Here is a 226357-nt window from a genome sequence, read left to right as displayed (position 1 = left end):
CGCCCAGGAGCGGGAACGTCAGGCTCTCGTTCGCGGCGAACTTCGCCAGCTTCGCCTGCGTGTCCGGCGAAATGCCGATGACCTGGTAGCCGGCGTCGTCCAGCTCGGCGAGGTTGTCGCGGAAGTCGCACGCCTGCTTGGTGCAGCCCGGGGTGCTCGCCGCCGGGTAGAAGTACACCACCACGGACTTGCCGCGGTAGTCGCGCAGCGAGACGTCCTTGCCCTCGCTGTCGGGCAGGGTGAAGTCCGGGGCTTCGTCGCCGGGGGAAAGTCGCTCGGTCATGGGACCGAGCGTAGCGTCAGGCGGGGCCGCAGTAGGTGACCGCGGCGGGCTCCGTCGCGCTCGGGCGGATCTGCAGGCGCAGCTGGGCCGGCTCCGGCTGGACCGCGAACGCCAGCGTGACGTGCACCGAGCGGCCCGGCAGCACGTCCTTGCCCGCGTCCGCGATGCCGGTGAACCCCTGCGTCGTGTCCACGACCTGCTTGACCGGGCTGCCCGACGAGGTCGCGGTGACCGTGAGGCCCGAAAGCTTGTACGTCGTCGCGCCGTCGTTCGTCAGCTCGACGTCGAACGCCGCGCCGCGGGGGCTGCGCGGGTAGGCCGACACGCTGGGCTGGAACGACTTGGGCGAGCCGACCGAGATGGTGAGGCCGCTGGCGAACCGGTGGTCGGCGCCGAACTTGAGGTCGTTGCCCGCCTGGGAAGCCGACGCTCCCGCGCCCGCCGGCGAACCCGCGCCGAGGGCCGCGGTGCCGTCCTGCGCCGACGGGACCCCGCACGCCACCGCCAGGGAAAGCAGTCCTGTGGTGAACATGATCTTGCACGTGCGCGCGAGCGCCATCGCGGGTACTCCAGTCGGCGGGTCGGGGGTGCCGTTCGGCAACGGGGCGTGCCGGGCGAACCCGCTCCACTCTGGCCGTGATCGCGCGGGGTTACGAGGAAACACAGGGGGTTGTCGCGCACCTGGTGCCGCGCCGTGGCCAATCCGTGACCGGAACGGCACGGGTGGTGACAATCACCACCGACATGCCACTTAAACCGCGAGCGCGAACAGCAGGATGAAGATCGCGACGCCGACCACCCACGCGGCCATCAGCCAGCCGAAATCGCGCACCGGGTCAACCGCGCGGCTCTCCTCGCCGGGCACGTAGACGCCGCGTTCCTCGAACCAGTCGGCCCAGCGGGCGAACCAGCTCAACGGGTTGCGCGACGACATGCCTCACCTCCGGGCGCGAGCGTTCCCGTCACAGTACGGGTTCGACCGGGCACACCGTAAGGCACGGGACCGGTCACCGCCGGTGACGTCGACGTGCCACGGCCGAGTGAAGCTCGACATCGCTCGTGTAGAAGCTCAGACGACTCCGTTGCGCTGCAGGATCGACACCGCACGGACCGTCGCGTAGCCACGCCATTCGAGTTCGGCGGCGGGCGAATAACTCGCGAAATCGACGCGCCAGCCGCCGTCGTCCTGCTGCTGTTCGGCGAGCCGCTGCAGCTCCGCGTCGACGACGGCGTCCGCGAACAACGCGCGGGCCGGGCGGTCCGGCAGCGGCGCGAAGTCCAGTGCGCGCAGCGTTTCCCCTTCCGAACCGCCGGCGACCGGCACCAACCCGTCCGGTGAGATGTACGCGGCCAGCCGGTCCAGCAGCGGGGCCGCCTCGGCGTGGAAGTCGTGCGCCGCGTCCACCACGCCCACCGCGAACGACAGCGCGATCGCGTGGGGTGCTTCGGAAAGCGCGCGGATCTCGCGGAAGCAGTATTCGGTCGCCGCCGCGAGCCACGGGTGGTCGCGCACCGCGCGGTCGTGGCGGGCGACGCGCAGGGCGACTCCGGCGGTGAACGCCGTGCTCTGCAGCGTCGCCTCCTTGGGGTCGGCCTGGACCCAGAAGGGTGCGCAGCCCGCCGGGTCCGCCACGGGCAGGGCGAAGGGCAGGCCGCCGTCCGGGGTCGACACCGAGGCCAGCCAGTCGCACAGCCGCGCGGCGTGCGGGGTGGTGTCCGGGCCGAGCTCTTCGAAGACCTCGAAGGCGTGCAGCGCGCCGCCGGGCTGGCTTTCCGGCGCCCGCAGGTCGGGCTCGAGGCCCCAGCCGTAGCCGCCGTCGGGGTTGCGGTAGCCGTCGACGGCGGCCAGGACGGCGTCGGCGTGGGTTTCGCCGCGGAGCAGCTCGAAGCGGCGTCGGTCGAGGAGCCGGGCGTGCGTCGCCATGAACGACGCCGCCGCGGAAAGGTGCACAGCCATGCGCCCAGCGTCGCACCGGCGCGGGCGCGGGTCTTGAACGGATCGGACGTCAGGGCAGCTGCGGCCCCGGGGCGGCCGCCGCACGCAGGCGGGCCGCGTCCTGACCGGGCGGGGCGCCGAAGAGCCGCCGGTACTCGCGGTTGAACTGCGACGGGCTGTCGTAGCCGACGAGGTGCCCGACGCGCGCGACGTCGCCCGCGTCGGCGAGCAGCAGCGAACGGGCCTCCTGCAGGCGGATGCGCTTCTGGAACTGCAGCGGGCTCAGCGCCGTGACCGCGCGGAAGTGCCGGTGGAACGCGGACGGGCTCAGCCCGCTCAGCTTCGCGAGCTCGTCGATCCGCATCGGTTCGGCGAAGTTCTCGCGGATCCATCGGATCGCGCCATTGATCGAGTGGGACCCGCTGTCGGCCAGGCCGATCTGCCGGAGCAGGCCGCCGTGCGGGCCGGTCAGCAGGCGCCAGAGGATCTCCTGCTCGATCAGCGGGGCGAGGACGGGCGCGTCGGCGGGGTGGCCGACCAGCCGCACCAGCCGGACGACGGCGTCGAGCAGCTCGGGGCTCGCGTCCCCGGTCGCGATCGGCGACGCGGGCGGCGTGCGCGGGAACCGGCCAGGCGGGGCTTCCAGTAGCAGCGGGGCGATGGCGGCGGGCCGCAGCGTGAGGCCGACGCCCAGCGCCGGCGTCCGCGGGGTCGCGCCGAGGAAGTGGCCGGTCACCGGCAGGTCGGTGCCGACCAGCAGGTACTGCCCGGCGCGGTATTCGTGCACCTGCTCGCCGAGCAGCAGGCGTTTGCCGCCCTGAGCCATGACCACCAGGAGCGGCTCGGCCAGCGAGTGGTGCGGCTCGCTCGTGTCCACTTCGGACAGCAGCAGGCCCGGGACCGGCGTGCGCAGGTCGGCGCGCGCGTGGGTGGCGACGAGGTCGCGAAGCTCGGTCAGCACTGCTCCAGGGAAGCACGGCCGCTTGCTGATGACAATCGTCTTTGCGCGGATCGTGCAAGAGGTTGCGTCGATCGATCTACCGTCTAACTCGGGGTTTGCGGTTTTCTGGTGGTGTTGATCCGACACCGGAGGAGAGTTCCATGCCACTCGACCACTACGTCACCCTCGGCCGGTCCGGGCTGCGCGTCAGCCCGTTCGCGCTCGGCGCGATGACCTTCGGCGAGGACCCCGGCGGCGCCGGCTGCAGCGTGGAGGAGTCCGAGAAGATCCTCGCGACCTACCTCGACCTCGGCGGGAACTTCGTCGACACGGCCAACTTCTACACCAACGGCCATTCGGAGAAGATCCTCGGCGACTTCTTCGCCGCGCGGCCCGGCCTGCGCTCGCGGGTGGTGCTGGCGTCGAAGTTCTTCGGCAACATGTTCCCGGGCGACCCCAACGGCGGCGGCGCCGGCCGCGCGTCGATCATCGCCCAGCTCGACGAGTCGCTGCGGCGGCTGCGGACCGACCACCTCGACGTCTACTGGCTGCACAACTGGGACCGCCACACGCCGATCGAGGAGACGCTGCGGACCCTCGACGACCTGGTGCGCGCGGGCAAGATCCGGTACGTCGGTTTCTCGAACACGCCGGCATGGGTGACGGCGCAGGCCCAGACGACGGCGTCGCTGCGGGGCTGGACGCCGCTGGTCGCGCTGCAGGTCGAGTACTCCCTGCTGGCGCGGACGGTGGAGGGGGAGCTGGCGCCGTTCGCGCTCGACCAGGGGATCGCGCTGACACCGTGGAGCCCGTTGAAGAACGGCTTCTTGTCGGGCAAGTACCGGCGCGATTCCGGCGCCGTCGACTCGGCCCGGGCGGCGTTCGTCGGTGGTCCTTCTCCGGCCGAGTACGCCGTGATCGACGAGGTGGCTTCGATCGCTTCGTCCTTGGAGACGACGTCCGCGGCGGTTTCCCTGGCGTGGCTGCGGGCGCGGCCGGGAACGGTGGTTCCGATCGTCGGCGCTCGGCGGCTGGAGCACTTGACGGGCAACTTGGCAGGTTTGGACGTGACGCTGTCGGCGGCGGATTTGGCGCGCTTGGACGAGGTTTCCGCGCCGACACTGGATTATCCGGCGCCGATGCACGGCGCCCAGCGGGCGATGCTGCAGTTCGCGGGCGCGACGGTCGACGGCGAACCGTCCACTGTGTACCCGCCGCTGCTGCAGAGCGACGTGCGCTATTGATTGGTGAGGCGGGCAAGGACTTCGTCGAGGGCTTGGCGGGTTCGGTCGTCGTTCTGGGTGGTGGTCCGGAACTGTTCGTTGATCCCGCCGGGCGTTTCGTGCTTGCGGGCGAGTTCGCCGAGGGTGCCGCCGTGGCCGGCGAGGGTGCGGCCGAGTTCGCCGAAGACGTGCGCGATGTAGGCGTCGGCGTCTTCGGCGGTGACGCCGTGGTCGGCCATCCACCCGGCGACGGCGGCGAGCTGGGCGAGGTGCGCGGAGAAGGTGGCGGTGGCGGCGCTGAAGGTGGCGAGGGTGGCTTCGTCCGCGGGGACGACGACGTCGCCGACGCGGTCGAAGAGTTCCCTCGCGGCGGGGTCGCCGGGGTAGAGGGCGGTGCGGCTCGCCCGCCGGCTCGCGGTGGGCAGCGGGATGGAGCGGATGATCCGATGGGCCGGGGCGGCCCATTCGCGCAGCTGCGCGAGGGTGGTGCCGGCGACCGCGCTGACGACGACGTGCTCGGGCCGGAAAGTGAGTTCTGTCAGTACAGTTCGGACGACCTGCGGCCGCACGGCGACGACAACGGTGTTGGCGCGGTCGAGCACGTCCTGGTTGTCCCGGCAGACTTCGACGGTCGGGAACCGTTCTGCCAGGTCGTGGGCGATGTCGTGGTTGCGGGGAGAGAGGAAGACGGCGACGTCCTCGTTGAGTCCTTCGACGATGGCGGCGGTGAGCTCGCCGGTGCCCACGAACCCGTACGACTGCATGGCGAACCTTAACCGCGGAAGGTGCGGCGGTACGTGTCCGGGGGCACGCCGACCGTCCGGTTGAAATGCCGCCGCAACGTCGTCGCCGTGCCCATCCCGACCGACACCGCGATCTTCTCCACCGGCGAATCCGTCTTCTCCAACAATTCCTGCGCCCGCCGGATCCGCTGGATCAACAGCCACCGCAACGGGGTCGTGCCCGTCGCCGCGTGGAAGTGGCGGGTCAAGTGCCGCGTGCTCACCCTTGCCTGGCGGGCCAGGTCCTCCACCGTCAACGGCTGGTCCAGCCGCGCGGTGATCCACGGGAGCAGCGCCGCCAGTGGGTGGTCGTCGCGCGCCGGGACCGGTGTGGCCACGTACTGGGCCTGGCCGCCCGCTCGGTGCGGGGGCACCACCAAGCGGCGGGCGACCGCGTTGGCCGCCGCGGGGCCGTGGTCGGCGCGGACCAGGTGGAGGCACAGGTCCATCGCCGCCGCCTTGCCCGCCGACGTCAGCACGCGGCCGTTGTCGACGTACAGCACGTCCGGGTCCACCGTCACCCGCGGGAACCGGGCGGCGAGGACGTCCGTGTGCGCCCAGTGCGTCGTCGCGCGGAGGCCGTCGAGCAGGCCGGCCGCGGCGAGCACGAACGCGCCCGTGCAGAGGGATGCCACCCGCGCGCCCGCCGCGTAGGCCGCCCGTACCGCCTCGACCAGGTCGGCGGGCGGGTCCGCGTCGACGTCCGCCCAGCCGGGGACGAGCACCGTGCCCGCGCGCGCCAGCCGGTCGAGGCCGTCGTCGGGTTCCAGGAGGAACCGGCCGACGCGGACCGGCGCCGGGCCGCAGACCGCGAAGTCGTAGCGAGGGTCGTCGCCGAAGACCTCGGACGCGATCGTCAGCTCGAACGACAGCATTCCGTCGGTGGCGGCGAGCGCGACAGCGTGCATGTCCGAAAGTGTACGCAGCACGTCGTTCCGGACACTGTCGCGCGCGGGGAACCGTCGCGAGGATTGCCCCATGACTCCGGTACTGGTTTACGGCGCTTACGGACACACCGGCCGCTTCGTGGTGGCCGAGCTGCGCGAGCGCGGCTTCACGCCGATCCTTTCCGGCCGCGACGCGGCGAAGCTCCCGGGAGGGCGGCCGGCCTCGGTCGACGACCCGGCGGCGCTCGACCGCGCGCTGGACGGCGTCGCCGCGGTGATCAACTGCGCCGGCCCGTTCGCCGCGACCGCGCGCCCGGTGGTCGAGGCGACGGCGCGCGCCGGCGTTCCGTACGTGGACGTCGCGGCCGAGATCGAGGCCAACCTCGACACGTTCACGCTGGACGTCGCCACGGTGGTGGTGCCGGCGATGGCGTTCTTCGGCGGCCTGGCCGACCTGCTGGCGACGGCGGCGATGGGCGACTGGCCGGCGGCCGACGAGGTCCACGTCGCCTACGGGCTGAGCGGCTGGCACCCGACGCCCGGCACCCTGGAAGCGGGCCGGGTGTCGCGGGAACGCCGTGGCGGCAAGCGGATCCGGTTCGCGGGCGGCCGGCTGGAACACCGCGAGGACGCGCTGCCGTCGCTGGAGTGGACGTTCCCCGAGCCGCTCGGCACCCGGCCGGTGCTCGGCGAGTTCTCCATGGCCGACATCGTGACGATCCCGAGCCACCTGAAGGTCGCCGACGTCACCAGCTACATGACGACAGACGCGGCCGGCGAGCTGTCGGCGGCGAAGGAGCGCGACGCGGCGGAGACGTTCGTGGTGGACGTGGTGGTCCGCGCCGGCGGCGAGGAACGCCGGGCGGTCGCGCGCGGCGAGGACATCTACGCGGTCAGCGCGCCGCTGGCGGTCGAAGCGGTCGAGCGGATCCTGAGTGGACGGACGAAGGCGACGGGAGTCGTGTCAGCGGGCGAGATCTTCGACGCGGCCGACTTCCTGCGGGCCCTCCACCCGCACGTCGAGGTGGACTTCAGCTGAGGCGCCGCGGTAGCCGCCCGGGGTGGTGGCGTACTCGCGCCGGAAGGCTTTGGCGAAGGCGAAGGCCGACCCGTAGCCGACGGCGGCGGCGACCTGCGCGACCGGCCGGTCGGACTCGCGGAGCAGCCGCGCGGCGGTGGTCATCCGCCAGCGCGTGAGGTAGGTCAGCGGCGGTTCGCCGACGAGTGAGGTGAACCGCCGGGCGAAGGCGGCCCGTGAGAGCCCGGCGGCGGCACCGAGCTGTTCGACGGTCCAGGCGCGGGCGGGATCGCCGTGGATGGCGTCGAGCGCCCGCGCGGTGACGGGATCGGCGAGCGCACCGGACCAGCCGGGAGAGCCGGCGGTCTCGCTGAGCCAGGCACGCAGCATGTAGACGAGCAGGGCGTCGACGAGCGAGGGAGCGACAACGGCGGCCCCGGGCGGGTGCCCGGCCAGTTCGTCGCCGAGCAGCTGGACCATCGCCCGCAACCCGGGGTGCCGCCCCGGCACGGCGGGCAGGTGGACGACTTCGGGCAGGTCCCGCAGAAGCGGGTGCGGCCGGTGGCGCCGCAGCCGGTAGGCCCCGCAGACGACGGTCGCGCGAGCACCGGGTCCAGGCAGCGAGACGCGCCCGAAGGGCGTGGTCGCGGAAGGACGCGTGGGCCGAAAGTCGGTCAAGGGGGTGCCGGGCGTCGAAGCCATGGCGTGCGGAACACCGCGTCCGAGCAGAACGACATCACCGGGGCCGAGTTCAACCGGCTCGAACGCGACGTCACCGGGCAGCGGAGTCAGCCAGCAGGTGCCCTGCAGGACAACGTGGAAGGCGGCACCGGTGGTGTGGTCGAAGCGCAGCCCCCAGGGAGCGTGCGCCTCGGTGTGGGCGGCAACGGGAGTACCGGCCCGCAGCGCGGCAAGCACGTCCGCAAGCACATCCATGGGTCCACGATAGCGAGACGATCGGACAACGCAACGCGGGTTTGAGCCATTCACCGTCTCGCCGGTCAGCCATAGCTTGAGGTCATGACGGTGTGGATCGAAGGTGCGACAGGCAAGGCAGGCCGACGAGTGGTGGAGGCCCTGACGGCGGCAGGGCTACCGGTCCGGGCGGCAAGCCGCCACCCGGGCGAGGCGAGCGGCTCGGTGACCCCGGTGCGGTTCGACTGGTACGACGAATCAACGTGGGCAAACGCGCTCGGCAACGCGGACGCGGTGTTCCTGAAGGGACTGGACAGCGACGACGAAGCGGCGGCAATCATCACGCGTTTCCTGGCGGAAGCGAGCGCGGTGAGCCGGGTGGTGCTGATGTCGGCGGTGGGGGTCGACCGAACACCGAACACGGCACCGCGCAGGGCGGTCGAGCTGGCGGTGGAGCGATCGGGCAGGAGCTGGACGATCTTGAGGCCGAGCTGGTTCTTGCAGAACTTCGACGAGGACGAGTGGGTGTTCGCAAGGGCTCTGCGAGAGAGCAACGAGCTGTACGCGGGCACCGGCGCAAGCAAGGTGGGGTTCACGGACACGCGAGACCTGGCGGACGCGGCGGCAGCGGTCCTGACGCGGGAGGGGCACGAGGGGCGCAGCTACACGATCACGGGCCCGGAGAGGCTGACGTTCGGAGAGATGGCCGAGCTGCTGGCGAAGACATCGGGCCGCCCGATCAAGCACGTGGACGCAAAACCGGAGGAGCACCGGAGGCACTTCGAGAAATCGGGCCGCCCAGAGGCCTGGGTGAACCACATGCTGCACCTGTTCAAGCTGGTAAGAGCAGGGGTGTTCACCGCACAGACGGACGACTTCGAGAACCTGACGGGAAGGAGGCCGCGCACACCAAGGCAGTACGCGGAGGAGAACTGGCAGCCAACCCCACAAAGGTGACCACAGAACGAGCGGGGGTCCGGGGGCGAAGCCCCCGGGGAGGGGGTTCGGGGGCGAAGCCCCAAGGGAGCCGGCCTGAGGCGAAGCCAGGCCGAGAGGGGGTTCGGGGGCGAAGCCCCGAGAAGGGGGTCCGGGGGCGAAGCCCGCCGGGCGGGGTCTGGGGGTTGCACCCCCAGAGAACACGCCGAAGTGAAGCTCAACGCAGGCGCGAAGCGCCGAGGCAAGCGGAACGTGGGCCCGGAGAGATTCGAACTCTCACTGGCATGGACCTAAACCATGTGCCTCTGCCGATTGGGCTACGGGCCCGCTGCGTCTGGAAGCCTAGCGTGCGGCGTGGCCGGTGTGGGGGTGGCGGGGCGGTCGTCTAAGTTGGGTGGGGATGTTGCTGCGGCGAGGAGGACATGTGGCTCGCGATCCGGAGACGATCGAGCGTGAGATCGAGCAGGCCAGGACGGCTTTGGCGGCGACGTTGGATCAGTTGACCGTCAAGGCGGATCCCAAGAAGCTCGCGGATGCTGCGCAGCGTGGGGTGCGGGCGAAGCTGGACAACCCGAAGGTGAAGTTCCCCTTGATCGGTGGGGGGATCCTCGTGTTGGTCTTGTTGGTGCGCAAGCTGCTGAAGTAGTCAGGCGCGGGCCTGCTCGGCCTTTTTTTCGGGCTGGGCGGGCTCGGCGGCCGGCTTGCTTTCCTCGACTGCTTGGGGGAGCTGTTTGCTCGGGGGGAGCGCCGGCTTTTTGTCCGATGTGGTCTGTTGCTTCGGGACGCTGCCGGGCGGTGGGACTTCGAGCGGGGGCAGTTTGGGGAGGGTGAGCCGGGCCGTCATGTAGGCCTGGGTGAACTCGAACGCGCTGCCGTTGAGCAGGTGGACGACGGTGGTTTTGCCTTCGCCGCCGAGTTCCTCGACGAGCTGGTCGGCTCGGTCGCGCGCGGCGATGATGCCGGGTGCTCGTGCGGTGAGCTCCTTGCCTCGGCCGCTGACCGTGATCGCCCAGTCGGCGTCCTCTTGGGTGTACGTCGCCGTGATCGCTTCCACCATCTGCCTCACGCCCCTCTCCCTCTCCAGCATGCTTTACACAACCGTGACGCGGCTACCGCATTCCCATGACGCGGTACACGCGCCCCCTCTTCGGCTGTGGAAAGTCCAGCATCACTTTCTACCGTGCCTTCGACACCGTAGAGCAACTCTGTGTCACAGGACACGACAGCGCTGAGTAACGACCGAATGGCCTAATGCACTTGCATTTTACCGTGCACGGTGCTGGAGGCCGCTCCACAGCACGTCCATGGCGTATTCGGTGGCCGTCTCGGGGCTCACTTCGTCGTGGCGTTCGCACCAGATCGCGAGGCGTTCGCAGGCGCCGACCACGAATTCCGCGGCTGCTTCGGCGCGGAGTTCGTCGCCGCTGTCGAAGTGGCCGCTCATCAGGGCGGCGATGAGGTCGGTCTGCTGGCGGCGGGTTTCCTCGACTTCGTCGGCGGCCGGCGTGCCGATCAGGGCCATCTCGTGGCGCAGGAGCGACCACGCCTGGCGTCGCTCGCGGATGAAGACGAAGAAGGCGAGCAGGCCGCGGCGCAGGGCTTCCTCGGCGGTGGCCGCGCCGACCGTGGCCTGTTCGGTGACCTCGCGCAGGACCGACCGGGACTCGCGGATGCAGGCCAGGAGCAGGCCTTCCTTCGAGTTGAAGTACTCGTACAGCATCGGTTTGGAGACGCCGACGAGTTCGGCGATCTCGTCCATGGACGCGGCCGCGTAGCCGCGGGCCGCGAAGACCTCTTCGGCGACCTCGACCATCTGCCGCATCCGCTCGGCCCGGGGCATGCGCTTGCGCTTCGCGGTGGTCACAGGCAACACTCTACCGGTAGTAACCTACTCTGAGTAAGATGGACGACGAGTAACAGGAAACAGGGCACAGTTAACCGGGAGGCGCGATGGGCAACCGCACGGAGACCGGGGTCGTCATCGTCGGGACCGGGTTCTCCGGTCTCGGCATGGCGATCCAGCTGCGCAAGGAGGGGCGCGACGACTTCGTCATCCTCGAAAAGGCGCACGACGTCGGCGGCACGTGGCGGGACAACAGCTACCCCGGGTGCGCCTGCGACATCCCGTCGCACATGTATTCGTTCTCCTTCGAGCAGAACCCGGGCTGGTCGCGCGCGTACTCGCCGCAGCCGGAGATCTGGCGGTACATGCGCGAGGTGGCCGACAAGCACGACCTGCGCCGGTTCACCCGCTTCGGCCAGGAGATGACCGGGGCCCGCTGGGACGCCGACGAGAACCGCTGGCACGTCGCCACGAGGGGCGGCGACGAATTCGTGGCGAACGCCCTGGTCGCCGGGGTCGGCGCCCTGCACCTGCCGATGATCCCGGAGCTGCCCGGCATCGAGAAGTTCGAAGGACCGGCCTACCACTCCGCGCGGTGGCGCCACGACGTCGACCTGAAGGGCAAGAAGGTCGCCGTGATCGGCACCGGCGCCAGCGCGGTGCAGTTCGTGCCGAAGATCGCGTCGGACGTCGAAGAGCTGACGCTGTTCCAGCGCACCCCGCCGTGGATCATGCCGAAGGCCGACCACGAGATGTCCGGGCGCACGCGCGCGCTGTTCAAGGCGTTCCCGCCGGCCCAGCGCGCCTACCGGAACCTGCTCTACTGGATGCTGGAAGCGCGCGCGATCGGCTTCAACGGCCAGTCGTGGGTGATGAAGCTGGGGCAGCGCCTGGCCAAGCGCAACATCGACCGCGCGATCACCGACCCGGCCTTACGGCGTAAGGTCACGCCGGACTACACCATGGGCTGCAAGCGCGTGCTCATCTCCAACGACTACTACCCGGCGCTGGCCCGGGACAACGTCGACGTCGTGACCGACGGCGTGCGCGAGGTCCGCGAACACAGCGTCGTCGACGCCGCCGGGGTCGAGCACGAGGCCGACGTCATCGTCTACGGCACCGGCTTCCACGTCACCGACGCCTTCGACGACCTGGAGATCGTCGGCCGCGACGGGCGCAACCTCGGCAAGGAGTGGGCGACCGAGGGCATGCGGACGCACCTCGGGATCACCGTCGCCGGCTTCCCGAATCTGTTCTTCCTGCTCGGCCCGAACACCGGGCTGGGGCACAACTCCGTCGTGTTCATGATCGAGGCCCAGATCTCCTACGTCGCCGAGGCGCTGCGGCTGGCCCGCGGCCAGGCCATCGAGCCCAAGCCCGAGGTGCAGGAGCGGTTCAACACCGCGATCCAGCGCAAGCTCGCGAAGGGCATCTGGACGCGCGGCGGCTGCAAGAGCTGGTACCTGGACGCGAAGGGCGTCAACCGGACGATCTGGCCGGGCTTCACCTGGCGGTACTGGCTGGACACGCGCAAAGTGCGGCGCGAGGACTTCCTGGTCGGCTGACCCGGGCGCCCCCACCGGCGGAGGAGGCCGGTGGGGGCGCGGGATCAGCGGGAGGTGTAGCGGCGCAGGCGCCCGATCAGGTCCACGGTCGGCAGCCCGCACAGCTCGGCCATGCGCTCCAGCGCCGGCAGGTCGAGCGCGATCTCGCCGGCGCCGTGCTCGCCGGCCTGGTGCAGCCGGTCGTCGGCCCAGCGGCGCAGCGGCAGCAGGTCGTCGGAGGCGTCGGCGACGACCTTGCGCAGGTCGACGCGGACCCGGCCGGGCTCGTCGACGAACACCCGGCGGTGCACCTTGGCCAGCAGGTCCTGGGGCAGTTCGTCCATCGCGACGCACAGTTCGACCAGGCGCACGACGGAACACTGTCTGGTGCCCAGCTCGTAGGTGGCCAGCGTCTGCAGCGAAATCTCGCTCTGCAGGTGCTGGTTCAGCTCCTTGCGCGTCCAGCCTCGGCTGCGCCTGAGCTTGCGGAGCTCGTCTCCGAGAATCCGCTGATACTCCTCAGCGTCGATCAGCACATCAATGTCCCCTGCCGTGCTCTCCCGCGGCACCCTCACGGTGGTGACAAGTTTCCCGTGCAGGTGCACCCTCACGTGTATGTAAGTGCGCAGGAGCCCGGCCCTTACGCGATTTCGGGCATGTCTTTGATACCGATTGCGCGAGTTAGGCCTAACGGGTTAACGACAGGTAGCTTCTTGTGCAACTTGCAGTCTGCGTCTGGCTTTCAGTTGACGCAGGGGACGCCTTCGGCGGTGATCGGCTTGTCCTCGTCGGCGACCGGCGGCGGCGCCGGGGCCTGCGACGTCGCGCCCGCGGCCGCACCGGATCCGGCGCTCGCGCCCGCGCTCGTGCCCTCGTAGTCGGCGCCGAGGAACACCATCACGTGTCCCGATTGGACGCTCTTGTCCTCCTGGATCGTCGGCGAGCCGCCGAGGGCGTCGGCGACGGCCTGGCCCTTGTCCTTGCCGCCCTTCGGCACCCAGATCACCGTGGTCCTGCGGGCGGTCGCGTTCGCCGTGTCGCCGGAGGTGAAGCCCTTGCCCTCCAGGGTCTTGGCGACGCTCGCGGCCAGGCCGGTCTTGCCGGAGGCGTTGCGCACGTCGACCGTGGTGGCCTTGTTCGCGGGGTCGGACTGCTCCGCCGGCGGCGTGGTGGCGCCCGGCTGCGGACCGGCGAGCCCCTGCACGAACTGCTTGACCTCGGCCGGGTCGACCTGGATGGCGACGCCGTCCTCGGGCGTCTTGTACTCGACGTTCTTCACCGGGATCGTGCGGAACTCGAGCTGGCCGCCGGTCAGGCCCTTCATCTGCTGGGCGAACCCGAAGATGTCCCAGTTCTGGTTGAGCACGACCGACTTCTTGATGGCGTCGATCAGGTCGGACAGCTTGCCCGGGTTGGTCAGCGTGCCCGCCGAGAGCACCTTGCGGGCCATGCCGGCCATGAACACCTGCTGGCGGACGACCCGGTCGAGGTCGCCGTTGGGCAGGCCGTGGCGCTGCCGGACGAACTCGAGCGCCTGCACGCCGGAGATCGTGTGCTGCCCCTTGGTGAAGTCCGCGCCGGAGTACTGGTCCTTGACGTTGTTGTTGAGGCAGACGTCGACGCCGCCGATGGCCTTGGTGATGTCGCTGAAGCCGAGCAGGTTGACCGCGGCGTAGTTGTCGATGGTCGACCCGGTGAGCTTTTCGACGGTCTCGATGAGCTCCTTCGCCCCGGCCTGGTTGGCCTTGACGTCGAGCTCCTTCGGGTCGCTGACGCCCTGCTTCTGGAGGTCCTTGCGGGCCGACAGCATCGCGCGGGCGTAGGCGGAGTTGATCTTGTGCTTGCCGTAGCCGCCGGGGATGTCGACGTAGGTGTCGCGGGGCAGCGAGATCGCGACGGCCTTGCTGCCGTCGTTCGGGATGTGCACGAAGATCAGCGAGTCGGTGTTGAGCTCGCCGTCGGAGTCGCCGGCGCGCAGCTCGTCGAGCACCTCGCGTGAGAGCGGGTTGCCCTGGGCGTCGGTGCGGCTGTCGAGGCCGACCAGCAGGATGTCGCGGGCGCCGTCGGCGGGCTTGTCGCCGCCACCGCCGTCGCTGATCACGTTCGCGTAGTTCAGCCCGTTCACCAGGCCCTGCATGGCGGCCCACGCGTACCCGGTCAGGCCCATCACCAGCAGCGACACGACGGCCAGCGCGATCTTCGCGCCGCGGAAGGAGTTGCGGCGGGCGCGCGGGGCGGGCTTCGGCTGGGGCTTGCGGACCGGCGGAGTGCTGCGGCGCGCGTCCACCGGTTCACGGCGGGGCGCGGGGCGGCGGGGCGGCGGGGTGCCGCGCCGGCCTGGCTCGTCCTGCCAGGGCCGGGCGGGGCGGCGGTCGCCTTGCCCGTTCCGAGGCGGGTGATCCACGCGGGCGACTCCTCACTGCTTCGATCGGTGGGTCCTGGGGTTGGGACGCATGGTGCCCTCACCTGGTTGCCGTAGCGTTACACATCCCCCTGTGAATGTGGCACGCACCACCCAGTTTCCCGCATCCGCGAGGGTTGCGCCTGGTCAGGACGTCGCATTGACCGTCCGGCGGGCCGGCAGGAGGGTGCCGGCCGCCGCGAGCAGGGCGAATCCGGCCGTCGCCGCGTGGAGCGTGACGCCGAGGAACTCGGACGTGCCGCTGCCGTCGGCGAACAGCAGCGAGGGTGCGCAGGCCAGCGCCGTGGTGAGCCAGGTGCCGGTCGCCGCGCCGGCGCCGAGGCGGATCGTGTGCAGCAGGAACACCCCGAGGAGCAGGTGGACCAGGCTCTGGATCGGGTCGAGCCGCAGGCCGAGCAGGTCGGCGTCGGCGGCCACCCCGCCGAAGCGGGTCAGTGCGAAGCCGAACACGCCGAGCGTCGCGTAGCCGATGCCGAACGCGGCCGCGGCCCGGGTCAGGACCACCGTCCGGCGGCCGGGGAGCTCGGCCGCGCGGGGCCGCCGTCCGTGGTGGCTGTGCCGTTCGAACCACCAGAACACCAGGGTCGCGGGCACCGCGAGCAGCCCGACCGCGACCAGCGTGCGCGGCCGGACCAGCCAGCTCAGCCCGTCGGCGATCCGGCCCGGCAGGTAGACGACGGCGACCAGCAGCAGCATCCCGGCGAGGAACGCCAGGTAGAGGCTCATCGGCGCGCGCAGGACGAACCGGCAGGCGGCGGCGACGCGCGGCCGGTCGCCGAGCCGGGTCAGCGGGCCGGCCACGAGCCCGAGCACGCCGAGCTGGACCAGGCCGAGCAGCAGCACGCCCCACGGCGGGGCCGACAGCGCGGCCGGGGCGCCCGGGCTGCCGAGCAGGACGGGTGGCCCGGCCCGCAGGACGCTCGCCACGGCGAGCCCCGCGACCCCGACGGCGGCGGCCGCGGCGAGCAGGCGTCGCGACGGGCGTACGCCGTCGGCGTGCGCGAAGGCGAGTTGCTGGGCGAGGAGCGCGAGGGCGAACGTCGCCGCGAAGCGGGGCAGGGGCGAGCCGATCCAGCTCGCCGTCGCTTCCCCGGCGACGACCACCGCGAGCAGCCCGGCCGCTGCGTTCACCGGCGCCCGGCGGTGCAGGGCCAGCAGCGGCGGCGCGCAGACGATCGTCAGCAGGTAGACCCCGAGCAGCCACAGCGGGTGCAGCGCGATCCGCATGACCGTCGCCGTCGTGCCGGCCGGGATGCCGAGGAGCTCGAGCGCGAGGGGCGTCAGGAGGGCGACGACGGCGAAGATCAACGCGGGGCGCAGCAGCGGGCTCGCGCGTTCGGCCAGGAAGTGGCGGTAGCCGCCGCCGTGGTCCTGTTCGGCGTGCCAGCCCGCCGCGTTGGCGTGGCCGCCGGCGAAGAAGATCAGCGGGGCGAGCTGGGCGAGCCAGGTCAGCGGCCAGAGGGACGCCTCGGGCGCGCCCGCCCAGTGCGCGAGCGCCGTCACCGACTCGCCGACGAGCAGCAGGACGATCCCGCCCGCGCCGAGCAACGCCCACCGGCTGACGTCGGCGGGGGTGACGGTGGCCGCCGGCACCCGTGGCTCGCGCCGGGCGCGCAGCCAGCCGCGCAGCCGGAACACCAGCAGGCAGGCGATCACGAGCACGCCGGCGACCATCGGGCCGATCGGGTCGCCGACCGGCGGGCCCCAGCGCTGGTGCCACGAATTGACGACCAGGCCCGCCGAGTAGAGCGTCGCGACGATCCGGCACGTGCCCGCCGAGTTCATCGGGTTGAGGTCGCAGGCGTGGTGCATGTCGTGGGAGAGCTGGTTGTCGAGCGCTTCGCGGACTTCGGGGCCGAGCGGGTGGCCCTTGCGGTCGGCGTAGCGCAGCAGGTCGTAGCCGAGGTCGTGCGCCTTGCACGGGACGGCGTAGTCCCACTTCGTGTTGTCGTCGCCCCACGGCGTCGAGCAGCCGCCGTCGGTGTGCACGGCCCGGACGGTGCCGTCGCGGGCCGGCATCGCGCCGGGGGTGACGCCGCTGAGCGCGGTGAAGTCCTTGGGCAGCCGGGCGAGCGCGTCCGGGTGCGGGCCGGGGTGGACGAGCGCGTCGATGGCGTTCTGCGCGGCCAGGACGTCGCCGGTGGGCGGGCCCTGGTCCGGCGGGGCGGGCGGGCGCGAGGCGATCAGGCCGAAGGCGAAGACGACCAGCAGGACCAGCAGCAGCCAGCCGGACGTCGACCAGGGTCGGCGGACACGCGGCGGCTGGCTCGGGGCTGGCATGGTCCCAGGGTGCCAGCCCCGCGTGAGCGGCGACACGGGGATAACCCCCGGGACCGCGTTGCCCGATCGGGTGGCGCTCGGGGCTGCCCCTTCTTACGTTCCGCCGCGGCTTCGAGGCGGGGAGAATGACGAGCGGGGGTGCGGCGACCAGGAGGGCGTGCGGTGGGCTCGCTTGTGGTGCCCGTGGAGAACACGGTGTACGCGTTGCGCCGGCTCGCTCCCGGAGCGGCGTTGCGCTCGCCGGCTTCGCCGGAGCTGCGGGTGCTGGCGCGGGCGTTGCGTTCGTGTTCGCCGGGGGAGCTGGCCGCCGCTCACCCGGGCGCGGTGGTGCGGGCGGTGCTGGCCGAGCAGGCGCGGGCGCTCGACCGGGCGACGACGGGGCTGTTCGGCTCGGACGCCCCGGAGGCGGCGCGGCTGGTGCGGGCGGCCCGGTTCAGCGGGCGCGGCGCGGTGTTTTCGCGGGTCCGCGCGGAGCCGGGCCTGCGGACGGCGGCGTTGGGCTGGGCAATCGCGACGGGAGCGCGGTTGCTGGCTGATTCGTTGCGTGGCGTGCCGCTGGTGCCGGACGCTTTGGACGGCCGGTTCGCGGCGGAGCTGACGGTGGCGGCGCTCCTGCCGCGGGCGGAGGCGGGCGGGGAGGCTGTGGCGGTGGACGGTCGCGCGGGGTTCTTGGAGGCCCGGTCGGTGCTCGTGGGGGAGGCCGGGTTCCGGGTCGACATCCGGGCGGAGCCGCCGGTGGAGCTGACGGGCGACGGTTCGGTTCTCGCGGTGCGGGCGCTGTGGTGGAACGGTCTCGGGCGGGTGACCGACGATCTGGGGTACGAGTACTTGATCGTGCGGAAGGACCCGGAGGGCAGTGGGGTCGTGCGGCATTGGTGCCACCCGCGGCCGGCTCCGGGGGCGAAGGTGCTGACGCTGGAGTCGGCGGGGTACCGCGGGGAGAGCCTGCGGCTGGCGCCGGCGGTGGCGCACGGGACTTCGGCCGAGGTGCTGGTGAAGCGGGAGTTGACGGTCCGGCTGGGGACCTAGTCCTCCGCGCCGCCCGGGAGGCCGCCGCCCGGGGTGTCCGGGGCGAAACACACCTGGTCGCGGCCGTTCTCCTTCGCCAAGTACACCGCCGCGTCCGCTGACTGCAGCAACCGCTCCAACGTGTCTCCGTGGCGCGGGTGCCGGGCCACGCCGATCGACGTGGTCCGGTCCGCGATCGTGGCTGGATCGCCTCGCTTGTCCGTTGTCACGATATGCAACTTGGCAATCGCAACACGTATGCGTTCCGCCGCGTCCCACGTCGACTCTTCGTCGATGTCCGGGAGCAGAATGAGGAATTCCTCACCCCCGAAACGGCCGACCAAGTCACTCGGTCTCGTCACTTCGTCGAGGGTTTGCGCAACCGTGCGGAGCACGTCGTCACCCGCCGGATGTCCATAGGTGTCGTTAATCCACTTGAAGTGGTCGAGATCGACCATCAGCAGTGCCAGTTGATCACCCGATCGAGCGGTGCGTTCGAGTGCCCGCTCGGCCGACTCGGACCAGCCGCGCATGTTGAGAATCCCGGTTTTCGGGTCGGTCCGGACGTCGTTCTGGAGCTGGTCGAGTTCCGCGAGCCGATTGAAGACCACGGTGACCACGGCCATCACCGCCACCATCGGCGGCACGGCCGCGAGCAGGATCGCGGTCACCGCGCCGAGGCCGATGGTGATCGCCTCGAGGGTGTTGTCGGCGGGGCTGCCGAGTACGTTACGAACCGTGCGCCCGGCGGGGGATCCGAGCAGCAGGACCCCGCCCACGTACGCGATCTGGATGATCTCGTAGATGGCCCCGGTGAGCACGATCGTGCCGGACTCGCGCAGGAACCCGCCCCAGTCCGGCGGCCCCGCCAGGTGCGGTCCGAGCGACGTGTAGGCGACGTGCGCGAGCGTGGCCGCGAGGCCGTGCGTGATCGACGAGAAAACGAAGTTGTTGGCCGGCCTGCGTGCGATGAACCAATGCTGCGCGCGGATGACGGCGATGACGAAAAGAATGAGCGGTACCGGCAGGATCATCGCCGCGGAAAACGTCCAGACGGCGGTGAGGTCGATCAGCACCGTTTTCGTCCGGCTTCGCCGGCGCTCTTCCTGTCGCTGGGTCAGCTGAATGTGGACGGTGGCGCCCGCGGCCAGGATCGCGCAATTGATCCAGTCGTTTCCGGCCGGAACGGGAGAACGCGCGAACGCCACCGCGACAACGGCGAGGGCGACCGCTTCGGCCGCGAGCATGAACGCGATCTGCGGCGGCCGGCGGCGCCACAGCGCCCAGTTGCGCGGCCGGTACGGGTGGTCGGCGCGGACGGTCGCGAGTGGAGCACCGGCCGTGGTCGCCGGTCCGTCCGTGGTCACGCCCGGTTCCGCGCCGGTTTCCCGGTGCTCCGGCGCCGGGCCGCCCGGCTCGCCCGGGCCGCCGTCCGGTCCTGGATGCAATTGGTCACCTCCTTTCCAGCCTAGTCGCCGCCTTGAGTAATCTCATCGGTACCTGGCAGAGTGTTCACGCATTCCGCGGCCGGGTACCATCCCACAGCAACAGACCTGCCGAGGACCCGGAGGAACTGCCGGGAACGCGGCGGAAAAGGTTCTGCGAGACTCTCCCCGCACGGAGGTGGCCCCCATGCGCAACCGCGACTTCTGAACCGCCCGCGAATTGTCGTCCGCGAATGTCGTTCATGATCTTGTCCGCACGGAGAGGTGGCGTCCGATGGCCAACCGTGACTTCTGATCCGGTCCGCCGGGGAGCTCCCGTTCCCCGCTCATGACAGCCGCGGTTCCGGTTGCGCGCCGCCGACGCGGCGCCAGGACAACGCGACCGGCACCGCCAGCAGCAGTCCCACCGCCCCCGCGAGCGCGATCGTCGCGTCCGCGGACCCGAGCCACTGGGCCACCAGCCCGCCGATGCCGACGCCCACACCCTGGGCGACCCGCAGCCCCGTCCGGTAGAGCCCGCCGGCGCTGCCCCGGATGTCGTTGGGCACCCACGTGATGAACGTGGCCGACACCGTGATGACGTACGCGCCCGTCGCACCGGCCAGCGCGAGCAGGACCAGCGCGAACGCGAGGTTCGGCCGCAGCGCGAACGCCGCGAGCGCGGCCAGCGGCAGCGCGGCCAGCACCCCCAGCAGCCGGCGCCGGTGCTCCGTCGAGACGAACCGCGACAGCAGGAACGTCCCGACGACGAAGCCGAGCGGATCGGCCGCCAGCAGCCAGCCCACCGCCTGGTCGCCCGCGTCCAGTTGTGCGGCGAGCGGCGCGGCGAGGCCCTCCGGGATCACCGCGAGGCCGACGAGCCACGACAGGTAGAGCAGCACCCGGAGCCGTTCGTCGCCGAAAACCTGCCGGACGGCGCCGAACCACGGGGCGCCGCCGTCCCCCGCGGCCGGTCGGCGCAGCACCGCCAGCCGCACGGCGGCCGCGGCGACGAGGAACGTCAGCGCGTCGATCGCCAGCGCCCACGACGTGCCGACGCCGGTCACCAGCAGGCCGCCGGCGGCGAGGCCGGCCAGCATCGCGGTGTTGTTCGTGATCCCGCGCAGGTCCTGGCTCTGCAGGTAGACGTCGTCGTCGCCGAAGATCTCCCGGCCGAGCGCGTTCTGCGCCGCGTTGCCCGGCGCGTTCGCCAGCCGGGCGAAGACGAAGAGGACGAACAGCCAGCCCATCGGCATCCCGGGCAGGGCCATCAGCCCGATCAGCACGGCCTGGGCGAGCGAGCCGGACACCAGCACCGCGCGCCGCGGGAACCGGTCCGCGAGCTGGGACAACCCGAGCCCGCCGGCGAGCGCGGGCAGGAACGTCAGTGCGTAGACGACGGCGGAGAGCAGCGGCGACCCGGTCCGGTCGAAGATCAGGATGGCCAGCGCGACGATGGTCAGCTGGTCGCCGAGCATCGACTGCGTTTCGGCGAACCACAGCGCGCGGAACTCGCGGTTGGCCAGGACGGCCCGGAGCCGGGGGGTCGCGCGCGTCGTCACCTCGTAACCACCGTCCCCCGATCGAGTGAATATGGGTCGTCCGCATTGTGCCTCGCGTGTGACGACCCCGGCCGGGGGAGTCACACCCGTCCTCCCGGAAGCACTAACAGTATGCCGCCGATTACGCGGCGGTGTCCTCGGAACGCGCGTCCCCGATCCCTTCGGAGCCGATCGGGTTACGCCGTCGCCGGGGCCGGTGATTGGCCGTGACCGGCTCGCGGGTACCTCCGGGCTGATCGAACCGGATTCGCTCGGCGCAGAGCGGCGGCCGCTCGTCGTCGCGACGATGCCCCACTGGACCGAATGGGCCAAGACTGGACGCAGAGCCGGCCGGGGTGGACGGACCGCGCCAATGGCGGCGCGCCGCAGAGCGGGGAGACGACGATGGACGGGTTGATGCAGGGCAAGGCGGTCGTGGTGACCGGCGCCGGCCGTGGCCTGGGCGAGGCGTTCGCGGTGCACGTCGCGCGGGCGGGCGGGTCGGTGGTCGTCAACGACGTCGACGTCGAGCTGGCCGAGCGCACGGCGGAGAACATCCGCGCGCACGGTGGCCGCGCCGTGGCCAGCGGGCACAGCGTGGCCGAGGCCGGGGAGGCGCAGGAGATCGTCGACCTGTGCGTCAAGGAGTTCGGCGGGATCGACGGGCTGGTCAACAACGCCGGCCTGAACTACGAGGCCCTGCCCTGGGAGGACGACGTCGAGCAGGCGCGCGAGCTCGTGCAGGTCAACGTCATGGGCGTGGTGAACACCGGGCTGGCCGCGATCAAGGCGATGGTCGACGCCGGCACCGGCGGCTCGATCGTCAACATCTCCTCGGGCGCGTCGCTCGGGCAGCGCAAGCTCGGCGTGTACGCGGCGAGCAAGGGCGCGGTGGCGTCGCTGACCTACTCCTGGGCGCTCGACCTCGAAGAGCAGGGCATCCGCGTCAACGCCGTCTGCCCGCTCGCGCACACGCGGATGGTGTGGAAGTCCGAACGCTCTCTGCGCGCGTGCCCGCCGGACCGCACGCCGTCGCGGATCGCCCCGGTCGTGCTGTTCCTGCTCGGCGAGGGCTCGCACGGCATCACCGGCCAGATGATCCGGTGCAACGGCCCGCAGCTGCACGTCATGGGCCAGCCGTTCCTCAAGCAGCCCATCCTCGAGCGCCCGGTGTGGGACACCGAGACCGTGCAGAAGGCGTTCGACGAGGTCTTCTCCGCCCACCTGGAGAACTACGGCCTGGAAAAGCGCGTCCCGCCGCGGCTGCGCAAGTGGACGGAGTCGACCTCGCCCCGTACTGCCTAGTTGCCCGCGGCCGGCTCGGGGTCGCGCGTCGCCGCGTACAGCGCCTCGATGTCGGCCGAATAGCGGTCGTTGATGACCCGGCGCTTGAGCTTGAGCGTCGGGGTCAGCTCGCCGGACTCGGGCGTCCACGCCTTCGGGAGCACGTGGTAGCGCTTGATCTGCTCGATCCGGGCCAGCCTGCTGTTCGCCGACTCGACCGCGCGCTCCAGCTCGGCCTTCACCGCGGGGTGGTCGGCGAGCTCGTCCGGCGCCGCCTCGACGCCGTTCGCCGCGGCCCAGCCGGGGGCGATCTCGTCGTCGAGCACGATCAGCGCCGTCACGTACGGCCGGTCGTCGCCGATCGCGACCGCCTGGCCGATCAGCGGGTGCTCCTTGAGCAGGCCCTCGACCCGGGTCGGGGCGATGTTCTTGCCGCTCGAGGTGATGATCAGTTCCTTCTTGCGGTCGGTGATCGTCACGAAGCCGTCTTCGTCGACCGTGCCGATGTCGCCGGTGGCGTACCAGCCGTCGGCGTCGGTGGCGTCCTTGATCGTCCCGTCCTCCTGGAGGTAACCGAGGAAGACGATCGGGCCGCGCACCAGCAGTTCGCCGTCTTCGGCGACCTTCACCTCGACGTCGGCCAGCGGCTTGCCGACCGTTCCGGCCCGGAAGTCCGAGCCGGAGTTGGACGTCGCCGCGCCGGTCGTCTCCGACAGGCCCCAGACCTCGCAGATCTCGACGCCGAGGCCGGCCAGGAAGTAGATGATCTCCACCGGGAGGGCGGCCGCGCCGCTGGAGGCGACCAGCACCTTGTCGAGCCCGAGCAGCGCGCGGATCGGGGCGAGCGCGGTCTCGTCGGTCTGCCGGATCTTCTCGGCCAGCTCCTCGGGCACCGGCTGCCCGGCGCTGCGCAGCTTGTAGCCCTGCTGCAGCAGCTCGTTCGCCTGCAGCAACGCCGTCCGCCGGTCCTCGGGCACGCCGCCGAGCATGTTCTTCAGGCCGGCGACCATCTTCTCCCACACGCGCGGGACGCCGAAGAAGCTCTCCGGGTGCACCTGGCCCAGCGCGCCGACGACGCCGGCGGGGTCGGCGAGCGTGTGCACGTGCCCGGCCCAGACGATCGGCAGGTAGATCGACAGCTCCCGCTCGGCGATGTGCGCGAGCGGCAGGTACGCGATGTTCGACGCGTGCATCGGCGGGTGGTGCAGCTCGGTCACCGCGTACGCCTGGTGGATCGCGTTGCGGTGCGACAGCACGACGCCCTTGGGGTCGCCGGTCGTGCCGGAGGTGTAGATCATCGACAGCGGGTCGTCCGGCTTGATCTCCTGCCAGGACGCCTCGAAAGCGCCGGGGTCGGCGGCAAGCGCTTCCCGGCCCTGTTCGCGCACGGAGGCGAAGGAGTGGAACCGCTCGTCGCCGTCCGGGATGGCCGACTCGTCCATGACGACGACGTGGCGCAGGGCCGGGAGGTCGTCGAGCACCTGCCGCCAGCGCGCCAGCTCGGTCTCGCCGCCCAGCACGACGACCGGTGCCGCGCTATGCCGCGCGACGTACCGGATCTGGTCCGGGCTGAGCGTGGCGTAGGCGGTGCACGGGATCGCGGCCAGGTGCGTCGCGGCGAGGTCGGCGACGATGTGGTCCGGGCAGCCGGGCGCCATGATCAGCATCCGGTCGCCGGCGGCGAGCCCCAGCCCGGCCAGGCCGCGCGAGACCTCCGCGATCGCGGTGCGGAACTCCAGCCAGCTGAGCGTCGGCTTGCCTTCGATGTCGAGCGAGGTGATCGCCGGCAGGTCCGGGTAGTCGACCGCGTTGCGGTGCAGCAGCCGCGGGATCGTCAGGCATTCGGTCTGCTCGGCGACGGACGGGGTGGTCAACGCTGGCCTCCTCGGTGCTGAAGATGGCCCACACTGTATTGGCTCTCCGGCCGGGTGGATAGAGAATCGCGGCCACGCCAAACGTCCCCTTCACACGGCCTCTCGCGGTCAGCTCCCCACGACCGTCCACAGTGCACACGGGCGCCCGCGCGCGGACTCCGGTTCAATGGGTGGGGACTTCCAGGGGGGAATCCATGACGCGGTCGGCTCGGAAACTGCTCGACGAGATCCAGCGGGAACTCGCGCCGCGGGACGGCGACAACCGGCTCGTCCCGCTGATCACCGCCGGCCGCGCGCCGCGCGCGGTGTTCGCCGCGCTCGCCGCGGAGGAGAAGCGGATCACGCTTTCGGACTGGCGCAGCTTCCACGCGCTCGCCGCCCGCGCCGACGAACCGCACGCGCGCACCTTCTTCGGCGGGCTCGCGCCGGGGGAGCAGCAGGCGAACGCGATGCTCGACGCTTTGATCAAGGCGGTTGGTCCGGACCACGGGAAGGAACGGCCGCGGGCGGGCTGCCAGGCCTACCCGGCGTACGTCGCGTGGCTGGCGCTGAACGGCGAGTCGTCGGCGACCGCGGCGGGCATCTTCGCGAATTTCGCCGCCTTCGGCCGGTACTGCGCGGAAGTCGCCGCGGGCATGCGCCGCCACTACGGCTTCCGCGACGACGCGTGCGCGTTCTTCGACTTCTTCGCTGCGGACGTTCCGGAAATCGAGGAACAAGCGCTCGCCGCGATCCAGGCCGGGATCGACGCGCACCGGCTCGACGAACGCGAAGCCCACCTCTACGCCCGGTTGTTCCAGAGCTACGAACTGCAGTTCTGGAACACCCTCGCCGACGAGTTCCCGGGCTGAGGGGCCGCGGAACCGGTTCCAGGCCCTTCGGGAGTGCCACGCGCAGTGGTCGAACCACTGCGTATGCGGAATGGCGGGAATTTCGGCTCGCCGTCCGGGGAATCCGTGGTGATGGTTTCGAATGCCGCGCAATTCCGCTTCGCGGAGACCGTGAACCCCGGACGAAGGGGCCGGCCCCGGTCGCCGCGGCGCGCTCGTGACCTTTCTCACCGAACCGTCCGGCGCTTCCGTACGTAGCGGAGGCTGTCGGGACCGTTGGGTCGATCGCACCACCGCAGAGCGTGCACCCAAGGGGCGGAACGGAAGTCGACCTGGGACGAACGTCACGACTTTCGGTGGTGGACTTTCCAAGCGCAGGCAGCAAGTGTGGACGGGTCACCGTTTCAAGATCACGTTCTCGCCACGGACTTGACGCGCCCTGGAGGGCTGCCTAACGTCGTCGCGGGCGAAGCAGACCACGGTGATGTTGATCCGGCTGGTCGGAATCCGGGTGTTGACCGCCTCGGGCGACCCGAAACCATGTACTGCCGGAAGGAAAACGGACCCAGGTGAAGCAGATTTCTCTTCGACGCAACCGGGGATCCTCGATTCGGAAGCGCGTGCTCACGATCGCGCTCATCCCCAGTGTGGCCCTGCTGCTCGTCGGCGTGGCCCTCGCGGGCTACCTCATCTACGACGCGGTCACCGCGCGCGACTACACGACCAAGATCCGGAACTCGGAAGCCCCGGCGATCCCGTTCTTCGCCGCGCTCCAGCAGGAGCGCCAGGCGACGCTGAGCCTGCTGGCCGGCCAGGGCAACCAGCGTGCCGTGCTCGCGGCGATCCGGCCGAAGGTCGACGCGACCGCCGCGAAGGAGATCGAGAACCTCCGCGACAACTTCGCCGACTACGACGGGACGCCGCCGAGCGTCCAGAAGAACATCGCCACGTTCTTCGGGCTCTTCCAGCAGCTGCCGCAGACGCGCCAGGCGGTCGACGGCGGCCAGATGCAGATGCTGCAGGCGTTCGGCTACTACAACAAGATCATCGACCAGTTCACCGACGGTGTCGCCGGGCTGGCGCAGAACGCCCGCGGCGCGCAGAACGCGTTCGACCGGCTGACCGCCATCCCGATGTTCACCGCGGCGGACCAGATGCAGCGCAGTGACGCGCTCGCCGCGGCCGGGCTGGCCGCCGGCGGCCTCGGCAACGACGAGTTCCGCACCTACGTCGGCCAGGTCGGTGCCTACCACGCGCAGCTCGACGCGTCGGCGCCGAAGATGATCCCCGAGGTCAAGGCGAAGTACGACCAGCTGCTGGCCAGCCAGCCGTGGCAGACGGTCACCCAGGTCGAAACCGCTTTCCTGCGCGGTGACCTGTCGAAGCTGCCGGTGGCGCAGGACCAGTGGCGCACCGCCGCCCGCCAGGTCGGCGACGCCCTGATGGGCATCTTCGTGGCGCAGAGCTCGAACGCGAGCGCGGCCGCCATCGACGACGCCGACTCGACGTTCACCGAATCGCTGATCGCCGGCGTGATCGCGGTCCTGTTCGCGGTCTTCGTGGTGTTCGTCGCCGTCCGGCTGTCGAACCGGCTCATCGGCCGCCTGCACCGGCTGCGCGAGGACACCCTCGACGCGGCCGAGGTCCGGCTGCCCGAGCTGGTCGCCCGGGTCCAGGCCGGTGAGCCCGTCGACCTCGAAGAGGGCGGGCACTTCCTCGACCACGGCACCGACGAGATCGGCCAGGTCGCCGACGCGTTCAACAAGGCGCAGCAGACCGCCATCGCGGCCGCCATCGACGAGGCGAAGATCAAGGAGGGCACCAAGACGGTGTTCCTCAACATCGCCCACCGCAGCCAGGTCATCGTGCACCGCCAGCTCAAGGTGCTCGACCAGGCCGAGCGCAAGCAGGAGGACCCGGAGCAGCTGGACACGCTGTTCCAGCTCGACCACCTCTCCACCCGCGCCCGCCGCAACGCCGAGAACCTGATCATCCTCGGCGGCGGGCAGCCGGGCCGGCAGTGGCGCAACCCGGTCGGGCTGGCCGAGCTGGTCCGCGGCGCGTCCGCCGAGACCGAGGACTTCGCCCGGGTGAAGACGGCCGCGCTGCCGCAGATCGCCATCCGCGGCCCGGTCGTCGGCGACCTCGTGCACCTGCTCGCCGAGCTGATCGACAACGCGACGTCGTTCTCGCCGCCGCAGTCGCGGGTCGAGGTCCGCGGCAACGTGGTCGGCAAGGGCGTCGTGATCGAGGTCGAGGACCAGGGCCTCGGGCTCGAGCCGGACCAGACCGAAGAGATCAACTCGATGCTGGCCAACCCGCCGGACTTCGGGATCATGGCGCTGTCCGACGAGCCGCGCCTGGGCCTGTTCGTGGTCGCGCGGCTGGCCGCCCGCCACGGCATCCAGGTGCACCTGCGCGAGTCGGCCTACGGCGGCACCCGGGCCATCGTGCTGGTGCGCACCGACCTGCTGGCTCCCCTGGCGGAGTCCGAGCCGGAGCAGCCGATCACCCCGCCGAAGCCGGAGCTCGTGCCGAACCCGGCCGAGCCGGAGCAGGGCAACGACGAGGTCGCGCCGCTGCGCCGGCCGGTCCGCCGCCCGGCCCGGCACCGCACCGAGCCGCCGGCCCCGGTGACCCAGCCCGAGCCGGTCGTGCCCGTCGCGCCGCCGGCCCCGGTGCAGCCGCCGTCCGCGCCGACGCCGGTCCCGGTCGGGTCCGGGTCCGTGTCCGAGCCGGTCAGCCAGCCGACGCAGGCGCAGCCCGCGGTCGCGCCGGTGCGCCCGGCCTCGCCGCCCGCCCGGACGTCGCGCCCGGCCCGCCCGGCCGCGCAGCCGCCGGTGTGGCCGCCGTCGGAGCCGCGGCCCGCGGTGTCCGAAGGCCGGCCCTCGCAGCCGCGCCGCCCGGAGGCACCCGGCCGCCCGCCGCTGCCGCAACGGCGACGTCAGCAGAACCTCGTGCCCCAGCTGCGGGAGGATAGGCCCGCACAGGAACGCGAAGAGGTCAGGCTGGACTCGCCGGAAGCCGCCCGCAGCAGGCTGTCCGCCTTCCAGCAGGGCACCCGCCGGGCCCGTGACGAAGAACAACCGGCTGAGAACGACGACAGGTACGGAGAGCGCGACTAATGGCCAACGTCAGTGAGCTCGACTGGCTGCTGGACGACCTCGTCAAGCGGGTAGCCGGGGCGGACCGCGCGGTGGTCCTGTCCTCGGACGGCCTGCTCATCGGGCGGTCGGGGAACCTCTCCGAGGAGGACGCCGAGCACCTTTCGGCGGTCGCCTCCGCGTTCCAGAGCCTGGCCCGCGGGACCGGACGGCACTTCGGCGGCGGCAACGTCCGTCAGACGATGGTCGAGATGGACCACGCTTTCCTGTTCGTGACGGCGGCCGGCCGGGGCGCTTGCCTCGCGCTCCTGGCCCGCGAAGACGCGGACATGGGTCTCGTCGCGTACGAGATGAACCTGATGGTGAAGCGGGTCGGCCAGGTGCTCACTTCGGCTCCGCGGACCGGCGCCGGCGTCCTGCCCACGTCGCCATGAGCGGACGGCACGAAGCCTGGTTCGACGACGAGGCCGGCCCCTTGGTCCGGTCGTACGCGGTCACGGGCGGCCGCACCCGGTCGGACACGCTCGGGCTCGACCTCATCACGCTCGTGGTCGCGCTGCGGACGGCGCACGAAGCGGGCATGCTCGAACCGGAGTACGCGCGGATCATCGCCCTGTGCCAGCGGCCGGTCTCGGTGGCGGAGGTCGCCGCCCGCGTCGACCTGCCGCTGCCGGTGGTCAAGGTGATGCTCAGCGACCTCATCGAGCAGAACCTGGTGCTGTTCCGCACCGCGGCACCGGTCCAGGAAACCCCCAACCGACACGTATTGCAGGCGGTCCTTGATGGCATCCGGAAACTCTGACCCCCGGCGGAACCTGACCGCGACCGCGGTCAAGGTACTCATCGCCGGCGGGTTCGGGGTCGGCAAGACCACGATGGTCGGCTCGGTGAGCGAAGTGCCGCCGCTGCGCACCGAAGAGGTCATCACGACCGCGTCCGAGGGCGTCGACGACCTCTCGGGGATCGAGCAGAAGACCACCACGACGGTCGCGCTCGACTTCGGCCGCATCACGATCAACCCGGACCTGATCCTGTACCTGTTCGGCACGCCGGGGCAGGACCGGTTCTGGTTCATGTGGGACGAGCTGGCGGAGGGCGCGCTCGGCGCCGTCGTGCTGGCCGACACCCGCCGGCTGGACAGCTGCTTCGCCGCGGTGGACTTCTTCGAGCGGCGCAACCTGCCGTTCGTCGTCGGCGTGAACTGCTTCGACGGCGCGTACCGCTACGGCACCGAGGAGGTCCGGCAGGCGCTCGACGTCGGCATGGACGTCCCGCTGCTGCTGTGCGACGCGCGTGAGCGGGAGTCGACGAAGCAGGTCCTGACCAGCCTGATGGAACACGTGATGGCGCGGTCCGACCTGGCAGCCGCCCAGGGCGGCTACTGACCGGACCGCGCTCGGGGTGCTTCAGCGGCGGCGCTTGATCAGGTTGTCGACGGCGAAGCGGCCCGGGCCGATCGCGGCGAACAGCAGGAAGACCCACGCGTAGACCGCGGCGGGCTCGCCCATGTTCTGCAGCGGCAGCAGGCCCATCGGGGCGTGCACGGTGAAGTAGGCGTAGGCCATCACGCCCGAGAGCAGGATCGCGGCCGGCCTGCTGGCGAGCCCGGCGAACAGCAGCACCGCGCCCACGAGCTCGAGCAGGCTGCCCCACCAGCCGGGGAACGAGCCGAACGGGACGCCGCCGCCCTGGCCGTCGATGCCACCGAAGAAGCCGAATCCCTGCAGGCCGTGGAAGCCGAAGAGGAACGAGATCACGACCCGGCTGGCGCCGACGACGATGCCGGTGACCGGGGTGGTCTTGGCGGCGGCGCGGGTCTGGGTGTCGCGGGCGATGGTGGTGGTCATGGGGGTTCCTTCCCTGGGTTCTTCCTTGCCTTCTGCCTACGCGTCGAGTGGCTTCTCCCCGGATCGACAACCCCGCGAAAGTTTTTTCGGGCCGCGTGGGTACCCGCGAGGATGATCCGTTTGGCCCTGCTCTACCCCACGCCGGACGCCGCCGAGGACGACTTCGTCGACCTCGCCGCGCGCTGCGACCCGCCGGCCGAGGTCGTCCCGGTCCACTTCCCCTGGCCGGACGGCGTCGGCGACCTGTCCGCGCTCGGCACCGAGCAGACCTACGCCGCGGTCCGCGAGCTGGGCTCGGACGCCCACCTCGAGCGGGTGATCCCCGCCCTGGACGGATTCGACGCGGTGATCTTCGCCGTGACCAGCGCCAGTTTCCTGCACGGCGAGCACGGCGTCGGCCACCAGCTCCGGACCCTGCGGCGGCTGACCGGGCGGCCCACCGTCAGCACGACTTCGGCGTTCCAGCACGCAGTCAGGCGGCTCGGGCTGACCAGGGTGGCGCTGGCCTCGGTCTACCACCCCTCGGCCAGTGAGCACTTCGTCCGGCGGCTGGCCGAGGCCGGCGCGGCCACCGTCGGCCGCGTCGACGCCGACGCGCCCTCCGACCGCGAGCTCGCCGGGTGGACCGGCGACCGGATCGAAGCGCTGGTCCGGTCGGCCCGGCACGACGAGGCCCAGGCCGTGGTCCTGCCCGAGACCGCCCTGCACACCGCCACCATCGCCGACCGGCTCGACGAAGCCGCCGGTCGTCCGGTGCTCACCGCCACGCAGGTCAGCATCTGGGCCGCCTACGACGTCCTGGCTCGCCGGCCCCGCACGGCGAACGCCGGAGTCCTGTTCGGCCGGCCGGTGGCGGGATGCGGTTGACTGTGGCGATGGCGGGCAAACGCAGTGCCGGGCTCCTGCTCCACCGCGGGCGGGGCGAGGACGTCGAAGTGCTGCTCGGGCACATGGGCGGGCCGTTCTGGGCGAAGAAGGACGCGGCAGCGTGGTCGCTGCCCAAGGGTGAGCTGGACCCGGACGAGGAGCCGGAGGCAGCCGCGCGGCGCGAGTTCACGGAGGAGCTCGGGTTGCCCGCGCCTTCGGGCGAGTACGTCCCGCTCGGCGAGGTGAAGCAGTCGGGCGGCAAGGTCGTCACGGCGTGGGCGGTCGAGGCGGACCTCGATCCGGCGTCGGTCGTGCCGGGGACGTTCAGCATGGAGTGGCCGCCGCGCTCGGGCCGTCAGCAGGAGTTCCCGGAGATGGATCGCGTCGAGTGGTTCTCGCTCGAGGTCGCGCGCGAGAAGCTCTTGAAGGGGCAGCTGCCGTTCCTGGACCGGCTGCTGGCGCTAGTGGGCGAGTAGGGCCTCGAGGGGCTTCGCGGTGAAGGACGGCAGCACGACGTCGGCCTGGCCGAAGTCGAGGCTTTCGGTGATGGCGTTCGGCACGGCGACGCAGGTCAGCCCGGCGGCCTTGGCGGAGGTGACGCCGTGGGGCGTGTCCTCGAAGGCGATGGTCTCGCCCGCTCGCGCGTGGAGCGCGTCGAGGGCGGCGAGGTAGAGGTCCGGGTCGGGCTTCGCCTGGTGGCGGTCCCCGGTGAGGACGGCGTCGAAGTAGGGCGCGATGCCGAGCCGTTCCAGGTGCGGGTTCACCCAGGCCCCGGACGAACTGGAGGCGACGGCCATCCTGAGCCCCCTTTGGCGGGCGTCTTCGAGGTAGGTCAGGACGCCTTCGCGCGGGCCGAGCTCGTCGAGGAGTTCGAAGACACGGGCTTTCGTCTTCGGCCGCAGCGCCTCGGGATCGATGCCGGGGACGCGCTCGGCGAGCAGGGCGAACATGGCCGGCGTGGTGTGCTGGGTGCCGATGACGGCGTACCAGGCTTCCATGGGCAGCTCGACGCCGTGGTCGAGGAAGAGCTCCCGCCAGGACTGCAGCACGGCGGACTCGGTGTCGGCGAGGGTCCCGTCGAAGTCGAAGACCAGGGCGCGGGTGGGCACGTCTGCACCCTGCCCGGTCGGTGATCGACCGGGCAAGGGAGTTGTGACGAGGGCGGCTAGCGCAGGTAGAACTCCTTCAGCACCGGAGCCAGTGCCGCGGCTTTCACGATGTGCGTCTGGCCCGGCAGCGTCCGGTACTCCGCCGAGGGCAGCACCTTCGCCAGCGACGAGACGCCGTTGCGCATCCACTCCGGGCTCTTGCCGCCGTCCACCGTCAGCGTCGGGACCTTCACCTCCGGCCACGCCGCCTGGAGGGGCTCGCCGGACTGGTGCTCGAAGACCAGCACCGTGTCGTACGGGAGCGTCGTGGCCACGCGCTTGAGCTTCGCCCAGAACGGCATGATCCGCATCAACGCCACCGTCGCGCCGCTCAGGCCGACGCCCTCGGTCATGAACATCTTCACCGCCGTGCCGCGCTTGCCCGCCGCCAGCGCCGCGTCGAGCCGGGCCGGGTAGTCGGCCGGGACTCGGGGACGCGTGTCGTCCACGACGAACGGGGGTTCGTACAGCGCCAGCTTCGTCACCGGGAGGCTGCGGGCCGCTTCGAGCGCCAGTGCCGCGCCCGAGGAGATGCCGAACAGGAACACCTCGCCGCCCGCCTCCTTGACCAGCGCGGCGATGTCCTCGACCTCGCGCTCGGCCGCGTACGGACCGGTGTCGCCGCTCTCGCCGCGTCCGCGCCGGTCGTAGGTGTAGACGGTGAAGTGCGCGGCCAGCTCCTTCGCGAGCGCGTCGTTCGGGGACGAGCCGCGGTAGCACATCGCGCCGTCGACCAGGACGAGCGCGGGGCCGGCTCCGGCGCGGGTGTAGGCGATCTTCGTGCCGTCGGCGGAAACCGTCGTGCTCATCGGGACTCTCCTCGCGACCGCAGGTAGGTGGACGTCGTGGCGAGCCACGTGAACGCGACGGCCACGGCCGCCCAGAAGCCGAGCGTGACGACCGGGCTCGCCGACCCGGACGCTACGCCCGCGAAGCCCGCGAGGAACAGCAACCCGCTGAGCCGCGAGTACCACGCCCGCGCGGGCGGGAGGTGCGAGCCGATCGCGAAGCAGGCCGCGACCAGGGCGAGGAAACCGATGCCGCCGGCGGCGAAGTGCAGGGTGCCGTGCCAGCTGATCGCCGACGGCGGACCGGCGGGCGTGCCGGCCGGGAAGCCGTCCTGCGGGTCGGCGGTGAACACGCCCGCGCACAGCAGGCCGACCCCGTAGACGGTGAGCAGTCTCGGTCCCCACCGGCCGGGCAGGACACGCCGGATCCCGGCCGCGGCGGCGATCGTGAGCAGGCCGGTGACCAGGAAGTTCGCGATCTGGACGAAGCCGAGCGAGCCGTTGGACAGGAGGCTCGCGGGGTGCCGCGTGAAGTCGAAGCCGGCGCGGGTCAGGCCCTGGAGGAGGCCGGTGACGACGAAGACGGGCCCGGCGAGGACTCCGCAGGTCAGCAGCGTGCGAGTGGACGAGAAGGTGCTGGAGGGAAGCGTCGTGGTGGTCATGCGGGACAGCGTGGCATCCGACGGTCGAAACTGTCAAGACAAAAAAAGTTGTCGGAAGCGCCCAAGCGCCCCAATGTGGCCTTCGTTGCGTCTCACGCACCGAAGGCCGCCTTGGGTGCGCGAGACGCAACCAAGGCCGCCTTGGGGCGCTTGGGTCAGGCCGAACGCAGCGTGAGGAGCGTGATCTCGCTGGGCGCGAAGACCCGGAACGGCGGCCCCCAGAACCCGGTGCCCCGGCTGTTGTACAGCTGGGTCGGCCCGTGCCGGGTCAAGCCCGACAGCGTCGGCTGGTCGAACCGCACCAGGAGGTGGAACGGCCAGATCTGCCCGCCGTGCGTGTGCCCGGAGATCTGCAGGTCGACGTCGGCCTCGCGGGCCTGGCGCACCTGCTTGGGCTGGTGGGCCAGCAGCACCACGGGGACGTCGGCGGGCCGGTCGGCCAGCGCCGCGGCCAGGTCGGGACCGTGGCCGGGCAGGCCGGACGCCGCTCCGGTCGGGTCGTCGATGCCGGCGAACACGATGCGGTCGCCGTCGCGCTCCAGGAGCGTCGAGCGGTTGTGCAGCGTGTCCCAGCCGAGCCCTTCCATGTGGTCGATCCAGGCCTGGGCCTCGCCGAAGTACTCGTGGTTGCCGGTGATGTAGAACCGGCCGAGCGCGGCCTGGACGCCGCCGAGCGGGTCGACCTGCTTGCGGCGCTCGGCCACCGAGCCGTCGGCGAGGTCGCCCGCGTGGCAGACGACGTCCGCGTCGAGCGCGTTGACCGCCGCGACGACCTGCTCCGACCACTTCGTCCGGTCGATCGGCCCGTAGTGGGTGTCGGTCAGGACGGCGACGCGCAGGCCGTCGAGACCGGGGCCGAGCCGCGGGATGACGACGTCGGTCGCCTTCACCGGCGGCACCCGCATCGCGACGCGGTTGCCGTGCACGAGCAGCCCGGCCGCCACCACGAACGTCGCGCCCGCGACGATCCGCGAGCGCGCCGGGTCGTCGACGCCGAGCAGCGCGACGCGCAGCACCAGGCTCAGGACCGACCAGCTGAACAGGACCCAGATCACGGCCAGCAGCGAGTCGCCGAGCTTCGCGGCGGCGTCCTGGTGCCGCGCGTGCCCGCGGAACATCGCGACCGGCATGGTGACCAGGCCCAGCGCGAACACCGCGGTGCCGGCGACCGTGGCCGCCGTGCCCCAGTCCGGCGCGAGGACGAGCGTCCACCAAGGCACGGTGAACAGCAGGATCAGCGCCAGGATCGGCACGACGACGAATTGGCCTCTCATCGAACCAGATTACAGCCCGTCGGGCTCTTACCCCCGGACCGCCGGGGTCGCGATTCCGCTACCCTGGGGTCCGGGCGATAGGGGGTGACGACCACGGTGCACACGCTGCTGGAGCTGGCGTTCCCGGTCGTCGCGAGCCCGACCGCGCTGGTCGCCTTCGCCTCCATCGCCGCCGCGAGCCTGCTGGTCGTGCTGCTGGTCGGCAGCACCCACCGCGGTGAGCTCGCCGTCTGGTCGGCGCCGGTGCGCAGCCGCGCGACCGCCCTGCGCCGCCGGGCCCGCCGCGCCGAGTCGATCCGCCTGCGCGACCCCGGCGCCCCGGGACGCAGCAGGCCACGAGCACCCGGTTCCCGCAGCACGGCTGCGTAGGAACCTTTTCGACGCAGCCATTCCGCTCACCCTCACCCCTTCCACTCATGCGGAGTGCTGCCCATGTTCGGCTTCCTCGACGTGCCCGTCGAAGGCGCGTACCACCTGATCCACGCGTTGACCGGCCCGTTCTCGACGGCGCTGGCGATCGTTCTGTTCACCCTCGGCGTGCGGCTCCTGCTGCACCCGCTCGCCCGGTCGGCCGCGCGCGGCGAGCGCGCCCGGGCCGCGTTGCTGCCGGAAATCAAGACACTGCAAGCGAAGCACGCAGGCGACCGCGACCGGCTCGCCGCGGAGGTGACGAAGCTGCAGCAGGAGTCCGGGACCTCGCTGTTCACCGGCTGCCTGCCGCTGCTGCTGCAGTTGCCGTTCTTCACGGTCATGTACCGGCTCTTCACGACCCCGGTCATCGGCGGCGAACCCAACTCGCTGCTCGGCGCGACCCTCTTGGGGACGCCGCTGGGGGCGCACGGCCTGGCCGGCAGCCCGCTCGTGTTCGTCATCGCCGCCGGGTTGGCGGTCGTCGCATGGTTCTCGGTCCGGCAGAACCGGCAAGCCGCCCAGTCCGCCGCCGACGTGCCGGGCGGCAAGCTGATGCGGTTGCTGCCGTACGGCACCGTGCTCGCGACGCTCGTCCTGCCGCAGGCGGCCGGGATCTACCTGCTCACGACGACGGCGTGGACCGCCGCGGAACGGGCGTTGCTACGACGCGGCTCGTGAGCGCCGCCAGTCCGCCACGGCCTCCTCGACGTCCACCAGCGCCACCGTGAGCGGCGGCCCCGTGTGGTGGTTGAGGTAGGCCTGGCGGATCCGCTCGTTGAGGTCGTCGACGACCTCACGCACCTGCTGCTCGGTCCGCTCGGCGGAGAGGCGGCCCGGCAGGTCCTGGACTTCGCGCTTGAGCGCGAGCGCCGGCGGCAGCAGCGCCTTGGTGTCGTGGCCGCCGGCCCGGACCTGACGCAGCACCCAGTCGGTCGCCGCGTCGTTGCCGGTGGGCTTCGGCAGCGGCTTGCCGGTGCCGGGCAGGTCGTCGAAGGCGCCGCGGTCGCGGGCCTCGTCGATCTGCCGGTCGACCCACCAGCGGAAGGAGACCTTGGGCGGCTTGCGTCGGGTCATGCCTCCAGAATGCCAGGTCGGACGGGCGGCCCGGGTAGGATCACCGGCGGGGAGCGAGGGGAGCGCATGACCGCCGAACGCACTGGCGCCGACGACGTGGACCGGACGCTCGCGCTGCTCTGGCGCGCCCGCAGCGGCGCGGCCGAACCGACCAGGGGCCGCCGCCCGACGCTGACGATCGAGCGGATCGTCGCCGCGGCGATCGCGGTCGCGGACGCCGACGGGCTGGCGGCCGCGTCGATGCACCGCGTCGCCAAGGAGCTCGGCGCCGGCACGATGACGCTCTACACGTACGTCCCCGGCAAGGCCGAACTGGTGGACCTGATGGTCGACGACGTGCTCGTCGAGCGCCGGCTGCCCGGGCCGGGCGAGCCGCGGCCGCCGGACTGGCGCGCGCAGGTGGCGCTGTACGCGGAGCGGACGCGCGAGGCGTACCGCACGCACCCGTGGCTGTGCGAGGTTTCGCGGGTCCGGCCGCCGCTCGGGCCCGGTCAGCTGGCGGCCCAGGAGTACCTGCTGTCCATAATGGACGGTCTGGGGCTGCCGCCGCGCCAGGCCGTCGCGGCGGCCAACGGGATCGGCACGTACGTCGACGCGAACGCGGCACTGGGCGCGGAGAACACCCGTCTCGAGCGCAGCACCGGGCAGTCGACCGAGGCGTGGTGGCACCAGCGCTCGTCGTTCTGGGAGAACTACTTCGTGGTCGACGCGCACCCGGCGATGAACCGCATCTGGCTCGGCGGCGGCTTCGACGACAGCGCGAAGGGCCAAGGCGAAGCGGCTTTCGAGTTCGGCCTCAACCGCATGCTCGACGGGATCGAGGCGCTGGTCGGCTAGCGGCGGACCCGCCACCTCGACCGGCGCCGCTCCTGCCGCGGCACCGACGGCTCGGCGGGCGCGTCGCGCAGGACGTCCCGGCAGAGCGGGTCGAACCGGCCGGGTGCCTCGATCATCGGCGCCGCCAGCACCACGTGCCCGCACACCGCGCGGAACCGCCCGTCGTGCCGGCCCGCCGCGAACTCGTCCTCGGTGACGGCGTGGGTGTAGCCGTCGGTGTCGCAGCGGATGTGCACCAGGAACGGCTCCACCGCGCTCACCCCGTCGGGCTGGTCGTGGTGGACTCCGTGGACGTCTCCTCCGAGTCGGCCGCGGTGCTGGTGGGCGCCGCGGAACTGGTCGTCGGCGTGGTCGGCGTCGTCTCCGGCGGCGGCGTCGTGGACGGCGGCGTCGTGGGCGTCGTCGGGTTGCTCGTCGGGCTGGTGGGGGTGGTCGGGGTGCTCGACGGCGGCGTGGTGGCCGGCGGCGTCGTCGTGACCGGGAGCGAACCCGGCGGCTGGGCCACCACCGGCGGCGCCGGCGGGGCGGGCGCGCCGACCGGGCCACCCGCGGCGGCCGCGTCCGGGGCGTTCGGCGTGCCGATCGGGACGTCGCTGTCGGGCAGCTGGGCGACACCGCCGCGGTAGGCCGCGGCCCACGCCATCACGGTGTCCACATAGGACTGCGAGTTGTTGTAGCGGCGGACGGCCAGGCGCTGGCCCGCGTCCGTCGACAGGTCCAGCCCGCCCGAGCACAGGTAGCGCGCGGTGGCCAGTGCCTCGTCGTAGATGTTGTTCGGGTTCGACACGCCGTCGCCGTTGCCGTCGGAGGCGTAGCCGCGCCACGTCGACGGGATGAACTGCGTCGGGCCGACCGCGCGGTCCCAGACCGCGTCACCGTCGTACTTGCCGCCGTCGGTGTCCGGGATCGCGGCGAACGCGCCGGCGCCGTTGAGCACCGGGCCGAGGATCGGCTCCAGGGTGTCGCCGATGGCGTTGACGTACCCGCCGCGCGCGTGGTTCGACTCGATCCGGCCGATGCTCGCGATCAGCGCCCAGTCCAGGTGGCAGTTCGGCTGCTCCTTGGCGAGGATCGCGGCGGCGTTCTGGTACGCCTTGAGCATGCTCGCCGGGATGCCGAGCGGTCCGGAGATGCCCGCGGAGCCCGCGCGCCCGCCGGGCACGACCAGCGGGGTGGGCAGCGGCGGCTGCGGCAGGCTGCCGTCGACGGCGACGGGCGGCATGACGACGGTGGGCTGCTGCAGCGGGGCGGCCTGGTCCGGCAGCGCGTCCCCGGCGTTCGCGACCACGACCGGCGCGGGCAGGCCGGTGGTCAGCGTCGGCAGCACGACGAGCGCTCCGCCCGCGAGCGCGGCGGCGGCCCGGCGGACCGCCCGCGAGCTCTTGCGACGTGGCCGGTGCTTCGCCATGGTGCGTCCCCGCTTCCCTCGATCTTCGCTGATCGCCTCACCCGATCGGCCTCACCCACCGGTACTGACCGGTAGGAGCAAGCTATCCGATGGAACCAAACTTTGGCGAATAGCACAGCGAAATCGGGGTGGCGAGGAGAAGTTCGTCCTGATGGCACAAAACCTTCGTAGGAAATCTGTCACATTCACCAGGACTTAACGGGGTGCTGAGGAGAGTCTGCCCCGCAGAGTGCCCGGAGGGGCGATCTCGTCGTGCCTTGCGGTCGGGGGACACCGCCGGACGAGTGGATCCTGCGGCGTCGCGGTGCTTCCGCCGCCGGCGCTCCCGTGGACGTGCGGGCCGGCGTGGGGAGCGGAACCGGTGTCACGCTCGGTCGCGGCCTTGGCGATGTCCGGTTCGCCCGCTTCCGGTACGTCGCGTGTCGCTGTGGGGTCGCCCGCCTGGCAGCCGGCACCGGTCGGACATCGCGGGTCGCGACCAGGTGTGTTCCGCGGATCGGCTTTTCCGGTATTCGCGCCGCATTCGCGGATGAATCGTCGCTGAAAGCGTTTGCTGAACAGTCGGGGCGAAAGTGATCGGGCCGCTGCTGCTGGCGCCGCGGTTCGCGACGGCGGCGCGCTGGGTGAACGAGTCTTTACAGAGGCGTGAACCATTCCTATGATCGGCCGTCCGGACGCAGATGCCCGCGCCCGGTCGGCCCAGGTGGAGGGTTTGATGGCACGCAGGGCTCCCCGCGGCGACGCGGTCACGGTCGCCGAGCTGCTGGTCCGGTCCGCGGCGGACGGTCGTCACCGCGAACCCCCGACGCACCGTGAAAAACCGCAGGCCCTGCGGTCGTTGGCCCGGTTGCGGGTGCTGTCCGTGGTCGCCGGCGCGCTGGCGCTGACGGGCGGCGTCGCGACGGCGGTGTCGATGCCGGTCGAGCGCGGCGCGGGTGCGTCGTGGCCACCGGTCGGGCTGGAACCGCCGGCCGCCGCGCTGGTGCCGTTCCCCGCGGACGTCGTCGTGCCGCCCGCCGCGCCGGCTCCGAAATCCGTTCCCGTGGGCGGTGATTCCGAGGCGGTCGCGCCGCCGGTCGCGCAGCCCGTTTCGAATTCCGGAACCGCGGCGGTCCGCCGGGGGAATCTGGCCAAGGCGGTCAAGGTCGTCGGCAAGGTGAAGCCGCAGAAGCTGTTGAAGGTGCCGGCCTCGGCTGCGCCTTCTTTGAAGAAGGCGGCGCCGGTGCGGCACGAAATCCCGGACTTTTCGGCGTGGTGGCGCGGGTGGGCCGGGCCCCAGCCGTCGTCGCACGGCCGGCACGACGGCTGCGGGCGCCACCGCCGGTGACCTCAGAGGGGGATTTGGTACTGCATGAACCCCTTGTCGAGTGCGACCTGGTCGTAGAGCCGCCGCGCGGTCGTGTTCGAGGTTTGCGTGTGCCAGTAGACGCGCACGCAACCCTGCGCCCGTGCCCACTCGGCGACGGCTTCGATGAGGGCCCGCCCGGCCCCGCGGCCGCGGGCTTTCGTGTCGGTGAACAGGTCCTGCAGGTAGCAGACGTCGGCAGAGGTCGTGCTCGGGTGCGTGAAGAAGTGCACGATGCCGACGAGCTCGCCGTCGAGCCGCGCGCCGAGCGCGTGCATCCGTTCGCCACTTCCGAACTCGCGCCAGGCCCGGTCCACCAGCTCGGGCGCGAGTGTTCGGCCATAGAACGTGTTATAGCCGGCGAAGAGGTTTTCCCAGGCCGGGCGGTCGTCCGCGGTGAGGCCCCCAGTGGTGATCACGCCCAGAGGCTAACGCGCCGGTTGGCCGGTTAGGCGGACACGCCGGACACAACTGGCCAGTAAGGTGACGAACCCGAATCCGATTCATAGAATCACCGCCACCAGGTCCCAAGCCCGCGGAGGTTCCCGATGGCGCGCACGGCGAACCGTGCCAGTGGCAAGCCGGTGACGGTGGGCGAGCTGATGCTCCGCCCGGACGTCCACGGCAGACGCCGGCCCGAGGACTTGGAGGTGCTCGAGCTGGCATACCGCATGCGCCGCCGAGTGGGAGCGCCGCAGGTGGCCGCGCGGACGCCGCGCTCGCGTGCGTTGGCGGTGGTCACGGGCCTTTGGCGGCGTAAGGGTCGGTAGGTTTCGCCCGCGCCCGCGCCCGCGCCCGCGCCCGCTTCCGGGTGGCGCCGGCTCCGCTGGTTCCGGTGCGCTTATTTGCAGGCCATCCTCGTCGAGGGTGGCCTTTTTCGTGCCCGCCGGTTGCGGTCATGAGCCGGTCCAGGAGGCGGGCGAGGCGCACGGCTTCGACGGCGAGGTAGGGGCGCAGCAGGTTGGAGTCGCCGCCGGCGGCGGAGCCGCCCTGGCTGCGCTCGCGTCGGCTCTCGACGCTCCTGCTGTCCTGCACGCTTGCGCACTGGATGCCTGAAGCTGCTCATGGTGCGGCTGGAAGTCGCACAAGCTGCGCATTGCGCCCAGCTGGCGCGGACGGGGGAGTCGCGGAGCTTCGTGGCGGCGGAGGGGGCCAGCCAGCCCGGCTGCCGGTGCGTCCGCCGCCATACCGCACACCTGCCGGCGACGACCACGGCGATCGCCAAGCCGCGAGCGGCGGGGCAGCCAGTTGCGGTTGAGAGAGATGGGGGCGGTGCCTGTCAGCGAGCGGGCCGTGGAATTGCTGGTGTGGTGCGGCGGCGCCTGTCGGCGGGCGGGGCACGGGCTTGCTGGTGGTGGTGCGGTGGTGTTGTTGGTGGGCGGGGCCGTGGGATAGCTGGTTGAGGTGCGGCGGTGCTATCGGCGGGCGGGTGCGGGCGCGGGGTGGCTGGTTGTGGTTGAGGTGCGGTGGTGCAGTTGGTGGGCCGGGTGTGGGGGTTGCTGGTTGTGGTTCGGGGGTGCTGTCGGCGGGCGGAGTGTGAGTAGTTGATCGTGCTCGAGGTGGCGATGGTGCTTGCCAGCTGCGCGGGCTACCGATTGAGGCCCGGCTGCGGTGGCACGTTGAATGCGAGGCGCCCGTGGTGGGTGAGGATGTGGGTGTAGGCCCGTAGCCTTCTGGCTGCGGGCCTTTCTCGTGTTCAGTTGTCTCACGCTGCGAATGGCAGTGGTTGGTGCAAGTTGTTGCGCCTGGGTTTTCGTTCTCTGTCCAAGAACTCTGGTGGCAGGAACTCCGGGAGGCCGTCGGCGGCGATGCGGACCTCCCAACCTGAACGGTGTAGCAGTCGGTGGTGGTGGGCGCACATCAAGACCAGGTTGTGCAGGTCTGTGGGGCCGCCCTCGGCCCAGTGGTGGATGTGGTGGCCCTGGCAGTGGCGGGGTGGGCGGTGGCAGCCGGGGAATGCGCAGCCGCGGTCGCGCAGGTACAGCGCCCGGCGGAGACCTGCGGAGATCAGGCGGCGGAGGCGGCCCAAGTTCAACGGTTCGCTTTTCTCGCCCAGCACCGCGGGGATGATCATGCTGTCGCACGCGTGGACCCGCGCCTCCGCCGCGGACATCGTGCCGGTGTCGCCCAGGGTGGCTTCGCCGAGCCCGGACTTGAGGTCGTTCAGGTGGACCGCGACCATCACGTGGGCTCGTTCGCCTGCCTGCATGGGCAGGGTTGGGGAGTTGAGGGCTAGGTCGATCGCGTCGGAGAAGGCGTCGCCGTAGCGTTCCTGTGGGGAGCGGTGGTCGCCCTCGTCGGTGGTGGTGCGGCGTTCGGCCAATGAGTCCAGCAGTGCGCTGGCTCGGGCGCCGGTCTCGTCGTCGAAGCGGCCATGGAGTTCCCAGATGCCGGTTCTTTTGCGGCGTAGGGAGAGTTCGCGGCTGGGGACCGGTGGTTCGGTGGTGTCGGGTTCGGGGCCGTCGGGGTCCAGGTGCGCGATGATGCGGGCGCCGAGGGCGGCGACTTGTTTGTGGCCTGCATTCTCGGCGAACGTGAGCAGGTGCTGTTCGGCGTCCTCGCGGTGCTCGAGGGGGATCTGGGTCAGCGCTCCGACGATGGTGTCGATCATCGGGTTGCTCAAAAGTCCCGAGGAAGCGGCAGCCGCAGTTGAGGGAGCTACGGCGGGCGGGCTGTCGAGGTGATGCCCACCGTGCAACCCACGGGCTCGTTTGACCACCGTCTCCGCCGCCGACTTCGGGATGTCGGCCAAGTGCTCGAGAAGGCGGGCAGTAGAGCGATAGCCGAACAGTTCCATCACACCGCGGGACTCGATTTCCACCAGCAGAGCACCGATCTCCGCCTCGGCCGACCGCACAACGGCAAGCAGCGCGGAGATACGCTCCGCCAGAACCACCGCTTCCGTTGCCATACAACAAGATTACCGAAGATCGAACGCATGATCATCACACGAACGGGTCGAAAACCGTCTTGAGGGGTACCGTGCAAGAGACACCCTCGATGCACCATAATGCTCGAAACAACGGCCAACAGCGCACGAGAGTGCGCGGAGCCCAGCCAAGCTAGGGAGTACCACCGATGGCCCGGCACGAAAGACTCACAACCCTCCTGGACATGCTGGGCCAGCGGGAAAAGATCGACGTCGAGAGCGTGGCAGCGGAACTGGACGTCTCCGCAGCCACCATCCGCCGGGACCTCGACCACCTCGCCGAACAACAACTGCTCACCCGCACCCGCGGCGGCGCGGTCGCTAACGATCTCGCCTATGACCTCCCCCTGCGGTACAAAACCGCCCGGCACGTTCCGGAAAAGCAGCGGATCAGCACCGCGGCGGCCGCGGACGTCGCCAAAGGCATGGTTGTCGGGCTCAACGGCGGGACTACCACCGCGGGCGTTGCGCGGGCCCTTGCCATGCGGCCGGATCTCAGCGGCACACCCGGGCTCACCGTCGTCACCAACGCCCTCAACATCGCGCACGAGCTGGCCGTGCGGCCGAACGTCAAGATCGTCGTCACCGGTGGGGTTGCCCGGCCGCAGTCGTTCGAACTCAGCGGGCCTCTCGCCACGCGCGTGCTCAGTGAGCTCACCATCGATCTGCTGTTCCTCGGCGTCGACGCCTTCGACGCCGGCGCCGGGGCCTTTGCCCACCACGAAGGCGAGGCCAGCATCAACCGGCTCATGGTGGAGCGCGCCGAGCGCGTGGTCGCCGTCGCCGATGGGTCCAAGCTCGGGCGGCGGGCCTTTGCCCGGATCTGCGAGACCACCCAGGTGCACGCCCTCGTCACCGATACCGACGCCGATCCCGAGGCCGTGCGGGCCTTCGAAGCCGCCGGGGTCGAGGTGCGGACCGTCTAACGCGCGAACGCCAGTGCCGCCGTCAGGGCGCGGTGGCCGGCCGCGCTCGGGTGGACGTCGCAGCCGCCCGTGGGGAGCTTCACCAGCAGGCCCGCCGCGCACGGGTCGCCGCCCGTGCGCAGGGAGGCCACCAGGAACGCCGTGAAGCCGTCCGCAACCTTGCCGTGGTAGCGGCGGGTCACCTGCACCAGCGCCGCGTTGAGGGCCTTCACCTGCGCCACCTGCGTCGGGTCGCGGTAGTCGAGCGAGTAGTACGACACCAGCACCAAGTCGCCTCGATACTGTGCGCGCACCGCCGAAAGGATCGCCGCCAGGTTGCGGCTCACCTGGTTCAACGCGGCGTTGAACGAAGCGCCCGTGCAGTGGTCCGGTGTGTTGTCCTGGCACAGGAACATGTCGTTCGCGCCGATCGTCAGCGTCACGAGCTTGGTGTCGCGGTGCGTGCGCAGGTATCGCACGGCGTAGTCGATCTGGGCGCCCGCATACGAAACGTGCAGGGGGTAGGCCAGCCGATAGCCGTTTTCGCAGCCGTTGCTCGGCGCGGTGACCACCAGCAGGCTGCCCGTCGTCTCACCCGGGCAGGACGCGTTCGCCAGCCGAAGTCCGCGCAGCGCCGCGTATTTCTCGGCGTAGCCGCTGAAGGCGGCCGCGTTCGAGTAGTCCGCGTTGGGCCGGTAGCCGAACGCGACGGAATCGCCGAGCGCGAGGTACCCGCCGTGGCGGGACGTCGCTTGGGCCGGCGCGGTCAGGAGCGAACTCGCCGCGACGACCACCGCGGCAATGGCGAGAAATCGACGAAGCATCCCAGGCTCCCTCCGACGCGTGGCCGGAACGATTGTGCTCGCTCCGGCCACGTGACGGAAGCGTCAGAAGCCGATCGGCGACGGCGGTTTCGGGCCGGCCAGCCGGGCTTCGGGCGTTCCCGGCTCGACGGCCGCGCAGTGCGTGCCGCGCGCCGGGAGCTTGCCGGTGATCAGGTAGTCGTCGGTCGCCTTGATCACGCACTGGCTGTTCTTGGAGTACGCGCCGTGGCCCCAGCCGTCGTAGGTGAGCAGCGTGCTGCCGCTCTGCCGGGCCGCGGCCTGCGACCACGCGTACGGCGTCGCCGGGTCGTACTTGCTGCTCAGCATCAGCAGCGGCGGCGCGCCGTGGACCTGCAGCGGGTGCTGAGGGTTGCTCGTCCTGTTCGGCCAGCCGATGCAGCCGGTGACCGCCGCCCAGCCCAGCGAGTTCACCTTGACGTCCGGCGCGAGCGCCGCGACCGTCCGGCGGTACGCCTCGAGCTCCGCGTAGTTGTGCACCGGCAGCTTCCAGTCGTCGCAGAACACGCTCTGGAACACGGTGTTCACCGGGATGTCGTCCTTCACCCGCACCGATTCGGGCCGCGGGGTGCCGTCGGCGAGCGACTTCAGGACCGTCGCGAGCCTGTCCCAGCTCGGGCCGTAGAAAGAGCCTTGGAACATCCCCGCCAGCGAAAGCGGTGTGACGACTTCGCCGCTCTGCGGATCCTTCAGCTCTCCGCGCGCGGCCTTGTCCTGCAGCTCGCGCGTCAGCTTCGAGACGTCGCGGCCGTGCAACGCGCAGCTCGGCGTCCGGCCGCACCACGCGACGAATTCGCCGAACTCCGCCTGCACCGACTGGGTTTCGCTGTTCAGGAACCCGAACGCGGTGAACTGCGAGTGGTCCATGTTGCTGTCCAGCACGAGCGCGCGGACCTTGTCCGGGAACAGCTCGGCGTACTGCTGGCCCATCAGCGTGCCGTACGAAACCCCGTAGTACGTCAGCTTTTCGTCGCCGAGCGCGGCGCGGATCGCGTCCATGTCCCGCGCGACGCTCGCGGTGTCGCCGAACTGCCCCAGTGGCCCGGAAAGCTTGTTGCAGCTTTCGCCGAGCTTCCGGTTGTACGCCGCGAGCTGCTCGAACTCGGCCTGGTTGCGCGGAACCTCCGGGTGGTCGGCGATGACCTCGTCGAGCCCGCACTTGATCTGCGTGCTGCCGCCGACGCCGCGCGGGTCGAAGCCCACCGTGTCGAACCGCTTGGTGATCTCCGGCGAGAGCGACCAGCCGGCTTCGACCTCGCCCGCGCCCGGCCCGCCGGGACCGCCCGGGTCCATCAGGATCGACCCGATGCGCGCCTGCGGATCGGTGGCCTTGCGCCGCGCGAGCGCGATGCTCGCCGTGCCGCGATCCGGGTGGGCCCAGTCGATCGGCACGGTCACCGTGCCGCAGTCCACGCCCGGCGCGTCCGCGCACGGCTGCCAGTCGATCGCCGCCGGGGCGGCGTTCGCCGGCGTCGCCGCCAGCAGGCTCCCCAGTACCGCCGCCGCGGTCACCAGCTTCGCTACCCCCGCCATGCCAGCCCTTCCCCCTACCGACAGTGGTTGTCCGGCTCCAGGAAATCACCAAACGCGGGTTCGCGCCAGGTTCCCAGGTGGATCACGCTGTGGTGTCCACTGTGGACGAACGTTCCGCGTGCCGGAGCCACACCGTCGCGGCGGTACCGAGCGCGCACACGGCACCCAGGACGCCGAAGGCCCAGCCGAACCCGGTCGCCGGATCGACGGTGAGGCCGTGGGACAGCACGATCACGCACAACGCGCCGCCGGCCGCGCCGCCCACGCGCATGACGATGTTGACCAACGCCGTCGCGTGGCCGAGTTCGCCGGCGGACACCGACGCGTACGCGGCCGTCGACGCGGGCATGATCGACAGCCCGAGTCCCGCGCCGCGGACCACGAGCAGCGCCTGGATCAGCCACATCGGCGCGTCCGGGCCGAGCCACGGTAGCGGGACGGTGGCCGCGAGCACCACCACCGACCCGGTGAGCGAGACGGTGCCGCCGCCGAAGCGGTCGGTCAGCCGGCCGGCGACGAGCACGAACACCGTCGTGGCCAGGCCCATCGGTGCGAGCAGGGCGCCGGCTTCGGCGGGTCCGGCGCCGAGCCGGACCTGGAACCACAGCGGCAGCACCAGTACCGCGCCGAACATCCCGGCGCCGGCGAGCAGGACCGACGCCAGCGCCGAACCGAGGACGGGCCGGGCGGCCAGCCGCAGATCGAGCACCGGGTGCCGGACGCGCAGCGAACGCCGGACGAACACCGCCAGCGCGAGTGCGCCGACCGCCGCGAAGAGCGCGTTCTGCTCGGTGAGCGTGTAGACGAGCAGGGGCAGGCCGAGCGTGATCAGGGCCAGGCCGGGCCAGTCCACCGGCGGCGGCGTCCCGCGGTCGCCGCGCGGGACGTACCGCAGCGCCAGGCCGAACGCGACCAGGCCGATCGGCAGGTTGAGCCAGAACAGCACCGGCCACGAGAAGTGCTCGAGCAGGAACCCGCCGACGCTCGGCCCGACGACCGGCGCCAGCCCGACGACCAGGCCGAGCGTGCCCATGGTGCGGCCGAGCCGGTCCGGGCCGACGGCCAGGCCGATCACGGTCTGCCCCGCGGTGACCATGACGCCGGTCGCCATCCCTTGCAGCGCCCGAAACGCGATCAACGTGACGGCGTCCGGCGCGAGGGCGCAGGCGATCGACGTCAGCAGGAACGCCGCCAGTGCCCAGAGCCAGAGCCTTCCCGCACCGAGTTTCTTGACGAGCCACGGCGTCAGCGGGAGCGCGGCGGAAAGGCCGAGGAGGAAGGCCGTCGCGACCCACTGAACCTCGATGAGGCTGACCCCCAGGTGCAGCCTCATCGATTCCAGCCCGACCGCGACGATCGACCCGTCCATGTTGCCCAGGAACCCGCCGAGCGCCATGACACCGGAGGCGATCCAGACGGCGCGGGGGATGGGTGGTGCGGTGGTCATGGTGCCGACGGTAGAAGTTCGAGGAAGGTTGAAGTCAAGAACGGTCAGCGGTTGCCCTTCGCGTACACCTCGGCGGCGTTCGCCCGCGTGACGAGCTGCGTCGGCAGCATCTGCGTCTTGGCCGGCTTCGCGCAGTCGACCAGGATGCTCTTCGCCGACTCCACCGCCTCCCGGCCGCCCGTCGGGTAGACGAACGTCGCCGCGAGGCGGCCCGCCTCGACCGCCTTGATGCCGCCGGACGGGATGGGCAGGCCGTCGATGCCGATGAACTTGATCTTCTGGTCCAGACCGGCGGCTTTCGCGGCGAGGTACGCGCCCTCGGCCATCGGGTCGTTCTGGGCGTAGACGGCCTGGATCTCCGGGTGCGCCTTGAAGATCGCGTCCGCCTGCTGCTGGCCCTTCTCACGCAGCCAGTCACCGTCCACGGTGGTCACGACGTCGATGCCGCGGCCCTCGATGCCCTTCGCGAAGCCGTCCTGGCGCTCCTTGGCGGGAGTCGACCCGGCGAGCCCGCGGATCTCGGCGATCTTCCCGCCCTGGGGCAGTACCTCGTCGGCCAGGTACTGCCCGGCCTGCCTGCCGATGTCGACGTTGTCGGCGCCGATCCACTGCGTGTACGCGTCGCCGTCGACCTTGCGGTCCAGCACCAGCACCGGGATGCCCTTGTCGTAGGCCTTCTTGACGACGGCGGTCAGCGGCGTGGCCTCGTTCGGGCTGATGATCAGCAGGTCGATCCGCTGCGTCAGGAAGTTCTCGACGTCGGCGACCTGCTTGGCGTTGTCCTGCTGCGCGTCGGCGAAGTTCACGGTGAACTGGGGGACGTCGTGCGCCGCGCGGGCGATGTCGTCGTCCATCTGCTTGCGGTAGGGCTCGCTGACGTTGGCCTGGCTGACGCCGATCGTGTACTTCCCGCCGGCCCCCTGGCAGGCGGCCGCGGACGTCGTGGCGCCCTGCCCCGAGTTCTCGTGGGTCGTGCCGCAGGCGGCCAGGAGCAGGACGAGCGCGGGGAGCGCGAAGTGCTTGCCGGACATCTCTTTTCTTCCCCTCTACGGTGTCGGACGCAGCCGCTGCAGACCCGCGGCGACCACGATGACCAGGCCCTTGATCAGGAGTTGCACGTTGGGGTCGACGCTGTTGAGCGCCAGGACGTTGTTGAGCACGCCCAGCAGTAGCGCGCCGGCGACGGTGCCGGACACCGAGCCGCGCCCGCCCGACAGCGCGGTGCCGCCGATCACCACCGCGGCGATCGCGTCGAGCTCGTACCCGCTGCCGTCGTTGGGGCTGCCCTGGTTCAGCTGGCCGGCGTGGATGATCCCGGCCAGCGCGGCGAGCAGCCCGCTCAGGCCGTAGACCAGCACCTTCACCCGGGTGACGGCGACGCCGGAGAGGCGCGCGGCCTTCTCGTTGCCGCCGATCGCGTAGACGTGCCGGGCGAACGCGCTGGTGCGCAGGAAGACGATGGCGGCGACGGCGACCACGGCGAAGATCACCGCGGGGATGGGCACCAGCCCGTTGAACGTCCGTTCGCCGAGCAGCGAGAACGCGACGGGTGCCTCGCCGGGGCCGTCGCCGTACGCGATCGCGACGCCCTGGCCGCCCGACCAGATCCGCGCCAGCCCGCGCGCGACCTGCAGCCCGGCGAGGGTGACGATGAACGCCTGGATGCCGAACACCGCCGACGCGATGCCCTGCAGCAGACCGAAAACCAAGCCGGCCGCGAGCACGACCAACACCGCCGGCAGCACGCCGAAGCCGTCATTGACCAGCAGCACGGCCGAGCCGACCGCGGCCAGTCCGAGCACCGCGCCGACCGACAGGTCGATCCCGCCGACCAGGATCACGAACGTCATGCCGACGGCGATGATGCCGATCTCGGCGACCGCGCGGACGACGTTGAAGAGGTTCCCGGCGCTGAGGAACACGAGGTCGCCGTCGTGGCTCGGCGAGAACACGATCGCCGCGGCGAGCACCAGGACCAGGCCGAAGAGGCTTTGGAAGCGGAACAGCGCGGTCACGACGTCGCGCCGCGGCAGGAACTCGGTGGTGGTCATCGCGTTTCCCCCATCGCCGCGGCCAGCAGTTCGGCTTCGCCGGCGTCGTGCGTGTCGAGCTCGCTCGCGCCGCGGCCGTCGTGCAGGACGAGGACGCGATCGCACAGCCCGACCAGCTCGGCGGGCTCGGAGGAGGCGAGCAGGACACCGATGCCGCGGGCGGCCGCGGCGGCCAGCAGCTGGTAGATCTCGGCCTTCGCGCCGACGTCCACGCCGCGGGTGGGCTCGTCGAGCAGCAGCAGCCTCGGTTCGGTGAGCAGGGCCCGGCCCAGCACGACCTTCTGCTGGTTGCCGCCCGAGAGCGTGCCGACCGGGTCGGCGAGCGCCCCCTTCACCTTGAGGTCGCCCAGAACCTTCGCGACGGTGTCGTTCTCGCGCCGCCGGGTCAGGAACCCGGCCTTCGCCAGTCCGTCCACAACGGACAGTGCCGTGTTGGCGCGGACGGAATGGGGGAGCGCCAGGCCGGCGATCCGGCGGTCCTCCGGGACCAGCGCCAGCCCGAGCCGGACGGCGTGCCGCGGGCTTCGCGGCCGGATTTCCCTTCCGCCGAGCGAAACGTGGCCGAGCCACCGGCCGGGTGTCCCGGCCCCGAACAGCGTCTCCAGCAGTTCCGTGCGGCCCGAGCCGAGCAGCCCGCCCAGGCCGACGATTTCGCCGGCACGAACCGTAAGCGTGATCCCGGCGGGCTCCCGGCGACCGGGCCGGTGCCGCCGCGGACGCAGCGAAAAGTCGTCGAGGCGCAGCAGCTCGTCGCCGGTTTCGCCGTGCTTGACGCGGAACAGCGCCTGGACCGGGCGGCCGATCATCGCCTCGGTGACCCGCTCGACGGTCAGGTCCCGGGCGGTGAACTCGGCGGCGACACGGCCGTTGCGCAGGACGGTCGCGCGGTCGGCGAGCCGGCCGATCTCCTCGAGCCGGTGGGAGATGTAGACGATGCCGGCGCCCGCTTCGCGCAGCTCGTCGATCACCTTGACCATCCGCTCCACCTCGGCGCCGGTGAGCGCGGACGTCGGCTCGTCCATGACGAGCACGCGCGCGTCGAGCGCGAGGGCCTTCGCGATCGCGACGAGCTGCTGCTCGCCGGTGCGCAGCTCGCCGACGGCGCGCTTCGGGTCGAGCGTGATCCCGGTGCGGGCCAGCAGTTCGCGCGTCTCGCGGTGCATCCGCTGCCGCGCGATCGCGCCGAGCTTCGTGTGCGGCTCGCGGCCGAGGAAGATGTTGGCGGCGACGGAAAGCCCGGGGACCAGGTCGAGTTCTTGGGGGATCAGCGCGATGCCGCGGCGCCGCGCGTCGCCCGGGCCGCCGAACGCGACGGGTTCGCCGTCGACCTCGATCGTCCCGCGGTAGCCGGTGATGTCGCCGGAGAGGATGCGCACGAGCGTCGACTTGCCGGCGCCGTTTTCGCCGAGCAGCGCGTGGACTTCGCCGCGCCGCACGGTGAAGTCGACGCCGTCGCACGCGAGCGCGCCGCCGTAGGCCTTGCTGATGCCGGTCAGCGCGACCAGCGGCGTACCCGGCTCTTCCATGACACCCCTCGCGTCGGCGGAAGATGGGAGTAATCGATTACCCGACGCTAGGGGCGATGCCGGGGTGTGTCAAGCGTCACTTCGGGCGGACTATCGGGCGGAACTGCCCCGGACGATGAGCTGCGCTGCCATGGTCGTGGTGGTCGTCGCGCGGGAGCCGTCGCCGATGCGGTCGAGGAGCAGGCGCGCGGCCAGCTGGCCCATCGCGTGCGCGGGCTGGGCGACGACGGTGAGCGCGGGCGAGATCAGCGTCGCCCACGGCGCGTCGTCGAACGACACGATCCCGACGTCGCGGCCGGACCGCAGGCCGAGTTCCGCCAGCGCCTGCAGGACGCCGACGGACATCGTGCTGCTGGAGACCAGGAGCGCGTCCGGCGGGTCGGGCCGGGTCAGCAGCTGGGCCGCGGCTTCGCGGCCGCCGGTTTCGCGGAATTCGCAGCGGCGCACCAGTTTCGCGGAGTACTTCCGGCCCGCCGCACGCAGTCCGTCGCGGTAACCGTCGAGCCGGTCGTCGGCCGTGGTGACGCCCGGCGGGCCGGCGATGCAGGCGATCCGCTCGTAGCCGTTCCCGGCCAGGTGCGCCACGGCTTCCCGGGCGGCGGCGCGGGAATCGAGGAGCACGGCGTCGCAGTCCGCCGAGTCGAGGCGCCGGTCGACCGTCACGATCGGCGTCCGGTGCGTGGTCAGCGGCCGGACGTCGCTGTCGCCGGTGGTCGGCGACATGATCACGCCCGCGAGCCGCTCCTGCGCCGCGACCTCGACGTACCGGCGTTCCTTGGCCGTGTTCTCGTCGGAGTTGCACAGCATCACCGAGTACCCGGCGGCCTGTGCCGCGTCCTCGACGCCGCGCGCGATCGCCGTGAAGAACGGGTTTTCGACGTCGGAGATGATCAGTGCGAGCACCGCGGTCTCGCGGCGGCGCAGGCTGCGTGCGAGGCCGTTCGGCGTGTAGCCGAGCTCTTCGACGGCCCTGGCCACGCGCTCGGCCAGCACCGGGTCCACAGTGGACTTCCCGTTGAGCGCCCTGGACACGGTCGCGGTCGAGACGCCGGCCAGTGCCGCCACGTCGGAGATCGTCGCCACGCGCGTCCTCGTTCGCTCTCGATGACAGTGCTCTCGGCACACCATAGCGCGGTGGTAATCGATTTCCCGCGGAGTGAGCCCGCGGCGGTCGCCGACCTCGGACGCCGGTGGTCGTCAGCCGCCGCTCGCGCCCCTCACTGGGCCGAACGGCGGCGGCCCGCGACCCGCTCGCGGTAGTGCTCCAGCGCGGCCACGGACTGCGTGACCTGCTCGAAGCTCGGCAGCGCGTGCACGTTGGCCACCAGTGTCATGTCCTTGCGCGGGATGTCCATGAAGCACACGTCCACGCCGAACTCGGCCGCGTGCTCGGCCACCTGCATCCGCCACGTCGGCAGGTCGTTCTCGTCGCCGAGCCATTCGTGCAGGTAAACGCACCACTTGCCGCGGCTGAGCTCGCCCGCGATGGCGTCCTGCGCGACCAGGTACGGCTCGTTCACGCGGTCGTCCAAGATCGTTCCCGGGTACACCAAGGCACTGCTTCCCTCCTGTCCGGCGGCGACCCCTACCTCCGGAAAGCGCTCTCTCGGCGCCGGCCTCCCCACCGCGGCCGAGCAGCGCGAGTCCCGGGAGCCGTGGTCGGCCGACCGGGACGGCGCCAACATACCGGCGGATTTGGCGCACAGCAACCGTTTCGCGCGTGCGCGGCGAGCCCGTGACGGCGAGCGTGCACAGCTCCCGTGCGGATGCACGTGCCGATCATGGGGATGTGCACACTGCAATTTGCGCTTCGGGCGCTACCGGGGCAGCGAGGTCCGGAGGAGGTTCGGCGATCCCCCGAAGTAGGCGCCGTCGGTGACGTACACCGCGTCGCCCCTTACGGCGACCGCGGTTGGGTTGGCGAGTCCGTCCGAAGTGGACAGAATGGTCCGCACCCCGTCGCGGCCGATCGTGACGACCCGGTTGTCCTGGTTGATCGCGGCGACGATCGTGCCGCCGTGGAACGCGAAGTCGTCGATCGGGCCGAGACCCGACGCGACGACCCGGCCCGGTGCACCGGTGAGCGGGAACCGGACCAGCGTGCCCCGGTCCAGGTTGGAGACCCAGACCGCGCCGGCGTGGACCTTGATCCCGTTGGCGCCGAAGCCGGTCACCGGCGCGAGCAGCTCACCGGTGGCGAAGGCGGTGACGCGCCCGTGGGAGACCCGCCAGACCGTCGAGCCGAACGAGTCGGCGACGAACAGGTCGCCGGTGGCCGGGTCGCGTGCGACGCCGTTCTGGAACCCGGACGGCGGCAGCGAAGCGACCTTGACCGGGGTGCCGCCGGGCCGGACGCGGTAGAGGCCGGTCGCCGCGGTGCCGGTCGAGACGGCGAAGTACAGGTCGCCGCCGGGCGCCCGGACGATGCCGCCGAGGAACAGTTTCCGGTGCACGACCGGGACGTCGCCGTCGGCCGGCACCGGGACGCGGGCGATGACGCTCACCCGGCCGCCGGGTGTGACCCGGCCGATCTCGCCGGACCAGGCGAAGGTGAGGTCGGCGGAGCCGTCGGGCTCCAAGGCGATGTTTTCCGGCTGCTGCCCGGTGACGGGGTCGAGGGGGACGATCTTCGACGCCGCCGTCGCGGGTGCGGCCGGCAGGGCGAAGACGGCGGCCGCGGCCAGCACGGCGCCGATCTGCTTGATGCGCAAGGGAACTCCGTCTTGGTGGGAGGAACGGCGATCGCCGTGCCTTCGACGATAGGCCCGGTGCGCCCCCGGCCACCAATAGCTCAGGCTGGGGTGGCCATCGGAAAACCGATCACAGGTCGCGGGCGAAGCAGCGCGAGAGCGCTTCACCGACGTACGGCCCGTAGGCGTCGATGGGTTCGTAGCCTTCACGTCGGTAGAAGCGGATCGCGTCCGGCTGGCCGGTGCCCGTCTCCAGCAGCAGCCGGCCGATGCCGAGGCCGCGCGCGTGGTCTTCGAGGGCGCGCAGCACCGCGGTCGCGACGCCGGTGCCGCGGGCCGCCGGCTCGACGTACATGCGCTTGACCTCGCCCGATCCCGGGCCGAACAGGCGCAGCCCGCCGCAAGCTACGGCCGCGCCGCCGGCGTCCCGCGCGACGAGGAACACCGCGACGGTGTCCGCGGTCGGGACCGCGCCTGGCTCGTGGTCGTCGGTGCCGTAGCGGGCGTCGAGTTCGGTCCGCTGGGCCGCGCGCAGCCGGACGGCGTCGGGATCGTCGCAGGTCACCGGCTCGATGGCGAAAGTGCAGTCGATCATCGAATCCTCCGTAACGCTTGTTACCGTAGCAGCTGTTACGCTACCTCGGAAGGAGGTTTCCGTGCCGAAGCAGCGTGACGTCGAGGCGCAGCGGGAGCTGCTGTCGAACGCCGTCTGGCAGGTGCTGGCCGAGGACGGCCTGCCGGGGCTGACGCTGCGGGCGGTCGCCGAGCGCGCCGGCTGCACGACCGGCCTGGTGATGCACGCGTTCCCGGCGAAGAAGGCGTTGCTGCTGCACGCGCGTGACCTGCTCTACGCGCGCACGGCCGTCCGCGCCGACGCCGCCGAGGCGGCGAGTGGCGACGCGTTCGGTGCGCTGGAAGCGGTGCTGGGCCTGGCTCTGGACCTGCCGCACGGCCACCACGAGGAATCCCGCGTGTGGGTGGGTTTCCTGGCGGCGGCCCTGGCCGACGAGGACCTGGCCGAACGCCACCGCGTGGCGAACCACTCGTTCCTGGCCCGGATCCGCCGTCTGGTGGCGGCGTGCCGTCCGGAGTGGACGGACGAGCGGGTGGAGCTGACGACGAAGAGCCTGGTGGGGTTGGTGGAGGGGCTGAACGTGCTGGCCGCGGCGGACCCGCAGGCGTATCCGGCCCGGCTGCAGCAGGACGCGTTGTCGGCCGCGTTGAAAGAGGTCGTGAGTGAGAAACCGGGTTAGAACACTGTTTCCCACTCACGACAGCCGCGGGCCTGACCTAGGCGGCGGGGCCGAACCGGCGGCGGTAAGCGCTCGGGCTCAACCCCGTGTGCCGGCGCAGCTGCGATCGCAAGTTGGCCGCGGTGCCGAAGCCGCTTGCCGCGGCCACCCGGTCCAGGCGCAGCTCGCCGCGCTCGATCAGGCGGCACGCCAGCGTCACCCTCTCCGTGGTCAGCCACGCCAACGGCGTTGTGCCCAGCTCCGCGCGGAACTTGCGGTGCAGCGTCGCCGGGCTGGCCGACGCGCGAGTTGCCAGGTCCGTCACCGTCAGGGGTTGGTCCAGGCGCTCCAAAGCCCACGCGAGCACCGGTGCCAATGACGTCTCCGGGACCGCGGGCACCGGCCGCGCGATGAACTGCTGCTGGCCGCCGTCGCGGTGGCCGGTGAACACCAGGCGGCGGCTGACCGCGTTGACGACTTCCGCGCCGTGGTCGCGCTGGATGATGTGCAGTCCCAAGTCGAGCGACGCCGCACTGCCCGCCGCCGTCAGGACGTTGCCTTCGTCGACGAACAGCACGTCCGGCTCCCACCGCACCGCGGGGAACCGCTCGGCGAACTCCGCGGCCCACTGCCAGTGGGTGGTGGCCCGCTTGCCGTCGAGGACGCCCGCCTCGGCCAAGGCGAACGCGCCCGTGCAGAAGCTGACCAGCCGCGCGCCTCGCGAAGCCGCCCGGCGGATCGCCGCGAGGATCGCCGGGTCCGTCGGTACGCCCGTGTCCGGCCGGGCCGGCGCGATCAGCGTGTCCGCCGTGTCGGCCGCCTCGATGCCGGCGACGCCGGTGAGCGTGAACATGCCCAGGTTCATCCGCACGTCCGGCGTCGCGGCGCAGAGCGTGAAGTCGTACCAGGGCCGGTCCAGCTCCGGGCGCCGCAGGCCGAACAGCTCGGTCGCGACGCCCATCTCGAACGGGTTCGACTCCGCCGTCACGATCGCGACGACCCGGTGCGAGAATTCTTGCGGCATGTGCGATTCCTAGCACTCGCGCCGGCGAAAAGCCAGGTCGACGATGGTGTGCATGAACCCGACCGACCTCAACGAAGTCCTGGCGACCTTCGACGCCGCCTGGAGCCCGCGGATCGTCACCCGCGTCAACGACTACGACATCCGGCTCGCCCGGTTCGACGGTGAGCACGTCTGGCACGTCCACACCGACACCGACGAGTTCTTCCTCGTCCTCGACGGCGAGATCGAGATCGGCGTGCGGGATCCGGACGAGCGCGTCGTCACCCTCGGGCGCGGCCAGGTCTTCGTGGTGCCGAAGGGGACGTTCCACAAGCCGTCGTCGAAGACGGGCGCGAGCGTGCTGCTCGTCGAGCCGGCCGGGACGCTCTCGGTCGGCGACGCGCACGACGAAGTGCCCGGGCACGTCGACGTCACCACCGGGCACCTGGTCTAACTTCGGGAAGATGCTGACTGTCGTACCGGTCGACGAGGCGTCCTGGGTGGACCTGGAAGCGATCTTCGGCGACCGCGGGGACCCGGCCCGCTGCCGGTGCCAGTACTTCAAGCAGACGCCCGCGCAGTGGAAGTCGGGCACCCCGCCGCAACGGGCCGAGCGGTTCCGGGCGCAGACCGCGGACCACGCCACCGGGCTCGTCGCGTACCTCGACGGCGAGCCCGCCGGCTGGTGCGCGGTCGAACCGCGCACCGCCTATCCCCACCTGCTCGGCAGCCGGGTCGTCTGGGCCGGCCGCGACGAGGACCCGGCCGACGACAGCGTCTGGGCGGTGACCTGTTTCGTCACCCGCAAGGGCTTCCGCCGCCGCGGAGTCAGCGCCGCGCTCGCGAAGGCGGCCGCGGACTTCGCCCGCGAGCGCGGTGCCCGCGCGGTCGAGGGCTACCCGATGCTGGTCGCGCCCGGGCAGAAGGTCGCGTGGCCCGCCGAACTGTTCGTCGGCACGGCCGGGATCTTCGCCGACGCGGGCTTCACCGAGGTCAGCCGGCCGACCGCCCGCCGGGTGGTCATGCGGCTGACCTGCTGAGTCCTTCTCGAAAACCGCGTACGCTCGGCCGCATGAAACGGACCTCGTTCGCGCAGTGGCCGTGCTCGATCGCGCGCACCATGGACCTGCTCGGCGACTGGTGGACCCCGCTCGTGCTGCGTGACGCCTTCTACGGCGTCCGCCGCTTCGACGAGTTCCAGCAGGCGCTCGGCATCGCCCGCAACACCCTCGCCGACCGGCTCAAGCGGCTGGTCGAGGAGGGGTTGCTGGAGAAGGTCGCCTACCAGACCGAGCCGGTGCGCTACGACTACGTCCTCACCGAAAAGGGCCGCGACTTCTACCCCGTCCTGCTCGCGATGACGCGGTGGGGCGACAAGTGGCTCGCCGCCGAAGCCGGCCCGCCGATCACCGTGCACCACCTCGCCTGCGGGCACGACACGCACGCCGAAATCGTCTGCGCGGAGTGCCGGGAGCCGATGACGCCGGACGACACGCGCATGCGCCGCGGCCCCGGCTTCCCGCCGCGGCTGGCGCGGCGCCCCGACGTCGAAGCCCGCTTCGCGCGGCAGGAGTGACGTTGACAGGGTAGGTCTATCTACGCAACTATCGTGGTCAACGGCTCAGCGAGGGGAGTGCGACCACGATGGAGTGGACCGGCGCGCGGTACGCGGACAAGCCGACGGCCGAGGTCTCGACCTGGATCGACGCCGTCCCCGAGGACGTCTGGCCGGTCGTTTCGGACATCTCGCTGATGCCGTCGCTGAGTGCGGAACTGCAGTCCGTCGAGTGGTGTGAAGAGGGCCGCAAGTTCCTCGGCCGCAGCAAGCACGACGCGTTCGGCGAGTGGGAGACGACGTCGTTCGTCGTCGAGTGCGAGGCGCCGCGCGTGTTCGCCTGGGCCGTCGCGGACCCGGCCGAGCCGAGCGCGATCTGGAAGTTCACGCTCGAACCCGACAACGGCGGCACGCGGCTGAGCCAGTGGATGCAGATGGGCCCGGGCCGGTCCGGGCTGTCGTTCGCCATCGACCGGATGCCCGAGAAGGAGCAGAAGATCGTCTTCGTGCGGCTGCGCGAGTTCGAAACCGCGATGACCGGCAACCTCGCCGCGATCAAGGAGCGGGTCGAGGGCCGATGAAGACCGCGACGACCGTCGAGTTCTCGAAGGACACGCGCACGACGCTGGACTTCGTGCTGGAAGCGGAAAAACTCGGCCTCGACGTCTGCTGGGTCGCCGAAGCCTGGGGCGCGGACGCGCCGTCCGCGCTCGGCTACCTCGCCGCCCGCACCGACCGGATCCGGCTCGGCTCCGGGATCGTCCAGCTCGGCACGCGCACGCCGGTCGCGATCGCGCAGGCCGCGCTGACGCTGGCCGACCTGTCCGGCGGCCGGTTCGCGCTCGGCCTCGGCCCGTCCGGGCCGCAGGTGATCGAGGGCCTGCACGGCGTCCCGTTCGCGAAACCGTTGACGCGCATGCGCGAGACGGTCGAGATCATCCGCCGGGCGTTCGCGGGGGAAAAGATTTCGTTCTCCGGCAAGGCGTTCGAGATCCCGCTGCCCGGCGAAGCGCGGCCGATGCGGCTGTCCACCGCGCCGAACCCGGACATCCCGATCTACCTCGCGGCGCTGTCGCCGAAGCTCCTCGAACTGACCGGCGAGGTCGCGGACGGCTGGCTCGGCACCAGCTTCGTGCCCGAAGGCGCTTCCGCGTACTTCGAGCCCCTCGACGCCGGGCTCGCGAAGTCGGGCCGCACGCGTCAGGACATCGACGTCTGCCAGGGCGCCGAAGTCGCCTTCGCGGACAACGAAGACGAGCTGCGCGTGCTGGTCGGCAGCCGCAAGAAGGAACTGGCCTTCAGCCTCGGCGGGATGGGCTCGGCCACCACGAACTTCTACAACGACGCCTACAGCCGCCAGGGCTGGGCCGACGTCGCCGCCGAAGTCCGCGAGCGCTGGCAGGCCGGCGACCGCGACGGCGCGACCGCGCTCGTCACCGACGAGATGGTGCTCGGCACCACGCTGATCGGCACCGAAGAGATGGTCCGCGACCGGCTGCGCGTCTGGCGCGACACCGGGGTCGACACGGTCCGGCTGTACCCGGCCGGCGAAACGCTCGAAGCGCGTCTCACGACGCTCGGCCGTGCATTGGAGCTGGTATGACCGGCGAGTGGCACCGCACCGCGTGCAGCCTCTGCTACCTCAACTGCGGGCTGGAGGTGCAGCTCGACGGCCGGAAGATCACCCGCGTCCGCGGCGACAAGGCGCACCCGCGCTCGGGCGGGTACCTGTGCCAGAAGGCGCAGCGCCTCACCTGGTACGGCGACCACGACGACCGGCTGACGACGCCGCTGCGCCGGCGTCCCGATGGCACGTACGAGCCGATCGACTGGGAGACCGCGCTCACCGAGATCGCCGCGAAGCTGCACGAAATCCGGGACGCCGACACCGAAGCCGGTCGCCCCGGCTCGTTCGCCTACGTCGGCGGCGGTGGCCAGGGCAACCATTCCGGCGGTGCGTACGGCGCGTCGCTGCTGAAGTGGATGAACTCGACGCGCCACTTCAACGCGCTGTCGCAGGAGAAGACGGGCGACTTCTGGGTCAACGGGCAGCTGTTCGGCTCGACGCTCGTGCACACCGCCGAGGACGTCGAGCACTGCGACCTGCTGCTCGTCCTCGGCTGCAACCCCTGGCAGGCGCACGGGTTCAGCAACGCCCGGCACGCGCTCAACACGATCAAGAACGACCCGGCGCGCAAGATGATCGTCATCGACCCGCGGCGCACGGAAACGGCGGAGATCGCCGACCTGCACCTGCCGCTGCGCCCGGGTACCGACGCCTACCTGCTGGGCGCGGTCCTGGCGTTGCTGCTGGAACGCGGTGGCGTCGACGAAGAGTTCCTCGCTTCCCGGACGGAAGGGTTCGACGAAGTCGCGGCCGTGCTGGCGAAGATCCCGGTGGACGAGTGGATCGCGCACGCCGAAGTGTCCCGTGTGGACGTCGAGCGGGCCGTCGACCTGATCCTTTCCTCGACGGCGATGACCGTGCGCGTCGAGCTGGGCATCCAGCAGGGCAGGCACTCAACGCTCAACAGCTACCTCGAGAAACTGTTGTACCTGCTCACCGGCCACTTCGGCCGGCGTGGCACGAACAACCTGCACTCGTGGCTGCTGCCGCTGTGGGGTTCTTCGGGAGGCCGCCGGTCGGAGGTCACCGGGTTCGAGTACATCGGCGGCCTGCTGCCGGCGAACACCCTGGCCGAGGAGATCCTGACCGACCACCCGAACCGCGTCCGCGCGCTGTGGGTCGAGTCGTCCAACCCGGCCAACACCTTCGCGGGCACACGGGACGTCGAACGGGCGATCCGCGAGACCGAGCTGTCGGTCGTCGTCGACGTCGCCTACACCGAGACGGCCGCGCTCGCGGACTACGTGCTGCCGGCGGCGTCGCAGCACGAGAAGTGGGAGTTCACGCTCTTCACCTTCGAATGGCCGACGAACTACTTCCAGCTGCGGCCGCCGTTGCTGGACCCGCTGCCGGGCACGCTGGTCGAGGCCGAGATCTACACGCGGCTGTTCGACGTCCTCGGCGTGCTGCCGCCGTCCGACGTTCTCGCTTCCCTGGCGGCCGGCCCGCGTTCCGAGCTGCAGGCCGGGATCGGGGCGCTGGTCCAGGCGATGCCGGAGCGCGCGGCGATCCTGCCCGTGCTGCTCTACCGGACGCTGGGCGCGTCCCTGCCCGGCGGCGCGGCGTCGATCGCGCCGCTGTGGGCGGGGTGCCACCGCGCGGCGAAGACGATGACCGTGCCGGTGCAGCGGGCGCTGGGCAGCTCCGCTACCGGGGCTTCGCTGGGTGAGGAACTGTTCGCGCGCGTGCTGGCCGGGCCGACGCCGTTCTCGACGCACGAGCAGGACGAAGTGTGGAGTCTGCTGCGCCGCCCGCGCGTCCGGCTGGCCGTGCCGGAATTGCTGGACTGGCTCGGTTCGCTGGACCCGGCCGCGGAACGGCCGGATCCTTCGTTCCCGTACTCCCTGCTGAACGGCCAGCGCCGCGCGCACAACGCGAACCAGATCCTGCGCGACCCGCGCTGGCGCCGCACGGACCCGGACGGCGCGCTGCGGGCGCGTCCCGAAGAGCTGGCGTCGATCGGTGCTTCGGCGGGCGACTGGGTCGCGGTCGTGACGCCGGCGGGCCGGGTGGTCGTCCGCGCCGAAGCCGATCCGGCGCTGCGGCCGGGACAGCTGTCGCTGCCGCACGGCTACGGCATGGCCCACCCGGACTCGGAGGGCCGCCGGGTGGTGAGTGGTCCGCGGATCAACCTGCTGACCGACGCGCTCGACCGCGATCCGATCGCGGGAACGCCGCACCACAAGGACGTCCCGGCGCGACTGGAGCCGGCGACGGAGGAGGAACGGGCCCGCGCGGAGGCCGACAGCGTGCGCGTTCGTGCGACTGTCGCGAGTGGACGATCCTGACGTTTCCCCGGTTTATAGTGGGACCCCTCACCCGAAGGGGGCCCATGCGCAAGATCGTTTCGAACTTGTTCATCTCGCTCGACGGCGTGGTCGAGGCGCCCGACAAGTGGTCGCTGCGGTACTGGACCGACGAGATCGGCCAGGCGGTCGGCGGCGGGATGGCCGCGGCCGATGCGATGCTGCTCGGGCGCGTCACCTACGAAGGGTTCGCCGAGGCGTGGCCTGGCCGGACCGTCGAGGACGACGAAGGCGCCGCGTTCATGAACAACGTGCGCAAGTACGTCCTTTCGTCCACTTTGTCCGAAGTGGGCTGGAACAACGCGACGTTGCTGACCGGCGACCCGGCCGCGGCCGTCCGCGCGCTGAAGACCGAGCCCGGTGGCGACATCATGACCAGCGGCAGCACGACGGCGGTGCGCTGGCTGCTGTCCGAAGGCCTGGTCGACGAGCTGAACCTGCTGCTGTACCCGATCGTCGTGGGCCGCGGGAAGCGGCTGTTCCCCGAAGAGGGGCCGACGTTTCCGTTGGTGCTCAAGAAGTCGGCGACGTTCGGCAACGGCGTCGTCCAGCTGACCTACGTCCCCGCGTGAAGCCGTTCCGCATCCGGACGACTGAAGCCAGGGCACGCCGCTGGGGTACCTGCGTTCTCTGTGCGAATACTGGGCTTCCACGGCCCTGGCCCAGCGGGACGCGGCGCACCTGGCGGGCATCCACCTGAACCGGCGGCCACGATGCCGACCGGACAAGCTGCACGCCGACAAGGGCTACGACTACCGCCGCTGCCTGATCCGCCGCGGTATCAAGGTCCGTATCCCCGCCTCGGCCGGGTCCGCTGGGTCGTCGAACGCACCATCTCCTGGCTGCTGCGGTTCACGCGCCTCGGGCTGCGCTACGACCGGACCGAACGCATCAGAGCAGGTCCTCTGGTCGGCGGGGGCCCCGTCACCACGAGGGAGATCGATCTCTTGGAGAAGGCTGCAGCCGCGTTGCTGACGGCACCATCGACGGGGATGAACGAGCACTCTCGTCGGGAAGTGATCAGCCGTCGGTGGGGCCGCCTCGTCAGAGGCGTTCGACGCGGTCGGCCTGCGGGCCCCGGTCGCTCTGACGCACCGCGTACCGGACCCGGTCACCCTTCTGCAGCGGCTCCGACCCCATGATCACGGACACGTGGGCGAAGAGATCGTCGCCGCCTGCGTCCGGGGTGATGAAGCCGAAGCCGCGGTCGGCGTCGTAGCGCGCGACGACGCCCTCGCCGCCTCGTGCGGGCACGTCCCGCGCCGCCGGCCCCGCGGCCGCGGCAGGTGCCGACCGCTGCGGCGCCGTCTGGGGCTCGGCGCCCCGGACCAGGTGCACGTCGCGGGCCTGCGGGCCCTTGTCTCCGCTAGCCACCTCGTAGGCGACGCGGTCGCCCTCCGCGAGCCACGTCAGCCCCTCGGCCAGGGCCCGGGCGTGAACGAAGACGTCCCCGGCGCCGGAGTCGGGGTTGATGAAGCCGAAACCCTTGTCCTCGTCGTACCAGGCCACCGTGCCGTCGGCACCGTCCGCGATACCGGCCGCAGCGGGTGAGCCGGCCCCTGCTCCCAGCGGGATCACGTGCCCGGCCTGCGGGCCACGCTCGCCTTCGACGATCAGGAAGGCCACCCGCTGCCCCTCGGTGACCACGCCGCCGGTCACGATGGCGGAGCTGTGCACGAAGATGTCGGCGCCGCCGCCGTCCGGCGACGCGAAGCCGTACCCCTTGCCCGGCTCGTACCAGTTGATGGTGCCGAGCAGGCCCACGGCGCTGCCGGTGGCCGCGTCGGCGGTGACGCGAACGCGCAGCGCCTGGGGCCCGCGGTCGTTCTCGCCGACCTCGAACGCGACGGCCTGTCCCTCGCGGAGCACTTTCGAGCTGCCGTCCCCGACGATCTCGGAGGCGTGCACGAACACGTCCGGCGAGCCGTCCTCGGGCGCGAGGAAGCCGAAACCCCGTTCGGCGTCGAACCAACGGACGGTCCCTTGCGGCATCAACGGCTCCAGGTCGAGAGGGCGGGCACTGGCCCCCAGTCTCTCTGACCGACCTCGCGGTCCGTCGGCCGGGCCCAGGTCTTCCGAGCAGCCGGAGCTGTTCGCCGACGAGGTGCGGACGTTCTTCCGGCTGGTTCCGGTGATGCCGGAGCCTCAGGTGATCGGGTGCTCCGGCGGGGCGAGAACCCGGTACTCGCACGCGCGGTCGTGCGGGAAGTAGTAGTGCGTCATCGTCCGGAACCCGGCCGCGGCGAGCACGTCCAGTGCGGCTCGCAGCAGGATGTCGTGCGTCTCGATCGAGTAGGCCAGCAGCTGCGTCCGGTTCTGGGCGAGCAGGTCGTCCCGGTACGCCTTGGCGTTCTCGAGCGGGTTGCGCCACGTGAGCGTGACGCCGTAGGGCGGCAGCGTGAGGTTCAGGGCGATGTGGACGCCGGGCGCCGGGTCGAAGAGCCGCGTCTGGAGCGTCGCGCCGATGCCCACGCGCGTGAGCTCGGCGTGGACCTTCCCGGCCAGATCGCTCCAGGCCGCGATCGCCTCCGGCGGTGCCAGGGTGACGATCTCCTCGGGGTCCTCCAGCCGGTCGACGACGAGCGGGTCGGTCAGGAGCGGTTCGCCGGGCGTCCTCGGGCCGCGGTCGTCCTCGCGGATGCGCGCGACGAGCGCGGGCTTCCACGGCGGGCTGACGTCAACGGTCATCCACTCCGGCGCGCCGGCGGGCCAGGACGTGAACAGCAGGACGCACACGCGCCGGAGTCGGGCGCCGAGTGACGGCCACAGTTCCCGCACCGACCCGAGGTCGAGCGCCGCGCGCAGGAACATGGCGACGACGGTGTGCCGGTCCGGGTCGCCCGGGTCGCCGAGCACGTCGTCGAGCACGGCCAGCACGCGGAGGCGTTCCGCGGCGCTCGCGCCGGACGCGAACGCGCGGCCCAGGCTGAAGATCCGGATGCCCCGCGGCAGGTCCGCATTGCCCGGGTCCTCGGGTGGGTAGCGTTCGCGCCAGCTCCGCACCTGCTCGGCGTCGAACCCGGCGAGGTGCTCGCTCGCCGCCAGCACCGCACCCCACCACGCCGGAACCTCGTTGGCCGTCACCGATCCACCGCTCAGTCGAAGGGGATGGCCGGCGGGCCCAGGACCCGGCAGACGCGCGACCGGCCGTACAGGAAGTCGTACCGCACCTCGGTTCGAAAACCGGCGGCGGCGAGCACGTCCAGCGCCGCCCGCGCGAAGAGGTCCCGGACGTCGCCCGCGTAGCCGCCCAGGTACTCGTTCCCCGGGCGGGCCCCGGTGAGGACCTCGTACCGCTCCGACCGGCCGTCGAGGGGGTTCCAGTCCAGGAAGACGCCGGCGGGTTCTTCGGTGCTCACGGACAGCAGAGCTCCGGTCGGCGCCGGGCGTGCGTCGTGCGGGACGACCGTCGCGGGCAGGCCGCAGCGGTCCAGCTCGTCCCTGGCCTGCTGCGCGAGTTCCGGCCAGGAAACGGGATCCGCGGCCGGCCGGTGCCCGGCGATCAGGTCCAGTTCGCGCCGCACCCGTTCTCCCGCGTCCGCGGGGATCGGCCGGCCGGCGAGGGGCCACAGGAACGTCAGGGCGATCGCGCGGCGGTGCGGCTCGCTTTCGTCGCCGAGCAGGTCGTCCAGCACCGCCAGGACGCGGCCGCGTTCGGCGTCGCCGATCCCGGGGTCGGCGGCGAACCCGCGGGCCAGTTCCCCGATCCGCAAGTAGTGCTGGGCGTCGGGCCCGAAGCCGTGGTCGTTCTGCTGAAGCGGCTCGACCGCGGCGAGGTGCTCGCTCACCGCCACCACCCGCTGCCACCACCCGGGGACCCCCATGATCGGCAGCTTAGCGGCTCGCGTCAGTTGACTTGCCGTGCCTGGCCCTGCCAGAACGGCTCCCGCAGCTTGAACTTCTGGATCTTCCCGGTCGCCGTCCGGGGCAGCTCGTCCAGGAACTCCACGCGCTTCGGGCACTTGTAGCCGGCCAGGTACTCGCGGCAGTGCTTGATCAGCTCTTCCGAAGACACCTCAGTGACCTCCGGCGAAGTGACCACCAGGGCCGTCACCAGCTCGCCCCACTTCTCGTCCGGGATGCCGATCACCGCGGCCTCGCGGACCGCCGGGTGCGAGTTCAGCGCGTCCTCCACCTCGATCGACGACACGTTCTCGCCGCCCGAGATGATCACGTCCTTCTTGCGGTCCGCGATCGTCAGGTAGCCGTCTTCGAACGAGCCGCCGTCGCCCGTGTGGAACCAGTTGCCTTCCTGCACCCGCGCGGTCTCGTCGGGGTTCTCCCAGTAGCCGTCGAGGTTGTGGTTCGACTGGGCCAGCACCTCGCCGTCCGTGTCGACGGCGATCCGGACGCCCAGCGCGGGCGTTCCCGCGCGGCCGAGCAGACGGGCCTGCTCGTGCGGGTCGAGGTCGGCCCACTCGCTGCGCATCCGGTTGACCGTCAGCAGCGGGGCCGTCTCGGTCAGCCCGTAGATCTGGATGAACTCCCAGCCCAGCTCGGCGCGCACCCGCTCGATCGTGCGCGTCGGCGGCGGTGCGCCGGCCACCACGATCCGGACGCGGTCGCGGCCCGGGATCTCGCCGTCCCACTTCGCGGCGCCGTCCAGCGCCGCGGTGACCACCGCCGGGGCGGCGCACAGGATCGTGACGCCGTGCTCTTCGATGCGCCGCAGGATTTCGGTGCCGTCGACCTTGCGCAGCACGATGTGCCGCCCGCCGAGGCCGGTCACCGCGTACGGCATGCCCCAGCCGTTGCAGTGGAACATCGGCAGCGTGTGCAGCAGGACGTCGTTGTCGTTCAACGTCGTGTGCAGGCCGAAGACAGCCGCGTTCAGCCAGATGTTGCGCTGGGTGAGCTGGACGCCCTTCGGCCGCGCGGTCGTGCCCGAGGTGTAGTTGACGGTCGCCGTCGCGGACTCGTCGCCGGCCCACGGCCGCGGGGTCCCGTCGCCACCCCAGATCGCTTCGTCGTCGCGGCCGAGGACGAAGACGTGCTTCGCCGTCACCGTGTCCAGCAGGTGTTCCAGCTCGGGGTCGACGATCAGCACCTCGGCGCCGGAGTGCTCGACGATGTACTTGACCTCGGCGGGGGCGAGCCGGAAGTTCACCGGCACCAGGATCCGGCCCCAGCCGGACACGCCGAAGAACGACACGAGCAGCCGAGCGGCGTTGTGCGACACCATCGCCACGCGCCCGCCGACGGGAACGCCGAGCGCGTCGAGGTTGGCGGCCTGCGCACGAGCCCGCCGCGCGACCTCGGCGTAGGTGAGCGAGCCCCAGCTGGGCGCGGGCTGGTCCGGCTCGTCGACCACCGCGACGCGGTCCGGGTACACCGTTTCCGCGCGGTCGAGGAAGTCCCGGACACCCAGATCGAAGTACATGGCCTCGATGATGACCCTTCGCAGGTGCTCGCACCAGTCCGATGTGGTTCGCTGGAGCGCGATGGACTTCGACACGGTGGCAGGCGAGCTCTACGGGGGTGACCTCGCGGAGTTCGTCAACGCGCGCAACGCGGCGGCGAAGGCCGCCAAGGCCGAGGGGGACGCCGAGCTCGCGGCCAGGATCCGGGAGCTGCGGAAGCCGACCACGGCCGCGGCGATCGTCAACCGCCTGGCCCGCGAAGACCCCGACGAGCTGCGGGAACTCGCCGAACTCGGCGACGAGCTGCGCGACGCCCACACCCGCTTGGCCGGCGACGACCTGCGGGCGCTGACCCGGCGCCGCGGTGAGCTCGTGCGGCGGATCGTCCACGGCTTGCCGTCGATGAGCGACACCGTCTCCCGCGAGGTCGAGGCGACGCTGGAAGCCGTGGCGGCCGACCCGGACACCGCGGCGCTCGCCCTCGCCGGGCGGCTGACGTCGGTCGCGCACCAGGACACCGACCAGTGGTTCACCCTCGCCGCGTCCGCCGCTCCGCCGTCGGCCGGCAAGCGGCCGGCCCGGATGGTGGAAAAAGCCGAACCGGCCAAGCCCAAAAAGGACCACCGGCGCGAGGAACAGGACCGCAAGGAGCGCGAACGCCTGCGCAAGGAACGCGAGCGCCTGCGCAAGGAAGCCGCCGAGCTGGCGAAGGAACGCGCGACGGCCGAACGCGACCTGATCCGCACCGAACGCGCGGCCGAGCAGGCGACGGCCCGCGTCGAGGACCTCCGCGCCCGCCTCGCGGAGGCCGAGGAACGCGCCGAGCGCGCGTCGGCGGAGTTCGAGCAGGCCGAGGAAACCTTCGACCAGGCCGACAAAGCCGCCACCGCCGCGCAGAAAGCCGCCGACGCCGCCCGCTGATTCCGTGCTACCGTACGGATGCGCCCCGGATGGGCCTACGCACGGAGGTAGCGGCTAACTCAGCCCCCTTGGATCGACACGTTCTGCCTTCCCTGGCGGAAGTGTGCCCTCCGCGCGCCCATTCCGTGTCGGTTCACGGCCTCCGGCGATCACTTCTCGCCAAAGGAGCACCTTGATCCACCTCACCACGACCGGTGCCCGCACCGGCCGCCCGCACCGCGTTCCCCTGGGTGCCTTGGACATCGACGGCCGCCTGGTCGTCGTCGCCTCGGCCATGGGCTCGCCGAAGCACCCCGCCTGGTACCACAACCTCCGGCACTGTCCACTGGTGACAGTCGAAACCGCGACCGAGACTTTCGAGGCGACGGCCACGCTCCCACCGGACCGCGACGAGCTGTTCGCCGAGATCGTCGCGCGCGAACCGGGTTTCGGGGACTACCAAGCCAGGACGACCCGGGTGCTGCCGGTCGTCGAGCTGCACCGGACCTGATCGGCCGCGCTCGTCGGGTCTCACGGGCGCGAAAGGCCGATCAGAGCAGCACTTCGGCCAGCCGCCGGTGGTTCTCGGCCTCCACCTCCGCCGACCGGCCGATCACCTGGACCGCCACGTGGTCGGCGCCGGCGTCCACATGGGACCGCAGCCCCTTCGCGACCTCCTCCGGTGACCCGTGCAGCGCGAGGTCGTCGATCAGCCGGTCGCTGCCGCCGCCGGTGACGTCGGCGTCGGTGTACCCGTGGCGCCGCAGGTTGTTCACGTAGTTGCGGAGCCCGAGGTAGGGCTCGCGGATGAAGGCGCGGCCGATTTCGCGGGCCTCCTCGGGGTCGCCGAGGACGACTTTCTGTTCCGGCGCCAGGATCTTGCCCGCGCCGAGGACCGATCGGGCGTGCCGCGTGTGCGCGACCGGCACGAGGTACGGGTGCGCGCCCGCGGTGCGGTCCCTCGCTAGCTTCAGCACCCGGTCGCCGAGCGCGGCGAGCACCCTCGCCTCGGCGGGCACGCCGGCCGCGTCGAGCCGGTCCAGGTAGTCGACGAGCGTGTCGTACGGGCTGTGGTAGCCGGTGACTGACTCGGGGTGGCCGACGCCGATGCCCAGCAGCAAGCGCTTTCCGTACCGGTCCGCGAGCCGGTGGTACGACTCGGCCAGCGGCTCCGGTTCGTCGGCCCACACGTTCACGATCGCCGTCGCCACGGTGATCCGCTCGGTCGAGGCCAAGAGGTCTTCGACGAACGCGAGGTCGCTGATCGACGCGCGGCCGGTGCCGAGCCACGCCGTGCCGTAGCCGAGGGCGTCCGCGGCGATCGCGTGCTGCTTGCGCGTCACGTCGTCGCGGTGCGGGGACAGGAAGACGCCGTAGGTGCCGAGGTTCACTACACTTGTCATAGAACTCAATGTAGCAAATGTAGCGCGGTTAGTTCGAGAGGCGGTGCAGCCACTCCCGCAGCATCTGCCGTTCGGTCGGGGTCAACGCGTCGACGTCGTCCGCGAGCCGGGTCGACAAAGCGACCGCGAGCGCGCCGATGGATGAGCCTTCCGCCGGCCGCTCGGCGAGCAGCCCGGCCAGTACCGACTCGCGGACCTGCGCGGACATCGCCAGGTCGCGGGTCCCTTCGGGCTGCGCGATCAGGCTGAGCGTGACCCCGCTGTTGGCCGCCGCGAACTGGCGCGCGGCCTCCGCGGCCTCGACGCGCAGCCGGCCGTCGCGCGCCAGCGGCGTGAACAGCTCCAGCAACATCGCTTCGGCGCTGGAGGTGAGGTTGCACGGCACGCCGGGTTCGATCTGGCCGTAGAGCAGCACGTAGAACTGCGGGTTCTCCAGGCCGTACTCGACGTGCCGGTCCCAGCCCGCGCGGATCCGGTCGACCGGGTCGCCGCCCGGCGCCGGGGCCTGCACGTACTGCGTGAACCCGTAGTTGACGACGGCGTCGAGCAGGCCCTGCTTGCTGCCGAAGTGGTGGTACAGCGTCGGCGCCTGGACGCCGGCGCGCTCGCAGATCGCCCGCGTCGACACCGGTCCGCCGCCGGATTCGTGCAGGAGCTGCCCGGCCGCCAGCAGCAGGCGGTCGCGGGTGCTGGTGGTGCCGCTCGATCGTCCGGCCATGTAGCAATTGTAGCGCCGGTCTGTAACGCGCACTTTCGTAGGGAAAGTGCGCGTCAGCGGAGGCGGAGCTGGACCCGGCGCAGGCCGACGAACGCGTTCAGCACCGCCGGGTCGGTCGTGGCCGCGTCCGGGCGCACCGACCGGTAGCCGTCCAGCAGCGCCTCCCGCAACTCGGCGCGCTGCGGCAGGTGCTCGAGCTCGTCGAGCGCCACGGCGAGGTCGTACGCGTAGTGCCCGTACCCGCAGTCGTCGAAGTCGATGGCCCGGACGCGCCCGCGGTGGAACAGGTAGTTCACCTGCCGCAGGTCGCCGTGCACCAGGCCGAAGACGTCGGCGCCGCACCCCAGCCCGGCCCGCACCGCGCGGACCCGCTCGACGGCGCCGCGGACCCGTTCGTCGCCGCCGGCCAGCGTCACCGCCCGGTCGAGGACGGCGTCGGAGAAGCCGTCCACCTGCGACCGGCCGAACTCGGTGAGGTCGTCGACGCGCCCGCGGTCGAGGCCGTTCATCCGGGCGCCGTGCAGGTGCAGCCGCGCGGTGAACCCGCCCACCGCGTACAGCTGCGGCGCGCTGAGCCGTTCGTCGACGAACCGGCCGTCGACCCAGTGGCAGAGCACGCAGGTCCGCGGCTCCGGCACGGCCGGGTCGGCGACCACGGTGACCAGGTCCCGCGCCCGCGTTGGCACCGGCCGCGGCACGACGAGGTCGGTTTCCCTGCCCAGCATGGAAAGCCACGCCATCTCCGCGCGCACCTGCGCGGTGCCCGGGCCGTCCGCGCGTTCCACCCGCAGCACGTACCGGTGGCCGTCGGCGCCGTCGATGCGGAACGTCGTGTTGCGCCCGCGGCCCAGCGGCGTCAGCCGGGCGACCGGCACGTCGTAGTCCGTCAGCGCCGACTCGGCGAGCCGGCGCAGGCGCCGGGTGCGGCCCGAGCGGTCCAGCTCGGCGAACGGCCGGTCGTTCGCCGTCGAGCCGGCCATGGCCCACGTGCTCAGCTGATCGACCGTTCCGGCTCGCGGGAGTGCGCGACGAGCTCGATCGTCGGCGTGTGCCGCCCGCCGCCACCGAGGCGCTCGACCCCGCGCAGGCCCTCGACCAGCCGCTCGACCTCGGTGTCCGGCCGCACCCCGAAGCGCATGAACTGGCTGGTCATGCCGATCTTGTTGCCGCACTGGCGCACCAGCAGGTGGTGCTCGGCGAGCAGGTAGTCGCACAGCTCGGCGCCGTCGACCGAGCCGGGCAGCTTGACGAGCAGGAAGTTCGCCTGTGACGGGAACACCGTCAGCTCCGGGAACTGGTTCAGCTGCGAGTTCATCATGAACCGGTCCAGCGCCAGCTTCTTGAGGCTGTCCTCGTACTCCGCTCGGTGCTCGGCGAGCATGAAGATGACGGTCTCGGCGAGCGAATTGAGGTTCCACTTCGGCAGCGCGCCCGACAGCTTGCGCGTCAACGCCGGGTTCGACACCTGGTAGCCGAACCGGATCCCGTGCAGCCCGAAGTTCTTGCCGAGGCTCTTCAGCACGATGACGTTCGGCCGCACGACGGCTTCGGCGGCCACCGAGGGATTCATTTCGACCTCGACGAAGTCGATGAACGACTCGTCGATCACCACGAGGTCGAGGTCTTCGAGGGCGTCCATGAACCGGACGACTTCGCGCCGGGGCAGATATCCGCCGTCGGGGTTGTTCGGGTTGCACAGCACCGCGACCCGGGAGCCGCGGCGCTTGATGAAGTCGACGTACTCGTCGACGCGCAGTTCGAAGTTGTCGGATTCCTTGAGCAGGAACATGTCGACGCGCTTGCCGGTTTCCAGCGGCTGGTCGGTCCAGCGGCCGAACGTCGGGATCGGCACGGCGATGCTGGCGTCGACCAGCAGCCGGTCGATCCAGGTGATCAGCTCGGTCGAGCCGTTGGCGAGCGAAATCGTCGACGGGTTGAGCCGCAGCACGTGTGCGAGCTGCGCGGTGATCGCGCCGGCGTCGCTCGGGTAGAACTTGAGGATCGTGCGGAGGTTGCGTTCGAGCTGGCCGAACATCTCGTCGGTGGGGAAGTACGGGTTGCAGGGGATGCAGAAGTCCGCGAGGTCGTCCGCGTGCTGGCCCATCGCGCGCGCCACGGAGAAGAACGACGGGCTGTGCGCCGCGCTCTGCTGGAAAAGGCCTCTGGTGGTCATACCGTGCCGCACGCCTGGTCTCCGTCCGCCGCTTTACCGGCCCCTTGCCTTCCCGATGGGGACACGGGTGAACCGGACGGGCGGTTCAATCCCGGACAGCGCGTAGACCCCGGTGCCGGCCAGCGCGGCCGCGGCCAGCACAGACAGAGCGAGGACCGGCAGCGGTGCGGCGAACGGGGAGACGCCGGTGGAGGACTCGACGCCGATGATCGCGGTGAGCACGGCGTCGGCGGCGACCGCGACCTTCACGACCAGCAGCCGGTGCGTCTCGGGCCAGCGCGTGAAGCGCAGGACCCAGGCCAGCGCGGGCAGCACGAGGATCGCGTGCATCGCGACCGCGTGCAGCGGCTTGAGCGAGCCGGCGGTCGTGTACGCGGCCTGCGGGTCGCCGCCGCGTGCCGCGACGACGCCGCGGCCGATCATCACCGCGCCCGTGGCCAGCGCGACCAGCAGCACGACCAGGCCGGCGCGGACGGCCAGGCGCAGGCTCGCCGCGTCCGGGCCGGGCTCGACCAGTGCCGCGGCGGTGAAGCCGATGACGACCAGGACGAGCACGCCGCCACCCGCGGCGAGCGTCATCGACACGGCGGTGTCGAACGGCGTCTCGAAGTCGAAGTGCGACGGCACTCCGCGCCAGGCCTGCATGCTCACCAGGACGACCTCGACGACGCTCGCGACCGTGAACGCCCCGAGCAGGATGGACCCCAGCCGCGGGCGGACGGTGAGGAACGACGTCGCCCAGGCGACCGACGCGAGCGTCAGCCCGAACGACAGGCCGAACGTGACGGCCTTGCGCATCGACAGCGGGCCCAGCCACGAGCCACCGGAGGCGATGAGCACGATCGCGTGGACGACGCCGCTCAGGAACAGCGCCGCGCCGACGGCGTAAGCGATCTTCTCGGCTCGCTTACCGTCGTGCCAGATCCGGGTCAAAGCGTTCATGGGACGGAGTGTCGCGCCGCGGAGGACGTCACCGCGTCGGCCCGGCGGCGGCACCGCGGCGTACGACGACGGGCGTACGGCAATCGGGAAGAATGTCGAAAAGCATTGGTAAAGGAATTGCGGTGTTCTTGACCGGAATATGGGGAAAACGCGTGCGCCGCGACACTCGCCAGGCGGATGCGTCCCGGCCGGAAGAGTTCTACCATCGGATCATGTACATCGCCCTGCTGACCTACACGGCACCCGAGACAGAAGTCGACTACGCGCTGCCGGACCATTCGGAATGGTTGCGCAAACAATTCACGAAGGGGGTCTTCCTCGTTTCCGGAAAGGGGAACGGCGTGGCCGACCAGGTGATCCTCACGCGGTCGGTGCTGCGCGGCAAGCTCGACGCGGTGCTCGCCAGCGACCCGTTCGTCGTCCAGCGCCTCGCGCGCTACCAGGTCATCGAGTTCACCGCCACGCGCACCGCGCAGGAGCTGCTGGCGATCAACGAGGCCATCGCCTCCTGAGGAGTTCCGCCACGGTCGGGTGGCCCGGCGACGAGGCCCCGCCACCTGCCGGCGAAGAGTGCTTTCCCGCTGGCTCGCTTATGATCGCGAGGCACGGACGTCCAGCAGGGAGAGCGCGATGAACACCCCCGACCTCGTCTTCCGGGGCCGCCGGTTGAGCAGGGACCGCGCGCTGGTGCTGGCCGCGATCCAGGTGCTCCCGGAACCCGACGCGGCGCGGGAGGCGGTCGTGAGCGCCGTCGAGGACGGCGCCGACCTCGTGGGTTTCGCCGGAACCGGCGTCGAATCCTTGATCTCCTGGACGCGCGAGAAGTTCCCCGACCTCGTCCTGGCCGTCGACACCGCGGACGCGGCGGTGGCGGCGGGTAGCTGCGCGGCCGGCGCGGACCTGATCCTCGCCCGGACCGACCTCACCGACGTCGCGGCGCGGTTCGGTGCCGGGTACGCCGGCTCCTCGAAGGCCGACCTGCCCGGGTTCGTCCTGGACGTCGGCGTGCTGCGGTCGCCGCCGTCCCTGCCCGGGGACGTCCCGGTGCTGGTGGAGCCGGCCGGCGACGGCACCCCGGCCGGCCTGGCGCTGGCGGCGCTCGCGGCGTCGGCGGGCGCGGCGATCATCCGGACCCGGCACGTGCGCGCGACGCGGCACGTGGCCGAGATGGCGGCGAGCATCGCGGGCACGCGCCCGCCGGCGAAGGCGGTCCGATGGGAGTGATCCGGCAGATCTGGCCGGTCGAGCGCGGCCTCGACGACCACGACCTGGAGCAGCTGTACCGCTACCCCGCCGACCCGCGCTGGGTCGCGGTCAACTTCGTGTCCAGCGCGGACGGCGCGATCACCGTCGAGGGCCGGTCGGCGAGCCTGTCGACGCCGGCCGACCGGGTCGTCTACCGGCTGGGCAACGACCTCGCCGACGTCGTGCTGGTGGGTGCGGGCACGGCGATGGCCGAGGGCTTCGAAGGCATGCGCCCCGACGAACGCACGGCCGAGCGCCGCCGCCGGTTCGGCTTGGCGCCGATCGCCCCGGTCGCGGTGGTGACGACCGGGCGGTCGCTGCCGCCGGACGCCCCGGTGATCACGAAGGCGGCGGTCCCGACGCTGGTGTTCACGTCCGAGGCGGCGCCGTCGGCGTTGCGGGACGCGTGGACGGCGAACGGCGCCCGGGTGTTCGTGGCGGGTTCGACGGGCGTTTCGGCCGCGCAGGTGGTCGAGACGCTGGTCGCCGAGGGATTGGGCCGCATCGACTGCGAGGGCGGGCCCCGGCTGTTCGGCTCGCTGATCGAGGCCGGCGTGGTCGACGAGTTCCGCCTGACCGTGGCGCCGTTCCTGGTGGCGGGCGCGTCGAGCCGGGCGGCCGTCGGCGGGGCGATCGACCCGGCGTCGCTGGAGCTGGCGTCGGTGCTCACCGACGGCGCCAGCGTGCTGCTGCGGTACCTCAGTCCGCGGTAGGCAGCCGGTCGCGACGACGGGTCAGGGACGCGGTCTCCGCCGTGTTGCCCGCCAGCTCGATGGCCTTGTCGTAGGCCGCGCGCGCCTCCTCGTCGCGGTCCAGCCGGCGCAGCAGGTCGGCGCGGGTGGCGTGGAAGGGGTGGTAGCCGGCCAGCTGGGGCTCGAGCTGCTCGACCGCCGCCAGCGCCACCTGCGGGCCGTCGAGCTCGGCGACCGCGACGGCCCGGTTGAGCGCGACGACCGGCGAGGCGTCGACGCGGACGAGCTGGTCGTAGAGGGCGAGGACCTGCGACCAGTCGGTGTCGCGCATGTCGGGGGCGGACGTGTGCACGGCGTTGATCGCGGCCAGGATCTGGTAGCGCCCCGGCGCCACGCCACTGACCAGGCGTTCGCGCACCAGCCGGTGGCCCTCGGCGATCAGGCCTGCGTCCCAGGCCCCGCGGTCCTGCTCGTCGAGCGCGACCAGTTCGCCGCCGGCCGAGACCCGGGCCGGGCGGCGGGCCTCGGTGAGCAGCATCAACGCCAGCAGCCCGGTGACCTCGCCGTCGTCCGGCAGGAGGACGTGGATCAGGCGGGTGAGCCGGATCGCCTCGGCCGTCAGGTCGTGCCGCACCGGATCGGTGTCCGGGCCGGTCGCCAGGTAGCCCTCGTTGAACACGAGGAACAGGACGGTCAGCACGCCGGAGACGCGGGCCGGCAGGTCCCCGGCGGATGGCACGCGGTAGGGGATGCGGGCCGCCTTGATCTTGGCCTTCGCGCGGGTGATCCGCTGGCCCACGGTGCTCTCGGAGACCAGGAAGGCACGGGCGATCTCGGGCACGGTCAGGCCGCCGACCATGCGCAGCGTCAGCGCCACGCGGGCTTCGACCGCCAGCGCCGGGTGGCAGCAGGTGAAGACGAGCCGGAGCCGGTCGTCGTCGATGGCGCCGAGGAGCTCGGGCGGGTCGTCGTCGTGCAGCATTCCCGCCTCCTTCTGCTTGTCGTCGCGCTTGCTCTCGCGCCGGATCCGGTCGATGGCCTTGCGCTGGGCGGTGGTGGTCAGCCAGGCGCCGGGGTTCGGGGGCACACCGTCGGCCGGCCACTTCTCGACGGCGACCGCGAACGCCTCGGCTGCCGCCTCCTCGGCGACGTCGAGGTCACCGAAGCGCCTGGCCAGGGCCGCGACCACCCGGGCCCACTCCTCGCGGTGCGCCCGGGTGATCGCCTGCTCGACGTCGTTCACAGGAATGGCCGGACCTCGATCTTGCGGTCGCAGACCTTCGACGCCTCGGTGGCGAGCTCGAGCGCGACGTCCAGGTCGGGGGCCTCCCACACCCAGACGCCGGCGAGGTACTCCTTGGACTCGAGGAAGGGTCCGTCGGTGACCACCGCCTGCTCGCCCCGGTTGTCGACGACGGTGGCCGCGCCGGTGTCGGCGAGCCCGCCGGCGAAGACCCAGTAGCCGTCGGCGATCAGCCGTTCGTTGAACTCGCTGATGGCGGGCTGCCGGTCGGTGCTGCCGGGGTTGCTCTTGTCGTCGATGACGGAAACCAGGTAGTGCATGCTCGTTCTCCCGTGCTGGTCAGGCGGTCGCGTACTGGGGGCGTCCGGCGGGCCGGAGGACCTGGATCGTCACGCCCTTCGAGTCGACTCGCGAGTCAACCAGGTCCAGGGCGAGGTCCGGGCCGGTTTCCGGGAACAGCCGCGTGCCCTGGCCGACGACCACCGGGATCACGATCAGGGTCAGCTCGTCGACCAGGTCGTTCGCCAGGAGCCACCGCAGCAGGGTGCCGCTGCCGTGCACCTGCAGCTCGCCGCCGGGCCGCGCCTTCAGCTCCTTGATCGCCGCCGCGAGGTCCGCTTCGAGCACGGTGGAGTTCTCCCAGGTCGGCGCGGCGAGCGTGGTCGAGGCGACGTACTTGGGAGCGGCGTTCAAGGCGGCACCGACGGGGTGGGCCTGCTGGGGCCCCCAGGCGGCGGCGAACAGCTCGTAGGTGCGCCGGCCGAAGAGGAAGGCGTCGGCCTGCTGGTAGGTGCGCGTGATGAAGGCCCGGGTCTCGTCGTCACCCTTGCCCAGGGCCCAGCCGCCGCGGTCGAACCCGGCGCGGCGGTCCTCGTCGGACGCGCCGCCGTTGCCCTGCACGACACCGTCGAGGGTCACCTGGGTCATGGTGGTCAGCTTCATCGGGGTTCCTTCCCTTCGGGGCCGCCCGCTTGCGGTCTCACCCCTGCTACGAACGCCCCGCCCCCGATCCGACAGCGTCCTCGAAGATCTTTTCCGGCAGCCCGAGCTGGGGGAACCGGTCGGCGTGGAAGGTGACAATCTCGGCCACCAACCCACCGGCGATGCGCAGGACGTCGATGGCGAGCGGCAGGTAGGCGTCCTCGTGCCATTGGTAGAAGGCGATGGCGGGCTGCCGGTTCACTTCGGTGAGGACGGCGCGCAGGCCGGTCATGCTCTCGAAGCCGCTCTCGACCCAGTCGTTGACGACCGCCTCGCGGCCGACGCGCAGGCCAGGGGTGGGCGGCATCGAGCAGCGGACGTCCTCGCGGAGCAGGGCGGCGAGAGCGTCGACGTCGGTGGCCACGCTGGCCTCGGTGTAGCGGCGCACGAGTTCCCGGGTGGCGGCGTCGTCTTCGTCGCCGGTCCAGTCCTGCCGTTCGGCGGGCAGGTGCGCCCGCATCCCGGCGCGAGCCCGCTGCAGGGCGCTGTTCACGGAGTTGACGGAGTCCCCGAGCAGCTCGGCGACGTCCTTGGCCGGCCACCCGACGACGTCCCGCAGGATGAGCACGGCCCGCGGACGCGGAGCGAGGTGCTGCACGGCGACGAGGTAGGCGAGCTCGATGGTCTCCCGCGCGAGGGCGGCGGCTTCAGGGGCGTCGTCGGGGTAGGGCTGCAGCCAGGGGACCTCCCCACCGACGGCGGGCTCGGGACGGATCTTGGCGAGCAGGTCCAGGCAGGCGTTGGTGGCGATCCGGTAGAGCCAGGCCCGGAAGGTCGACCGGCCTTCGAAGGTCTCCCGGCGGCGCCACGCACGGAGGAAGGTCTCCTGGACGGTGTCCTCGGCGTCTTCGAAGGAGCCGAGCATCCGGTAGCAGTGGACGTGCAGTTCTTTCCGGTGTCGTCGAGCGAGCCCGGTGAACTCCGGTTCGTCGACCTCGTGCAGCCGCGTGTCCGCGCTCATGGCGTCATCCTTCCGTCTCAGGGGGTGGTGTCCAAGGTGAGACGGGAGGGGGTGCGAAAACTCATCACGGGTGGCTGGCTCGGGCCAGGACGCGTCGCATCCGGTCGAAGGTCGCCAGGACTCGTCGTGCCTCCTCTTGCATCGACCGCACCGCCGGGTCCTCACCGGCGTCGACGGCGAGAGCCTCCTGCCACAGCGTCTGTTCGGCCAGGTGCCACGCCGGTTCGTCGGTGACTTCGACGTCCACGAACCCGGCTCGCGGCAACTGCCGGCGCAGATCCAGCTGTCGCAGTCGCGGTGACACCCGCTCGTCGCCGGCGTCCGCCGCTTCCCAGCAGGTGACGACCACGCGTCCGCCGGGACGGAGAACCCGGCGGCATTCCAGCAGAGCGTCCAGCGTCGGCTCGGCGAACTGGATGGAGTCGACGACGAGCACCGCGTCGACCGACGCCGGGCCCAGGCCGGTGCGGGTCAGCTCACCCACCCGGAAACCGGCTCGATCCGCCAGCCCGAGCGTCTGTGCCCGAAGCTGCGCGTGGTCGATCGCGACCCGCGAGAAGTCGAGCCCGACAACCCGGCAGCCGGTGCGTCGCGCGATCTCCAGCCCGTACCCGCCGCGACCGCAGGCCAGATCCAGCAAAACCTGCCCGGCACGCAGGCCGAGCGCCGCCACGACCTGATCGAGCCCGGCTCCGGTCAGCAGACTGGTGGACTGCAGGTCCGGCGGAAGACCGAGCACGCGCCGCACGAGCTCGTCGGCAACCGGCGATTCGACCCGGTCCGCGTACCAGCGGTCGAACTCCGCGGGAGTTCTCGTCATCCTCCGACCATCGCACATCCGCGGCACGACAGGTCGGTGCGCGGGTTCGGGCAGACTCGCGGAGTGGACATGGAAGAAACCGGCGCGCGGCTGGTCAGGAGATTCGGTCCCGCGGCCGAGGGGTGGCTCGAACAGATGCCCGCCCTCGCCGCGCGGCTGGCGTCCCGATGGGGTCTCGTGCTCGGCGAACCCTTCGAAAGCGGAGCGTCCTCCGTCGTCCTGCGGTGCCGGTGGCCGGACGGCACTCCCGCGGTGCTCAAGCTCAGCCCGGACCGGGCGTTGCTGACCAAGCAGGGTGAGATGCTGCGCGTGTTCGCGTCGTCGGGCCGGGTGCCGGCCGTGCTGGGCGCGGACGCCGAGGCCGGTGCGATGGTGCTGGAGGAAATCCGGCCCGGTACCGAGGCCGAAGACCTGCCGCCGGCGTCGTTGCCGCCGCAGTGGGGGGAACTGCTCGCCGCGCTGCACGCCGTGGCCCCGCCCGCGGGCTGGCCGTGGGACCTCCGCGGCCGCTGTGACGAGGCCTTCGCCCGGATCGGCCGTCGGCTGTCCGAACCGGCCATCGGCGCCCGGATCGGCCAGGACACGTGGGCGCGGGCGATGCGGCGCTGCGAGAGGCTGCTGGACACGCAAAGCCGGATTGTGTTGCTGCACGGCGATTTGCACCTCGCCAACGCCCTCGACGGCGGCCCGTCGCGAGGCCTGGTCGCGATCGATCCCAAGGCGTGCGTCAGCGATCCGTGCTTCGACGCCGTCGACTACGTCGTGGCCGGTGCCGGACACGAGGGCGTCGAGACTCGTTGCGAGCGGGTGGCGACCGCGTGCGGGCTCGACGGCGACCGGCTCTACGCGTGGAGCCGGGTGATCGCGCCCATGTTCGCCATCGCCCACCTCACCCACGACGGTTCCGGGCAGGCGATCGGCGAACTACTCGCCCTGGCTCGCTGATCCCGTCTTTTTGCGCTGGTTGGCGATGAACCGCGCTTTCTTCTGCCGGTTCCCGCACGTGTTCATGTCGCACCACCGGCGCGTGCGGCTTTGGCTGGTGTCGAAGAAAGCGGCCTGACAGGTCGGCGACGCGCACAACGCCAGTTTTCCGTCACGTTCGCCGGAGATGATGCCGATCGCGTCGGCGGCGATCACGCCCAGCGCGTCCTCCACGCGGGACGCCGAGCTGAGCCGCCACCGCCGTTCGCCCTCGGGCGTCAGGACGGCCGCGGCCCGGCCGTCGGTGCTGCGGTCGTTGATGATCCGGACCGCGGCCGCGGGCAGAGCGTCCTGGGTGGCGGCCGCCGTCGCGGCGGCGTGGATCGCTTCCCGCAGCTCCCACGCGAGTTCGAGCTGCGCGGTGGTGCAGGAGTCCACGGCGAGGCCGCTCACCGCGAGCCATTCGACGAGCCTCTCCGGCGTGGGAATGCGCTCCAGCGAGTCGCCACGACGCTCCGACAGCGTCCCCGTGAAGCTCGTCGCCAGCACGGAGCCGAGGCGGAAACCAGGGAACTCGGCGCGCATGGAACCAGCTTAGCAGGTTGCTCTGGCTCATCGTGACGTGTTAGAACCGTCTAAGACGGTTCCGGGAAGGCCAGGAGGACTCATGCCCGACGTGCACGCATTCGAAGCCCACGCGACCGACGCCGACCTCGACGACCTGCGCGCGCGGCTGGCCGCGGCGCGGCTGCCGGAAGCCGAGACGGTCCGGCGCCGCTGGGAGCAGGGCGTTCCGCTCGCCGACCTCGCCGAGGTGGTGGACTACTGGCGCACCGGTTACGACTGGCGGCCGTTCGAGGCGCGGCTCAACGCGATCGGCCAGTTCCGCACGACCGTCGACGGTCTGGGAATCCACTTCCTGCACCGCCGATCCGCGCGCGCGGACGCCACGCCGTTGCTCTTGACGCACGGCTGGCCGGGCAGCGTCGCCGAGTTCGTCGACGTGCTGGACGAGCTGGCGGACCCGCAAGACGCGGACGCGCCGGCGTTCCACGTCGTGGCCCCGTCGTTGCCGGGCTTCGGTTTCAGCGACAAGCCGGCCACGACCGGCTGGGGAACCGAAAAGATCGCGGCCGCCTGGGTCGAACTGATGGAACGGCTCGGCTACGACGAGTTCCTGGCTCACGGCGGCGACTGGGGAGGCGTGATCACGACGATCCTCGGCGGCCGCTTCCCGGAGCACGTCCTCGGCATCCACACGGTGACCCCGCAGGCACCGCCGGGCTTGCCGACGGACGGTCTGACGCCCGCCGAGCGCGAGTGGACCGAGGAAACCCGCGACTTCTGGCTCCACCGCGCGGCCTACGCGAAGCAGCAGGCGACCCGGCCGCAGACCATCGGCTACTCGCTCGTCGACTCACCGGTCGGGCTGCTCGCCTGGATCCTCGACAAGTTCGCCGAGTGGACGGACACTTCGGACAGTCCATTCGAGACGATCTCCCGCGACCGCATCCTCGACGACGTCACGTTGTATTGGCTGACGCGCAGCGGGGCATCGGCGGCCCGGATCTACTACGAAAGCCACGATTCGCTCGACCCCGGGCTCAGGGTGGACGTCCCGTCGGCGATCAGTGTGTACCCCCGGGACATCGAGAAGTGCCCGCGTCCGTGGGCGGAGGAGCGGTTCCGGCGGATCGTGCGGTGGGGCTCGCCGGAAACCGGGGGACACTTTCCGTCGTTGGAGGTTCCCGGGTTTTTCGTCGAGGATTTGCGAGAGGGCCTCGCGGCCGTGCTGGCCGCCGGCCGGTGAATCCTTTCGTGCCGCTCAGAACAGGGTCGCGGGCTCGATCGGCTCCGGCTCGGGCAGGGCGTCGAGGCCGGGCACCAGCGTCCGCACCTCGTCGTGGAACCGGCGGGCCAGCGCCGGTGCGTCGACGTTGTCCGGCGTGTGCACGAAAACCGTCGGTGACCGGCCCTCGCGCAGCCACCCGGCGGCCACCTCGGTCCACGGCCGCCACCCCTCGACCGTCTCCTCGACCGAATCCCGGCCCAGGTAACGAACGATCGGCCGGTCGGTGAGCGCCCGCGTTCGCCGCGGCAGCCGGGGTTTCTTGGCCCACGCGTCCTGTTCGGCTTCGCTGGCCGGCGGGCTCCGGAAGAAGACGGTGGTGTCGAAGGGCACCCACTCGGCGTCCGCGGTGGCGAGCGTCCCCTCCAGCAGCGACGTCGAGCCGGCGTCGGTGAAGAATCCGGGGTGACGCACCTCCACCGCGCGCCGGCGGCCGGCGGGGAGCCGGCGCAGGAACCGGCCGAGCGCGTCGACGTCCGAGGGGCCGAACGAGCCGGGCAGCTGCGTCCACAGGACCGCCCGCTCGCCGAGGGGCTCGAGGGCGTCCAGGAACGCCCGCATCTCGGTTTCGACGCCGGCGAACCGGCGCTCGTGCGTGACGACCTTGGGCACCTTGACCACGAACCGGAACTGCGGGTCGGTTTGCTCCGCCCAGGTCGCGACGGTGGCGCGGGAGGGGGTGGCGTAGAAGGTGGTGTTCCCTTCGACGGCGTTGCACCAGCCGGCGTAGGCCCGCAGGCGCTCCTTGGCCGGCAGCGACGGCGGCAGGAACCGCCCGGGCCACGCCTTGTGGGTCCACATCGCGCAGCCGACGTGCAGGCGGGCTCCCATCAGAGCAGCCGGCGGAAGTGCTGCGCCATCTCGAGTTTTCGCGCCTCTTCCCGCGTCACCCAGGCGAAGTCGTCGTGTTCCTTCGGGTTGAGCACCACGTCTCCCGCGCCGTCCTCCTCCACCGTGTAGACGAACCCGTGGATCTCCATCGCGCGCCCCGCCACGTCGGGCCAGGACGTGCGGGACAGCTCGCCCGTCACCTGGACCTTCAAGCCCGTCTCCTCCACCACCTCCCGGATCGCCGCCGCCTCGAAGTCCTCGTCCGGCTCGACCGTTCCGCCCGGCAGCTCCCAGCGTCCCGGGAGGAACACGCCCGGCGCGCGGCGGAGGAACAGCACCCGGTCGCCGCGGGCTATCCAGCAGTACGCCAGGTACTTCGTCTCCGTCATGCGGCAGATTGTCGCTCAGTTGGTCTTCGACGTCGGCAGGTGGGCGCCGAGGTACCCGACGTACACCGTGCCTGTGCGGTCGGTGTCGTCGAGGAAGTGCAGCCGCGGCGCCGGTGCCTTGAAGCGCTCGAGCGCGATGTGGGCGCCGAAATAGTCCCGCCCCGCCGGGTTCGTGCGCGGGTCGACGCGGAACGTCCGCGCCTGGCGCAGCCGCTCGTTCGTGGTCACCGTGTCCGACTCCGCCAGTGCGATGATGTTGGCGCTGATCAGCGAACCCGGCTGGCCGGTGCGGGCGAACGCGAGCACGTCCGACAGCTCCGGCCCGGGATCCTGGCCCGCGTCGAGCAACGTAGTGCGCGCGCTCGCATACGCGTCGAGCGTGCGCAGCGCGTCCCACGCCTTCCGGCGCCACGCCGTGGCTTTCGGGTGGTGGTCGAGGATCGCGGCGGGCGCCGGCTCGGCCGTGATCGCGAGGTGCTTGAGCGTCGCCGTCGCGGCGCCGATCAGCTCGGCGAAGCTCGGGAACTCCTCGGGCGGCCGCTCGGCGGCGGCGACCTCGTCGTCGGCGTCGTGGTAGCGGGCCAGCGTGCCCGCCAGCAGCCCGTTCACGCGTCTGAGCTCGTCGCGCTCGGCCTCGGTCTCCTCGAACGCGCGCGCGTAGTCGTCCACCGCCCCCTGCAACTGCGCGAGCTGCGTCCGCAGGTACCCGACGTCGACCGCGGACAGCTCGTCGAGCCGGTGCCGGAGCGCCTTCGCCTCGCCCGTGTGCCGGTTCCGCTCCTCGGCGTCGGCCTTCGCCTTCTTGCGCAGGATCGTGATCACGCCCCGGGCCTCGGCCAGCTCGCGTTCGGTGCGGTCCAGTTTTTCCGTCAGCCCGGCGTCCGGTTCCCGTTCGGGCGCGTCGAACGGATCCGCCGCGTACCACGCCTTCACGCTCGGCACCTCCGCCCACTCCTCGGGCAGCGGCGTGCGCCCGCGCGTCTGCAGCAGCCGCGTGATCGCGCCCTGCAGCGCCTCGCCGGACACCGGGCTCGCCGTCTCGACGAAGTCCGGGAGCTGGTCGCACAGCGGCGCGTACAGCCGCGCGCCCTGCGGCACTTCGTAGCCGAGCGGCACGTGCTGGTTCAGCGTGCGGCGGAAGCGGTCGTCGACGTCGAACACGTTGACCAGACCCGGCCAGCCGTCGACCGGGACCGTCGGCGGTTCGGTGAGCACCAGCACCGCCGACGTCCGCCAGTCCGCCACCAGCGCCTCGCCCAGCAGCTCCGCGACGCGGTCGCACTCCTTGCGAGACCATCCGCGCATCGCGAGAACCGGGGCTTCGATCGGGATTTCGTCACTCCCGCTCGCGCCGAGCTCCTCCAGCCCGATCCGCTGCGCCGGCGCTTCGTGGCAGCTGCGCCACGGCCGCGTGCACGCGGCGGCCAGCAACCACGCGACGCGGTCTTCGCCGGCGCGGTAGCACAGGGAAAGCAATACCTGAACGGAGTAGCGGCCCCGATCGTCCGTCCAGCCGAATTTGAGGTCGCAGCGGCGCGATCCGCCGTCGTCGGACGAGCCGAGGTCGGCGACCGAGTAGTCGTCGTGCTGCCGCTGGCGGGTGATGAGCCTGCTGCGCAAGGCGTCCAGGGGGCGTTTTCCCTCGGTGGGGACCAGTCCGTGGTGCCAGATCCGGTGCACCCCCACAGGACTCACTCCGTTCGCCGGAAACAGGACCTCAGCCGAACATAGCGGATCCTGTGACCGGACGAACGCGGGGCGTCACGTCATTCACGCGTCCAGAGGCAGAAGGGGTGCCCGGCCGGGTCGAAGCAGACGCGGACGTCGTCCTGCGGCTGGAAGTCGGAGACGACGGCGCCCGCGGCGGTCGCTTCCGCCGTCGCGGCGGCGAGGTCGTCGACCTCGATGTCGAGGTGCAGCTGCATCTGCTGGGCGCCGCCGGCGGGCGGCCACACCGGCGCGATGTGGTCGCGCTCCAGCTGGAACGACAGCCCGGCGCTGCCGTCGTCCGGGCGCAGCGTCACCCACTCCGGCTCGTCGGTCTTGATCGGCCAGCCGAGCAGCTTCGAGTAGAACCCGGCGAGCGCGCGCGGGTCGGGCGCGCCGAGCACGGTGGAGGTCAGCTTCATGGTCCGGTGGTACCCGCCGGCCGGGGACTTCTACCGGCCCGGGCCGGTCCGCGTGTCGAAGTAGGCGACAGGGCTCCACGACGTCGTCGCGAAGACGGCGGCCCCCGACAACGCGAGCAGCGCGGTGATGACGGCCAGCGTGGCGCCGATCCGGCCGGGCCCGGGCCGCGTGCGCGCGCCCGCGCAGACGCCGAAGACCAGCGCCAGCACGCTGATCGGCAGCAGCGCGAACCACAGCGCGCCGAGGACCAGCACGAAGGCCTGCGCCAGCCAGGAGAACATCCAGGCCGTCAGGAGCACCGGCCGGACGAGCAGCCAGGCCGCCCAGGTCGAGACGGCCAGCGTGAGCCCGGACGCGCCGACCGCGAGCGACGCGATCGCCAGGCCGCGGCCGGGCCGCGTGGTTTCGTTCGGTTCCCCCATGCCGGGAACATCCCGGCCGAACGCCCCGGCGTTACGCGGAATACGCGGCCGCCGCGCGGGTTGACCCCTGGCACAGGCCGGAGATCACCGAGGGAGCCGCCATGTCGTCCGAGCAGATCCAGGGCACCGTCGCCGACGGGTTCGAGCCCGTCCGCGAGGAGTTCGCCGCCGTCGCGGCCGACCAGGGCGGCGACTACGCCGCCCAGCTCGTCGCGCACGTCGACGGCGAACGCGTCGTCGACCTGTGGACCGGCCCCGAAATGACAGCCGACTCGCTCACCGGCGTGTTTTCGTCGACGAAGGGCGCGGCGCACCTGGTGGTCGCACTGCTCGTCCAGGACGGCGTCCTCGACCTCGACCAGCGGGTCAGCCACTACTGGCCGGAGTTCGGCGCGGCGGGCAAGGCGGCGATCACGCTGCGGGAGCTGCTCGCGCACCGCGCCGGCGTCGTGGGCGCGGACGAGGGGTTCACGGCCGAGGAAATCGCCGACGACCGCGTGATCGCCGAGCGGCTCGCGCCGCAGCGGCCGTACTGGCGCCCGGGCACGGCGTTCGGCTACCACGCACTGGTGATCGGCGCGCTGACCGGCGAGGTCGTCCGCCGCGTGACGGGCCGCAGCATCCAGGAACACTACGAGGAGCGCGTCCGGAAGCCGTTCGGGCTGGACTTCTACCTGGGACTGCCGGAGGAGCTGGAGCCCCGGTTCCTGACGACGCAGCCGATGCTGCCGACCCCGGAGCAGCTGGCGGAGCTGGAGGCCGGCGCGACGGGCGCGGACAGCATCACGGGCATCGCGTTCAACCGCAACCACCCGAAGGCGCCGGAGCTGTGGGACCTCCCGAACATCAAGGCGGTCCGCCGCCTGAGCCCGGCTTCGGTGGGTGGCGTGGCGTCGGCGCGTGGTCTGGCGGGAATGTACGTGGCGGCGACCGGCTTGTTGAACTCCGAGACGGCGGCGGAGTTCGCGCAGGTTCACTCGGTCGGGGATGACTTGTCCACGCGCAACCACAACGCTTTCGGGTTGGGGTTCGCGGTGGTGTCGGACGATTACCCGGTGCTGGGGCAGGGGGCGTTCGGGCACAGCGGTGCGGCGGGGTCCCAGGCGTTCGCCGATCCTCGGAGCGGGCTGGCTTACGGGTACAACCGGCGGCGGTTCGCGTTCCCGGGTGGGGCGGCGCCGGAGAACGTGCGGCTGGTTGGTGCGATTCATGGGGCGGTGATTGCGAAGCGGGGTTGATCTGATGTCCACAAAGGACTCCCTCGGTCGGCCGGGCGGCCGAGAGGGGTGCTTGACGCGCGCCCGAAAGTGAGGCTCGCCGCCCGAAAGTGCGGCCCAGCGCGCGGGCAAGCGCTTCCGGCGCGGGCGGCACGGCGGCCTCGGTGGGAACGCGAGGTCGGCTCGGCCGGAGATGCCGGGCCGGGCTCGGCCGGAAGCGCCGGGTCGGGCTCGGCCGGAACCGGCCAGTCCTGACCGGACCGGCCGGTTCCGGTCAACCGTCCACCCCGAACCCGCGCACGAGGTCGCCCTCCGCACCCGGACCAACACCGCACTCCGACCGGCCCCCGGCCCCGCTCCGCCACCCAGCCGGATGCACGTCCCCAAAGGACCCCGTTACAGAGTTCACTCGTTAGGACGTTCCGACCGGGACGTTTGACCTGATCACAGCCACCGCTCTGACTTTCCGTAGCGAAAACCCTCCCGATCACTGCTCCGTTGTGAAACTATTGGGCCGTTCGCGGGGAGAGGGCCCCGCGAGGGGGACTCACCGTCACGGCCAGCGTCCCCATGCAGATCCCCAGGGGAGAGGAGATCGACCATGTCGACGCCCACGGACACCAAGCCCGAAGAAACCCCGGAGCCGGTCGAGAAGGCCGGCCCGGTGGTTCCGCACCCGGAGCCCGACGAGCACGGCTGGGTGCACATCGACCACCCCCCGCTCAAGGACGGCCCGATCATGACGCCGAACTGCGGGAACCCGTGCTACCAGGTGGTCAAGCCCTGACCTTCACCGATTCGTGATCGCCCGCCTGCCGATCTTCGCCTGGCAGGCGGGCTTCTTTCTGCGACTTGCTGTGATGTCATAGGAGTGTGCCTGTGACGAACCTGGACCCGACCGAAGTCATCGAGACGGTCCGTGCTCTTCAGCGCCAAGCTGCCGAGGGGTCCTGCCTGAAGCACTACCGGGAGGGGGTCCGGTTGCTTCGCCGCGGCATGACGATGCTGGACTCGATCCACCCCGTGGCCTCGGAGCACCGGACCGACTGGCTGGTCGCGCGGATCCGGCTGGCCAGCCTGATGGCCGCGCTGTCCTCCGAGATCAGCGGGGACCTCGCGGCCGGTCTCGCGGGGCTCGACGACGTGCGGCTCCTCATCAACGCGGTACCCGACGACGTCCTCCAAGCCGAGCTGAACGGCGCGCTCAACCACAACTACGCGGCCCGCCTGATGAGCGTGGGCCGCAACGAGGAGAGCCTGGTTTCGTTCGACATCTCGGTCGGGCACCAGGAGTACCGGCTGGCGAAGGGCCCGGCGCCGGAGACGAGGATGGGCGCTTTCGTCCAGACCCTCTCGTCGCGGGCGTGGGTTCAGATCCGCCTCGGCAACGTGCGCCAAGCCCAGGAGGATCTCAACCGGTCGCTCGAGCTCGCCGAGAAGTACGAGCTCCGCACGGTCGCCGCCGACATGCGGCGCACCATGGGCATGCTCGCGCTGCGCACCGGTGACGTCCCCGAGGCGCTTCGGCTGCACGAAATGGCCGAACGCAGCTACCGCGCACTGGAGCTGGACGTTCCCGCGGGCCTGCGGTTCGAGCAGGCGGAAGCGCTGCTGGCGGCCGGGCTGGCCGAAGAGGCGGGGGCGTACCTGGACGAGGTGCTGCCCAAGCTGGTCGCCGAGCAGAGCATCACCCGCGAGGTGGCGCGTGCCGAGCAGTACCGCGCCTCGGCGGCGCTGATGACCGACGAGATCGAGCTGGCGCGCCAGATGGCGGACTCCGCGCGCCGCAAGATGCTGCGGGTCGGCTGCCAGACCTGCATCGCCAACGCCACGCTGACCGCTCTGCAGGCCGATGCGCGGGACGCGCTGCGGTCCGGGACCGTCCCCAGCGCCCTGCCGACGCGCGCGCTCCGGCTCGCGGACAAGATGCCGACCCCGCAGCTGGCCGACCAGGCCGCCACCGCGCGCATGCTCGCCGTCCGCCTGGACATCCGCCGCGGGAACCTCAAACGCGCCACCGAAACCCTCCAAAAAGTCCCCCGCCCCGGCCAGCTCACCCCCATCGACTACCGCATGCTCCGCCGCCTCTGCCGGGCCGAACTCGCCGTCGCCCAGGGGAGCCGCGCCAAAGCGCTCACCGAAATCCGGTCCGGCCTCACCGAACTCGACGCCGTGCGGGACCGGATGGGTGGGCTCGACCTCGTCTCCGGGACCGCCCTGCACGGCCAGGAGCTCGCCGACCTCGCCGTCAAGCTCGTGCTCGAACGCAACGATGCCCGGCGCCTCTTCGTCTGGCTCGAACGCACCCGCGCGCAGACCTACCGGTACGAACCGCTCTCCGCCGGGACCGATCCCGAGCTCGCCGCGCGCGTCGCCGAGGTCCGGGGTCTCGGGCAGGCCATCCAGGAGGCCCAGCACGACGGCCATCCCATCGCCGGCCTGCGCGCGAAGTACAACGAACGGCTGCGCGAAGCCCAGCGGCTCGGCTGGCACACCGGGCGCTGGGGCCGGCCGCGGCCGGTGGCCGGGCTCAACGAGGTCCTCGACCGGCTCGGCGACCGGGCCATGGTCAGCTTCGCCGCTTCCGGGGACGAGCTCGTCGCCGTCGTCGTGGCCGGCGGCGAGTGCCGGCTCGTGCGGCTCGGGTCCGCCGGGGCCGCCGCCGAGTCCGCGCGCGTGCTCAACGTCGACCTCGACGCCCTCGCGCCCGACAACCTGCCCGAACGGCTCGCCGAGGTCGTCATGGCGTCGGCGCGCAAGCAGGCCGACAAGCTCGACGTCCAGCTCATCCAGCCCCTCGCCGAGACGATCGGCGACCGCGAGCTCGTCATCGTCCCGACCGGGCCGCTCTACGCCGTGCCGTGGGGTGTCCTGCCCGGGCTGCGGGGGCGGCCGACCGTCGTCGCGCCGTCGGCGACCGCCTGGCTCGCCGCCGAGCTGACGAAGTCGCCGCGCGCCCGCAAGATCGTGCTCGTGCGCGGGCCCGGCCTGGCCGGCGCGCGCGGCGAGCTGGAGAAGCTGACCACTCACTACCGCACCGCGACGACCATGACCGGCGCCAAGGCCACCGTGAAGTCCGTGCTGCGCGCGATGGACGGCGCCAAGCTCGCCCACTTCGCCGCGCACGGCGCGCACGAGCCGGAGAACGCGCTGTTCTCCCGGCTCGAACTCGCCGACGGCGCCCTCTTCGGCCACGAGATGGCCGGGCTGCGGCAGCCGCCGCGTCAGGTCGTCTTCGCCGCGTGCGAGCTCGCGCTCAACCGGATCCGGCCCGGCGACGAAGCCCTCGGCTTCGCCAGCGCCCTGCTCGCCAGCGGCTCCCGCACGGTCATCGCGCCGCTGTCGCGCGTCGGCGACCTGGCCTCGGCGGCCGCGATGGACGACTACTACCGCGCGCTGGCCGTCCGGGACAGCCCCGCGCTGGCGCTGGCCGACGCGATCGCTGTCGACCCGTTCCGCCGCCCGTTCGTCTGCCTCGGCTCAGGCTGACGCCGGGGGCGACCACACCAGCCGCGGGTCGGTCTGCACGAAGCTGCCGAGCAGGTGGTCGACGCGGGTCAGGACGTCGAGGTCCAGCCGGACGCCGGCGGCCTTCGCGTTCTCGGTGACCTGCTCCGGCGTGCTCGCGCCGACGACCGCCGACGCGACCGTCTCGTGCTGCAGCGTCCACGCCAGCGCGAGCTGCGCCATCGTCAGCCCCGCGTCGTCGGCCACGCCGCGCAGCATCTCGACCCGCTCCAGCAGCTCCGGCATCAGCAGCGGCCGCGCGTGCGGCTTCGCGGCCGCACGCGACCCTGGCGGGACGCGCCCGTCCCGGTACTTGCCGGTCAGCACGCCCTGCGCCAGCGGCACCGACGCGAACTGCCCGACGCCGATCCGCTCGCCCACCGGCATCACCTGCGCCTCGGGCACGCGCCACAGCATCGAGTAGTGCGGCTGGTTGCTGATCAGCGGGACGTCGTACCGCGCCGCTGCATCGCGGGCCTGCAGCAGCTGCTCGGCCGTCCACTCCGCCGTGCCGACGTACCGGATCTTCCCTTGCCGCACCAGATCCGAGAGCGCGAGGAACGTCTCCGCGACCGGTGTCCGGTAGTCGAAGCGCAGCAACTGGTAGACGTCGACGTGGTCGGTGCGCAGCCGCCGCAGCGAACCCTCCAGTGACGCGATCACGTGCTTGCGGCTCAGCCCGGCGTCGTTCGGGCCGGGACCTTCGGGCCAGAACACCCCGGTGCACAGCACGAGCTCGTCGCGGCGCACGCCGGAAAACGCTTGCCCGAAAGCGGTTTCCGCCGCGCCGCCGTCCCACGCCGCCGCGGTGTGGAACGTCGTGACGCCGGCGTCCAGCGCCGCGGCGACGCAGCCGGGCGCGTCGTGCGTCAGCCAGTTGCCGTAGGCGATCTCGCTCACCGCGAGCCCGCTCGCGCCGATCCTGCGGTACTCCACCCTCAGCCTCCCTGGACGGCCATCTCGTCGATCCACGCGTCGACCGCGCCGGCCTTGCGCAGGAACGCTTCCCGCACCGAAGCGTGCGGCAGGATCAGGAATTCTTCTTTGCCGAGCCCCGATACGACCGCCTCGGCGACGTCTTCGGGGTCGAGCAGCGGGGCCGCGGCGGCGATGGCCAGCGCGGCCGGGTGCCCGGCGGCGATGCCGGGTTCGAGCAGCGCCGTGCGGACGCCGAGCGGGCACAGCGCGCTGACCCGCACCCCGCGCGGCCGGTAGGTGATCGCCAGCCACTCTGCGAGGCCGACGGCCGCGTGCTTGGTGACCGAGTACGGCGCGTCGCCGGGCGTGCCGAGCAGGCCGGCGCCGGACGCCGTGATCAGCAGGTATCCTTCGCCGCGCGCGAGCATCGCGGGCAGCACGACCTGCGCGGCGTGGACGTGCTGCATGACGTTGATCTCCCACGACTTCGCCCACTGCTCGTCCGCGGCGTGGACGCCGGTGCCGAACGCCGCGCCCGCGTTGGCGCAGAACAGGTCCACCTCGCCGAACTCGGCGCGCGCCGCCGCGACCAGCGTCTTCAGGTCCTTTTTGGACGTCGCGTCGGCGGTCACGGCGATCGCGCGCCCGCCCGCGTCGGCGATCTCGTCCGCGACCCGGCCCGCGCCGGCGGCGTCGACGTCGGACACGACGACCCCGGCCGCGCCCTCCGCGGCGAAGCGGCGGGCCATCGCCGCCCCGATCCCGTGCGCCGCGCCGGTCAGCACGACCACCCGTCCGGTCAGTTCCACGTGGGCTCCCGTATTTTTCGAGCCATTGTTACGCAGGTGAGTGAATGGTATTTCTCGTTTAGAAGCCGTATGATAAAAGTGCTGGTCAGCGCCCTGATCGTGCCGTGTTCCACACTTTCGCACCCTAGCACGAGTATTGCTTTTTCCGGGCCTGGTGCGTTATTCCTTGGATTGGTCTCGTGAAGATCACCCCACCCCGCACTGGAGGTCCGCCGATGGCCGAGCTCGTCCCGCCGTCGCACGCTCGACGGCTGCGGTGCCTGGGCATCGGCGACCCCGGCGAGGTGGCCGCCGTCGCGCGCGGCGGCGGTCTCGGGGTGCTCGACGGCGCCGATCCGGCCGAGCTCCGGCTCGTCGCGGCGCGGGTCCGGGTGCCCTACGGGGTGCGCACGGACGGCCCGGTGCCCGAGGGAGCCGCGTTCGCCGTCCGCACGACGGCGCCGTGGACCGGCGCGCTCGCCGAGGTGTCCGACGTCGCGACGGCTGCGGAGGCTGTCGCGGGCGGCGCGCTGGGGCTTCTCGCTCGTGGCGGCGAGCTGAGCGACTTCGTTCTGCTGCAGCAGCTTCTCGGCGCCTTCGACGTCCCGGTGTGGGGTCGCGTGGCCGGCCCGCGGACGGCCGTCGGAGCGCTCGCCGGCGGCGCGGCCGGGGTACTGCTGGAGTCCACTGTGGAAGCGGACGTCCGCCGGGTCGTCGGCGCCTCGGTCCCGGCGGTGACGCCGTCGGACCGGCTGTGCCGGACGCTGGGCAGCGCGCTGCCGGTCGTCCAGGGGCCGATGACGCGGGTGAGCGACCAGCCCGGGTTCGCGGCCGCGGTCGCCGACGCGGGCGGGTTCCCGTTCGTCGCCGTGGCCACGGCGAACGGCGCGCGCACCACGGACCTGCTCACCCGCACCGCCGAGCGGCTCGGCGACCGGCCGTGGGGCGCGGGGATCCTCGGCTTCGTGCCCGACGACCTGCGGGTCGAGCAGCTCGCCGCGATCCGGGCCGCCCGGCCGCGGTGCGTGCTGGTCGCGGGCGGGAAACCCGGGCAGGTCAAGGCCCTGGAAGCCGACGGGATCGCGACGTTCGTGCACGTGCCGTCGCCGATCCTGCTCGGCCAGTACCTCGACGCCGGCGTCCGCCGGTTCGTCTTCGAAGGCGCCGAATGCGGCGGGCACGTCGGGCCGCGGGCGAGTTTCGAGCTGTGGGAGGAACAACTGGCCGTGCTCGGCGCGGCCAAGGACGTCGAAGTGCTGTTCGCCGGCGGGATCCACGACGCCCGGTCCGCGGCGATGGTCACCGCGATGGCGGCGCCGCTCGACGCGGTCGGCGTGCTGATGGGCACCGCCTACCTGTTCACCGAAGAAGCCGTGGCGCACGGCGCGATCACCGGGCTGTTCCAGGACCGGGCGCTCGCCGCCGGCGCGACGGTCACCCTCGAAACCGCGCCGGGGCACCGCACGCGCTGCCTGCCGAGCCCGTACACGACGGAGTTCGAGCAAGTGAAGGCCGGGTTGCGGGACGTGCCGGCGCAGAAAGCGTGGCAGCGGCTGGAAGAGCTAAACACCGGACGGCTGCGCGTCGCGAGCAAGGGCGTCCGCCGGGACGGTTCGCCGCTCTCCGCGGAAACGCAGCTCGCCGAGGGGATGTTCATGGCCGGCGAGGTCGCCGTGCTGCGCGACCGGAGGACGACCGTCGCCGAGCTGCACCGGGAAGTCGCGTCGGGGAAAACCTTTTCCCGGCAGGCGGAACCGGAGCCGCGGGACAGCCGGGACATCGCCGTCATCGGGATGGCCTGCACGTTCCCCGGGGCGCCGGACCTCGAAGCGTTCTGGTCGAACGTCCTGCGCGGCGAGGACGCCGTCACCGAGGTCCCGCCGGAGCGGTGGGATCCGGGCGTCTACTTCGGACAGTCGACGTCGAAGTGGGGCGGGTTCCTGCCGCCGGTGGCCGTCGATCCGCTCGACTACGGCATTCCGCCGTCGGCGATGGGCAGCATCGATCCCGCGCAGCTGGTGTCGCTGGAGACCGCGCGTCGGGCACTCGCCGACGCGGGGTACGCCGAGCGTCCGTTCGACCGCGAGCGCACGAGCGTCGTGTTCGGCGCGGAGGCGGGCGGCGACCTCGCCAACGCGGGGACTTTGCGGTCGCTGCTCGACGGCTACCTCGACGAGGTGTCGCCCGAGCTGCTCGCCCAGCTGCCGGAGCCGACCGAGGACACGTTCCCCGGGACGCTCGCCAACGTCATCTCCGGCCGGATCGCCAACCGGCTCGACCTCGGCGGCGCGAACTACACGGTGGACGCGGCGTGCGGGTCCTCCCTGGCCGCACTTGACCTGGCTTTGAAGGAGCTGCGCGCCGGGACGAGCGAGCTGGTGCTGTGCGGCGCGGTCGACCTGCACAACGGCATCCACGACTACCTGATGTTCACGTCGGCGGGAGCGTTGTCACCGACGGGCCGCTGCCGCCCGTTCGACGCCGCGGCCGACGGCATCGCGCTCGGCGAGGGGGTGGCGTGCCTGGTGCTGAAGCGCCTGTCCGACGCCGAACGCGACGGCGACCGGATCTACGCGGTGGTCAAGGGAGTGGGCGCGGCCAGTGACGGCAAGGCGCTGGGGTTGACCGCGCCGCGGCCGGAGGGCCAGCACCGGGCGTTGGAAAGGGCTTACCGCGACGCCGGAGTGTCCCCTGTGGACGTCGGGTTGGTGGAGGCCCACGGAACGGGCACGGTCGTCGGCGACGCGACGGAGCTGCGCACGTTGACGGGGTTCTTCTCGTCGGCGGGGGCCGAGCCGGGATCGTGCGTGCTGGGATCGGTGAAGAGCCAGATCGGCCACACGAAGTGCGCGGCGGGCCTGGCCGGGCTGATCAAGGCGACGCTGGCGTTGTGGCACGAGGTGGTGCCGCCGACGCTGAACTTGACCGCGCCGAACGCGGCGTGGGACGCGGAGACGAGCCCGTTCACGTTCACCACTTCGGCCCGGCCGTGGGCGGAGCCGGCCCGGTTGGCCGGGGTGAGCGCGTTCGGCTTCGGCGGGACGAACTTCCACGCGGTGCTGGGTGCGGGCCCGGTGGCCCCGGACCGGCGGCACGGGCTGCGGGACTGGGCACCGGAGGCGGAGGCGGCTTTGGAGGAGCTGCGCCGCGCGGTAGCCGAGCGACCGAGGGCAGCGGAGCGCGCTGAAAGCGGGGAGGCCGGGCCGGCCGGGATACGGCGGGCAGATGCCTCCGACGACAAGGGCGGCGCGGGCCCTGCGAGTGCCGGCCGCACAGGCGAGGCCGCGCTGCGAGCGGGTGCCCCCGGGGCGGCCAGTGCCGGTGGGGGCGATGCGAGTGCTGGCCGCGCGGGCGAGGCCGCGCTGCGCGCAGGCGTCCCCGGCTCGGGCGAGCCCGGCGGGGTCGGCGCGGGCCCGGCGAGTGCCGGCCGCACGGGCGGGGCTGCGCTGCGCGAGGGCGGCACCGGCGCAGCCGGGCCGGCCGGCGCGGGCGACACCGGCCCCGGCAAGGTCGCCTTCCTCTTCCCCGGCCAAGGCAGCCAGCGCACCGGCATGCTCGCCGACCTCTTCGTGCACTTCCCCGAACTCGCCGACCTCCTCCGACTGGCCCCCGACGTCACCGCGAAAGCGTTTCCTCCCCACGCCTTCGACTCCACCGACGCCCAAGAGCAAGCCCTCACCGACACCCGCGTCGCCCAACCGGCCCTCGGGCTCGTCGAAACCGCCGTCGCCAAGCTCCTCGAACAAACCGGCGTCCGGCCCGACTTCCTAGCCGGGCACAGCTACGGCGAACTCGTCGCGCTCTCCGTCGCCGGGGCCTTCGACACCGAAACCCTCCTGCGGCTCAGCCGGGCGCGCGCGAACTCCATCGCCGACGTCGCCGAGCCCGGGACCATGGCCGCCGTCAAGGCGCCGCGGGATCTGCTCACCCCCACCCTGATCGGCCCGGATGTCGTCGTCGCGAACCACAACGCTCCCGAGCAGGTCGTCCTCTCCGGGCCGGTCGCCGCCGTCGAACGCGCGGTGCGGCGGCTGCGCGAGACCGGCGTCGCCGCCCAGCGGATCCCCGTCGCCTGCGCCTTCCACAGCCCGCTGGTCGCCAAAGCCGGCGACCTGTTCGCCTACGAACTCGCCCGGGAACCGATCCGCGAACCGCGGCTGCCGGTGTGGTCGAACCGCACCGCGAAGCCGTACGCAGGCGACGTCAAGGCCGAACTCGCCGCGCAGATCGGCGCCCCCGTGCGGTTCCTCGACCAGATCGAAGCGATGTACGACGCCGGCGCGCGGACGTTCGTCGAGGTCGGGCCGGGTCGCGTGCTCACCCGGCTGGTCGGGGAGATCCTCGGCGACCGGCCGCACACCGTCGTCGCGTGCGGACCCGACCTCACCGGCTTCCTGACCGCGCTGAAAGCCCTCGCGCGGGCCGGGGTCGACGTCCGCACCGAGCGTCTCACCAGGCAAACCCGCCCGACCCCGTCCCCGACCGCCTGGGCCGTCGACGGGCGGTCCGCCCGCGCCCCCGGCGCCGAGACGCCCGCCCTGCCCCGGGCCCGACGAATCCGGAGTTCAGCCATGACCCAGCCCGCTCCCGGCCGCGACCAGGCCGTCGTCGACTTCCTGCGCACCACCCGCGAGCTCGTCGCCGCGCAGCGGGAGGTCATGCTCGGCTACCTCGGCAGCGCCCCCGTCGCGCTCCCGGCACCCGTCCGGCTCCCGGAACCCCAACCCGAGCCACAACCCGAACCGGAACCCGAAGCCGACGTCCTCACCACGGTCATCGGCGTGATCAGCGAACGCACCGGCTACCCGGCCGACATGATCGCGGGCGACCTCGACCTCGAAGCCGACCTCTCCATCGACTCCATCAAGCGCACCGAGATCGCCGGGACGCTGCTGGGCCGCCTCGGCCTGCCCGCCGACGACCGCACCGACCAGCTCAGCCGCGACCGCACCGCGAACGCCCTGACCGCGCACCTGGAGAGCTGGCTGAACCCCACCCCAGAAGCGGCCGCACCGACGCGGTACCGGCTCGAGCGCGTGCCCGTTCCGCTCGACCCCGATCCCGCCCGGCTGCGCGGGAAGACCGTGGCCGCGCCGGACGACGCCGTGCGCGCCGCCTTCGAAGCGGCCGGTGCCGAGATCGTCACCGGGGACGCCGACATCACCGTCATCCTGGCCGGCGAAGCCCCGGAAGTGTTCACCCACCTCAAAACCGCCAAGGGCACGGTGCTCGTCGCGGCGAAGCCGGGCACACCGGGCCTGCGCGGCCTGGTCCGCTCGGCCGCGCTGGAACGCGACGGCGTCACGAGGCTCGTCGAGGTCACGCAAGACGTCGCGAAGACCCTCGTCGACGAAGCCCTCAGCGACGGCCCTTCGGTCGTCGGCCACGACGAGACCGGCCGCTTCACGATCGAGCCGCGGCCGGCCGACCTCCCGTCGATCGCCTACTCCGGCGCCGGCCCGGGCGGCGGCGAGCTGGCCGCGCTCGGCCTCGGCCCGGACTCCGTCGTCCTGCTGGTCGGCGGCGCCCGCGGGATCACCGCCCGCACGGCGGTCGCGCTGGCCGCCTCCGGCTGCCGGCTCGAACTCGCCGGGCGGACGCCGTGGCCGGGCGAGCCGGACGACCTGCCCGAAGACCCCACGGCGATGCGCGCGGTGCTGGCCGGCCGCGGCGGCTCGGTGGCCGAGATCGAACGCCGCGTGCGGACCGTGCTGGCCCAGCGCGAGATCGGCCGCACCCTCGACGAGATCCGCGCCGCGGGCGGGACCGCGGGCTACACCTCGCTCGACGTGCGTGACGCGGACGCCGTGCGACGTCTCGTCAAGAATCTGCCCAGCCGGCTCGACGGCGTCGTCTTCGCCGCCGGCGTCCTCGACGACAAGCTCATGGCGGACAAGGACGAGACGTCGTTCCGGACCGTGTACGAGACCAAAGTGGGCGGTGCGCGGATCCTCCTCGACGCGCTCGACGCCGAGCCCGGGTTCGTCGCGTTCTTCGGCAGCATCGCCGCGGTGCTCGGCAACCGCGGCCAGACCGACTACGCCGCCGCGAACGACGCCCTGGAGACCATCGGGAAGAGCTGGCCCGGCCGGGCGGTGACCGTCCACTGGGGACCGTGGGCGCCCGCGGCCGACCACAGTGGAATGGTGTCCCCGGAACTCGCGCGCGAGTACGAGCGCCGCGACATCGGTCTGCTCGACGCGGACGCGGGCACCGCCGCCCTGCTGCGCGAACTCGCCTACGGCACGGACCGCGCGGTGCTCTACACGGCGTCGCTGTGGTGAGCCAGGAGCCGGTTGCCATCGTCGGCATGGGCGTCTTCCTGCCCGGCGCGTCCACAGTGGACCGGTACTGGCGCAACCTGGTCGGCGGCGTCGACGCCGTCACCGAGATCCCCGCACACCGCCGTGACCCGGCGTTCCACGGCCACGACGGCACCGCGCCGGACCGGACCCACGGCCGCCGCGGCGGGTTCGCCCCCGACCTGATCGAGTTCGACCCGGTCGCCCACGGCGTCCCGCCGACGTCCTTGGAAGGCACCGAGCCGGACCAGCTGACGGCGCTGGCCGTCGCGGTCGACGCCGTCGAGGACGCCGGTGGCCTCGGCCGGCTGGGCGACCCCGAACGGATCGGTGTCGTGCTCGGCCGCGGCGGCTACCTCTCGCCCGGCCTGCAGGGCTTCGACCAGCGGGTCCGCACGGTCCGGCAGATCACGCGCACGGTCGGCGAGCTGCTGCCGTCGGCCGGCCCGGACGTCCTCGACCGGCTGCGGACGGCGCTGCTCGCACCGCTCGGGGAGTTCCGGCCGGAGACCGCCGCCGGGCTGGTGCCGAACCTCGCCGCGGCCCGCGTCGCCAACCGGCTCGACCTCGGCGGCCCGGCGTACACAGTGGACGCCGCGTGCGCGTCCTCCCTGGTCGCGGTCGACCAGGCGATCGGCGAGCTGACCCGGCACCGCTGCGACGTTGTCCTCGCGGGCGGCGCGCACCAGACGCACGACGACACGCTCTGGTCGCTGTTCACGCAGCTCGGCGCACTGTCGCCGAGCCAGCGGATCAGCCCGCTCTCCCGGGAAGCCGACGGCATGCTGATCGGCGAGGGCACCGCGCTCGTCGTGCTCAAGCGGCTGGCCGACGCGCGGCGCGACGGCGACCGCGTGTACGCCGTGGTCCGCGGCAGCGGGACGTCCAGCGACGGGCGCGGCGCGAGCCTGCTCAGCCCGTCCGTCGCCGGGCAGACCCTCGCGCTGCGCCGGGCCTGGGAAGGGCGGGACCCGGCGGAGATCGGCCTGCTGGAGGCGCACGGCACGGCGACACCGGCCGGGGACGCCGCCGAGCTGACCACCGTCGCCGACGTCTTCGGCCAGGCCGAGGGGCCGCGCTCGGTGATCGGCTCGGTCAAGTCGATGATCGGGCACACGCTGCCGACGGCCGGGGTCGCCGGCCTGGTCAAGGTCGCGCTCGCGCTGCACCACGGGGTCCTGCCGCCGACGCTGCACTGCGCCGACCCGAACCCGTTGCTGGACAAGACCCGGTTCCGCGTGCTCGCCGAGGCCGAGGAGTGGGGTGCGCTGCCGCGGGTCGGCGCGGTCAACGCGTTCGGCTTCGGCGGCGTCAACGCGCACGTCGTGCTGGAGGCGGGCGACCCGGCGCCGAAGCGGCGGATGCGTGTCGAAGAACCGGAACGGGTGCTGCGGCTGGCCGCGAACACGCCGGAGGAACTCCTGGACCGCCTCGACCGGCCCGCGGAAGGCGACGGGCCGTGCCGGATCGGGATCGTCGGCCCGGACGAGCGCAAGCTGGCCACGGCCCGCAAGGTGCTCGCCAAGGTGGCCGCGACGGGCAAGTCGTGGCACGGCGGTGGCGACGTCTGGTGCTCGGCCGACCCGCTGCTGCCGTCCGGCAAGGTCGCGTTCGTCCACCCGGGACTCGAAGACGGCGCCGAACCGCGGATCGACGACGCGGCCAAGCACTTCGGCCTCGATCGTCCACAATGGTCGACGGCGAGCGTGCTCGACCGCGCGGCGAGCGTGTCGGCGAGCGGGCTGGTTCTCGACGAAGCCTTGCGGCGGCTCGCGATCCGGCCGGACGCGCTCGCCGGGCACAGCGTGGGTGAGTGGACCGCGATGCAGTCCGCCGGGATGTACCGGGCGGTGCCGGACCTGCTGGACCGGTACTGGCCCGGCGGTTTCGAGCTGCCGGACGCGGACTACCTGGTGCTGGGCAGCCCGGCCGCGCGGGTGGCCGAGCTGCTGCCCGACGACCTCGTGGTCTCGCACGAGAACGCGGCGAAGCAGACGATCGTGTGCGGGCCACCCGAGTCCGTCGCGAAGTTCGGCGAAACCTGCCGCGGTCTCGGGATCGTGGCGCGGACGCTGCCGTTCCGCTCCGGCTTTCACACGCCGCTGATGCGGCCGTACCTCGCGCCGTTCGCCCGGCTCGCCGCCGAACTGGACCTGCGGGAGCCGGCGCTGCCGGTGTGGTCGGCGACGACCGCGCAGCCCTACCCGGCCGACCCGGACGCCGTCCGCGAGCTGTACCTCGTGCACCTGATCCGCCCGGTCCGGTTCCGGGCGCTGACCGAGGCGCTGCACGACGCCGGGTTCCGCGCATTCGTGCAGGTCGGCGCCGGGCAGCTCGGCTCGTACGTCACCGACACGCTCGGCGAGCGGCGGCACCTGGTCGTCGCCGCCGCGTCCGGCACCCGGCCCGGGCTCGCGCAGCTGCGCCGCGTCGCGACCGCGTTGTGGGTCGAAGGCGGGAGCCCGGACTTCGAAGCACTCGAACCACGGCGGATCCGGCTCCGGACCGGGAATTCCCTGCTGTCGCTGGGGGAATCGGCGCGCGGCCTGCTCGCCGACCAGGCCCTGCCCGAGCTGCCGGCCGGGGTGCCGGACGCGATCGTCGCGGAGTTCACCGCGTTGCTCACGGAGACCCGGCAGACGGCGGCGGACGTCGTCGCGGCGGCCGCGCGCCGGCGCGTCGAGTCCACTGTGGACGTGTCGCTGGCCGCGATGCCATATCTGCGTGACCACCGGTTCTTCCGGCAGCGCGAGGACTGGCCGGACGAGTCCGACTTCCGGCCGGTGGTCCCGGCGACGACGCTGGTGGACCTCGCCTGCCGGGCGGCCGAGCGCACCTGGCCGGGCACGACGGCGGTCGCGGTCCGGGACGCGGTGTTTTCGCGGTGGCTCATCGCTTCTCCGGCGCAGCGCGTGCCGCTGTCGATGAGCCGCGAGGGCGACGACGTGACCATCGAAATAGGACCGTACGCGCTGATGACCGTCACGCTGGGGACGTTCGCGCCACCGCCGTCGCGGACCGCGGTGCCCGGCCCGGAGACCGCGCCGCCCTTGAGCGCGGCCGAGATCTACGCGCGGCGCGAGATGTTCCACGGGCCCTCTTACCAGGGCCTGGCTCGGCTGACCGGCCTCGGCGAGCAGCACATCCGCGGCGAACTGGTCGTCCCGGAAGCGCCCGGCGGGCTGCTCGACAACGTCGGGCAGCTGCTCGGCTGCTGGCTGATGGCCACCCGGCCCGACGGCCTGCTCGCCTTCCCGCGGTCGATCGGCCGGCTCACCTGGCACGGGCCGGAACCCACGCCCGGCACACGGCTCGAGTGCCTCGTCCGCGTCCGGCTGCCGCGGCCGGACGTCCTCGAAATGGACGCCGAGCTGGTCCGCGACGGCCGCGTGCTGGCGAGCATCGAGGGCTGGCGGGACGTCCGGTTCCCCTGCGACCGCGCGGCCCACCGCGTCTACGCGTTCCCGGCGGAGCACCTCCTGGCCGAGCGGCGGGACGACGGTTCGGTCGCGGTCACCGACCGCTGGCCGACGGTCGCCGCGCGGGACATCTACGCCGGCATCTACCTCAGCGCCGAGGAACGCGCCGAGTTCGCCGCCGTCCCGCCGCGGCGAGCCCGCGGCTGGCTGCTGGAACGCATCGCCGCCAAGGACGCCGTGCGGGCGCGGCTCGCCGAGCCCGTCTACCCGGCGGAAATCCGCGTCCACGCCGACGGCCGGGTGTCCGGCCGCGGCCGCGCACTCCCGGACCTCGCCGTCACGGTCGACCTGGCCGGGGACACCGCCACCGCACGACTCAGGAGCACGCCATGACCCTCGACCACGCGTCCGCCGTCTTCGACGTCGTCGCCGAGCTGCTGACCCAGCTCACCGGCGACGCCGACGTGCTCGGCATCGAAATCACGCCGGACACGACGTTCCACGAGGACCTGCAGCTGGAAAGCATCGACCTGGTGACGTTCGCGAGCATCCTGGCCGAGCACTTCGGCGCGGACGTCAACCTCGCCGAGTACCTGGCGGAGAAGGACCTCGACGACGTCATCGGCCTGACCGTCGGCGACATCGCCCGGTTCGTGGGGGAGCGCACGTGCCCACGATGACCGTGAACGGGCTGCGCACCAACGTGCAGCTCGTGCCCGCCGGGGGCACCGAGACCGTCGTGTTCCTGCACGGCATGGGCACCGACAGCCTGGCGAGCTTCTACCTGACGCTGGCCCCGCCGGTCGCGGCCGCCGGTATCGACGTGATCAGCTACGACCTGCGCGGGCACGGCAAGACCGAGCGTCCGGAGCGCGGCTACACCCTGGACGACTTCGTCGCCGACCTCGACGACCTCCTGCGGCAGCTCGGCGTCGACCGGCCCGTTCACCTGGTGGGCAACAGCTTCGGCGGGACACTCGCCTACAGCTACGCCGTCGCTGCGCCGGAGCGGGTCCGCAGCATCGTGTGCATCGAGTCCGAGCCCGCGACCGAGGTGTGGGCGGGCAAGATGGCCGAGATCCTCGCGCACACCGTGCGGTTCCTGCAGGTGGAGGAGAGCTTCGACTGGATCGAGGCGAACTTCAGCGCCCACCACCGGCGGCTCGCGCGGATGGCGGCCGAGCGGATCACGTCGACGAAGATGGCCGAAGAGGTCCCGCTCGGGCCGCTCCTGACGTGGGAACAGGTGGCGGCGATCGGCTGCCCGGTACTGTCCATTTTGGGCAGTCACGGCTACCAGGCGGACGACCTCGAGGCGCTGACGTCGATGCTGCCGCACGGCGAGCTGCACGTGTTCGAGGGGCAGGGGCATTCGGTGCTGGTGGAGCAGCACCGCGAAGTCCGCGAGCTGGTGCTCAAGTGGGTCGAACGGCACGCGGCGTGAGGTTCCTGCTGGTCGTCCCGCCGCTGGCCGGGCACGTGGCGCCGTTGCGCGGGGTGGCTGCTGTGTTGTCTTCGCGAGGCCACTCCGTCGCTTGGTGCGGACCCGAGCCGGAACTGTCCACATTGGTCTCCGGTGCGGTGTTCCCGGCGGGGGACTCGGGGCCGTTTTCGTTGGCGCTGCGGCCACCCGAGCTGCGTGGGTTCGCCGCGTTGAAGTACCTGTGGGAGTCGTACCTAGTGCCGTTGGCCGACGCGATGGTGCCGGGCGTGGCTGCGGCGGTCTCTTCGTTCGCGCCGGACGTCTTGGTGGTCGACCAGCAGGCGATGGCGGGGGCACTCGTGGCCGCGCGGTGCGGGTTGCCGTGGGCGACGTCGGCGTCGACGTCGACCGAGCTGGCCGACCCGCTGGGCTCACTGCCGAAAATCGCATCCTGGGTGGGTGAATTGCAGGCGGGGTTGCGCGCCCGCCACGGCGTCCTCCTCGGCGACCTGCGGTTCTCGCCGCACCTGGTACTGGCGTTCACCACCCGGGCACTGGCCGGCGAGGCCCGGCTGGCGGTACCGGTGTCGTACGTCGGCCCGGCTTTGTCGCCCTCTTCGGGCGACTGGTCCTCTGTGGACAGTCGGCCGCTGGTTGTGGTGACATTGGGGACTTCGAACGCTTCGGCGGGTTCGCGGTTCCTGGCCGAGAGCGTGGACGCGCTGGCCGGGATGCCTTCGGTGCAGGGGCTGGTGGTGGATCCGTCGGATGGGCTGGTCAGTGAGAGCGTGCAGCTGGCGCCGCGGATCCCGCAGGTGGCGGTGTTCGAGCAGGCCTCGGTGGTGGTCTGCCACGGCGGGCACAACACGGTGTGCGAGGCCTTGGCGGCGGGGGTGCCAGTGGTGGTGGCCCCGATCCGAGACGACCAGTCGATGCTGGCCCAGCAGGTGACCAGAGCGGGCGCGGGGGTGCGGGTCCGGTTCGACCGCGCGAAGGCGGCGGACATCCGGAAGGCGATCGAGTCGGCGGAGCAGTACCGGCCTGGGGCGCAGAGGATCCGGGAGTCGTTCGAAGCGGCGGGCGGTGCGGAAGAGGCGGCGACGCACCTGGAGTCGCTAGGCTAGCCGCGGTTGCGGAACGTCCGGGCCGCCAGCATCGACCCGGCCACCGCGGCCACCGCGGCGATCACCAACGCCGTCAAAACCGACCACCCGATCGGCCGCGCCAACGCCAACGCCCGAGTCGCGTCGATCGCGTAAGTCAACGGATTCACCGCCGAAACCGCCCGGACCCAAGCCGGCATCGTGTCCAACGGCATGTACGCGCTCGAGGAGAACATCAGCGGGAACATCACCACGAACGATGCCGCCTGCAACGTCTCCGCCTTGCGCAGCCACGTTGTGATCGCCACGAACACCCAGCTCAAGCACCAGCCCACCACCAGCGTCAACACCAGCGCCAGCCCCAGGCCCAGCACCCCGCCCGCCGGGCGGAACCCCAGGAACACCACGCTCGCCACCGCCGTCACCACCAGCTGGACGCCCAGCCGCGCGGAATCCGACAGCGTGCGGGCGACCAGTACCGAGAACAGCGAAATCGGGAGGCACCGCAGCCGGCCGGTGAAGCCGCCGTAGATCTCCGCCAGCAGGCCCGCGCCGGAACTCATCGCCGTTGTCATCGCGATGTTCACCAGCGTTGCCGGGACCAGGAAGTTCACGTAACCCTGGTACGCCGCGACCCCCGGCAGCGCCCCGACGCCGCTGAACACCTGGCTGAACAACAACAGCAGCACCACCGGCTGCAACAGTCCGAAGAAGACCAGCCGGCGGTCGCCGAACGCCGTGCGCAACGACCTGGCCGCCAGCACGCGCACCTGCGTCCAGAAGCCGGATTCGGGCCAGGCCGCCGGGTCGGCGATCGCGGCGACCGCCGCGTGGTGGCGGGCCTGCGTCACGACGCCACCGCCGTCCGGTGCAGGGACAGGTAGACGTCGTCGAGCGTCGGCTCGGTCACCGTCAGGTCCCGCAGCGGTGCGCCGGCCGCGTCGAGCGCGCGGACCAGCACCGGGATGTCGCCCGGGCCGCTCAGCGGCACCGACAGCACCAGCCCGGTGCGGCCGGCCGCGAGCCCGAGGCGGGACAGGGCGTCCACCGCCCGCCGCAGCGCCAGTTCGGTGCCGAACGTCAGCGTCGCCGTCCGGTTGCCCAGCCGGGCCTTGAGCTGTGACGGCGTCCCCGACACCGTGATGTGCCCGAGCCCGAGGACGACGACGTGGTCGGCCAGCCGGTCGGCCTCTTCGAGGTACTGCGTGGTCAGCACGACCGTCGTGCCCCGCGCGGCGAGGCCTTCGACGACCGACCACAGCCCGGACCGGCTGACCGGGTCGAGGCCGGTCGTCGGCTCGTCGAGGAACAGCACCTGCGGCGCGCCGACGAGGCCCGCGGCCAGGTCCAGCCGCCGCCGCATGCCGCCGGAATACGTGCCCGCCGGCCGGTCGGCCGCGTCCTCCAAGCCGAACGACGCGATCAGCTCGGCCGCCCGCGCCTGCGCCTGCCGCGGCTTCGCGCCCAGCAGCCGCGCGATCAGCACGAGGTTCCCGCGCCCGGACAGCGCGTCGTCGACCGCGGCGAACTGCCCGGTGACGCCGATCCGCCGCCGGACCGCGCGGCCGCGCTGCACGACGTCGTAGCCGCAGACGCGGGCGGTGCCGGCGCTCGGCCGGACGCGCGTGCTGAGGATGTCGATCAGCGTGGTCTTCCCGGCGCCGTTGTGGCCGAGGACCGCCAGCACGGCGCCGCGGGCGACGCTGAGGCTGATCCCGGCGAGCGCGGTGACTTCGCCGTACTGCTTTGCCAGGTCCGTCACGGCGATGACCGGCTGGTTCATGGCCGCTCCTTTCCCTGCCCGCGAAAAGGTATCGGGAAACGGCCGATCCGGGCAAGAAGATCGCCGCCATTCGCCGGGCACGTGACAATTTCCGCGAGGCCGGATAGCACGCACGTGACAACCGCTGACCTGCGTGACCGTTCGCGGCGGGGCCGGTCCCCTGCGCGTGACAAAGAAATCCGCCCTGCTTGTTAACCCACTTTCGCGGAGGTACTTTTCGCTGAAATTACCCCCATTCCCCGAGGTGACGATCCGTGAAGTTTTCGTGGAAGTCGAGAAAGCCCGCCTACGGCTTGGCCGTGGCGACCGCCGCGGGCGTCGCGGCGACCGTCGCGCTGGTCGGGGCGGGGCCGAGCCAGGCCGCGCCGGTGAGCCTGACGCTGAACTACAACTGCCCGTTCCCGCTGATCGGCGACCAGGTACTGACGGTCAAGATCGACACCAACCTGCCCGACGACGCCGTCGCGGGCTCGTCGTCGACGCCGATCACCTTCGACGTGGACGTCACCGTGCCGGAGACCGCGACCGAGGGCCTGGCCCTGGTCGGCGCCACCTCGCTGGACGGGAGCGCGAAGGCCGCGGCCCAGCTCAAGTACCCGGTCGACAAGACGCTGAACCTGAACCTGCCGCTGACCATCGCCTCGACGCCGGTGCCGCCGTCGGGCGCGTTCCACGTCAAGAGCAGCGGCAAGGCGCCGGCCGTGACGTTCCCCAGCCCGGGCACCGCGTCGGTGACGGTCGGGAACTTCAGCACCACGATGACCCCGCGCACGGCGGACGGCCAGCCGACCGACCTCGGCACGTTCACCTCGGACTGCGTCGCCGTCCCGGGCCAGAACCAGCAGCTGGGCACGTTCGAGATCAAGCCGGCGGGCGGCACCACGACGCCGACCACCCCGACGACGCCCACCACGCCCACGACCCCGACGACCGAGCCGACGACCCCGACCACGGAGCCGACGACTCCCACGACGGAGCCGACCACGCCGACCACGGAGCCCACGACCCCGACCACGGAACCCACGACACCCACCACTGAGCCGACCACCCCGACGACAGAGCCGACCACGCCGACCACGGAGCCCACGACTCCGACGACCGAGCCGACGACTCCGACCACGGAGCCCACGACTCCGACGACCGAGCCGACGACCCCGACGACGGAGCCCACGACTCCGACCACCGAGCCGACCACGCCGACGACGGAACCGACGACCCCGACCACGGAACCGACCACGCCGACGACCGAGCCGACGACCCCGACCACCGAGCCGACCACGCCGACGACCCAGCCGACCACCCCGCCGGGCGGCATCGACGTCAAGTACTCGGTCAAGGGCAAGTCGCAGCTCAAGCAGCTGCACGCCACCCTGCCGCTCGGCCCGGGCACCCTGGACGCCAAGCTCGACGCCGCGTCCGGCAAGTTCGGCGCCCGGCTGGCGCTGCCCAAGTCCGACGTGGACTTCCGGGTGCTCGGCTTCATCCCCGCGTCCGCGACGGTGAAGCTGAACCAGGTCGGCGCGATCAACGGCACCCTCGCCGGCGGTGCGGTCAAGGCGAACGCCCAGGTGGACGTCCAGCTCACCAAGGTCCGCGTGTTCGGGTTCCCGATCCTGTCGTCGAACTCGTGCCACACGGTGCAGCCGGCCGATGTGCCGCTGACGTCGGCGGCCGGGTTCGACCCGCTCAAGGGCGGGAAGCTCACCGCGACCTACGGCATCCCGCGGTTCACCGGCTGCGGCTTCCTGACCGGCCTGATCACCGGCATCACCTCGGGTCCCGGCAACAAGCTGGAAGTGAACCTGACCAAGAAGTGAAGTTGTGACGCGGCGCGGAAAAACCGCGCCGCGCAACACTGAGCGGCATGACAATAAACGCGGATTCCTTGTGTGACAACGGGAATCGTGAGTAACTACGAACCATGAGGAACTACGGATGTCAGTGCTGACACGCGCGGTGCCGCTCCTGCTCGTGCTGGCGCTGACCGCGTTCTCGCCCGGGGCGGAAGCCGCGCCGGGCGAGAACGCGGCCGTCGAACCCCAAGCGGCGACGTCGATCCCGTTCGGGTTCACCCTCGGGGACGCGCAGCAGCCGACCACGAGCCACGTCGCCAAGCTCGGCTCCGACATCGCCTTCCCGCCGGGCACCTTCGACGGCGCGCTGGGCGGTCTCACCAACACCGTGCCGATCTCGGGCAAGCTGAACATCCCGCCGACGGACGGCTACTTCGTCGCGTTCCGGTTCATGGCCACCACCGGCCGGGTCGAGATCGTCCCGGACGGCGACGCCACCGGCATGGCTACCGTGAAGACCGGCAAGGACACCAACTGCAAGGCCACGCAGACGAACATCTGCGCCGACACCGACGTCACCGCGAAGGTGTTCATCAAGCTCTCGGACGCGCAGGTGGACGGTAAGACCCTCGACGTCGGGCCGAACTGCCGGACGGCCCAGCCCGCGTCCGTGAACATCAAAGCGCTGGTGCCGATCTCGCTGCCGGCCCCGCCGGTGAAGGTGACGTCGACGTTCACCGCGCCGCCGTTCGCCGGCTGCGTCGGGCACGAGGACGTGAGCCGGCTGCTCACCGGCCTGGTTTCGGGGCCGGGCAACACGTTCGTCTCGAACTTGACGTTGCGGTGCTTCAGCAGCGGGTGCAAGGCATGACGATCCAGGTGCAGCAGCGGGCCGCGAACGGCCTGCGCGAATTCGGCCGCATGTGCGCGATGGGCCTCGACATCATCCTCGCGATGTTCCGCCGCCCGTACCAGGTGCGCGAGTTCGTCCAGCAGTTCTGGTTCATCGCCAGCGTGTCCATCACGCCGGCGATCCTCGTCTCGATCCCGTTCGGCGCGGTGATCTCACTGCAGCTCGGCTCGCTCACCAGCCAGATCGGCGCCCAGCAGTTCGACGGTGCGGCGAGCGTCCTGGCCGTCGTGCAGCAGGCCAGCCCGATCGTCACGACGCTGATCATCGCCGGCGCGGGCGGCAGCGCGATCTGCGCCGACCTCGGTGCGCGCAGCATCCGCGAGGAGATCGACGCGATGGAGGTGCTCGGCGTCTCGCCGATCCACCGGCTGATCGTGCCGCGGGTGCAGGCCGCCGTCGGCGTGTCCGTGCTGCTCAACGGCTTGGTCAGCGTGGTCGGCGTGCTCGGTGGCTACTTCTTCAACGTCATCATCCAAGGCGGGACGCCGGGTGCGTACCTGGCCAGCTTCAACGCCCTCGCGCAGCTGCCCGACCTCGTCGTCAGCTCGGTCAAAGCCGTGATCTTCGGGTACCTCGCCGGGGTCGTCGCCTCCTACCGCGGCCTGAACCCCAAGGGCGGGCCGAAGGGCGTCGGCGACGTCGTCAACCAGTCCGTCGTCATCACCTTCCTGCTGCTGTTCTTCGTCAACACCGTGCTGACCGCGCTGTACCTGCAGCTCGTCCCCGCGAAGGGAACCTGAGTGGCCATCCTCGGCAAACCCGGTGACCGGCTGTTCGACCTCGGCGACCAGCTGCTCTTCTACGTCCGCGCGATCGCGGCCGTCCCGCTCGCCGTCACGCGCTACTTCCGCGAGGTCGTCCGGCTGCTGGCCGAGGTGACGTTCGGCAGCGGCGCGCTCGCGGTCATCGGCGGCACGATCGGCGTGATGGTCGGGCTGTGCGTGTTCACCGGCGTAACCGTGGGCCTGCAGGGCTTCAGCGCCTTGAACCAGATCAACATCTCGGCGATGACGGGGTTCCTGACGGCGTACTTCAACACCCGCGAGATCGCGCCGCTCGTCGCCGGGCTCGCGCTGTCGTCCACTGTGGGCAGTGGGTTCACCGCCCAGCTCGGCGCGATGCGGATCTCCGAGGAGATCGACGCCCTCGAAGTGATGGCCGTGCGGAGCATGCCGTACCTGGTCACCACCCGGATCGTCGCCGGGTTCATCGCGATCATCCCGCTGTACGTCATCGGGCTGCTGATCTCCTACCTCGGCTCGCGGCTCACCACGGTCGTCTTCTTCGGACAGTCCGGCGGCACCTACGACCACTACTTCACGCTGTTCCTGCCGCCCGGCGACGTCCTGTGGTCGTTCGGGAAGGTGCTCGTCTTCAGCGTCGGCGTGATCCTGACGCACTGCTTCTACGGCTACCGGGCCAGCGGCGGCCCGGCCGGGGTCGGCGTCGCGGTCGGCCGGGCCGTGCGGACGTCGATCGTGCTGATCAGCGTCCTCGACCTGTTCCTGTCCCTGGCCATCTGGGGCGCGACGACGACGGTGAAGGTGTCGGGATGAGCCGGTTCGGCACGCAGCTCGCCGGGGTCGCGTTCCTCGGCGTGCTCGTCCTGCTCGGCTACCTCGCGGTCGCCATCTACGACAAGGACTTCGACGACTCCGAGGTGGTGACGCTGCGGGCGGACCGGGTCGGCAACCAGCTCGCGCCGACCGCCGAGGTCAAGGTCAAGGGCGTCCCGTTCGGCGAGGTCCGTGCCGTGCGCAGCACGCGCACCGGCGCCGAGATCGACCTCGCGCTCGACCCGGCGAAGATCGGCCTGCTGCCAGAAAACGTCTCCGCACGGCTGCTGCCGAAGACCGTGTTCGGCGAGCGGTACGTCAACCTCGTGCTGCCGGACCGTCCACAGGGGACGCTCGCGGCCGGGGACGTCATCGGGCAGGACAAGTCCGCCAACGCGATCGAGCTGGAACGCGTCCTCGGCGATCTGCTCCCGCTGCTGCGCGCGGTCCAGCCGCAGAAGCTGAACAGCTCGCTCGGCGCGATCTCGCAAGCCCTCGACAACCGCGGTCAGCCGATCGGTGACAGCATCGTGAAGCTGCAGGACCTCCTCGGTCAAGTGAACCCGCTGATGCCGCAGTTCAAGGCCGACATCACCGGGCTGGCGAACGCGGCCGACGTCTACACCACCGCCGCACCGGACATCCTGCAAGCGTTGACCGACCTGTCGACCACTGCGAAGACCATTGTGGACACCCGTGCGGACCTCGACAGCCTGTATTCGAGCGTCACCAGCGCCACCGGGCACCTGAACGACTTCCTGCGCAAGAACAAGGACAACATCATCGGCGTCTCGGCGGCAAGCCGGCCGTCGCTGGAGCTGCTGGCGCAGTATTCGCCCGAGTTCCCGTGCCTGTTCGACGCCGTCAACCGGCTCAAGCCGCTGATGGAGAAGGCCCTGGGCAAGGGCACCAACGAGCCGGGCCTGCACGTGACGCTCACCGTGCAGGACCCGCGCGACAAGTACGTGCCTGGCCGCGACAACCCGCGTTACGACGCCACCGGCGGCCCGAAGTGCTACGGCGGCGGGGCCGCGGCGTCGGGTGCTACGGACGGCGACCTCGGCCCGGCCAACTCGCTGGGGGAGCGGCAGCTCGTCGCCGAGATCCTGAAGCCGACGCTGGGTGACGTGCCGGACTGGAGCAGTGTCCTGATCGGACCGGCGCTGCGGGGAACGGAGGTGACCGTCCGATGAGGAGCGTGGTGGGCCCCGCCGTCAAGGGGCTGATCTTCTTCCTGGTGACCGCGGTCGCGACCGGGATCCTCGCGACCACGATCGCCAACTCGAGCGTCGGCGCGACGATCGGTTACACGGCCCGGTTCACCGACGCGACCTCGGTCAACCCCGGCGACGAGGTCCGGATGGCCGGCGTCCGGATCGGCCAGGTCGATTCGGTCGAGGTCGTCGAACACCGGCTGGCCGACGTCGACTTCTCGGTCGACCGCACCCACCGGCTCACGGCGTCGGCCGCGATCACCATCCGCTACCGCAACCTGGTCGGGCAGCGGTACCTCTCGGTCGACCCGGGCGCCACGGACACCTCGCCGACGCTGGCCGAAGGCGCGCAGATCCCGTTGGAGCGCACCAAGCCGGCACTCGACCTGACGGCGTTGTTCAACGGCTTCAAGCCGCTCTTCCAGGCGCTGTCGCCGAACGACGTCAACCAGCTGTCGTTCGAGATCATCCAGGTCCTGCAGGGCGAGGGCAGCACGATCGAAAGCCTGCTCCGGCACACGGCTTCCCTGACGTCCACTTTGGCCGGGAAGGACGCCGTGATCGGCCAGGTCATCGGCAACCTCAACACCGTCCTCGACACCGTGAACGCCCAAGGCGACCAGTTCGACGCGCTCGTCGACACGACCGCGCAGCTCGTCACCGGCCTCGCCGCGGACGCCAAGCCGATCGGGCAGGCCATCGGCGGGCTCGGCGAGCTGACCACCGCCACCGCCGGCCTGCTGCAGCAAGGACGTCAGCCGCTCAAGGACAGCATCACCGCCCTCGGCGACCTCTCGAAGAACCTGGCCGACAACACCCCCGTGTTCCAGCAGTTCATCGACAACCTGCCGAAGAAGCTCGACCGGATCGGCACGCTCTTCTCCTACGGCTCGTGGGCGAACTTCTACCTGTGCGCGGTCGACTCCGACGCGAAGCCCGCGCCCGGTGGCCCGCCGCCGGGCATCCCCGTGACCGCTGCGAGGTGCCGATGAAGCCGCCGCGGATCAAGCCGTTCCGCTCCCGCAACCCGATCGTCGTCGGTGCGGTGACCGCGCTGGTCATGGCCCTGGTCGGCGGTGCGACGTTCTTCTCGGACGACTTGCCGATCGTCGGCGGGGGCACCACGTACAAGGCCGAGTTCCACGAGGCCGCCGGGCTCAAGCCGAACGACGAGGTCCGCGTCGCGGGCGTGAAGGTCGGCGAGGTCACCGACGTGCGGCTGGCCGGCGACCACGTCGAGGTGCTGTTCCGGGTCAAGGACACCTGGATCGGCAACCGGACGACCGCGGCGATCAAGATCAAGACGCTGCTGGGCCAGAAGAACCTCGTCCTCGACCCGGTCGGCAACGGCGAACTGAACCCCGACCAGCCGATCCCGGCCGAGCGCACCAGCTCGCCCTACGACGTCACCGAGGTGTTCAACGACCTCGCGAGCACGGTCGGGGCGATCGACACGAACCAGCTCGCGCAGGCGTTCCGCGTGCTGTCCGACACGCTCGGCGCGTCGGCGCCACAGGACGTGCGGACCGCGTTCGACGGCATCGCCGCCCTGTCGCAAACGCTTGCGTCCCGGGACGACGAGCTGGTCAAGCTGTTCCAGAACACCAACCAGGTGTCGAAGACCCTTGGCGAACGCTCCGACCAGATCCAGGCGCTGATCCGCGACGGCAACACCCTGCTCACCGAGCTGAACGCGCGCAAGGATGCCATCGCGCAGCTGTTCACCGGCATCAAGAACCTCTCGATCCAGCTGCGCGGTCTGGTCGCGGACAACCAGCAGACACTCGGCCCGGCGCTCGACCAGCTCGACCGCGTCGCCACCGTGCTGCAGCAGAACCAGGGGAAGCTCGAGGACAGCCTGCGCCTGGCCGGCCCGTTCTACCGGCTGCTCGGCAACGCCGTCGGCAACGGCCGGTGGATCGACACCTACATCTGCGGGCTCATCCCCACCGGCACCACGCCGGGCAGCTGCCTGCCACCGAAGAACGGGGGACGCTGATGGCCCACCAGCTCATCGACCTGGGAGCCCAGGCCCGGCGGCGAACACGGCTGCGGGCCCTCACACTCGGCGTGCTCCTCGCGCTGGTGGTCTCGGCCGCCTGGCCGATCGCCACCGCGCCGGCCGAGCGCATCCTGACCGCGTACTTCGCCGCCGCCGTCGGCGTCTACCCGAACTCGGACGTCCGCGTCCTCGGCGTCGCCATCGGGTCGGTGTCCAAAGTGGAACCGAACGGCACCGACGTCAAGGTGACCATGACGTTGAAGCCGGACGTCCAGCTGCCCGCCGACGCGGGCGCGGTGGTCATCACCCCGAGCCTGGTCGCCGACCGGTACGTGCAGATCACGCCCGTCTACCGCGGCGGGCCGCAGCTGGCCGACGGCGCGTCGATCCCGCGCGAGCGCACCGCGACCCCGGTCGAGGTCGACGACCTCCTGCACAGCCTGAACCAGCTGATGACCGCGCTCGGCCCGCAGGGCGCCAACAAGGACGGCGCGGTCAGCGAGGTGCTGACCAAGTCGGCGGAGTACCTCAACGGCAACGGCCAGACCATCGGCACGGCGATCAAGAACCTCGGCGAGTTCGCCCGCGCGGCGAGCGACTCCAAGGACGACCTGTTCGGCTCGGTCGACAACATCAGCAAGTTCACCGCGATGCTCGCCGCCAACGACGGCCAGGTCAAGCAGGCCATCTCGCAGATCGCGTCGCTCAGCCAGGTCCTGGCCGACCAGCGCGACCAGTTCTCCGGCGCGCTGACCGAGCTGACCCAGGCCCTGACCGTCGTGCAGGGGTTCGTCAAGGACAACCGCGGCAAGGTCCAGTCCGATGTGGACAAGCTCGCCGACGTCACGAAGGTGCTCGTGAACCAGAAGGACTCCCTCGCCGAAGCGCTCAGCGCGGCCCCGAACGCCCTGACGAACCTGCTGGCGGCCTACGACCAGGCCAACGGGACCATCGACGGCCGCGGCAACCTCCTCGAGTTCGCGGAGCCGAAATGAAACCCCTGGTCAAGCTGGCCGCGGTCGTCACGCTGGCGCTGGTCACCACCGGCTGCGGGCGCGGCGTGAGCGTCTACGACATCCCGCTGCCCGGCGGCGCCGCGCTCGGCGACCACCCGATCCACGTCACCGCGAGCTTCACCAACGTCCTCGACCTGGTGCCGCAGTCCGGGGTCAAGGTCAACGACGTCCCGGTCGGGCAGGTCGTCAAGGTCGAGCTGGCGCCGGACGGGCACAGCGCGCTGGTGGACCTGCTGCTCAACGGCGACGTCGACCTGCCGGGCAACGCCGTCGCGCGGCTGCGGCAGGCCAGCATCCTCGGCGAGAAGTTCGTCGAGCTGGCCCCGCCGGACGACGCGACGCCGTCCGGGCGGCTCCTCGACGGCGCGAACATCCCGCTCGACCGGTCGACGCTGACACCGGAGATCGAAGAGGTCTTCGGGGCGTTGTCGTTGCTGCTCAACGGCGGGGGTATCGCGCAGGTGCAGAACATCAGCCACCAGCTCAACGAAGCCCTCGGTGGTCGCGAAACCGCGGCACGCAGCCTGCTGTCCAGTTTGGACGCTTTCGTGAAGGGGCTCGACGAGCACCGCACCGAGATCACGCGCGCCATCGAGAGCGTCAACAAGCTGGCGCAGACGTTGAACGCGCACACCGACCAGATCACCACGACGCTCAACGGCCTCACGCCCGGCATCGGCGTCCTCAACCAGCAGCGGGAAGCGCTGGTCGGGATGCTCAAGTCCCTCGACGGCCTGACCTCGGTCGCCGTCGACACGGTCAACCGCAGCAAGGACGACCTCGTCGCCGACCTGAAGGCCCTGGAACCGTTGCTGCGGCGGCTGGCCGACTCCGGGGACAAACTTCCGAAGGCCATGGAGATGATCTTCACCTTCCCGTTCCCGGACGCCGCGCTCGACACGATCCGCGGCGACTACCTCAACGGGTTCCTCAAGGTGGGCCACTGATGCTGACCCGGTTCGTGCGCGTCCAGGTGACCCTCTTCGTGGTCATCGCGGTCCTCGGCGTCGCCTACGTCGGAGCGACTTATGCGGGGCTGGACAAGGTGTTCTTCGACCGCGGCTACACGGTGAAAGCGCAGTTCCCGACCGGCGGCGGCATCTTCACCAACGCCGAGGTCACCTACCGCGGCGTCCCGATCGGCCGCGTCGGCGAGCTGCGGCTGACGCCCGCCGGGATGGAGGCCGACCTCGAAATCGACTCCGGCACCGCACCCGTCCCGGCCGACACCGAAGCCGTCGTCGCCGACCGGTCGGCCGTCGGCGAGCAGTACGTCGACCTGCGGCCACGCACCGACGGCGGCCCGAAACTGCACGACGGATCGATCATCACCCAGGCCGACACGAAGATCCCGTTGCCGGTGGACGTCGTCTTGTCGACAGTGGACTCGTTCGCGAACTCGGTACCCAAGCCCGCGTTGCGCACGGTCGTCGACGAGCTGTACAACGCGACGTCCGACGCCGGGCCGGCGCTGGACCAGCTCGTCGGCCGCGGCATCGAGTTCGTGCAGGCGGCGAGCGCGCACGTCGCGCCGCTGACCCGGTTCGTCACGGACGCGCACACGGTGCTCGACACGCAGGTGCAGCAGGCCGACGCGATCCGCGAATTCGGCGCCAACGCGAAGCTGCTGGCGGCCACGCTCAAGGAGTCCGACGGCGACCTGCGCACGCTCATCCCGGCGGTCCCCGCCGCGGCGAACGAGGTTGGCGCGCTCATCCGCGACTCCGGGCCGCAGCTGGGCGTGCTGCTGGCCAACCTGCTGACCACCGCGGACGTCCTCGAATCCCGCCGGGACGGGCTGCGGCAGCTGCTGATCACTGCGCCGCAGGCCGTCGCCGCGGGCAGCGCCGTGATCCGGCCGGACGGTGCGCACTTCGGGCTGTCGCTGACGTTCTTCGACCCGCCGCCGTGCACCACCGGGTACTCGACGCCGTACCGCGACGGCCTCGACACCTCGACGCGCCCGCTGAACACGGCCGCGCGCTGCGCGCTGCCGAAGGGAAATCCGACGAACGTGCGGGGTTCGCAGAACGCACCGGGAGGACGGCCGTGAGGATTGTCGCGTGGCTGGCAGCGGTCCTGGCGACCGTCGCGGCCGGCTGGTCCGGGTACACCTGGTGGCAGGCGGCGCACGACGACGGCGTCGCGCGGGCGGTGGTCCGCGAGGACGCGCTGGCGGCGGGCCGGACGGCCGTCGCCGGACTGACCACTTTGGACTACCGGCAGGCCGCGCCGGGGTACCAGCACTGGCTCGACCTGTCGGGTGGCGCGTTGCACGACGAGCTGGCTGCCGATCGCCAAGGCAGCCTCGACCGGATCGCGCAGGCCAAGACCGTCACCACCGGCAAGGTGACCGACGCGGCGGTGACCGAAGTGGACACCGGCGCGGGCACGGCGAAGCTGCTCGCGTCGGTCGAGCTGGTGGTGGCGCCCGACGGCGGCGACGCCGTGACGAAACGCAACCGGTTCCAGGCCGACTTGACGCGCGGGCCCGACGGCTGGCGGGTCACCGGGCTGGGCCAGGTCCCGACGGGGGAGACGCCATGACCGTGCCGACGAAGAAGCGGGCCGTGAAGGTCGCGGGCCGCCACCACGAGTCCGCGGACCAAGACCCTCGTGAGTGTGAAACAGGGTTAGAACCCGGTTCCTCACTCACAACCACCGGGCCACGGCGGCGGGGGAGGGTGGCGCTCGCGGTGGTGGCGGTGGTCATGGCCGGGCTGGCGGTGTGGTTCACGCTCGAAGCGCGGAGCACGAACGCCGTCGTCGCGCACAACACCGCGCTTTCCGACGCCGCGGGCACGGCCGAAGCCGGCAAACAGATCAGCGCGGCGCTCGGCACGCTGTTCTCCTACCGCTACGACGACCCGGCCAAGAACGAACAGGCGGCGAAGGACCTCCTCGCCGGTCCCGCGCTCGCGCAGTACGACCAGCTCTTCGGCCAGGTCCGCAAGCTGGCCGCGGACCAGAAGCTCGTGGTGACCTCGACCGCCGTCGCGTCCGGCGTGAAACTGCTCGACGGCGACCGCGCGGCGCTGCTGGTGTTCCTCGACCAGACCGGCACCCGCGGTGACGGGCAGCGGAGCACCGGGGCGGCGCAGCTGAGCGTCACGGCCGAGCGCGTAGCCGGGAAGTGGCGGGTCACGGGGCTGGCCGCGGCGTGATTGTCACGTTGACAACAGGCGTTGCCCGCGTCGCAGTGAACGGAATGACAAAGTATTTGCGCGCATTCCCGGTTCGTTGACACGGATTCAACGCGGGAAATACGGTGAATCACCGATCCGCCGCGAGAAATGCGCGAGGAATCCATGCTCACGAGTTCTGAACGGGTCTTCGGCAGCCGCGTTGCCGGGACCGGCGCCCCGACGCTTTCCACCTTGCTGGCCGCCCGGGCCGCGGTGGCGGGCGACGAGCCGGCGCTGACGTGGCTCGCGACCACGTGGACGTGGGCGTCCCTGGACCGCCGCGTGACGGCCGTCGCGGCGGCGTTGCGCCAGGTCACCGAACCCGGGCAGCGGGCGGCGATCCGCATCGCCCGGCCGGTGGACCACGTCGTCGCGTTCCTCGGCGCGATCCGGGCCGGTCTGGTCGCGATCCCCTTGGACACCGGAAACGCGGCGGCGTTCGCCGACGCGTCGATCGTGCTGGCGACGGCGGACACCGTGGCCGCCACCCGGCGATTCCTGTCCACGTTGGACACCTGCGGGCACCGCGTGCTGGCCGTCGATATCGTCGAAGAAGCGACGGGGGAATTCACCGAGGACCCGGTGGCCGCGGAAGACGTGGCCTATTTGCAGTACCCGGCGGGTGTGATGGTCACGCATGCGAACGTGGTGGCCAACGCGCGCCAGGCGGCCGCGGTGCTCCCGGGGCGGACGGTCGTGAGCTGGCGGCCGCCGAGTGATCCGCTCGGGTTGCTGCTCGCGGTGGCCGTACCGATCGTCACCGGGCGGCCCGCGGTGCTCTTCGACCGCCGTCAGCCGCCTTTCCCCGTTCCGCTCGATGCCGGCACGTTGGCGAGTGCCGCCGATCCGGACGTGGAGCGGTTCCGTTCGGTGTTCGCGGGCTCGCTGCGGGTGTGTCACGTCGTGGCCGAAGCGACGGCGGTGGTGACTGTCGAGGGACTGCCCGCCGGCCAGTCGATCGCGATCGTCGACCCCGACGGCCGTCGGCGGCTCCCTGGCGAGGTCGGCGAAATCTGGGTGAGCGGGCCGAACGTCGGCCGCGGCTATTGGCACCGGCCGGAGGAGTCCGCGCGCGTGTTCTGCGCGTTCCTCGCCGATGACGACGAGCCCCGCTGGTGGCTGCGGACGGGGGACCTCGGGTTCCTGAACGAGGCCGGCGCGGTGTCGGTGCTCGGCAGAGTCGTCGCGGGTCACGACTCGCGAAGCCTCGAGGAAACGGTGAGGGGGGCGCACCCGGCGGTGCGCGAGGCGGCCGCGTCCGGTGGTGAGCAGGCGGTGGTCGTCGTCGGGCTGGTGCCGGGAGCGGCGCCACCTCGGGGTGAGGTCGAGCGAGCCGTGCGGACCGCGCTTTCCGCGGAGTACGGGCTGACGCCGCGAAGGGTCGTCGTGCAGGGTGGCCTGCGGTGAACGACCCCGACGAGCTGCGGCGGTGGCTCACCGAGCGGATCGCCGGGCTCGCGGGCCTCGCGCCGGAACTGGTCGACGCGGGGGTGCCACTGGCCGAGCTGGGGGTGTCTTCACGGGACGCGGCTCTGATCGCGGCCGAGTTGGGAGAGCTGCTCGGCCGCGAACCCGACTTGAGCCTGCTCGGCCGGTACCCGTCGATCGCGGCACTGGCGGCGGCGCTCGACGCCCGGCCGCGGCCCCGGGCGGCCGAACCGGTGGCGGTGCTCGGCATCGGGTGCCGGCTACCGGGGATCGAATCGCCTGACGGGCTCTGGCACGCGCTGCTGTCGGGCGCTGTCCGGGGTGCTTTTCCTTCCGGGTTCGACGCGGCTTTCTTCGGCATGGAGGTGGCGGAGGCGGCGGAGCTGGACCCGCGGGAGCGCCTGCTGTTGGAGACGACGTGGGCGGCGTTGGAGCACGCGGGCATCGCCCCGAGCACCCTTCGCGGCAGCAGGACGGGCGTGTTCGCCGGGGTCGCGGCCGGGGCAGGGGCGATCGCGACCGGGGTATCGGACTGGTTCGACCTGCGCGGGCCCAGTTTGGCGGTGGACGCGGAGGGATCGTCGTCGTTGGCGGCGGTCCACCAGGCGGTGCGAGCGCTGGCCGCTGGGGAGGCGGACTTGATGGTCGCGGCGGGGGTGGACGCGTCGGTTGCCGGGGTGGTGGTGCTGAAGCGCCTGTCCGATGCCCGCCGAGACGGAGACCGGGTTCTGGCGGTGATCCGAGGCAGCGCGGTTGGTGCGGCGGGGCGCGCGGCCGGTTTGCCGGCGCAGGTTCTGGCTGACGCTCATGCGGTGGCGGGTTCGGATCCGGCCACTGTGGACTACGTGGAGACACAGGGGACATGGGCGGAGGTGCGTGCGCTGGAGGCGGTACTCGCCGGCAATCGAGGGGGCGGCCGGCCACTGCTGTTCGGCACGCCGGTGGGGTCCGGGGATCTCGGGGCTGCGGCGGGAATCCTCGGGTTGGTCAAGTTAGTACTCGCGCTGTGGCACAACCGGATCCCACCTACAGTGCCGGGCGCCGAGCCGGATCCGGTTCGACCGGCAGATGAGGACGAGCCGGTGGGCGGGGTTACGCCGCCGGTTCCGCGCTCGGATCTGGGGCGGCTTCCCGATGTGGAAGAGCTGGCGGGTGGGGTTGCGCCGGTGGGTCCGCGGTCGGATTTGGGGCGGCTTCCCGATGTGGATGAGCTGGCGGGTGGGGTTGCGCCGGTGGGTTCGCGGTCGGATCTGGGGCGGCTTCCCGATGTGGATGAGCCGCCGGGCCAGGCGGCGCCGGTGGGTCCGCGGTCGGATTTGGGGCGGCTTCCCGATGTGGATGAGCTGGCGGGCGGGGTTGCGCCGGTGGGTTCGCGCTCGGATTTGCGGCGGCTTCCCGATGTGGATGAGCTGGCGGGTGGGGTTGCGTCGGTGGGTTCGCGCTCGGATCTGGGGCGGCTTCCCGATGTGGATGAGCCGCCGGGCCAGGCGGCGCCGGTGGGTCCGCGCTCGGGTGAAACTCGCCGCTCCGATGTGGATGAGCCGTCGGCCCGGTCCTTGCCGTCGCGTTTGCGCCCTCGCCCAACTCACCTGTCCCTTGTGGACAGACCCACCGACTGGCCGCGCTATGGCGGGACCGCCCGTGCCGGGGTTTCGGCGTTCGGGCGCACCGGTGCTCACCTCGTGCTCGAAGAATGGCCGAAGCCCCTCACTCCCGCCGCGCCCGGGTCGCGGTGGAGTGGGCGGCCGCAGATCTTTGCCCTCTCCGCCCATTCGGAATCCGCCCTTCGCCGCCGGGCCGGCGATCTGGCCGACTGGCTCGCCGGGCCCGGCCGCGCCACTGCTCCCGGTGATCTCGCCGCCGCGCTCGCCCGGCGGCGGGACCACCTTCCCCTCCGTGCCGCCGTCGTCACGTCGTCGCGGGCCGCCCTCGTTGGCGGGTTGCGGGCGCTCTCCGAGGGGCGGACCACCGCCGATGTCGTGCGCGGCACCACCGGGCGCGAACTTCCGCGGCCGGTCTTCGTCTTCTCCGGTGCCGGTTCGCAGTGGCCGGCGATGGGGCGGCGCATGCTCGGCGCCGAACCGGATTTCCGCGCCGCCGTTGCCGCTCTGGAGCCGATCTTCCTCGCCAAGGCCGGGTTCTCGCTGCGGGCCGCGCTGCGCCGGCCGCTCGGCGATCCCTCCGTGGTCGCGCCGCTCGTGTTCGGCACTCAGGTCGCCCTCGCCCACTGGTGGCGGACGCACGGTGTCGAACCCGCCGCCGTGCTCGGGCACTCGACCGGGGAGGTTGCCGCCGCCGTTGTTGCCGGTGCGCTGGACGTCGGTGACGGTCTCGACATCGTCGTCACCGCCGCGAACCTCCTTGCCGAACTTCCGCCGAGTGCGATGGCCGTCGTCGAGCTGCCGGCCGCCGAGGTGCACGAGCCGGGCATCACCGTCGTCGAGTACACGTCGCCGACGCAGTGCACCGTCGCCGGCGACGCGGAGCAGATCGCCGCCCTCGTGTCCCGAGTGGACGGTCTCGGCCGGCTGGCGCGCCGGCTCGAAGGAACCGGGCACACGGCCGCCGTCGAGCCGGTTCTCGGACGCTTCCGCGCCGCGCTCGGTCATCTGCGGCCCCGGCCGCCCGCGACGAGGTGCTATTCCAGCGCGCTGGAGGCGCCGGTGTTCGACGTGGACCACTGGGTCGCCACCCTCCGGCGGCCGGTCCGGTTCACCCAGGCGGTCGCCGCCGCCGTCGCCGACGGGCACCGCTGGTTCGCCGAGATTTCGCCGCACCCGATCGCCTTGCCCGCCGTCGAGCAGACCGCCGCCGGCGTCCGGACGCTGGCCAGCCTCAGCCGCCGCGACGGTGAAGAAAACGCTTTCGCGCACTCCCTCGCCGAACTGCACACCGCCGGGCACCCGGCCGTGCTCGACCGCCGCTACCCGGAGGCGCCCGTGCTCGACCTGCCCCCGCCGCCGTGGGACCACCGGACGTTCCGCGCGCCGCGGCGGGCCGCGAACCACCCGCTGCTCGGCACCCGCGTCGAGGTCCCGGGTGAGGACCGGCATCTCTGGCAGGCGACGGTCGCGCCGGACTCGCCCGCCTGGCTGGGCGAACACCGTGCACACGGCGTCCCGGTGTTCCCGGCGACGGCGTTCCTGGAGCTGTTCCTGGCCGGCGCGCGAGAGCTGTTCGGCACCGGCCGCGTCCGCGTCGACGGCCTCGAAGTCCACCGGGTGCTCGCGGTGACCGGGGAAACGGTGCTCAGCACGGAAATCCGCATTGACGGCACCGCCGTGGTGCGGGCGAAGGCGGGCGCGAGCTGGGTACGCCACGCGACCGCATGGGTTTCGGCCGACACCGATCCGGCGCCGGCCGCACTGTCTCAAGTGGACAAAGAACTGCCGCCCGCGCCGCTGGGGTACGCGTTGCACCCCGTCCTGGCCGGCGCCTGCCTGGGTCCCGGCGAGCCCGCCGGGTTCGGCCGGGTCCGGCTGCTCGGCGACGCGGGCCGAGGCGTCCGGTGCCGCAGAGACGGAACCGAAGCGGCTCAGCTCGTCACCGAGGACGGCGAGGTCGTCGCCGACTTCGCCGACGTCCGCTTCCGGGCGCCCGGTGCCGTGCCGCTCGCCGCCCGCGCGTTCGGGACGACCTGGCCGGAAGTTCCACTGCCGCCGATTCCGCCGAGCGGAAGGAATTCGTGGCTGCTGCTCACCGACGAACACCCGGCCGCACTGGGCCGGGCCGTCGCGCTCGCCCTCGCACTGGCCGCAGCCGGCGACGAAGCCCTTTCACTGCCGCAGGACGACCTCGACGAGCTGCCGCGCTTCCTCGCCGAGCGGCCGGTGCGGGGTGTCGTCTTCCTCGCCGGCGCCCCGCACGCCTACCACGACCCCGAAGACGCCCGTGACCTGCTGGACGTCGTCCGGTCCGTGGTCGGCCGCCTGGGACCGGACGTCCGGTTCCACCTGGTCACGCAGTCGAGTGGCGAGCCGGGGCTGGCGTTCCTGCGTGGTCTCGTGCGCGTGCTCGCTCATCAGCGGCCGGGCCTGCGGGCGACGCTCGTCGACTGCGACGCCCGGTCCGATGTGGACGTTCTCGCACGCGAGCTGCGCGCCGACGCCCCCGACGACGAAGTGCGCTGGCGCCACGACGTCCGGTACGCGACGCGGCTGACCCGCGTCCCGCTCGTCGACAGCGGTTCGACCGGACCGGGCGCCTACGTGATCACCGGCGGCTTCGGCGCGCTGGGCCTGGCCACCGCCCACTGGCTGGCGAGCAACGGCGCAACGCGTATTGTCCTTTGTGGACGTAGAGATACCTCAATTGACTTGTCCGAAGTGGACGTCGTGATCATCGCGGGAGACATCGCGGCACCCGGCGTCGCCGAACGAGTTGTCGCCGTGGCCACCGCGAATGGCCTGCCACTGCGGGGAATCGTGCATGCTGCGAACGTCCTCGGCGAAGACGTCGCGGCCGTGTGGCGCCCCAAGGTCCTCGGAGCGCGACGCCTCCACGAAGCGACCGCCGACACACCACCGGACTGGTGGCTGAACTACACGTCGACAGCGGCGCTGTTCGGCGCGCGCGAAGAAGAGACGGCCCAGGCGACGGCGGACGCGTGGCTGGACGCGTTCGCGGCCTGGCGCCGCTCGCGCGGCCTCCCCGCGACGACGGTGCACTGGGGCCCGGTGCCCGAGATCGCCGAAGCCCTGCCGGCCGTGCTCGCGTCCGACCGGGCGTCGGTCGGGATCGCGCGACTGGATGCGAGCGACCTCGTCCGGCGGCCGTACTTCGAGGCCGTGCTGGACGGCGTCGTCACGGAGGCCACCCCGCGCGACCGGCTCACCGGCATCGTCGCCGGGCTGCTCGGCCACGCGGTGCCGCCGGACGTACCGCTGGTCGAGCTGGGCCTGGACTCCTTGACGGCGATGCGCGCGCGGGCCGCGGTCGAGCGGGAGTTCGGCGTCGCGCTGCCGGTGCCGCTGTTGCTGGGCGGGGCCCGTCTCGACGACCTCGCCGGCTACGTGACGGGCACGCCCGTTCCCGCGCCGCGGGTCCGGCGGACGGGCGTGCCGCTCGTGCTGTTCGGCGAGCCCGGGGTGTACCGGCCGCTGCTCGACCGCCTCGGCGACGAGCCCTGCCAGGTCCTCGACGTGTCCGATGTGGACGCGGCGGTCGATCGCCTGGGGTCGTCCGGGCCGTACCGGCTGGGTGGCTGGGCGGCCGGCGGCGTGCTGGCGTTCGAAACCGCGCGGCGGCTGGCCGCACGCGGCGAACGGGTCGACGTCGTGGTGCTCTTCGACGCCGAAGCGCCGCCCGACGCCGAGCCGTACGCGGGCCGGGTCGTGCTCTACGCGGCGGGGGACGCGGCCGCATCCGGCTGGACGGCGTGCTGCGCGGACCTGCACGTCGAGCCCGTGCCGGGTGACCACCGGTCGATGCTCGAGCCGCCGCACGTGACGGTGCCGGCCCGGCACCTCGCCGCCGAACTGGCCGGCCGCACCAGCCCCGGCATCACGCCGGTCTAGGCCAGGGTCGCGCGCAGGGCGAGGATCATCTCGAAGCGGTCGTCCGGGTCCCGCAGGTGCTCGGCGAACATCGCCTCCAGCTCCTGGGCGCGGGCCCGCACCGTCTGCGGGTGGATCGCCAGGCGGTCGGCCACCTCGCGGACGTTGCCGCACGTCTCCAGCCACGCCAGCAGTGTCCCCGCCAGCCGGTTGTACTGCTTCGGGTTCAACGCCGTCAGCGGGGCCAGCCGGCGCCGGGACACCTCCGTCGCCAGGAACGGTTCCTTGCGCAGCCACAGCGTCGCCAGGTGGTCTTCGCACCAGGTCAGCGGCTCGTCCGGCAGGACGTCGGGGATCAGCCGCAGCGCCTCCTGCGCCGTCGCCAGCGAACGGGCCGCCTGGCGCGGGGGCACCGGCGGGCCGACCGCGGCGCGGTGCCCGGCCAGCGCGGCCGTCAACGCGGCGCGGTCCGACGGCGCCGGCAGCAGCAGCCGCGGCGTCCCGTCCTCGAAGTCCTCCAGCGCGCCCAGGCCCGCGACGTCCACGGGCCCGTCCAGCGCCACCGCGACCAGCCGGTGCGGCAACGGCCAGTCCGCCGCCGTCGCCGCTTCCTGGACCGTCCGCGACGGCGACGGCGGGTCCGCCAGCAGCAGGTCGAGCAGCCGGCGGCGACGCCGTTCCAGTGCACCGGCGGCCCGGGCCTGCGCGGCCGCGTGCCCTTCGATCGACAGCGCCGACAGCTCGTCGATGTAGGCGAAGATCGCCTCGGCCAGCAGGCACAGCGTCGCCGACGGCACGCCCGCCCGCGTCCCCACCTCGGCCATCCGCCGCCACGTGACGCGCGCGCCGACCCGGTAGGCCGCCTGCAGGACGTCGAGGTTGCGGCCCTGCGCGAGCTCGTGCACGCCGAGCCCGACGAACACCTTCCGCCGCGAGTCCGGGATCGGCCCGGACGCGGCGATCCGGTCGATGAACTGCAGGATCGCCGCCTGCACGCCCGCCCGCAGCGCCTTGCCGAAGGCGCCGTCGAGCGGCCGCGCGTAGTCCGGGATGGTCCGCTGGATCTCGCGCAGCACCTCGTCGGCGACGTCGAGCAGGCGCGGCCGGAACACCGCGGCCAGCTCGCGGGGGAGCATCGCCCACAGCCGGCCCGGACGGCCGTCGTCGCCGAGCATCGGCCCGAAAGTCGTTTCGCCGGACGGTCCCGTCACAAGCCTCACCACTCCTTCGGGATGAGCCGATCTCAGGAACCGAGCAGGGCCTCCGCCCGCAACGCGATCTCCATGTCGAGCCGGTCGTCGGCGTTGTTCAGCCGGTCGCCGAACAGGTCGATGAGCTGGTGCATGCGGTACCGCACGGTCTGCGGGTGCACCTTGAGCTTCTTCGCGATCTCGGGCGCGCTGCCGCGGGACTGCAGCCAGATCAGCAGCGTCTCGCCGAGGCGCGCCCGCTGCTTCGGGGTGAGGTCGTTGAACGGCTCCAGGCTGCGCGAACACAGCTCGCGGACCAGGAACTCGTCGGCGAGCAGCCACAGCGTGGACAGGTGGTCGGTGCAGCGGGTGACCGGCGCGTCCGGCAGCACCCCGCGTTGCACGAGCTTGAGCGTCCGGCGCGCCCACAGCAGCGACCGCGGCGCGTCGGTGAGCCGCACGGTCGGGCCGATCACCGCCCGCCAGCCGGCCAGCCGCTCGCCGAGGTTCTTCAGGTGCTTTTCGGCGTCCCCGGTGACCAGGCACGGCTCGCCGCCCTCGAGGTCGACGAGGACGTCGGCGTGCAGGTCCGGCGCGGCGAGGCTGTGCTGGTCGGCGCGCGGTTCGAGGGCGACGACCGTGACCTCGGCCGGCAGCGCCCACTGCGCGGTCGCGGCCTGCGCGCTGATGGTCTGCGGTGCCGACGGCGGGTCGGCGAGCAGCAGTTCGAGCAGGCGTCTCCGGCGCCGCGCCCGGGTGCCGGCCGCGCGGGTCTGCGCCGCCGTGTAGCCCTCGATCGAGAGCGCGGAGATCTCGTCGACGTAGGCGAAGATGGCCTCGGCCGACGTGCAGAGCGTGTCCGCGGCGACGCCGGCGGCCTGCCCGAACTCCGAGATGTGCCGCCACGCGACGCGCCCGCCGACCCGGTAGGCCGTCTGGAGGCAGTCGAGGCTGCGGCCCTCGTTGAACTCGATCTTGCCGAGGTTGCGGAACACGGTCGTCCACGTCTCGAGCGGCACGGCACCGGGGGTGCCGACACTGTCGAGGCACTGGATGATCGCCTGCCGGACACCCTGCGTGATGATGTGCCCGAACGCGCCTTCGAGGGGCTGGCGGTACTCGGGCACCGCCCGCTGGACCTCCTGCAGGATGGCGCGGGCCAGCGGGTCGACCCGCGGCTTGAAGCGGATCGCCAGCTCACGGGGCAGCGAAGCCCACAGCCCGATGGCGCCGGAAGCGCGCACGGGCCGGGGTTCGCCGGCGGTCCGCTGGGTCGGGGGGTAGGCGGGCCGGGGCCGGTCGGCCGACACGGACTGGTGCCGGTAGGCCGGTCCGGAAGGGCGTTCTCCGGGGTTGGGCCGTCCCGCGCGCAGGGCGGGGGCGGCGAACCCGGTGTCCACGTCGGTCATGTGTTTTATCCTTGCTGGCAACAAAACCGGCCTCTTCGTCGTCGAAGCCGGTCCGGATTTTGTGGCTCAGGCAACATAATTTCGCGCGAACCGCAGTGTCAACGGGTTCTCCGCTGACTTTGCGGTAACCCGTCCGGACTACACCCGAACGGGTGGAACGGCGCGATGTGAGGTGACACTTCCGCTTCGCGCGGATGGTGCGCGGGTGACAACTTTTCCGCGGGGCGTTTCCGGGGGTTCACCACCCGGCCGTCAGGCGGGCGACGACGTCGTCGAGCGTGCGCCGCGCGGGTTCGGTCGCCGTCACGAACTCGTGCAGGAGCAGGCGGAACCCGTCCGGATCGGCCACGTGCGGAAAGTGTTTCATGTTTTCTCGCACGGTCAAGCGGCTGTTCGGCAGCAGCTCCGCCGCCCGGCGGCCGTGCGCGACGGGGATGAGCGGGTCGCGCGCGCCCCAGACCAGCAGCACCGGCACGTCTTCGGCGAGGTAGAGCTTCTCCAGCGCGGTCGCGCGCTGGCCGCGCAGGTCGATCAGGCTGCGCGCGATGGAGAAGAACGCCCGCCGCCGCGCCGGGTCGGCGAGCGAGCCGAAATGCCTTGCCAGCTCCCGTGTTTCAGTTTTCAACGACCCGCCGAGCCGGCGCCCGAGCCGGGCCGCGGCGCGCGCGACCGCCAGCGTGCCCCGGTTGACCGCGCAGGCCACGACGGCCCGGGCGCCCGGCAACGCCGTCGCGCGCAGCACCGGGCTCACCTCCGGGCCGAGCCCGGCACTGGCGACCCGGACGAGCCGGTCGCACATTTCCGGGAACTGGTAGGCGAACTGCAGCGCGACGCCGCCGCCGAGCGAGTGCCCGACGACGGTCGCGTGCCGGACGCCGGACACCGCCAGCACGTCCCGCACGGTGCTCGCCAGCGCGCCGAGACCGTAGTCCGCGCGCGGTGCCTCGGATTCGCCGTGGCCGGGCAGGTCGAGCGCCAGCACGCGCTGGCCGAGCGCCGCGCACCTCGTCAAAAACGGTGTCCACGTTTCGGCGCTGCCCGCGATCCCGTGCAGCAGCACGACCGCTTCGTCGCGCGCACCCGCCGCGGGCAGGTGCTCGTGCAGCCGGATGCGGCGGCCGTGGAGGGTCAGCGTGCGCGTCTCGAGTGTCATCGGGAGCCCTTTCTCGCGGAGCCGAAAATAGGGCATCCGACTACTCGCGCCGGATGTGTCGCACGCCACTTCGCCGGAATGCGGGTGCGCGTGACAAGAACGGCCGCCGAAAGGCGATCGCGGGTGCGGGGTTTCCCGGTTCACCCGGTTATGCGTATCGACATTCCGCCGGTATCCGCGTATTCCTCGAAGGCATGGTCGCAATGACGCACCGGACGCGCTGATGTCCTGCCGCGCGAGTTTCCACCCCTATTCGCGGGAGCCCCGGCCGCCGCGGCCGGTGCGGCGCCCGTGGCGGCGCGTGCTGCCCGTGCCGGTGCGCGCGCTCGACCGCGCCCTCAGCGCTCCCGCTCACCGTCCGGCCGGTGCGCGCGCATGAGCCGCTGAGCCCGCAGCGCCAGCTGCATGCCGAGGCGGTCGTCGGCGTCCTTGAGCCGGTCGCCGAACAGCTCCTCCAGCTGCCGCAGCCGGTTGCGCACGGTCTGCGGGTGGACGCCGAGGCGCTGCGCGATCTCCGGGGCCCCGCCGCGCGTCTCCAGCCAGGCCAGCAGCGTCTCGCCGAGCCGGTCGCGCTGCTTTTCGCTGAGCGATTCGAACGGGTCGAGGCTCTGCCGGGCCAGCTCGGCGGCCAGGAAGTCCTCCGCGAGCAGCCAGAGCGTGGCCAGGTGGTCGCGACACCAGATGATGGGGCCGGGCACGTCGGGCCCGGACAGCAGCAGCGCCCGGCGGGCGGTGCGCAGCGCGGCCGGGGCGTCGGCGAGCGGCACGGTGGGTGACACCGCGGCCCGCCAGCCGTCGAGCTTGGCTTCCAGCGGTGCGAGGTCGGCGTCCGGGTCGCGGGTCAGCAGGTGCGGCTCGGGGCCGTCGAGGTCGGCCAGGACGCCGTCGCCGAGCAGGTCGGCGGGGAAGCCGGCGGCGTCGGGGCCGCGTTCGAGGGCGACCATCGCGGCGGTCTCGGGCAGTGGCCAGCCGGCCCCGCCCGCGAGTTCGGCGATGCTGCTCGCCGCACCTTCCGGAGCCTGCACGATCAGCTCCAGCAGCCGCCGTCGCCGGATCGGGACGGCGCCCTCGGCCTCGGTCTGCGCCCGCTGGTAGCCCTCGATCGCGGTGGCGCAGAGCTCGTCGACGTAGGCGAAGATGGCCTCCGCGGCGACCGAGATCACGGCCGGGTCGACGCCGGCGGCGACGATGCCGGGGTGCATCGCCCGCCAGGCCACCCGGGCCCCGACGGTGGCGCTGTCCTGCAGCGCGTCGAGCGTGCGGCCCTCGGTGAACTCGATGCGGCCGCGGCCGCGGTAGAAGTCGATCCAGTGGTCGTGGGCGAGGTCCGGTTCGCCCATGGAGTCGACGCAGTGCTGGACGGCGTACTGGACGCTCTTGACCAGGACCTTCCCGAAGACGCCCTTGAGCGGCTGGCCGTAGGCCGGGACCGTGCGCTGGACCTCCTGGATCATCGCGGCCGCGGCGCGTCCGACGTGCGGGCGCAGGCCCGCGCCCAGCGCGCGCGGCAGCGAGGCCAGCAAGCGGAAGCTGCGGTACTCGACCACCGATCCCCCTTCGAGTCGGTCCGGGCGGAGCAGAGCGTATCCGACGGTTGTGTCACTGAAAAATCAACGAGGTGTTCCCGGAAAGGGTGACGGGATGACGTCCTTTTGACACGGACGGGTGGGCGTCCTACGCTCCGTGTCAGGTGGTGGGGGCCAATTCCGAGTGTCGATTAATCCCGGTGGAGGACCGAATTCCCCATGCGCGGTTCTCCTGCTTCGGACGGCTCGGTGTGGGCCCGGCTGCCCCACGAGCTCGGCGACGCGGTGCGCCCGCGGATCCCGGAGATCGCGCGGGCCTGCGTCGACGGCATCGCCGCCGAGATTTCGGAATATTCCGGGAGTTTCGGCCGCGGCCCCACGCGCGTCGCGGCGATCGAGCAGGCGCGGCGCGGGATCGAGCGGGACATCGACCGCGTCGGCACGCCCGCGCTGTGGCAGGCCGACCGGCTGGCCGAGTTCCGCGGGCACGGGCGTGAGGCGTTCCACAATGGCCTGAGCCGCGAGGCGGTGCAGGCGGCGGTGCGCGTGTCGAGCCGGGTGACGTGGCGCTGGATCGCCGACATCGCCCGGGAAGCCGGCTTGTCCGGCGACGTCCTGTACGGCGCGGCCGAGGGCATGTTCGCCGACGCCGAGACGTCGATGGCGGCGGTCGCCGAGGGCTACCGCGCGGCCGAAGCGGCGATGTCCGGCACGGGCGAGCGCCACCGCCGTCTCCTGCACGCACTGCTCGGCGGCCGCACACCGGCCGAAGTGGACGGTCTGATCGCGGCTTCGGGACTGCCGGTGCCGGCTCGGCTGGCGGCGGTGGCGTTCCGCGCGTTGCCGGGCGCCCCGGAGTTCCCGCCGGGGTTGTTGCCGGAGCACGTCCCGGCCGACCCGTCGGGCGACCCGCCGGCGGCGCTGACCCCGGGCCCGGACACGGATCTGACGGGGTTGGCGGGGCTGCCGGCGGGCTGGACGGCGGCGGTCGGGCCGTTGGTGCCCCCGGCGGCGGCGCCTGAATCGTTCCGGGTGGCCCGCCGGGCGCTGGACTTGTCGGCGCGCGGGTTGCTGGACGCGCCGGGGCCGGTGGTGTGGTGCCGCGACCACTTGACGACGTTGCTGCTGCTGGCCGACGAGTTCCTGGTGTCCCAACTGGCGTCGGCGACCTTGGCGCCGCTGGTGGGGTTGCCGGAGCGGCGGCGGGAGCAGCTGGCGGAGACGTTGCTGGCGTTGGTCCAGACTCGCGGGAGTGCGCCGGAGCTGGGGCGGGTGCTGGAGCTGCATCCGCAGACCGTCCGGGCGCGGTTGAAGAAGCTGGGCGAGCTGTTCGGGGCGCGGTTGGACGATCCGGGCGAGCGGTTGCGGATGGAGCTGGCGCTGCTGGCGGAACGGGCGTTGCCGAGCGGCGAGTGAGCCGGCGGGTGGCCTGGTGTCCTGAACGAGTCGTTCATGACACCAGACGGCAGGGGTCCGGCAAAGTCGTGTCGGATCGCTCCTGCAGCGGCTCCGCCGACGTTGTGAATGACTCATTCATGTCCTCCCAAGCCATGAATGAGTCATTCACGGCATCCGGCGCGAGCCCGGTCACCGGCGGATGGCCGGCCCCCAACCCCAAGTGGCCTGGTCCGGCCCCGCCGGATTGGCTCTGGGGCAAGGTCCACTCCGCCCCTAAGCTGCCCGCCATGACCGGATTGCTCACCGAGCGACTGCGGCAAGCCTCCGACAACGCCGTCGCCATGTGGACCACCCTGGCGACCGCTCGCGGCGACGTCGTCCGGGAACACTCCACCTGCACCGTCATCGAAGGACGCCGCGTCCGGATCATGGTGCGGACCGCCACCCCGGACCGAGCCGAAATCACCGAACTGGCCAGCAAATACCGGCAAAACGGCCGGACAGTCGTCGTCGAGGACCCCTTCGGAACGATCGACCTGAGTGGAATCGGGATGGCCGTCCGCCTCCTGCCCGTCATGGCGCGAGAGCCTGGACCAACCCCGGAAGAACCCACCGTCACCCGCGTCGAAACCCCCGATGACCTGCGCGAAGCCGAAGACGTCATCGTCCACGGCTTCCCGCTCGAGGAGTACCAGCCCCTGGAACCCGGCAAGGTCTTCCCGCGAGAACTCCTCAGCCAAGCCTTCTTCCGAAAAGGACACGAAGGAGCCTGCTTCACCATGGCCCACGCCGGCGTCGGCGGCGCCTACTGGGTCACCACCATGCCGGACCACCGCTCGAAAGGCGTCGGCCGCGCCCTCATGCACGCCGTTCTACGGCACTTCGGCGACCTCCCCGTCACGCTGTCCGCGTCGAAGTTCGGGAAGCCGCTCTACGACAAGCTCGGGTTCACCGACCTGGGGGACGCTCACTGGTGGCGCTGACCGTGGGAACACCCACCGGCGGTAGCCGTACCAGCGGAACGCCGTCCCGGACGCCGTGCCCAGCACCATGCCCGCTACGAAGTCCGCGACCTCCTGCGCCACGAAGCTCACGTGCGGGACCGACAGGTGCAGCACGTACCTCGACACCAGCGGCGGCACCAGGTTCACCGCCACCGCACCCGCGTTGACCACGAAGAACAGCGCCGCCTCGCGGACGCGGTGGTGGCCGCCGCGGCCGGCGAACGACCAGCGGCGGGACAGCAGGTACGCGAACGCCGTCGAGGCCACCGTCGCGAGGAAAAGCGCCGTCACCGGCTTCTCGGACAACACGGTGAGCTTCAGGCTGTAGTCGCCCAGTAGGGTGACCCCGTACGCGGCCAGGCCGACGACGGCGAAGCGGAGCAGCTCTCGCGGCTCGGGCATGGTTCCTCCAGGGTGACGCCGACAGGGTGGAGGTCTTTCGATGGCACGCACGGGCGGTGAGGGTGACATCCCCTCGGTCGCCGAGCTGGTGAACCTTTCGCAGACGAAACCGCTGATGATCCGCGGTGACCTCGACGCGATGCTCGCCAAGGAAGAACCCGCGCCCGAACCCAAGCCCGATCCGCTCGCCATCCTCGACGCCGAACTCGCGGCTCCGGAGCCCGAGGACGACCGCCCCCTCGAAGCGCCGCCCGCCGAGTCGCGCCGCACCAAGCCGTACGTGCTCGCCGCCGGTGCCGCCGTCGCGCTCGGGCTGGCCGCCGTCGTGCTCTTCCAGCCGCAGCAGGTCGGCGGCACCGCCACGCCGCCGCCGGGCGCGACCGCCCCCGCCGCGCCGCCGGCCTCGAGCGACGCGGTGGAGACGATGAGCGCCTCGGCGGAGCCGCCCCCGCTCACCGCGGAGGTGCACGACTCGCCGGTCCGGACCACGAACCCGCCGGCCGCCGCGGGGCGCAAGCCCGCGCGCCCCACGACGACCGCGCCGCCTGCCGAAGACCAGTGGCAGCAGTACGTGAGCTCGGTGGTCAGCTCGTGGCAGCACCAGCACCCGCACGGCAGGCCGAACCGCTGATCAGCAGTTCGTCGTCGCCGGCTTCCCGGCGATCCGGTCCTTGACGAACGCCAGGACGTCGGCGTTGCCGGTGTAGACCAGCGTGATGTGGTCGGTGTCGTAGGTCTGCCACGTCACCGCCACCCCGGCCGCGCAGTACGCCTTGTGCAGCGCGTCGGCCTGCGCGAACTGCACCAGCTGGTCGCCGGTCGCGTGGTACTGGAACACCGGGACGCGCGGCGGGGCGCCGCCGAGCTTGTTCTCGTTCAGCCGCGCGACCCACGCGGGCTTGATGTAGCCCGGGCCGGTCGTCCAGTCCGCGATCTTCTGGTTCGCGTACGTCGTGAGCAGCTCGAACGTGCACGCGCTCTGCTTCATTTCGGCCAGCTTCGCGCGGCCGTTGTCGCTCAAGAACGAGTCCAGCTGCAGTTCCGGGTACGCCTGGTCGAGGCCGAGCAGGGCGTAGGCGAACACGCCGAACCCGAACTTGCCGTCGAGCTGCAGCGTCACCTGGACCAGGTCGGCGGGGACGCCGCCGGCCGCGATCCCGACGAGGTTCAGCTCCGGGGCGTACGTCGGCTGCAGCTCCCCGGCCCACGCCGCGGCGCCGCCGCCCTGGGAGTAGCCGCGGAAGACGACCTTCGACGTCGTGGACAGCCCCGCCGCGGGGAGCCGCTGCGCCGCGCGCACCCCGTCGATCACCGCCGGGCCTTCGGAGCGGCCCACGACGTACGTCGTCTTCGGCGTGCTCTGGTAGCCCTCGTAGTCCGGGACGGTGACGGCGTACCCCGCGTCCAGCAGGTCGTCGAGGCCGGGCTGCTCGTAGAACGCGCCGATGTCGATCATCTTCGACGGCGTGCAGCCGAACGCCGGCCCGTGCGTGCCGGGGTCGAACGAGACGATCGGCGCCGTCGCGCGGTCGGCGTTCTTCGGCACGAGCACGGTCCCGGTGACGGCGTCGGGCTGCCCGAGCGCGTTCGTGGACAGGTACATCACCTGCCACGCGTCCACGGATGCCTTGCGCGGCCCCGCGTTCGACGGCCGCCAGCGCAGGACGTCACCTGGTTTGCCCGCCGGCAACGGCGACGGTGGCGTGTAGAACGAGTCGCCGGCGGGACCGGGATCCGGGGCCGCCGACGCCGCGGGCGCGACCACGCCGGCGAGCGCCAGCGCCAGGAAGACGGCCAGCACGCGGCGGGCGATCACGAGCCCGTCCCGTAGACGCGCTTGCAGGTCGCGGACTCGCTGAAGGCCAGGTCCAGTTCGGGGTTCGCCTTGAGGTCCTTGATCGGGCCCTCCGGGTCGGCGAGCTGGCCCATGGTCGCGTCGGCGTCGGAGATGACCTTGCGCAGGCTCGGCTGGTCGGTCACCTTCGCTTGCTCCATCTTGGACTTCGTCTCGGCGAGCTTGGTCTTGGTCTCGGTGAGGTTGCCGGTCGCTTTGTCCACAGCGGACTGTCCATCCGGGACGGGCGGGACGCCGGCGGTGCGCAGGCCGCCCGCCATGTCGTCGAGCGCCGACCCCAGGCGGCCCAGGAAGTCGACCATCGCGTCCCGGGTCTTCACCGGGTCGGCGTCGTCGACGGCGGGCGGCTGCGACAGCTTCGCCGAGCCCGCCGCCACCCCGGTGCACACCTTGTCGACCCAGGCGAGCGCCGCGGGGTCGGCGTGGCGGCCGGGGTCGGCGGGGGCGTCCGACCCGCACGCGGAGCACGACAGAAGCGCGGCCGCCGCCATTGCGAGCACCGCGCTGTGCATTCTTTTCATGGGTTTCGAAGCTACGCGGCGCGGTTGCGGGCGAGCAAGGCGGGAATGGCCGATTGGCACGCGCGTCAACATTTCGCGAGCGGGGATTGTCACGCTCGTCAGCGCTTCGGCGACGGCCCTGCGCTGGGGAAACCTTCCCCGGCCTGCTAGGAACCCGAGCCGGGTGGCGTGCCGGGGTGACAATTTGCGGTGCCCGGGTTGCCTTTTCACCGAAAGCCCTTGATCGGCGCCATCCGCGCTCGTTAGCTTACGGTCAGGTCGCGATTCTCGAATAGCGCGGGCCGTTTCGTATCACTGTTGATACACGGAAGGACCATCGTGAGTCACCCAAGAGGCAAGAAGAAGACGGTCGCGGCCGCCGCGGCCGTGGGCGCGGTGGGGCTCGTCGCCACCGCGCTGGTCGTCGGGGCGCAGGCCAGCGCCGCTGACCCGATCTCGCTGACGCTGAACTACCACTGCACGCTCCCGCTGGTGGGGTCCCAGTCGCTGAAGGTGGTGATCAACACCGACCTGCCGACCACGGTGAACACCGGGCAGCCGACCGGGGCGTTCGACATCCGGGCCGTGTCCACGATCAACGCGGACACCGTCGCCGGGCTGAGCCTGATCGGCGCGACGACGATCGAGGGCACCGCGACCGCCGCCGCGACGGTGGCCGCGCCCAGCCTGAACCTGCCGGTCAACGTGCCGATCACGCTGGACAAGACGAACATCCCGGCGTCGGGTGAGCTGAACATCAACGCGGCGGGCAAGACGCCGTCGCTGACGTTCACCCAGGCCGGCCAGGCGAAGATCACCGTCGGCGACCTGAACCTCAAGGTCACCCCGCGCAAGGCCGACGGCTCGGTCACCGGCATCACGCCGGACGGCACGATCGACGCGCCCTGCACGCAGGACGCCGGCCAGAACAACACCCTGGCCACGATCACCATCGCCGGCGGTGGCGGCACGACGACGCCGCCCACCACCACCCCGCCGACGACGACCCCGCCGACCACCACGCCGCCGACGACCACCCCGCCCACCACGACCCCGCCGGGCGGCGGCATCAAGTACTCGTTCGGCATCACCGGCTCGACGTCGCTCAAGTCCCTCGGCAGCACCGCGCCGATCACGGGCTCGTTCGACGCCGACGTCAACCTGTCGGCCAAGACGTTCACCGGCAGCCTGCAGCTGAACCCCACGCACACCGACTTCAAGCTGTTCGGCTTCGTCCAGGGCAGCTCCGACGTCAAGGTCGTGCAGAACGGCCCGCAGACCGGTGAGCTCGTCGGCACCGGCTTCAAGGCGCACATCAAGTTCGACACGTTCCTCACCACGGTCACCCTGTTCGGCATCCCGATCAGCACCGACCCGAAGTGCGGCACGACGACCCCGTCGACCAGCGAGATGACCACCGGTCCCGACTTCGACCTGCTCAAGGGCGGCAAGCTGTCGGGCACCTACTCGCTGTCCGCGCTGCAGAACTGCGGTGCGTTCAACGACATCATCAGCGCGTTCGCCAAGAGTGACGGCAACTCGCTGGACCTCGTGCTCGCCAAGAAGTGACCCGAACTGCCGGCCCCCGTCGCGCCGCGGCGGGGGCCGGTGCCACGTCCCGAGAGAAGGAGTACCGGTGCGGACCGTCCGGTCGCTGCTCGCCGCCTGCGTGATCGCTCTCGCCGTCGTCACGCCCGCTTCGGCGTCGACGCCGATCGACAAGGAGCTGACGTTCACCTGCCCGTTCCCGTTGATCGGGCTGCAGAAGCTGGACGTGGAGGTCAAGGCGTCGTTCGAGGTGCCGTCCGCGCCGGGCGGCACGTTCACGACGGCGGACCTCGCGGTGGCGGTGACCGTGCCGGACAAGTCCACCCGCGGCCTGGCCCTGGTCGGCGCGGCGAGCATCGAAGGGACGGCGTCCGCAGGGGTGACGCTGGCCAACGGCCCGCTGACGCTGCCACTGGCCCTGCCGCTGACGGTGGCCAAGACCGTGGTGCCGGCGTCGGGGCCGTTCACCACGAACGCGTCCGGTTCGGTCCCGCCGGTGCAGCTGCCGAACGCGGGCAGGACAACGCTGACGATCGGCGGCTTCAGCGCGCGCCTCACGCCGAAGAAGGCCGACGGCTCTTTCACCGGGCTCGGTTCGTTCACTTCGGACTGCACGCTCGACGCGGGGCAGGACCCGGTGCTGCTGTCGTTCGACCTCGGGGCTTCCCGCGACTACGCGGTGACCGGTTCGACGACGTTGAAGACGCTGGGGGCGACCGCCCCGGTAACCGGATCTTTCACGGGCTTCAGCCCGGCGTTCGACCGGACGCGGGCGGAGTTCAAGGTCTTCGGGTTCGTGCCCGGGACGGCCGACCTGCAGTTCAGCCCGGACGGCCCGCAGACGGGCGAGCTCACCGGCGACGGTTTCGTGGCGCACGCGAAGCTGGCGCTGGCCTTGCCGCAGGTGACGCTGTTCGGGCTGCCGGTCGCGGACGCGGGCTGCCGGGCGAGCGCGCCGATCCCGGTCGACCTGAAGACGGGCAACGGGTTCACGCTCGCGTCGGGCGGGTCGGTGGGCGGGCAGTACGCGATCCCGGCGCTGACCGGCTGCGGCACGTTCACGGCGTACTTGAGTTCGCTGGTCCAAAGTGACGGCAACACGTTCGCCATCACGTTGGCCGCGCGCTGACCGGGGTTCACGTCGGTCCGGTAGCTGTGAGCGAATGCGCCGAACCACTGTGGGGATCTCGCTCGTCGTACTGCTCGTCACCACCGCGGCTCCCGGGGAAGCCGCCGGGCTGACCCGGGACCCGGTGGCCGTGGTCTACGACCGCGACCACGCGTTGCACCTCCTCAACGGCGGTGCGACCGACGACGAGCTGACGCTGCGGACGCAGGTGCTCGCGTCGAGCGCGTGGGCCTTCTTCCGCGGCACTTCGCCGCTCTACTACCGCGATCTCGGCGAACTCCCGAAGTCCGCGTACGCCACCGCGGGCGGCGACGTCTGGCTGACCGGCGACGCGCACCTGGAGAACACCGGCGCCGACCGCGGGGCCGACAACGAAGAGCAGTTCGCGCTCAACGACACCGATGACGCCTGGCGCGGTTCGTGGACGTGGGAACTGCGCCGCGAAGCCGTCTCGATCGTCCTCGCCGGGCGCGCGAACGGACGCAGCGCGAGCCAGATCGCGACCGACGTCGACACGTTCGTCGCCGAGTACGCCCAGTGGATCGCTAAGTTCCACGGCACCAACGACGAAGCAAGCTGGCGACTCACTGCGAGCAACACGTCCGACCTCGTCGGCGACCTGATCGACGCCGGCGCGGGCGACAAGCGGGCCGACCTCGTCGCGAAGTGGACCACCGGCGGCCGCTTCAAGGCCGATCCCGAGCTGCAGACCGTCTCCGCGACGACCCGCGCCCAGCTCGTCAACGCCGTCGCGGCCTACCGGACCACCGCGGGCGACCCGCTGAAGACGTCCGAAGCCGTCGTGAAGGACGTGCGGCGGCGGACCGGGGCGGGCACCGGCAGCCTCGGCCGCTTCCGCTGGTACGTCCTCGTCGAAGGCGACACGACCTCGGCGTCCGACGATCGGATCCTCGAGGTCAAGCAGGAGGTCGACCCCGCACCGAAGCAGCTCGCCCCCAACGCCACCACGCTCACCGGCGGGCAGCGCCCGGCCCTGGCCTTGCGCTGGCTGGCGAACCAGTCCGACCCCCTGTCCGGCTGGGCGAGCGTCGGGAGCACGCCGGTGCTGGTGAAGGAGAAGTCGCCGTTCGCCGAGGACCTCGAGATCGGTGACCTGACGTCCTCGGCGACCTGGGACGACACCGTGCGGGACGTCGGCCGCCTGCTCGCCGCCGCGCACTCGCGCGCCGACCAGGACATCGCCGGCACCGGCCTGACCTACTCGGCGGACGCGGCCATCGACGGCGCCATCACGTCGGTGTCCGGGCTGCAGGCCGAAACCCGCGCGTTCGCCACGAGCTACGCCGACCAGGTCACCACGGACTGGCACGCGTACGTGGCCGCGAAGAATTCCGGACGCCCGTTGTTCTGAGCTGTCGATTTCGCCCTTCCCCGCGTGACGGAGTAGGAAAGGACTCCACGACCGGGAGGAACGGACATGGCGCAGTACGCGGTGCTCATCTACGAACGGGTGGCCCCCGAAGACCTGCCCAAGGAGATCATGGACCGGCACATCGGCCTGCCGGACCTGATCGCCTCGAAGGGCGGCAAGGTGACCGCCGGCCTGGCCCTGCAGCCCAACGAAACCGCCACCGCCGTGCGCGGCGACCTCGTCACCGACGGGCCGTTCGTGGAGACCAAGGAGGTGCTCGCCGGCGTCTACCTGCTGGAAGCCCGCGACCTCGACCACGCGCTGGCCTGCGCGAAGCTGACGCCGGTCGTCGAGGGCGGTGTCGAGGTCCGGCCGCTCATCGACTTCCAGGTCGTGGCGGACTGACCCCGGTAACCGACGCCGTCGCCGAAGCGCACCGTCGCGAGTGGGCCTACGTGCTCGCCGCGACGGTGCGGGTCACCCGCGACCTCGACGAGGCCGAAGAGGCCGTCCAGGACGCCTACCTCCAGGCGCTCAAACGCTGGGCGGACGACGGCGTCCCGGACCGGCCCGGCGCGTGGCTGACCACCGTCGCGCGCCGGACCGCGCTCAACGGCGTCCGGCACCGGGAAGTGCTGCGGCGCAAGCTGCCGCTGCTCGTCGAGCCCGACGTCGCCGAGCCGCCCGAGCCCGCCGGGCCGATCCCCGACGACCGGCTCCGGCTCGTCTTCACCTGCTGCCACCCGGCGCTCGCGCAGGAAGCCCAGATCGCGTTGACGCTGCGGCTGGTCTGCGGTGTCGCGACGGCCGACATCGCGCACGCCTTCCTGGTGCCCGAGCCGACGATGGCCGCCCGGATCACGCGCGCCAAGAAGAAGATCGCCGCCGCGCGGATCCCGTACGCCGTGCCCGCGGCCGAGGAACTTCCCGCGCGGGTGTCCGTCGTGCTGACCGTGCTGCACCTGCTCTACGCGGCGGGCCACACCGCGCCGTCGGGGGCCGACCTGGTGCGCGACGACCTGACCGGCCGCGCGCTGGACCTGGCGCGGATGCTGCGTGCCCTGCTGCCCGCCGACACCGAGGTCGCCGGCCTGCTCGCACTGCTGCTCTGCCAGCAGGCCCGCCGGGCCACCCGGACCGACGGCGCCGGACGCCTGCTGCGACTGGAAGACCAGGACCGCACGCGCTGGGACACCGCGATGATCGCCGAAGCCGACCGGCTCGTCGTCGAGGCGCTGAAGACCGGCCCGCCCGGACGCTTCAGCGTCCAGGCCGCGATCGCCGCCCTGCACGCCCAGGCCCGCAGCTACGGCGAAACCGACTGGCCGCAGATCCTGACGCTCTACGACGTGCTGCTGCGCCTGTGGCCCTCGCCGGTGGTCGCGCTCAACCGCGCGGTCGCGCTCGCGATGGTGGCCGGCCCCGAGGCCGCGCTCGCCGAGATCGCCCGGCTGGAAGCCGACGGCCGGCTCGCCGGCTACCGCTACCTGCCCGCCACCAAGGCCGACCTCCTGCACCGCCTCGGCCGCGACGCCGAAGCGGCCGACGCCTACCGCGCCGCGCTCGCGTTGAGCGAAAACGCCGTCGAGCAGGAGTTCCTCGCCGCGCGGCTCAGCGGCGCCTGACGAAGTACGGCGAGGCGCCGGCCCGGAACATCCGGACGTAGCCGAAGATCGACAGGACCAGCACGCCGATGAAGAACAGCGCCTGCAGGACGTCACCGGTGTTCTGCTCGGGCGCGTCCAGCGCCCCGACCAGCTGGATCAGCACGTTGGCGATGCCCAGCGCGCCGATGACGGCCAGCATGATGCGCGTCCATTTGGCGCCGCAGTACACGCCGTACACCAGCAGTGCCCACAGCCCGCCGAGGACGAGGAACGCGACCACCGCCACCGGGGTGGGGAGCAGGCTCTCCGACGTCTGGGTGAGCACGGTGCCGTCGGGGAGCTCAACCGACCGCCACGACGTGAACCGGAAGCTCCCCCCGACGTGCCCGCCCAGCAGCTGGCTGAGCGACGCGCCGAGGAACCAGCACCCGACCGCGCCCCACCAGGCGAACGCGGCCTGCCGGACGGTCGCCGGCCGCTCGGGCCGGGGGGCGTACGGCGGCGCCGGCGGGAAGTGACCGTACGGGTGCGGATGTGGTGGGACCGGCGGAAACCCTTCGCCGCCCCCCTGCGACTCGGACATGCGGGGAGCATAGGCCGGGATCGTCCGGTTCCGGCACGGTCACGACCCGAACCGTTACCGGCCCGGTGTCACACCGGGGTGCTATAAAACGCTACCTCCGTGGGACCGGTTTCGCGGCCGTATGCGGCCGCGGCCGGTGCCGCTAGGGTGATCGTCTGGATGTGCTGGGCTCGCGAGCAGCCGAACGGGAGAAGCCGGTGACCGCCGCGCACGACTCATCGTGGGACTCCGGCACCCGCTTGCGCGTGCTGCTGATCGAGGACGACGACGGCGACGCGCTGCTCGTCGAAGAGATGCTGGCGGACACGTCCGTGCCGTTCTCGCTCGAACGCGTCGAAACGCTCGCCGCCGCGCTGGCCGGCCCGCTCACCGCCGACTGCGTCGTGCTCGACCTGCAGCTGCCCGACGCCGTGGGCCTGAGCGGGCTGACGAAGCTCGGCCAGCACGCGCCCGGCGTCGCGGTCGTCGTCCTGACCGGGCAGCACGACCAGGCCACCGGCGTCGCCGCGGTCGCCGCCGGCGCCCAGGACTACCTCGTCAAGGACCAGGTGGACGGGCCGCTGCTGGTGAAGGCCCTGCGCTTCGCCCGCGAACGCAAGCGCGCCGAGCAGGTCGAGCAGCAGTTCCTGCAGCAGCAGCTGCTGGCGCGGGAGAACGCGCGGCTCGAACGCGGCCTGCTGCCCGTCCCGCTGCTGCGCGACCCGCACCTCGAGCTCGCCTCCCGCTACCGCCCGGGCCGCAACGGTTCCCTGCTGGGCGGGGACTTCTACGACGCCGTCGAGCTCGCCGACGGCACCGTGCACATGATGATCGGCGACGTCTGCGGCCACGGCCCCGACGAGGCCGCGCTCGGCGTCGCGCTGCGGATCGCGTGGCGCTCGCTGGTGATGGCCGGCCTGCCGATGGCCGACGTGCTGAGCATGGTCGAACGGGTGCTGGTGCACGAGCGGATCGAGCCGCTGTTCGCCACCGTCTGCATGGTCGTCGTCGCCCCGGACCGCCTGTCGCTGCGCCTGTCGCTGGCCGGGCACCTGCCGCCGCTGCTGCTCACCCCCGGCGACGGGCACCTGCTGTCCGGCGAACGCCTGGGCGTCCCGCTCGGGATCGTCGAAGGCACGAAGTGGGAGGCCCTCGACGTGCCGCTCGAGCCGGGCTGGTCCTTGCTGCTCTACACCGACGGCGTGTTCGAGGGCCGCGTCGGCGCCGGGTCCGAGCGGCTCGGCCACGAGCGGATGGCCGCCATCGTCCTGGAGGTCCAGCACGAGACCGGGCTCTCCGGCACCGACCTGCTCGACGAGCTGATCGCCCGCGCCGAACGGCTCAACTCCGGCCCGCTCGACGACGACGTCGCCCTCGCCCTGCTCAGCCACGACCCGACAGGACCCGCCCGATGAGCGCTGAAGCACGCGGCTGGACGATCCGCCGCTGGCTGAGCCTGTTCGCCGTCGTCGAAGCCGTTCTGCTGCTCGCCGCGGTGGCCGGCGGCGTGATCGCGCTGAACAACCTGACCGAGGCCCGCAACAGCCTCCTCGACGTCATCGGGCCGCAGCGGCTGGCCGCGACGCAGCTGTCGACGGCGTTGCTGAACCAGGAGACCGGCATCCGCGGCTACCAGCTCGGCCGGCAGCCGGACTTCCTCACGCCCTACACCGAGGGCCGCCAGGCGGAGGGCGACGCGGTCACCCAGCTGCGCCAGCTCGGCGCCCTGCCCGGCACCCAGGCCGGCGACGACCTGGAGGCCGTCCTGCGGGCGGCCACCGCCTGGCAGGCCGTGGCCGCCCCCGCGGTCGAACCCGGCGCGGGGGCGATGACCCCGGCCCAGATCGAGCGCGGCCGGGCCCTGTTCGACACGGTGCGCCGGGCGCTGGGCACCCAGTTCGACCACCTCACCGCGGTCCGCGACGCCGGCCGCGCGGACCTCGACAGCGCGGGCACCTTCCTGACGGCCATGCTCGTCGCCATCGGCGTGCTGGTCGTGCTGTTGTTCGCGGTGCTCTTCCTCGGCCTGCGGCGGGTCATCACCCGGCCGATCCTGCGGCTGGCGGGCGAGGTCCGCCAGACCGCCGACCAGGACATCCACCACCCGGTGCGCGGGAGCGGGCCGAGCGAGATCGCCCAGCTCGGCGCCGACGTCGAGGCCATGCGCCTGCGGATCCTCGACGAGGTCGCCGAGCTCGAACGGGCGCACGCGCTGCTGGACCGCCGCACGCAAGAGCTGGACCGGCGCACGCACGAACTCGAGCGGTCGAACGCCGACCTGGAGCAGTTCGCCTACGTCGCTTCGCACGACCTGCAGGAACCGCTGCGGAAGGTGGCGAGCTTCTGCCAGCTGCTGCAGCGGCGCTACGAGGGCCTGCTCGACGAGCGCGGCGAACAGTACATCGAGTACGCCGTCGACGGCGCGAAGCGGATGCAGGTCCTGATCAACGACCTCCTGGCGTTCTCGCGGGTCGGCCGCAAGCCGGCCGAGCACGTCGTGGTCGACGCGGGCCGGCTGGCCGACGACGCGCTCGCGAACCTGGAGGTCGCGCTGTCGCTCAGCGGCGGCAAGGTCGACCGCGGCGAGCTGCCGCGGGTGCGCGTCGAACCGGCCCTGGTGACGGCGGTGTTCCAGAACCTGATCGGCAACGCGCTGAAGTTCAAGGGAGACGCACCGCCCGAGGTGCGGGTCTCGGCGGACCGCGACGGCGACGACTGGGTGTTCACCGTGTCGGACAACGGGATCGGCATCGACGCGGAGTACGCCGAACGGGTCTTCGCGCTGTTCCAGCGGCTGCACACCCGCAGCGCGTACCCGGGCACCGGCATCGGCCTGGCCCTCTGCCGCCGGATCGTCGAGTACCACGGCGGCCGGATCTGGCTCGACACCGAAGCCGAGGGCACCACGTTCCGCTTCACGCTGCCCGCCGCGACCGAGGACGGTGGGGACGCATGACGCACACGCACCTCCCGATCGACATCCTGCTCGTCGAGGACGACCCGGGTGACGTGCTGATGACCCGGGAAGCCTTCGAGCACCACAAGATCCGCAACGCGCTGCACGTCGCGAGCGACGGCGTCGAGGCCCTCGAGTTCCTGAACCGCCGGGGGCGGTTCGCGGAGGCGCCGCGGCCGGGGCTGATCCTGCTCGACCTCAACCTGCCCCGCAAGGACGGCCGCGAGCTGCTCGGCGAGATCAAACAGGACCCGGACCTGCGCACCATCCCGGTGGTCGTGCTGACGACGTCGGAGGCGGAGGAGGACATCGTCCGCAGCTACGACCTGCACGCCAACGCCTACGTCACCAAGCCGGTCGACTTCGAGAAGTTCGTCGAGGTGGTCCGGAAGATCGACGACTTCTGGGTCACGGTGGTCAAGCTGCCGCACCGGTGAGGGGCGTCGATGGCGCGGCGGCGGCTATTGGGGCACCATAAAGCGCCGTGACCTCATCATCCCGGGACCTCCCCGCCGTCGAGCTGGCGGTCACGCTCGACTGGCGGGACACGGCCGCGGTGCTGCGCGTGGCGGGGGAGATCGACCTGCTGAGCGCGCCGGAGTTCGAGGAAGTCGTCGACACCGTGCTGGCGGACGGGCCGCGGACGCTGGTGGTCGACCTGCGCGCGGTGACGTTCTTCAGCTCGGCGGGCCTGCAGGTGCTCGCGGCGGCGCACCGCAGGCTGCCCGAGCGCGCGCTGCGGGTGGTGAGCGACTCGGCGGTGACGTCGGGTCCGTTGAAGACGACCGGCCTCGACACGTGGATCGGCATCCACGCGACGGTCGACGAAGCGCTGAGCCAGTGAAGGGCCCGGAAAGGCGACTCATGGACGAACCCCCGGGACCGTTCCGCTGCCACGGTGTGGAGGCGGTGCCCGAAGCACTGCGCCGGCTGCGGCACGACCTGATGGCGTGGGTCCTCGCGGCGGGCGTCGACGAGGCCCGGGCCCAGGACATCGTGCTGGCGAGCTACGAGGCGCTGGCGAACGTCGCCGACCACGCCTACGACGGCGGCGGGCCCGGGGTGGTCGACCTCGACGCGGCGGTGCACCCGGACCGCATCGAGGTGATCATCTCCGACCACGGCCGGTGGCGGACCCCGGTGGTGGACCCGCGCCCGGTTTCCCTGCGGGGCCGGGGATTGCTGCTGCTGCGGGCGAGCGCCGACCGCGCGGACATCGCGTCCGGCGAGGCGGGGACCGTGGTGACGCTGGCGTGGGACCTGGCGCCGGTCGGGCCCTGAGCGTCGAAAACCGGTTGGGCGGCCCGCGTCTGGCTTGGTAGCGTGCCGTCGGCCGTGACCTGCCCGAGGAGGTGAGACCCGTGAACGCTGTGCGCACGTGGGTGCTCCCCTTCGCCGTCATGGTCGGGCGATAGGCCGGGGGAGCGCCTCGAACCAGGCTCTCCCCGAAAGGCATTCCCATGGATTCTTTGTGTTTCACGTCCGAAACGACGTCGGACGGCGTCGTCGAGCGCGGCTTCACCGTCGGCGACGTCCCCGGTGTCCTCTGGTCTCCCGTGTCCGGCCCGGCGTCCGCGCCCGTGGTCCTGATGGGGCACGGTGGCGGCCTGCACAAGAAGACGCCGGCGCTGGTGGCCCGCGCCCGCGACGCCGTGACCCGCCAAGGGTTCTCGGTCGTCGCCATCGACGCACCCGGGCACGGCGACCGCCCGCGCACGGCCGAAGACGAGCGGGTCCGCGCCGAGTTCCGGCAGGCACCCGACCGCGACCGCTTCCGGTCGGTCAGCATCGCCTACGCGCGCTCGCTGGCCGAGCGGGCCGTCCCCGAATGGCGGTCGACGCTGGACGCCCTCCAGCGGCTGCCCGGAATCGGCCGTGACGCACCGATCGGCTACGGCGGCGGGATTTCGCTGGGCACCGCGATCGGGATCCCGCTGACGGCGGCCGACCCGCGCATCTCGGCGGCGATCTTCGGCGGCGGGTTCTTCGTCTACGACGAACTGCTCGCGGCGGCCCGGCGGATCACCGTGCCGGTCCAGTTCCTGCTGCCGTGGGACGACGAGCACGTCGACCGCCAGTCGTGCTTCGCGTTGTTCGACGCGTTCGCGACGGCGGAGAAGACGTTGCACGCCAACCCGGGTGACCACCGCACGATCCGCTGGATCGGGATCGACGAGGGTTTCCTCGCGCGGCACCTGAACTGATGGGAACGGGCCCGCCGGTGGCGGGCCCGTTCTCGTTTTCGGGGGACTAGCTGTGCACGACGGCACCGGTCTTCGGGTCGAGGACGACCTTCTTGGCCTGGGGCCACCAGAAGTCGAACATCCCGTTCAACGACCCCGCGCGGGTGTCGAAGGACGAGTCGCCGACGCGGCCGGTGAACCAGTTGTCCTCGATGAACTTCAGCACCGACGTCTGGTCCGTCTGCGTGTGGTCGACGTGGTTCACCTTGCTGTACGGGGAAACCACCAGCAGCGGCAGCCGCGGGCCGTAGCCGCAGCGGTCGGCGTACGTGCCCACCTTCGTCGGCTTGCCCGTGCAGACCGCCTGGTCCTGCGCGGCGTCGTGCGAGCCGTTGACGACCTGCGAGGAGACGTGGTCGTACCAGCCGTCGGAGTCGTCGTACGCCAGCACGATCGCCGTCGACTTCCACTCCGGGGACTGCTGGATCTTGCTGATCTCGCTGACCACGAACTGCTGCTCGTCCAGCGGGTCCGAGTAGCCGGCGTGGCCGTCCTGGTACTCCGGGGCCTTCAGGAAGCTCACCGCGGGCATCGAGCCGGCGCGCAGCGCGTCGTCGAAGTCCGAGGTGTCGTACTGGTGGTTCGCGCGGTCGGTCTGGCCGATCGCCCGCACCGACGACGGCGCGAGATGCTTCGGGTTCGCCGTCGACGGGTAGTACTGGAACGGCTCGTGGTGCGGGCTGTAGTCCACCGCCGCGTTGCCGCCGATGTTGGTGTGCGTCTGGCCGCAGACCGCGTAGCCGTTCGCCGACCCGGTCGGGCGGAAGCCGCCCTGGAACCAGCCCCACGTCACGTGGCGCTGGTTGAGCAGGTCACCGATGTTGCGGCCGTGCATGGTGGCCAGGTTGTCGGTGCTCGTGTGGTTCTTGTCCGAGCAGTCGTCCCACGCCGGGTCCGGGTCGTTGATGACCGTGCCGACGCCGTTCGCGTCCGGGGACTGCACGGCGTAGGCGTCGCTGACCGGCTTGTGCGTCACCGGGTCGACGGCCTGGGCGCCGTGGGTGTTGCCCGAGATCAGGTTGAGCGCACCCGGGGTCGACGGGCCGAACACCGTGTTGAACGAGTTGTCGTTCAGCGCGTAGTGCTGCGCGTAGTTCCACATGCCGGTGACGGTGTTGCCGTCGTAGTAGTCCATCACCAGGCCGGGTTCGCCGAACAGCACCGGCTGGCCGGTGCACTTGTCCGTCTCGGTCTTCTCGACGAACTGGTCCATCTTGCCGCCGTCGAACGCGGCCTGCTCGGCGCCGTAGTTGTGGTTCTGGTCGCAGGTCAGCGCCTGCTCGTGCGTGAGCCGCTTCGGGTCGTACGCGTTCGGGTTGTTCGTCAGCAGCTTCTTGTCGAGGCCGTTGACCTTCGGGGTGTTGCGCGCGGCGGTGAACGGCGTGCCGTCGGTGTTGGCCGCGTTCGGGTAGGTGCCGAAGTAGTGGTCGAACGAGATGTTCTCGCCGAAGATGACCACGACGTGCTTGATCGGCGTGGCGGTGGGAATCCAGTGGGCCGGGAAGACGTTCAGCGGCTGGGCGTCCGCCGCGCTCGACGCGGAGCCGGTGACGACGGCCAGCGCGGCCACCGAGGCGAGGGCCCCGGCACCGAGCAGGCCGCGCCGTCGCCGGCGGGTTCTCTTGTCCACAGTGGATGTTCCTTTCGTGGTGGTGGGTTCGCCGGTCAGGCGAGCAAAGCGCGGCCGAAGTGGTCGTCCGGCCCGGTGACGCCCGGCAGCGCGAAGAAGTAGCCGCCGCCGAACGGGGAGATGTAGTCGGTGAGGGGTTCGCCGGCCAGCCGCGTCTGGACCGCTTCGAACTGGCGCTCGAGGTCCTGCTGGTAGCAGACGAAGACCAGGCCCATGTCGAGGTTGCCGTTGCTGTCGAGGCCGCGGTCGTAGTTCACCGCGCGACGCAGGAGCCGGCTCGGGTCGGTCTCCGGCGTGCGGGGGTTGGCCTTGCGGATGTGGCTGGTCAGCGGGATGACGGTGCCGATCGGGTCGTCGGCGTAGCGGGGGACGTCGGTCTCCTCGGTGCCGTCGAGCGGTGCGCCGGTGTCGCGGCGGCGGCCGAACATGTTCTCCTGTTCGGCCAGTGAAACCCGGTCCCAGAACTCGACGAGCATCCGGATCAGCCGGACCACCTGGTAGCTGCCGCCCGCGGTCCAGGCGGGATCGCCGGGTGTCCACACCAGACGGTCGAAGTCGGTCTCTTCCGGGTTGGCGGTGCCGTCCTTGAAGCCCATCAGGTTCCGCGGCGTCCCGGCCGGCCGCGGCGGCGAGCTGAAGCCGTTGATCTTCCAGCGCACTTGCATGCCTCCGCGGGTGGCGCGGGCGATGTCGCGCAGCGCGTGCAGCACGGTGTCGGTGGAGTTGGCGGAAAGCGTGAGGCTGAGGTCGCCGTGGCACTGGGCGGGGTCGAGGGCGTCGTCCGGGAACGTCGTCATCGGCTTCAGCTTGGCGGGCTTGAGCTTCGCGAGGCCGTAGCGGTCGTCGAAGAGCGAGGCACCGACCCCGAGCACGACGCCCAGGTCACCGCCGGGCACGACGGGACCGAGCACGCCGGAGTCGGCGGGCGGCGCGGTGATGCCGAGCGCGGCGGGCGCCCCGCCGCCGGTGAGGAACCGCGCCCGGTCCGTGACGGCGCGGAAGAGGTCGGTGAGTTCGGCTTTCGACTCGGCGACGACGTCGAAGGAGGCGACGATCGTCTGGGTGGGTGGCTGCCGCAGGATGGCGGCTTGGTGCGGGCCGTGGAAGGCGACGGGCGCGGTGCTGTCCGTGACGGCGGAGGAGGCACCGAGCCCGGCGCCGGCGGCAACGGTGAGGCCGGCGCCCATGGCGGCGCGGCGCAGGAAGGAGCGGCGGGGCACGCCGGCAGCGTGCGGCACGGGGCAGTCCGTCACGAAACCCTCCTCGGCTCGGCGATCGCGGCGATCGGTGCCAGCAGCTCCGTCAACTCGCTCACGTCCGCGTTCAGCTTCTGCCGTTCGTTCTGCGGCAACTGCGCCAACGGCGTCCAGCTGCCGTCCGGCCGGTGGGCGGTGTCCAAAAGGGACTGGGTGCGCGTCAGCCAGCTGTCCACCTTGGACAGATCCGGGTACCGGGGCGCGAGCAGCGGGCGGAGCACGTCCAACACCGCGCGCGTGCCGTCGAGGTTGGCGCGGGCCGTGGCGAGGTTGGTGCCGCTGCCGTAGTCGGTGCGGCCCGTCAGTTCGAACTGCAGCGTGTTCTCCATGATCTCGTGCGCGCGCAGGCCGAGGTCGTTGCCGTCGACCTGGCTGTCGCCGAAGGCCGCCTGCAGCGCGCGGGCGTCGGTGTCCAGCTGGTCGGCGGGCGCGGCGAGCGCGCCCAGGTCTTCGCCGTGCCAAAGGCCCTGCTCCAGGCGGTGGAAGCCGGTGAAGCCCGCGTCGGACGTGCCGTCCGGGAGGCCGTCGGCGGTGCCGTTGAGCGCGCCGTCGGAGTCGCCGAACGCGTCGTACGCCGCGCCGAGGCGCTCGTAGGTCAGGTGGGCCGTCAGCCACGCCGTCTCGCTCGCCGCGCGGTCGCCGCCGTGGACGGCGTCCTTCAGCGCACCCGTGTTCGCGACCAGCTCGCCGAGGCCCGTGGTGACGTGCTGCTGGTACGCCTTGAGCGGCCCGAGCAGATCGTTGTGCGTCACCGGCGCGACGCCCGGGCCGGTCCGCTCGGCACCCCCGCTGACCCGCACGGCCGGCCCGACGATCGCGCTCGCGTCCTCGGGCAGGCAGCGGAACGCGTAGCTGCCGTTGCCGAGGTTGACCTGCAGCGGCCGGGTGGTCGCCGGGCCGAGGCCCTCGACCTCGCCGTAGATGACGCCGGTCGCCGGGTCGATCAGGTCGACCTCGGCGGTCACCGACCCGGTGTTGTGCAGGCGGAACGTCTGCGGCCCCGGCTTCGGATCCGCCCAGCCGGTGCCGCACGCCGAGCGCGACACCGCGATCTCGGGATCGCCGGCCGACGCGCTGTCCGGCCAAAGCGCCACGACGGCTCCCGCCGCGGCGGCCACGACCACGGCCCCCACTGCCCAGCGGGTACGCATTGCCCCCGGCACGCCACCTCTCCCGTCACTCGATCGGACCATCACCGGTCACGGATTATGCGACCCTAGCGCCCGGAAAACCGCATCGGATGCCGTCGAGAGGAGGGAATTCACCGGGACTTCAGCCCGGCGCCCACGAAAGGGGGAGAAATCAGACGTTTTTCTGTGCCAGATCTGTCTGGTTGGAACGGTTGGTCCGGTTGGTCACGCTGCCGGCAGCGGAGAACCGGTCTCCAGTAGGGTCTTCAGGCTCGACAGCAGCGCGGGCCAGCCCTGGCTGCACATCGCCATGACCGTGCTGCCGGGCTCGAAACCGTCGTGCAGCACGGTCAGTTTCACGGTTTCCCCCTGCGGTTCCAGCGTGAACGTGACTTTCGACCGGCCTTCCGTTTGCAGTTTAGCGAGCGTTTCGGCGTCGATTCCGTTTCCGTTCGCCCATTCCTCGGTGAACGTGTGCCAGGTGTAGGAAAGGTGGCGGTACGGGTCGGATTCGACGACGACCTGCTCGGGGTGGCTCGTTTTCGCGCCGCTTTCCGCCCAGACCATCGGTGAGCCCGCCTTCCAGTCCGTTTCGAAAGCGACACCCCAGTACTGGCGGGTGAACGCGGGTTCGGTAAGCGCTTGCCAGAGCTTTTCCGGGGTCGTGCTGATGTAGGTGGTGTACGCGAATTCGTTCATCGGTTCGGACTCCAGGGCTCGTTTCAGATCGGCGAGCGCGCCGGCCCGCCGCCGGTCGTAGCGGGTCATCCAGCGCTCGGTGATCGCGTTGATCGGCGCGGCGTCGAGGTAGTGCAGCTTTTCGCGGCCGCGCCACGTCGTCGTGACCAGCCCGGCCGCTTCGAGCACGCCCAGGTGTTTGCTCACCGACTGGCGGGCCATGTCCAGCCCCGCGCACAGCTCGCGCAGGGTCAGGCCGTTGCGCTCGTTGAGCACGTCCAGCAGCCGGCGGCGGCTGGGGTCGGCCAGCGCCTTGAACACCTCGTCCATCGCGCCCTCTCGTGACATGCAGCCGTTCGGCTGCCTATTCACGATAGGCAGCCGAACGGTTGCATGTCAACCGGGGATCACCGGAAGCGGATCACCGTGACGCTCGCGAGCACGAAGAACACCAGGACGACCAGGGTGCCGGTCTGCCCGCCGGACGAGCGCGTCACGACCTGGTCGACCGAGCCGGTCAGCCGCACCCCGCACTCGGCGACGACGGTGTGCCGCCCGGCCTCGATCCGCGTGAACTGGACGGGCGCGGTGAAGGCACCGGAGCTGTCGGTGAAGGCGGAGCCGACCTCGGCGCCGTCGGAGGTCAGCGTGACCCGCCGCGCCGGGTTGCAGCCTTTCCCGGACGCGGACAGTGTGTCGCCGGGCTGGACGCTCGGCCGGTCGAGCACCAGCTCACCCGGTTTGGGCTCGGTGGTGGTGGTCGCGGGGGTGCCGGGCGTGGTGGGGGTGGTCGAGGTGGGTGGGGTCGTCGTGGTGGTCGGTGGGGTGGTGGTCGTGGTCGGCGGGGTCGTCGTGGTGCCGGGCCGGGTCGGTGTCGTGGTCACCGGCGGGGGCGGAGTCGTGGTCACCGGTGGCGGCGGGGTGGTCGTGGTGGTCCCGGTGACGACGAACGTGCCGCTGGCGGTTTGTTTCTGGCTCGTGCAGGTCGCGGTCACCGTGTGAGGGCCGGGCGCCGCGGTCCCGGGCACGGTGGCGGGGAACTGCCCGCTGGTCGCCGGGGCCACCTTCGAACCGAGCGACGAGCCGTCCCAAGTGAAACCGATGATCCGGCAAGTCGGAAAACCATTCCAGGAAATGGTGAAAGAACTGCCCGTCGGTCCGCTCGACGGTTTCAAACCAACCGAGGGTGGAACTTGTGCGTTACCGGTGCTCGTGAATGTGAGTAGAAGTATCGTTCCGGCCACGGCGCCGAAAAACAGCCGAACCACGAATCGCATTGGGACGTCCCTCCCCGGTGTGTGCTCGCTGTAGCATTCCGGACCAGTCGGATAACGCAAGTAGGGGATGCCCAATGGGACGTGTCATCGCGGCGGGGGTTGCGTTGGGTTTGTGCGCCGTACTGGTCGGCGCGCCGGCCGCTTCGGCGGACTCCGGCTCGCTCGAGGTGCAGGCGGCGATCGACGGGCGGCCGGTCGCGGACGTGACCGTCCCGGTCGACCCGGCCAAGCAGATCGAGCTGCAGGTCGTGGCCACCAACTCCGGCACGGCACCGGTGAAGGTCCGCAGCGTGCGGCTCTCCGGCGTCGCGCTCGCCCTGACGTTCTTCGCCTACGACACGACCGCGCCCTTCGAAGTTCCGGCGCGGGGCTCGATCACCCGGACGTTCGTGCTCGACCTCGGGGACCTCGCCGGACAGGCGACGGGGCTGCTGCCGTCGTCGGTCGAGCTGCTCGACGCCCAGCGCGCGACGCTCGGCGAAGCGACCACCGTCGCCGACGTCCAAGGCTCCTTCTGGTCGGTCTACGGCGTCTTCGGCCTGGCGATGCTCGTGCTGACCGTGCTCGCGTGGCTGGCCGCGCTGCTCGCGCTGGCCCGGCACCGGCTGGCGCCCAACCGCTGGCGCCGCGGCCTGCGGTTCCTGCCCGCCGGCTTCGGGACCGGCCTGGTCGCGGTGATCACGCTGTCGGTGCTGCGGCTGGTCCCGCCGGAGCCGGCGGTCGAGATCCCGGTGGTGCTCGGCGCCGCGGCGATCGCGTTCCTGCTCGGCTACCTGACGCCGCACCCCGCGCCGCCGCCGGTCGTCACCGACAGTGACGCCACGGTCCGGCTGGCGGTCCCGCCGACGCAGGAATTCACCCGATGAGCGCACCGGCCGAGCTGGTCGCCGCCCTGCCGCAGTACGACATCGGGGCGGAGATCGGCGAGGGCGGCATGGGGGTCGTGTTCGCCGGGACGCACCGGACGCTCGGGCGGAACGTCGCGATCAAGCAGCTGCCGTGGGACGTGCTCAACCACGCGGCGAGCAGCGAGCTGTTCGACCGCGAGGCGCGCGTGCTGGCGAGCCTGGACCACCCGCACATCGTGCCGGTGTACGACTACGTTCGCACGGGGCGCGAGCACCTGCTGGTGATGGAGCGCCTCGACGGCGGCACGGTGCACAGCCGGTTCCACGGCGACGGCGTCAGCGGCGAACAGGCGTGCGCGATCGGGCTGGCGATGCTCGCCGGGCTGCACGCGGCGCACCGGGCGGGCGTGCTGCACCTGGACGTCAAGCCGCGGAACCTGCTGTTCACCCTGCAGGGCGTGGTGAAGGTGGCGGACTTCGGCATCGCCCGGGTGATCAGCGAGGGTGCGACACTGGTGACGCACGGTGGCGAAATCCTGGGGACGCCGGCGTACATCGCCCCGGAGCAGGCAATGGGCAACGCCCTGAGCCCGGCGGCGGACGTGTACGCGGCGGGCACGGTGCTGTACGAGCTGCTGGCGAGGGAACTGCCGTTCGACAACACGCGCGGCGCGATCAGCATGATGCGCCAGCACATGTTCACGGACCCGAAGCCGATTTCGGGCGTGCCGATGCCGATCGCGGGCGTGATCATGCGGGCGCTGGCTCGCGAGCTGGACGCGCGGTACCGCGAGGCGGAGACGTTCGCGGCGGACCTGGCGAGCGCGGCGACGGCGGTGTACGGACCGGGGTGGCTGGAGCGGTCCGGGGTGCCGGTGCTGCACTTGACGCCCCGGGTGATCGAGGGGTTGAACTCGGCACCGGTCGCCGAGGAACGGACCCGGCCGGTGAGACGGCCAACAGGTCCAAACGCGACACTCGTGGCGACGAGTGGTGGGTTGGACACGGGACCTGGCTACGCAGGCGACACCGGCTATGGCGCGGCGGCCGGCATGGGTCCGGCCGGCGGCGCGGGGGCGGCCTTGGCGGGCGGTCCTGAGGCCGGCTACGCGGGCGGCTCCGGGCCGGGCTTCGCCGACGGCGTGGGCGTGGCGGGAGGTGTTGAGGCCGGCTATCCCGGCGGCCGCGCCTTCGCCGGCGGCGCGGGTCTGGCTGCGGGTGCTGAGGCCGGCGGCCGCGGATCCGCCTCAGCGCCCGGCACGGGCGGCTCCGCCCACGCCGGCGGCGTGGGCAAGGCGGGCGCTGCCGACGCTGGCTACGGCTCCGGCCCCAGATCCGGCTCGTCGCCCGGCGCGGGCGGCTCTGGGCCCGGCCCTGCCGGCGGGGTGGGCTTGGCGGGAGGTGCCGAGACCCGTTACGGCGGCCCCGGTTCGGCGGCCGGCGTGGGCGGCTCCGGGCCGGGCTTCGCCGGCGGCGCGGGCCCGACCGGTGGCACCCTTGCCCCCGATTCCGACTCTGCCGACCGCTCGCGGGCCGCCGCCGTTCTCTGGTTGCGGTTGGCAGCCGCCGCGGCCGCTATCGTGCTCGTCATCCTCGCGCTGCTCAACCCCGCGCGGCTGCCGCACGAGGCGTCGCCCACCCTGCTTCTCGGCACCACCCGCGTCACCGCTCCCGTCGAAGTGGACCTCAGCAAGCCGCTCGTCTTCGCCGGTGCCGGGAATCCCGGACGGGTCGCCATCAGCCTGTCCGCCGCCGGCATTCCGCTCGGCTCGGCCGAAACCGTCGCCAAGCCGGCCGGCAACGGCTTCACCGCCGAGCTCACCCTGCCGGCGATCGCGCGGTGGGTGGTCGGCGGGGCCGTCACCGCGACCGTCCAAACCGGACCCGTCACCCAGACCTTCACCCTGCTCACCAGCCAGCACCCGCTGGCCAGCGCGATGGGCGCGGGCAGCCTGATCCTCGCGCTGTTCGCGCTGGCCTACCTCGAATCGGGGCTGCGGACCATTCGCAACGGTCACCGTTGGCGAGGCGCGGCTGTCGGCGGCCCGGTGCTGGGCCTGCTGTTCGGCGCCGTGGCTTGGCTGTGCATCTCCGTGCTGCGGGTGCACGAACCGTCGCCGGGGTTCGGCGCCGGGTGCGCCGTCGCGGGTGCGGTCGCGGCCGGGCTCGTGGTCGCGGCGGCGCGGCGCCGGGCGTCCACAGTGGTCAGTCGACCATCCGGACGGTGACGTGCGGGCTGTAGCTCTTCCGCCTGCTCCACCCGCTTTCGGCACAGAGGCTGAGCTGGATCGCGCGGTCGGCCGGCGCCCAGTAGCCGGTGCGGACGAAGTAGCCCTCCATCGTGTTCAGCGCGCCCAGGCGTTTGCGCGCCGAGCACATCTCCCAGCCCCACTGGCGCCCGGACTTTTCGACGCCGTTGCGCCGCACGGACAGGCACGGGTTGCCGACCGCGCGGATGTCGGCGTGACCCTCCGTGACGTAGATGACGCCGTCGATCTTGTAGAACCGGTTGTTGTCGAGCAGGGACACCTGCCCGGAGAGCGTGACCCCGACGCGCCCGCCTTCGTCGCCCGTGAGCGTCCAATCCAGACAGAATTCTTGGACCGGGAGTTCCAGCGACTGGGTCATGACGAGTTCCCCTGTTCTAGGCTGAGCGTCCCTTTGAAGATAGGGAAAATCCGGACGCCGGGAAGGGGCCGGGACGATCTTCACCCGAAGCGGTTCCCGGCCGTCGAATGCCTTGCCGCGCATGGGTTTTCAGGCGAGTGGGTGACTTCGGGCACGAGAGGTGACATCGGCGCGCCTCTCCGGGTGGCGCCGTCCGTACGGTCGGGTCTGTTCCCGGCTTGGTCACGGTCCGTGAGCTAAAGGTAAAGGAACCATTACCTTCGCTGGGGCGTTGACGGGGCATGAGCGAGCCCACGGTCATCGAACTCGGGCCCCGCGACATGCTCGTCGTGGCGGGCCTGCCCGGCGCGGGCAAGACGACGATGCTCAACCACGCCGCGCCCGGCCTGGTGGTGCTGGATTCCGACCAGGTCCGCACGCGGCTGGCGGCGGCGGTGCCGTCGGTGCCGTACCGCTGCTACCGCCCGGTGGTCCACGCGTGGCACCGCGCCCGGGTGGTCAGAAGGGCGCTGGCGAGGGGGCCGATCGTGGTCCACGAGCCCTCGACGCGCGCCTCGACCCGGGCACTGCTGGCCCTGGTGGGAGCGGTGAGCGGCCGCCCGGTGCGGTTGTTGTTCCTGGACGCGACGGCTTCGGAGGCGCTGGCCGGGCAGCGGAGCCGGGGCCGGGTGGTGCGGCCGCGGTCGTTCGCCCGCCACGTGCGCCGAGTGGGTCGCTGGCGCGAGGGATTGCTGGCGGAGCGGGTGCCGGCGGGGTGGAGCAGTGTGCAGGTGATCGACCGGGCGGGCGCGAAGCGGACGCGGGTGGTGGCCAAGTCCCTGGTGGGCTGCTGACCCGGCTGCGGTGACCGCCTGCGGCGGAGTGGCCGGCTGCGCTTGGCGGGGTGTTGGCGGTTCGCTGCACGCGGCGGTGTCGGGGTCGGCGGGCTGCCTGCCGGGCCTGGTTGGTGCACCGAGCACCGCGGGTGAGCGGCGAAGCGGTGCGGCTTGGTGGGTGGAACCCTGCGAGCGGTGCGGGCTGGCGGGGGCCAAGGCGCACCGCAGCTGCGGCGGGGTGGCTGCGGGCGGGTGCGTGGAGTGATGCGGCTTGGGGCGGCAGAGAGGCCGGTGGGCTGTGGGGCGTGGCCGGGGTGAAGGCGGCCGCGAGCGGAGGCCTGCAGGTGCGGTCGGGCTTCGAAGGTCGTCGGGGCACCCGGTTCGCCTCCGAGCCGCAGCGCGATTGCCGACCTCGGGCTTTCCAGCGGTCGCCGCGTCACGAGACTGACCACCGCCGTCGAGCCGCGGGTGCACCAGAACCGCGAACCCGCCCTTAGTTGGTCTGGACATTTTACATATTGGTCTAGACAATATACCCAGTCTCCCCGACTGGAGGACCCGATGAGGCGTTCCAGACTGTCCGCAATCCTCGCCGCCGCAATACTCGCGCTCTCCGGGCTCGCCACCGGGACCGCCGATGCGGCCAACCTCCTCGCCAACCCCGGCTTCGAAGCCGGCTCGCTCTCCGGCTGGACCTGCGCCAACGCCACCACCGTCAGCGCCCCCACCCACAGCGGCGGCTACGCCCTCGCCGGCACCCCCGTCGGTGCCGACTACGCCCAGTGCTCGCAAACCGTGTCCGTTCAGCCGAACACCACCTACTCCGTCTCGGCCTGGGTGCGCGGGAACCCCGTCTACCTCGGCGTCACCGGTGGCCCCTCGACCTGGTCCGGCAACTCGAGCGCCTACAACCAGCTCTCCCTCACCTTCACCACCGGCAACCAGACCTCCGCCCAGCTCTACCTCCACGGCTGGTACGGCGCCGGCACCTACTACGCCGACGACGTCGTCCTCGACGGTCCCGGCGGCAACACCCCCGGTACGCCCGCCGCTCCCGGCACCCCGCAGATCACCTCCGCCACGGCCAACTCCGTCGCCCTGAGCTGGGGCGCGAGCGCCGGGACCGTCACCGGTTACCGCGTCTACGAAGGCGGCACCGTCGTCGCCACGACGACCGGGACCAGCGCCACCATCGGCGGCCTGAAAGCCTGCGAAACCCACAGCTACACCGTCGCGGCGTACAACAGTGCCGGAGAATCGCCCAAAACCTCGACCACCAGCGCCACCACCACCGGCTGTGTCGACACCGGCCTGCCCAAGCACGCCCTCGTCGGCTACCTGCACGCCAGCTTCGCCAACGGCTCCGGGTACGTCCGGATGGCCGACGTCCCCGCCGCCTGGGACATCATCGATCTCGCCTTCGGGGAACCGACCTCCGTCACCTCCGGGGACATCCGCTTCAACCGCTGCCCCGCGAGCGAATGCCCGAACGTCGAGAGCGACGCCGACTTCACCGCCGCCATCAAGGCCAAGCAGGCGCAGGGCAAGAAGGTCCTCATCTCCATCGGTGGCCAGAACGGCCAGGTCCAGCTGACCACCACCGCCGCGCGGGACAAGTTCGTCAGCTCCGTCTCCGCGATCATCGACAAGTACGGACTCAACGGCCTCGACGTCGACTTCGAGGGCCACTCGCTCTCGCTCAACGCCGGCGACACCGACTTCCGCAACCCGACCACGCCGGTGATCGTCAACCTCATCTCCGCGCTGAAGTCGCTCAAGGCCAAGTACGGCTCGGGCTTCGTCCTGACGATGGCGCCGGAGACGTTCTTCGTGCAGGTCGGCTACCAGTTCTACGGCGGCACCAGCGCCGGCGACGCGCGGACCGGCGCCTACCTGCCTGTCATCCACGCGCTGCGCGACTCGCTCACCGTGCTGCACGTCCAGGACTACAACTCCGGCCCGGTCATGGGCCTCGACAACCAGTACCACAACATGGGCGGCGCCGAGTTCCACATCGCCATGACCGACATGCTCAAAGCGGGCTTCACCGTGGCGAACACCGGCCAGTTCTTCCCCGGCCTGCGCCCCGACCAGATCGCGATCGGCCTGCCCGCCGCGGTCAGCGCCGGCAACGGCTACACCTCGCCGTCCGACGTCCAGACGGCGGTGAACTGCCTGGTCAAGGGCAGTGGCTGCGGCTCGTACACGCTGCGCGGCGGCACCTCGCCGGCGCTGCGGGGCCTGATGACCTGGTCGATCAACTGGGACAAGTACTACGGCTGGGAGTTCCAGAACAGCCACGAGCCGTTCCTGAACGCGCTGCCGTGACGCCGGGCAGTGTGCCCCGCCCGGGTGGGGCACACTGCCTGACGTGGAGAAACGCGACTCCGTGCTGACGCGCATCGTCCGCATCTTCGAGACCTTCGGGCCGGACACGCCGGCGCTGCGCGTCACGGACATCGCGCGCCGCGCCGGCCTGCACGTCGCCACGGCGTCCCGGCTCGTCGACGAGCTGGTCGGCCACGGCTGGCTGCACCGCGACCCCGATCGGAGGATCCGCGTGGGCGTTCGGTTGTGGGAGCTGGCGTCGCGCGCGTCGCCGACGGTCGGGCTGCGCGAAGCGGCCATGCCGTTCATGGAGGACTTGCACGCCGTCGTCGGGCACCACACCCAGCTCGCCGTGCTGGAGGACCGCGAGGTGCTGTTCGTCGAGCGGCTCTCGGCGCCCGGCGCGGTCGTCAACGTGACGCGGGTGGCCGGGCGGCTGCCGCTGCACGCGTCGTCGTCCGGGCTCGTGCTGCTCGCCCACGCACCCGCCGACCTGCAGGAACAGGTCCTAACCGGTCCCCTCGAGACCTTCCGCCGCACGACGCTGACGGACCCGACACGGCTGCGGCGGTTCCTCGCGGACGTCCGGCGCGACGGCTACGCGTTCTGCGCCGGGTTCATCGACGAGGAGACGACCGGGATCGCCGTGCCGCTGCGGGGCCGCGGCGGCGACGTCGTCGCGGCGCTGTCGGTGATCGTGCCCAACGACCGCAACGCGCGGATGCAGATCCCCGCGCTGCGGGCGGCGGCACGCGGCATCTCGCGGATGCTCTCTCACTGAATGAGAATGACGTAGTCGGTGCCCGGGTCGTCGGGAGATGCTCGGGGCTCCCCGCGGGAAAGGACGTTCTCCAGTGCGCACCCAGGTCGTCATCATCGGCGCCGGCCCGGCCGGGCTGCTGCTGTCCCACCTCCTCGGGCTCGACGGCATCGACTCGGTGCTGCTCGAACGGCAGACCGCCGAGTACGTCCAGGCCCGCATCCGCGCGGGGATCCTCGAGGCGGGCACGGTCGAGCTGCTGCGGCAGGTCGGCCTCGGCGACCGCCTCGACGTCCAGGGCATGGAACACCGCGGCATCTACCTGCAGTCACCGGGGGAGCGGCACCACATCGACTTCACCGACCTGATCGGACGGTCGGTGACGGTCTACGGCCAGACCGAGGTGACCAAGGACCTCATGGTAGCAAGGGAAAAGGCCGGCCGCCTGGCGTACTACGAGGCTTCGGACGTCGCTGTGCACGACGTCAGCGAGAAGCCGCACGTGACCTTTGTGGACGGTGACGGGACCGCGCGGCGGATCGACGCGGACGTCGTCGTCGGCTGCGACGGGTTCCACGGACCGAGCCGAGCGTCCATTCCGGACCCAAAGGTCTGGGAACGGACGTACCCGTTCGCGTGGCTGGGCGTGCTCGCCGACGTCGCGCCGTCGACCGACGAGCTGATCTACGCCTGGCACCCGGACGGGTTCGCGATGCACAGCATGCGTTCGCCGCGGGTGAGCCGCTTCTACCTGCAGGTCGCGCCGGACGAGGACATCGAGCGGTGGAGCGACGACCGGATCTGGACGGCCCTGTCCGAACGGCTCGGCGTCGACGGCTGGACCCTGGAAACCGGCACGATCACCGAGAAGAGCGTCCTGCCGATGCGCAGCTTCGTGACGACGCCGATGCGCCACGGCCACCTCTACCTGGCCGGCGACGCGGCGCACATCGTGCCGCCGACGGGCGCGAAGGGCCTGAACCTCGCGGTCGCCGACGTCGCCCTGCTGGCGCGCGCCCTCAAGGCGTCGTTCCGGGGCGACGACCAACTCGTCGACGCGTACTCGGAGACGGCGTTGCGGCGGGTCTGGCGCTGCACGCACTTCTCGTGGTGGATGACGTCGATGCTGCACCGCCACGGCGACGACTTCGACGCCCAGCTCCAGCTGTCCCAGCTCCGCCGCACGGTCACTTCGACCGCCGCGAAGACCGAGCTGGCCGACAACTACGCGGGCCTGCCCCTGTAACCCGACGTGAATGACTCATTCCTGTCGCCACACGACAGGAATGAGTCATTCATTACACCCGCCCTTGACGCCCGGCCCGCCCGCGTCGCACCATACCCGCGTAGTAATTCGAATTATCAGCGCCGGGAAGGGCTCATGAGGGAACTGGACACGGAGATCCTGGTGATCGGCGGGGGACTCGGCGGGGTCGCCGCCGCGCTGGCCGCGGCGAATCGGGGCCGGCGCGTCGTGCTCACCGAGGAGACCGACTGGCTCGGCGGGCAGCTCACCGCCCAGGCCGTGCCGCCGGACGAGAACCCCTGGATCGAGCGCTTCGGCTCCACCCGCACCTACCGCGACCTGCGCGCGGGCATCCGCGACCACTACCGCCGCCACTACCCGCTGCGCGCGGAAGCCGCGAAGCACCCGGAGCTGAACCCCGGCGCGGGCCGGGTCAGCAAGCTCTGCCACGAACCCCGCGTCGCGGAGGCCGTCATCGAGGCCATGCTCGCGCCGCACGTCAGCGCCGGGCGGATCCACGTCCTGCGGAACCACCGGCCGGTCGAAGCGCACACGACACAGGATCGCGTCGACGCCGTGACGCTCGAGAACGGCGAAGAACGGATCACCGTCAAAGCCCGGTACGTCCTCGACGCCACCGAGAACGGCGACCTCCTGCCGCTCACCGGCACCGAGCACGTGACCGGCGCCGAATCGAAAAAAGAGCACGACGAACCGCACGCCCCGGAAGAAGCCGCCCCGGCCAACCTGCAGGGCATCACCTACTGCTTCGCGGTTTCCCACCACGAAGGCGAAAACCACGTCATCGACCGGCCGGAGATGTACGGCTTCTGGCGTGACTACCAGCCGGACTTCTGGCCCGGCCCGCTGCTCGGCTTCGTCGCCCCCGACCCGCGGACGCTCGAACCGGTGAAGCGCACCTTCGTCCCGAACCCGCCCGGCGACCCCCTCGCCGTGAGCGCCGACCAGAGCGCCGACGCCGGTGACAAGGAGCTGTGGGCCTTCCGCCGCATCCTCGCCCGCAACCTGCACACCGAAGGCGCGTTCGGCTCCGACATCACGCTCGTCAACTGGCCGCTCAACGACTACTGGCTCAAGCCCGCGCTCACGATCCCCGGCCACACGACCGAAGCCGACGTCGGAACGGCGCACCGCGAAGCCAAGCAGCTCAGCATGTCCGTCTTGTACTGGCTGCAGACCGAAGCGCCCCGCGCGGACGGCGGCACCGGCTTCCCGGGGCTCAAGCTCCGCCCCGACGTCACCGGCACGAAGGACGGCCTCGCGAAATCGGCGTACGTCCGGGAAGCGCGGCGGATCAAGGCGGTCACGACCGTCACCGAGCACGACGTCTCGGCCGAAATCCTCGGCGTCGACGGCCGGGTGCGCCGCGCGGACGCCGTCGGCGTCGGGAGCTACCGGATCGACCTGCACCCGTCGACCGGCGGGGACAACTACATCGACGTCGCCAGTGTGCCGTACGAGATCCCGCTGGGCGCGCTGCTGCCCATCCGCACCAAGAATCTGCTGCCCGCGGGTAAGAACATCGGCACCACGCACATCACGAACGGCTGCTTCCGGCTGCACCCGGTCGAGTGGAACATCGGCGAGGTCGCCGGGCTGCTCGCGGCCTTCGCGATCAGCGAGGACGTCGAGCCGAAGGCCGTCCGGGAAGACACCCGGCTCTTCGAGGACTTCGCGCGCGTGCTGGACGCCGCCGGGGTGGAACGCCGGTGGCCGGAAGTGCGGGGTTACTGACCGTGCCGCCGGTAAGGTCTGGCGCAGTCGCGGAGGGAGTCACGGATGACGGCGGGTTCGGGCCGGGTCACGCAGGCCCAGGTGGCGCGCCTGGCCGGCGTCTCGCAGGCCGTCGTGTCCATGGTGCTGAACGGCTCCGACAGCCTGCGCGTCACCCCCGAGACCCGCGACCGGGTGCAGCAGGTGCTGCGCGAAACCGGCTACACGGTGGACATCATGGGCCGCCGGCTGCGCGGCGGGTCCAACCAGATCCTCGGCGTCTTCACCTACGAGTCGGTGTTCCCCTCCGGCGTGGCCGACTTCTACCGGCCGTTCCTGCTCGGCATCGAGGAGGAGGCCGAGGCGCAGGGCTTCGACCTGCTGCTGTTCACCAGCGGTGGCCGCCGCGACGGGCGCCGCCGCATCTACGAGGCGGGCACGAACCGGCTGCGCATCGCCGACGGCTCGATCCTGCTCGGCCGCCACAACGACCCCCAAGAACTCGCGCAGCTCGTCGAGGAGCAGTTCCCGTTCGTGTTCGTCGGCCGCCGCGAGTCGCCGACCGGGCCGATCAGCTACGTCGGCGCGGACTACGTCGCCGCCACCCGTGAGGTCCACGAACGGCTGTGGGGCCTCGGGCACCGCCGGATCGGCCTGCTCAGCGTGACCGAGGAGAACGAGCCGACGCTCGATCGCCGCAGCGGTTACGAGGCCGCCGCGCGCAAGCACCGCCGCGCGCCGCTGGTCTTCGTCGCCGACGACCCGGCGATCGCGCTGCGCCAGGCACTCGACGAGGGCGTCACGGCGTTGCTCGTCGAGAGCTCGGCGATGGCCGACGGCATCCTGGCCCGCGCGCGCGAACTCGGCCTCGGCGTGCCCGGCGATCTGTCCATAGTGGTGCTCGGGGACGCCGACCCGTCGCAGCAGCCGCACGCGCACGCCGTGCCGAGCACCGGCACGGACTGGTCGATGTTCCGCATCCCGCGCCACGAAATGGGCGTGCACGCCGTGCGCGTGCTCGTCGGGCTGCTGAAGAACCCCAAGCCCCGCCAGCTGCTCCTGCCGTGCACGATCCACGAGGGCGCCACCACGGCGAGACCCTCCACAACAGACTCCCGCTGAGGCTCAGGCAGCCTGTTGACAGCACTAGCGGCCGCGCTTACGGTCGCTGCTAATTCGAATAACCAGGAGGCATCGTGGCCTACCGGAGAATCCGGCTGCTCGCCGCGGCCCTGTCCGCCGTCGCACTGGCTTCGACGGCGTGCTCGGGCGGCGCCGGCGACGACAAGGACATCGCCCTGCGCATGACGGTCTGGACGACCGACAAGAACCAGCTCGCCCTCTTCGACTCCATCGCCGCCGAGTACCGCACGGCCCACCCGGAGGTCGCGTCGGTCAAGTTCGACGTCGTCCCCGGCGACACCAGCGCGTACTCGGCCGCGCTCACCACCCAGCTCTCCGGCGGCAACCCGCCCGACCTGGCGTGGATCCTCGAGCGCGACGCCCCGGACTTCGTCCAGTCCGGTGCCCTCACGAACCTCAAGCCCACTTTGGACGGTGCCGCCGGGTACAACGCCGCGGAACTCGTGCCGTCCGCGACGAAGCTGTGGACCAAGGACGGCGGCCTGTACGCCTACCCGTTCTCGACGTCGCCGTTCGGCATGTTCTACAACAAGAACCTGCTCACCCAGGCCGGCGTGACCCAGACCCCGGACCAGCTGCTCGCGAGTGGACAGTGGACCTGGGACGCGGCTCGGCGGATCGCCACCCAGGTCGCCGCGAAGGACACCGGCAAGGCCGGCCTGGTCATCCGCGAATTCGAGTACAAGCAGTGGGTGCTGCTCGCCTCGGTCTGGCGCGGCTTCGGCGCCGACGCGTGGGGCCCGGACGGCAAGTCCTGCGGGTTCACCTCCCCGGAGATGACGTCCGCGATGACGTTCCTGCACCAGGCGATCTTCACCGACAAGGCGCTGCCCGGCCCGGGCACGACGGCGGACTTCTTCGCCGGCGAAAGCGGCCTGACCATCGCGCAGATCAGCCGCGCCGGCCTGCTCAAGGCCAAGCCGTTCGAGTGGGGGATCGTCCCGCTGCCCGCCGGCCCGAAGGCGAGCGCCCAGGTCATCGGGCAGGCCGGGATCGGCGTCCCGGTCAAGGGCAAGCACGCCGAGGCCGCCGCGGACTTCCTCGCGTTCTTCACCAACCCGGCCAACTCGGCGAAGCTCGGCCAGTACTTCCCGCCGGCCCGCGACAGCCTGCTCAACGCCGCCACCCTGGCCAAGGCGAACCCGCTGTTCAGCCAAGAGCAGCTGCAGAACGTCGTCGTCAACGGGATCAAGACCGGCGCGGTGCTGCCGTCGCACACCGGGAGCGCGCGGATCGCGTCGCTCGTCCAGTCCGCTTTGGACCCGATGTGGAAGCCGGACGCGAACGTGCCCGCCGCGCTGGCCGGCGTCTGCCAGGCCATCGACCCCGCGTTGAGCCAGTGACCCTCACTTCGAAGAAGCGCGACGAGCTGGCGGGGTGGTTCTTCATCGCCCCGCAGGCCCTCGGGTTCCTCGCCTTCGTCGTCGCACCGCTGGTCGCCGTGGTCTGGTACAGCTTCCAGGACGTCAACCTGCTGGCCGGGACGTCGACGTTCACCGGTGCGGACAACTACGCCAAGCTCTTCGACGACCCGACCGCGCCGAAGGTCGCCCGCGCGACGGCGATCTTCTGCGTCGGCCTGGTCGTCCTGAACCTGGCGCTCGCATTGTCGCTGGCCTTGCTGCTCAACCTGAAGCTGCGCGGCACCACGGTGTTCCGGACGGTGTTCTTCTCGCCGGTGGTCGTCACGCTGGTCGCGTGGACGATCGTCTGGAACTTCCTCCTGCAGGACAACGGCGGGATCAACTCGCTGCTGCAGACGATCGGCGTCGACGGGCCGAACTGGCTGCGCGGCAACGGCACCGCGATGCTGTCGGTGATCGTCGTGCAGGTGCTGAAGAACGTCGGGCTCAACATGGTCCTGTTCCTCGCCGCGCTGCAGGGGATCCCGGCGTCCATCATGGAGGCGTCGCAATTGGACGGTGCCGGCCCGTGGCGCCGGTTCCGGTCGGTGATCCTGCCGATGATCAGCCCGACCACGCTGCTGACGGCGATCATCACCGTCGCCGGCGCGCTGCAGGTGTTCGCGCAGATCCAGGTGCTGACCCTCGGCGGGCCCGCCGACAGCACCAACGTGCTGGTCTTCTACTTCTACCAGCAGGCGTTCGCCAACCACGACCTCGGCTACGGCTCCGCGCTGGCCGTCGTGCTGTTCCTCGTCATCCTCGTGCTCACGCTGCTGCAGTGGCGGATGCGGAAGCGGTGGGTGTTCCATGAGTCGTAGGGCCAAGATCGCGTGCTACGCGGTGATGGTCGTGCTGGCCGTGCCGTTCGTGTTCCCCACCTGGTGGATGATCACGGCGTCGCTGCTGCCGGCCAACGAGGTGCTCGCGTACCCGCCGAAGCTGTTCCCGAACCAGCCGCAGTGGGAGAACTACCGAGTCGCGTTCACCGACTTCCCGTTGGCGCGGCAGTACTTCAACAGCCTGTACATCGCGGTGCTCGTCACGCTGGGCACGATGTTCTTCTCCTCGCTGGCCGGGTACGCGTTCGCGCGCATCCGGTTCCGCGGCGAGAAGCTGTTCGCCCTGATCCTCATCGGGCTGATGGTGCCGAGCGAGGTCACGATCATCCCGCTGTTCCGGCTGGTCGACGACCTCGGCCTGACGAACACGCACTGGCCGTTGATCGTCGTCCCGATCTTCGGCGCACCGAGCGTGCTGGCGACGTTCGTGATGCGGCAGTTCTTCATCACGATCCCGGGCGAGCTGGAAGAAGCGGGCCGGCTGGACGGGCTGTCGCGGTTCGGGCTCTACCGGCGCGTCGCCCTGCCGATCGCCAAGCCCGCGCTCGCCGCGGTCGCCATCTTCACGTTCCTCACCACGTGGAACTTCTTCCTGGAACCCCTCGTCTACCTGACCGACAAGGACATGTTCACGCTGCCGGTGGCGCTGACGCAGTACGTCGACGTCTACGGCGGCCACCTCTGGAACGTCCAGCTCGCCGCCGCGACCACCACGGTCGTGCCGGTGCTCATCGTGTTCATCATCGCGCAGCGCCAGTTCGTCGAAGGGCTCGCCCAGAGCGGCCTCAAAGGCTAGGAGCTTTCCCGGGGAAGCTCCGCCCGGGGGAGGGTGACGGTGAAGGTCGATCCGTTGTCCACTTCGGATTCGACCGTCACGGTGCCGCCGTGGGCCTGCACGAGGTGGCGCACGATGGCGAGGCCGAGCCCGCTGCCGCCGGTCTGGCGACTGCGGGACTTCTCGGCCCGCCAGAACCGGTCGAACACGTGCGGCAGGTCCTCGGCGGCGATCCCGGTACCGGTGTCCGCGACGGCGATCAGTACCTCGTCCACAGTGGACGACACGTGGATCGTCACGCGGCCGCCCGCCGAGGTGTGGCGGACCGCGTTGGTCACCAGGTTGCCGACGATCTGGCGCAACCGCACCGGGTCGGCGGTCAGCTCCGCCGAGCCGTGCGGGGAAACGGTGAGCGTCACCCCGGCCGCGGCGGCCCGGTCGGCGTGCGCGGCGGCGACGTGGCCGGCCAGCTCGGCCGCGTCCACCGGCTCCGGGTGCAGCCGCAGCCGCCCGGCGTCGGCCGCGGCGAGGTCCTGCAGGTCCTCGACGATGTGCTGCAGCAGCACGGTTTCCTCGAGCAGCGACGTCGACAGCGCCCGGTCGAACGGCAGGTGCCCGTCCTCGGCGGCCTCCAGCCGGCCGCGGATGACGTTGAGCGGGTTGCGCAGCTCGTGGGCGATGTCGCTGACCATCGCCTTGCGCTGCTCCTCGATGCGTTCGCGGCGCGCGGTGAGGTCGTTGAACGCGGCGGCGAGGTAGCCGACCTCGTCGCGGGACTTCACGGGCGCCGGCCGGTCCTGCTTCGCGGCCTCGGTGAGCGCACGCAGCGGCCGCGACAGCCGCCGCGCGACCAGCACGGTGATCGCCGCCGCCAGCACCAGTACGCCGCCGGTCACCGCGAGGATCCGCGTGAGGTTTTCCTTCGACAGCGTGAACGTCGGCAGCTGCGACCCACCGGGACCGAGCGTGAAGAGCAACGCGGGCGGCGCGACGAACGGCGTCAGCTGCGCGCGGCGGGCGGAGTCGACACAGGCTCGGCTCGGCCCTTGGTCGGCGACGCCGAGAGCGTCGAAGTCGAGGCCCAGCTTCACCTGCTCGGCGCCTTGGGCCTGCAGGCAGCGGTTCACGGCTTCGTCGAGGCCGGCGAGCGCGGCCTGCTCGGTCGGCGTCGGGGTGGCGAGGTCGTAGATGCCGCACTTGGCCGCGAAGTAGCGGGCGGCGAGCGGGTCGAGCCCGGTGAGCTGCGGCCGGCCGCTCGCCCCGGCGCGCACCTGGCTGGGGAAGCCGAAGGAGGTGAGGCACGCGGCCGCCTTCCGCGCCAGGCCGTCGAGGTCCTGGCGCTCGTCGGCGGGCAGCCGGAACGGGCCGGCCGCGCGCGGGTCGATGCCGCTGGTCCCGGCCTGCGGCAGCAGCACCGGGTCGACGTGCAGCGGGTCGACCGACGCCGTCGCCTTCACCGGCAGCGTGACCGGCTCGCCACCGGAGTCGCCCAGGACCCGGCGGTCGAGCGTGGTCAGCACGATCCGGCGGCCGGTGCCGGCGGACAGCTCCCGCAGCCGCGGGCCGACCTGGTCCCAGGTGTGGTTTGCCGCGGCGAAGCCGATCAGCTCGGTGTAGATGGTCGCGTCGCCCGACAGCGCCTGACCCTGCTCCTGCTGGATCGCGCGGGTGGTCGTCTGCACGGCCAGCCACGCGGTCGCGGCGATCGAGCCAAGCGCGATCAGCAGGGAGACCGCTGTCAGCCGGACGACGAGGCTGCGCCGAAGGGGGAAGCTGTGCTGATGCGCCCTCGGCTGAGAAGCGCGCCTCGGGCTAGGCGTCATTTTCCGCCGTCAGCTTGTACCCCACGCCGAAGACGGTCCGCAGGTAGACGGGCTTCTGCGGGTCGGGTTCGAGCTTCTTGCGCAGGTTGAGGACGTGGACGTCGATGATCCGGGTGCTGACGAACCGGTCGTCGCCGCGGGTCAGCTCCAGCAGCTGCCGCCGGGTGAACACGCGCCCGGGCTGCCGGATGAGCGTCTCCAGCAGCTGGAACTCGCCCGGGGTGGTCTCGACCGGGCGGCCGTCGACCGACACCTCGTGCCGGACCGGGTCGAGCCGCAGGGCACCGGCTCGCAACGCGGGGTCGGGCGGCTCGCTGCGGGCCGACGTGCGGCGCAGCAGCGTGCGGACCCGGGCCATCAGCTCGCGCGGGCTGTAGGGCTTGGTCAGGTAGTCGTCGGCGCCGAGGTCGAGGCCGAGGAGCAGGTCCTCCTCGGTCGCGCGGGCGGTCAGCATCAGCACCGCGACGTCGGACTCGCCGCGCAGGATGCGGCAGACGTCCAGGCCGTCGACCTTGGGCATCATCACGTCGAGGACCAGCAGGTCGGGCCGCTCGCGGCGGGCCTCCTCGAGGGCCGCGCGGCCGTCCGGGGCCAGCACCACGGTGTGACCTTCGCTCTCGAGGTAGAGGCGGAGGACTTCGGCCTGCTTCTCGTCGTCCTCGGCGACCAGTACACGTGCGCACACGGCGTCGAGGTTAGGCGTCCTGACACGGTCACCACCGCATCCTGACCGGATCTTCATACGTTGAGGGCACGAGCCAGGTCTTTGTCAAAGTGTTGACCCCGGGCTCGGTGACCGGCAAAGGTCGGATGACAGCTCTGGGAGGCACGGTGCGATACAAATTCACGGCGGCGCTGGTCGCGACGGCGGTGATCGGGGCGCCCGCCATCGCCTCGGCGGCGCCGACAACGTTGTCACCGCTGGTCGGGGACCCGGCGGCCTACGTCGACCCGCTGATCGGCACCGGCCGCGGCGGCAGCTCGGTCGGCGAGATCAACAACTTCCCCGGGCCGGCGGCGCCGTTCGGGATGATGCAGTTCTCGCCGGACACCCAGGGCGCGTACGCCGGCTACCAGTACCACTCCGACCAGATCCGGGGTTTCAGCCTCGACCACGCCTCGGTCGGCTGCAACGCGTTCGGCGACGTGCCGCTCCTGCCGGTCACCGGCGACGTCGGCAGCGCGCCGTGGGACCGGACCGAGCACTTCAGCCACGACGGTGAGCAGGCCGAGCCCGGCTACTACGCCGTGACGCTCGCCGACTCGAACGTCCGGGCCGAGCTGACCGCGACGACCCGCACCGGGCTCGCGACGTTCACCTACCCGGCCGGTTCGACGCCGCAGGTGCTGGTCAAGGGCGGGGCGAGCCTGGCCGGGAACTCCGCCGCGACTCTGCGGGTCACCGGCGATCGCGAGGTCAGCGGGTCGGCCACCACCGGCAACTTCTGCGGCAAGGGCAACCACTACACCGTCTACTACGACATCACGTTCGACCAGCCGTTCACCGCGCACGGCACGTGGGACGGCTCGTCGGTCAAGCCGGGCACGGACAGCGTCGACTCGCCGCGCGCGGGGGCGTACCTGACGTTCGGTTCGCCGACCGTGCACGCGAAGGTGTCGATGTCCTATGTGGGCGTCGACGGCGCGAAAGCCAACATGGCCGCGGAAGTCCCGGGCTGGGACTTCGGCGCGGTCCGGAAGTCCACAAGGGACAAGTGGACGCAGGCGCTGGGCAAGATCCGCGTCGCCGGCCGGGACACCGCGCAGCTCAAGACGTTCTACACCGCGCTGTACCACTCGCTGCTGCACCCCAACACTTTTGATGACGCCGATGGGCGTTACATCGGCTTCGACAACCAGATCCGGACGCTGCCCGCGGGACGGCACCAGTACGCGAACTTCTCCGACTGGGACACCTACCGCTCGCTCGCGCCGTTGCACGCCATGCTGTTCCCGAAGGAAGCCAGCGACATGGCGCAGTCGCTGACGAACGACGCCGTGCAGGGCGGCTGGTGGCCGCGCTGGCCGATGGCGAACGGCTACACCGGCCAGATGACCGGCGACAGCTCGGTCGCGCTGATCTCGAACCTCTACGCGTTCGGGGCGCGCGACTTCGACGTCAAGACGGCGCTGAAGTACCTGGTCAAGGGGGCGACTTCGGTCGACGAAACGCCGGGTGCGTATCAAGAACGCCGCGGCATCGCGGACTACGTCGCTCGCGGGTACCTGCCGAACAACGACGCTTCCCGCGGTGACCACGCGCGCGTCGGCGCGTCGATCACCTTGGAGTGGGCGATCGACGACTTCGCGATCGCGCAGTTCGCCCAGGGCATCGGCGACCGCGACGTCGCGCGCGAGTTCACCAAGCGGGGCCAGAACTGGCAGAACATCTTCAACCCGCTGACCGGCTACCTGCAGCCGCGCGGGCAGGACGGCCGCTTCCCGGACGGCCCGGCCTACGTCCCGCCGGCGCCCGGAAAGTTCGGCCAGGACGGCTTCGACGAGGGCAACGCCGCGCAGTACACGTGGCTGGTGCCGCAGGACCCGGCCGGTCTCGTGCAGGCGATGGGCGGGCCGGCCGCGACCGCGTCCCGTTTGGACACTTTCTTCCAGAAGCTGAACGTCGGCCCGAACGAGCCGTACATGTGGGCGGGCAACGAGCCCGACTTCGGTGTCCCGTGGCTGTACAACCACGTCGGGCAGCCGTGGAAGACGCAGCAGGTGGTCCGCGAGATCGCGACGACGCTGTTCAGCGCTACCCCGGACGGCGAGCCGGGCAACGACGACCTCGGCGCGCAGTCGTCGTGGTACGTCTGGGCCGCGCTCGGCATCTACCCGGCCACCCCGGGGACGCCCGACCTGGTCGTGCACAGCCCGCTGTTCGAGCGTGCTCTCTTGAGCCTGCCGAACGGGCGGACGCTCGACATCCGCGCGCCCCAGGCGCCGGCGACCTACGTCCACTCGCTGTCGCTGAACGGCCGGGACTGGGACAAGACGTCCCTGCCCGCCGGTACGGTCCGCGACGGTGGCCGGCTGGACTTCTCGCTCGTGTCCACTCCGGACAAGCGGTGGGCGGCCGGTTCGACGCCTCCGTCCTATCGGGACAGTGAGAAGCCGTTCCTGGCGTCGGCGACCAACCAGGTCGTCGTCTCGCCCGGGAGCACCGGCGAGGCCACGATCAGCGGCCAGCGGCTCGGCGGGCACGACCGCGTGCTCGACGTGAAGGCTCAAGCGCCGGCCGGGATTTCGGTGTCCGGGCCGCGGCAGCTGCGGCTCGACGACCGGACCGGCAGCGGTACCGCGAAGCTGACGGTGTCGGTGGCCGCCGGGACGCCCGAGGGTTACTACCAGGTGCCGGTGACCGTCCGCGGCGGCTCGACGTCGGTGCCGGGCTCGGTGATCGTGTTGGTCGCGCCTCCGGGTGGGCTGGCGGCGGCGTACTCGAACGTCGGCATCTCGGACGACGGCGATACGGGCTCGGCGGACATCGACGGCGCCGGGAACAGCCTGTCGCGGCAGGCTCTGGCTTCGGCCGGGCTAGTGGGCGGTCAGACCTCGCAAGCGGTCGGGACGTCGTTCGTGTGGCCCGCCGCGCCGGCGGGACGTCCGGACAACGTCGTCCCGGCCGGGCAGACGATCCGCCTTTCGGGGACGCGGCTGTCGTTCATCGGCACGGCTTCGAACGGCGACCACCGGGCGTCGGCGACGGTGACGTTCACCGACGGCACGACCGCGTCGGCGGATTTGTCCTTCGGCGACTGGGTGTTCCCGGGCGGCGGCACGGACCCGGTGTTCGGCAACACCCTGGTGGCCCGCACGGACCACCGCAACCAGCCGGGCGGCCAGGGTGGCGGGGCGTCGGTCTACGCGACGGCGCCGTTCGACGCCCCGGCGGGGAAGCAGATCGCCTCGGTGACCCTGCCTTCGGACCCCGACCTGCACGTGTTCGCCATCGGCCTCGGCTGAACGACGTCGTGAGTGAGAAACAGTGTTCTAACCCTGTTTCTCACTCACGACGGGTGTGGGTCAGGCGGCTTGCTGGGCGTTGTAGACGTTGATCGCCGCGTCGCCGAAGTGCGGGCTGCGTTCCTCGTCCGAGTTGTCGTCGGAGTGGTAGCTCACGTTGCCGACGAGGTAGCCCCAGCCGCGGGACAGCTGCAGGTCGTCGAGCCAGGGACCGCCGCTCGCGCCGTGGCCCTGGTCGCAGTGGATCGCTTGCTGGTCCGGCTGGAACGGCCAGATCCCCGGCCGCCAGGTCGTCCCGGTGCAGTAGCGCAGCTGCTGGCCGGTGATGCCGGTGCGGGCCGGGTGCGTGTCGGACGGGTAGCCGAACTCGTAGACGGTCCAGTCGTAGCCCTGGCCGAACTTGTAGCCCTGCCAGCCGGTCACGTTGGCGACGCTGACGCCGGCCCGTGGCCAGAGCGTGATGGCGGCGAAGTCGTAGTCGCTGTCCTTGCCGTCGAAGTAGCCGTTCGGCGCCGACACCGACTTCCAGCTCCACCGGCCCAGCGGCTCACCGGAGCCGGCATAGTCCGGGACGAAGACGAAGTTGCTGTACCAGTGCTTCGCGCCGTCGGTCACGCAGTGCCCGGCGGTCCAGATCATGCTGCGGTTCGCCGAGTTGATGACGCTCGCGGTGCACTGGTAGCCGCCGTCGGGCTTGTCGAAGTACAGCTTGCCGACGGTCGTCGCGGGCATCTGGCCGTGCGCGGTCCAGACCTGCGACTGGCTGAGCGACGTCAGCGCGTCCGGACGCGGCTGCCCGGGCTTCGTCACCGCGGCGCCCGGCGCGGACTGCGCGGGCAGGACGTACGACTGCGGTTCGGCACCGTGCTGTTCGCGCGGGACGTCGACCGGCTTGGCCGCCCGCATCCGTTCGGGCGTCCACGAGCTGAGCACGTCCTTCTCGGCCGCGGTCGACTGCTGGACGACCGCGGCGGAAGCTTTCCCCGGCACCGCGGGTGTTCCCGCCTGCGCCGTGCCGTGGACCAGCAAACCCCCGAGCGCCACGACGGCGGCGACGCCTGCCCATCTCCTCATTCCGGCTCCTCCCCGTTCCGGGCGGCGGTTCCGCCCGGCAGCCAGCCTCCCGCCGCGGGCGCGGCGCCGACACTGGACCTTGGAGTTGCGCCGTTCAGGGGAGGCGGCACGCCACCGACCCGGCCTGCAGCCGCGATTCGACGCGCAGCTTGATCAGGATGTTGCTGACGTGGAACTTCACCGTCCGTTCGCTGATGCCCAGCCGGCGGGCGATGCCGCGGTTGGAGAGGCCGTGGCCGAGCAGGCCGAAGATCTCGCGCTCCCGCCGGCTCAGCCGCTCGACGCGTTCGAAGACGCCGTCGTTCATCTGTTCCCCCTCTTCTCGCACCGAGAAGAGGGGAAGAGCGCGAGTGCAGATACTCAGCCGGGGGAGCCGACGGCGCAGACCTTGATCGGCGCCGCGTGCGCGGGGTCGAGGGCGTTGCGGACCAGGTGCCAGACGTTGAGGTCGTAGGCCTCGCCGATGTGGCCCACCGGGTCGAACGGGCAGAAGTCCTGGACGTACTGGTTCTTGACGCCCGGCTCGCGGACGAACGACGTCTCGGTCGGCGTCACCAGCTCGTCGTAGCGCGAGGTGATGATCGTGTAGCCGATGCCGGGCTGCGCGACCGGACCGGTGTTCAGCGCGACGACCGCCGCGCCGCCGTCCAGCTCGTCGGCGAAGATCGGAAGCCCGATGGTCCGGACGATCGTGTCCCACGTGCTCTTGCCGAGCAGGGTGTAGGCGAGCGTCAGGAGGCCGGACGCGTTCGCGCCGTGCGTCGGCGGGGCGATCGCGACGACGTTGCCGATTTCGCTCTGGATGCCCTGCATCTTGGCCAGGTAGAGCGACTGCAGGCCGCCTTCGGAGTGCCCGACGACGTCGACCTTCGCCGCGCCGGTGGCCGCGCGGACCTTTTCGACGAAGGCCTTGATCTCCAGCGACGACTCCGCGACCGGCTTCAGCCCGCCGACGAAGGGGAACTGCGGGTAGGCGCCGTAGGTGAGCGAGAACGTGCAGTAACCGCGGGCGGCGAGGTCGGCCTGGAGGAAGTTGAGGTCCTCGTAGTAGGTGGCGAAGGTGCCGTGGAGCAGGACGACCGGGTTGGGGTGGGCCGCGCCCGGGCGGCAGCCGAAGTCGTTGTTCCCGCCGCCGGCCGCCTGGGCCGGGACGGCGGCGCCCAGCGTCAGCACGCCCGCCAGGCCGATCGCGGCCAGCCATCGTTTCGTTCCCCGCGCCATTGCGAAGTCCTTTCGTCTGGTGGTGTGCACAGCATGCGCCCGTTGATCAACGCTGTCTGCTGGCAAAACGCGCAGAAACTTGCCCTGGCCGTTTGTGCATGGTGACAATGTGGAGGTGGATGCCGTCGAGGCGCTCTTCCCGCGGTCCGGGGAGATCGCCGCCGCGATGATCGCCCGGTGCGCCGCCGAGATCCCGGCGTACCGGCTGCTGCCGGCGAGCGTGCTGGAAGGCGACCTGGTCGCCAACGCGACGGCCGTGTTCGAGCTGTTCTTGACGACGGTGGCGGAGGACCGCCTGCCGACGTCGGGGGAGCTCGCTCTGCCGATTGCGTGGGGTGCCGAGCGGGCGCGTGACGGCTTGCCGCTGGAGGCCGTGCTGCAGATCTACCCGCTGGCCGCTCGGGTGGCGTGGGAGCAGGTCGACGGCGACCGCGCGCTGCTCGGCGCGCGAATGCTGTCCTTCCTCGGCGAGGTGATGCCGCGCGTCGCCGCGGCGTACCTGCGCGAGCGCGACGACCTCGACTGGGAGGAGCGCGAGGACCGGCAGCACCTCACCGCCAACCTGCTCGCCGGCCGTCCGGTGGGACGCCGGGACTTGGCCGAGGCGTACGACGTGGTCGTGTTCCGCCTGTCCGCGCTGCCGACGTCCTCGAATTCCCGCGCGGCGACGGACTTGTTCCGCGCGGTGCGGTCCGAGTTGGACAGTCAGCCGGACGTGCTGGTGACGTTCAAGGACGGCGGCGGCGTGCTCCTGGTGCCGACTTCGTCGTCCGCGGAGGAGGTGGCGTCCCGAGTGGACGGAGTCTGTGGCCGCCCGTGCACCGCGGCGACCGCCCGGGCGTCGTCACACGCTCATATCCCTGTTGCTTTTGCGTCGGCGTTGGAAATCCTCGAGCTGGCGGAGAGTTTGGGTCGGCCGCCGCGGCTCTACCGGTTGGCGGATTTGGCCATCGAGTACCAGATCGCCCAGCCGAGCCCGGCCCGGGAAGCGCTGGCTTCCGTGCTGTCGCCGTTGGCGGATCACCCGCATTTGATCGACGCTCTGCGCGCTTTCGTGACTACTGGCTACAACCGCGGCGAAGCGGCGTCGACGTTGAGTATTCACCGCAACACGCTGACGTACCGCTTGGGACGCATCCAGTTGCTGACGGGCTACGACGCGACGCAGCCGTCGGACGCCCGCCACTTGGCCGCCGCGATGACGGCTTACGACATCGTGCGCCGGAACGGGTGAATCCCACGGGATAACACTTGGGTCGCGGTTCCGTGGTTCCCGTGCGTTTCCGGGCCGGCCGGCCGATTCCAGGGGCGGACAAGGAAGAAGTTGATTCCCATGAGATCCGCCGCCATTTTCGTCTTGATCCTCGGGGGCGCTGCCGCGTGCGGGGTGCCGTCCGTGGTCGGTGTGCCCGTGCCGGTTGCGGTGACACCGCCGTCGACCAGTACTGCCGTGGTCGCGGTGCCGCAGACGGTGTACGTGCCGCAGCCCGCTTACACGGCGCCCGCGGAAACGTCGGAGGCGCGCACGGTGGTCGCGTACTACGACGCGATCAACCGCCGCGACTTCGCCACGGCGTGGTCACTCGGCGGCAGCCGCCTCGCGGGCGGTGGCAGTTATGCCAAGTACGTCAACGGTTTCGCGACGACGTCGTGGGACACTCTGACGGTGACCGGCGTCCGCGGGAGCACGGTTTCCGTTGTGCTGTCGGCCGTCCAGACCGATGGCAGCACGCGGACTTTCGCCGGCACGTACACCGTTTCCGGTGGCGTCATCACCGGTAGCCACATGACTCGGACGAAATGAGCTCATTCATGCGTCTTTTCCGCGCTGTAGTTGTTCTTTCCGTCGTGATGGGTTTGGCTGCGTGCGGGTTGCCGCGGACGATCTCCGGTCAGCCTGCGGTGTCCACAGTGGTCACCACCGCGCCGAGTGTCACGGTGGTGCCGCCGCAGACTGTCGTCGTTCAGCCGCCACAGACTGTCGTCGTCGAGCCGAAGGGGCCTTCGGGTCAGTGGTACGCCCAGTCGAGCTGGATCAACGCGCAGCCGTGGATCACGATCACGCCGGCTGCCGGTCAGACGCCTTGCCAGTGGTTGCATGCGCGGGGTTACTCGTACGCGCAGGCTTACGCGGCTTGGGCGCAGAACGGGTACCCGGCGAACTGGTCGGCGACTGGGGATGGTTATCCGTGTCAGAAGTCTTACGGTATGCAGCATTAGGTATGATCAGTTCGCTCGTTCGCGTGATGATCGTGTGTTCGGGTTCGGCTAACCTTGTTGTATGGCAACGGAAACGGCGTGGAAGACGGATGCGATGGCCTTGGCTGATCGTATCTCCGTGCTGCTTACCGTTGTGCGGTCGGCTGAGGCTGAGATCGGTGCTCTGCTGGTGGAAATCGAGTCCCGCGGTGTAATGGAACTCTTCGGCTATCGCTCTGTTTCCCGGCTGCTCGAGCACTTGGCCGACATCCCGAAGTCCGCGGCCGAGGCGGTGGTCAATCGAGCCCGTGGGTTGCACGGTGGTCATCACCTCGACAGTCCGCCCGCCGTGGCTCCCTCGACGGCGGCTGCCCCTTCTTCGGGCCGCCTGAGCAACCCGATGATCGACACCATCGTCGGAGCGTTGACCGAGATCCCCCTTGAGCACCGTGACGATGCCGAGCAGCACCTGCTGGCCTTGGCCGAGAATGCGGGTTACAAGCAGGTCGCCGCCCTCGGCGCGCGGATCGTGGCGCACCTGGACCCCGACGGCCCCGAACCCGACACCACCGAACCGCCGGTCCCCAGTCGAGAACTCTCCTTGCGCCGCAAGAGAACCGGGGTATGGGAGCTGCACGGCCGGTTCGACGACGAGACAGGAACCCGAGCGAGCGCCCTATTGGACTCGTTGGCCGAACGCCGCACAGGCACCAACGAGGCGGGCGACCACCGCTCGCCCCAGGAACGCTACGGGGACGCCTTCTCCGACGCGATCGACCTGGCCCTCAACTCCCCAACTCTGCCGATGCAGGCAGGGGAACGAGCCCACGTGATGGTCGCGGTCCACCTGAAGGACCTGAAGTCCGGCCTCGGCGAGGCCACCCTCGGCGACACGGGCACGATGTCGGCGGCCGAGGCGCGGGTCCACGCGTGCGACAGCATGATCATCCCAGCAGTGCTCGGTGAGAAAAGCGAGCCGTTGAACTTGGGCCGCCTCCGCCGCCTGATCTCCGCGGGCCTGCGCCGAGCGCTGTACCTGCGCGACCGAGGCTGCGCATTCCCCGGCTGCCACCGCCCACCCCGCCACTGCCAAGGCCACCACATCCGCCACTGGGCCGAGGGCGGCCCGACAGACCTGCACAACTTGGTGTTGATGTGCGCCCACCACCACCGATTGCTACACCGTTCAGGTTGGGAGGTCCGCATCGCCGCCGACGGCCTGCCGGAGTTCCTGCCTCCTGCGTTCCTGGACAGGGAACGAAAACCCAGGCGCAACAACTTGCACCAACCGCTGCCATTCGCAGCGTGAGACAACCGAAGATGGGAAAGGCCCGCAGCCAGAAGGCTACGGGCCTACACCCACGTCCGCAGTCGACGCCACCAGTTCTCGGAGTCGGCTTGCACTGCGGTGTTCGACGATGAGCGGCCGCCGGAGCTTGAAGTCCGCCGGCTTCAAGCTCCGGCAGGCACCGCCATCCGTCGATGCCGCCCGTTCCCGTTGTCGCCCCGCGCCGCGGTGTCTGGCGACGAGCGGTCTCCGGCGCCCGTGTCCGCTGTCGATGCCGCCCGTTCCCGGATCGGCCTGCGTTGGGTGTCCAGCGATGACCACTGTCGCCTTCCCGGCGTAGGCCCACACCTGGTTGGCACTGAGGCTGTTCGTCGCTAGCGCGGAACCGCAGCGTCTCGCGGCCAGCCTGCCGTGCTGGGACTGGCCAATGCCTCGGAGCCTGCAGTCCGCTGGGTTGCCTCTGGTGGGCTCCGGCGCCCGCCGCCGTTGATGGCACCCGGTCCCGGAGTCGGCCTGCGTTGTGGAGTCCGGCGATGAACAGCCCAGGAACCCCGGCGGCCGACCAAACCGCTAACCCACCCAATCGCGGACAACCTCCTCCAGCACCGACAACGGCACCGGCCCACCGCCGAGCACCACCCCATGGAAGTCCTTCAACGAAAACCCCTCCCCAAGCGCCTCCGCAGCGAACCGGCGCAAGCGCAAAATCTCCAATCGACCAGTCATATAAGCCAACGCCTGGCCAGGGCACTCGATGTACCGATCCGTCTCCGACTGGACCTCCACCTCACTCAACACCGTGTGCTCCCGCAAGAACGAGACACACCGCGAACGCGGCCAGCCCAACGCGTGCAAACCCGTGTCCACCACCAGCCGCGCCGCTCGGACCGAATCCTCGGCCACCATCCCAAGCCTCATCAAATCACTCGAAAACAAGCCCATCTCGTCGGCCAGCCGCTCGGAATACAACCCCCAGCCCTCGCCGTACGCCGTCACCGGGGCTATTCGGCGCAACAGCGGCAGGTCCGTCAGCTCCTGGGCCAGCGAGACCTCGAAGTGGTGCCCCGGCACGGCTTCGTGGAACGCCACCGTCTCCGCGATGAACCGGTCGCGCGTCCGCACCTCGTGCGTGTTCGTGAAGTACATCCCCGGGCGCGAGCCGTCGAGGGCGGCCGGTAGGTAGTACGCCGGGGCCGCGACCGGTGCGTCGGCCGACGGGACCGCCCTGACCACGCACTCGGCGCGCGGTGTGCGGTGGAACCAGTCCGGTGCTGCCGCCGTTGCCCGGGCCACCGCTGACCGCGCCGTCTCGAGCATCTCCTCCGCGTCGCGCCAGCGGAGGGTCTCGTCCGTCCGCAGACGGCGGCGCACCTCGGCCGGGTTGGTCAGGCCGAACTCTCGGCCGCCGATCTCGGAATACTCGGCCTCCAGACCGGCGAGCACCTCGAGACCCAGCTGGTGCAGCTCGTCCGGCGTGTGGCGAGTGGTCGTGTGCATGCGAGCCAACGCCGCGTAGTGCGTCGAGCCGTTCTCGAGCCAGCAAAGGCCCGGGCGGTCGTCGGGGCGGCCGTGCCCGACGACGTCGGCTACCAAGAACTCCCGGTAACGCGTCAACGCCGGCCGGACCGCCTCGGCCACCAAGCGGTCACGGCGCTCGCCTCGGCCGTCCGTCAGCGGCTGGGCGAACAGCTCCTCCTGCGCCAGGTACCGGTCCAGGAACGCGACCGCGTTGCGCGCGTTGCGGTCCACCGGTGTCCGGCCCGCTCGCACGCCGTCGAGTTGGCGCTGCGCCAGCGCCGTATAGAACGCCGGGAGCGCGGCCAGCCGCGTCAGGTAGTCCTCCTCGGCCTCTGCGCCGGACGGCGTGAGCTGCGGCAGGAACGACAGGTGGCTGATGCCGACCGCGAACATCGGGTCGGCGAGGGTGAACTCCACGACCCGCGCGTCGAGCTGCGTGAGCACGGCCTCCGCCTGCTGGACGACGACGCCGAGCGTCACCCGGTCCGCGTCCGTCGAGGCCCGGGCCCGCGCGAGGACGTCGGCGGCTCGCTCGCGGATCCGGGCGTGCCCGGCTTCGGAAGGGTCGGGCAGCTCGGCGTCGTGACCGGGGATGCCCACGAAGGTGGCTTCGAGCGGCATCAACGTGCCCAGCACGTCCAGCAGTTCGTCCGCGAGCGCGGTGGCGGAGGTCATCTCCCCATTCTGTCGGCGCCGCTCAGCCGCGATCCAGGGGATTTCGCACCGGCGCGAGCGCCAGCTCCCGGGACAGCGCCAGCGCCGCCGTCCGGACCGCCGGGGCGAGCCGGTCGAGGTCGAGCTTCGCCGCGTTGCCCGTGATCGACAGCGCCGCTAGGACCCGGCGGCGCGCGTCGAACACCGGCGCGGCGACCGCCGACACGCCGACCTCGTACTCCTCGTGGTTGACGCCGTAGCCGCTCGCCGCCGCGCGGCTCAGCTCCTGCCGCAGCCGGCCGGGCGCGACGATCGTGCGCGGCGTCCAGCGCGCCAGCCCGCCGACCGCGACCCGGCGGAACCAGTCGGGCGAGCCGAGCGCGAGGAACACCTTGCCGGTCGCGGTGCAGTGCAGCGGCAGCTTGCCGCCGACCTGCGACTCGATCGGCATCGACCGGCGGCCGCTCACCTTCTCCAAGAACAGCGTGTGCGGGCCGTCCTGCACCGCGAGGTGGATGTTCTCGTGCGTCGCCTCGTACAGGTCCTCCAGGTACGGCAGCGCGGCTTCGCGCAGGTCACGCCGTCGCGGCACGCGCTGGCCGAGCTCGAACAGCTTCATGCCGAGCCGGTAGCGGCCGTCGGTGCGCTCCAGCCCGCCCCACCCGACCAGCTCGGCGGCCAGCCGGTGCACGGTCGGCTTCGGCAGGCCCGTCCGCGCCGTCAGCTCGGCCAGCGACAACGTCGTGTCGGCCGAGGCGAACGCGTCCAGCAGCGTCAGGCCGCGGGCGAGCACGGACTTCGGCGGGCCGGTCATCCCGTGATGATGAGCCGGTGGTCCCGGCGAGGCAACGCCGGTGAGCCGAGCGGTCACCGGATCGCCTCGGCGACCTTCGCGGCCAGCGCGCGCACAGTCAGTTCGGGGGCGACCGAAAGCACGGCCGGCAGCAACGACGCGTCGGCGACGTACAGGCCGTCGACGTCGTGGGACCGCCCGTCCGGGCCCACGACCGAGCGGGCCGGATCATCGCCCATCGGCGCGCCGCCTTGCGGGTGCGCCGCGAACAGGCCACTCCACACGACATCCCGGGCCCCGGCCGCGCGCAGGCGCTCCACCGCGAACTCCAGAGCCCCGGCCAGCCGTCGCCGCTCGGCCGCGGAGAACCGCTTGCCCACGACGACCTCGCCTTCGACGCCGAGGCCGGCGACGGCCGTGTTGTCGTCGGTGACCAGCACCCGCACGCCCGTCCAACCCGGGTGGCCGCGCACGACCTCGGCCAGCCGGCCGCCCCACAGCGGCCGGTGCCCGGTGTCGACGAGGCCGGCGGCGAAGGCGACCGGGTCGGGCAGCGCGGCCGGTTCGGCGGCGAACCCCGCGCCCGCGTGGCGGGCCGGTGCCCGGGCGTGCAGGCCGTACACCAGCCGGGCCGGGCGCAGGCCCAGCGTCCGCCCGGTCAACCGCGCCGACGGTGCGTCGATTTCGGCGGTTTCGTGGGTCTGCAACAGGATCCGGGGGGTCGCGAGCGGACCGGCCGCGAGCACCACGACCGGGGCCAGCAGCACGCCGTCGTCCCCGTCGCACGTGTAGGCGACGCCCGTCGCCTTCGGGCGCGGACCCGACGTGTCGACCAGGACGCGCCGGACATCGTGCCGACGGCGCACCCGCGCCCCGGACGCCGGCACCGGGCGTTCGTACCACGGTTCGAGGTCGGCCGGCCCGAACGGGCCCGCCGCGCCGAGCAGCCCGGTGCGCTCGTGGAACTTCGCGACGTCCGACGCGGGTGCGCGCTCGGCCCTCGCCGGGCCGGACGCGGTGGGCGGCCCGATCGACTCTTCGTCCACTGTGGACACGAAACAGGCGCGGCCGGGGCCGCTGTCGAGCAGCAGCACGTCGGCCCCGCGCGCGGCCAGCACCGCGGCGATCGCCCCGCCGCCGGCGCCGACGACCAGCACATCGGCCCGATCGGACCCTCGCCGGCCCGGCGGCGCGTGGTCGCCGTAGCCCGCTTCGATCGCCAGCTGCCGGAACCGGTCGAAGGCGGCGCTCCCGGCCAGCCGGGCCAGCGACGGCGCGTCCGCGACCCCCGCCATGACCCCGATCGCCGCGTGCACCGCGTCCTCGTCGGCGGGGGACAGGCCGGGCAGGGTCGCGGCGAGGTACCGGTCCGGCCGGGCGGCGGCGGAGCCGGGGACGAGCAGCTCGCACACCCGCGTCACCACGGCCGCCTCGCCGGCGCCCAGCAGCTGGCTCACACCGCCCCCTCAATGGAACGCCGACCCGCCGTCCACGTTCAGCATCTGGCCGGTCAGGAACCCGCTGCCCTCGTCGCAGACGTACCGCAGCGTCGACACCAGGTCCGCCGGGCTTTCCGTGCGCGGGACCGCCTGGCTGGCCCGGACGCGCTCGAACCCGCCGCCGGCGCCGGTCGTCCGCGCGGCGGTCGCGGTCGTCACCAGCCCGGGCGCGATGGCGTTCACCGTGATCCCGTCCGGGCCGACGGCGTTGGCCAGCGCGCGCGTGAACCCGACCAGCCCCGCCTTCGACGTCGTGTAGGCGACCAGGTCCGGCGGGCCGAGGAAGACGACGGCCGACACGATGTTCACGACCCGGCCCCAGCCGGCGGCCCGCAGGTGCGGCAGCGCGGCCCGGGTGACCAGGAACGGGCCCTCCAGGTTGAGCCGCATGACGTCGCGCCAATCGTCCACAGTGGTCTCTTCGAACGTGATCGGCGGGTAGATCCCGGCGTTGTTCACGACGATGTGCAGCGCGCCGAAGGCGGTCACGACCTGCTCGACGGCGGCTTCGACGGCGACCGGGTGCGTCACGTCGACCGTCACCGGCAGGAACTCCCCGCCCGCGGCGACCACCCGCGCGGACGTCTCGGCCTGGTCGGCCACGTCCCAGCCGGCCACGCGGTGACCGAGCCCGGCGAGCGCGACGGCGAACTCCTGGCCGAGCCCGCGGGCGGCCCCGGTGACCACGGCGACGCGGCTGGACGGCATGGCGGGCAGCGTGGCGGCCGGCGCCGGGGCGCGGCAAGGCCACCGTTTCACCCACCGAAACGCGCGTCTTGCCGAACCGGGCCCCGCCTGGTGACCTTCGCGGCCATGACCACTCCGGCCGTGCGTTGGTACCGCGACGAATTCGGCGTCGTGCTGGTCCTGGCCGTGCTGGTGGGGGCCGTCGGCCTGGCGCACCCGGATTTCCTGCGCCCGGTCAACCTCCTGTCGACCGCGCAGAGCTCGGTCTACGTCGGCCTGATGGCCTGCGGCATGGTCTTCCCGCTCGCGATGCGCGAAGTCGACCTGTCTTTGGGCGGGCAGTACGCGCTCGGCATCGTGCTGGGCGCGGTGCTGATCCGCGACGGCTGGTCGCCGTGGCTCGCGCTGCCGGCGATCCTGCTCGTCGCGACCGCGCTCGGCTGCCTCAACGGCGCGATCACGACGTACCTGCGGCTGCCGTCGTTCATCGTCACCCTCGCCGCCGCGCTGCTCTTCCGCGGCGCCGCGCTCGCGCTGGCCGACGGCAAGCAGATCAGCGGCATGCCTCTGGACCACGCGTTCTTCAGCGTCCTGGGCGGCGACTTCGCCGGCGCGCCGACGTCGGTGTGGGTACTGCTGGCCGCGACGATCGCGCTCACCGTCGTGTTCACCCTGACCCGGTTCGGGGCGCGGGTGCGGGCGATCGGGTCCAACCCGGACGCGGCCGAGTTCAGCGGCCTGCCGATCGCCCGGACGCGGATCGCCGCGCTCGGCCTGTCCGGCTTCATGGGCGGCGTCGCGGCCGTGCTCGGGCTGGCGTTCTTCACCGCGGGCGACCCGACCGTCGGCAACGGCTACGAGCTGACCGCGATCGCCGCGTGCATCATCGGCGGCACCCCGCTCGCCGGCGGCCGCGGCTCGGTGCCCGGTGCCGTGCTCGGCAACCTCATCCTCACCACCGTCGCGGCCAGCCTGGTGTTCCTGCAGGTGCCGATCAACTGGACGACGTTCGCCACCGGCGCGGTGATCCTGGTCGCCGTCGCCTTCGACAGCGTGCTGCGCCGCACGCGCGGCCGGTCCACTAGGAGATTCCGTGAAACGCATCCCGATCCTGGCCCTGATCGCGTGCCTGACCGCGACCGCGTGCGGTAGTTCCGGCGGGGGTGGCGGCGGCAACCTGAAGATGGGCATCGCCGTCGCCAACATCAGCCTCAACTTCGCCCACGAGATGGTCGAAGGCGCGGAAACCGCGGCGCAGCACGAAGGCGGCGTCGACTTCAAGGCCGTCGGGCCGCCCAACACCGACGGCCCGGCCGAGCAGCAGCTGTTCACCAACCTCACGCAGACCAACCCGGACGGCGTGGTGCTGGAGAACCTCGACCCGCCGATCTTCACCCGCCCGGCGGCGACCGCGATCGACCGCGGCGTCCCGGTGGTCGCGCTGGACACCGCGCCCACCGACGGCAGCAAGATCACGTTCTACGTCGGCAACGACAACTACGACCTCGGCGTCCAGCTCGCCTCGGAACTGCTGAAGCGCTTGCCCGCCAACCCGTCCGGGACGGTCGTGGTCGGCGTCCCGAACCCGGGGACGCCGGTGCTGGACAGCCGGGCCCGCGGCATCAAGGAGACGTTGAACGCGAAGGCGCCGGGGATCACCGTGCTGGGGCCGTTCCAGACCTACAGCGACCCGAACCAGAACTACGGCGCGTGGGCCGCGCTGGTGCACGCGAACCCGGGCGCGCTGGCGTTCCTCGGCGTCGGCGACGCGGACAGCTACGACCTCGCGAAGATCAAGCAGACGGAGAACGGGAAGTACCTCGTCGCGGGCGCGGACGTCGACGCGAAGACGTTGCAGGGCGTCAAGGACGGCCTCGACTTCGTCACCATCGACCCCGAGCACTTCCTCAAGGGGTACGTCGTGACGGCGCTGCTGATCCGGTCGGTCAAGGAGAAGAAACCGTTGCCGCAGGGGTGGTTGCGGATGCCGGGGCTGGTCGTGGACTCGTCGAACATCGACGCCGTCATCGAGCGCCAGACCTCGCCACAGGCCGCGTACGACTTCTACAAGCCCGAAATCGACCGCATCCTGGCGAACCCCACCGCGTTGGTCCGTCCCCTGGCCGAGGCTCGTTGACGTGCTGCGCGCTCACGGCCTGACCCGGTACTACGGCGGCGTCACCGCACTGTCCGAAGTGGACATTTCGCTGGCGCCGGGTGAGGTGCACGCTGTGGTGGGGGAGAACGGCGCGGGCAAGTCGACGCTCGTGAAGATCCTTTCCGGGGTGCTGCGGCCGGACGCGGGCTCGGTGTCGTCCTCCGGTCGCGGGGTCGCGCTGGTGGCGCAGGAGCTGACGGTGTTCCCCGACCTGACGGTGGCGGAGAACCTGTTCCCGCTGGACCCGCCGCGACGCGGCCCGCTGGTCAGCAGGCGGCGGATGGCCCTGCTCGCCGCGCCGGTGCTGGCGGAGCTGGGCCTGGACGTCCCGCTCGGCGTCCGGGCGGGTTCGCTGTCGCTGGCCGACCAGCAGCTGCTGGAGATCGGCCGGGCGTTGCTGCGGGAGCCGTCGGTGCTGATCCTGGACGAGCCGACGTCGGCGTTGCCGGCGGACGCCGTGGAGCGGCTGATGGGCGTGCTGCGCCGGCTGGTGGCGCGCGGGGTGGCGGTGTTGTACGTGTCGCACTTCCTGGAGGAGGTGCTGCGGATCGCGTCCCGGGTGACGGTGCTGCGCGACGGCCGTGCGGTGCTGGCCGGGGTGGACGCGGAGTCGGTGGACCTCGACGCGGTGGTGACGGCGATGCTGGGCGACCGGGTGGTGGCTCCGCCGATCCGGCGCCAGTTTTCTCACGAAGGACCACCAGCGCTCGTGGTCGGCGACCTGTTTTCGGTGGCCCCGGGGGAAATAGTCGGACTGGCGGGTCTGCAGGGCGCGGGCCACCTGGAGGTGCTGGCAGCGCTGTCCGGCCGGGCGCGCAGGCCCGGCACACCGCGCTCGCCACGGGCCGCGGTCCGCGCGGGAGTGGCGTTCGTCCCGAGCGACCGCAAGCGCTACGGCTTGATGCTCGACCAGCCGGTGTGGCGCAACACAAGCGCGGCGGCGTGGCTCGGAGCCGGCCGAGGCGGGTGGTGGCAGCACCGCCGCGCGCACGTTTCTTCCGCGCGCGGCTTGATCAACCGGTTGCGGATTCGGGGTGGGCCTTACGACCTGGTGTCCACATTGTCCGGTGGGAACCAGCAGAAGGTGGTGTTCGCGAAGTGGCTGGAAGCCGACCCTCGGGTTCTGGTGCTGGACGACCCGACCCGTGGTGTCGATGTGGGAGCGCGGGCTGAGATGCACGCGGTGATCGATTCCCTTGCTGCTGCCGGGAAGCCGGTCGTGCTGGCGTCGACGGATCTGGCCGAGCTGTGCGAGCTTTGTGACCGGGTACTGGTTTTCCAGCGGGGCCGGGTGGTGGCGCGGTTGACGCGTTCGGAGCTTTCGGAGCAGGCGCTGAGCGTGGCGATGAACGCGGGTTTCGCCCGGTGAAACGAAAATCGGGCCGGGAGCTCGGAGATCCGGTGCGGAACCTCCGAGCCCTCGGGTGACGAGCCGCCGTGCCACCGGCCGCTCGTCCGGGTCCGTGCTCCGACTTCACCGTCTAGACTCCGGACACCCCTTGGCACCGCGCTGCGGTGCGCGTACACACCAATAGCAGAGCGCGCCTCGTACGGCTAATACTGGTATATACCGGAATTGTGTGCCAGCTCGGCCTATTCCTGCCTGAGCTGGGAAAACTTCAAGAAAACTGATCCGTTCGATGGACGGAGTTTTGGACACTCTGCTGCTCCTTGGACTCGTTCTTCGTCTGATAGGTGCGTGTTGGCGGACTTCGGTGGGAGTATCGGATCGTCCCCGCCTATGAGGTGCCGCTGAGGCAGGGAACGCCCGGCGTCGAGTGCCACCTCGCGCCGTGCGTGAGATCCGGCGTCTCCGACTTCACCGACTCGATCGTCGCCCGGGCACCTCGAGGCGCTGCAACCCCTGGAGCGTTGATCATGCCTTCGAACCAGCACCCGCCGTGCGCACTGATCGCGGGTGAGTCACCGATCACAGCGGCGGGCCGTGCCGCTGCCTTGGTGATCGCGGTGTCGCTCTTGCTCGGTCTTCACCTGCTCGGCGACGACAACGAGCGTGTTGTGCTCATACTTCTCGTCTGTGCCGGCGTTCCGGCCGCTTCTTCTGTGAAAAAGCCGCTGATCGTTCTGGATTTGCGATTCCGACTTGGTGTCGAGGCGGTGGGTAACATATGACTCTGCCCGTGGTTAACCGGCGGCTGGGAAATTCTCGTCCGATGAAGCGCGACAATCTTCGGATTCGGCCCATGTTGAAGAAGGTCGTTGAGCGCATGCCTGAGACATTCACCACGGCCAGCAGGGTGGTGTTGAAGCCGGATGAAATGACGTTGGCTACCGTGGCCGAATTCGCGGCCATGCTTCGGCTCGTGCTGAAGAAGTCCGGCATGACAGCGGGACAGGTGGCGGCGAAGACGTCGATCGCCCGAAGTTCCGCGTACAGCCTTGTGTCGGCTACACGAACTGGCCTTCCGGTCGATGCTGCACAGGTTCAGCTGTTCATGAGAGGCTGTGGTCTGCGGCACGACCAGATCGACGAGGTCATGCGTGCCTGGACACGGTTGAGTGCCGACAACCGCAGGCGGAGAGATGTAAACCTGGCGAAGCCGGAGCGTTTGCCTCCAGCGGAGGACCTGGGAGTCGACGAATGTGTCGAACACATTCAGCGCCTGCGTGTCGAAGGTAAGCACGCTGTGGCGGTTGCATGGGCGCGACGGCTGATAGGAGCTCTGCTGGCCGAACGTGCCGAGCTCGACGCCTGAAACGAAAACCGGGCCGGGAGCTTTGCGCTCCCGGCCCGGTCGCCGGTCAGGTCAAACTCGAACAAGGTCTCGCATCAGGATCCTTCGCCCCGTTGGGCACCCAGCGCACGTTCGCGAACGACGCCTGGAACGCGGCGTCCGTGTACACCAGGAACGGGGTGTTGATGTTCTCGAAGTCCAGCCCGTTGTTGAAGCAGGACAACGGGATCTTCACCGTCGTCTTCGCGCCGCCCGCGAGGTCGGTGAACAGCTTCGTCGCGTTCACCTCGGAGAAGCACGGGTAGACGCAGTGCATGCTGATCACCGTCCGGTTGGTCGGTGCCTGCTGGACGATCGTGTCGAACTCGAGTGCGCCGTCCGCGTTCAAGTAGCTGCGCAGATCGTTCGTGCCCGCCGGGTTCTGGAGGTAGAACTGGGCCGCGCCCGTGCCGGTCCACGTCGTCTTCAGGCCGTCTCCCTGCACGTTGACGTCCGTCGGAACCGTGGTGATCTCCGGGTGGGAAGCCGTGCCGTCCGGGCCGATCTCCGTGCCGCCCCAGTTGGACGCCGAGCCGATGAAGCTCTTGTACGGCGCCACATCCGTGCGGTCGTAGAGCGACAGGTCCTCGGTCGCCGTGCCGCCGCCGCCGGTCGTGCCGCAGGCCGCGGGGCCCGGGCTCTCGTCCAGCTGGCCGATCGTGACGCGCTGGCCGCTCTTCAGGCCGTAGCCCAGCTTGAACAGCGGGTCGTAGTCCGGGGACCACGGGTTGAGCGGCGACTGGCACGCGCTCTTCGGCCACGAGTACGACAGCGTGCCCTGGTAGCCCGTGCCGTCCTTGCCCTTGACCAGCATGTCGGCGACGCCGCCGCCCTCGGTGCCGGGCAGCCAGGCCGCCACGAACGCGTCGGAGCGGTTGATCTCCTTGTTCATGTACAGCGGGCGGCCGCCGACGTACACGGTGACGACCGGGGTGCCCTTGCCGCTGACCTTGTCCAGCACGGCCAGGTCTTCGGGGTACAGCTTCGACGCCTCGAGGGTCTTGCGGGTCAGGTCCCCGACGCCCTCGGCGTACGGCGTCTCGCCGATGACCGCGATGACGGCGTCGTAGCCCACCGGGCTGACGTCGCCGGTGGCGTCGAAGGTGACGTTCGCGTCGCCGAGGTCCTGCTTGATCCCGGTCAGGATCGAGGTGGCGTTCGGGAAGTCGGCGTTGGTGTTGCCGGTGCCCTGCCAGCTCAGCGTCCAGCCGCCGGTCTGGTTCTGGATGTTGTCGGCGCTCTTGCCGACGACCAGGACCTTCGACTTCGGCTTGAGCGGCAGCACGTTGCCGTTGTTCTTCAGCAGCGTCTGCGACTCGCGCGCGGCGTCGCGGGCCAGCCAGTTGTCCTTCAGCGCCTCGTCGGAGTTCGCGTAGGAGCGGTCGGACGGCTTCTGCGACTCGAACAGGCCGTCGCGGATCTTGACGCGCAGGATGCGGGTGACGGCGTCGTCGATCCGCGCCATCGGGATCTGGCCGCTCTGCACCTGGGCGATCGTGTTGGTGATGAACGCCTTCCAGTCGGCGGGCACCATCACGATGTCGATGCCGGCGTTGATCGCCTGCGGGCACGAGGAGTTCGTGCAGCCGGTGACCTGGCCGATGCCGTTCCAGTCGGACACGACGAGGCCGTCGAAGCCCATTTTGCCCTTGAGGATCTGGTTCAGCGCCTTGTCGCTGCCGTGCAGCTTGCCCTCGTTGATGCCGAGGTCGGTGTTGGTCCAGCTGTTGAACGACACCATGACGGTCTGGGTGCCGGCGGCGAGCGCGCCGTAGTAGCCCTGGCCGTGGATGTTGATCATATCCGCTTCGGACGACGGGTTGACGCCCTGGTCCTGGCCCTTGATCGTGCCGCCGTCACCGATGAAGTGCTTGGCGGTGGCGATGACGCCGTTGTAACCGATGCGCTTGGTGGCGCCGTCCTGGAGGCCGTTGATGGCCTCGAAGCCGTAGGAACGCGTGATGCGCGGGTCCTCGGAGAAGCCTTCGTAGGTGCGGCCCCAGCGGTCGTCCTGCACGACGGCGAGGGTGGGCGAGAAGGCCCAGTCCTGGCCGGTGGCGCGGATCTGCCGCGCGGTCGCGCCGGCGACGTCGCGGACCAGGCACGGGTCGTGCGCGGCGCCGAGCCCGATGTTGTGGGGGAACACGGTCGCGCCGTAGACGTTGTTGTTGCCGTGCACCGCGTCGATGCCCCAGATGACGGGGATCTTGGTGCGGCTGGTCTTGGAGGCGTTCCAGTAGGCGTCGGCGAGGTTCAGCCAGTCCTGCTGGGTGGCGTGCTTGTTGCCGCCGGGCCACGCGCCGCCGCCGTTGAGGACGGAGCCGATGGCGTACTGCTTGACCTCGTCGGGCGTGATCGAGGTGATCTCGGGCTGCGTCATCTGCCCGACCTTCTCCTCGAGGGTCATGCCCGCGAGGATCTTGGCGATGCGCGCCTCGTCGTCGGCCTTGCCCTTGAACCGGCTGTCGACCTTCGGCCAGTCGGCGAGGGTGGGCAGGCTGTTCTCGATCTTGGCGCAGCCGTCCTTGTCCTTGGCCGGCTGGCCGATGACGGGCTGGGCCGGTGCGTCGGCTTGGGCCGGCGTCGCTTGGGCGATCCCGCCCAGCAGACTCAGGCTCATCAAGGTGACGAGCGAACTTCGGCGCGCACGGACCCACGCGCGGGATCTTCTGGCCATGGTCTGGTCCATTCTGCGATGAACGGCGGACCGGCCGATCCTCACCGGGTGAGGGGAGCGGCGTCAATAGGTTTCGAGGTAGTTATTTCTCGGCATAAAATAAGACTCGCCCGGCGACGGGGTCACGTGGAGTCCTGCTTAATCGGTGGGGTGGTGAAAGGCAAGGGTGCTCGCGGGCAGCGGTTTTGCCCGCCTGTCAGGCGTGCAGCAGCATCTCGGCGACGGCTTGCACCCGGATGAGCGTGACGCCGTCCCGCTGCTCGACGGCGAGCGGGTGGCCGGTCGGCTCGACTTCGATGAGCGGCCGTTCGCCCGGCGGGCGGGTGTGCAGGTGCGTCTTGAGGTTGAGGGTGCCGGGTTCGTAGCCGGGCAGCTCGGTCGCGAGCCAGCCGAAGTACGGCGGTTCGGCTGTGTGCTCGGGGCTGTCCCAGAGTTCCTCGGCGCGGAAGAAGTTGTCCTTGCTGACGGAGACCCAGACGCCCCACTCGAAGTCCTCGTCGGCGTCGAGCACGGGGAGGACCAGGCGGCCGCGGAGGAAGAAGTGCTGACCGCCGATGACGCAGCGTTCGGGTTCGAGGACGTCGCCGGCGCCGTCCTGCCAGAACGCCGGGGCTGGGGCGCCGTAGGCGAACGGAAGATCGTCGTGGTGCTCGCCGCAGCTGGTGCAGGTGTAGCCCATGCGCGCAGCGTAGGGGGTTTCGGGGCCGACCGGGTGAACCTGGCCACGAAGCGCAACGACCTCCTCTTGCGCGAGCAAGTCAACGCGGACGCAGGACAACCCCGCCCACCGGCAGACCATCGTGAACGTGCTCAGCGCCTACCTGCGCATGCCGTATGAGCTGCTGGCCGAGGACGATCGCCGGGCAAAGCCATCTTCAGCGAGGTGTCGTTCAGCGGCAGCGCGGACTTCGCGCGCGAGCTTCGCCGACGAGGCCTACCTGCCGGGGTCGACTTCGGTCGTGACCGCGCGGTTCGTCGAGCTGGACGGCGTCCCCTACACCCCGCCGGAGTGGAAGCCGCGGCCCGCGTACGAGGACTTCGACTGATCCAAGCTCAGCCGAGGACCGAACCCGGCAGCTCCTCGAAGATCAACCAGGTCCGCGTCGACCGCACCCCCTCCAGCGCCTGCAACCGCTCCAGCACCACGTCCCGGAGAGTCTGGTTGTCCGGCGTCCGGACCAGCAGCAGGATGTCGAAGTCGCCGCCGACCAACGCCACGTGGTCCACGTACGGGATCTCGTGCAGGTCCGTCGCCATCGTGCGCCAGGACGTCTGCTCGACCGTCACCATGATGTACGCCGACGTCCCCAGGCCCGACCGGCGCGGGTCGATGCGGGCGCCGAACCCCGTGATCACCCCCTCCGCCATCAACCTCTCCAAGCGCGCGTACGCGTTCGTGCGCGAGATGTGCAGCTTCTCCGCCAGTGCGCGGACCGCCAGGCGGCCGTCCGCGGACAGCTCCGCCAGCATCGCGCGGTCGACCTCGTCGAGGGCCGGGACCGTTCGTCCCGGCAGGCCGCCGCGGGCCGGGTCCGAGGAAGACGTTTGGTCTGCAGAAGGGTCGTCTGGAGACCGTTTGTCGCTCATTTCGTCGAACCCTTGAACAGAAGACCGTCGAGAACCACCATTCGAGCATCATATGTCTGCGAGAGGTGGTGCCCGTGGAAACCCTGCTGCCCTCCGCGTCCCCCGTGCGGTTCGTCGCCGAGGACGGGACCCGCGTCGACCAGCACGGCGGCTACGCCGAGCCCGCGAAAGACCGCCTCAAAGCCGCCTACCGGCTGATGGTCCTGGGCCGCCGGTTCGACGTCCAGGCGACCGCCCTCACCAAGCAGGGCCGCCTCGCCGTCTACCCCTCCAGCGCCGGCCAGGAGGCCTGCCAGGTCGCCGCCGCGCTCGCGCTCCAGGACCAGGACTGGCTCTTCCCCACCTACCGGGACTCCGTCGCCCTCGTCGCGCGCGGCCTGAAGCCCGGCGAAGTCCTGACGCTGCTTCGCGGCGACGCGCACTGCGGCTACAACCCCGCCGAGACGCGCGTAGCGCCCCAATGCACTCCGCTCGCGACGCAGACCCTGCACGCCGCCGGCCTCGCGCACGCCCTGCAGCGACGCGGCGAGGACGCCGTCGCGCTCGCGCTCATCGGCGACGGCGCCACCAGCGAAGGCGACTTCCACGAGGCCCTCAACTTCGCCGCGGTCTTCAAGGCGCCCGTCGTGTTCTTCGTGCAGAACAACCGCTACGCCATCTCCGTCCCCTTCGAGAAGCAGAGCGCCGCGCCCGCCCTCGCGTACAAGGGGATCGGCTACGGCATGCGCTCGGAGCAGGTCGACGGCAACGACGCCGTCGCGGTCCTCGCCGTCCTCGACGACGCCGTCAAGCACGCTCGCGAAGGCAAGGGCCCGGTGCTCGTCGAAGCCCACACCTACCGCATCGACGCCCACACCAACGCCGACGACGCCACCCGCTACCGCGACGCGGACGAAGTCGCGAAGTGGCGCGAAACCGACCCGCTCAAGCGGCTCGAGACCTACCTCGGGGACGCGCTGAGCCCAGACGAAGTCGCGCAGTACCGGGAAGAAGCCGAAGAGTTCGCCCAGTCCGTCCGCGACACCCTCAACGCCGACGCCGAGCTCGACCCGATGTCCCTGTTCGACCACGTCTACGCCGAGCCGACCCGCCACCTCGAAGCCCAGCGGGCCGCCCTCGAAGCCGAACTGGAGGCCTGATGACGACCACGATGGCGCAGGCGCTCAACGCGGCCCTGCGCGACGCGCTCAAGGACGACGACCGCGTCCTCGTCTTCGGCGAGGACGTCGGCACGCTCGGCGGCGTCTTCCGGGTCACCGACGGCATCACCGCCGACTTCGGCGAGGACCGCTGCTTCGACACTCCGCTAGCTGAATCCGGCATCGTCGGGTTCGCCGTCGGGATGGCGATGGGCGGCTTCCGCCCGGTCGTCGAGATGCAGTTCGACGCCTTCGCCTACCCCGCGTTCGAGCAGATCACCTCGCACGTCGCGAAGCTGCGCAACCGCACCCGCGGCGCGCTGGAACTGCCGATGGTCATCCGGATTCCGTACGCCGGCGGCATCGGTGGCGTCGAGCACCACTGCGACTCCAGCGAGGTCTACTACACGCACACGCCGGGCCTGCGCGTCGTCACGCCGGGCACCGCGCAGGACGCCTACGACCTGCTCCGCGACGCCATCGAGTCGCCGGACCCGGTCGTCTTCCTCGAGCCGAAGGCCCGCTACTGGTCGGGCGAAGAGGTCACCTTCACCCGCAACGGCCCGGCGATGGACAAAGCCGTGGTGCGCAAGAGCGGCAAGGACGTCACGCTCATCGCGTACGGCCCGATGGTCGCCACCGCGATGGAGACCGCCGAAGCCGCGAAGGACGAGGGCTGGGACGTCGAGGTCGTCGACCTGCGTTCGCTGAGCCCGTTCGACGACGAGACCGTGACGGCGTCCGTGCGCCGCACCGGCCGGGCCGTCGTGGTCCACGAGGCCGCCGGCTTCGGCGGCTACGGCGCCGAGGTCGTCGCGCGCGTCACCGAGCAGTGCTTCCACCAGCTCCACGCGCCCGTGCTGCGCGTGACCGGCCTCGACATCCCTTATCCGGCGCCGAAGCTGGAGCGGCACACGCTGCCGGACGTCGACCGGATCCTCGACACGATCGCGCGCCTGCAGTGGGACGACACCCCGGTGGTGGCCGGTGCCTGACTTCCTGCTGCCCGACCTCGGCGAAGGACTGACCGAGGCGGCGATCCTGAACTGGCACGTCGGCGTCGGCGACACGGTCGAGGTCGACCAGATCGTCGTCGAGGTCGAGACGGCGAAGGCCGCGGTCGAGGTGCCCGTGCCGTTCGCCGGCGTGGTGTCCGCGTTGCACGGCGAGCCGGGGCAGCTGCTGCCGGTCGGCGCGCCGCTGCTGTCCGTTGGCGGGTTCGCCGAACCCGGCGTGACGACTTCGTCCGGCAGCGGCAACGTCCTCATCGGCTACGGCACCGCGCCCGCGACCCGGCGCAAGCGCGCCCGCCGCGTCGAACCGAAGGTGGTCGTGAAGACGCCCGGCGTGATCTCGCCGTTCGTCCGGAAACTGGCTTCGGACAACGGGATCGACCTCGCTCGGCTGACCCCGGCCGGCGCGGACGGGATCATCCGGCGCGCGGACGTCGAGGCGGCACTCACGAAACCGAAGCCGGTGGGCCGCCGGATTCCGCTCACCGGGATTCGCAAGGCCGTCGCGGACAAGCTCACGACCTCGCGGCGCGAAATCCCCGAGGCGACCGTCTGGGTGGACGTCGACGCGTCCGAGCTGGTCGCGGCGCGCGCGGCCCTGAACGCCAGGTCCGACCGGCCGGTCAGCCTGCTCGGGCTGATCGCGCGGTTCGCCGTCGCGGGGCTGCGCAAGTACCCCGAGCTGAACTCGCGCGTCGAGGGCGACGAGATCGTGCTGCTCGACGAGATCCACCTCGGGTTCGCCGCGCAGACCGACCGCGGGCTGGTCGTGCCGGTCGTGCGGGACGCGGGGACGCTGTCGACGCGGGACCTCTCGGCGGCGATCGGCGACCGGGCCCGCACCGCGCGGGACGGCAAGCTCGCGCCCGCGGACCTCACCGGCGGCACGTTCACCGTCAACAACTACGGCGTCTTCGGCGTCGACGGCTCCGCGGCGATCATCAACCACCCCGAGGCCGCGATCCTCGGCATCGGCCGGATCATCGACCGGCCGTGGGTGGTCGACGGCGCGCTGGGCGTGCGGAAGGTCTGCGAGCTGACGCTGGCCTTCGACCACCGCGTCTGCGACGGCGGGACGGCCGGCGGGTTCCTGCGGTTCGTCGCCGACTGCGTGGAGTCGCCGGTCACCGCCCTCGGGGATTTGTAGACGCACCGGCCGGATTGGCCGGAGGTGACGGCCGTGGCACTTACAGTGTTCGCGTGACGACTCCAGCCCAGCACGACCGCGACCAGGCGGAAACCCGCGTGGGCCGGCTCAAGCAGGACCTGCGGGCCGGCCTGGCGACGCCGCCCGCCGACGTCGAGGCGATGGACGAACTCGTCGCGACGGCGCACCGGCTGCTCGACGCCGAGGTGGCGTTCGACGAGGCGAAGCACCGGCTCGCGAACGCCGAGCTCGAGTCCCGGCACGCGGCGACGCAGCGCGCGGTCGTGTACTACGCGGCCGCGCCGGTGCTGGTGCCGCTGGTCGCCGCGGCGCTGGTGCTGTTCGACGTGCTGTCGCCGGTCTGGCTGTTCGCGCTCGTGCCGCTGTTCGCGGCCGGGCTGTGGATCGGCTTCGGGCCGGTCCGGCGCGTCGGCGACGTCATCCGCTCGCGGACGCGCGGGGCGTGGGCGGGGTGCGTCACGGCGGTCCTGCTGGTCCTCGCGCTGATCCCGTGGTCCGGGGCGGTGGTCTGCACGGTTTTGACGGCGCTGGGCGTCGCGGTCACGTGCGGGCTGCTGTGGCGGGAAAGCCGGATCCCGTGAGCCACGGCTACGCGACCTACGGCGACGACCCCGAGTTCGCGCAGGAGTACGTCGAGCCCGTGGACACCACGCGGCGCGACCTCGACGAGCTGTTCGCGGCGGTCGACGGGCTGCGCGAGGCCGACGACCGCCTGGGCCAGGACGTCGCCGACCTGACCGAGCGCCTCGAGACCGGCGGCGCGCAGCGGCAGGAGGACCGGCTCGACCTGCTCGGCAGGCGGCTCGACCGGCTGCAGCAGCAGGTCCAGGCCCTGGAGCGCGCGGTCCGCGTGTCCGACGGGGTGCCGCAGGTGAACCTCGACGACGTCGGCGCGGAGACGCGTGCGTTGGCGGCGGAGGCGGCGCGGTGGGACGACCTGCACAAGGAGCTGGTCACGAAGGAGCAGCGGGCGCGGTACTCCGACGAGATCACGCGCCTTTCTTCGGTGCAGGCGGCGTTGTCCCGCTGCGACGCCGACTTGCTGGAGGTCATCAGGGTTTTGGCATCGACGGACCGTGCTTCGCGCGCTCGCGGGGACGCGGAGTCGACGTTGCGGGCGTTGTCGACGCGGCGCCGGACGTTGCTGGACGAGGAGATCCCGGCGGCCGTCGCGGCGGCGGACCAGGCCCGGCTGGCGTTGCGGGAAGCGGACGCGGTGGAGGCGCGGGTGGTCCCGCAGCTGGAGCGGGCCGAGCGCGCCTGGCATGACCTGCAGGTTCGGTTGCGGACGCGGATCACCGACGCGTTGGGGTCGAACGCGCTGTTGCCGACGTGGTTCGGTCACGCGTTGGGGGTGGCCCCGCCGGCCGGGGCATCCGGCGACGCGTGGATCCGCACGGCGGCGTCGGTGCTGGCTTACCGGGTGACGTTCGGGATCACCGACCAGGCACTCCCGCTGGGCCCGCCGCCCGAGGACGCGGACACGACGGAGCGGCGCTGGACCTGGCGGGCGCGCCTGGAGTCGGATCTGGACGAACTCTCGCTGTAGGCAGCTCAGCCGCGCAGCGCCGCTTCCAACTGGCGGTGCAGCTCGCCCAGGCGGGTCTTGCCCGGCCTGCCCGGTGGGAACTTCCGCAAGAGCGAGCCCACCTCCGGTGGTGCCTGCGACAGCGCCCAGGCCACCTCGTCCGAGGCGGAACCACCCGCCAGTTCGCGGGCCAACGCCGCCTGCTGCGCGGGGCCGACGATGTGCTTCACCTGGTGCGGCGACTCCAGCGGGTGCAGGTAAGCCGCGCCCGCCGCACCCACCGCCGCACGGGCCGCCGCCGCGGCCGCCGGGTCCGAAGTCTTGCTCGCCGCCAACGCTTCCCAGGCCGCCGTCCGCAATGCGCGAGTGCGCGGGCCTCCCGAAGCGAACTCCCGCGCCGCCGCGATCGCCGCCGCCGGGCGTGGATCCGGCACCAACGGCAACACCCGCGCCGCGCAGTCGGCCGCCCAGCCCGTCAGAGCCCGCAGCTCGTCCAGTGTCAGCTCCATGCGGCTGAAGCGTATCTTTGAAACCCCGGTTGAGACTTTCAGACGACCGCCGGCCGGCGAAGTGGCCGCCTCAGGCGGTTGAACAGCTTCGCGTTGTTCAACGCGAACACCCCCACCGTCTCCCCGTTCCGCTGCCACACCGCCGCGAACGACGACGAAGACAGCTCACCATCGACGACGGAAAACGTGTCGGCCGGCGACGGGTGACCGGCCAGCTGCAACCGCCCCGAATACTGGTCCGACCAGACGTACCCGCTGGGCGAGTAGGTGCGTGACGTCCGCCCGGCCAGCAGGTTCGCCACCGCGACCGGTGCCTGCTCCGACGCGTTCGTCCAGTGCTCGTGCCGCCGTCCGCCGTACCGGGCCACGTCGCCGACCGCGACCACGTTCGGCAGCGACGTCACCAGGCCCGTGTCCACGCAAACCCCGACGGAGACGGTGAGCCCGGACCCCGCCAGCCACTCCGTCGCCGGGGTCATGCCGATGCCCGCCACGACCACGTCGGCCGGGACGAGGGAACCGTCGGCCAGGTGGACGCCCGCCGGGCCCACGGCTGTCACCGAGACGCCGCAGCGCAGGTCCGTGCCGTGATCGAGGTGCAGCCGGGCGCACACCGCCGCCAGCGCGGGGCCCAGCACCGGCGCCATCGGCGCGTCCAGCGCCTCCAGCACCGTGACGTCGAGGCCCAGCGACCGGCACGTCGAGGCCACCTCGGCCCCGATGAACCCGGCGCCGATCACCACCACCCGCACCCCGGGCACCAAGGCCGCGCGCAGGGCCAGCGCGTCGTCGACGGTCCGCAGCGTGTGCACCCCGGACCAGCCGGGCACGGTCCGCGCGCGGCCGCCGGTCGCGATGACGACGCCGTCCGCGTGCACCGACCCGCCGTCCGACAGCAGCACTCGACGCGCGGCAGGCTCCACCGCCGTCGCCCGCACGCCCAGCCGGAAGTCCAGCGCCAGCGAAGCGAGATCCCCGGCGTCGAGCAGTTCCAACGACGCCGCGGAAACGGTTCCGGCCAGGAAGGCCTTCGAAAGCGGCGGCCGGTCATACGGCAGGTGGGCTTCGGAGCCGATCAGCACGATCCCGCCGTCGTACCCCTGCGCGCGCAGCTCCTGCGCCGCGCGGACCCCGGCGAGCGACGCGCCGACGACCGCGATGCGCTTCACGCCGCGTCCTCGCCGGCCACGCCCCGCACGTAGACGACGCCTTCGTCGACGACGACCGCGTACGTCGGGACCGGGTCCTTGGCCGGCAGGCACGTCGGCATGCCCGTGCGCAGGTCGAACAGCGCCGCGTGCAGCGGGCACTCGACGAAGCAGCCTTCGAGCCAGCCGTCGGCCAGGGAGGCGTCCTGGTGGGTGCACGTGTCGCCGATGGCGTACAGCTCGCCCTCCTCGGTGTGGAACACCGCGATCGCGGGCGGTCCGGGGATCCGGACGGACTCGCCCGGGGGCAGCTCGTCCACGGTGCACGCGCGAATCATGACGCCTCCGACTGTTGCGCATAAAGGAACATCAACTGTGATCCGCAACAAAGTCTGAGTCCCGGGAAGGACGTCGTCAAGGGGTACGCCCGGGTAGTTTCCGTTACCGGGTAACGGGTATCCCGGGCACGCCGAAGGCCCGTACCGAGGATGGCGGTACGGGCGCTGCGACGTCCGGGCTAGTTCTCCCCGTGCCGGTAGAACGGCGTCTTGATCGGGGCGAGCGGGGTGTTGCCGAGGATCAGGTCGGCGGCCTTCTCGGCGGTCATCATCACCGGCGCGTAGATGTTGCCGTTGGTGATGTAGGGCATCACCGACGCGTCGACCACGCGCAGGCCCTCGGTGCCGTGCACCCGCATGGTCTGCGGGTCGACGACGGACTTCTCGTCCACGCCCATCTTGGCCGTGCACGACGGGTGCAGCGCGGTCTCGGCGTCCTTGGCGACCCAGTCGAGGATCTCTTCGTCCGTCTCGACCGACGGCCCCGGCGAGATCTCCCCGTCGTTGAACGGGTCGAGCGCGGACTGGTTGAGGATCTTCCGCGCCACCCGGACCGCTTCGACCCATTCGCGGCGATCGTTCTCGGTGGACAGGTAGTTGAACTTGATCGCCGGGTGCCGCCGCGGGTCGGTCGAGGTGATCTTCACCGAGCCGCGGGTGTCGGCGTACATCGGGCCGACGTGCACCTGGTAGCCGTGGCCGCCCGTCGGCGCCGAACCGTCGTAACGGATCGCCACCGGCAGGAAGTGGAACATCAGGTTCGGGTACTTCACCTCGTCGTTGGACCGGACGAACCCGCCGCCCTCGAAGTGGTTGGTCGCGGCCGGCCCGGACCGCAGGAACAGCCACTGCGCGCCGATGTACGGACGCTTCCACTTCGCCAGCGACGGCTGCATCGACACCGGCTGCTTGCAGGCGTACTGGATGTACACCTCCAGGTGGTCCTGCAGGTTTTCGCCGACGCCCGGCAGGTCCTTGACGACGTCGATGCCGAGCTTCTCCAGTTCGGCCGCGTTCCCGACGCCGGAGAGCTGCAGCAGCTGCGGGCTGTTGATCGCGCCGCCGCAGAGGATGATCTCCTTGCCGTACACCTCGGCCGGTGCGTTGCGGCCCTGTGCGTACTCGACGCCGATCGCGCGAGTGCCGTCGAAAAGGATCTGCGACACGAACGCGTGCGTCTTCACGGTCAGGTTGGGCCGGTTCATCACCGGGTGCAGGTACGCACCCGCGGCGGACAACCGCCGTCCTTTTCGGACGTTGCGGTCGAAGGCCGCGAAGCCCTCCTGCCGGTAGCCGTTGACGTCGTCGGTGCGCGGGTAGCCCGCTTGCTCGGCGGCGTCGAAGAAGGCTTGGAACAACGGGTTCGACGCCGGGCCGCGCTCCAGCTCCAAAGGACCGTCGTGCCCGCGCCACTTCCCGTCCGGCGGGTCGGCGAGGCAGTTCTCCATCCGGTTGAAGTACGGCAGGCAGTGCGCGTAGTCCCAAGTGGACATTCCCGCGTCGGCGCCCCAGCGTTCGTAGTCCAGCGGGTTGCCGCGCTGGAAGATCATCCCGTTGATGCTTGACGACCCGCCGAGCACCTTGCCGCGCGCGTGGTAGATGCGCCGCCGGTTCATGAACGGCTCGGGTTCGCTGCGGTAGCCCCAGTCGTAGAACTTCGACCCGATCGGGAACGTCAGCGCGGCCGGCATGTGGATGAAGACGTCCCACTTGTAGTCCGACCGGCCCGCCTCCAGGACGAGAACCTTGTTCGCAGGGTCGGCCGAGAGCCGGTTCGCCAGCGCGCAGCCCGCCGAGCCACCGCCGACGATGACGAAGTCGTAGGTATCGGAACTCATGCGTCCTCCTAGCCGGGCAGCGTGTCCGGGGCGTTGTCGGGCATGTGCTCGGGGCTCGTGTGCGACGAACCCCAGGTGCGGCGCCGGACGTACAGCATGATCGCACCGATGATCACGATCAGCCCGGTGACGATCACCGCGCCCCACTGGAAGTACCAGTGGTCGTCGCCGTAGACCTCGGCGCGCGGCCAGATCAGGTTGACCGTCATCGCCCCGCCGTAGACGACCGCGACGAGGTTCACCAGCGTGCCCCAGCGGCCGAGCTTGAAGTACGGGCCGTGCTCCGGCCGCGGCCAGTGCCCGCGCAGGCGGCGCACCAGCATCGGGCCGGTGACCATCAGGTAGGGGATGTAGAACAGGATGATCGCGGTCGAGGTCAGGATGAAGAACGCCCGCTGGTTGCCGAGGTTGATCAGCAGCACGACGATCGTGAGGCCGCCGGTCAGCAGCGCCGGCAGCACCGGCGTCTTCGACCGCGGCGACACCTTCGCCATCGCCTTGCTGAAGGGCAGGCGGCCGTCGCGGGCCATCGCCCACGTCATCCGGATGGCCGCGGTCTGCACGGCCAGGCAGCACACGGTGATCGCGATCGCCGAGCAGATCAGGAACGCGTCGCCGAGTCCTTCGCCGAGGGTGCTCTTGAGCAGGTACGGCATGCCGGACGTGCTCAGCTCGTCGGCCTTGAGGTTGCCCACCGCCATCATGCCGAACAGCATGATCAGGCCGCCGACGATGAACGCGGCCGCGAGGGCCCGCAGGATCGCGCGGGGCGCGTGCCGCCGCGGCTGCGTCGTCTCCTCGGCCAGCGAACCGGCGGTGTCGAAGCCGTAGAAGACGTACGCGCTCATCAGCGACGCCACCAGGAACGCCCCGAGGTACCCGAAGGAGTGACCCTCGCCGGTGCCCGCGGTGTCGAAGACGAGGCCGGGGCCGCGTTTGATGTGGATGGCCAGCGCGATGACGAGCAGGATGCTCGCGCCCAGCTCGACCGCGACGCCGAAGTTGTTGATCTTCGCCATCAGCTTGACGCCGATGATGTTCACGATCGTCGCGAACACGATCAGGATCACGGCCAGGATGATGGCGTTCTGCGCCCCGCCCGGGGTGGACGTCAGGCCGGCGTCGGAGTCGCTGCCGACGATCTGGAACGCGGTCGACACCTGCGGCAGGATGATCTGGTAGGCCACCGCGACGGCGCCGGCGGTGACGATGGCACCGATGATCATGATCCAGCCGGCCAGCCACGACGTCGCGGGTTTCGCGATCTGCTTGGCCCACTGGTACACCGACCCGGCGAGCGGGAACTGGCCGGCCAGCTCGGCGAAGCACAGGGCGACGGCGAACTGGCCGAGGAAGACCAGCGGCCACGTCCAGATGAACGCCGGCCCGCCCGAGCCGAAGCCGAAGAAGAAGAGCTGGAACACGCCGGTCAGGATCGAGATGTAGCTGAACCCGGCGGCGAAGCTGGAGAACGACCCGAGCGAGCGCTCGAGCTCCTGGCGGTAGCCGAACTTCTCGAGGTCGGAACTGTCGTCGGCAGCAGGCCCCCCGCCCGCCGGTATTTCCCGAGTGGTCATGGCAACGTCCTCACGTGGTGGGGGAAGGGGGAATCAGCCCTTGAACCAGTGCTGCGGAACGGGATCGATGTTCTGGTAGACGTGCTTGCTCTCCTGGTACTCGGCCAGCCCGGACGGCCCGAGCTCGCGGCCGATGCCCGACTTGCCGAAACCACCCCACTCCGCCTGCGGAAGGTAGGGGTGGTAGTCGTTGATCCACACGGTGCCGTGGCGCAGGGCCCCGGCGACGCGCTGGGCGCGGGACGCGTCCGACGTCCACACGGCTCCGGCGAGCCCGTACTCGGTGTCGTTGGCCAGCGCGATCGCGTCGGCCTCGTCGGTGAAGCGTTCCACGGTGACGACCGGGCCGAAGACCTCTTCCCGGACGACCGCCATGTCCCTCGTGCAGTCCGAAAACACGGTCGGACGCAGGAAGAAGCCCTTCTCGTACTCGGGTCCTTCGGGCCGCTTGCCGCCCGCCCGCAGCGTCGCGCCTTCTTTGAGAGCGCTTTCGATGTAGCCCTCGACCTTGGCGCGGTGCTGCGCCGAGACGAGCGGGCCGGTTTCGGTCGAGGGGTCGAGGCCGTCGCCGACGCGGATCCGGTCGGCGCGCGCGGCGAGGTCGGTGACGAACCGGTCGTGGATCCCGTCCTGGACGATCAAGCGCGCACCCGCCGAGCAGACCTGTCCCGAGTGGACGAACGCGGCCATCAGCGCGTAGTCCAGCGCGGTGTCGTAGTCGGCGTCGGCGAAGACGACGTTCGGGTTCTTGCCGCCGAGTTCCAGGGCGACCCGGCGGACGCCCTTCGCGGCGGCCGTCATGATCTTCTCGCCGGTCGCGTAGCCGCCGGTGAAGGAGACCAGGTCGACACCCGGGTGCTCGACCATCGCCGCGCCGACCCGGCCGTCGCCGAGCAGCAGGTTGACGACGCCGTCCGGCACGCCGGCCTCTTCGAGCAGGGCGACCAGCTTGATCGTGGTCAGCGGCGTGACCTCGCTGGGCTTGAGCACGACGGTGTTGCCCGCGGCCAGCGCCGGCGCGACCTTCCAGGACATCTGCAGCAGCGGGTAGTTCCACGGCGCGATCAGCGCGCAGACGCCGACGGGCTCGTGCACGATCCGGCTGACGACGGTCGCGCTGCCCGCGTCGACCAGGCGGCCGGCGTCCTTGTCGGCGAGGTCGGCGTAGTAGCGGAAGACGCCTGTGACGTCGTCGATGTCGATGCCGCCCTCGCCGAGCGTCTTGCCGGTGTCGAGGCTCTCGGTGCGGGCCAGTTCTTCGCGGTCGCGGACCAGGAGGGCGGCTACCTTACGCAGTAAGGCACCGCGTTCGGTGGCGGTCGTCCGCCGCCACGGACCCTCGTCGAAGGCCCGGCGGGCGGCTCTGACCGCGGCGTCGACCTCCTCGTGCCCGGCTGCGGCGACCTGCTCGATCACCTGGCCGGTCGCGGGGTTCAGCACGTCGAGGTAGCGGTCCGTCATGCGGCCCTTCCCGGATCGGTAGTGGCTGCTTCGCGTCAAGAGTGCGTACATTTGTACGCGAAGTGTGTACAGATGTCCACAAGGGGGCTCGATGGCGAAGAGCGAACCCGGCGCGAGCAGGCGCCGCGGCCCGAACGACCCCGAACGGCGGGCCCGGATCGCCCAAGCGGCGATCGAGGTGGTCGCGCAGCGGGGGATCGACGGCGTCACGCACCGGTCGGTGGCGGCCGCCGCGGGTGTCCCGCTCGGCTCGACGACCTACCACTTCGCGACGCTGGACGACCTCCTCGAGGTCGCCCTGCACGAGGCCGCCGAGAAGAACGTGCACGCGCTGAAGGAGTGGGAGTCCGCGCTGCCGCCGGACGCCGATTTCGCCGCGGCGCTCGCCGACCTGGTGATGGGCTACGTCAACGAGCAGTACCGCGACACCGTCGTCGAGTACGACCTGTACGTCGCCGCCCTGCACCGGCCGGCGCTGCGCAAGGCGAGCGCGGCGTGGGACGAGGCGCTCATCGCCTTCTTCGGCATCCGCACGGACCCGCTGACCGGCCGGCTCCTGGCCGGGTTGTTCTGCGGCCTGCTCATGCAGCTGGCTCTCGCCGACCCCCGGCCGGGCCGCGAAGAGATCGAAACGCTGTTCCGGCGGGCGATCGACGGCCCGGCGGCCTGAACCGCCTGCGGGCACTGAAAAACCCGCCTTGACAGCCGCGCGTGGCGGCAGTCACTCTGTTCCGGAGTGAGCAACAAGACGCGTTCTGCGCAACTCCCGAACTGATCCGCGGAGAGGACCACGCCGGTGACCGCAATCGATCTCCCGCCGAGCCTGCTCGCCACCCTGCCCGGCTCCGCCTACACCGACCCGGCGGTCTTCGCGGCCGAACAGGCGAAGATCTTCGAAGCGGACTGGTTCTGCGCCGTGCGCAGCGCCGACCTCGCCGGGCCCGGGGCGTTCGAGACCGTGCAGATCGGCAAGGAGAGCGTCCTGGTCTCCCGGGGCCGGGACGGCAAGCTCAACGCGTTCCTCAACGTCTGCCGCCACCGCGGCGCCCGGCTGTGCACGTCCGAGAGCGGGACCGTGAAACGCGCGTTCCAATGTCCGTACCACGCCTGGACGTACGGCCTCGACGGCAAGCTGGTCGCCGCGCCCAACCTCACCGGCATGCCGGACGTCGACCGCACCGAGTTCGGCCTCACCCGGCTGTACCTGCGCGAATGGCTCGGCTACGCCTGGGTGTGCCTGGCCGATGAGCCGCCGTCGTTCGAAGAGACCGTCGTCGGCGCCGTCACCGAACGGCTCGGCGGCCCGGCCGAGATCGACGCCTACGGCATCGACGGCCTCGCCCTCGGCAAGCGCATCGAGTACGACGTGCGGGCGAACTGGAAGCAGATCATCGAAAACTTCATGGAGTGCTACCACTGCGCGACGATCCACCCGGAGCTGACCGAGGTGCTCCCGGAGTTCGCCGACGGCTACGCCGCGCAGTACTACGTCGGCCACGGCGCCGAGTTCGGCGGCGAGATCAAGGGCTTCACCGTCGACGGCTCCGAGGGCGTCGACCGCCTGCCCGGGGTCACCGAGGCGCAGGACCGCAAGTACTACGCGATCACCATCAAGCCGGGTGTCTTCGTCAACCTCGTCCCCGACCACGTCATCGTCCACCGCATGTTCCCGCTGGCACCCGACCGGACGCTGGTGCGCTGCGACTGGCTGTACCTGCCCGAGGTCGTCGAATCGGAGCGGGACCTCAGCCGGTCGGTGGAGTTGTTCCACCGCGTCAACCTGCAGGACTTCGAGGCGTGCGAACGCTGCCAGCTCGCGATGGACTCCCGCTCGTACGCGCGCGGCGGGGTGCTCGTGCCGAGCGAGCACCACATCGGCGCGTTCCACGACTGGGTCCGCGCCCGGCTGGCGGTCTAGATCAACGCGCGGATCGCGGCCTCGAACCCGGTGACGTGCTCGAGCGTCAGCGCGGCCGCCTTCTCGGCGTCACCCTCGATGATCGCGGTGAGGAGCGGGACGTGCTCGTCGACGTGGCCGGCCATCCCGGACAGCCGGGGCACGAACACGCACCAGATCCGGGTCGCCAGGTTGTCGTACCGGATCAGCGTGTCCTCGAGGAACGGGTTGTGCACGCACCGGTAGATCGCCCGGTGCAGGGCGAGGTCGGTGCGCAGCAGCTCGCTGTTGCCGCCGCCCGGGACGCCGGCGTCGAGCTGCGCGCGCAGCTCGGTCAGGGTCGTTCGGTCGGCGTCCGTGGCCCGCGAAGCCGCGGCGGCCGTCGCCATCGGTTCGAGGGTGCGCCGGACCTCGGAGATGTGCGCGAGGTCGGAGATGTTGACGTCGGTGGCGAACGTCCCGCGCCGCGGGTAGGCGACGACCAGCCGCTCGGATTCGAGGCGTTTCAGCGCTTCGCGGATCGGCGTCCGGCCCATGCCGAGTTCGCTGCCGAGCTCCTCCTCGTTGAGGGGGGAGCCGGGCCGGATGTCGAGCATGACCAGGCGATCACGGACGAAGAGGTACGCCTGTTCCGCCAGGGATGGGGGATTGACCTGCGGGTGCATGGCGCTTAGCCTACATCGACGATTGATATATCAGAAGTCGACCAGACGGAGTTTTCCATGACCGCGACGATCGACCAGCACGTGCTCAACCGGTCCCTGGCCGACTACGACCCGGCGGTGGCCGCCGCGATCGGCGCCGAGCTGCACCGGCAGCGGTCGACGCTCGAGATGATCGCCTCCGAGAACTTCGCCCCGCTGAGCGTCCTGCAGGCCCAGGGTTCGGTGCTCACCAACAAGTACGCCGAGGGCTACCCCGGCCGGCGCTACTACGGCGGCTGCGAGCACGTCGACGTCCTGGAGCAGCTCGCCATCGACCGCGTCAAGGCGCTGTTCGGCGCGGGGTTCGCCAACGTCCAGCCGCATTCGGGCGCGCAGGCCAACGCGGCGGCGATGGCCGCGCTCCTCAAGCCCGGCGACAAGATCCTCGGCCTCTCGCTGGCCCACGGCGGCCACCTCACGCACGGCATGCGGATCAACTTCTCCGGACTCCTCTACGACGTCGCCGCCTACGAAGTGTCCGAAAAGGACTTCCGGGTCGACATGGCCGAGGTCGAACGCCTCGCGAAGGAGCACCGGCCGAAGCTGATCATCGCCGGCTGGTCGGCCTACCCGCGTCAGCTGGACTTCGCGCGCTTCCGCGAGATCGCCGACGAGGTGGGCGCGTACCTGATGGTCGACATGGCCCACTTCGCCGGGCTGGTCGCCACCGGCCTGCACCCGTCGCCGGTGCCGCACGCGCACGTCACGACGACCACCACCCACAAAACCCTCGGCGGCCCGCGCGGCGGCGTGGTGCTGACGAACGACGCGGGCCTGGCCAAGAAGGTCAACTCCGCGGTGTTCCCCGGCCAGCAGGGCGGCCCGCTCGAGCACGTGATCGCGGCCAAGGCCGTCTCGTTCAAGATGGCTTCCGAGCCGGCGTTCGTCGAACGCCAGCAGCGCACCTTGCGCGGCGCGAAGCTCCTGGCCGAGCGGCTCCTGGTCGAGGACGGGATCTCGGTGCTGACCGGCGGCACCGACGTCCACCTTGTGCTCGTCGACCTGCGGAACTCCGAGCTGGACGGCAAGCAGGCCGAAGACCGGCTGCACGAGGTCGGCATCGCCGTGAACCGCAACGCCGTCCCGTTCGACCCGCGGCCGCCGATGGTCACCTCGGGCCTGCGGATCGGCACCCCGGCGTTGGCCACCCGCGGCTTCGGCGACGCCGAGTTCCGCGAAGCCGCCGACGTCATCGCCGAAGCCCTCAAGCCCGGCTACGACGTCGAGAAGCTGCGGTCCCGCGTCACCGCGCTGGCCGAGGCGTTCCCGCTGTACCCGGACGAGGAGGCCCGATGACCGATCTGCCGGAGCACCCGGACTTCCTGTGGGACAACCCCGAGCCCCGCAAGGCCTACGACGTCGTCATCGTCGGTGGCGGCGGGCACGGGCTCGCCACCGCCTACTACCTGGCCAAGCAGGGCATCACGAACGTCGCCGTGCTCGAAAAGGGCTGGCTCGCAGGCGGGAACATGGCCCGCAACACCACGATCATCCGCTCCAACTACCTCTGGGACGAGAGTTCCGGCATCTACGAGCACTCCCTCAAGCTGTGGGAAGGCCTCGAAGAGGACCTCGGCTACCCGATCCTGTTCAGCCAGCGCGGGGTGCTCAACCTGGCGCACAGCCTGCAGGACGTCCGCGACAGCGTCCGCCGCGTCGAGGCCAACAAGCTCAACGGCATCGACGCCGAATGGGTGGACGCCGACGGCGTCAAGGAAATCTGCCCGATCGTCAACACCTCCCCGGACGTCCGCTACCCGGTGCTCGGCGCGACCTTCCAGCCACGCGCGGGCATCGCCAAGCACGACTACGTGGCCTGGGGCTTCGCTCGCGCCGCGCACGAACTGGGTGTCGACCTCATCCAGAACTGCGAGGTCACCGGCATCTCCACTGTGGACGGACGGGTCACCGGCGTCGAGACGTCCCGGGGCCGGATCGCCGCCGGGAAGGTCGCGCTGTGCGCGGCCGGGCACACCTCGGTGCTGGCCCGGATGGTCGGCCTCGACCTGCCGCTGACGTCGCACCCGTTGCAGGCGCTGGTGTCCGAGCTCCTCGAACCGATCCACCCGACGGTCGTCATGTCGAACGCCGTGCACGTCTACGTTTCCCAGGCGCACAAGGGCGAACTCGTGATGGGCGCCGGCATCGACTCGTACAACGGATACGGCCAGCGCGGTTCGTTCCACATCATCGAGCAGCAGATGGCGGCCGCGCTGGAGCTGTTCCCGGTGTTCGCGCGGGCGCACCTGCTGCGGACGTGGGCGGGGATCGTCGACACCAGCCCGGACGCCTCGCCGATCATCGGCCTCACTCCGGTGGAGAACCTGTTCCTCAACTGCGGCTGGGGGACCGGTGGCTTCAAGGCCACCCCCGGCGTCGGCGACGTCTTCGCGGCGACCGTCGCGCGCGGCAAGCCCCATGAATACGCCGAGCCGTTCAGCCTCGACCGGTTCACCACCGGTGCCCTCGTCGACGAGCACGGCGCCGCCGCCGTCGCGCATTAGGAGATCCCGTGCAACTCATCCCCTGCCCCTGGTGCGGGCCTCGCGAGGAAGCCGAGTTCCACTACGGCGGCCAAGCGCACGTCGCCTACCCGGCGGATCCCTCGACACTGTCCGATGAGGAGTGGGCCAAGTTCGTCTTCTTCCGCGACAACCCGAGCGGGCCGTTCGCCGAGCGGTGGAGCCATTCGGCGGGCTGCCGCCGGTGGTTCAACGCCGTCCGCGACACCCGCACCCACGACCTCCTGGCGGTCTACCGCCTCGACGAGCCCCGGCCGGTGATCTCGTGACCCGATTGTCCGGCGTCCCGCTCAAGTTCACCTTCGACGGCCGCGAGCTGACCGGTTTCCTCGGCGACACCTTGGCTTCCGCGTTGCTGGCCAACGGCATCCACCACGTCGCGACCAGCATCAAGTACGGGCGGCCGCGCGGGATCGTCGCCGCCGGCGTCGAGGACTCGAACGCGTTGGTGCAGATCGAAAAGCCGTTCCCCGAGCCGATGCTTTCGGCGACGGCGGTCGAGCTGTACGACGGTCTGGAGGCCCGCGGCCTGCGTGGTCAAGGCCGGCTCGCCGCCGAGCCGGACCCGGCGCGGTACGACGCCAAGCACGCCCACTGCGATGTCCTGGTCATCGGCGCTGGTCCCGCCGGCCGTGCCGCCGCTGCCGCCGCGTCCGGCCGGGTGCTGCTCGTCGACGACCAACCCGACGGCGAAGCTCCCGAGGGAGTCCGGTTCCTTTCGCGCACCACGGCGTTCGGCGTCTACGACGACGGGTTCGTGCTCGCCCTGGAACGCCGGGCTGAGCCCGCAGCCCCGGAACGCATCTCGCGGCAGCGCGTCTGGCGGATCCGGGCGAAGCGGATCGTCATCGCCACCGGCGCCCACGAACGGCCGATCGTCTTCCCGGACAACGACCGTCCCGGCATCATGCTCGCCTCGGCCGCGCGCACGTACCTGAACCGCTACGGCGTCTTGGCCGGGCGGCGCGTGGTCGTGTTCACCACCAACGACTCCGCTTACGAGGCTGCGTCCGACCTGGCGGGAGCCGGGGCCGAGATCGTGCGGATCGTCGACGCCCGCGAGGGGTACGGAGTCATCGGCACCGACGGCGATCAGCACATCACTGCCGCGCACATCGCTCCGCTGGGATCGCTGGTGGGTGAGCGCGTCGAGTGCGACCTGCTGCTCGTGTCCGGCGGCTGGAACCCGGCCGTCCACCTCTACAGCCAGGCCCGCGGCAAGCTCCGGTACGCCCCGGAACTGGGCGCGTACGTCCCGGACGGCTCGCTCCCGACCGTGAGCGTCGTGGGTGCCGCGGCCGGTGAAGGCCTGCCGGAAACCAAGGTGCTCTGGCAGGTGCCCGCGCCGGAGTCCGAAGTGGACACCCGGTTCGTGGACCAGCAGCGCGACGCGACCGTGTCGGACGTCCTGCGTGCCACCGGCGCCGGCCTGCGGTCGCTGGAGCACATCAAGCGCTACACGACCATCGGCACCGCGCACGACCAGGGCAAGACGTCCGGCATGCTCGCCGCCGGCATCACGGCCGAGGCCCTCGGTGTCGACTTGGCGACCCAGCGCCCGACGACGTTCCGGCCGCCGTACACGCCGGTCGCGTTCGCCGCGCTGGCCGGGCGCGACCGCGGTGAGCTGCACGACCCCGTGCGCGTCACGACGATCCACCCGTGGCACGTCGAACACGGTGCCGAGTTCGAGAACGTCGGCCAGTGGAAGCGGCCGTGGTACTACCCGCGGCCCGGCGAGTCGATGCACGACGCCGTCCGGCGCGAATGCCGGGCGGCCCGCAACGACGTCGCCGTGATGGACGGGTCCACGTTGGGCAAGATCGACGTCCAGGGCCCGGACGCCGGCTGGTTCCTCGACATGCTCTACACGAACATGATGAGCACGCTGAAGGTCGGCCGGATCCGCTACGGCGTGATGTGCGGTGTGGACGGCATGGTGATCGACGACGGTACCGTGATCCGCGTCGGCGAGGAGCGGTTCCTGGTCACGACGACGACCGGCAACGCGGCGATGGTCCTCGAGTGGATGGAGGAGTGGCTTCAGACGGAGTGGCCGCACCTGCGCGTTTTCGCGACGTCGGTGACCGAGCACTGGACCACGATCCCGCTGGTCGGCCCGCGTTCGCGAGAAGTCCTCGGCCGCCTGGCGCCTGCCCTCGACGTCTCGAACGAGGCCTTCGGGTTCATGACCTGGCAGGACGCCGAGGTCGCCGGTCTCCAAGCGCGCGTCTGCCGGATCAGCTTCTCCGGCGAACTGGCGTACGAGATCAACGTGCCGTCGTGGTACGGACTTCAGCTCTGGCAGTCCATAGTGGATCAAGGGGCGACGCCGTACGGCACCGAGACCATGCACGTCCTGCGGGCCGAGAAGGGCTACCCGATCATCGGCCAGGACACCGACGGCACGGTCACCCCGCAAGACCTCGGCATGTCCTGGGCCGTGTCGAAGAAGAAGGCCGACTTCATCGGCAAGCGGTCCTTCGCCCGCGCCGAGAACAACCGGCCGGACCGCAAGCAATTCGTCGGCCTGCTGCCGGTCGACCCGTCGGTGCTGTTGCCGGAGGGCTCGCAGATCATCGAATCGGAGGTCGTGCCGGAACCGCCGGTGCGGATGCTCGGCCACGTGACGTCCAGCTACGACAGCGCCGCCCTCGGCCGCACCTTCGCGCTCGCTCTGGTGCGCTCGGGTCGCGAGCGGGTCGGCGAGACGCTGTACGTGCCGGTCGGGGACCAGGTCGTGCCGGTGACCGTGACCGAATCCGTGCTCTTCGACAAGGAAGGAGCCCGCCGTGACGGTTGACGCGGTCGACGAACCGTTCCGCACCCAGCTCACCGTCCGCCTCCGCGACGGCGACACCCTTCTCGGCGTCCCCTTGCCCGGCCCGTGCCGGTACACGAGCGGCCACGGCGTCGACATCCTCTGGATGGGCCCCGACGAGTACCTCGTCCTCGGACCGGAGCTTTCACGTGAAAGCTCCGACCTGGAAGCGGCACTTTCACGTGAAAGTGCCGCGGTGGTGGATGTGTCGGCGCAGCGCAACGTCGTGCGGCTCACCGGTGAGCATGCGGCTGATGTGCTGGCGCACGGGTGCTCGATCGACCTGGAGGCGTCGCCGCCGGGTACCTGCGTGCAGACGTTGCTCGCGCGGACCGGGATCGTGCTGATGGTCCGGGAGGACGGCTTCACGATCCTCGTGCGGCAGTCCTTTTCGGACTATTTCAAGGCATGGCTGGCCGACGCGAGCCTGGAGTACGTCTGATGGCCTTCACCCTGACGCTCAAGTGCCCGGAACGCTCGGGCATCGTCCACGCCGTCACGACGTTCCTCGTCGGGCAGGGCTGCGACATCGTCGAGCACCAGCAGTTCGACGACGACGTCCGCGGCTCGCTGTTCCTGCGCACGTCGTTCACCTGCGCCGAGCAGACCACAGTGGACGATCTGACGCGGGCGTTCGCGCCGGTGGCCGGGGACTTCGGCATGGAGTTCGACTTCTCGGACGGCACTCCGCCGCGCATCCTCGTGATGGTGTCGAAGTTCGGGCACTGCCTCAACGACCTGCTGTTCCGCTGGCGCGCCGGCGGGCTGGGCGCGGAGATCGCGGTGGTCGTGTCCAACCACGAAGACCTGCGGCCGATGGCCGAGGCGGCCGGCGTGCCGTTCGTGCACGTCCCGGTCGCGCCCGACACCAAGCCGGAGGCCGAACAGCGGCTCTTGGACCTGGTCGGGGAGTACGAAGTGGACTTGATCGTGCTCGCCCGGTACATGCAGGTGCTGTCCAACGAGCTGTGCCAGAAGCTCGAAGGCCGTGCGATCAACATCCACCACTCGTTCCTGCCCGGGTTCAAGGGCGCCAAGCCCTACCACCAGGCCTACGACCGCGGCGTCAAGTACGTCGGCGCGACCGCGCACTACGTCACGCCCGACCTCGACGAAGGCCCGATCATCGAGCAGGAGGTCCAGCGCGTCGACCACACGTACTCACCGCGCGAGCTGGTGACCGTCGGCCGCGACGCCGAAGCCCTCGCCCTCTCCCGCGCGGTGCGCTGGCACTGCGAACGCCGCGTCCTGCTCAACGGCAACAGCACCGTCGTCTTCCGTTAGGAGATCCGCCATGACCGCACCGAAAGTCGTGATCATCGGCGCCGGCATCGTCGGCGCGAACCTGGCCGACGAGCTGACCACCCGCGGCTGGACCGACGTCACCGTGCTCGACCGGGGCCCGCTGCCGCGCACCGGCGGGTCGACGTCCCACGCGCCCGGCCTGGTGTTCCAGACCAACCCGTCCAAGGCGATGACGGACTTCGCTCGCTACACCGTCGAAAAGCTGCGGAGCCTGGACTGCTTCCTCCAGGTCGGTGGCATGGAGCTCGCGACCACCCCGGCCCGCTGGGAAGACCTCAAGCGCAAGCACGGCTGGGCGACGTCGTGGGGCGTCGAAGGACGGCTGATCGACGCGGCCGAATGCGTCGAGCGCTGGCCGCTCCTGGACGAGTCCCGCATCTTCGGCGCGCTGCACGTCCCGACCGACGGGCTCGCGCGGGCCGCCAAGGCCGTCGAAGTCCTGGCCGCGCGCGCCGGTGAGCGTGGCGCGAAGTTCCTCGGCTCGACCCGCGTCACCGACGTGCTGCAGGAACGCGGCCGCGTCACCGGCGTCCGGACCGACCAGGGCGACTTCCCGGCCGACGTCGTCGTGTCGTGCGCGGGCTTCTGGGGTCGCGAGATCGGCGCGATGGCGGGCATGGACGTCCCGCTGCTGCCCCTGGCCCACCAGTACGCCAAGACCGGTCAGGTCGCGGAACTCGTCGGGCGCAACACCGACGAGGTCGAGGCGAGCCTGCCGATCCTGCGGCACCAGGACCAGGACCTGTACTTCCGCGAGCACGTCGACCGGCTCGGCATCGGCTCCTACGCGCACCGGCCGATGCCGGTCGAAGAGTCCACACTGGACCCGACGGTGACCGAGACGGCCATGCCGTCCATGCTGCCCTTCACCGAGGACGACTTCGCGCCGTCGTGGGAACAGAGTCAACTGCTGTTGCCCGCGCTGCGGCAGACGAAGGTCGAAGAAGGCTTCAACGGCATCTTCTCCTTCACCCCGGACGGCCAGTCGCTGGTCGGCGAGTCGGCCGACGTCCGCGGGTTCTGGCTGGCCGAGGCGATCTGGGTGACGCACTCCGCCGGCATCGCGAAGGCGGTCGCCGAACTGCTCGTCGACGGGCATTCCGAAGTGGACACCCACGACATCGACGTCCACCGCTTCGAGGAGGTGCAGCTCGCGCCGTCGTACGTGCGCGAGACGGCGCAGCAGAACTTCGTCGAGGTCTACGACATCCTGCACCCGTTGCAGCCCAAGCTGTCCCCGCGCGATCTGCGCGTAACGCCGTTCCACGCCCGGCAACGCGAGCTGGGCGCGGTGTTCCTGGAGGCGGGCGGCTGGGAGCGCCCGCACTGGTTCGAGGCCAACGCGCCGCTGCTGAAGAAGCTCCCGCACGACGCGCTGCCGCCGGCGCGGGACGCGTGGTCGGCGCAGTTCCACTCGCCGATCGCGGCGGCCGAGGCGTGGCAGACGCGCAACGGCGTCGCGCTGTACGACATGACACCGTTGAAGCGCGTGGAGATCAGCGGACCCGGCTCACTGGAGTTCCTGCAGTCGCTGACGACCAACCAGCTCGCCAAGTCGGTCGGCTCGGTGACGTACACGCTGATGCTCGACAACGCCGGCGGCATCCGCAGCGACGTCACCGTGGCCCGGCTCGAACCGGACCTGTTCCAGGTCGGGATCAACGGGAACATCGACGTCGACCACTTCGTCAAGCACGCACCGCCCGGCGTCCGGGTCCGGGACGTCACCGGCGGGACGTGCTGCATCGGCGTCTGGGGGCCACTCGCTCGTGATCTCGTGCAGCCGCTGTCGCACGAGGACTTCTCGCACGCCGGTTTGAAGTACTTCCGGGCACGCAAGGCGCGAATCGCCGGGGTGCCGGTGGTCGCGATGCGACTGTCCTATGTGGGCGAACTCGGCTGGGAAATCTATACGAGCGCGGACAACGGCCTGCGGCTGTGGGACGCGCTGTGGGCGGCCGGGCAGCCCCTCGGCGTCATCGCGGCCGGCCGGGCGGCCTTCAACAGCCTGCGGCTGGAGAAGGGCTACCGGCTGTGGGGCACCGACATGACCACCGAACACGACCCGTACGAGGCGGGTGTCGACTTCGCGGTGCGCCCGGCGAAGGGTGACTTCCTCGGCCGGGATGCCCTCGAAGGCCGGACGCCGTCGCGGCGGTTGCGGTGCCTCACGATCGACGACGGCCGCACGGTCGTCCTGGGCAAGGAACCGGTGTTCGTCGACGGCGTGGCTTCGGGCTACGTCACGAGCGCGGCGTACGGGTACACCATCGGGCGGCCGATCGCCTACGCGTGGCTCCCGGCGGCGGCGGACATCGGCAGCAGCGTGGAGATCGAGTACTTCGGCCGCCGGGTCGCGGCCACCGTGGCCGCCGAGCCACTGGTCGACCCCGGCATGGAACGAATCCGGCGGTGAGCGTGACCGGATCACGAGCGACGTCCTGAAGCCTCTCCGGGAGGCGGGCGGTGGTCAGTCGCTGAAGTCGCCGTTCATCGACTGCGTCGACGGGCCGTCCCCGGAGCCGGCGCTGCTGCTCTGGAGCCTCCCGTCGAGCTTGGCCGTCGCCTTGACCGAGCCGTCGGTGTACTTCATGACGACCCGGTACTCGTGCTTGCCGGTGCCGGCGGGGAAGCTGAACGTCCGGCTCCACGGCAGCTTCACGGCCGTCTCGGTCGTTTCCTTGCCGTCGACCGTGCAGGTCAGCGTGGTGATGGTGGCGGTGCCGGAAACGTCGAACACGAGCTGGTGCGGCTCGCCCGGAGGTGCTTCGTTGCCGCAGCCCGCGGCCAGCACCGCGGCGGTCAGGAACACGACGGTGCGCTTCACCCCCCGAGGGTAACGTCGGTCACGTCGGCATGTCGGCCGTTCCGGGCGGGTACATCCACAGCAACTCCATGGAAGCGCGCCAGGAAATTCTCAGGAACGAGGCGTTTCCTGGAACGGCCGGAGGCTTGTCGAGGGCTGGAGCTGTGCATGAGCGAGTACGACCGAGGACCGCAGGGCGGCGGCGAGTACCCGTACGGCTACGGCCAGGGCCACTACCCGCAAGGTCAGGGCTACTACGACCAGCAGCCCCACTACGGTCAGCAGCCCTATGACCAGCCCCGCGACCAGTGGGGCCGCCCGTACCCGCCCCAGTACACCCAGCCGCAGGGTTTCCACGGTCCTGAGGGCTATTACGGCCGGCCGGGCTATCCGCCGCCCGTTCCGCAGCCGCCGCGCCGGCGTCCCGTCCGGGCGCTGGCCTTCGCCGTGGTCGCGGTGGCGATCGCCGTCGTCGCCGGGCTCGGCATCGGGCACCTCATCTCGGCGTCGACCAGCCCGAGCGCGAGCGGCAACCAGAACTTCGGCTTCTCCGGGCAGCCCAGCTCGTCGCAGACGGTGCTCGACGCCGACGCCGTGGCCGCGAAGGTCAACCCGGCCATCGTCAACATCAACACCGAGCTCGGCCTGCAGGGCGCGGCCGCGGCGGGCACCGGGATCGTGCTCACCGCGGACGGCGAGATCCTGACGAACAACCACGTCGTCGCCGGCGCGACCAGCATCAAGGCGACCAGCATCGGCACCGGCGACACGTACAAGGCGCACGTCGTCGGCTACAACCGCAGCGAGGACATCGCGGTCATCCAGCTCGAAGGCGCCTCCGGTCTGCCGACCGCCAGCATCGGCGACTCGTCGACGGTCAAGGTCGGCGACCAGATCCTCGGCCTCGGCAACGCGGGCGGCAAGGGCGGCGACCCGGTGCCGGCGCCGGGCACGGTGACGGCGCTGGACCAGTCGATCACGGCGTCCGACGAGTCGAGCGGCTCGTCCGAGCAGCTCACCGGCCTGATCCAGGTCCGCGCGAACATCGAGTCCGGCGACTCCGGTGGGCCGCTGGTCAACGCGGACGCGCAGGTCATCGGCGTCGACACGGCCGCGTCCACCGGTTATCAGCTCAACGGCCGCCGCAGCGGCGGCGCCGGGCAGGGCTTCGCGATCCCGATCAACCAGGCGGTCGACATCGCGCACAAGATCGTCGCGGGCACGGCGACGGACAAGATCCACATCGGCAAGACGGCGTTCATCGGGGTCTCGGTGGCGGACGGCCAGGGCGGCGCCCAGGTCCGCGAGGTGGTCGCGCGCGGCCCGGCGCAGCAGGCGGGGCTCGCGGCGGGCAGCGTGATCACGGCGATCGACGGCGTGCCGGTCGACTCGGCGACGACGTTGACGAACGTGATGGACACCCACCACCCGGGTGACAAGCTGACGCTGACGGTCACGGACGCGTCGGGGGCGCAGCAGCAGTTGCAGGTGACGGCCGCGGAGGGTCCGGTCGGCTGACGGTCAGCGCAGGGTCTCGTTGAGCACTTCGCGGTGCGTCTGCTTGGCCGCGAGGTACTTCTCCCGGCCGGCGTCGGTGATCGTCACGAAGATGCCGCGCCGGTCGACCTCGCACAACGCTCGCTCGACCAGGCCTTCCTTCTCCAGCCGGGCGACCAGCCGTGACGTCGCGCTCTGGCTGAGGTGGATCGCCCCGGTCAGGTCGGCCGAGCGGCACTTGAAGTCGCACGTCGCGAGGCGCTCCAAGGCCTCGAACTCGTTCGCGCCGATGCCGTGGCGCTCCTGCAGCCGGCACTCGAGCGTGGTGAACACGGCCGAGTAGCGGGCCAGCAGCTCGTGCCACTCTTCGACCAGACCTTGCTCAGCGACGTCGCTCACGGCGACCAACTTAGCATGCGCAAGCATCAGATGCAAACACATTAAATGCTTCGACATTAGATGCGCGTGCATGTACTGTCGCCGCCATGAGCTCTTCCGTGTCCTTGTCCACCACCTCGACCCGGTGGGACGCACGTCTCTGGGGTGTCCTGCTCACCGTTTCGATCGTCATCGGCCTCGACGCGCTCGACGTGTCGATGGTCGGCGTCGCGCTCCCCGTCATCCAGGCCGACCTGGGCCTGTCCACCAACGCGCTGCAATGGGTCGTCAGCGGGTACGTCCTCGGCTACGGCGGGCTGCTGCTGCTCGGCGGGCGCACCGCCGACCTGCTCGGCCGCCGCCGCGTGTTCCTCGTCGCCGTCGCCGTGTTCGCGCTGGCCTCGCTGCTCGGCGGCCTCGTCGACGACGGCGCGCTGCTCATCGCGAGCCGTTTCGTCAAGGGCCTCGCCGCCGCGTTCACCGCGCCGGCCGCGCTGTCCATCATCACCACGACGTTCCAGGAAGGCCCGGCCCGCAACAAGGCGATCAGCATCTTCGCCGTGTTCGGCGCCAGCGGGTACTCCGCCGGTCTCGTGTTCTCCGGCCTGCTGACCGAGGTCGGCTGGCGCTGGACGTTCCTGCTGCCCGCCCCGATCGCGCTCGTCGCGCTGGTCGCGGCCTGGAAGCTGATCCCGTCGTACCAGCGGGAAGAGGGGCGCGGCTACGACTTCCCGGGCGCGATCACCGGCGCCGCCGGCTCGCTGCTGCTGGTGTTCGGCGTCGTCGAAGCGCCGGAGATCGGCTGGGCCGCACCGCGCACGCTGATCACGTTCGCCGTCGCGCTCGCCCTGCTGGTGACGTTCGTGGTCATCGAGAAGCGCAGCGCGCACCCGCTGCTGCGGCTGGGGATCCTTCGCTCCGGACCGCTGGCCAGGGCGAACCTCGGCGGGGCGCTGTTCTTCGGCGCGTACATCGGGTTCCAGTTCGTCGTGATGCTGTACCTGCAGCGGGTGCTGGGCTGGTCCGCGCTGCAGACGGCGCTCGGCTTCCTGCCGGCGGCGCTGATCGTGGCGTTCGGCTCGCCGCGCATCGAGCCGCTGATCGACCGCGTCGGCACGCCGCGCACGATCTTCGCGGGCGTGGTTGCGCACGTCATCGGCTACGCGCTGTTCCTGCGGGTCGACGAGCACTCGGGGTACGCGGCGTTCGTGCTGCCCAGCATGATCCTGCTCGGCATCGGCTTCACGCTGGCGTTCTCGTCGCTGAACATCCAGGCGACGGCCGGGATTTCGGACAGCGAGCAGGGTCTGGCGGGCGGCCTGCTGAACACGTCCCTGCAGGTCGGCGGCGCGATCGGGCTCGCGGTCGTGACGGCGGTCCTGACCGCGAACGGCGGTCGTGAAGCCTCGCCGGCCGCGCTGCTCACCGGGTTGACGCCGGCGTTGAGCGTGGTCACCGGCATCGCGGTGCTGGGGCTGCTGATCGCGATCAGCGGCCTGGCCGCCCGCAAGAAGCCGGCCGAGGAGCCGGCCGAGGAGCCGGTCCCGGAGGCCGATCTGCTGGCTCTCGCGGACTGACCCGGATGACGTGAATGACTCATTCATGTCGCCAGGCGACATGAATGAGTCATTCACGTCGTTTGCCGCGCCCGACCGCGCCGAAGTTGTCGGTGCCCTCCGGTAGCGTGGAAAACGGGGGCTGCTCAGGCCGGAACCGCCACGGCCGAGCGGGAGTCGCGGAACCGCAGCGCCACTACCGCGGTCAAAGCGATCCCCGCCGCCGCAAGGAACACCGCCGTGCGCAGACCGTCCACTTCGGACGCGCCCGCGTTGGCCACCGCGACGAACACCGCCAACCCGACCGTGCCGCCGACCTGCTGGGCCGTCGACGCCACCCCGGACGCGATCCCCTGTGCGGAAGCCGGAATCCCGGTCGCGGCCGCGCCGAACATCAGCGTGTAGCCCGCGCCCTGCCCCAGTCCCAGCACGACCAGCGCCGGCACCAACTCCAGGTAGGACGCCGAAAGCGTCATCGACAGCCCCAGCATGACTGCCCCGGCTCCGCCGACGACCAGGGAAACCACCAGCGTCGGACGCGTGCCGTACCGGGTGGCCAGCCGGCCCGCCGCCTGGGAACCCGCCGCGATCGCCACCATCGGCACGCCGAACGCGAGCCCGGTCGCCAGCGCGCCGTAGCCGTGCACCCCCTGGAAGTACGCGGTGAGGAAGTACAGCAGCGTCCCGAACGTGCCCATGTAGAGGAACGTCACGACGACCCCGGTGCCGAGGTTGCGTTCCCGCAGCAGCCGCACCGGCAACAGCGGATCGCGGCTGCGGCGCTCGATCACGGCGAACGCGGCCAGCGACGCAAGACCGGCGCAAGCCGGGACCAGCACCGACGTCCAGCCCACTTCCGGGCCTTCGACCAGCGCGAACACCACGAGCGTCGTGCCGAGCGTCGCGGTCAGCGCGCCCGGGAGGTCGAACCGGCGGCCGGGCGTCCGGGCCGGGTCGGCCGGCAGCAGGACGAACGCGAGCACCGCGGCCGCCGCGGCCAGGGGCACGTTCACGAAGAACACCGCCGCCCAGCCGAACGCCTGCGTCAGCACCCCGCCGAGTAGCGAGCCCAGGATCATGCCGCTGCCACCCGCCGTACCCCACACCGCAAACGCGCGGTTGCGCTCGCGACCGGCCGCGAACGACGTGCTGACCAGGGTGAGCGTCGCGGGGAAGAGCAGCGCTCCACCCAGTCCCTGCCCGGCCCGGGCGGCGACGAGCAGGCCGGGGTCCCCGGCCAGCCCACCCAGGAGCGACGCGCCGGCGTAGAGCGCGCACCCGGCGGCGAACACCCGGCGCGGACCGAGCAGGTCGCACGCCCGGCCGCCCAGCAGCAGGAACCCGCCGAACGCCACCGCGTACGCGCTCACCACCCACTGCAGGCTCTGCGCGGAGAACCCGAGGTCGCGGCCGATGTCCGGCAGCGCCACGTACACGATGTTGTAGTCGAGGGAGATGATCAGCTGCGCGAACGCCAGCAGCGCGAGCACCGCACCCGGACGGCGGGTCATCGCGCGACCCGCTCGTCCGTGCCGGGCACCTTCGCGGTGGTGATCGCGATGCGGTTCCACGTGTTGATCGTGAAGATCAGCGCGAGCAGCTGGGCCAGCTCTTCCTCGCCGAACTGGCCGGCCGCCCGGGCGTAGACGTCGTCCGGGACGCCGCCCGAGATCAGCGTGACGGCTTCGGTGAGGGCCAGTGCGGCCTGCTCCTTCTCGCTGAAGAAGTGCGAAGCCTCGTGCCACACCGCGACCATGTGCAGCCGCTCCTCGCTCTCACCGGCCTTGTGGGCGTCGGAGGTGTGCATGTGCAGGCAGTACGCGCAGCGGTTGAGCTGCGACGCGCGGATCTGGACCAGCTCGACCAGCGCGGGGTCGAGCCCGGCGCGAGCCGCGGCGTCGAAGCCGATCAGGGCCTTGAAGGCCTTCGGGGCGGACTTGGCGAAGTTGATGCGGGAGTTCGTCATGACCAGAAACCTAGGCGCGGTTTGACCTCCGTGTAGGGTGCATTTCCGTGCCGGAATCGTGGGTCAATTCGGGCGTCGACCTCCACCTGGAGTTGGCGGGCGGCGGCAAGCGAGCCGCGCTCATCGCCGCCCTGCGCGACGCCGTCCGCACCGGACGGCTCGCCCCGGGCACCCGGCTCCCGCCGTACCGGGCCTTGGCCACCGACCTGGGGCTGGCCCGCAACACCGTCGCCGACGCCTACGCCGAACTGGTCGCCGAGGGCTGGCTGACCGCGGTCCAGGGCTCCGGCACGCGCGTCGCCTCGCGGGCCGAGCCGCTTCCGCCGCCCCGGACGCCCAAGAAGGCACCGGAAGCAAGCGCGCCGCGGTACAACCTGCGTCAGGGCCAGCCGGACGCGACGACGTTCCCGCGCACCGAATGGCTGGCCGCCGCCCGACGCGCGTTGAACGTCGCCCCGCACGACGCCTTCGGGCCGGGCGACCCGCGTGGCCGGCTCGAACTGCGGGAAGCGCTGGCCGGCTACCTCGCGCGGGCCCGCGGGGTGCGGACGTCGCCGGAGCGGATCGTCGTGTGCTCGGGGTACGCGCACGCGCTGCGGCTGCTGTTCCCGGCCGTCCTGCCCGGACCGCTCGCCGTCGAGGCGTACGGGCTCCCGTTCCACCGTTCGATCTTCACGAAGGCCGGAGTCGAGACGATTCCCCTTGCCCTGGACGAAAAAGGTGCGCGTGTCGACGAACTGACCGTGCCGACCGCGGTGCTGACGCCCGCGCACCAGTTCCCGACCGGCGGCCCGCTGCACCACGACCGCCGCAAATCGGTGCTCGACCACGTCCGCACGACCGGTGGCGTGCTCATCGAAGACGACTACGACGGCGAGTTCCGCTACGACCGCAAGCCGGTCGGCGCGGTGCAGGGGCTCGACCCCGAGCACGTCGTCTACGCCGGTTCGGTGAGCAAGAGCCTGTCACCCGCGTTGCGGCTGGGGTGGCTGGTGCTGCCGGAGGCGCTGGTCGACGCGGTGCTGGCGGCGAAGGGGGAGCGCGAGGCGTGGGCCGGGGTGCTCGACCAGCTCACGCTGGCGGAGTTCTTGAACTCCGGCGCGTACGACCGGCACATCCGGCGCATGCGCCAGCGCTACCGGCGCCGTCGCGACCGGCTCGTCGACGCACTGGCCGAACGAGCCCCGCACGTGACGCCGACCGGCATCGCCGCGGGACTGCACGCGGTGCTGCGGCTGCCGCCGGGAACCGAGCCGTCGGCGGTGAAAGCCGCGGCGTGGCAAGGACTCGCGCTGGACGGCCTAGCCGCGTTCCGCCACCCGGCGAGCACGATGTCCACAATGGACGGACTGGTTGTCGGTTACGCGACCCCGCCGGAGCACGCGTACCCGGCGGCCGTCGACGCTCTCTGCCGCGCGCTGCCACCCGGGTGACCGATCAGGCCGGCTGCCACAGCTCGACGCGGTTGCCCTCGGGGTCGACCACCCAGCCGAACCGGCCGATGCCGTCCATCTCCTGGACGTCGTCGACGACGTCGGCGCCCTTCTCCCGCAGCTGGGCGAGCATCGCGTCCAGGTCGCGGACCCGGAAGTTCAGCATCGACTGCTGCGCCTGCGAACCGAAGTAGTCCGTCGACGCTTCGAACGGCGCGAACACCGTCGGCCCGGACTCCTGCCGCCACACCCCGGTCGCGTCCGTCTCCAGGCCGAGGCAGTCCCGGTACCAGGCGCCGAGCGCCTCCGGGTCCGCCGCGCGGAAGAAGTACCCACCGATGCCGAGCACGCGTTCCATGCCCCGATCCTGCCAGTGCGAAGGCACGATCGGGGCGAGGGACACGTCAGCCGACGATGTCGATCTCGAACGGGTCGGACGCGCTGTAGTTGATGTCGGCCCACACCGCACCCGGCAGGTCGTAGCGCCGGTGGGACGTCAGCTTGTTGTTGTAGCCCGCGACCTGCGTCGGGTTGTGGCCGACGCCCTGGTGGTCGTTGCCCCAGGCGAAGATGTCGCCGACCCACATCGGCTTCGAGAAGCCGTCACCGCCCAGCCGTGGCCGGACGATGACCGCCGCGCCGGGGCTGCCGGACAGGAACACCCGCACCGTGTTCTGGTTGGCGTTCGGCGGGGTGACGGTGATGCGCTCCATGATCTCCACTCCAGTCGAGGCGGAACCGTTTCCGTCCACTCCGGGCCAGTAGTCCGCGACGGACGAGACGTCGTAGCCCGGGGCGACGTCTCCGCGGTACTGCTTGGCGATCGCGCCGGCCGGGATGGCGGGATCGCCGTTGTAGTGGGCGATCCAGTAGTGCGGCTCGGCGACACCGGCCGACGAGAACGCCGACCGCACCGAGGGCCAGGTCGAGAGGTTGCAGTAGATCGTGGGATCGGCGCCGGCGGCGCGGCGCATCCGGACCCACCCCGGTGCCTCGCCCGGCGTGGCGTCGCCGGGTTCGACGTCCAGGACGTGACCGTCGTTGGTCGAGGCCTTCTTGACGATCGTGACCTTGACCGCGTTCGGGAACCTCGCCCAGTCGGCGGCCGACCAGGGTTCGAGCTTGATCTTGTCGATGTATCCCGCGACCATCTCCGCGCCGGCGGGAATGTTCGCGGCCGTGACCGCGTCGTACATCGTGCGCACGGGTTGCGTCTCCGTTCGGTGCCGTTCGCCGTTTCGGGGACGGCGAAATCGTCTCCGCGATCCGCCATCGTGCTGTTACCCATGTGGGACGGGCGTCAAGCGGAAATGTTACGCAGTTCCGGACTGTCACCAAAATGGCCCCACCGCGCAATTCCTTCACCACGGTCTCACGCGCCGATGGTGACTTTCCGCTGCCGGGTCTGGCTTCGCGCTCACCCGGCTGGCAAGCTGCCAAGACTCCACGACGGAAGGTACGTGCATGGCGGCACACCCGGCGCGGGCCCGGCGCGTCGACGCGCGGGTCGTCGTCCTGAGCGTGCTGCTCGTGGTCGCCCTGCTCGCCTGGGCCGGCGTCGACTGGCTGCGCGACCGCCTCGCCGCCGGCGGCTGCGACACCACGACTCCCGTCCGCATCACGGCGGCGCCGGACGTCGCACCGGTGCTCGGCGCGCTCGCCCGCGGCGTGCCGGGGCCGGACTGCTACACCGTCGAGGTCACCGCGGCCGCGTCGGCCGCCACCGCGGCGGCCCTGGAAGCCAACGGCGCGAACGGACCCGACGTCTGGGTGCCGGAGTCGAGCAGCTGGCTGCTGCAGGCGCGCGACCTCGGCGCGTGGAACCTGCCCGAGTCCGGCCAGTCGGTGGCGAGCTCGCCGGTCGTGCTGGCGCTGACCGACGACGTCGCGAAACAGGCGGGCTGGCCCGGGAAGTCACCGTCCTGGTCGGACGTCCTCGCGGGCAGCCCGGTCGGCCTGCCCGACCCGGGCCGCGACCCGGCGGCCATCTCCGCGCTCATCGGCCTGCAGCAGCTGACCAAGGACGCGCCCGACCCCGGCGCGGCGTTCACCGAGGAGATCCGCAAGGTGTCCGCGGTGAAGCAGCCGTTCACCGCGTCGCCGGCGTCGGAGCAGTCGGTGCTGGCGCGCAAGCTCGTCGCCGCGTACCCGGCGGCCGGCGTGCCGAGCTTCGACTACCCGTACGTCGTGTTGCCGCGGGCGTCGGAGGCTTCGCGGTCGGCGGCCGAGCGGTTCCTGCGGCTGCTGCTGGACCAGACCGCGACGAAGACGTTCGCCGACGCCGGGTTCCGGACGCCGGCCGGGCAGCTGCTCGGCGACCGGCCCCGCGACACCCGCACGGACGCGGCGCCGCGTCCGGCCGGGCCGCCGGCGCCCGACGCGATGTACGGCGTGCTGCAGGCCTGGGCCGGCGCCAACCTCAGCGCACGCGTCCAGGTGCTGCTCGACGTCTCCGGCTCGATGGCCGCCACCGTGCCCGGCACCGGCCGCAGCCGGATGGCCCTGACGCTGGAAGCCGCGACCCAGGGTCTCGGGTTGTTCAAGCCGACGACGGAAATCGGGCTCTGGCTGTTCTCGACCAAGCTCGACGGCGACAAGGACTTCAAGGAACTCCTGCCGATGCGGCCCATCTCCCAACAGCTCGCCGCCGGTGGTGTCGCGAAATTGCAGGCGGTCAAGCCGAAGGCCGGCGGCGCGACCGGGCTGTACGACTCGATCCTCGCCGCGTACCAGAACGCGCGCCAGAACTGGCAGCTCGGCCGGATCAACGTCGTCGTCGTGCTCACCGACGGCCGCAACGAGGACAGCGACTCGATCGGGCTGCCCGGGTTGCTCGGTGAACTCGGCCGGCTGCAGGACCCGCGGAAGCCGTTGCCGGTGATCGGGATCGGCATCGGCCCGGACATCGATTCGAGCGAGCTGAAGCAGATCTCGGCCGCGACCGGCGGCGAGTCGTTCACCACGCCGGACCCGCGCAAGATCTCCGACGTCTTCTACCAGGCACTGAGCAAGCTCATGTGCCAGCCGCCCGCCTGCAAGAATTGAGGACGCCCGTGTTGGTGGAGACCGAAAAGCCCGCGCCACGGGTCACGCGAAGACCG

210 protein-coding genes, 1 tRNA gene and 3 pseudogenes (2 of these 214 running past the window's edge) are annotated in these 226357 nt (G+C 71.3%); 112 read left to right on the top strand and 102 right to left on the bottom strand.

Annotated elements, in window-relative coordinates:
• The 5 genes from bcp to ACIQWX_RS32775 form a co-directional block, all read right to left on the bottom strand.
• Positions 1 to 283: the 5' portion of a thioredoxin-dependent thiol peroxidase gene (bcp, locus tag ACIQWX_RS32795; protein WP_400879364.1), read on the bottom strand. The gene continues 191 nt to the left of window position 1, outside the view; only the first 283 of its 474 coding nucleotides appear in the window; the start codon lies at positions 281 to 283; its stop codon lies beyond the left edge, outside the window.
• 16 nt (positions 284 to 299) lie between these two features.
• Positions 300 to 842, bottom strand: coding sequence for a hypothetical protein (locus ACIQWX_RS32790; RefSeq protein WP_400879362.1), 543 nt, complete (start codon positions 840 to 842; stop codon positions 300 to 302).
• 192 nt (positions 843 to 1034) lie between these two features.
• Positions 1035 to 1217 carry a hypothetical protein gene (locus ACIQWX_RS32785; RefSeq protein WP_400879360.1) on the bottom strand — a complete coding sequence of 61 codons (183 nt, stop codon included), beginning with the start codon at positions 1215 to 1217 and terminating at the stop codon, positions 1035 to 1037.
• Positions 1218 to 1352: 135 nt separating this feature from the next.
• Positions 1353 to 2240, bottom strand: coding sequence for a hypothetical protein (locus ACIQWX_RS32780; protein ID WP_400879357.1), 888 nt, complete (start codon positions 2238 to 2240; stop codon positions 1353 to 1355).
• A 49-nt stretch (positions 2241 to 2289) separates the two neighbouring features.
• Positions 2290 to 3180: an AraC family transcriptional regulator N-terminal domain-containing protein gene (locus ACIQWX_RS32775; RefSeq protein WP_400879354.1), complete on the bottom strand. Its 891-nt coding sequence runs from the start codon at positions 3178 to 3180 to the stop codon at positions 2290 to 2292.
• Positions 3181 to 3320: 140 nt separating this feature from the next.
• Between ACIQWX_RS32775 and ACIQWX_RS32770 the strand changes: the two genes are divergently transcribed.
• Positions 3321 to 4403: an aldo/keto reductase gene (locus tag ACIQWX_RS32770; protein ID WP_400879351.1), complete on the top strand. Its 1083-nt coding sequence runs from the start codon at positions 3321 to 3323 to the stop codon at positions 4401 to 4403.
• Here the strand turns inward: ACIQWX_RS32770 and ACIQWX_RS32765 are convergent.
• Entirely contained in the window at positions 4397 to 5146 is a 750-nt protein-coding gene (locus ACIQWX_RS32765) for an NAD(P)-binding domain-containing protein (protein ID WP_400879348.1), read from the bottom strand. The genes ACIQWX_RS32770 and ACIQWX_RS32765 overlap by 7 nt on opposite strands.
• An 8-nt stretch (positions 5147 to 5154) precedes the next feature.
• Positions 5155 to 6072 carry a helix-turn-helix domain-containing protein gene (locus tag ACIQWX_RS32760; protein WP_400879346.1) on the bottom strand — a complete coding sequence of 306 codons (918 nt, stop codon included), beginning with the start codon at positions 6070 to 6072 and terminating at the stop codon, positions 5155 to 5157.
• A 70-nt stretch (positions 6073 to 6142) separates the two neighbouring features.
• Here ACIQWX_RS32760 and ACIQWX_RS32755 point away from each other — a divergent pair, with 70 nt between their 5' ends.
• A complete protein-coding gene (locus tag ACIQWX_RS32755) occupies positions 6143 to 7090 on the top strand; it encodes a saccharopine dehydrogenase NADP-binding domain-containing protein (RefSeq protein ID WP_400879344.1) in 948 nt (315 codons plus the stop codon).
• On the opposite strand, the gene ACIQWX_RS32750 is transcribed toward ACIQWX_RS32755, so the two are convergent.
• On the bottom strand, positions 7016 to 8005 hold the full coding sequence (locus tag ACIQWX_RS32750) for an AraC family transcriptional regulator (protein ID WP_400879341.1): 990 nt from the start codon (positions 8003 to 8005) through the stop codon (positions 7016 to 7018). The two genes, ACIQWX_RS32755 and ACIQWX_RS32750, sit on opposite strands and share 75 nt — an antisense overlap.
• Before the next feature lie 84 nt (positions 8006 to 8089).
• On the opposite strand from ACIQWX_RS32750, the gene ACIQWX_RS32745 reads away from it, so the two are divergent.
• Complete coding sequence (locus tag ACIQWX_RS32745; RefSeq protein WP_400879338.1) at positions 8090 to 8941, top strand: NAD(P)H-binding protein; 852 nt, start codon at positions 8090 to 8092, stop codon at positions 8939 to 8941.
• A gap of 232 nt (positions 8942 to 9173) precedes the next feature.
• On the opposite strand, the gene ACIQWX_RS32740 is transcribed toward ACIQWX_RS32745, so the two are convergent.
• A tRNA-Leu gene (locus ACIQWX_RS32740) sits at positions 9174 to 9247 on the bottom strand.
• A gap of 97 nt (positions 9248 to 9344) precedes the next feature.
• Here ACIQWX_RS32740 and ACIQWX_RS32735 point away from each other — a divergent pair.
• Complete coding sequence (locus tag ACIQWX_RS32735; RefSeq protein WP_400879336.1) at positions 9345 to 9566, top strand: DUF3618 domain-containing protein; 222 nt, start codon at positions 9345 to 9347, stop codon at positions 9564 to 9566.
• On the opposite strand, the gene ACIQWX_RS32730 is transcribed toward ACIQWX_RS32735, so the two are convergent.
• Together ACIQWX_RS32730 and ACIQWX_RS32725 are read right to left on the bottom strand one after the other, a co-directional pair.
• Positions 9567 to 9977 carry a hypothetical protein gene (locus ACIQWX_RS32730; RefSeq protein ID WP_400879820.1) on the bottom strand — a complete coding sequence of 137 codons (411 nt, stop codon included), beginning with the start codon at positions 9975 to 9977 and terminating at the stop codon, positions 9567 to 9569.
• Between the two features lie 207 nt (positions 9978 to 10184).
• The gene (locus tag ACIQWX_RS32725; RefSeq protein ID WP_400879817.1) at positions 10185 to 10742 is read right to left on the bottom strand and encodes a TetR/AcrR family transcriptional regulator; all 558 of its coding nucleotides are present in this window, start codon (positions 10740 to 10742) and stop codon (positions 10185 to 10187) included.
• 128 nt (positions 10743 to 10870) lie between these two features.
• On the opposite strand from ACIQWX_RS32725, the gene ACIQWX_RS32720 reads away from it, so the two are divergent.
• Positions 10871 to 12328: a flavin-containing monooxygenase gene (locus ACIQWX_RS32720; protein ID WP_400879334.1), complete on the top strand. Its 1458-nt coding sequence runs from the start codon at positions 10871 to 10873 to the stop codon at positions 12326 to 12328.
• A gap of 44 nt (positions 12329 to 12372) precedes the next feature.
• Here ACIQWX_RS32720 and ACIQWX_RS32715 read toward each other — a convergent pair whose 3' ends face one another.
• From ACIQWX_RS32715 to ACIQWX_RS32705, 3 genes are all read right to left on the bottom strand, one after another.
• A complete protein-coding gene (locus tag ACIQWX_RS32715) occupies positions 12373 to 12843 on the bottom strand; it encodes a helix-turn-helix domain-containing protein (protein WP_400879332.1) in 471 nt (156 codons plus the stop codon).
• A gap of 206 nt (positions 12844 to 13049) precedes the next feature.
• On the bottom strand, positions 13050 to 14711 hold the full coding sequence (locus ACIQWX_RS32710; RefSeq protein ID WP_400879329.1) for an LCP family protein: 1662 nt from the start codon (positions 14709 to 14711) through the stop codon (positions 13050 to 13052).
• 144 nt (positions 14712 to 14855) lie between these two features.
• Complete coding sequence (locus ACIQWX_RS32705) at positions 14856 to 17009, bottom strand: phospholipase A2 (RefSeq protein ID WP_400879328.1); 2154 nt, start codon at positions 17007 to 17009, stop codon at positions 14856 to 14858.
• Positions 17010 to 17171: 162 nt separating this feature from the next.
• Between ACIQWX_RS32705 and ACIQWX_RS32700 the strand changes: the two genes are divergently transcribed.
• Positions 17172 to 18038, top strand: coding sequence for a hypothetical protein (locus tag ACIQWX_RS32700; protein ID WP_400879326.1), 867 nt, complete (start codon positions 17172 to 17174; stop codon positions 18036 to 18038).
• Here ACIQWX_RS32700 and ACIQWX_RS32695 read toward each other — a convergent pair.
• Positions 18035 to 19465, bottom strand: a complete 1431-nt coding sequence (locus ACIQWX_RS32695; protein ID WP_400879323.1) for a GGDEF domain-containing protein — start codon at positions 19463 to 19465, stop codon at positions 18035 to 18037. The two genes, ACIQWX_RS32700 and ACIQWX_RS32695, sit on opposite strands and share 4 nt — an antisense overlap.
• 323 nt (positions 19466 to 19788) lie before the next feature.
• Positions 19789 to 21003, bottom strand: coding sequence for an MFS transporter (locus ACIQWX_RS32690; protein WP_400879321.1), 1215 nt, complete (start codon positions 21001 to 21003; stop codon positions 19789 to 19791).
• 384 nt (positions 21004 to 21387) lie between these two features.
• On the opposite strand from ACIQWX_RS32690, the gene ACIQWX_RS32685 reads away from it, so the two are divergent.
• Positions 21388 to 22287 carry an SDR family NAD(P)-dependent oxidoreductase gene (locus tag ACIQWX_RS32685; RefSeq protein ID WP_400879318.1) on the top strand — a complete coding sequence of 300 codons (900 nt, stop codon included), beginning with the start codon at positions 21388 to 21390 and terminating at the stop codon, positions 22285 to 22287.
• Here ACIQWX_RS32685 and ACIQWX_RS32680 read toward each other — a convergent pair.
• On the bottom strand, positions 22284 to 24140 hold the full coding sequence (locus ACIQWX_RS32680) for an AMP-dependent synthetase/ligase (protein ID WP_400879315.1): 1857 nt from the start codon (positions 24138 to 24140) through the stop codon (positions 22284 to 22286). The two genes, ACIQWX_RS32685 and ACIQWX_RS32680, sit on opposite strands and share 4 nt — an antisense overlap.
• A gap of 194 nt (positions 24141 to 24334) precedes the next feature.
• Here ACIQWX_RS32680 and ACIQWX_RS32675 point away from each other — a divergent pair, with 194 nt between their 5' ends.
• From ACIQWX_RS32675 to ACIQWX_RS32655, 5 genes are all read left to right on the top strand, one after another.
• Positions 24335 to 24991, top strand: coding sequence for a transcriptional regulator (locus tag ACIQWX_RS32675; protein ID WP_400879313.1), 657 nt, complete (start codon positions 24335 to 24337; stop codon positions 24989 to 24991).
• Between the two features lie 599 nt (positions 24992 to 25590).
• Positions 25591 to 28095, top strand: a complete 2505-nt coding sequence (locus ACIQWX_RS32670; protein WP_400879311.1) for a nitrate- and nitrite sensing domain-containing protein — start codon at positions 25591 to 25593, stop codon at positions 28093 to 28095.
• Complete coding sequence (locus ACIQWX_RS32665; protein WP_372664208.1) at positions 28095 to 28508, top strand: roadblock/LC7 domain-containing protein; 414 nt, start codon at positions 28095 to 28097, stop codon at positions 28506 to 28508. The genes ACIQWX_RS32670 and ACIQWX_RS32665 overlap by 1 nt, the downstream gene beginning before the upstream one ends.
• Positions 28505 to 28876 (top strand): DUF742 domain-containing protein, encoded by a 372-nt coding sequence (locus ACIQWX_RS32660; protein WP_072476759.1) that lies wholly within the window; start codon positions 28505 to 28507, stop codon positions 28874 to 28876. Before ACIQWX_RS32665 ends, ACIQWX_RS32660 begins: the two co-directional genes overlap by 4 nt.
• Positions 28857 to 29459, top strand: a complete 603-nt coding sequence (locus ACIQWX_RS32655; RefSeq protein ID WP_086674902.1) for an ATP/GTP-binding protein — start codon at positions 28857 to 28859, stop codon at positions 29457 to 29459. Before ACIQWX_RS32660 ends, ACIQWX_RS32655 begins: the two co-directional genes overlap by 20 nt.
• Positions 29460 to 29480: 21 nt before the next feature.
• Here the strand turns inward: ACIQWX_RS32655 and ACIQWX_RS32650 are convergent, their stop codons facing one another.
• Entirely contained in the window at positions 29481 to 29921 is a 441-nt protein-coding gene (locus ACIQWX_RS32650; protein ID WP_400879306.1) for a DoxX family protein, read from the bottom strand.
• Between the two features lie 111 nt (positions 29922 to 30032).
• Between ACIQWX_RS32650 and ACIQWX_RS32645 the strand changes: the two genes are divergently transcribed.
• Together ACIQWX_RS32645 and ACIQWX_RS32640 are read left to right on the top strand one after the other, a co-directional pair.
• Positions 30033 to 30788, top strand: coding sequence for a decarboxylase (locus ACIQWX_RS32645; protein WP_400879303.1), 756 nt, complete (start codon positions 30033 to 30035; stop codon positions 30786 to 30788).
• 8 nt (positions 30789 to 30796) lie between these two features.
• Entirely contained in the window at positions 30797 to 31264 is a 468-nt protein-coding gene (locus ACIQWX_RS32640; RefSeq protein ID WP_400879815.1) for an NUDIX domain-containing protein, read from the top strand.
• Here ACIQWX_RS32640 and ACIQWX_RS32635 read toward each other — a convergent pair.
• From ACIQWX_RS32635 to ACIQWX_RS32620, 4 genes are all read right to left on the bottom strand, one after another.
• The gene (locus tag ACIQWX_RS32635; protein ID WP_400879300.1) at positions 31250 to 31897 is read right to left on the bottom strand and encodes an HAD family hydrolase; all 648 of its coding nucleotides are present in this window, start codon (positions 31895 to 31897) and stop codon (positions 31250 to 31252) included. The two genes, ACIQWX_RS32640 and ACIQWX_RS32635, sit on opposite strands and share 15 nt — an antisense overlap.
• Before the next feature lie 56 nt (positions 31898 to 31953).
• Entirely contained in the window at positions 31954 to 32745 is a 792-nt protein-coding gene (locus ACIQWX_RS32630) for an alpha/beta fold hydrolase (RefSeq protein ID WP_400879297.1), read from the bottom strand.
• The gene (locus tag ACIQWX_RS32625; RefSeq protein WP_400879294.1) at positions 32742 to 33386 is read right to left on the bottom strand and encodes a DUF998 domain-containing protein; all 645 of its coding nucleotides are present in this window, start codon (positions 33384 to 33386) and stop codon (positions 32742 to 32744) included. The genes ACIQWX_RS32630 and ACIQWX_RS32625 overlap by 4 nt, the downstream gene beginning before the upstream one ends.
• Positions 33387 to 33541: 155 nt before the next feature.
• A complete protein-coding gene (locus ACIQWX_RS32620) occupies positions 33542 to 34660 on the bottom strand; it encodes a metallophosphoesterase (RefSeq protein ID WP_400879291.1) in 1119 nt (372 codons plus the stop codon).
• A gap of 84 nt (positions 34661 to 34744) precedes the next feature.
• Here ACIQWX_RS32620 and ACIQWX_RS32615 point away from each other — a divergent pair, with 84 nt between their 5' ends.
• Together ACIQWX_RS32615 and yidC are read left to right on the top strand one after the other, a co-directional pair.
• Positions 34745 to 35029 carry a DUF6412 domain-containing protein gene (locus ACIQWX_RS32615; protein WP_400879289.1) on the top strand — a complete coding sequence of 95 codons (285 nt, stop codon included), beginning with the start codon at positions 34745 to 34747 and terminating at the stop codon, positions 35027 to 35029.
• A gap of 63 nt (positions 35030 to 35092) precedes the next feature.
• Positions 35093 to 35749 carry a membrane protein insertase YidC gene (gene yidC, locus ACIQWX_RS32610; protein ID WP_400879286.1) on the top strand — a complete coding sequence of 219 codons (657 nt, stop codon included), beginning with the start codon at positions 35093 to 35095 and terminating at the stop codon, positions 35747 to 35749.
• Here yidC and ACIQWX_RS32605 read toward each other — a convergent pair.
• Positions 35732 to 36145, bottom strand: a complete 414-nt coding sequence (locus ACIQWX_RS32605; protein WP_400879284.1) for a DUF1992 domain-containing protein — start codon at positions 36143 to 36145, stop codon at positions 35732 to 35734. The genes yidC and ACIQWX_RS32605 overlap by 18 nt on opposite strands.
• Positions 36146 to 36211: 66 nt before the next feature.
• Between ACIQWX_RS32605 and ACIQWX_RS32600 the strand changes: the two genes are divergently transcribed.
• Positions 36212 to 36982 carry a TetR/AcrR family transcriptional regulator gene (locus ACIQWX_RS32600; protein WP_400879281.1) on the top strand — a complete coding sequence of 257 codons (771 nt, stop codon included), beginning with the start codon at positions 36212 to 36214 and terminating at the stop codon, positions 36980 to 36982.
• On the opposite strand, the gene ACIQWX_RS32595 is transcribed toward ACIQWX_RS32600, so the two are convergent.
• On the bottom strand, positions 36979 to 37233 hold the full coding sequence (locus ACIQWX_RS32595; RefSeq protein WP_400879279.1) for a hypothetical protein: 255 nt from the start codon (positions 37231 to 37233) through the stop codon (positions 36979 to 36981). The genes ACIQWX_RS32600 and ACIQWX_RS32595 overlap by 4 nt on opposite strands.
• A gap of 5 nt (positions 37234 to 37238) precedes the next feature.
• Positions 37239 to 38390 carry a lytic transglycosylase domain-containing protein gene (locus ACIQWX_RS32590; protein WP_400879277.1) on the bottom strand — a complete coding sequence of 384 codons (1152 nt, stop codon included), beginning with the start codon at positions 38388 to 38390 and terminating at the stop codon, positions 37239 to 37241.
• 715 nt (positions 38391 to 39105) lie between these two features.
• Between ACIQWX_RS32590 and ACIQWX_RS32585 the strand changes: the two genes are divergently transcribed.
• Positions 39106 to 39717 (top strand): hypothetical protein, encoded by a 612-nt coding sequence (locus ACIQWX_RS32585; RefSeq protein WP_400879275.1) that lies wholly within the window; start codon positions 39106 to 39108, stop codon positions 39715 to 39717.
• 2 nt (positions 39718 to 39719) lie between these two features.
• Here ACIQWX_RS32585 and ACIQWX_RS32580 read toward each other — a convergent pair whose 3' ends face one another.
• Entirely contained in the window at positions 39720 to 40154 is a 435-nt protein-coding gene (locus ACIQWX_RS32580) for a GNAT family N-acetyltransferase (protein WP_400879272.1), read from the bottom strand.
• A gap of 1286 nt (positions 40155 to 41440) precedes the next feature.
• A complete protein-coding gene (locus ACIQWX_RS32575; protein WP_400879269.1) occupies positions 41441 to 42646 on the bottom strand; it encodes a DUF222 domain-containing protein in 1206 nt (401 codons plus the stop codon).
• A gap of 167 nt (positions 42647 to 42813) precedes the next feature.
• On the opposite strand from ACIQWX_RS32575, the gene ACIQWX_RS32570 reads away from it, so the two are divergent.
• Positions 42814 to 43590, top strand: coding sequence for a DeoR/GlpR family DNA-binding transcription regulator (locus ACIQWX_RS32570; RefSeq protein ID WP_400879266.1), 777 nt, complete (start codon positions 42814 to 42816; stop codon positions 43588 to 43590).
• On the opposite strand, the gene ACIQWX_RS32565 is transcribed toward ACIQWX_RS32570, so the two are convergent.
• From ACIQWX_RS32565 to ACIQWX_RS32520, 10 genes are all read right to left on the bottom strand, one after another.
• Positions 43587 to 44393 (bottom strand): SGNH/GDSL hydrolase family protein, encoded by an 807-nt coding sequence (locus ACIQWX_RS32565; RefSeq protein WP_400879263.1) that lies wholly within the window; start codon positions 44391 to 44393, stop codon positions 43587 to 43589. The genes ACIQWX_RS32570 and ACIQWX_RS32565 overlap by 4 nt on opposite strands.
• 63 nt (positions 44394 to 44456) lie before the next feature.
• Positions 44457 to 45944, bottom strand: a complete 1488-nt coding sequence (locus ACIQWX_RS32560) for an alpha/beta hydrolase (protein ID WP_400879260.1) — start codon at positions 45942 to 45944, stop codon at positions 44457 to 44459.
• Between the two features lie 82 nt (positions 45945 to 46026).
• Positions 46027 to 47391, bottom strand: a complete 1365-nt coding sequence (locus ACIQWX_RS32555) for an MDR family MFS transporter (RefSeq protein ID WP_400879258.1) — start codon at positions 47389 to 47391, stop codon at positions 46027 to 46029.
• A 44-nt stretch (positions 47392 to 47435) separates the two neighbouring features.
• Positions 47436 to 48422 carry a substrate-binding domain-containing protein gene (locus ACIQWX_RS32550; protein ID WP_400879255.1) on the bottom strand — a complete coding sequence of 329 codons (987 nt, stop codon included), beginning with the start codon at positions 48420 to 48422 and terminating at the stop codon, positions 47436 to 47438.
• Between the two features lie 15 nt (positions 48423 to 48437).
• The gene (locus ACIQWX_RS32545) at positions 48438 to 49442 is read right to left on the bottom strand and encodes an ABC transporter permease (RefSeq protein WP_400879252.1); all 1005 of its coding nucleotides are present in this window, start codon (positions 49440 to 49442) and stop codon (positions 48438 to 48440) included.
• Complete coding sequence (locus tag ACIQWX_RS32540; protein WP_400879248.1) at positions 49439 to 50968, bottom strand: sugar ABC transporter ATP-binding protein; 1530 nt, start codon at positions 50966 to 50968, stop codon at positions 49439 to 49441. The genes ACIQWX_RS32545 and ACIQWX_RS32540 overlap by 4 nt, the downstream gene beginning before the upstream one ends.
• A gap of 90 nt (positions 50969 to 51058) precedes the next feature.
• Complete coding sequence (locus ACIQWX_RS32535) at positions 51059 to 52051, bottom strand: LacI family DNA-binding transcriptional regulator (RefSeq protein ID WP_400879246.1); 993 nt, start codon at positions 52049 to 52051, stop codon at positions 51059 to 51061.
• A gap of 134 nt (positions 52052 to 52185) precedes the next feature.
• Positions 52186 to 52500, bottom strand: coding sequence for a hypothetical protein (locus ACIQWX_RS32530; protein WP_400879243.1), 315 nt, complete (start codon positions 52498 to 52500; stop codon positions 52186 to 52188).
• Between the two features lie 285 nt (positions 52501 to 52785).
• Complete coding sequence (locus ACIQWX_RS32525; RefSeq protein ID WP_400879240.1) at positions 52786 to 53679, bottom strand: hypothetical protein; 894 nt, start codon at positions 53677 to 53679, stop codon at positions 52786 to 52788.
• Between the two features lie 109 nt (positions 53680 to 53788).
• Positions 53789 to 54253, bottom strand: a complete 465-nt coding sequence (locus tag ACIQWX_RS32520; protein WP_400879237.1) for a GNAT family N-acetyltransferase — start codon at positions 54251 to 54253, stop codon at positions 53789 to 53791.
• A gap of 61 nt (positions 54254 to 54314) precedes the next feature.
• Between ACIQWX_RS32520 and ACIQWX_RS32515 the strand changes: the two genes are divergently transcribed.
• Complete coding sequence (locus tag ACIQWX_RS32515; protein WP_400879234.1) at positions 54315 to 54911, top strand: TetR/AcrR family transcriptional regulator; 597 nt, start codon at positions 54315 to 54317, stop codon at positions 54909 to 54911.
• A gap of 37 nt (positions 54912 to 54948) precedes the next feature.
• Here the strand turns inward: ACIQWX_RS32515 and ACIQWX_RS32510 are convergent, their stop codons facing one another.
• On the bottom strand, positions 54949 to 55914 hold the full coding sequence (locus ACIQWX_RS32510) for a helix-turn-helix domain-containing protein (protein ID WP_400879231.1): 966 nt from the start codon (positions 55912 to 55914) through the stop codon (positions 54949 to 54951).
• Between the two features lie 43 nt (positions 55915 to 55957).
• Here ACIQWX_RS32510 and ACIQWX_RS32505 point away from each other — a divergent pair, with 43 nt between their 5' ends.
• The 8 genes and pseudogenes from ACIQWX_RS32505 to ACIQWX_RS32470 form a co-directional block, all read left to right on the top strand.
• Positions 55958 to 56347, top strand: a complete 390-nt coding sequence (locus tag ACIQWX_RS32505; protein ID WP_400879228.1) for a cupin domain-containing protein — start codon at positions 55958 to 55960, stop codon at positions 56345 to 56347.
• A gap of 10 nt (positions 56348 to 56357) precedes the next feature.
• Positions 56358 to 56933, top strand: coding sequence for a GNAT family N-acetyltransferase (locus ACIQWX_RS32500; protein ID WP_400879225.1), 576 nt, complete (start codon positions 56358 to 56360; stop codon positions 56931 to 56933).
• A gap of 32 nt (positions 56934 to 56965) precedes the next feature.
• On the top strand, positions 56966 to 57469 hold the full coding sequence (locus ACIQWX_RS32495; RefSeq protein ID WP_400879222.1) for a winged helix-turn-helix transcriptional regulator: 504 nt from the start codon (positions 56966 to 56968) through the stop codon (positions 57467 to 57469).
• A gap of 68 nt (positions 57470 to 57537) precedes the next feature.
• Positions 57538 to 58029, top strand: a complete 492-nt coding sequence (locus ACIQWX_RS32490; RefSeq protein ID WP_400879219.1) for an SRPBCC family protein — start codon at positions 57538 to 57540, stop codon at positions 58027 to 58029.
• Complete coding sequence (locus ACIQWX_RS32485) at positions 58026 to 59051, top strand: LLM class flavin-dependent oxidoreductase (protein WP_400879217.1); 1026 nt, start codon at positions 58026 to 58028, stop codon at positions 59049 to 59051. Before ACIQWX_RS32490 ends, ACIQWX_RS32485 begins: the two co-directional genes overlap by 4 nt.
• Positions 59048 to 61363 (top strand): molybdopterin-dependent oxidoreductase, encoded by a 2316-nt coding sequence (locus ACIQWX_RS32480; protein ID WP_400879214.1) that lies wholly within the window; start codon positions 59048 to 59050, stop codon positions 61361 to 61363. The genes ACIQWX_RS32485 and ACIQWX_RS32480 overlap by 4 nt, the downstream gene beginning before the upstream one ends.
• Before the next feature lie 44 nt (positions 61364 to 61407).
• Entirely contained in the window at positions 61408 to 61953 is a 546-nt protein-coding gene (locus ACIQWX_RS32475) for a dihydrofolate reductase family protein (RefSeq protein ID WP_400879212.1), read from the top strand.
• Positions 61954 to 62086: 133 nt separating this feature from the next.
• Positions 62087 to 62265 (top strand): annotated as a pseudogene (locus ACIQWX_RS32470) (IS5/IS1182 family transposase); the annotation flags it as partial.
• A gap of 160 nt (positions 62266 to 62425) precedes the next feature.
• Here the strand turns inward: ACIQWX_RS32470 and ACIQWX_RS32465 are convergent.
• The 5 genes and pseudogenes from ACIQWX_RS32465 to ACIQWX_RS32445 form a co-directional block, all read right to left on the bottom strand.
• Positions 62426 to 63145, bottom strand: a complete 720-nt coding sequence (locus ACIQWX_RS32465; protein ID WP_400879812.1) for a cold-shock protein — start codon at positions 63143 to 63145, stop codon at positions 62426 to 62428.
• Between the two features lie 30 nt (positions 63146 to 63175).
• A pseudogene (locus tag ACIQWX_RS32460) lies at positions 63176 to 63373 on the bottom strand (cold-shock protein); the annotation flags it as partial.
• A gap of 153 nt (positions 63374 to 63526) precedes the next feature.
• Complete coding sequence (locus ACIQWX_RS32455; protein WP_400879209.1) at positions 63527 to 64465, bottom strand: hypothetical protein; 939 nt, start codon at positions 64463 to 64465, stop codon at positions 63527 to 63529.
• Positions 64466 to 64476: 11 nt separating this feature from the next.
• On the bottom strand, positions 64477 to 65205 hold the full coding sequence (locus tag ACIQWX_RS32450) for a hypothetical protein (protein WP_400879207.1): 729 nt from the start codon (positions 65203 to 65205) through the stop codon (positions 64477 to 64479).
• Between the two features lie 23 nt (positions 65206 to 65228).
• Positions 65229 to 66761, bottom strand: coding sequence for an AMP-binding protein (locus ACIQWX_RS32445; RefSeq protein WP_400879204.1), 1533 nt, complete (start codon positions 66759 to 66761; stop codon positions 65229 to 65231).
• A gap of 61 nt (positions 66762 to 66822) precedes the next feature.
• On the opposite strand from ACIQWX_RS32445, the gene ACIQWX_RS32440 reads away from it, so the two are divergent.
• Positions 66823 to 67662: a hypothetical protein gene (locus tag ACIQWX_RS32440; RefSeq protein WP_400879201.1), complete on the top strand. Its 840-nt coding sequence runs from the start codon at positions 66823 to 66825 to the stop codon at positions 67660 to 67662.
• Positions 67663 to 67834: 172 nt separating this feature from the next.
• Entirely contained in the window at positions 67835 to 68152 is a 318-nt protein-coding gene (locus ACIQWX_RS32435) for a nitroreductase/quinone reductase family protein (protein WP_400879199.1), read from the top strand.
• Positions 68153 to 68192: 40 nt separating this feature from the next.
• Here the strand turns inward: ACIQWX_RS32435 and ACIQWX_RS32430 are convergent, their stop codons facing one another.
• Genes ACIQWX_RS32430 through ACIQWX_RS32410 form a run of 5 tightly spaced genes read right to left on the bottom strand, consistent with a single transcriptional unit; the run spans position 68193 to position 72877 of the window.
• Complete coding sequence (locus ACIQWX_RS32430; RefSeq protein ID WP_400879196.1) at positions 68193 to 69044, bottom strand: LLM class F420-dependent oxidoreductase; 852 nt, start codon at positions 69042 to 69044, stop codon at positions 68193 to 68195.
• 28 nt (positions 69045 to 69072) lie between these two features.
• Positions 69073 to 69762 carry a TetR/AcrR family transcriptional regulator gene (locus ACIQWX_RS32425; protein ID WP_400879193.1) on the bottom strand — a complete coding sequence of 230 codons (690 nt, stop codon included), beginning with the start codon at positions 69760 to 69762 and terminating at the stop codon, positions 69073 to 69075.
• A gap of 53 nt (positions 69763 to 69815) precedes the next feature.
• Positions 69816 to 70742 carry a phosphotransferase enzyme family protein gene (locus tag ACIQWX_RS32420; RefSeq protein ID WP_400879191.1) on the bottom strand — a complete coding sequence of 309 codons (927 nt, stop codon included), beginning with the start codon at positions 70740 to 70742 and terminating at the stop codon, positions 69816 to 69818.
• Positions 70743 to 70753: 11 nt separating this feature from the next.
• Positions 70754 to 71935 (bottom strand): pyridoxal phosphate-dependent aminotransferase, encoded by a 1182-nt coding sequence (locus tag ACIQWX_RS32415; RefSeq protein ID WP_400879188.1) that lies wholly within the window; start codon positions 71933 to 71935, stop codon positions 70754 to 70756.
• A gap of 33 nt (positions 71936 to 71968) precedes the next feature.
• Positions 71969 to 72877 (bottom strand): hypothetical protein, encoded by a 909-nt coding sequence (locus ACIQWX_RS32410; RefSeq protein WP_400879185.1) that lies wholly within the window; start codon positions 72875 to 72877, stop codon positions 71969 to 71971.
• A 212-nt stretch (positions 72878 to 73089) separates the two neighbouring features.
• Between ACIQWX_RS32410 and ACIQWX_RS32405 the strand changes: the two genes are divergently transcribed.
• The 3 genes from ACIQWX_RS32405 (at position 73090) to ACIQWX_RS32395 (ending at position 74835) form a co-directional block, all read left to right on the top strand.
• Positions 73090 to 73389 carry a YciI family protein gene (locus ACIQWX_RS32405; RefSeq protein WP_400879810.1) on the top strand — a complete coding sequence of 100 codons (300 nt, stop codon included), beginning with the start codon at positions 73090 to 73092 and terminating at the stop codon, positions 73387 to 73389.
• A gap of 118 nt (positions 73390 to 73507) precedes the next feature.
• Positions 73508 to 74101, top strand: coding sequence for a dihydropteroate synthase (locus ACIQWX_RS32400; protein WP_400879183.1), 594 nt, complete (start codon positions 73508 to 73510; stop codon positions 74099 to 74101).
• Positions 74098 to 74835 (top strand): dihydrofolate reductase family protein, encoded by a 738-nt coding sequence (locus tag ACIQWX_RS32395; RefSeq protein WP_400879807.1) that lies wholly within the window; start codon positions 74098 to 74100, stop codon positions 74833 to 74835. Before ACIQWX_RS32400 ends, ACIQWX_RS32395 begins: the two co-directional genes overlap by 4 nt.
• Here ACIQWX_RS32395 and ACIQWX_RS32390 read toward each other — a convergent pair.
• From ACIQWX_RS32390 to ACIQWX_RS32370, 5 genes are all read right to left on the bottom strand, one after another.
• Entirely contained in the window at positions 74822 to 76057 is a 1236-nt protein-coding gene (locus ACIQWX_RS32390; protein ID WP_400879181.1) for an RNA polymerase sigma factor, read from the bottom strand. The genes ACIQWX_RS32395 and ACIQWX_RS32390 overlap by 14 nt on opposite strands.
• Positions 76054 to 76377 carry a YciI family protein gene (locus ACIQWX_RS32385; RefSeq protein WP_400879178.1) on the bottom strand — a complete coding sequence of 108 codons (324 nt, stop codon included), beginning with the start codon at positions 76375 to 76377 and terminating at the stop codon, positions 76054 to 76056. Before ACIQWX_RS32385 ends, ACIQWX_RS32390 begins: the two co-directional genes overlap by 4 nt.
• Positions 76378 to 76396: 19 nt before the next feature.
• Positions 76397 to 76999, bottom strand: a complete 603-nt coding sequence (locus tag ACIQWX_RS32380; RefSeq protein ID WP_400879175.1) for a dihydrofolate reductase family protein — start codon at positions 76997 to 76999, stop codon at positions 76397 to 76399.
• A 46-nt stretch (positions 77000 to 77045) separates the two neighbouring features.
• The gene (locus ACIQWX_RS32375; RefSeq protein ID WP_400879173.1) at positions 77046 to 77999 is read right to left on the bottom strand and encodes an RNA polymerase subunit sigma-70; all 954 of its coding nucleotides are present in this window, start codon (positions 77997 to 77999) and stop codon (positions 77046 to 77048) included.
• 64 nt (positions 78000 to 78063) lie between these two features.
• A complete protein-coding gene (locus ACIQWX_RS32370; protein WP_400879170.1) occupies positions 78064 to 78819 on the bottom strand; it encodes an SAM-dependent methyltransferase in 756 nt (251 codons plus the stop codon).
• Positions 78820 to 78888: 69 nt separating this feature from the next.
• On the opposite strand from ACIQWX_RS32370, the gene ACIQWX_RS32365 reads away from it, so the two are divergent.
• Positions 78889 to 79764: an aminoglycoside phosphotransferase family protein gene (locus tag ACIQWX_RS32365; RefSeq protein WP_400879804.1), complete on the top strand. Its 876-nt coding sequence runs from the start codon at positions 78889 to 78891 to the stop codon at positions 79762 to 79764.
• On the opposite strand, the gene ACIQWX_RS32360 is transcribed toward ACIQWX_RS32365, so the two are convergent.
• Positions 79744 to 80328 carry a CGNR zinc finger domain-containing protein gene (locus tag ACIQWX_RS32360; RefSeq protein WP_400879167.1) on the bottom strand — a complete coding sequence of 195 codons (585 nt, stop codon included), beginning with the start codon at positions 80326 to 80328 and terminating at the stop codon, positions 79744 to 79746. The two genes, ACIQWX_RS32365 and ACIQWX_RS32360, sit on opposite strands and share 21 nt — an antisense overlap.
• Positions 80329 to 80410: 82 nt before the next feature.
• On the opposite strand from ACIQWX_RS32360, the gene ACIQWX_RS32355 reads away from it, so the two are divergent.
• Positions 80411 to 81553: an epoxide hydrolase gene (locus tag ACIQWX_RS32355; protein ID WP_400879166.1), complete on the top strand. Its 1143-nt coding sequence runs from the start codon at positions 80411 to 80413 to the stop codon at positions 81551 to 81553.
• A 15-nt stretch (positions 81554 to 81568) separates the two neighbouring features.
• Here ACIQWX_RS32355 and ACIQWX_RS32350 read toward each other — a convergent pair whose 3' ends face one another.
• From ACIQWX_RS32350 to ACIQWX_RS32330, 5 genes are all read right to left on the bottom strand, one after another.
• Positions 81569 to 82393 (bottom strand): DUF72 domain-containing protein, encoded by an 825-nt coding sequence (locus ACIQWX_RS32350; protein WP_400879801.1) that lies wholly within the window; start codon positions 82391 to 82393, stop codon positions 81569 to 81571.
• 29 nt (positions 82394 to 82422) lie between these two features.
• Positions 82423 to 82812, bottom strand: coding sequence for an NUDIX hydrolase (locus tag ACIQWX_RS32345; RefSeq protein ID WP_400879164.1), 390 nt, complete (start codon positions 82810 to 82812; stop codon positions 82423 to 82425).
• 15 nt (positions 82813 to 82827) lie between these two features.
• Positions 82828 to 84498, bottom strand: coding sequence for a hypothetical protein (locus ACIQWX_RS32340; protein WP_400879162.1), 1671 nt, complete (start codon positions 84496 to 84498; stop codon positions 82828 to 82830).
• 80 nt (positions 84499 to 84578) lie between these two features.
• Positions 84579 to 84941, bottom strand: a complete 363-nt coding sequence (locus ACIQWX_RS32335) for a VOC family protein (RefSeq protein ID WP_400879160.1) — start codon at positions 84939 to 84941, stop codon at positions 84579 to 84581.
• 30 nt (positions 84942 to 84971) lie between these two features.
• On the bottom strand, positions 84972 to 85364 hold the full coding sequence (locus ACIQWX_RS32330) for a hypothetical protein (protein WP_400879159.1): 393 nt from the start codon (positions 85362 to 85364) through the stop codon (positions 84972 to 84974).
• 101 nt (positions 85365 to 85465) lie between these two features.
• Between ACIQWX_RS32330 and ACIQWX_RS32325 the strand changes: the two genes are divergently transcribed.
• The 3 genes from ACIQWX_RS32325 to ACIQWX_RS32315 all read left to right on the top strand — a co-directional run bounded on the left by ACIQWX_RS32325 (position 85466) and on the right by ACIQWX_RS32315 (position 90070).
• Positions 85466 to 86602: a serine hydrolase domain-containing protein gene (locus tag ACIQWX_RS32325; protein ID WP_400879157.1), complete on the top strand. Its 1137-nt coding sequence runs from the start codon at positions 85466 to 85468 to the stop codon at positions 86600 to 86602.
• A gap of 580 nt (positions 86603 to 87182) precedes the next feature.
• On the top strand, positions 87183 to 87368 hold the full coding sequence (locus ACIQWX_RS32320) for a hypothetical protein (RefSeq protein ID WP_400879155.1): 186 nt from the start codon (positions 87183 to 87185) through the stop codon (positions 87366 to 87368).
• Between the two features lie 92 nt (positions 87369 to 87460).
• Positions 87461 to 90070 carry a CHAT domain-containing protein gene (locus ACIQWX_RS32315; RefSeq protein WP_400879153.1) on the top strand — a complete coding sequence of 870 codons (2610 nt, stop codon included), beginning with the start codon at positions 87461 to 87463 and terminating at the stop codon, positions 90068 to 90070.
• Here ACIQWX_RS32315 and ACIQWX_RS32310 read toward each other — a convergent pair.
• Both ACIQWX_RS32310 and ACIQWX_RS32305 read right to left on the bottom strand, forming a co-directional pair.
• Positions 90062 to 91024 carry an aldo/keto reductase gene (locus ACIQWX_RS32310; protein ID WP_400879150.1) on the bottom strand — a complete coding sequence of 321 codons (963 nt, stop codon included), beginning with the start codon at positions 91022 to 91024 and terminating at the stop codon, positions 90062 to 90064. The genes ACIQWX_RS32315 and ACIQWX_RS32310 overlap by 9 nt on opposite strands.
• Positions 91025 to 91026: 2 nt before the next feature.
• Positions 91027 to 91815 (bottom strand): SDR family oxidoreductase, encoded by a 789-nt coding sequence (locus ACIQWX_RS32305; RefSeq protein WP_400879148.1) that lies wholly within the window; start codon positions 91813 to 91815, stop codon positions 91027 to 91029.
• A gap of 215 nt (positions 91816 to 92030) precedes the next feature.
• Between ACIQWX_RS32305 and ACIQWX_RS32300 the strand changes: the two genes are divergently transcribed.
• From ACIQWX_RS32300 to ACIQWX_RS32280, 5 genes are read left to right on the top strand one after another with little or no spacing between them, the layout of a single operon-like run.
• Positions 92031 to 98078 carry an SDR family NAD(P)-dependent oxidoreductase gene (locus ACIQWX_RS32300; protein ID WP_400879145.1) on the top strand — a complete coding sequence of 2016 codons (6048 nt, stop codon included), beginning with the start codon at positions 92031 to 92033 and terminating at the stop codon, positions 98076 to 98078.
• Positions 98072 to 101908 (top strand): beta-ketoacyl synthase N-terminal-like domain-containing protein, encoded by a 3837-nt coding sequence (locus ACIQWX_RS32295; protein WP_400879142.1) that lies wholly within the window; start codon positions 98072 to 98074, stop codon positions 101906 to 101908. Before ACIQWX_RS32300 ends, ACIQWX_RS32295 begins: the two co-directional genes overlap by 7 nt.
• Positions 101905 to 102195: an acyl carrier protein gene (locus ACIQWX_RS32290; RefSeq protein ID WP_400879139.1), complete on the top strand. Its 291-nt coding sequence runs from the start codon at positions 101905 to 101907 to the stop codon at positions 102193 to 102195. The genes ACIQWX_RS32295 and ACIQWX_RS32290 overlap by 4 nt, the downstream gene beginning before the upstream one ends.
• On the top strand, positions 102183 to 102959 hold the full coding sequence (locus ACIQWX_RS32285; protein ID WP_400879136.1) for an alpha/beta fold hydrolase: 777 nt from the start codon (positions 102183 to 102185) through the stop codon (positions 102957 to 102959). Before ACIQWX_RS32290 ends, ACIQWX_RS32285 begins: the two co-directional genes overlap by 13 nt.
• Entirely contained in the window at positions 102956 to 104062 is a 1107-nt protein-coding gene (locus tag ACIQWX_RS32280) for a glycosyltransferase (protein ID WP_400879133.1), read from the top strand. Before ACIQWX_RS32285 ends, ACIQWX_RS32280 begins: the two co-directional genes overlap by 4 nt.
• Here the strand turns inward: ACIQWX_RS32280 and ACIQWX_RS32275 are convergent.
• On the bottom strand, positions 104059 to 104892 hold the full coding sequence (locus ACIQWX_RS32275; RefSeq protein ID WP_400879130.1) for an ABC transporter permease: 834 nt from the start codon (positions 104890 to 104892) through the stop codon (positions 104059 to 104061). The genes ACIQWX_RS32280 and ACIQWX_RS32275 overlap by 4 nt on opposite strands.
• Positions 104889 to 105824 (bottom strand): ATP-binding cassette domain-containing protein, encoded by a 936-nt coding sequence (locus ACIQWX_RS32270; RefSeq protein WP_400879127.1) that lies wholly within the window; start codon positions 105822 to 105824, stop codon positions 104889 to 104891. The genes ACIQWX_RS32275 and ACIQWX_RS32270 overlap by 4 nt, the downstream gene beginning before the upstream one ends.
• A 254-nt stretch (positions 105825 to 106078) precedes the next feature.
• On the opposite strand from ACIQWX_RS32270, the gene ACIQWX_RS32265 reads away from it, so the two are divergent.
• The 14 genes from ACIQWX_RS32265 (at position 106079) to ACIQWX_RS32200 (ending at position 124447) form a co-directional block, all read left to right on the top strand.
• Positions 106079 to 107641: a DUF6801 domain-containing protein gene (locus tag ACIQWX_RS32265; RefSeq protein WP_400879124.1), complete on the top strand. Its 1563-nt coding sequence runs from the start codon at positions 106079 to 106081 to the stop codon at positions 107639 to 107641.
• Between the two features lie 118 nt (positions 107642 to 107759).
• The gene (locus tag ACIQWX_RS32260; protein WP_400879123.1) at positions 107760 to 108488 is read left to right on the top strand and encodes a hypothetical protein; all 729 of its coding nucleotides are present in this window, start codon (positions 107760 to 107762) and stop codon (positions 108486 to 108488) included.
• The gene (locus ACIQWX_RS32255; RefSeq protein ID WP_400879120.1) at positions 108485 to 109270 is read left to right on the top strand and encodes an MlaE family ABC transporter permease; all 786 of its coding nucleotides are present in this window, start codon (positions 108485 to 108487) and stop codon (positions 109268 to 109270) included. The genes ACIQWX_RS32260 and ACIQWX_RS32255 overlap by 4 nt, the downstream gene beginning before the upstream one ends.
• Entirely contained in the window at positions 109271 to 110086 is an 816-nt protein-coding gene (locus ACIQWX_RS32250; RefSeq protein ID WP_364465254.1) for an ABC transporter permease, read from the top strand.
• Positions 110083 to 111279, top strand: a complete 1197-nt coding sequence (locus ACIQWX_RS32245; RefSeq protein WP_400879116.1) for an MCE family protein — start codon at positions 110083 to 110085, stop codon at positions 111277 to 111279. Before ACIQWX_RS32250 ends, ACIQWX_RS32245 begins: the two co-directional genes overlap by 4 nt.
• Positions 111276 to 112292 carry an MCE family protein gene (locus ACIQWX_RS32240; RefSeq protein ID WP_400879113.1) on the top strand — a complete coding sequence of 339 codons (1017 nt, stop codon included), beginning with the start codon at positions 111276 to 111278 and terminating at the stop codon, positions 112290 to 112292. Before ACIQWX_RS32245 ends, ACIQWX_RS32240 begins: the two co-directional genes overlap by 4 nt.
• Positions 112289 to 113299: an MCE family protein gene (locus tag ACIQWX_RS32235; protein ID WP_400879110.1), complete on the top strand. Its 1011-nt coding sequence runs from the start codon at positions 112289 to 112291 to the stop codon at positions 113297 to 113299. Before ACIQWX_RS32240 ends, ACIQWX_RS32235 begins: the two co-directional genes overlap by 4 nt.
• Positions 113299 to 114297, top strand: a complete 999-nt coding sequence (locus ACIQWX_RS32230; RefSeq protein WP_400879107.1) for an MCE family protein — start codon at positions 113299 to 113301, stop codon at positions 114295 to 114297. The genes ACIQWX_RS32235 and ACIQWX_RS32230 overlap by 1 nt, the downstream gene beginning before the upstream one ends.
• Positions 114294 to 115265, top strand: a complete 972-nt coding sequence (locus ACIQWX_RS32225) for an MCE family protein (RefSeq protein ID WP_400879104.1) — start codon at positions 114294 to 114296, stop codon at positions 115263 to 115265. Before ACIQWX_RS32230 ends, ACIQWX_RS32225 begins: the two co-directional genes overlap by 4 nt.
• Positions 115265 to 116371: an MlaD family protein gene (locus ACIQWX_RS32220; RefSeq protein ID WP_400879102.1), complete on the top strand. Its 1107-nt coding sequence runs from the start codon at positions 115265 to 115267 to the stop codon at positions 116369 to 116371. Before ACIQWX_RS32225 ends, ACIQWX_RS32220 begins: the two co-directional genes overlap by 1 nt.
• Positions 116368 to 116865 carry a hypothetical protein gene (locus ACIQWX_RS32215; protein WP_400879100.1) on the top strand — a complete coding sequence of 166 codons (498 nt, stop codon included), beginning with the start codon at positions 116368 to 116370 and terminating at the stop codon, positions 116863 to 116865. The genes ACIQWX_RS32220 and ACIQWX_RS32215 overlap by 4 nt, the downstream gene beginning before the upstream one ends.
• A gap of 137 nt (positions 116866 to 117002) precedes the next feature.
• Positions 117003 to 117482 carry a hypothetical protein gene (locus ACIQWX_RS32210; RefSeq protein ID WP_400879098.1) on the top strand — a complete coding sequence of 160 codons (480 nt, stop codon included), beginning with the start codon at positions 117003 to 117005 and terminating at the stop codon, positions 117480 to 117482.
• A gap of 144 nt (positions 117483 to 117626) precedes the next feature.
• A complete protein-coding gene (locus ACIQWX_RS32205; protein WP_400879095.1) occupies positions 117627 to 118910 on the top strand; it encodes an AMP-binding protein in 1284 nt (427 codons plus the stop codon).
• Positions 118907 to 124447: an acyltransferase domain-containing protein gene (locus tag ACIQWX_RS32200; RefSeq protein WP_400879093.1), complete on the top strand. Its 5541-nt coding sequence runs from the start codon at positions 118907 to 118909 to the stop codon at positions 124445 to 124447. The genes ACIQWX_RS32205 and ACIQWX_RS32200 overlap by 4 nt, the downstream gene beginning before the upstream one ends.
• Here the strand turns inward: ACIQWX_RS32200 and ACIQWX_RS32195 are convergent.
• The 4 genes from ACIQWX_RS32195 to ACIQWX_RS32180 form a co-directional block, all read right to left on the bottom strand.
• Positions 124444 to 125637 (bottom strand): PucR family transcriptional regulator, encoded by a 1194-nt coding sequence (locus ACIQWX_RS32195; RefSeq protein WP_400879798.1) that lies wholly within the window; start codon positions 125635 to 125637, stop codon positions 124444 to 124446. The two genes, ACIQWX_RS32200 and ACIQWX_RS32195, sit on opposite strands and share 4 nt — an antisense overlap.
• Before the next feature lie 32 nt (positions 125638 to 125669).
• Positions 125670 to 126860, bottom strand: coding sequence for a helix-turn-helix domain-containing protein (locus ACIQWX_RS32190; RefSeq protein ID WP_400879795.1), 1191 nt, complete (start codon positions 126858 to 126860; stop codon positions 125670 to 125672).
• 403 nt (positions 126861 to 127263) lie between these two features.
• Positions 127264 to 128178, bottom strand: coding sequence for an alpha/beta fold hydrolase (locus tag ACIQWX_RS32185; protein WP_400879091.1), 915 nt, complete (start codon positions 128176 to 128178; stop codon positions 127264 to 127266).
• Positions 128179 to 128516: 338 nt separating this feature from the next.
• Entirely contained in the window at positions 128517 to 129725 is a 1209-nt protein-coding gene (locus tag ACIQWX_RS32180; RefSeq protein WP_400879088.1) for a helix-turn-helix domain-containing protein, read from the bottom strand.
• Between the two features lie 198 nt (positions 129726 to 129923).
• On the opposite strand from ACIQWX_RS32180, the gene ACIQWX_RS32175 reads away from it, so the two are divergent.
• On the top strand, positions 129924 to 131120 hold the full coding sequence (locus ACIQWX_RS32175; protein WP_400879085.1) for a helix-turn-helix domain-containing protein: 1197 nt from the start codon (positions 129924 to 129926) through the stop codon (positions 131118 to 131120).
• 269 nt (positions 131121 to 131389) lie between these two features.
• Positions 131390 to 132085 carry a GNAT family N-acetyltransferase gene (locus ACIQWX_RS32170; RefSeq protein ID WP_400879082.1) on the top strand — a complete coding sequence of 232 codons (696 nt, stop codon included), beginning with the start codon at positions 131390 to 131392 and terminating at the stop codon, positions 132083 to 132085.
• Here the strand turns inward: ACIQWX_RS32170 and ACIQWX_RS32165 are convergent.
• Positions 131975 to 132508: a GtrA family protein gene (locus ACIQWX_RS32165; protein WP_400879080.1), complete on the bottom strand. Its 534-nt coding sequence runs from the start codon at positions 132506 to 132508 to the stop codon at positions 131975 to 131977. The two genes, ACIQWX_RS32170 and ACIQWX_RS32165, sit on opposite strands and share 111 nt — an antisense overlap.
• 40 nt (positions 132509 to 132548) lie before the next feature.
• Here ACIQWX_RS32165 and ACIQWX_RS32160 point away from each other — a divergent pair, with 40 nt between their 5' ends.
• Positions 132549 to 133139, top strand: a complete 591-nt coding sequence (locus ACIQWX_RS32160; protein WP_400879077.1) for a hypothetical protein — start codon at positions 132549 to 132551, stop codon at positions 133137 to 133139.
• Here the strand turns inward: ACIQWX_RS32160 and ACIQWX_RS32155 are convergent, their stop codons facing one another.
• Both ACIQWX_RS32155 and ACIQWX_RS32150 read right to left on the bottom strand, forming a co-directional pair.
• Positions 133140 to 134324, bottom strand: coding sequence for a lipase family protein (locus ACIQWX_RS32155; protein ID WP_400879074.1), 1185 nt, complete (start codon positions 134322 to 134324; stop codon positions 133140 to 133142).
• Positions 134321 to 134884, bottom strand: a complete 564-nt coding sequence (locus ACIQWX_RS32150) for a hypothetical protein (protein WP_400879071.1) — start codon at positions 134882 to 134884, stop codon at positions 134321 to 134323. The genes ACIQWX_RS32155 and ACIQWX_RS32150 overlap by 4 nt, the downstream gene beginning before the upstream one ends.
• A 318-nt stretch (positions 134885 to 135202) precedes the next feature.
• On the opposite strand from ACIQWX_RS32150, the gene ACIQWX_RS32145 reads away from it, so the two are divergent.
• The 5 genes from ACIQWX_RS32145 (at position 135203) to ACIQWX_RS32125 (ending at position 140537) form a co-directional block, all read left to right on the top strand.
• Positions 135203 to 136432, top strand: coding sequence for a DUF6801 domain-containing protein (locus tag ACIQWX_RS32145; RefSeq protein ID WP_400879068.1), 1230 nt, complete (start codon positions 135203 to 135205; stop codon positions 136430 to 136432).
• A 67-nt stretch (positions 136433 to 136499) separates the two neighbouring features.
• Positions 136500 to 137540, top strand: coding sequence for a DUF6801 domain-containing protein (locus tag ACIQWX_RS32140; protein ID WP_400879065.1), 1041 nt, complete (start codon positions 136500 to 136502; stop codon positions 137538 to 137540).
• Positions 137541 to 137574: 34 nt separating this feature from the next.
• The gene (locus ACIQWX_RS32135; protein WP_400879062.1) at positions 137575 to 138912 is read left to right on the top strand and encodes a DUF2252 domain-containing protein; all 1338 of its coding nucleotides are present in this window, start codon (positions 137575 to 137577) and stop codon (positions 138910 to 138912) included.
• Positions 138913 to 138978: 66 nt separating this feature from the next.
• Positions 138979 to 139317: a YciI family protein gene (locus ACIQWX_RS32130; protein WP_400879059.1), complete on the top strand. Its 339-nt coding sequence runs from the start codon at positions 138979 to 138981 to the stop codon at positions 139315 to 139317.
• Between the two features lie 50 nt (positions 139318 to 139367).
• Positions 139368 to 140537 carry an RNA polymerase sigma factor gene (locus tag ACIQWX_RS32125; RefSeq protein ID WP_400879057.1) on the top strand — a complete coding sequence of 390 codons (1170 nt, stop codon included), beginning with the start codon at positions 139368 to 139370 and terminating at the stop codon, positions 140535 to 140537.
• On the opposite strand, the gene ACIQWX_RS32120 is transcribed toward ACIQWX_RS32125, so the two are convergent.
• A complete protein-coding gene (locus tag ACIQWX_RS32120; RefSeq protein WP_400879054.1) occupies positions 140524 to 141102 on the bottom strand; it encodes a hypothetical protein in 579 nt (192 codons plus the stop codon). The genes ACIQWX_RS32125 and ACIQWX_RS32120 overlap by 14 nt on opposite strands.
• 197 nt (positions 141103 to 141299) lie before the next feature.
• Between ACIQWX_RS32120 and ACIQWX_RS32115 the strand changes: the two genes are divergently transcribed.
• The 6 genes from ACIQWX_RS32115 (at position 141300) to ACIQWX_RS32090 (ending at position 146241) form a co-directional block, all read left to right on the top strand.
• The gene (locus ACIQWX_RS32115; protein ID WP_400879052.1) at positions 141300 to 142496 is read left to right on the top strand and encodes a PP2C family protein-serine/threonine phosphatase; all 1197 of its coding nucleotides are present in this window, start codon (positions 141300 to 141302) and stop codon (positions 142494 to 142496) included.
• Positions 142493 to 144037 carry an ATP-binding protein gene (locus ACIQWX_RS32110; RefSeq protein WP_400879049.1) on the top strand — a complete coding sequence of 515 codons (1545 nt, stop codon included), beginning with the start codon at positions 142493 to 142495 and terminating at the stop codon, positions 144035 to 144037. Before ACIQWX_RS32115 ends, ACIQWX_RS32110 begins: the two co-directional genes overlap by 4 nt.
• Positions 144034 to 144474, top strand: coding sequence for a response regulator (locus ACIQWX_RS32105; protein ID WP_400879047.1), 441 nt, complete (start codon positions 144034 to 144036; stop codon positions 144472 to 144474). Before ACIQWX_RS32110 ends, ACIQWX_RS32105 begins: the two co-directional genes overlap by 4 nt.
• A 47-nt stretch (positions 144475 to 144521) precedes the next feature.
• Positions 144522 to 144881, top strand: coding sequence for an STAS domain-containing protein (locus ACIQWX_RS32100; protein ID WP_400879044.1), 360 nt, complete (start codon positions 144522 to 144524; stop codon positions 144879 to 144881).
• A 20-nt stretch (positions 144882 to 144901) separates the two neighbouring features.
• Positions 144902 to 145318: an ATP-binding protein gene (locus ACIQWX_RS32095; protein ID WP_400879041.1), complete on the top strand. Its 417-nt coding sequence runs from the start codon at positions 144902 to 144904 to the stop codon at positions 145316 to 145318.
• 179 nt (positions 145319 to 145497) lie between these two features.
• Positions 145498 to 146241, top strand: coding sequence for a dienelactone hydrolase family protein (locus tag ACIQWX_RS32090; RefSeq protein WP_400879038.1), 744 nt, complete (start codon positions 145498 to 145500; stop codon positions 146239 to 146241).
• A gap of 46 nt (positions 146242 to 146287) precedes the next feature.
• Here ACIQWX_RS32090 and ACIQWX_RS32085 read toward each other — a convergent pair whose 3' ends face one another.
• The 5 genes from ACIQWX_RS32085 to ACIQWX_RS32065 all read right to left on the bottom strand — a co-directional run bounded on the left by ACIQWX_RS32085 (position 146288) and on the right by ACIQWX_RS32065 (position 151702).
• The gene (locus tag ACIQWX_RS32085; RefSeq protein ID WP_400879035.1) at positions 146288 to 147910 is read right to left on the bottom strand and encodes a phospholipase C; all 1623 of its coding nucleotides are present in this window, start codon (positions 147908 to 147910) and stop codon (positions 146288 to 146290) included.
• Between the two features lie 35 nt (positions 147911 to 147945).
• A complete protein-coding gene (locus ACIQWX_RS32080) occupies positions 147946 to 149097 on the bottom strand; it encodes a Dyp-type peroxidase (RefSeq protein WP_400879792.1) in 1152 nt (383 codons plus the stop codon).
• Between the two features lie 62 nt (positions 149098 to 149159).
• On the bottom strand, positions 149160 to 150317 hold the full coding sequence (locus ACIQWX_RS32075; protein WP_400879032.1) for an EfeM/EfeO family lipoprotein: 1158 nt from the start codon (positions 150315 to 150317) through the stop codon (positions 149160 to 149162).
• A 204-nt stretch (positions 150318 to 150521) separates the two neighbouring features.
• Positions 150522 to 151304: an ArsR/SmtB family transcription factor gene (locus ACIQWX_RS32070; RefSeq protein WP_400879030.1), complete on the bottom strand. Its 783-nt coding sequence runs from the start codon at positions 151302 to 151304 to the stop codon at positions 150522 to 150524.
• A 77-nt stretch (positions 151305 to 151381) separates the two neighbouring features.
• Positions 151382 to 151702, bottom strand: coding sequence for a hypothetical protein (locus ACIQWX_RS32065; protein WP_400879027.1), 321 nt, complete (start codon positions 151700 to 151702; stop codon positions 151382 to 151384).
• A 49-nt stretch (positions 151703 to 151751) separates the two neighbouring features.
• Here ACIQWX_RS32065 and ACIQWX_RS32060 point away from each other — a divergent pair, with 49 nt between their 5' ends.
• The 3 genes and pseudogenes from ACIQWX_RS32060 to ACIQWX_RS32050 form a co-directional block, all read left to right on the top strand.
• Complete coding sequence (locus tag ACIQWX_RS32060; RefSeq protein ID WP_400879024.1) at positions 151752 to 151976, top strand: hypothetical protein; 225 nt, start codon at positions 151752 to 151754, stop codon at positions 151974 to 151976.
• Between the two features lie 349 nt (positions 151977 to 152325).
• Positions 152326 to 153117 carry a hypothetical protein gene (locus tag ACIQWX_RS32055; RefSeq protein WP_400879021.1) on the top strand — a complete coding sequence of 264 codons (792 nt, stop codon included), beginning with the start codon at positions 152326 to 152328 and terminating at the stop codon, positions 153115 to 153117.
• Positions 153114 to 154058, top strand: a pseudogene (locus tag ACIQWX_RS32050) (serine/threonine-protein kinase); the annotation flags it as partial. The gene ACIQWX_RS32055 and the pseudogene ACIQWX_RS32050, both read left to right, overlap by 4 nt.
• Before the next feature lie 1246 nt (positions 154059 to 155304).
• On the opposite strand, the gene ACIQWX_RS32045 reads toward ACIQWX_RS32050, so the two are convergent.
• On the bottom strand, positions 155305 to 155727 hold the full coding sequence (locus ACIQWX_RS32045) for a hypothetical protein (RefSeq protein ID WP_400879018.1): 423 nt from the start codon (positions 155725 to 155727) through the stop codon (positions 155305 to 155307).
• Positions 155728 to 156008: 281 nt separating this feature from the next.
• Here ACIQWX_RS32045 and ACIQWX_RS32040 point away from each other — a divergent pair, with 281 nt between their 5' ends.
• From ACIQWX_RS32040 to ACIQWX_RS32000, 9 genes are all read left to right on the top strand, one after another.
• Positions 156009 to 156560, top strand: coding sequence for an AAA family ATPase (locus ACIQWX_RS32040; protein WP_400879015.1), 552 nt, complete (start codon positions 156009 to 156011; stop codon positions 156558 to 156560).
• Positions 156561 to 157103: 543 nt separating this feature from the next.
• A complete protein-coding gene (locus tag ACIQWX_RS32035; protein ID WP_400879012.1) occupies positions 157104 to 158870 on the top strand; it encodes a chitinase in 1767 nt (588 codons plus the stop codon).
• 43 nt (positions 158871 to 158913) lie between these two features.
• A complete protein-coding gene (locus ACIQWX_RS32030) occupies positions 158914 to 159651 on the top strand; it encodes an IclR family transcriptional regulator (protein WP_400879009.1) in 738 nt (245 codons plus the stop codon).
• 73 nt (positions 159652 to 159724) lie between these two features.
• Positions 159725 to 160876 carry a 4-hydroxybenzoate 3-monooxygenase gene (locus ACIQWX_RS32025; RefSeq protein WP_400879006.1) on the top strand — a complete coding sequence of 384 codons (1152 nt, stop codon included), beginning with the start codon at positions 159725 to 159727 and terminating at the stop codon, positions 160874 to 160876.
• Positions 160877 to 161011: 135 nt separating this feature from the next.
• Positions 161012 to 162631 (top strand): FAD-dependent oxidoreductase, encoded by a 1620-nt coding sequence (locus ACIQWX_RS32020; RefSeq protein ID WP_400879003.1) that lies wholly within the window; start codon positions 161012 to 161014, stop codon positions 162629 to 162631.
• 45 nt (positions 162632 to 162676) lie between these two features.
• Positions 162677 to 163732 (top strand): LacI family DNA-binding transcriptional regulator, encoded by a 1056-nt coding sequence (locus ACIQWX_RS32015; protein WP_400879000.1) that lies wholly within the window; start codon positions 162677 to 162679, stop codon positions 163730 to 163732.
• A gap of 74 nt (positions 163733 to 163806) precedes the next feature.
• Positions 163807 to 165096, top strand: coding sequence for an ABC transporter substrate-binding protein (locus ACIQWX_RS32010; protein ID WP_400878997.1), 1290 nt, complete (start codon positions 163807 to 163809; stop codon positions 165094 to 165096).
• The gene (locus tag ACIQWX_RS32005) at positions 165093 to 165977 is read left to right on the top strand and encodes a carbohydrate ABC transporter permease (RefSeq protein ID WP_400878994.1); all 885 of its coding nucleotides are present in this window, start codon (positions 165093 to 165095) and stop codon (positions 165975 to 165977) included. Before ACIQWX_RS32010 ends, ACIQWX_RS32005 begins: the two co-directional genes overlap by 4 nt.
• Entirely contained in the window at positions 165967 to 166794 is an 828-nt protein-coding gene (locus tag ACIQWX_RS32000) for a carbohydrate ABC transporter permease (protein ID WP_400878991.1), read from the top strand. Before ACIQWX_RS32005 ends, ACIQWX_RS32000 begins: the two co-directional genes overlap by 11 nt.
• Here the strand turns inward: ACIQWX_RS32000 and ACIQWX_RS31995 are convergent.
• Both ACIQWX_RS31995 and ACIQWX_RS31990 read right to left on the bottom strand, forming a co-directional pair.
• Positions 166791 to 168596, bottom strand: coding sequence for a sensor histidine kinase (locus ACIQWX_RS31995; RefSeq protein WP_400878988.1), 1806 nt, complete (start codon positions 168594 to 168596; stop codon positions 166791 to 166793). The genes ACIQWX_RS32000 and ACIQWX_RS31995 overlap by 4 nt on opposite strands.
• Positions 168586 to 169281: a response regulator transcription factor gene (locus tag ACIQWX_RS31990; protein ID WP_400878985.1), complete on the bottom strand. Its 696-nt coding sequence runs from the start codon at positions 169279 to 169281 to the stop codon at positions 168586 to 168588. The genes ACIQWX_RS31995 and ACIQWX_RS31990 overlap by 11 nt, the downstream gene beginning before the upstream one ends.
• Before the next feature lie 146 nt (positions 169282 to 169427).
• Here ACIQWX_RS31990 and ACIQWX_RS31985 point away from each other — a divergent pair, with 146 nt between their 5' ends.
• On the top strand, positions 169428 to 172562 hold the full coding sequence (locus ACIQWX_RS31985; RefSeq protein ID WP_400878982.1) for a GH92 family glycosyl hydrolase: 3135 nt from the start codon (positions 169428 to 169430) through the stop codon (positions 172560 to 172562).
• 60 nt (positions 172563 to 172622) lie between these two features.
• Here the strand turns inward: ACIQWX_RS31985 and ACIQWX_RS31980 are convergent, their stop codons facing one another.
• From ACIQWX_RS31980 to ACIQWX_RS31970, 3 genes are all read right to left on the bottom strand, one after another.
• Entirely contained in the window at positions 172623 to 173636 is a 1014-nt protein-coding gene (locus tag ACIQWX_RS31980) for a trypsin-like serine peptidase (protein WP_400878979.1), read from the bottom strand.
• A 94-nt stretch (positions 173637 to 173730) separates the two neighbouring features.
• Complete coding sequence (locus tag ACIQWX_RS31975) at positions 173731 to 173943, bottom strand: LuxR C-terminal-related transcriptional regulator (RefSeq protein ID WP_400878976.1); 213 nt, start codon at positions 173941 to 173943, stop codon at positions 173731 to 173733.
• Positions 173944 to 173996: 53 nt separating this feature from the next.
• Positions 173997 to 174857 (bottom strand): esterase/lipase family protein, encoded by an 861-nt coding sequence (locus tag ACIQWX_RS31970; protein ID WP_400878973.1) that lies wholly within the window; start codon positions 174855 to 174857, stop codon positions 173997 to 173999.
• A gap of 115 nt (positions 174858 to 174972) precedes the next feature.
• On the opposite strand from ACIQWX_RS31970, the gene ACIQWX_RS31965 reads away from it, so the two are divergent.
• From ACIQWX_RS31965 to ACIQWX_RS31955, 3 genes are all read left to right on the top strand, one after another.
• On the top strand, positions 174973 to 176091 hold the full coding sequence (locus ACIQWX_RS31965) for a PucR family transcriptional regulator (RefSeq protein ID WP_400878970.1): 1119 nt from the start codon (positions 174973 to 174975) through the stop codon (positions 176089 to 176091).
• A 162-nt stretch (positions 176092 to 176253) separates the two neighbouring features.
• Positions 176254 to 176661: a hypothetical protein gene (locus tag ACIQWX_RS31960; RefSeq protein ID WP_400878968.1), complete on the top strand. Its 408-nt coding sequence runs from the start codon at positions 176254 to 176256 to the stop codon at positions 176659 to 176661.
• A gap of 477 nt (positions 176662 to 177138) precedes the next feature.
• Positions 177139 to 178365, top strand: coding sequence for a DUF222 domain-containing protein (locus ACIQWX_RS31955; RefSeq protein WP_400878965.1), 1227 nt, complete (start codon positions 177139 to 177141; stop codon positions 178363 to 178365).
• Positions 178366 to 178914: 549 nt separating this feature from the next.
• Here ACIQWX_RS31955 and ACIQWX_RS31950 read toward each other — a convergent pair.
• The 4 genes from ACIQWX_RS31950 to ACIQWX_RS31935 are packed head-to-tail and all read right to left on the bottom strand — an operon-like array spanning position 178915 to position 183516.
• Positions 178915 to 180537, bottom strand: coding sequence for a DUF885 domain-containing protein (locus ACIQWX_RS31950; protein ID WP_400878962.1), 1623 nt, complete (start codon positions 180535 to 180537; stop codon positions 178915 to 178917).
• A 22-nt stretch (positions 180538 to 180559) separates the two neighbouring features.
• Complete coding sequence (locus ACIQWX_RS31945; protein WP_400878960.1) at positions 180560 to 181330, bottom strand: IclR family transcriptional regulator; 771 nt, start codon at positions 181328 to 181330, stop codon at positions 180560 to 180562.
• A gap of 53 nt (positions 181331 to 181383) precedes the next feature.
• Complete coding sequence (locus ACIQWX_RS31940; protein WP_400878957.1) at positions 181384 to 182766, bottom strand: GMC oxidoreductase; 1383 nt, start codon at positions 182764 to 182766, stop codon at positions 181384 to 181386.
• A 9-nt stretch (positions 182767 to 182775) separates the two neighbouring features.
• A complete protein-coding gene (locus tag ACIQWX_RS31935; RefSeq protein WP_400878955.1) occupies positions 182776 to 183516 on the bottom strand; it encodes an SDR family NAD(P)-dependent oxidoreductase in 741 nt (246 codons plus the stop codon).
• Positions 183517 to 183621: 105 nt separating this feature from the next.
• On the opposite strand from ACIQWX_RS31935, the gene ACIQWX_RS31930 reads away from it, so the two are divergent.
• From ACIQWX_RS31930 to ACIQWX_RS31910, 5 genes are all read left to right on the top strand, one after another.
• Complete coding sequence (locus ACIQWX_RS31930; protein WP_400878953.1) at positions 183622 to 184647, top strand: ABC transporter permease; 1026 nt, start codon at positions 183622 to 183624, stop codon at positions 184645 to 184647.
• On the top strand, positions 184589 to 185632 hold the full coding sequence (locus ACIQWX_RS31925) for a sugar ABC transporter substrate-binding protein (RefSeq protein WP_400878950.1): 1044 nt from the start codon (positions 184589 to 184591) through the stop codon (positions 185630 to 185632). The genes ACIQWX_RS31930 and ACIQWX_RS31925 overlap by 59 nt, the downstream gene beginning before the upstream one ends.
• Position 185633: 1 nt before the next feature.
• Complete coding sequence (locus ACIQWX_RS31920) at positions 185634 to 187022, top strand: sugar ABC transporter ATP-binding protein (protein WP_400878947.1); 1389 nt, start codon at positions 185634 to 185636, stop codon at positions 187020 to 187022.
• A 509-nt stretch (positions 187023 to 187531) separates the two neighbouring features.
• The gene (locus tag ACIQWX_RS31915; RefSeq protein ID WP_400878944.1) at positions 187532 to 187786 is read left to right on the top strand and encodes a hypothetical protein; all 255 of its coding nucleotides are present in this window, start codon (positions 187532 to 187534) and stop codon (positions 187784 to 187786) included.
• 71 nt (positions 187787 to 187857) lie between these two features.
• Entirely contained in the window at positions 187858 to 188370 is a 513-nt protein-coding gene (locus tag ACIQWX_RS31910) for a hypothetical protein (protein WP_400878941.1), read from the top strand.
• Positions 188371 to 188416: 46 nt separating this feature from the next.
• On the opposite strand, the gene ACIQWX_RS31905 is transcribed toward ACIQWX_RS31910, so the two are convergent.
• Complete coding sequence (locus tag ACIQWX_RS31905; protein WP_400878939.1) at positions 188417 to 191008, bottom strand: glycoside hydrolase family 3 protein; 2592 nt, start codon at positions 191006 to 191008, stop codon at positions 188417 to 188419.
• A 253-nt stretch (positions 191009 to 191261) separates the two neighbouring features.
• Entirely contained in the window at positions 191262 to 191744 is a 483-nt protein-coding gene (locus tag ACIQWX_RS31900; RefSeq protein ID WP_400878936.1) for a DUF2199 domain-containing protein, read from the bottom strand.
• A gap of 121 nt (positions 191745 to 191865) precedes the next feature.
• Between ACIQWX_RS31900 and ACIQWX_RS31895 the strand changes: the two genes are divergently transcribed.
• On the top strand, positions 191866 to 192111 hold the full coding sequence (locus tag ACIQWX_RS31895) for a hypothetical protein (RefSeq protein ID WP_400878933.1): 246 nt from the start codon (positions 191866 to 191868) through the stop codon (positions 192109 to 192111).
• A gap of 7 nt (positions 192112 to 192118) precedes the next feature.
• Here ACIQWX_RS31895 and ACIQWX_RS31890 read toward each other — a convergent pair whose 3' ends face one another.
• A complete protein-coding gene (locus tag ACIQWX_RS31890; RefSeq protein WP_400878931.1) occupies positions 192119 to 192652 on the bottom strand; it encodes an Lrp/AsnC family transcriptional regulator in 534 nt (177 codons plus the stop codon).
• 68 nt (positions 192653 to 192720) lie between these two features.
• Between ACIQWX_RS31890 and pdhA the strand changes: the two genes are divergently transcribed.
• From pdhA to ACIQWX_RS31865, 5 genes are read left to right on the top strand one after another with little or no spacing between them, the layout of a single operon-like run.
• Positions 192721 to 193791 (top strand): pyruvate dehydrogenase (acetyl-transferring) E1 component subunit alpha, encoded by a 1071-nt coding sequence (pdhA, locus tag ACIQWX_RS31885; RefSeq protein ID WP_400878928.1) that lies wholly within the window; start codon positions 192721 to 192723, stop codon positions 193789 to 193791.
• Positions 193791 to 194786 carry an alpha-ketoacid dehydrogenase subunit beta gene (locus ACIQWX_RS31880; protein WP_400878925.1) on the top strand — a complete coding sequence of 332 codons (996 nt, stop codon included), beginning with the start codon at positions 193791 to 193793 and terminating at the stop codon, positions 194784 to 194786. Before pdhA ends, ACIQWX_RS31880 begins: the two co-directional genes overlap by 1 nt.
• Positions 194779 to 195951, top strand: coding sequence for a dihydrolipoamide acetyltransferase family protein (locus ACIQWX_RS31875; RefSeq protein WP_400878922.1), 1173 nt, complete (start codon positions 194779 to 194781; stop codon positions 195949 to 195951). Before ACIQWX_RS31880 ends, ACIQWX_RS31875 begins: the two co-directional genes overlap by 8 nt.
• 53 nt (positions 195952 to 196004) lie before the next feature.
• The gene (locus ACIQWX_RS31870) at positions 196005 to 196553 is read left to right on the top strand and encodes a hypothetical protein (RefSeq protein WP_400878919.1); all 549 of its coding nucleotides are present in this window, start codon (positions 196005 to 196007) and stop codon (positions 196551 to 196553) included.
• Positions 196550 to 197521 carry a hypothetical protein gene (locus tag ACIQWX_RS31865; RefSeq protein ID WP_400878917.1) on the top strand — a complete coding sequence of 324 codons (972 nt, stop codon included), beginning with the start codon at positions 196550 to 196552 and terminating at the stop codon, positions 197519 to 197521. The genes ACIQWX_RS31870 and ACIQWX_RS31865 overlap by 4 nt, the downstream gene beginning before the upstream one ends.
• Before the next feature lie 5 nt (positions 197522 to 197526).
• Here ACIQWX_RS31865 and ACIQWX_RS31860 read toward each other — a convergent pair whose 3' ends face one another.
• The 6 genes from ACIQWX_RS31860 to ACIQWX_RS31835 form a co-directional block, all read right to left on the bottom strand.
• Positions 197527 to 198009: a putative immunity protein gene (locus ACIQWX_RS31860; RefSeq protein ID WP_400878915.1), complete on the bottom strand. Its 483-nt coding sequence runs from the start codon at positions 198007 to 198009 to the stop codon at positions 197527 to 197529.
• A 38-nt stretch (positions 198010 to 198047) separates the two neighbouring features.
• Positions 198048 to 199178, bottom strand: coding sequence for an NAD(P)/FAD-dependent oxidoreductase (locus ACIQWX_RS31855; RefSeq protein ID WP_400878912.1), 1131 nt, complete (start codon positions 199176 to 199178; stop codon positions 198048 to 198050).
• Positions 199175 to 199495, bottom strand: a complete 321-nt coding sequence (locus ACIQWX_RS31850; RefSeq protein ID WP_400878909.1) for a bifunctional 3-phenylpropionate/cinnamic acid dioxygenase ferredoxin subunit — start codon at positions 199493 to 199495, stop codon at positions 199175 to 199177. Before ACIQWX_RS31850 ends, ACIQWX_RS31855 begins: the two co-directional genes overlap by 4 nt.
• A gap of 179 nt (positions 199496 to 199674) precedes the next feature.
• Positions 199675 to 201333 carry a choline dehydrogenase gene (gene betA, locus ACIQWX_RS31845; protein WP_400878906.1) on the bottom strand — a complete coding sequence of 553 codons (1659 nt, stop codon included), beginning with the start codon at positions 201331 to 201333 and terminating at the stop codon, positions 199675 to 199677.
• Between the two features lie 8 nt (positions 201334 to 201341).
• Positions 201342 to 202910 carry an amino acid permease gene (locus ACIQWX_RS31840; RefSeq protein ID WP_400878903.1) on the bottom strand — a complete coding sequence of 523 codons (1569 nt, stop codon included), beginning with the start codon at positions 202908 to 202910 and terminating at the stop codon, positions 201342 to 201344.
• Positions 202911 to 202943: 33 nt separating this feature from the next.
• On the bottom strand, positions 202944 to 204371 hold the full coding sequence (locus ACIQWX_RS31835; protein WP_400878901.1) for an aldehyde dehydrogenase family protein: 1428 nt from the start codon (positions 204369 to 204371) through the stop codon (positions 202944 to 202946).
• Positions 204372 to 204462: 91 nt separating this feature from the next.
• Between ACIQWX_RS31835 and ACIQWX_RS31830 the strand changes: the two genes are divergently transcribed.
• On the top strand, positions 204463 to 205041 hold the full coding sequence (locus ACIQWX_RS31830; RefSeq protein ID WP_400878898.1) for a TetR/AcrR family transcriptional regulator: 579 nt from the start codon (positions 204463 to 204465) through the stop codon (positions 205039 to 205041).
• Between the two features lie 126 nt (positions 205042 to 205167).
• Positions 205168 to 206289, top strand: coding sequence for an aromatic ring-hydroxylating dioxygenase subunit alpha (locus ACIQWX_RS31825; RefSeq protein WP_400878895.1), 1122 nt, complete (start codon positions 205168 to 205170; stop codon positions 206287 to 206289).
• Here ACIQWX_RS31825 and ACIQWX_RS31820 read toward each other — a convergent pair.
• Positions 206286 to 206933, bottom strand: a complete 648-nt coding sequence (locus ACIQWX_RS31820) for a GntR family transcriptional regulator (RefSeq protein ID WP_400878893.1) — start codon at positions 206931 to 206933, stop codon at positions 206286 to 206288. The two genes, ACIQWX_RS31825 and ACIQWX_RS31820, sit on opposite strands and share 4 nt — an antisense overlap.
• A 57-nt stretch (positions 206934 to 206990) precedes the next feature.
• Here ACIQWX_RS31820 and glyA point away from each other — a divergent pair, with 57 nt between their 5' ends.
• From glyA to ACIQWX_RS31785, 7 genes are read left to right on the top strand one after another with little or no spacing between them, the layout of a single operon-like run.
• Positions 206991 to 208268 (top strand): serine hydroxymethyltransferase, encoded by a 1278-nt coding sequence (glyA, locus tag ACIQWX_RS31815; RefSeq protein WP_400878891.1) that lies wholly within the window; start codon positions 206991 to 206993, stop codon positions 208266 to 208268.
• Positions 208265 to 209476 carry a sarcosine oxidase subunit beta family protein gene (locus ACIQWX_RS31810; RefSeq protein ID WP_400878888.1) on the top strand — a complete coding sequence of 404 codons (1212 nt, stop codon included), beginning with the start codon at positions 208265 to 208267 and terminating at the stop codon, positions 209474 to 209476. Before glyA ends, ACIQWX_RS31810 begins: the two co-directional genes overlap by 4 nt.
• A gap of 8 nt (positions 209477 to 209484) precedes the next feature.
• A complete protein-coding gene (locus ACIQWX_RS31805) occupies positions 209485 to 209763 on the top strand; it encodes a sarcosine oxidase subunit delta (RefSeq protein ID WP_400878886.1) in 279 nt (92 codons plus the stop codon).
• Positions 209760 to 212297: a 2Fe-2S iron-sulfur cluster-binding protein gene (locus ACIQWX_RS31800; RefSeq protein ID WP_400878883.1), complete on the top strand. Its 2538-nt coding sequence runs from the start codon at positions 209760 to 209762 to the stop codon at positions 212295 to 212297. The genes ACIQWX_RS31805 and ACIQWX_RS31800 overlap by 4 nt, the downstream gene beginning before the upstream one ends.
• Positions 212287 to 212757 (top strand): sarcosine oxidase subunit gamma, encoded by a 471-nt coding sequence (locus tag ACIQWX_RS31795; protein ID WP_400878880.1) that lies wholly within the window; start codon positions 212287 to 212289, stop codon positions 212755 to 212757. The genes ACIQWX_RS31800 and ACIQWX_RS31795 overlap by 11 nt, the downstream gene beginning before the upstream one ends.
• Entirely contained in the window at positions 212757 to 213599 is an 843-nt protein-coding gene (purU, locus tag ACIQWX_RS31790; RefSeq protein WP_400878878.1) for a formyltetrahydrofolate deformylase, read from the top strand. Before ACIQWX_RS31795 ends, purU begins: the two co-directional genes overlap by 1 nt.
• 10 nt (positions 213600 to 213609) lie before the next feature.
• Positions 213610 to 216036, top strand: coding sequence for an FAD-dependent oxidoreductase (locus ACIQWX_RS31785; protein WP_400878876.1), 2427 nt, complete (start codon positions 213610 to 213612; stop codon positions 216034 to 216036).
• Between the two features lie 54 nt (positions 216037 to 216090).
• Here ACIQWX_RS31785 and ACIQWX_RS31780 read toward each other — a convergent pair whose 3' ends face one another.
• The gene (locus ACIQWX_RS31780; RefSeq protein ID WP_400878874.1) at positions 216091 to 216447 is read right to left on the bottom strand and encodes a hypothetical protein; all 357 of its coding nucleotides are present in this window, start codon (positions 216445 to 216447) and stop codon (positions 216091 to 216093) included.
• A gap of 147 nt (positions 216448 to 216594) precedes the next feature.
• Here ACIQWX_RS31780 and ACIQWX_RS31775 point away from each other — a divergent pair, with 147 nt between their 5' ends.
• Positions 216595 to 217944 carry a S1C family serine protease gene (locus ACIQWX_RS31775; RefSeq protein WP_400878871.1) on the top strand — a complete coding sequence of 450 codons (1350 nt, stop codon included), beginning with the start codon at positions 216595 to 216597 and terminating at the stop codon, positions 217942 to 217944.
• Between the two features lie 3 nt (positions 217945 to 217947).
• Here the strand turns inward: ACIQWX_RS31775 and ACIQWX_RS31770 are convergent, their stop codons facing one another.
• Positions 217948 to 218322: a MarR family winged helix-turn-helix transcriptional regulator gene (locus tag ACIQWX_RS31770; protein ID WP_400878869.1), complete on the bottom strand. Its 375-nt coding sequence runs from the start codon at positions 218320 to 218322 to the stop codon at positions 217948 to 217950.
• An 86-nt stretch (positions 218323 to 218408) separates the two neighbouring features.
• On the opposite strand from ACIQWX_RS31770, the gene ACIQWX_RS31765 reads away from it, so the two are divergent.
• Positions 218409 to 219878, top strand: coding sequence for an MFS transporter (locus ACIQWX_RS31765; RefSeq protein WP_400878866.1), 1470 nt, complete (start codon positions 218409 to 218411; stop codon positions 219876 to 219878).
• Positions 219879 to 220003: 125 nt separating this feature from the next.
• Here ACIQWX_RS31765 and ACIQWX_RS31760 read toward each other — a convergent pair whose 3' ends face one another.
• Together ACIQWX_RS31760 and ACIQWX_RS31755 are read right to left on the bottom strand one after the other, a co-directional pair.
• Positions 220004 to 221368 (bottom strand): MFS transporter, encoded by a 1365-nt coding sequence (locus ACIQWX_RS31760; RefSeq protein WP_400878864.1) that lies wholly within the window; start codon positions 221366 to 221368, stop codon positions 220004 to 220006.
• The gene (locus tag ACIQWX_RS31755; RefSeq protein WP_400878861.1) at positions 221365 to 221823 is read right to left on the bottom strand and encodes a carboxymuconolactone decarboxylase family protein; all 459 of its coding nucleotides are present in this window, start codon (positions 221821 to 221823) and stop codon (positions 221365 to 221367) included. The genes ACIQWX_RS31760 and ACIQWX_RS31755 overlap by 4 nt, the downstream gene beginning before the upstream one ends.
• 47 nt (positions 221824 to 221870) lie before the next feature.
• On the opposite strand from ACIQWX_RS31755, the gene ACIQWX_RS31750 reads away from it, so the two are divergent.
• Positions 221871 to 223256, top strand: coding sequence for a PLP-dependent aminotransferase family protein (locus tag ACIQWX_RS31750; RefSeq protein ID WP_400878858.1), 1386 nt, complete (start codon positions 221871 to 221873; stop codon positions 223254 to 223256).
• A gap of 4 nt (positions 223257 to 223260) precedes the next feature.
• On the opposite strand, the gene ACIQWX_RS31745 is transcribed toward ACIQWX_RS31750, so the two are convergent.
• Both ACIQWX_RS31745 and ACIQWX_RS31740 read right to left on the bottom strand, forming a co-directional pair.
• The gene (locus ACIQWX_RS31745; protein WP_400878856.1) at positions 223261 to 223614 is read right to left on the bottom strand and encodes a VOC family protein; all 354 of its coding nucleotides are present in this window, start codon (positions 223612 to 223614) and stop codon (positions 223261 to 223263) included.
• 46 nt (positions 223615 to 223660) lie between these two features.
• Positions 223661 to 224461 (bottom strand): hypothetical protein, encoded by an 801-nt coding sequence (locus tag ACIQWX_RS31740; protein ID WP_400878853.1) that lies wholly within the window; start codon positions 224459 to 224461, stop codon positions 223661 to 223663.
• Positions 224462 to 224720: 259 nt separating this feature from the next.
• Between ACIQWX_RS31740 and ACIQWX_RS31735 the strand changes: the two genes are divergently transcribed.
• Both ACIQWX_RS31735 and ACIQWX_RS31730 read left to right on the top strand, forming a co-directional pair.
• Complete coding sequence (locus tag ACIQWX_RS31735) at positions 224721 to 226301, top strand: substrate-binding domain-containing protein (protein WP_400878851.1); 1581 nt, start codon at positions 224721 to 224723, stop codon at positions 226299 to 226301.
• 11 nt (positions 226302 to 226312) lie between these two features.
• Positions 226313 to 226357, top strand: partial view of a hypothetical protein gene (locus tag ACIQWX_RS31730; RefSeq protein ID WP_400878848.1) — the 5' end (the start) only. The gene runs 1698 nt beyond the window's last position; the window shows 45 of its 1743 coding nt (coding positions 1-45); its start codon is at positions 226313 to 226315; its stop codon lies off the right edge, out of view.

The sequence above is a fragment of the Amycolatopsis sp. NPDC098790 genome (genome assembly GCF_044759945.1).
In the GTDB taxonomy this organism is placed as follows: domain Bacteria; phylum Actinomycetota; class Actinomycetes; order Mycobacteriales; family Pseudonocardiaceae; genus Amycolatopsis.
This window is presented reverse-complemented; position numbering and strand designations above follow the sequence as displayed.

Excerpts from the sequence above, each read along its gene's own strand:
- ACIQWX_RS32790 (WP_400879362.1), bottom strand. The coding sequence starts at position 842 with ATGGCGCTCGCGCGCACGTGCAAGATCATGTTCACCACAGGACTGCTT.
- ACIQWX_RS32785 (WP_400879360.1), bottom strand. The coding sequence starts at position 1,217 with ATGTCGTCGCGCAACCCGTTGAGCTGGTTCGCCCGCTGGGCCGACTGG.
- ACIQWX_RS32780 (WP_400879357.1), bottom strand. The coding sequence starts at position 2,240 with ATGGCTGTGCACCTTTCCGCGGCGGCGTCGTTCATGGCGACGCACGCC.
- ACIQWX_RS32770 (WP_400879351.1), top strand. The coding sequence starts at position 3,321 with ATGCCACTCGACCACTACGTCACCCTCGGCCGGTCCGGGCTGCGCGTC.
- ACIQWX_RS32765 (WP_400879348.1), bottom strand. The coding sequence starts at position 5,146 with ATGCAGTCGTACGGGTTCGTGGGCACCGGCGAGCTCACCGCCGCCATC.
- ACIQWX_RS32760 (WP_400879346.1), bottom strand. The coding sequence starts at position 6,072 with ATGCACGCTGTCGCGCTCGCCGCCACCGACGGAATGCTGTCGTTCGAG.
- ACIQWX_RS32755 (WP_400879344.1), top strand. The coding sequence starts at position 6,143 with ATGACTCCGGTACTGGTTTACGGCGCTTACGGACACACCGGCCGCTTC.
- ACIQWX_RS32750 (WP_400879341.1), bottom strand. The coding sequence starts at position 8,005 with ATGGATGTGCTTGCGGACGTGCTTGCCGCGCTGCGGGCCGGTACTCCC.
- ACIQWX_RS32745 (WP_400879338.1), top strand. The coding sequence starts at position 8,090 with ATGACGGTGTGGATCGAAGGTGCGACAGGCAAGGCAGGCCGACGAGTG.
- ACIQWX_RS32730 (WP_400879820.1), bottom strand. The coding sequence starts at position 9,977 with ATGGTGGAAGCGATCACGGCGACGTACACCCAAGAGGACGCCGACTGG.
- ACIQWX_RS32725 (WP_400879817.1), bottom strand. The coding sequence starts at position 10,742 with ATGCGGCAGATGGTCGAGGTCGCCGAAGAGGTCTTCGCGGCCCGCGGC.
- ACIQWX_RS32720 (WP_400879334.1), top strand. The coding sequence starts at position 10,871 with ATGGGCAACCGCACGGAGACCGGGGTCGTCATCGTCGGGACCGGGTTC.
- ACIQWX_RS32705 (WP_400879328.1), bottom strand. The coding sequence starts at position 17,009 with ATGCCAGCCCCGAGCCAGCCGCCGCGTGTCCGCCGACCCTGGTCGACG.
- ACIQWX_RS32685 (WP_400879318.1), top strand. The coding sequence starts at position 21,388 with ATGGACGGGTTGATGCAGGGCAAGGCGGTCGTGGTGACCGGCGCCGGC.
- ACIQWX_RS32675 (WP_400879313.1), top strand. The coding sequence starts at position 24,335 with ATGACGCGGTCGGCTCGGAAACTGCTCGACGAGATCCAGCGGGAACTC.
- ACIQWX_RS32665 (WP_372664208.1), top strand. The coding sequence starts at position 28,095 with ATGGCCAACGTCAGTGAGCTCGACTGGCTGCTGGACGACCTCGTCAAG.
- ACIQWX_RS32660 (WP_072476759.1), top strand. The coding sequence starts at position 28,505 with ATGAGCGGACGGCACGAAGCCTGGTTCGACGACGAGGCCGGCCCCTTG.
- ACIQWX_RS32655 (WP_086674902.1), top strand. The coding sequence starts at position 28,857 with ATGGCATCCGGAAACTCTGACCCCCGGCGGAACCTGACCGCGACCGCG.
- ACIQWX_RS32650 (WP_400879306.1), bottom strand. The coding sequence starts at position 29,921 with ATGACCACCACCATCGCCCGCGACACCCAGACCCGCGCCGCCGCCAAG.
- ACIQWX_RS32645 (WP_400879303.1), top strand. The coding sequence starts at position 30,033 with ATGATCCGTTTGGCCCTGCTCTACCCCACGCCGGACGCCGCCGAGGAC.
- ACIQWX_RS32640 (WP_400879815.1), top strand. The coding sequence starts at position 30,797 with ATGGCGGGCAAACGCAGTGCCGGGCTCCTGCTCCACCGCGGGCGGGGC.
- ACIQWX_RS32630 (WP_400879297.1), bottom strand. The coding sequence starts at position 32,745 with ATGAGCACGACGGTTTCCGCCGACGGCACGAAGATCGCCTACACCCGC.
- ACIQWX_RS32625 (WP_400879294.1), bottom strand. The coding sequence starts at position 33,386 with ATGACCACCACGACGCTTCCCTCCAGCACCTTCTCGTCCACTCGCACG.
- ACIQWX_RS32620 (WP_400879291.1), bottom strand. The coding sequence starts at position 34,660 with ATGAGAGGCCAATTCGTCGTCGTGCCGATCCTGGCGCTGATCCTGCTG.
- yidC (WP_400879286.1), top strand. The coding sequence starts at position 35,093 with ATGTTCGGCTTCCTCGACGTGCCCGTCGAAGGCGCGTACCACCTGATC.
- ACIQWX_RS32605 (WP_400879284.1), bottom strand. The coding sequence starts at position 36,145 with ATGACCCGACGCAAGCCGCCCAAGGTCTCCTTCCGCTGGTGGGTCGAC.
- ACIQWX_RS32600 (WP_400879281.1), top strand. The coding sequence starts at position 36,212 with ATGACCGCCGAACGCACTGGCGCCGACGACGTGGACCGGACGCTCGCG.
- ACIQWX_RS32590 (WP_400879277.1), bottom strand. The coding sequence starts at position 38,390 with ATGGCGAAGCACCGGCCACGTCGCAAGAGCTCGCGGGCGGTCCGCCGG.
- ACIQWX_RS32585 (WP_400879275.1), top strand. The coding sequence starts at position 39,106 with ATGGCACGCAGGGCTCCCCGCGGCGACGCGGTCACGGTCGCCGAGCTG.
- ACIQWX_RS32575 (WP_400879269.1), bottom strand. The coding sequence starts at position 42,646 with ATGGCAACGGAAGCGGTGGTTCTGGCGGAGCGTATCTCCGCGCTGCTT.
- ACIQWX_RS32570 (WP_400879266.1), top strand. The coding sequence starts at position 42,814 with ATGGCCCGGCACGAAAGACTCACAACCCTCCTGGACATGCTGGGCCAG.
- ACIQWX_RS32565 (WP_400879263.1), bottom strand. The coding sequence starts at position 44,393 with ATGCTTCGTCGATTTCTCGCCATTGCCGCGGTGGTCGTCGCGGCGAGT.
- ACIQWX_RS32560 (WP_400879260.1), bottom strand. The coding sequence starts at position 45,944 with ATGGCGGGGGTAGCGAAGCTGGTGACCGCGGCGGCGGTACTGGGGAGC.
- ACIQWX_RS32555 (WP_400879258.1), bottom strand. The coding sequence starts at position 47,391 with ATGACCACCGCACCACCCATCCCCCGCGCCGTCTGGATCGCCTCCGGT.
- ACIQWX_RS32550 (WP_400879255.1), bottom strand. The coding sequence starts at position 48,422 with ATGTCCGGCAAGCACTTCGCGCTCCCCGCGCTCGTCCTGCTCCTGGCC.
- ACIQWX_RS32545 (WP_400879252.1), bottom strand. The coding sequence starts at position 49,442 with ATGACCACCACCGAGTTCCTGCCGCGGCGCGACGTCGTGACCGCGCTG.
- ACIQWX_RS32540 (WP_400879248.1), bottom strand. The coding sequence starts at position 50,968 with ATGGAAGAGCCGGGTACGCCGCTGGTCGCGCTGACCGGCATCAGCAAG.
- ACIQWX_RS32520 (WP_400879237.1), bottom strand. The coding sequence starts at position 54,253 with ATGATCGACTGCACTTTCGCCATCGAGCCGGTGACCTGCGACGATCCC.
- ACIQWX_RS32510 (WP_400879231.1), bottom strand. The coding sequence starts at position 55,914 with ATGCCGCAAGAATTCTCGCACCGGGTCGTCGCGATCGTGACGGCGGAG.
- ACIQWX_RS32505 (WP_400879228.1), top strand. The coding sequence starts at position 55,958 with ATGGTGTGCATGAACCCGACCGACCTCAACGAAGTCCTGGCGACCTTC.
- ACIQWX_RS32500 (WP_400879225.1), top strand. The coding sequence starts at position 56,358 with ATGCTGACTGTCGTACCGGTCGACGAGGCGTCCTGGGTGGACCTGGAA.
- ACIQWX_RS32495 (WP_400879222.1), top strand. The coding sequence starts at position 56,966 with ATGAAACGGACCTCGTTCGCGCAGTGGCCGTGCTCGATCGCGCGCACC.
- ACIQWX_RS32490 (WP_400879219.1), top strand. The coding sequence starts at position 57,538 with ATGGAGTGGACCGGCGCGCGGTACGCGGACAAGCCGACGGCCGAGGTC.
- ACIQWX_RS32485 (WP_400879217.1), top strand. The coding sequence starts at position 58,026 with ATGAAGACCGCGACGACCGTCGAGTTCTCGAAGGACACGCGCACGACG.
- ACIQWX_RS32480 (WP_400879214.1), top strand. The coding sequence starts at position 59,048 with ATGACCGGCGAGTGGCACCGCACCGCGTGCAGCCTCTGCTACCTCAAC.
- ACIQWX_RS32475 (WP_400879212.1), top strand. The coding sequence starts at position 61,408 with ATGCGCAAGATCGTTTCGAACTTGTTCATCTCGCTCGACGGCGTGGTC.
- ACIQWX_RS32450 (WP_400879207.1), bottom strand. The coding sequence starts at position 65,205 with ATGGGGGTCCCCGGGTGGTGGCAGCGGGTGGTGGCGGTGAGCGAGCAC.
- ACIQWX_RS32445 (WP_400879204.1), bottom strand. The coding sequence starts at position 66,761 with ATGTACTTCGATCTGGGTGTCCGGGACTTCCTCGACCGCGCGGAAACG.
- ACIQWX_RS32440 (WP_400879201.1), top strand. The coding sequence starts at position 66,823 with ATGGACTTCGACACGGTGGCAGGCGAGCTCTACGGGGGTGACCTCGCG.
- ACIQWX_RS32430 (WP_400879196.1), bottom strand. The coding sequence starts at position 69,044 with ATGACAAGTGTAGTGAACCTCGGCACCTACGGCGTCTTCCTGTCCCCG.
- ACIQWX_RS32425 (WP_400879193.1), bottom strand. The coding sequence starts at position 69,762 with ATGGCCGGACGATCGAGCGGCACCACCAGCACCCGCGACCGCCTGCTG.
- ACIQWX_RS32420 (WP_400879191.1), bottom strand. The coding sequence starts at position 70,742 with ATGGCCGGCTCGACGGCGAACGACCGGCCGTTCGCCGAGCTGGACCGC.
- ACIQWX_RS32415 (WP_400879188.1), bottom strand. The coding sequence starts at position 71,935 with ATGACCACCAGAGGCCTTTTCCAGCAGAGCGCGGCGCACAGCCCGTCG.
- ACIQWX_RS32410 (WP_400879185.1), bottom strand. The coding sequence starts at position 72,877 with ATGAACGCTTTGACCCGGATCTGGCACGACGGTAAGCGAGCCGAGAAG.
- ACIQWX_RS32405 (WP_400879810.1), top strand. The coding sequence starts at position 73,090 with ATGTACATCGCCCTGCTGACCTACACGGCACCCGAGACAGAAGTCGAC.
- ACIQWX_RS32400 (WP_400879183.1), top strand. The coding sequence starts at position 73,508 with ATGAACACCCCCGACCTCGTCTTCCGGGGCCGCCGGTTGAGCAGGGAC.
- ACIQWX_RS32385 (WP_400879178.1), bottom strand. The coding sequence starts at position 76,377 with ATGCACTACCTGGTTTCCGTCATCGACGACAAGAGCAACCCCGGCAGC.
- ACIQWX_RS32380 (WP_400879175.1), bottom strand. The coding sequence starts at position 76,999 with ATGAAGCTGACCACCATGACCCAGGTGACCCTCGACGGTGTCGTGCAG.
- ACIQWX_RS32375 (WP_400879173.1), bottom strand. The coding sequence starts at position 77,999 with ATGAGCGCGGACACGCGGCTGCACGAGGTCGACGAACCGGAGTTCACC.
- ACIQWX_RS32370 (WP_400879170.1), bottom strand. The coding sequence starts at position 78,819 with ATGACGAGAACTCCCGCGGAGTTCGACCGCTGGTACGCGGACCGGGTC.
- ACIQWX_RS32365 (WP_400879804.1), top strand. The coding sequence starts at position 78,889 with ATGGAAGAAACCGGCGCGCGGCTGGTCAGGAGATTCGGTCCCGCGGCC.
- ACIQWX_RS32360 (WP_400879167.1), bottom strand. The coding sequence starts at position 80,328 with ATGCGCGCCGAGTTCCCTGGTTTCCGCCTCGGCTCCGTGCTGGCGACG.
- ACIQWX_RS32355 (WP_400879166.1), top strand. The coding sequence starts at position 80,411 with ATGCCCGACGTGCACGCATTCGAAGCCCACGCGACCGACGCCGACCTC.
- ACIQWX_RS32350 (WP_400879801.1), bottom strand. The coding sequence starts at position 82,393 with ATGTGGACCCACAAGGCGTGGCCCGGGCGGTTCCTGCCGCCGTCGCTG.
- ACIQWX_RS32345 (WP_400879164.1), bottom strand. The coding sequence starts at position 82,812 with ATGACGGAGACGAAGTACCTGGCGTACTGCTGGATAGCCCGCGGCGAC.
- ACIQWX_RS32335 (WP_400879160.1), bottom strand. The coding sequence starts at position 84,941 with ATGAAGCTGACCTCCACCGTGCTCGGCGCGCCCGACCCGCGCGCGCTC.
- ACIQWX_RS32330 (WP_400879159.1), bottom strand. The coding sequence starts at position 85,364 with ATGGGGGAACCGAACGAAACCACGCGGCCCGGCCGCGGCCTGGCGATC.
- ACIQWX_RS32325 (WP_400879157.1), top strand. The coding sequence starts at position 85,466 with ATGTCGTCCGAGCAGATCCAGGGCACCGTCGCCGACGGGTTCGAGCCC.
- ACIQWX_RS32320 (WP_400879155.1), top strand. The coding sequence starts at position 87,183 with ATGTCGACGCCCACGGACACCAAGCCCGAAGAAACCCCGGAGCCGGTC.
- ACIQWX_RS32300 (WP_400879145.1), top strand. The coding sequence starts at position 92,031 with ATGGCCGAGCTCGTCCCGCCGTCGCACGCTCGACGGCTGCGGTGCCTG.
- ACIQWX_RS32290 (WP_400879139.1), top strand. The coding sequence starts at position 101,905 with ATGACCCTCGACCACGCGTCCGCCGTCTTCGACGTCGTCGCCGAGCTG.
- ACIQWX_RS32270 (WP_400879127.1), bottom strand. The coding sequence starts at position 105,824 with ATGAACCAGCCGGTCATCGCCGTGACGGACCTGGCAAAGCAGTACGGC.
- ACIQWX_RS32260 (WP_400879123.1), top strand. The coding sequence starts at position 107,760 with ATGTCAGTGCTGACACGCGCGGTGCCGCTCCTGCTCGTGCTGGCGCTG.
- ACIQWX_RS32255 (WP_400879120.1), top strand. The coding sequence starts at position 108,485 with ATGACGATCCAGGTGCAGCAGCGGGCCGCGAACGGCCTGCGCGAATTC.
- ACIQWX_RS32245 (WP_400879116.1), top strand. The coding sequence starts at position 110,083 with ATGAGCCGGTTCGGCACGCAGCTCGCCGGGGTCGCGTTCCTCGGCGTG.
- ACIQWX_RS32240 (WP_400879113.1), top strand. The coding sequence starts at position 111,276 with ATGAGGAGCGTGGTGGGCCCCGCCGTCAAGGGGCTGATCTTCTTCCTG.
- ACIQWX_RS32235 (WP_400879110.1), top strand. The coding sequence starts at position 112,289 with ATGAAGCCGCCGCGGATCAAGCCGTTCCGCTCCCGCAACCCGATCGTC.
- ACIQWX_RS32230 (WP_400879107.1), top strand. The coding sequence starts at position 113,299 with ATGGCCCACCAGCTCATCGACCTGGGAGCCCAGGCCCGGCGGCGAACA.
- ACIQWX_RS32225 (WP_400879104.1), top strand. The coding sequence starts at position 114,294 with ATGAAACCCCTGGTCAAGCTGGCCGCGGTCGTCACGCTGGCGCTGGTC.
- ACIQWX_RS32220 (WP_400879102.1), top strand. The coding sequence starts at position 115,265 with ATGCTGACCCGGTTCGTGCGCGTCCAGGTGACCCTCTTCGTGGTCATC.
- ACIQWX_RS32205 (WP_400879095.1), top strand. The coding sequence starts at position 117,627 with ATGCTCACGAGTTCTGAACGGGTCTTCGGCAGCCGCGTTGCCGGGACC.
- ACIQWX_RS32185 (WP_400879091.1), bottom strand. The coding sequence starts at position 128,178 with ATGACACTCGAGACGCGCACGCTGACCCTCCACGGCCGCCGCATCCGG.
- ACIQWX_RS32175 (WP_400879085.1), top strand. The coding sequence starts at position 129,924 with ATGCGCGGTTCTCCTGCTTCGGACGGCTCGGTGTGGGCCCGGCTGCCC.
- ACIQWX_RS32170 (WP_400879082.1), top strand. The coding sequence starts at position 131,390 with ATGACCGGATTGCTCACCGAGCGACTGCGGCAAGCCTCCGACAACGCC.
- ACIQWX_RS32165 (WP_400879080.1), bottom strand. The coding sequence starts at position 132,508 with ATGCCCGAGCCGCGAGAGCTGCTCCGCTTCGCCGTCGTCGGCCTGGCC.
- ACIQWX_RS32160 (WP_400879077.1), top strand. The coding sequence starts at position 132,549 with ATGGCACGCACGGGCGGTGAGGGTGACATCCCCTCGGTCGCCGAGCTG.
- ACIQWX_RS32150 (WP_400879071.1), bottom strand. The coding sequence starts at position 134,884 with ATGAAAAGAATGCACAGCGCGGTGCTCGCAATGGCGGCGGCCGCGCTT.
- ACIQWX_RS32135 (WP_400879062.1), top strand. The coding sequence starts at position 137,575 with ATGCGCCGAACCACTGTGGGGATCTCGCTCGTCGTACTGCTCGTCACC.
- ACIQWX_RS32130 (WP_400879059.1), top strand. The coding sequence starts at position 138,979 with ATGGCGCAGTACGCGGTGCTCATCTACGAACGGGTGGCCCCCGAAGAC.
- ACIQWX_RS32120 (WP_400879054.1), bottom strand. The coding sequence starts at position 141,102 with ATGTCCGAGTCGCAGGGGGGCGGCGAAGGGTTTCCGCCGGTCCCACCA.
- ACIQWX_RS32110 (WP_400879049.1), top strand. The coding sequence starts at position 142,493 with ATGAGCGCTGAAGCACGCGGCTGGACGATCCGCCGCTGGCTGAGCCTG.
- ACIQWX_RS32105 (WP_400879047.1), top strand. The coding sequence starts at position 144,034 with ATGACGCACACGCACCTCCCGATCGACATCCTGCTCGTCGAGGACGAC.
- ACIQWX_RS32095 (WP_400879041.1), top strand. The coding sequence starts at position 144,902 with ATGGACGAACCCCCGGGACCGTTCCGCTGCCACGGTGTGGAGGCGGTG.
- ACIQWX_RS32090 (WP_400879038.1), top strand. The coding sequence starts at position 145,498 with ATGGATTCTTTGTGTTTCACGTCCGAAACGACGTCGGACGGCGTCGTC.
- ACIQWX_RS32080 (WP_400879792.1), bottom strand. The coding sequence starts at position 149,097 with ATGGGCGCCGGCCTCACCGTTGCCGCCGGCGCCGGGCTCGGTGCCTCC.
- ACIQWX_RS32075 (WP_400879032.1), bottom strand. The coding sequence starts at position 150,317 with ATGCGTACCCGCTGGGCAGTGGGGGCCGTGGTCGTGGCCGCCGCGGCG.
- ACIQWX_RS32070 (WP_400879030.1), bottom strand. The coding sequence starts at position 151,304 with ATGGACGAGGTGTTCAAGGCGCTGGCCGACCCCAGCCGCCGCCGGCTG.
- ACIQWX_RS32055 (WP_400879021.1), top strand. The coding sequence starts at position 152,326 with ATGGGACGTGTCATCGCGGCGGGGGTTGCGTTGGGTTTGTGCGCCGTA.
- ACIQWX_RS32045 (WP_400879018.1), bottom strand. The coding sequence starts at position 155,727 with ATGACCCAGTCGCTGGAACTCCCGGTCCAAGAATTCTGTCTGGATTGG.
- ACIQWX_RS32040 (WP_400879015.1), top strand. The coding sequence starts at position 156,009 with ATGAGCGAGCCCACGGTCATCGAACTCGGGCCCCGCGACATGCTCGTC.
- ACIQWX_RS32035 (WP_400879012.1), top strand. The coding sequence starts at position 157,104 with ATGAGGCGTTCCAGACTGTCCGCAATCCTCGCCGCCGCAATACTCGCG.
- ACIQWX_RS32020 (WP_400879003.1), top strand. The coding sequence starts at position 161,012 with ATGAGGGAACTGGACACGGAGATCCTGGTGATCGGCGGGGGACTCGGC.
- ACIQWX_RS32015 (WP_400879000.1), top strand. The coding sequence starts at position 162,677 with ATGACGGCGGGTTCGGGCCGGGTCACGCAGGCCCAGGTGGCGCGCCTG.
- ACIQWX_RS32000 (WP_400878991.1), top strand. The coding sequence starts at position 165,967 with ATGAGTCGTAGGGCCAAGATCGCGTGCTACGCGGTGATGGTCGTGCTG.
- ACIQWX_RS31995 (WP_400878988.1), bottom strand. The coding sequence starts at position 168,596 with ATGACGCCTAGCCCGAGGCGCGCTTCTCAGCCGAGGGCGCATCAGCAC.
- ACIQWX_RS31980 (WP_400878979.1), bottom strand. The coding sequence starts at position 173,636 with ATGAGGAGATGGGCAGGCGTCGCCGCCGTCGTGGCGCTCGGGGGTTTG.
- ACIQWX_RS31975 (WP_400878976.1), bottom strand. The coding sequence starts at position 173,943 with ATGAACGACGGCGTCTTCGAACGCGTCGAGCGGCTGAGCCGGCGGGAG.
- ACIQWX_RS31970 (WP_400878973.1), bottom strand. The coding sequence starts at position 174,857 with ATGGCGCGGGGAACGAAACGATGGCTGGCCGCGATCGGCCTGGCGGGC.
- ACIQWX_RS31955 (WP_400878965.1), top strand. The coding sequence starts at position 177,139 with ATGGCAACGGAAACGGCGTGGAAGACGGATGCGATGGCCTTGGCTGAT.
- ACIQWX_RS31950 (WP_400878962.1), bottom strand. The coding sequence starts at position 180,537 with ATGACCTCCGCCACCGCGCTCGCGGACGAACTGCTGGACGTGCTGGGC.
- ACIQWX_RS31945 (WP_400878960.1), bottom strand. The coding sequence starts at position 181,330 with ATGACCGGCCCGCCGAAGTCCGTGCTCGCCCGCGGCCTGACGCTGCTG.
- ACIQWX_RS31935 (WP_400878955.1), bottom strand. The coding sequence starts at position 183,516 with ATGCCGTCCAGCCGCGTCGCCGTGGTCACCGGGGCCGCCCGCGGGCTC.
- ACIQWX_RS31930 (WP_400878953.1), top strand. The coding sequence starts at position 183,622 with ATGACCACTCCGGCCGTGCGTTGGTACCGCGACGAATTCGGCGTCGTG.
- ACIQWX_RS31915 (WP_400878944.1), top strand. The coding sequence starts at position 187,532 with ATGCCTTCGAACCAGCACCCGCCGTGCGCACTGATCGCGGGTGAGTCA.
- ACIQWX_RS31910 (WP_400878941.1), top strand. The coding sequence starts at position 187,858 with ATGTTGAAGAAGGTCGTTGAGCGCATGCCTGAGACATTCACCACGGCC.
- ACIQWX_RS31905 (WP_400878939.1), bottom strand. The coding sequence starts at position 191,008 with ATGAGCCTGAGTCTGCTGGGCGGGATCGCCCAAGCGACGCCGGCCCAA.
- ACIQWX_RS31900 (WP_400878936.1), bottom strand. The coding sequence starts at position 191,744 with ATGGGCTACACCTGCACCAGCTGCGGCGAGCACCACGACGATCTTCCG.
- ACIQWX_RS31890 (WP_400878931.1), bottom strand. The coding sequence starts at position 192,652 with ATGAGCGACAAACGGTCTCCAGACGACCCTTCTGCAGACCAAACGTCT.
- ACIQWX_RS31880 (WP_400878925.1), top strand. The coding sequence starts at position 193,791 with ATGACGACCACGATGGCGCAGGCGCTCAACGCGGCCCTGCGCGACGCG.
- ACIQWX_RS31860 (WP_400878915.1), bottom strand. The coding sequence starts at position 198,009 with ATGGAGCTGACACTGGACGAGCTGCGGGCTCTGACGGGCTGGGCGGCC.
- ACIQWX_RS31850 (WP_400878909.1), bottom strand. The coding sequence starts at position 199,495 with ATGATTCGCGCGTGCACCGTGGACGAGCTGCCCCCGGGCGAGTCCGTC.
- betA (WP_400878906.1), bottom strand. The coding sequence starts at position 201,333 with ATGAGTTCCGATACCTACGACTTCGTCATCGTCGGCGGTGGCTCGGCG.
- ACIQWX_RS31840 (WP_400878903.1), bottom strand. The coding sequence starts at position 202,910 with ATGACCACTCGGGAAATACCGGCGGGCGGGGGGCCTGCTGCCGACGAC.
- ACIQWX_RS31835 (WP_400878901.1), bottom strand. The coding sequence starts at position 204,371 with ATGACGGACCGCTACCTCGACGTGCTGAACCCCGCGACCGGCCAGGTG.
- ACIQWX_RS31830 (WP_400878898.1), top strand. The coding sequence starts at position 204,463 with ATGGCGAAGAGCGAACCCGGCGCGAGCAGGCGCCGCGGCCCGAACGAC.
- ACIQWX_RS31820 (WP_400878893.1), bottom strand. The coding sequence starts at position 206,933 with ATGCACCCGCAGGTCAATCCCCCATCCCTGGCGGAACAGGCGTACCTC.
- glyA (WP_400878891.1), top strand. The coding sequence starts at position 206,991 with ATGACCGCGACGATCGACCAGCACGTGCTCAACCGGTCCCTGGCCGAC.
- ACIQWX_RS31810 (WP_400878888.1), top strand. The coding sequence starts at position 208,265 with ATGACCGATCTGCCGGAGCACCCGGACTTCCTGTGGGACAACCCCGAG.
- purU (WP_400878878.1), top strand. The coding sequence starts at position 212,757 with ATGGCCTTCACCCTGACGCTCAAGTGCCCGGAACGCTCGGGCATCGTC.
- ACIQWX_RS31785 (WP_400878876.1), top strand. The coding sequence starts at position 213,610 with ATGACCGCACCGAAAGTCGTGATCATCGGCGCCGGCATCGTCGGCGCG.
- ACIQWX_RS31775 (WP_400878871.1), top strand. The coding sequence starts at position 216,595 with ATGAGCGAGTACGACCGAGGACCGCAGGGCGGCGGCGAGTACCCGTAC.
- ACIQWX_RS31765 (WP_400878866.1), top strand. The coding sequence starts at position 218,409 with ATGAGCTCTTCCGTGTCCTTGTCCACCACCTCGACCCGGTGGGACGCA.
- ACIQWX_RS31760 (WP_400878864.1), bottom strand. The coding sequence starts at position 221,368 with ATGACCCGCCGTCCGGGTGCGGTGCTCGCGCTGCTGGCGTTCGCGCAG.
- ACIQWX_RS31755 (WP_400878861.1), bottom strand. The coding sequence starts at position 221,823 with ATGACGAACTCCCGCATCAACTTCGCCAAGTCCGCCCCGAAGGCCTTC.
- ACIQWX_RS31745 (WP_400878856.1), bottom strand. The coding sequence starts at position 223,614 with ATGGAACGCGTGCTCGGCATCGGTGGGTACTTCTTCCGCGCGGCGGAC.
- ACIQWX_RS31735 (WP_400878851.1), top strand. The coding sequence starts at position 224,721 with ATGGCGGCACACCCGGCGCGGGCCCGGCGCGTCGACGCGCGGGTCGTC.